Origin of the sequence: Cohnella algarum, assembly GCF_016937515.1 — a bacterium.
Taxonomy (GTDB): domain Bacteria; phylum Bacillota; class Bacilli; order Paenibacillales; family Paenibacillaceae; genus Cohnella; species Cohnella algarum.
In genome coordinates, this window is sequence record NZ_JAFHKM010000002.1 from 3,977,532 (window position 1) to 4,208,217 (window position 230,686).

Consider the following 230,686-nt stretch of genomic DNA (forward strand, 5'->3'; position numbering starts at 1 on the left):
TCGGCGACGTGAGCGTTCAGGTTTCGTCGAACTCCAAGGACGAAATCGGAACGCTGATGGAAGCCTTCGGCCGGATGATTGAAGGAATTCGCGGGCAGGCGCAGGCCGCCGAGAGGATCGCGGAGGGAGATTTGACGGTCGAAATCGAAGTCCGGTCGGACCGGGATCTGCTGGGCCGCAAGCTGAAGCAGATGGTCGAGAGCAACAATGAAGTGCTGACGAACATCAACGCGGCCGCGGAACAGGTCGCCTCCGGCGCCAGCCAGGTGTCGGCCTCCAGCATTTCCTTGTCCCAAGGTGCCACCGAGCAAGCCAGCGTCGTCGAGCAGCTCTCCGCCTCGCTCGAGGAAATATCGGCGCAAACGAACCAGAACGCGGTCAACGCGGGACAGGCGAACGAGCTGGCCGAGTCGGTCAAGGCCAACGCCATGCTCGGCAACCGGCAGATGAAAGAGATGCTGGAAGCGATGGAGGAAATCAACGAAGCTTCCGCGAACATTTCGAAAATCATCAAGGTGATCGACGAGATCGCCTTCCAAACGAACATTCTGGCGCTGAACGCGGCGGTGGAAGCCGCTCGCGCCGGACAGCACGGCAAGGGCTTCGCCGTCGTCGCGGAGGAAGTGCGCAATTTGGCCGCCCGCTCGGCCGGAGCCGCCAAGGAAACGACGGACATGATCGAAGGCTCGATCAAAAAGGCGGAAGCCGGAACGAAAATCGCCAACGATACGGCCCAGGCGCTGCGGGATATGGTCAGCGGCATCGAGAAGGTCGCGGAGCTGGTCGGCGAAATCGCGATCGCCTCGAACGAGCAGGCTTCGGGCGTCGCCCAAATCAACCAGGGCATCATGCAAGTGTCGCAGGTCGTGCAGACGAACTCTTCGACGAGCGAGGAGAGCGCGGCCGCCAGCGAAGAACTGTCCAGCCAGGCGACGATGCTGAAGCAGCTCGTCGCGCGCTTCAACCTGAAGCCGGCGGGATCGGCTTATGCGAAATACGACGAGTTCAGTCCGGCCGTGCTCCGCATGATCGAATCGATGGCGGCCGACAAGCGCCTTGCCCGCGCTCCGTCCGACGAGCCCGCTCCGGAGTCCGGATATCCGGCCAAAATCGCCCTCAGCGACAACGAATTCGGCAAATATTGACGGGTGGCGGCCGTGTTGGGAATTACGGACAACGAATTCAGGCGCCTGGCCGAATACGTGAAGGCGCATTACGGCATACATCTGAGGGAGGAGAAGCGTCCGCTTGTCGTCGGCAGGCTCCAGCACGTCGTTGCGGACCGGGGAATGAGCTCCTTTACCGAATACATGGACGAAGTCGAAGCGGACAAAACGGGGATGGCGTCGCGTCAGCTCGTTGACCGGATTACGACGAACCATACGTTTTTCATGCGGGAGACCGAGCATTTCCGTTTTTTCAAGGAGCAGGCTCTTCCCTTTCTTTACGGCTCGATCAAGGACAAGGATTTGCGGATTTGGAGCGCGGGCTGCTCCAGCGGCGAGGAGCCGTATACGCTGGCCATGCTGGTCGACGAGTTTTTCGGTCCCCGGAAGGCGGGATGGGATACGAAAATATTGGCGACGGACATTTCCGCCCGGGTGCTGGAGACGGCCAAACGGGGCCTTTACGCCGACGAGGCGATCGCGCCTCTTCCCGCAGCATGGCGATCGCGCTATTTCCGGAAGGCGGGGGAGGGCCGGTCGGCCATCGATCCGAAGCTGGCGGAAGAGGTCATTTTCCGCAAATTCAATTTGATGGATCCGGTGTTCCCGTTCAAGCGCAAATTTCACGTCATCTTTTGCCGCAACGTTATGATTTACTTCGACAACGCGACGAAGGAAAAGCTGGTCGACAAGTTTTACGGCATGCTGGAGCCCGGAGGCTATTTGTTTATCGGCCAGTCCGAATCGATCAGCCGCGATTCGACGCGCTTCCGGTACGTCATGCCGTCGGTTTATCGGAAATAAGGAACGCGAATGCAAACGGAAAAGGGGGGGCCGCTTGGGGTGAACCGAGCGATTAAAGTGCTTATCGTCGACGATTCGCTCATGTTCCGGGAGGTGATCGCCAAAGCGATCTCCACGGATCCTAGGATCGAAGTCGTCGGCACGGCGGCCGACCCGTTCGAGGCGAGGGACAAAATCGTCGCCCTGCGCCCGGATGTCATGACCTGCGACGTCGAAATGCCCAAAATGAACGGCATCGAGTTCATTCGCAGGCTGCTACCGCAGTATCCGATTCCCGTCGTCGTCGTAAGCGGCGCCGCCGGAGCGGGTGTCGACGCCATGGTGGCGGGCGCCGTCGACGTGGTGAAAAAGCCGGACACGCAATCGCCCGGCAGCGTGGAAGCGTTCATTCGGACGCTGATCGCGACGATCAAAGTCGCGTCCGCCGCCAAAGTGGGGGCCGCTCTCCAAAAGCCGCCGGAGCCTGCCGCTCCGGCCGCCGAAGGGCAGCGAAACGGAAACAGCCGGTTCAAGGTGATCGCGGTCGGGGCGTCCACCGGCGGAACGGAAGCGGTGCTGCAACTGCTGAAGCGGCTTCCGAACACCGTTCCCGGACTCGTCGTCGTGCAGCATATCCCGGTCGGGTTCTCCCGCATGTTCGCGGACCGGCTGAACCAGTCGACGGCTTTTCGCGTCAAGGAAGCGCAGTCCGGGGACGAGGTCGTGCCCGGCAGCGTGCTGATCGCGCCGGGCGACCGGCATATGAAGCTCAAGAAGAGTGGCGACGGCTTCAAGGTCGAATGCTTCGAGGGAGATAAGGTGAACGGACATTGTCCTTCGGTCGACGTGCTGTTCGATTCGGCGGCGAAGGAATGCGGCGGCGTGGCGATCGGCGTCCTGTTGACGGGCATGGGGTATGACGGCGCAAGAGGGCTGCTCGCGATGCGGCGAAAAGGGGCGAGGACGTTCGGTCAGGACGAAAAAACGTCGGTCGTCTACGGGATGCCGAGAGTGGCCTATGAACTGGGGGCCGTCGAGAAGCAGCTCCCGATCGAGCGGATCCCGCAGGCCGTCGTGGCGCAGTTATAGGTATAGATCGTATTCCATCATTCATTTGGGGCGTCCCAGATGGCTGCATGCTGCCGCCAGGGACGCCTTTTCGCATGCGCCGGGTTACATCGCCTTGGTGGAGCCGGCAGCCCGTTTCCGGTATTCGCCCGGCGTCACGCCGGAGCTGCGCTTGAACATGCGGATGAAGGAGTTGACGTTTTGATACCCGACCGCGGCCGCCACGTCCTGAATGCGCAGCTCCGGATTCAGGAGCAGCTCCTTCGCCCGGCCGATCCGCAGCTCGTTCAGATAATCGCTGAAGTTCGTGCCCGTTTTCTCTTTGAAGTAGCTGGAAAGGTACCCCGGCGTAATATGCAGCTTGTCGGCCACGATGTCCAGATTGATGTCCTCGGAATATTAAAACGCGTAAGCGCCATCGGTTTTTCCAGCAACAGGTGGCACCCCGCCTCCGCGGCGAAGCAGGCCGCCTCCAGATGAAGAAAATGGGGAAGGGCGACGATAACGACGTCCGGCGCCGCCTCGCGGATCATCTTCTTGTAATCGGCATAAACGCTCAGCCTTCCGCCGTACCGTTCGGCTGCCGCCTGCGCGCGGGAAGGATTCGTATCGGCGACGGCAACGGCGCATGCGCGGCCGCCGGACTGCTCCCATTGCTTAAGCGCCGCCAGGTGCCGGTCGGAAATTCCGCCGCACCCGGCGATGGCAACCCGGTAAGTCATTCTGCATCCTCCGTTCGTTGGATTCGCGTTGATCGGGAAACCTTTCCCTGGCTTGCGGCGATCGGACGCGAACCGCCCAGCCCGGGATCGTCCAAATTCAGCTTACCATGACGAGGACGCGGAGCCTATCGGCTTGTTTTCCGTTTTATATGCAGTTTTTACGATCCGATGGCTTGCGAGATCCCGAAGCGATGCCGCCGAGCGCAAAGCGAGCCGCCAGCTTTGGCGCGGGCGGCTCCTCTCGCTTGCGATATTCGATTATCCTTTTACCGCGCCGGCTGTCAGGCCTCCGATAATATACTTTTGCGCGAACAAATACAGGATGAAGACCGGCAAGGAGGTCAGCACGAGCACGGCGAAAATCAGGTTCCAGTCCCGGCTGTACAGGCCGTAGAAGTTGTATACCGCGAGCGGCATCGTCCAGTCGGTGCTGTCGGTCAAAAAGTAAATCGGAATCGTGATGTCGTTCCATACCGACATGAACACCATAATGAGGACGGTGGCATTGACCGGGACGATGAGCGGAATGATAATCCGGAAAAAGACGTTGAACATGCCGGCCCCTTCGAGGAACGCGACCTCGTCGAGAACTCTCGGAATCGACTTGATGAAGCCGTTGTACAGAAAGACGCTGAATGCCGTATTAAGCGCCGCGTAAATGAGAATGACGCTCGTGACGCTGCCGTAGAAGCCGAACCATTGCACGACCCGAATCGTCGTAATGGTGGACATCGGGGCGATCAGACCCATGAAGAAAAACAGATAAAGGAAGTTCGACATGCGCGATTCTCTCCGCACGAGGACGAAGGAAGCCGCGGATGTGGTCACGATATTGATAATCGAAGAGATGCCGGTAATCAGGATCCCGTTCAGAAACGACCGCAGCAGGTTTCCTTGCTCATAGACGAGCTTGTAGTTGCTGAATAGCCATTCCTGCGGAAGCTTGAGCGAGAAGTCGAGCACTTCCACGTTGTTTTTGAACGATCCGAACACCATGACCAGCAGCGGAAGCAAAATGATCAGACAGCTCAGCAGCATGATCGCTTCCACGATATAATTGCGCAAGGCGTGACGCAAACGCATGCTCATTATTCGCTAACCTCCTTGCGCCGCATGAAGTACAACAATGGAATGGAAATGGCGGTGACGACGACGAACAGCAGCGTGTTCATGGCCGTGCCCAGTCCCCAGTTTCCTTCGCCGAACGAGCGCATAATGATCGTGCCGACGACCTGGGACGCATTGCCGGGGCCGCCTCCCGTAAGCACGAACACTTCGGAAAATACTTTCAGCCCGCCGATCAGCGTGAGCATGAGATTGATGTTGATGGCCGGCAGCAGCAGCGGAAGCGTAATATGGACGAAGCTTTTCCACGAGCCTGCGCCGTCGATCGTCGCGGCTTCGTAGTATTCCTTGGAAATCGACTGCAGGCCGGCGAGATAAATCGCCATTTGAAAGCCGGCGGACTGCCAGATCGAGATGGCGCACACCGTAAAAATAACGATGGCCGGATCGGTCAACCAGGCTTGGGACAGCGACCCGAGTCCCACGGACTCGAACAGCTTGTTGATGACGCCGTCGGATCGCAGCATCGGAGTAAATACGATACTGATGACCAGAATGCTCAGAATGGAAGGGGAGTAGAAAATCGCCCGCAGCAGGTTTCTGGTCTTCAGTTTCATATTTAATGCGACGGCAAGCACGATCCCGATGACGTTTTTGCCGATGACGGTGACGACCGCGAAGATGACCGTGTTTTTAAGCGCCAGGATCAGCGTTTCGTCCGTGAAAATCGTCTTGAAGTTCGTCCATCCGTTGAAGCTGATCGTCTCCCGATCCAGGCGCCAGTCGGTGAAGGAATAGTAGAATCCGATGATGGCGGGAAGGACGAAAAAGAGGACGTAGATGAGCAGCGCGGGCATAACCATGTAGTACGAGTACAGTTTTTTGGCTATTTTCATGGTTCACTCTCCGTAACGGACGGGGCAGGGCGAAGCCCGTCAAGCTCGAGCCTGCCCCTTTTCCGCCTTTATATTTAGAAGCCTTCGACGCCCTTGTCTTTCATCAGCTGGTTAAACTTCGTATCCCACGCTTCCAGCACTTCCTTCGCCGTCTTGCCGCCCGCGAACACGTCCTGCAAGTTCCGGTACAGTTCGCTCAGGTCGATGGACATGTAGGCTTCCATCGTCGTGACCGTTTTTTGCGGGGTAATGTACAAGTCGACGATTTCCTGCTTGTATTCCGGAAGCTCCGGGGTCGTGACATCGTTAAAGTTGGATACGTATTCCTGTTCGTTGACGATCTCCTGCGCGACTTCCGGAGAAGCGAGGAACTCCAGGAACTTTTTCGCTTCTTCGATGTGCTTCGCCTGTTTCGGAATGAACAGCTGTCCGCCGAGCGGGCTGGCGCCGACGAGCGCGTCTTGCGCGTACGGGATCGGGAACAGGCCGAGGCGCATGTTCGGATCTTTGTTTTCGACGTCTTGGATGAGCCAGTCGCCCATGAACATCATGGCCACTTCCTTGTTCAGGAATTTGCCTACCGCCATATCGTAGCTGTCGCTCAGCACGTCGGTGTTCGTGAGGCCTTTCTCATACAGATCGTATTGCTGCTGAATGATCGTTTCGAAAGCCGGAATGTCGGTCCATTTTTTCTTGTTGGCGTTCAAATCTTCCCACAGCGTCGGCTCGTTTTTGGCGGCATAGTCGGCGAAAGCGGCCGACGTCCAAATGTTCGTTGCCCAGTGGTCCTTGAACGGCATGAAGATCGGGGTGATGCCGGCCGCTTTGATCTTTTCGGCCGCCGCGATGAATTCGTCGTAGTTGGCCGGAATGGATAGGCCAAGCTCTTCGAAAATTTCCTTGTTGTACACGACGCCCTGCATCCCGGTGTCCTGGCTGACGTGGAAGCTGTAAATATGGCCGCCCGACGAAAGCACTTCCTTGTTCAGCAGGCGGCTCGCCCAGGACTCGTTGTCGAGAATTTCGAAATTGCGCTCCAGATTCAAATCGGACACGGCGCTTGCCAGGTTGTATTGAATGATGTCCGGCGTTTCGCCGACGGCAAGCTTCGTTTGCAGCACGGTCGTCACTTGTTCGGAAGGAAGCTGCTGGATATTGACTTTGATGTTCGTTTGTTCCTCGAACTTCTTGAGCAGTTCCGCGTCGACGAAGGCGGAATCCTGCGAGGCTTTGGAGATGGCCAGCTCGATTGTCACTTTTTGGCCCGAGCCCGCGGATCCGCCGGACGCTTCCGACGAACCGGACGAACCCGAGTTGGAACCGCAGGCGGCCAAGGCGACGGTCAAGGCCGACAGGAGCAAAAGCTTCGACGTTCGTTTCATTTTTTTGGACATGCGAATTTCCCCCAATGTTCGGTATTGGTTGTAACTTGTACTGAATCCGATTACAATTACGATTATAAATTTCGGGATCGGCGGGGTACATGTTTGTCGTTTCCTGTTGATGTGTAATATTCTGAACCGGAGAGGATGAAAGGATGATCCGGCTGCGCCTAAAAAACAACCCCTTCCAAAACCGGACCAGCTTGCAAACGAGGCTCTTCCTGACGTTTTTTCCGCTGCTGATCGTCATTCTCGGCTGTTTCTTGATTTACGTGAATTCGTACGTCATCCCGCCGCTCCGGGAAAAAACGATCAACGAAAGGCTGATGACGGCAACGCAGGTTTCCGACCAGTTGGAAGAATACATCGATGTGCAGAATCAGCTGTCGCAGCGCATATTATCCAACAAAAATCTGTTCGAATCGCTCAATTTCGGCCCGAATTCCCCCATTCAGGGGCTGCAGCGGGTCCGGCTTCTGAAGGATATGATGTTTCAGGCTTTGGGGCCGAGTCTGGACATACAGGACATGGGCATCTACAGTCTCGAGGGCACGCTGGTTTCGTCCTACTTCGGAACCTCGGTTCCCTCGAGCCTCAAGCCCGTCGTCGAAGACGAACGGTACGAAACCGAATTGAACGAAAGCAGCTTCATCCTGCATGCGGACGAGCCCGGTACCCTCGATTTCATTCGGCCGATCATGGATGTGGACGGAAAAGTATTCGGCTATTTGAACATCCGGCTCGATTACGCGTATTTGCAAAAAGTGGTCGACGCGGTCGTCGGCTCGCGCGTGTACGTCGTCGATTCCGAAAACCGGACCATCGTCAAATCCGCGGGGGCGGCCGGCGAAGCGAACGAGGAGTACAAGCGGCCGCTGCCGTCGGACAGGGGCATCTACACGGACAGTTCGCGCAATTATATCGCCTACCAGCAATCGGAACCGAGCGGCTGGACGACCGTGATCGTCACGTCCAAGGAATCGGTGCTCGGTTCCGTCAATTCGGTCCGGAACGTTTCGATCCTGTTGATCGTTTCGCTCACTTTGTTTTCGTTCGTCTACGTTTACGTTTTCGCCCGGAATTTCGTCGTGCCGATTCGGAAATTGCGCGGCCAGATCATGCGCATGAATTACAGCAACCTGATCCTGCGAACGGACGGCAAGCTGCACAACAACGACCTGCAGCTGCTCAACGAGGCGTTCGGCGAGCTGCTCGAACGGCTGCAGACGTCGATCGAGAGAGAAAAGCTGGCCGTTCACGAGGAAGCCATGGCGAGAAACACCGCGCTCCAAGCGCAAATCGCGCCCCATTTTATCCATAACGCGTTGTATTTGATCAGCATTGCGGCCCAGGAGGGCAAAAACGAGGCCGTATCCGATATGTGCAAGCAGCTGTCGGAAAGCTTGAGATACATTGTATCATCGCCGTACAAGCATGCGAGTATACGGGAGGAAATCGAGCATACGAAAAGATACTTGTCGCTGGTAGAACGCAATTACGAGGATGACCTCGATTGGGAAATCGAAATGGATCCTTCGGCGGACGACATTCAGCTGCCGCGCCTCGTCATCCAGCCGTTCGTCGAAAATTGCATCGAGCACGCCTTCGAAAATACGGCACCGCCATGGAAAATCCATATCAACATCAAACTGTTCAACGGTCTCTGGGCCATAGAAATCAGCGATAACGGCAAAGGGATCGACCGGGCGAAAATCAAGGAAATCGTGAACAAAATCCAGGAATCCGACCACGGCATCCAGGAGCTCAAAAACAGCTCGCTCGGCATCGGCAACATGGGCATCATCAATACGGTGAACCGGCTGAAGCTGATGTACAAAAACCGCCTGTTTTTCAACGTGTTCAACAACGCCGACAGCGGAACGACCATCCAGATCATCGCTTCCCTCAAACGGGATTTCTACTAAGGAAGGGAGCACGCATCCATGTATAACGTTCTCATCGCGGAAGACAGCAAGCCGATCTTGCGAAACATCAAGGGGCTGGTCGAATCGTCGGGACTGCCGGTGCGTGTCGTGGCGACGGCGGCGAACGGCGAGGAGGCGCTCGCCGCCTTCGGCCTCCATGCGATCGATATTATGCTGACGGATATCCGAATGCCGAAAATGGACGGTCTTGCGCTTATCGATCAGGCCAAAAAGCTTCATCCGCAGCTGAAAGCCGTCTTGATCAGCGGCTACAACGACTTCGAGTACACGCGAAAAGCGATCAATTTGCAGGTCAACGACTACTTGCTGAAGCCGGTCGAGAAAAGCCAGCTGACGGAAGTGATGAAAAATCTGCTGGCGCAGCTTGCGGAGGAGCAGGATCATTCGCTATCCGGCTTTCACGAAATTTTGGATCGGGACGCTGTCCGGGAATGGAGGCCCGGGCCTGAATTTTACCGGGAACCGAAAATTTTTTTCGTGATTCGGAAACAGCCCTTCGCCGCGGCGATGCCGGTATCGGGAACTCCGTTCGAGGCTGCCGTTCCGGATGCCGCCATCCCTTCGTGGGCCCTGCCGACGATCGAGCGGGACCAGCTGCTGCTGATCGCCGACGCTTCCTGGCTTAAGCGCAGCGAATCGTCCGCGGACCTGATCGAAGACGTGCGCTCGCGCCTTCTGGACGACGGCGCCCAGGCTTCGCTCGTGGGCTGCCTGACGCCGACGGAATGGACGCAAATTCCGGAAAAATACCGGGAAGCCGCGCGCCTTCTGGACGACCGGCAGCTTGTCTTCAAGCCGGTCGCGCTCGATTTCGCGTTGTACCGGGACGATCCCGAGCCGTCGTTCGAGGAAGTCGACCGGCTCGGCGGCGCTTTCGCCGCGATGATCGAGCAGATGAACAAAGACCGGTTCATGCTGATGCTGTCCGAGCAGGTGGCGAAATGGAAGCGGGGCAACGTCCGGTTCGCCGAATTGAAGCGCTTTGTCCGGTCGATCGAGAGCGCTTTCGAATCGCTTCTGGAGGAGGGCGACGGGGCGGATGCCGCCGGGATGCACAAGCGGCGGGAGGACCTGTTCGGCCGGCCGAGCTACGAGGAATTCGGCTCGGGGCTGCTCGAATGGGCGGAGGAATGCTTTTCCCGGGTAAAATCGTCGAACCGGAAAAGCGGAGACGAACTGTTCGAGCAAATGGACGGCTACTTGCGGACCAACCTCTATTCCAGCGTGTCCATCCCCGATCTCGTCCGCCTGTTCCATGTCAGCTCGTCCTATATCAGCCGAATCATCAAACGCTTCTCGGGGAAAACGTTCGTTCACTACTACACGGAGATGAAAATAAACGAAGCCTGCAAGCTTATGGAGACGAAGCCGGAAATGAAAATCAGGGAAATCGCGGAAGCGCTCTGCTTCGCCGACCAGCATTATTTTTCCAAGGTTTTCAAGGAACGCGTCGGCGTAAGCCCGCTGGAATACAAGATGAGCCGGACCGGCCGCTCCGACACGGAATGAGGGACGAATTCGCGGCGTCTCTTGATTTTGGAAAGCCGACGCGCTATGGTGGGAAAGCAATGATCCGTTTGTCGAGGTGAATGGAAAATGACGACGAAGCAAGGATTCACGGTATTGTTTCAAGGCGATTCGATTACGGACGGAGGCCGGGGGAGAAGCGAGGACCTGAACCATATTTTGGGCCACAGCTATCCGTACCTCATTGCCGCCAGGCTCGGGGAGCGGCTTGCCGCGAGCCGGCCGCATTTTATCAACCGCGGCATCAGCGGGAATCGCGTGTCGGACCTGTACGCGAGATGGAACGAGGACGCGATCGCCTTGAAGCCGGATTTGATCAGCATTTTGATCGGCGTCAACGATTTGTGGCGGATCATGTCGAACGAACCGAGCGGGGCGACGGACCGGTTCGAGCGGGCCTACCGCCATTTGCTCGAGGAGACGAGGGAAGTGCTTCCGGATGCCGTCCTCGTGCTGCTTGAACCTTTTATCCTCAAGACCGGCGCGACGCTGGAAAAATGGGACGAATGGAACCGCCGGATGGCCGTCTACCGGCAAACGGTCAAATCGCTGGCCGAGCAGTACGGCGCCCTGTTCGTTCCGCTGCAGGAGCCGTTCGACCGCGCCGCGGAAAAAGCCGACCCCGCCTACTGGATTTGGGACGGCGTCCATCCGACGGCGGCCGGCCATCACCTGATCGCCGAGCAGTGGCTGAGCGTCGTGCAAAAGGGCTGCGCCGCTTTGGCGGAGTAGATGAAGGCTGAAACAAGAGGCGATCTCGCGGGCCCGTTCGGACCCGCGAGACCGCCTCTTTTGTCTTTTATTGCTGCGCGTGCCACTCCGAAAATTGCTTCTGATACTCCGCCACGTACTTGTCAATACCCGCTTCCTTCAGTTTCTCCAGCGCTTTCGGGAAGTTCGCCTCGTAATCGACGAAACCGTTGCCGATCGGCGCCATCTATTCGGAAAACACGCCGTTGATTTTCGCTTTCGAAACCGGCAGGAGGACAAGTAATGTTAAAAATGAAGCAAAAAAAGCATCAAAAATACAACAAATCGTCCTTGGCATGAACTATACTGAAGGCGTTTCCTTGGTGACGTCCGCGTTCGAATAGGTTCCCGGCGTTCCGATTTTCCACGCCGCGATTTGGTGAACTGGCGGCAGCTCCGTCAGTCGCGGGCGCTCCGCTTGCGATATTGAAGCGGCGTGATTCCGGCGATGCGCTTGAACGTCCGGTTGAAGTGGGACATATGCTCGAACCCCATTTTCCCGGCGACTTCCTGCACTTGCAACTGCGTTTCCGCAAGCAGCCTTTGCGCTTCGCGAATGCGGACGACGGTCACGTATTCCCGAAAATGAAAGCCGGTAAACCGATAAAAGATGCGGCTTAAATAAGACGCGCTAATATAGAAGCGGTTTGCCGTCGCTTCGAGCGTCAACGGCTCTCGCGCATGCTCGCGCAAGTAGGTCGCGATTTCGGAAATTTTCGCGAAAAGGGGATGCCGGTCGGCCGGTTCCGCGCGCTGCGGTTCGATCCGATGGAGCAGAATCAGGAGCTCGGCGAGCAGCGACCGGACGCAGAGCTCGTAATGAAGGCGGCCCAGCCGGCATTCATCCTGCATTTGCGCGAGAAGACGCCGGACTTCATCCTGCTCCTTGAAGGAAAGGCGAATAAGCCGAAAGCGTCCCGAGGGGGCGAGCAGCGGCTCGACCGACAGCGACGGATCGAGAAATTCGGGCTCGACATGAAGCAGGAAGCGCTCGAATTCGGCGACCTGGGAGCTGGCCGTCGCATGAAGCTCTCCCGGGGCGATCACGATCAGATCGCCTTCCCGAACGGTCACGACCTGATCTTCGATAAAATAAATGCGTTCCCCGGAAATGAGGTAATAAAGTTCGATCGACCGGTGGCTGTGCGGCCGCGGCATCGCCGTGACGCCTTTTCGCTTCATGAGCTGGATGCTGAAGCTGCCGCCGCCGATCGCGTATTTCGGACTTTCCGCTTCCTGCACGCCGTCCCCCCCTTGATCGGGTCCTGTACGGTTACCATTATAGAACGATGAAGAACCGAACGAAAGGTGCTGAAATAAATGAATGAAAACGAGGAGACCGCGTTGCGGCAATATTTTCGCCGGCTTGCGGGAGAACTCGAAGGCTCGGGCGCGTTCAGCCCGGGCATGAATTGGGCGGAGTGGAGAAGCGGCCTGCTGGCCGGATTTCGGCGTCGGCTCGGCCCGTTTCCCTCGCGGGCGGCTGAGCTCGATCCCGTCTTGCTGGAACGGACGCCGTGCGACGGATACGTGCGCGAACGGGTCGAGATCACGACGTTCGACGGATTGCGGATGCCGCTGTACGTGCTGCTCCCGGAAGGAGCGGGAAACCGGCGCGGCCCCGCCGTACTCGCCATTCACGGCCACGGCTACGGAAGCCGGGAAATTTGCGGCCTGGAGCCCGACGGCTCGCCGCGCCGGGGGATCCGGGCCTGCACAAGGATTTCGCGGTTACGCTTGCGAGGCAGGGCTTCGTCGTCGCGGCGCCGGAGCTGCTCGGCTTCGGGGACCGGCGGTTTTCCCGGGACGCCGCGGAAGGGCCGGCCAAAAGCTCCTGCTACGCGATGTCGGTTCATCTCTTGATGACGGGGCACACGCTCGCCGGGTACCGCGTCTACGAGACGATGCGCGCGCTCGACTACCTGTGCGGCAGAAGTGAAGTCGACGGCGACCGGATCGGCGCGATGGGCATTTCGGGCGGAGGGCTGGTGGCCGCCTTTGCGTCCGCGTTGGACGAGCGGATTCGCAGGACCGTCGTCAGCGGGTATGCGAACACGTTCCGGGGAAGCATTCTGGACCGGGACCACTGCCTGGACAATTACGTGCCCGGCATTTTGCAAGAGGCCGAAATGCCCGAATTGATCGGACTGATCGCGCCGCGGGCGCTGCTGATCGAATCGGGGGACGAGGATCGCGTCTTCCCGGCCGCTTCGGCGCGGGAAGCCTATGCGAAGCTTCGCGAAATTTACGAGGCGGCGGGAGCGCCGGACCGGCTGGAGGCCGATTTTTTCGCGGGCGGCCACGAAATCGGCGGCGCCAAGGCGTTTGGCTGGCTGGGACGGCTGCATAACCGATGAGCAGATGGAACAGACGAACAATGAACAAAATGAACGCCATCGAGGAGGAAGCGCGAATGACGGCACCCCATGACCTTTTTTCCCGAAAAATCGCCGAAACGATCGCCGGGCAATGCGGCGAGGACGGCTACCATCCTTTCCCCTCGGGGCGCTGGTCCTATGTCGAAGGCATGCTGCTGATGGCCATGCGGCGGGCGGGCGTTCAGCTCGAGGAACCGGGCTACGTCGATTTTATGCGGCGTCATATGGATCTGTACGTTCAGGCGGACGGAACGATCCGTTCGTACTCGCTGGAGGAATACAATCTCGATCAGATCAATCAAGGAAAAAATTTGTTCCCGCTTTTGAGCGCGGACGACTCCCGATACGAGCGGGCGGCGCACTTGCTGGCGGCGCAGCTGATCGGGCAGCCGCGCACTTCGGAAGGCGGCTTCTGGCATAAAAAAGTGTACCCTTTTCAAATGTGGCTGGACGGCTTGTACATGGCGACCCCGTTTTTGGCCGAATACGCCAAGACGTTCGAGCGCCCGGATTTGACGGACGAGGCGGCGCATCAGCTGCTGTTGATCGAGCGGAAAACGCGCGATCCGCGAACCGGCTTGCTGTATCACGGCTGGGACGAGGCGAGGGAGCAGGAATGGGCCGATCCCGTGACGGGAAGGTCGCCGAATTTCTGGAGCCGGGCGGTCGGGTGGTATGCGATGGCGGTCGTCGACGCGCTGGATTTTTTCCCGGTCGACCATCCGAAGCGGGGAACGATCGTCGGGGCGTTCCATCGGCTCTGCAAGGCGCTCGTCCGGGTGCAGGACGCGGAAACCGGCCTGTGGCACCAGGTGCTCGACCAGGGCGGCCGCGAGGGCAACTATTTGGAAGCTTCCGGCTCGTGCATGTTCGTTTACGCGATGGCCAAAGGAATCCGCATGCGATATTTGGAGTCCGGCTTCCGGGATGCGGTCGCCAAAGGCTACGAGGGGATTCGGCGTCATTTGACGGAGGAGGACGAAACGGGCGTCCATTTGCATCGAATTTGCCATGGCGCGGGACTGAGCCATGACCGCAACGGGACGTTCGCCTATTACGTTTCGGAGAAAGTCGTTTCCGACAGCTACATGGGGATCGCCCCGCTGCTGCTGGCATCGCTGGAGGTCGAACGGCTCTTGGCACCCCAATGAAAAAACGCATCCGAACGGCTGCCGCCGCAAGGATGCGTTTGCGTTTTCGCCCGTTCCGGCCGGCGGCTATACCCCGGCGTAGGCCATGAAGCCGCCGTCCACGGGAACGACCGTGCCGGTGACGAAGCCGGACGTCTCGTCGTCCGCGAGCCACAGCAGCGTTCCGAGCAAATCCTCGGGCACGCCGAACCGCCTCATCGGCGTGTGCGAAATGATTTTTCCCGACCGTTCGGTAAGCGTTCCGTCCTCCTTGACGAGCAAGCCGCGGTTTTGCTCCGTCAGGAAAAAGCCGGGGGCGATCGCGTTCACGCGAATGTTGGATTCGGCCAAATGAACGGCCAGCCACTGCGTGAAGTTGTTGATCGCGGCTTTGGCCGCGCTGTAGGCGGGCACCTTCGTCATCGGCGAAGGCGCGCTCATGGAGGAGACGTTCAGAACGACGCCGCCCCCGCGTTCCGCCATCGGCCGCGTGAAGATTTGGGTCGGGATCATCGTTCCCATGAAGTTCAGGTCGAGCACGTTGCGGAAGCCGGGAACGCTCAAGTCGAAGAACGTCGTGATCCCCTCCGCGTTCAAATCCTCAAGCTTCAAAATTTCGTTCGACGTGTTGGCGCTCGGGTGGTTGCCGCCGGCGCCGTTGAGCAAAATGTCGCACGGGCCGAGCTTTTCGCTCACGACGCGCTCCGCCTCGCGGACGCTGTCCGCGCTCGTAACGTCGCAAGCGACCGCGATCGCGGCGCCGCCGGCCTCCCGGATTTCGCGGGCGACCCGCTCGCCCTTGTCCGGCGTCCGGTTCAGCACCGCGACTTTGACCCCTTGCCGGGCGAGCTCGGCCGCCATGACGCGGCACAGCACGCCGGCGCCGCCGGTTATGACGGCGATTTTGCCTTCAAGAGACGGATGCTTCGGAAGTCCGCTCATCGGATCCCCTTCCTTCCTCGAATGGGTTAGAATGACGGGTCGCGTCCCAAAGGCCCCACAAGTACATGATGCCAAGCGCGCGATCGTACAGGCCGTAACCGGGGCGGCACTTCTCTCCCCAAATATGGCGGCCGTGATCGGGACGCGCGTAACCGGCAAAGCCGACGTCGCGATAGGCTTTGACGATGCCGGCAATGTCGACCGTGCCGTCCTGCGTGCGGTGCGACGTTTCAATGAAGTCGCCGTTATCGTACACGCGGACGTTGCGGATATGCGCGAACGGGATGCGGTCCGCGAATTCATGGATCATCCCGACGATGTCGTTCGCCGGATTCGAGCCGAGCGAGCCGCTGCAAAGCGTAATGCCGCTATAAGGGCTGTCGTGCAGCTTCAGGAAGCGGCGAAGATTGGCTTGGTTCGTCATGATCCGCGGCAGCCCGAACACCGGCCACGGCGGATCGTCCGGATGGATGGCCATCTTGATGCCGTGCCTGGCCGCGACGGGAACGACCTCGTCCAGGAAGTATTTCAGATGGCTCCACAAGTCTTCCTCGGAGACGTTCTTGTAGGCTTCGAACAGGGACGCCAGCCGGGCCAGGCGCTCCGGCTCCCATCCGGGCATCGTGAACTCGGGATTGGCGTTGATTTTGCCGGCCATCTCGAACGGATCGATGTCGTCGATCCGGCTTTTTTCGTAAAACATCGCGGTCGAGCCGTCTTCCAATTCCTTGTGCAGGTCGGTTCGCAGCCAGTCGAAGACGGGCATGAAGTTATAGCAAATGACTTTGGCGCCGACCTGCCCGAGCTTTTCGATCGTTTTCTTGTAATTTTCGATATAAACGTCGCGGCCGGGCCGCCCCAGCTTGATGTCCTCATGAACGTTGACGCTTTCCACGACCTCGATGTGGAAGCCGGCCGCATGCGCCTTATCGCGCATTTCCAATATTTTGTCCATCGGCCATTCCTCGCCCGCCGGGACGTCGTGCAGCGACCAGACGATGCCTTCGACGCCGGGAATTTGCCTGATCTGGTCCAGCGTAACGGTATCGTTGCCCTCTCCGAACCAACGAAAAACCATTCTCATGCCGGCGTTTATCCCCCTTGTTTGAAATAGTGCGGAAATTGCTCCATGAGCGCCGCCTGGTCCTTGACGCTGAGAAGCAAATGCTCCTGCATCGTGCCGGCGGCCGCATCGGCGTCGCCCGCCTCGATTGCCCGCACCATCCGCTCGTGCTGCTCGTACACGTGGCTCCATTGATGGGCGGAAACGAGGCGAAGCAGGCGCGCGCGGTTCAAATGGGCGTTGATTTGCTGGATGGCGATCCAGGTGTTCAGCTTGCCGCAGCCCTCGAACAGCGTCCGGTGAAACGCTTCGTCCAGCTCGAACAGGGCCATGTCGTCCTGCCGCTCCATGCCTTCAAGCTGCTTGCGCAAGTTGCTTCGCAGAGCCTCGAGCGATTCCGCCGGGAATTCGTCGCAAGCAAGCCGAATGACCGCCTTCTCCAGCTGTTCCCGCATAAAGCGGGCCTCCTCGACCTGATTCGGGTCGATCAGGGAGACGAACGTTCCCCGCTGGGGCAGCACTTGAACGAGCCCTTCCTGCGCAAGCCGCAGGAAACTTTCGCGCACGGGCGTACGACTGACGTTAAAAGCCGAAGCCGATTCTTTTTCCGATAACGCGGTGCCGGGAGGCAGCTCCAGGTTCAAAATCTGGTTTTTCAGCTTCGCATAGACGAAATCCTTTGCGGAAACCGCCGACGTCGGGTCGAAAAATGACATGGTCGTTCACTCCTTCTATTCCATACTACCACACTTGTATGGTAGTATGGAACCGAGAAATACGATCGATTGGAACGACGTATTCATACATCGAGGAGGATATCAATTATGGAACATGCAGCAAAAGCCCCGAAGCCGGCCGGATACGAAGCCTGGCTGGCCCATCCGCCGATCGCCGGCTCCGAGCGGACGAAGCGGATCGTTTCCCGGACGGGGACGATCGACGCTCCCGAGCGGGAGCTTTGCGTGGCGACCGCAGCGGCGGAGCTGGAGGAAGGAATCGCCAGGCTGACCGGAACGCGGCCGGCAAGAGGAACTCCGCGGGACGACGCGCGCGGCATCGCGATCGGAACGTTCGCGGGCAACGCGGCCGCGAGGGAGCTGTTCAGCGCGGAAGAACAAGCCGCCGTCGCCGAGGAAGGGTACCGCATCCGCGCGAACGGCCGGACGATCGCGATCGCCGGGACGACGGCCCGCGGCGCGCTGTACGGAGCGTTTCATTTCCTCCGGCTGCTGCGGGCGGGAGCGGACCTGGAAACGCTTGACATCGCCGAAAATCCCGCCAACGGAATCCGGATGATCAACCAATGGGACAACATCGACGGGAGCATCGAGCGCGGCTATGCCGGCGGCTCGATATTTTACCGGAACGACGACATCGCGGACGACCTGTCCCGCGTTCGCGACTATGCGCGGCTGCTCGCTTCCGTCGGGCTGAACGCCATCGCGATCAATAATGTGAACGTTCACAAATACGAAACGATGTTTTTGACGGAGCGGTTTTTGCCGAAAATCGCCCGCATTGCCGAGACGTTCCGCGCCTACGGCATCCGCACGTGCCTCAGCGTCAACTTCGCGGCGCCGATCGAAGTCGGCGGGCTCTCGACGGCGGACCCGCTGGAGCCGTCCGTGCAGGCGTGGTGGAAGGAGAAGGCCGCGGATATTTACCGCCATATCCCCGATTTCGGCGGCTTTCTCGTGAAGGCCGACTCGGAAAACCGGCCGGGACCGTTCACGTACGGCCGCGATCACGCGGACGGAGCCAACCTGCTGGCGGACGCCCTGCGGCCGTTCGGCGGGCTCGTCTTCTGGCGCTGCTTCGTTTACGACTGCAAGCAGGACTGGCGCGACCGGAAAACCGACCGCGCCCGCGCCGCCTACGACCATTTCACCCCGCTGGACGGAAGGTTCGCGGACAACGTCATCCTTCAGGTGAAAAACGGGCCGATGGACTTTCAGGTGCGGGAGCCGGTATCGCCGCTGTTCGGCGCAATGCCGAACACGAACATGGCAATCGAGTTCCAGATTACCCAGGAGTACACCGGCCAGCAGCGCCATCTGTGCTATCTCGTGCCGCAATGGAAGGAAGCGCTCGATTTCGAGACGTACGCCCGCGGCGAAGGCTCCGCGGTCAAACGGATCGCGGACGGCTCCCTGTTCGGCAGGCCGCACGGGGGCTTCGCGGCCGTTTCCAACATCGGCGACGATCCGAACTGGACGGGCCACCCGCTGGCGCAGGCGAATCTGTACGGCTACGGGCGATTGGCCTGGAACCCCGATCTTTCGTCGGAGGCGATCGCGGACGAATGGATCGGCCTGACGTTCGGCGACGACGAACGGGTGCTTCAAGCCGTCCGGGGCATGCTGCTCGATTCGTGGAGCATCTACGAATCGTACACCGCGCCGCTCGGCGTCGGCTGGATGGTGACCCCGCATTTCCATTACGGGCCGGACCCGGACGGCTACGAATATTCGATGTGGGGCACGTATCACTTCGCGGACTGCAAGGGCATCGGCGTCGACCGGACGAAGGCGACCGGAACGGGGTACGCGGCGCAGTACAAGGGAGCCAATTTCGAGCGGTTCGAGTCGCTCGCCGATACGCCCGACGACCTGCTGCTGTTTTTCCACCACGTGCCTTATACGCACGTCCTTCGTTCGGGCAAAACCGTCATCCAGCACATTTACGATAGCCGGTTCGAGGGAGCGGAACGGGCGGAGGAGCTCGTTCGGCGGTGGAGAGCGCTGGAAGGGCTCATCGACGAAGGCATCTTCGCGCAAGCGGAAAGCCGGTTCCGGGAGCAGGCCAAGCACGCGAAGGAGTGGCGCGACGTGCTGAACACGTACTTTTTCCGCAAAAGCGGCATTCCCGACGCCCGCGGCCGCACCATTTACTAAAGCTCGGAATCAAGTCCGAAGAGGCCCGAGGCCTCTTTTTTTTCGTTATTTTTTAAAAGAATTCGTGCATTTCTCTTCTACTGCCGCGGCGGCGGCTTTTCCTATAATGGAACTACACAAAGAGAGACATGAGGTGAAGTCCGCATGAGCCGTACCGCCAACGCAACGACCGCAAGCGGCAGCAAGCCCGGCCGCGCAGCCCCGAAGAAGCGCGGCCGCTTCTGGAGCCGATGGGAAACGCCGGGAATCGGCTATTTGTTCATTTCCCCGTGGCTGATCGGATTTTTCCTGCTCACGTTTTATCCGATGGCGCTGTCCTTGTACTACTCCTTTACCGACTATACGCTGATGAAACCGATCGAATGGATCGGCTTTCGCAATTACGAGCGGATTTTCACGGCCGACGACAAGTTCATTCAATCGGTCAAAGTGACCTTCCTTTACGTGCTCGGCTCCGTCCCGCTCAAGCTGATCGCGGCGCTGCTTGTCGCGATGGCTCTCGCCAAAGCGGTCAAAGGCATTTCCGCCTACCGCATCGCGATTTACTTTCCGTCGCTCATCGGCGGGAGCATCGCCGTATCGATGCTGTGGCGCAACATTTTCGGCGTGGACGGCTCGTTCAACAGCTTGCTGGGCGCGCTCGGGATCGAAGGAACCGGCTGGATCAGCAATCCGAAAACGGCGCTCTGGTCGCTGATCGTCCTGACCGTCTGGCAGTTCGGCTCCTCGATGGTCATTTTCCTGGCCGGCCTCAAGCAAATTCCCCGGGACCTGTACGAAGCTTCGAGCGTCGACGGGGCGAACCGGTTCGTGCAATTTTTCCGGATTACGCTGCCGATGCTGTCGCCGACGCTGTATTTCAACTTCATCATGGGCGTCATCAACGGCTTCCAAATGTTCACGTCGGCCTACGTCATCACGAACGGCGGACCGATGAATTCGACGCTCGTTTACGCCGTCTACCTGTACGAACGCGCCTTCAGCCGCTACCAGCTGGGCTACGCTTCGGCGCTTGCCTGGATCATGCTCGTCGTCATCGCCGTCATTGCAGGCTTGATCGCCGCGACTTCGAAATACTGGGTGTTTTACGAGACGGACGCCGGAAGGAGGAAACGCAAATGAGCTTGAAAATGAAGGGCGGCATCCGCCACGTCCTGCTGACCCTTTTCAGCCTCGCGATGGTGTATCCCGTCTTCTGGTGGGTCGGCGCTTCCCTGAAGTCCAACGAAGAGCTGTCCTCGGCCAACCTGTTTCCGTCCAAGCCGCTCTGGAGCAATTTCGTCGACGGCTGGAACGCCATTCCGGGCTATACGTTCACCGATTTTTATTTGAACACGTTCGGCCTGGAGCTGGCGGTGCTGATCACGACCATCTTCTCCTGCACGCTCGTGGCGTTCGGGTTCGCGAGGTTGGATTTTCCGTTAAAAAATTTCTGGTTCGCCATTTTGATGCTGACGCTCATGCTTCCCGCGCAGGTGCTCATTATTCCGCAGTACGCCATGTTCCATCAGTTCGGCTGGGTCAACACCTATTGGCCGTTCATCGTCCCGCACTTGCTCGCCTCGGGGGCGGGCGGCACCTTCTTCGTCTTTTTGCTCATCCAGTTTATTCGCGGCGTTCCCCGCGAGCTGGACGAATCGGCGAAAATCGACGGCTGCTCCTGGTTCGGCATCTACTGGCGGATCGTCATGCCGCTCACCAAACCGGCCATCGTCACGGTGTCGATCTTCTGCTTCCTCTGGAACTGGGATGACTTCCTCGGTCATTTGCTGTATATTAATTCAGTCGAGAAATACACGGTCGGCCTCGCGCTGAAAATGATCAACGACGCGCAATCCGGCATGCAGTGGGGCCAGGTTCTGGCCATGTCGCTCGTTTCGATCGTGCCGGCGACGATCGTGTTCGCCTTCGCGCAGAAGCAACTGGTCGAAGGCGTGGCGACGACGGGGATCAAAGGATAAGCGCGCGGGAGCGGATCGCTCCCGTTGCGTTTCGATAGGCAAGAAACGAAAAAGCGACGGTTATCGTTGCTTTTTTGGCGTATTCGAGGCTGCAAGCATCAAGGCGAGGGGAGCGATGGCGAACGGCGGCCATGATCAATCCATTCAAGCGGTACCGCATCGATTATTTGTTTTTCGGCAGCTTCGCGGCGCTGATCGTCATTATCCTCGGCTGCACGATCTGGACGACCTACGTTCTGTCGTCCAAGGAAATGGCGAAAGCGACCTCCGCCAACCAGCAGAAGCTGCTCGACCAGCTGAACGGCGAAATCTCGTCGAGCCTGGCCACGCTGGAGCAAATTTCGCTGTCGACCTCCAGGGACAACACGCTGGTCGACTTTCTGCGCGGGGACGTTTCCGGGGATACGTTCGCGAGGCTGCAGAAATATAAGGAAGTTCAGCAATCGCTGGCCAATTTGACGTATTCGATCCCGCTCATTCAAGGCATCGACCTGTATATGGAAAATCCGTTTCGGTCGGAGTCCAACAGCTACATCCAGTTCCGCGATCTCGAAGGCGCCGCGTCCCAAAGCTGGCACGAGGCGATGCGGCAGAACGATTTTTTCTGGGCGGGCAAGCAAACGATCCAGACCTTTCAGGGACGGGCGGAAGTGATCAGCTTCGTAAGGACGATCGTCTACAACGACCGCCGTCTGGGCTATCTCGTTCTCCACGCCAAAGCGAAAACGCTGGAAGAAATGCTGCTCGGCTCATCCCCGGACGGCAACCGGATGATGCTCGACGCCTCGGGACAGCCGCTCATCGCCATCGGCAAGGTGCCGGACGAGCCGACCTGGTCTTCCTGGAAAAGCCGGCTGAACGACAGCTCCGGCTTGCTGCGGCTTCACTGGGACCGGGAAGGGGAGATGCTCGTCGTCTACTCCAAGCTGAGGCAGTCGAACTGGATGATGGTCGAAATTACGCCCTGGTCGTCCGTCACGGAAGGGAGCCTTCGCCTGGCCCAGACGATCGGCTTGATCGGCGCCGGCGCGATCCTGCTGGCGCTGCTGCTCGCGCTATCGCTCAGCAGGCAGTTCGTTTGGCCGATTTCGAAGCTGGTGTCCGCCATGAACCGGTATACGGTCACGGGCAAAAAGGAGGAGCTTCCCGAAGATTACCGCAATGAATTCGGGTATTTGTTTTCGGGGTACCGCAAGCAGACGGAGCGGATCGAGGAGCTGTACGAATCGCTCGAAATCCGCCACGAGCAGCTGCGCAAAGCCGAGATCGAATCGCTTCAGGCGAATATCAATCCGCACTTCCTCTACAACACGCTCGATCAGTTGAACTGGATGGCGATCGAAAGCGGGCAGGCGGAGATGAGCCGGATACTCGAATTAATGGGCCGAATGTTCCGCATCGGCCTCTCCAACGGGGAAAGTTTCATTACGGTAGCGGACGAGCTGGAGCATATCGGCTATTATCTGGAAATCCAGCGGCTTCGGTTGGGCGAGGGGCTGAGCTACCGAATCGAAGCGGACGAGGGGACGCGCAAGCTCTACATGCCCAAAATGGTGCTCCAGCCGTTCGTGGAAAACGCGGTCGTCCACGGCTTTCATGCCAGCGGCGAAGGCACGATCGGGATACGCATCCGGCCGTCCGGGGAGCGCTTGCGGATCGAAATCGAAGATAACGGCATCGGTCTTCGAGGGGATCCGGACGCGTTGAAGAAGCGAAAAACCGGCGGCTACGGCGTTCGCAACGTCCGGGAGCGGATTCGGACGCATTTCGGCGATTCGTACGGAGCCGAGCTGTCGAACCGTCCGGAGGGCGGGACGAAAGCGGTCGTCGAGCTGCCTCTTTTGCGGGAGAGGCCGGGGCCGGCGGTCCGGAAACAAGATCGGATTATTTTATAAATTATTGTGCATTTCTCTTCTACAATCGGGAGGGTGCAGCGGATACGATAAAGGAGAAAAGAGAATCGTATTCCTAGGGGAGATGAATGAAAATGGTATTTTGGAAGCGCTTAGCCGGCGTCTCGACGTCGCTCGTCCTGGCGGCCGCCCTCGCGGCTTGCGGAGCGGGCGGGAACAATAACAACGGCGGCGAAGCCGCGAGCTCGCCTTCCGGCACGTCTTCGTCCGATAGCGGAAGCTCCGGCGAGCAGGTCAAGCTCCGCATCATGTGGTGGGGCTCCCAGCAGCGGCACGAAGCGACGCTCGACGCCCTGGAGCTGTATACGCAGCAGAATCCGAACGTCACGTTCGAGCCGGAATATTCCGGAATGGACGGCTATTTGGACAAGCTGTCCACGCAGGCCGCCGCGAAAAACGCTCCCGATATTTTTCAAATCGATCCGGGCTGGGTGGCGGACTGGGCTTCCCGCGGCTCGCTCGCGGACCTGACGGACGGCGTCGATTTGTCCGAAGTGGACGAGAAGCTGGCGAACGGAGGAAAATTCGACGGCAAGCAATACGCGATACCGCTCGGCTCCACCGCCTACGGGATGATTTACGATAAAGCCGCGCTTGAAAAGCTCGGCCTAACGGCTCCGGAGAACGGCTGGACGTGGGACGACTTCTTCGCTCTCGCGAAGGAATCCAAATCGAAGCTCGCTTCCGGCCAATACTTCACGAAGGACTACGCCGGCGACTATTTCGCGTTCAGCGCGTACCATTACGCCCAAGGCAAAGGCTTGCTCGTGACCGAGGACGGCAAGTTCAACATCGACGAGGCGACGTTCCTCGACTGGACGAAAAAATTCCAGGAGCTGCGCGAGCTCGGCGTCGTGCCTCCGGCCGACGTGAACGCTTCCGACAAGGAGTTCGATCCGACCGGCGATCTGATGGTCAAAGGAACGATCCTGTTCCGTCTCGGCTTCTCCGCCAACTTCGTCTCCTGGGACAGCCTGAAGGCCGACGCTTACGCGATGGTGACGATGCCCCGCGGCGCGGAAGCGGGCGGATGGCTCAAGCCGTCGCTGTTCTTCGGCGTATCCGAGAACTCTCAGCATGCCGAAGAAGCGGCGAAGTTCCTCGACTGGTTCACGAACAGCCCGGACGCGGTCAAAATTTTGGGCACGACCCGGGGCAATCCGGTCAACAACAAAGTGTCGGCGGAGCTGCTCTCGACGTTCAGCGAGGCCGACCAGGTCGGCATCGAGCTGTACAACGCGACGCTTCCGGACGGCCAGCAATGGGTCGCCGGCGCCAGCGGCTGGACGAACTGGATCGACAAGGACTGGGCGCTCATCCGCGACGAGCTGAGCTTCGGCAAGAAATCGCCGGAAGAGGCGTTCGCATCCTTGAAGAGCACGGCCCAGGAATACGAAAGCTAAACGGATCCGCGGCATGCCCGGAAGACGCGAAACGCGCCTTCCGGGCATGTTCCGGTAAGAAGGGACCGCGCGAGGGGGAAGGCGCGTCCGGCAAAAAGGAGAGAACGCGCATGTGGAAAATCGCCATCGTCGACGACGACCGCCAGGTGCTGCAGGGCATGAAACGGGCCATTCCGTGGGAGGAGCTGAACGCGGAATGGGCGGGCGAGGCGCTGAACGGGCAGGACGGACTGGAGATGATCCGCGCCGTTCGCCCGGATGTCGTCATCACGGATATATACATGCCGGTGATGAACGGGCTGGACATGATCGAACATCTCCGGACCGAAGCCTTCGACGGCAAGGTCATCATTTTGAGCGGCTATTCCGATTTCGAGTATGCGCGGCAGGCGCTGCGGCTGAACGTCAGCGATTATTTGTCCAAGCCGATCAGCATTCCGACGCTGAAGGAAGTGCTCGCCAAGGCGATCGCGGGCCTTGCCGAAGAGGAGGAGCGCCGCATCAAGCAGGACGAGCTTGAGCAGCGGTTCAGGCTCTACGCGCCGTTCGTGGAAAAGGAATGGATCAAGTCGGTCATCTCGGGCACGCTCGCGGACATGTACTTGCGGGACGAGGCGCTGCCTCCCGCCTATTCCTGCTGGCGGCAGGCGGAGCATACGGTGATCGGCTTCGACATCGTGCGGGATCGCCGGATCGGGGCGGCATCCTTGTCCGATCTGAACCTGTTTCGCTTCGCGGTGCGCAACATCGCCTGCGAAATCGCGGCGGAGCGGTTCGGCGGGTTCGAATATACGGAGCTGCACGGGACCCACTCCGCGCTCGTGGTCCGCTCGGAAGCGGGTTCGGACCGGAAGCTTGCGGAAAGGCGGTTGGCCGAATTCGGCGTCAAGCTGATCGAAGCCGCGGGCAGCTATTTGAAGCTGAAGCTCCGCGTCGGCGTCGGGGAGACGAAAAGCGACTGGCGCGGCATTTCCGATTCCACGGAGGAGGCGTTCCGCGCGATCGAGTGGCGGAGGCGGCCGCTCGTCGCGGGCTACGAAGTGTACGGGGCGGCGGAAGGTCCGGACGGCGAGAAGGAGATTCGCCGGATTCGTCCGGTCAAATTTTATCAGGAGCTCGCGTCCGCGATCAAATCGAGCCGGGAAACGCTCGCGCACGAGATCGTCGACGACTTCGCCGGGCAACTGGCGGGGCGGGAGGAGACGACGCCGGAATATTTAAAGACGCTCGCAAGCGAAATTTGGGCGATTCTCGCTTACAGCTTGTACGAAGTCGGCATGGTGCTGGACGAGATGTTTCCGAGCGAAGCCGTGCGGCGGGAATGGGCCGGCTTTGCCCGTCCGGAGCAGCTGACGCGGTGGCTGAAAGAGAAAATTTCCGCGATTTGCGGCAGCCGCCAGTGGAGGGGCAACGGCAAGCATCGCCAGGCGGTCGATTTTATGATCCAGTACATTCACGACAACTACGCCGAAAATATCACCCTCGCGGACCTGGCGGACAAAGTGTTCATCTCGCGCAATTACTTGTCCCACATTTTCAAAAGCATGACGGGCGATTCGTTCAACACGTATTTGACCCGCGTCCGCATGGAAAAAGCCAAGGAACTGCTGATGGAGCACAAAATGCTCGTTTACGAGGTTGCGGAGAAGGTCGGCTATCAGAACGTTCCCTATTTCAGCACGCTGTTCAAAAAGTACAGCGGCATGAATCCGACGGACTTGGCGAAGTCGTAGGCGCCCGAAGGATCGCGCGTTTCCCGGCTGCGGCGTTCGCCGGCGCTGCCGCCGCAAGTTTATTTTTTTCCGAGGACGCCGCCAGGCGTTTTTTTTTTGTGCTTTGGCGTGCCCAGCTAAGCACGCATCTTCTAGCCGGTGAAAGTCCGGTCACAGGAGGGGCCAAGCCCCTGTGTAGCTAGGATACCTGCGTATGGCGAAAGCTGTGCGTAGAAGCGTATCGACGAAAGTACCTGTCGGAGACAGGGCGAGCAACATGTCAGGCCGTAACATAAAGTGAATCCTGCCGCGTCGTCAAAAAGGCCTCGCAAGAGGGAAAAGAGGAAGCCGAGCCCCGCGAGCATGGGCGAAGGCCATGGAAGCTGATAAGAACTTGGAGCGTCAGCGAAGAATCCTCCGGCGTAGAGGGATCGGCATGGGATGAAAGAGGATGCAGTGAACTGGGGAGACCCTCCCCTGCACGGAGATTTTTTTCGAAACCGTAAAGAGACGCTCTATAAGCCAAAAGGTGAAGTGATCCGTCTGCAGGAAGGGAGTCCGAGGGGCGAATAGTACCGGGGAACGCAGGACAACACAACCTGCGGGAGGGAAGGCGCCCTGCTTTGTTCAAGCTTCACAAGGAGGTACGAGTGAGTGAATGCCAGAAGGCTAACGACACCAACAGAAAAAGTTCAACAACTCCAAGAGAAGCTAGGTCATGCGGCCAAGACGAGCAAGAGCAGAAAGTTCCATGCACTGTACGACAAAGTCCATCGATTGGATGTGCTACAGGAAGCGTGGCGGAGAGTACGGGCAAACAAAGGAGCGGCAGGCATCGACGGTGAAACCTTGGCAGATATAGCGAAGATGGGTGAAGACCGATTCGTAGCGGAATGCCGAGAACGGCTCCAGAAGAAGTCCTACCGCCCCCAGCCCGTGCGCCGTCACTACATTCCGAAGAAAGACGGACGGAAACGCCCGCTCGGCATTCCAACGGTAAGGGACCGCGTCGTGCAAATGGCAACGAAACTCATAGTGGAACCGATCTTTGAAGCCGATTTTCAGGAATGCTCGTTTGGCTTTCGACCGAAGCGAGGCGCAAAACAAGCGCTGGAGCGAATCCGTAAAGCCTGCAACCGCAAAGGCAATTGGGTGGTCGACGTCGACAACCAAGGCTACTTCGACAACATTAACCAAGAGAAGCTCATGAAACTGGTAGAAATGCGAATCAGCGACAGACGCATTCTCAAGCTCATTCGGCAATGGCTCGGAGCAGGAGTGACGGAGGAAGGAACGGTCAGACGTTCCGATCTGGGAACGCCGCAGGGCGGGGTGATCTCGCCGCTACTGGCGAACATCTACCTGAACTACTTCGACCGATTGTGGGAAAAGCATGGCAAAGAGGTCGGGGAACTCACGCGGTACGCAGACGACTTTGTCGTCGTGTGCAAGACAAAGAAAGATGCGCTCCATGGGTACAAACTCATTCAAGCGATATTGGAGCGTCTGGAACTGACCTTGCATCCGGAAAAGACGCGGATTGTGGGGATATGGACGGGAGAAGAAGGGTTTGACTTCCTCGGCATGCACCACCGGAAGACGAAAGCAGAAACGGGGCAGAACCGCGTGTACTATACGACGCAACAATGGCTCTGTGTTAAAGCAGAGAAACACATTCGGGAAGTCGTTAAAGAACGACTCGCGCCGCCGAAAATGCGGCACGTTTCGTTCCAAGAACATGTGGACTGGCTCAACCTGAGAATCCAAGGCTGGAAGAACTACTATTCGACGCCATACAGTTCCAAATGGATGACAAAGTTAGATGGGTACATCCGCACAAGGCTAACGAAGTGGTATGCAAAGAAGCGCCAGCGTAGTCGCTGGCGCAGTTCTGGAAATGAGGTTAAGTTGCTCTGCCAAATGTATGGACTCAAGACGCTTTTGTAAGTCGCACGCACATGAATGACGAACATCGGAAAGCCGTATGAGGGAAAACCTCACGTACGGTTTGATGAGGAGGGGCTGAATTTATTTCAGTCCTTCACTCTAGCGAGCAGCGTTGAAAAATTGCAATTGATAGCCGTTCTCAATGAGCCTATAATGAGACTAAAACGCTTGGGAGGGGATCGGAAATGGTTTCGCAGAACCCTATCTTGCTATGGAACCGCGCGAGGATCCGGACGCCGGCCGCGCGCCGCGCTTATCTGGAGTCGTCCCCCGCGCCGGAGCGACGGCGCGAATGGCGCGACGAGGCGCTGCGCGGCCTGTATGCCGGTCACCTCGCCCCGTTGTGGCGCGCCGTTTCGAAGGCCGCCAACGCGCCGCTGCCGATTTTATGGGAAAACACGGCGGTCCGCCTGTTTTCGCTGTACGAAAAGAGAATGGGTCGTCCCCAAGCCGCCGGAAAAGGTTCCGGTCTGACCGGCTTAAGGCAGGCGCACGAGCGCGCGGCCCGTCATTTTCGAATCGAGGATATCGGTCAGCGCCCCGGGCAGCTCATGCAGAGAAATCTCGCGTTCCAGCAGGGCTTCAAGCTTTGCGGGCTTCAAATCTTCGGCCATCCGGTTCCACAGCTTCCGCCTGCGATCGGCCGGACAAAACACGGAATCGATGCCGAGCAGATTGACGCCGCGCAAAATGAACGGCATCACCGTCGTCGGAACGGCGGTTCCCCCGGTCAGGCCGCTGACCGCGACGGAGCCGCCGTAGGCGATTTTGCTTAGCGTCGCGGCAAGCGAAGCGCCGCCTACCGGATCGACGGCGGCTTGCCAAGCCTGCTTGTTCAGCGGCTTGCCGGCGCCGTCCGCGACCGCTTGGCGGGAGACGATCTCGTCGGCGCCGAGCGCCAGCAAGTAGTCGGCCGCGGCGGGTTTTCCCGTGCTTGCGGCGACGGAATATCCCTTCTTCGCCAGCATGGCGACGGCGACGCTTCCGACGCCCCCGGTTGCCCCCGTGACGAGCACCTTCCCCTTTTCGGGCGACATTCCGTTTTCCTCCAGCCTTTCGATCGACAGCGCGGCGGTAAAGCCCGCGGTTCCGTAAATCATCGCCTCTTTCGGCGACAGCCCGTCCGGCAGCGGCACGACCCAGTCCGAAGGCAGGCGCGCATATTCGGCATACCCTCCGTAATGGGAGACGCCGATTCCGTATCCGGTAGCCAGCACCTGCTGCCCCACGGCAAAGCGGCCGTCGGACGACGCGACGACGGTTCCCGCCAGGTCGATTCCCGGAACGTGCGGATACGTTTTGACGATGTTCCCGTCCGGACGGCAGGCGAGTCCGTCTTTATAGTTGACGCTGGAATAAGCGACTTTGACGAGAACGTCTCCCGCCGGCAGGCGATCGAGCTCCAGCCGCTTCACGGCAACGGCGAATTCCCCGGCGTTGTCGACGACGAGCGCCTGAAACGATTCGGACACGGGCGTACCCTCCTGTTCGACAAAAAGTTTGTTGACCTCTTTATACGCCAGATCGTCCGCCGGGTCAACTTCGCTTGGCTGAAGCCGGCTCTTGGGCGGCAAGCGGCATTATTTTCGATCGTTGACTCTCCTCTTGGGGGAGGCTTTATGCTAAATCAAGAAAGGAGGAAAATCGCATGCTCTATACGGTCAAAGAGGTATCGTCCTTGTCCGGCGTCACGATCAAAGCGCTGCATTATTATCACAAAATCGGGCTTCTCCCGCCCCGCGAGATCAGCGATGCCGGCTATCGGCTATGCGGAGCGGAAGAGCTGAAGCGGCTGCAGCACATTTTGTTTTACCGGGAACTGGATTTTTCGCTGGAGAAGGAGAAGAGATGGACAAGCGCGACATGTTCAGAGGATTCGAAAACGAGGAACAATGGAACGACGCGATGAGCGAGCACAACGTTTACCTGAAGGAGACGTACGGGGCGGAGGTGCCCAAGGTCGCCGCTGCGGAAGTCGCGAACATGAACGAGCAGGCCGCAGAGGCCGCCGCCTTCATGGGCGGGATGGCAGAAGCTTTGCGAACGGGACTGAAGCGAGACGACGGAAAAGTCCGCCGGCTGATCCGCGACCATATCTCGTTCATGAACGAACGCGGCCGCCAGGTATCCGCCGCGGATTTCGCCGATCAGACGCGATTTTTCCTCGGCGACGATTTTCATCTTCGGATGCTGGAGGACCAGCAAACCGGTCTTGCTTATTTCCTTGCGGCAGCCGCCGAATCGTTCGCGGCGGATCCGGGGCGGGCCGGGTAATCGTTAACGAAAAAGGCGGTTTACGCGCGACGCGCCCCCTTCGTCCGAGGCAGTCCGGCTTCGGATGAAGGGGATTTTTTTTGGCATATCGGAAAGTCGAAGTTCTTCGCCTGCGGAACCTGATCGTTGGGGAGCGGCACGGATACGAAGTGCGCCGAGAAGCGGAGAACGGGGAAGAGGCGCTTCGCCTGATCGCGGAATTGAAGCCGGAGCTGGTCATCGCGTGCAGCGGGAACGGCAAAAATGCCTCGCCGCCTGCGCCGAGCCAGCCGCAATCGTCCGCTCCGCTGCCTCGGACGGCGCCGAGCCGGCACGCCGGGCTCCGGATATGCTATGATGGACACAAGTCAAGTCAAGCTCGCCCATCGAAAGAGCCTTGTATCTTGGAAAAAAGGTAGGTGATCCGAATGCGGAAACGCGACGCAAGCCCTGATGCGGCTCAAAACGAAACCCCAAACGCCGCATCGAATCCGGTTCCGAATGCAAGCCCGACCCCGATCGGATCCGACACATTAAACTCGGCGCCGATTTCCGCAACCCCCGTCGCCCTCCCGGTCCCCCTATCGGATATCGGCGAGGGCCCGATTTGGGACGAGCGCGCCGGAAGGCTGCTTTGGGTGGATATTAGGCAAGCGAGCATTCACGCCTTTTGTCCGGAATCCGGCAGGACGGAAACGATTCGGGCTCCGGAGAAAATAAGCGCACTTCTTCCTTGCGCGAACGGGAGATGGATCGCCGCGGCCTCTCATAGTCTGTACGATTGGAGCGGCGAAGGCGAGAGCTTCGGGGAGATCCTGCGGCTGGAGCGGATTCCCGCCCACGTCCGGTTTAACGACGGCAAAGTCGGGCCGGACGGCGGCATCTGGATCGGCACGATGGATATGAACGGCGGATCGGACGGGTGCCTGTACCGGATCGACAAGGCGCTGGCCTGGGAAGAAAAAATCGGCGGCATCGGCTGCTCCAACGGCCTGGATTGGAGCCCGGACGGGAGCGAGATGCATTATGTCGATTCCGCGATCCGGGAGATCCGCGCGTTTGCCTTCGATTCGCAATCCGGCTCGCTCGGCGCGGAGCGGATCATCGTCCGGCTTGAAGACGAGGCGGGGGGCGTCTTCGACGGCATGACCGTCGACCGGGACGGCATGCTGTGGGCGGCGCAGTGGGGCGGCTCGCGGGTGGCCCGCTGGAATCCGGCCGACGGCAGCCTGCTTGCCGAAATTCGCCTGCCCGCGCCGCAGCCGTCGAGCTGCGTCTTCGGCGGCGACGATTACGGCACGCTGTATATTACAAGCGCCTGCGAGGGCATGAGCCGCGAGGCGCGCGCCGCTTTTCCGCTGGCGGGGGCGCTGTTTCGCCTGGATTCGAGCCGGCTCGGCATACGCGGCAGGAAGCCGTTTTCGTTCGGCTGAGAGGAATCTCGACCGAAAACTGGCGCCGACCTGTCGGAGGGAGAGGTAACATGACGCTGCAACAGTTAAAATACGTGATCGAGGTCGCCAACCGCGGTTCCATGAACGAGGCGGCCAAACGCCTTTTTATTTCGCAGCCGAGCTTGTCCAATGCAATCCGGGAGCTGGAGAACGAATTGGGCATTTCGATTTTCGAGCGGACGAACAAAGGAATCGTCCTGTCCAAGGACGGAGCCGAATTTCTCGGCTACGCCAGGCAGGTGATCGAGCAGGCGGAGCTGCTTGAGGGCCGGTATTTGAACGCCAAGCCGTCGCCGCAGCATTTTTCGGTATCGACCCAGCATTATGCGTTCGCGGTCAACGCGTTCGTCCGACTCGTTCAAACGTACGGGCTGGATGAATACGAGCTGGCGCTGCGCGAAACGAAAACGCATGAAATCATTCGGGACGTCAAAACGATGCGCAGCGAAATCGGCATTTTGTACATGAACGAGTTTAACGAAAAGGTGATCCGGAGACTGCTGAAGGACGCCGGATTGCAATTTACCGCCTTGTTTGCGGCCAGGCCCCATATTTTTATCAGCATCCGCAACCCGCTCGCGAAGCAGTCCGTCGTCACGATCGACCAGTTGAAGGATTACCCGTATCTTTCCTTCGAGCAGGGAGAGTACAATTCGTTTCACTTTTCCGAGGAAATATTGAGCACGCTGGTCCATCCGAAAAGCATTCGGGTCAGCGACCGGGCGACGCTTTTCAATTTGCTTATCGGCCTGAACGGGTACACGATTTCGACGGGCGTGCTGAGCGCGGACCTGAACGGAAACGAAATCATTCCGGTACCGCTCGATTGCGACGAAACGATCAACGTGGGCTGGATCTCCCACCGCAGCGTCGCGCTTTCCAGGCTGGCTTCCGCTTACGTGGAAGAATTGCGGCGTGCCGTTTCCGCGGTCTGATAACAAGGTAAAAGCTGTTAAAACAGAACGTTCCCCGGTATGATGAAATCGACGGTCGTTAATCTTGCCGCGAAAAGGGGACGATGGCTTGCTCGGATTTGGGATATTGCTGCTCTTTAATTTGATTGGCCTGGGACTGAAAGAAGGGCTGGACATTCCGATGCCGGCCAACTTGATCGGCCTTATTTTGTTTACGCTGGCGCTTTACGCGAAGCTCGTCAAACTCGAATGGGTCGAGGCTGCCGCGGAATTTTTGACGAAGCATATGATGCTGTTTTTTATTCCGTTTATCGTCAGCGCCATGGCGCTGCTGCCGCTGCTGGGCAAGGAGCTGCTTCCGATCGCGGCAAGCGTGCTGCTCGGTCCCGCCGTCGTCATCGCCATTGCCGGCTTCGCGACGGCGCGGCTGCGCAAAAAGGCGGACCGGGAGGAGGCCGCTTCATGAGGCCGGAGTGGCTCGGGCAGCCGCTGTTCGGCGTCGCGCTCAGCGTCGTTTTTTACAGCCTTAGCTTGATCGCGGGCAAACGGTTCGCGTGGCTGCATCCGCTGTTCGTCAGCTCCGGCGGCATCATCTTGTTTCTCGTGCTGACGGACATCCCGTACGAGGTTTACGAAGCGGGCGGAGAAATCGTTACGTTTTTCCTCGGTCCCGCCACGGTTGCCCTGGGCGTGCCGCTATACAAATACCGGAAGCGCATCCGGGCGGAATGGGTCGCGGTGCTGGGCGGCATTACGGCCGGAGCGCTGGTGTCGATCGTCTCGACGGGGGGATTGCTGTGGGCGCTCGGCGCCTCCCGCGAGACGATCTTGTCCGCCATGCCGAAATCGGTCAGCTCCCCGATCGCGCTCGAGCTGGCAAGGCTGACCGGCGGATCGCCGGAGCTCAGCGCGACGTTGACCGTGTTGACGGGGCTGGCCGGCAGCATGATGGGCATTTCCTTGCTCCGGCTGCTGCGGATTCGCGGCGACCTGCCGATCGGCGTCGCGATCGGGACGGCGGCACACGGCATCGGCACGTCCAGGCTGCTCCGCCAGTCCGAGGCCCAGGGCAGCTACAGCGGGTTCGCGATGGCGATGAACGGAATCGTTACCGGCCTGCTGTATATTCCGATCGTATGGTGGCTTGACCGGGTATAGCCAAAAGCTATATCCGGCTATAGCATTTTGGAGTTACTTGATAGCCGGACGGATGTGATATCTTTCCTTTAGCGAAACGAAACGACGAAATCGCTAAAGGAGAAGATCGCATGAGCACGACGTTCGAACAAGCCAAGCGAAGAACGGAAACGCCTTTCCGCCATGATATCGTAGGCAGTTTTCTTCGGCCGGAGGCGCTGAAGGAAGCGCGCAGAAAGTTTCGGGACGGCGAAATCTCGTCCGCCGAATTGAAAGCGGTCGAAGACCGGGAAATCGCCAGGCTGGTCGGAAAGCAGAAGGAGGCCGGGCTGCGGGCCGTCACGGACGGCGAGTTCAGACGGTCTTGGTGGCACCTCGATTTTATGTGGGAGCTTGACGGGGTGGAGAAGGCGGTCGCCGATAAAGGTTACCCGTTCCAAGGGGCGGAGACGAGGGCCGAAACCGCGCGGCTGAACGGCAAAATCGGATTTACCCGCCACTCCTTCGTCGGCCATTTCAAGTTTTTGAAGGAGATTGCCGGTGAGGATGTCGTTGCGCGGCAGACCATTCCGGCGCCCGCGCAGCTTCTGGCGGAGCTGCAGCGTCCGGAAAACCAAGCGAGCACGGAGGCGATTTACGGCGATGCGGGAGAGCTGGTCTCCGATATCGCCAAAGCGTACAAGGCGGCGATTTTGGCCTTCTACGAAGCCGGCTGCCGCAGCCTGCAGCTGGACGACTGCACGTGGGGGATGCTGGTCGATCAAGGCTACCGGGATGGGCTTCGGCGGCAGGGAATCGACCCCGCGGACGTCGCAGAGCTGTTCGCCCGCGTCAACCGCGAAGCGGTCGCCGGGCTGCCCGCCGACCTGATCGTCGCGACGCACGTATGCCGCGGCAATTACCACTCGACCTGGGCTTCCTCGGGCGGCTATGAGCCGATCGCGGAAACGCTGTTCGGCATCGACGGCGTTAGCGCGTACTACCTGGAATTCGATACGGACCGCGCCGGAGACTTTGCGCCTCTGCGGTTCGTCAAGGAAGACCGCCAGGTCGTGCTCGGCCTGCATTCGTCCAAGTTCGGAGAACTGGAGGACAAGGAGGCCATCGTCGGCCGGATTCGGGAAGCGACGAAATACGTGGACCTCGATCGCATTTGCTTAAGCCCGCAGTGCGGGTTCGCTTCCACCGAGGAAGGGAATGTTTTGACGGAAGAGCAGCAGTGGCGAAAGCTGCGCTTCATCAAGGAAATCGCGGACGAAATCTGGTCGCGGTCCTGACGCGAAAGCCCGGCGACGAAGGGGGATGCCTCTTCGCCGCCGGGCTTTCGTTTTTCAAGATTTCCGCGTCATTCGAATGAAAAAGGAAGCGGAGAGCCCCAGCGCAAGAAGGCCTGCAAATGCGAGAAAGGGCAGAAATTCGGGCCCCGTTTCGAGCAGGGCGGCCGTCAAAACCGGGCCGATGCTGGCGCCGACGAACAAGACGAAGGTGTACAAGGAAGTGGCCGTCGCCCGGTTCCGGCCGCCGATTTCCCCGACCAGGGAGATGAGGGAGGGGACGACGACCGCGATGCCCGACACGAAAACGACGCTCATCGCGACGTAGGCATACAAATCCTTCGCGAAGCCCATCGTCAGCATACCCGCGACCGCCAGCAGCAGTCCCGTTCGGAGCACCGGCAGCGTGCCCCATCGTCCGCACATTCGCCCCGCGAAAAAAGAAAGCGCCATGCCGGCGATGCCGACGGAACGGACGCCGAGGATTTGACGATCGCCAAGCGAAAAAGGCGGCTCCCGGAGAAAAGAGCCGAGCGCGCTGTACATGCCAACGAAGCACAGAAGCAGCAGCACGGCGATGCCGTAGCACAGCCGCAAGTCCGGATTGGCCAGGACGGTTTTTAAGGAAGAGCCGTCCGGTTTGCGTTTGGCCGCGTTCGCCTGCGCGGGCGCGGGAGGCAGCCATACGACGAGCAGAAGCGCGGCGAACAAATAAACGGCCGAAAGGGCGCCGAATACGCCGCGCCAGCTCCACAGCTCCACTAGCGAGCTCGCCCACACCTGGCCGAATATCCCCGCCATCAGAAACCCCGAACTGATAAAGCCGATCGCGGTAATGCGTTTGTCGGGCGGAAAAACTTCGCCCGCGTACGTAAGCGCGACGGGAGAAAACGCGGCCGCCGCGGCGCCTTGCAGGCACCGGAAAAAAATCAGCCCCCCGAATCCGGTAACGAAAGCGCCGCCCAGCGTGGCCAGCGCAAGGACGGAAAGCCCGGCGACGATGACCCGTTTTCGCCCGAGGCGATCCGAAATCGGCCCGTAAATCAGGCAGCCCGCGGCAAAAAAAAGCGAAAAGGCGCTTCCGGCCAGGGAGGCCTTGTCCGGGGAGACGTTAAACTGTTGCGCAAATACGGGAACAAGCGGGACGGTCATATACAAGGATGAAAGAATCGACAGCGCGGATCCGAACAATAAAGCGCGAATGAGCCCGTAACGAGCGTGAACCCAGGGCGGGTTGGCAAAACGTTTCATGATAGCTCCTTCTAAACAGATGATCATCAGATGTTTGATGAGGATAACGATACTCTTTTGATCATAAATTCGTCAAGTTTTTAACTCAAATTCGTCAGGTATAGTTACATACCGTCCGAAAAAGTGCTTGTATTTTCGAAAAACCGCTTCTATAATGTGATCCATGTAATAAAAAATGACTCGATTGTCTTGCGAGAAACGAAATCTGACATAAGGCGGTGTTGACGATAACGGCTCCTGCAGGTTTTAAAGCCATTCCCCGGAGAAAGCTTGTCGACGAAGTATTGGATCAATTGCAATCGATTATCCATTCCGGCCGGTACAAGAGCGGCGATAAGCTTCCGCCCGAACCCGAACTGATGAAGCTGCTGGCCGTCGGAAGATCGACGGTGCGCGAAGCGGTCAAAATTCTTATGCATGCGGGAGTGCTCGAGGTTCGGCAGGGCGACGGGACGTATATTCGCGCCTCCGCTCCGTCCCTGATCAACGTGAGACAAACGCTCGTTCCCGGAAACTACGCGCAAATCCTGGAGGTTCGCCGGATTTTGGAAATCGAAATCTCGGGCCTGGCGGCGATTCGGAGGACGGAAGAGGATCTCGCGTTCATGCGGTCATGCCTGGACCGGCGAAACGTCGCGCTGGAAAAAGGACAGTACGCGGAGTACGTCGAGGCGGATATCGCCTTCCACATGGCCGTCTCCCAAGCGGCGCATAACGAAGTTTTGGCGGAAATGTACAAAGCGATCGCCGAAAGCCTGAAGGAAATGCTGAGCCAGCTGATTTTGGATACGCGGCGATACGAAGACAACACGGCTTACCACGAAGAAATATACGCGGCCATTGCAGCGGGGGACGGCGACGCTGCGAAAAACGGCGCAATCCGGAACCTGGACGCGGTCATGCGAAACCCGTCTTTTCTTTAAATCGCAAACATCAGATGATCTATCCTTTCTATGGGTAAAACATCTGATGATATGCTGAATTTTCTGGTTTTGCTTTGCAAACGACCTTAACAAAAGGAGTGACCTTTCATGAACCACGATCACGACCGCCCGGACGAACAGGCGCTGCAGGTGGGTATCGAAGAAAAGCTGTCGCTTGGCGCCAATCTGACCTACGGATTTCAGCATTTGCTGGCGTTGACGGGCATTTTCCTGTTTCCGGTCCTGATCGGCCAAGCGATGGGGCTCGACACGGGTACGATCGGCTATATGATTCAGGCGTGCTTCCTGACCACGGGCATCGTCACGATTTTGCAATCCGGGAGGATGCTGAAGCTTCCGGTCGTTCAGGGGCCGACGGCGGCTTTTTTCGTTGCCGTTATGTCCGCCGGCGCAAGCGTGGGGCTGGGCACGGCTTTCGGCTCGATGGCCGTCGCCGGCTTGATCTTTATGCTTCTGTCCATTCCGATTCGCAAGTTCGGCCTGATCGGCCATGTGAACAAATTCATTTCTCCCCCGATCGTTTACGGGACGCTGCTCGTCATTATCGGGGCGCAGTTGGCCGACATCGGGCTGAAAAACTGGTTCGGCAGCGCCGACGTCGGCATCAATTTCGCCGCATCCATCGTAACGGTCGTTTGCGTGCTCGCGCTGATGGTGTTCGGCGGAAAAACGATTCTCCGGCGCGGCGCCCTGCTCTGGGGGATCGCGCTTGGAACGGTATTTTACCTCATATTCGGCAGTTCGGACTTTTCCGCGGTGGCTTCGGCCCGATGGATCAGTCTGCCGGAAATTTTCCCGTTCGGCTTCGGCGTTTCCGTTCCGGTCGTCATTTTGATGCTGCTCGCGTTTTTGCAAGCTTCCGCTGAAGCGGTCGGCATGTACACGCTGCTGACGAAATGGGGCAAGCAAAAGCTCGATGCCGAACGCGTCAATCGCGGCCTGTTCGGCGAATTTTTCGGCTGTACGCTGGGCGCCGTATTCGGAGGACTCGGCACGACATCCTATCCCGAGAACATTGGCATCGTGCGCGTGTCCGGAATCGGCAGCCGGTTCGTCACGATGACGGCGGGCATTATGGCGGTCATCCTGGGACTCATTCCGAAGGTCGGGCTGTTTATCGCCTCGCTGCCAAGCCCGGTTTTGTCGGCGGCGTCCACGGTGTTATTCGGGATTATCGCCATCAGCGGCATTCAAATGGTGAGCAAAGTCGTATGGGACGAGCTGAATCTGGTCGTGGCGGGCTCCTCGTTCATCATTTCGCTCGGCACGATGTACTTGCCCGAGGAATTGACCGCCGATTTGCCGCTGGCAATTCAGAGCATCGTCACGCAGCCGATGCTGGTCGGCGTCGTTATGCTGATCGTGCTGAACACGGTCGTCAACATCTGGATCCGGCCGAGACTCGAACGCCGAGCTCGGGACGCGCAAGGCCCGGCCCCGGCGGCGGAAGCTTGAGCGGACGACTGGCGGCCGGTATTGAGGGTTGATAGCCGGATGATGGGCGAATAGCAGTCGCAAATCTTTTATTTCATTATATAGGGGAGCTGGTTGACATGAGCATCAAAAACAAAGTGAAGTGGGATATCGACCCGAAAAGGACGGCCGTCATCGTCGTCGATATGCAAAACGTGTTTTGCAAACCGGACGGGGCGCTTTACGTTCCGCGGGCCGAGGGGATTATCGGCAACGTCAAGCGATTGACGACGACGGCGAGAAGCGCCGGGATGCCCGTCATTTACCTTCGCCATATCGTGCGCGGGGACGGCAGCGACAGCGGCAGGATGAAGGACATGTACCCGAACACGGACGAAATCTTGAAGCGGGGGACGCACGGCGTGGAAATTATCGACGAGTTGGCGCCGGAGCCGCAGGACATTATCGTCGACAAGCTGTTTTACAGCGGGTTTCACGATACGGATCTGGACACGATTCTTCGGGTGCATGACGTCAATACGATTATCATTTGCGGCACGGTGACCAACGTTTGCTGCGAAACGACGGTCAGGGACGGCGCCCACCGCGAGTACAAGGTCATCTTTCTCAGCGACGCGAACGCGCCGATGGATTACCCGGACATGGGGTGGGGGGAACTATCCGCCGAAGAAATTCAGCGCGTGACGCTGACCGTCATCGCGTACGAATTCGGCCAGGTCTCGCCGACCGCCGACATTGTCGCGGAGATCGAAGCCAAATCGGCCGCCATGTCCTCGGCTGCAGGGCGGCAAGCGTAACGGAATCGGAAACCGCAGTAGGGGCGAAGGCTTGCCGTGAAAAAGCGGTCGCCGGCGGACGGAACGGGCATAGCCCCGTCAAGCAGACAGGTAAAAAAGACGTTTGGATTAGGCGGCGATCGATTCCCGGCATTCAACCGGGGAAAGGTCGCCGAGTTTTTTTCTGGAACCGTTCGGTGTTGTAAAAGTGAATGTATTCCTACGCTGGATTTTGTCCAATCATGGGAGCGGAAAACGGGGAAATCGTTGCCTAGAGTGGATTTAATCCAACGAGGAACTTAGAAATTGAACGAAATCGCCAAAAATGCCTCGCCAGATTGGACAAAATCCAATGAAGCCGAAAGGATTCGTGAAAAAGCCGATTTTGATTGGATAATTTCCAATCAAGCTTCGCCGAACCTCGCAGCAACAGCCTTCCGACGACGCCGGAAGCGCCGGCAACGAATATTTTTACAAATCATGGTTGCAATATATGTCGATTCGATATACATTAAGTATCGAATCGACATATTTTCATGCGGAGGCCGCTTCATGTACGAATTGTTTGTGTTGGGCCAGTTGATGACGGGAGACAAGCATGGCTATTTGCTTCAGGAAAGCTTGAAGCGGGCGATCGGGCCGTTTCGCCGGATCAGCTCGGGAACGCTGTACCCCCTGCTGGGGCGAATGGCGGACCAGGGCTGGATCCGCCTGCGGATCGAAGAGGAGCAGGAGGGGGACGTCCCCGCAAAATCTACGGCCTGACGGCGTCGGGACGAGAACGGTTCATGGAGCGAATGGCGAAGCCGCTCGAGTACGACATGGACATCGAGCTGACGTTCCGGTTCAAGATGGCTTGCTTCCCCTTCGTCTCCAAGGGAGTCCGCATCGCCTGTCTCGAGCAGTACCTGCAATATTTGGACGATAACCTCGAATACGTTCAAGCCGAAGAAAAGGTCATCGCCAAAAAGCCGGTCCCCGAACCGATCCGCTTCCAAATGCTGCGGAGCTTCGATTACCGGAAGCATGTCGGATTGGCTGAAATCCGTTGGGTGACGGCGGAGCTGGAGCGGATTCAAGCGGAGGATGATTGAATGCGGGGAGGGAATCGGATGGAACGTCTATGGACGAAATCGTTTGTCGGCTTGAGCGCGGCCATGCTGTTTTTGTTCACGGGGTTTTACTTTTTGCTGCCGACGCTGCCGCTTTATTTGCAGGAGCTGGGAGGCAGCGAATCGCAGATCGGACTCGCGACCGGCGCGTTTACGCTGGCCGCCGTCCTGTTTCGCCCGTTCGCCGGCGGGCTGATGGACCGGTTCGGGAGAAGGCCGTTTATGCTGTGGGGCCTTGCCTTTTTCATTTTGTTTATGTGCTTGTACGACTGGATCGGCGGCATTTTCATGCTCGTGGTCCTGCGTTTTTTGCACGGGGCGAGCTGGGCGTTTTCCACGACGGCCGTCTCGACGTCCATTACGGACATCGTTCCTCCCGCCCGCCGCGGCGAGGGCATGGGTTGGTTCGGAATGGCGATGACCGCGGCGATGGCGGTCGGGCCGCTCATCGGTCTGTCGATCGTGGAGAGCCTTTCCTTTTCCGAGCTGTTTCGGTTCGCGGCGGGATTCGCGGCCGTCGCCCTCCTGCTCGCCTTTGCCGTGCGCATTCCGTTCCGGCCCGCCGCGGGGAACCGCAAAATGGTCGTCGCGGAAAAGTCGGTTTTGCCCGTAGCGGCCGCCGTCTTTTTTCTGACTGTGTCGTACGGGGGGATCACCACTTTTCTTCCGCTCTTTTCCGAAACGATCGGCGTCAACTCCGGCACGTTTTTCCTCGTGTACGCGATCGCGTTGGCTTTGACCCGTCCCGTGGCCGGCAAACTGTCCGATTCGCGCGGCGAAGCGGCCGTCATCCTTCCCGCGCTCGCGATTACGGCGCTGGCTCTGCTTAATCTTAGCTTCGCGAGCGGTCTGCCGGGCGTCATCGTCTCGGCCGTGCTCTATGCCGTCGGTTTCGGCTCGGCCCATTCGGCGCTGCAGGCGGCGAACTTGCGGCTCGCGAATCCGCAGCGGCTGGGAGCCGCCAACGCGACTTTTTTTACCGCGTTCGACTTGGGGATCGGGCTCGGCTCCATCGTTCTCGGTCTGGTGTCGCAGCTTGCCGGGTACGAGGTTTTGTTTGCCGTTTGCGCCGGGTCGACGGGTTTGGCCGCCGTGATGTTCGGCGTTTTTGCGAAACGGCCGCTGCAGCGGCGCAGGGCGGAGGACGCCTTGCGGGAACCGGCCGGCAAAGTGCTATAATCGAAGGCGCATTCGAACAGAGGCAAAACGGATTTACGGGGAGACACATTCCGCTCGACGCGTCGGACCGGCTTCATGTCGGGGGCGTGCCGATCAACGGCATCCCGACGTTCCGCGACGACCATATGCCGTACGGCGGAGTCAAGCAAAGCGGCATCGGCCGCGAGGGAATTCGTTATGCGGTCGAGGAAATGCTGGAGACGAAGCTCGTCGTTTTTAACCGGAATCGATCCCGCAAAGCCTTTCCAGATGGACCGATGTATGGTATATTGATTGCGAACGCTTGTTCTTATGACATGCATGATTTGCATTCAATGCGAAATGCTGCCGAAGGAAGGTGCGTTGCCGATCGAACGCTATCCGGAAATCGACGAGGTCGTCGCTTACATTCACCGCCATTTGGACGAGCCGCTCACGTTGGACAGGCTGGCTCGCTACGCCGCCTACAGCCCGTACCATTTTACCCGCGTCTTCAAGGAAAGGATCGGTCTCTCGCCGCAATACTATGTCTCCGCCCTCCGCTTGCAGAAGGCGAAGGAACTGCTGCTGCACACGAATATGAAAGTGCGGGATATCGCGATGGAAATCGGGCAAAACAGCCTGGGCACGTTCACGACCCGGTTCACCGAACGAATCGGCGTTACGCCTGCGGATTTCCGGAACTCGGCCCACCAGGCGAACCGCCACTTGCTGGAGCTGCGGGATTTGCGGAATTTTGGGGATCCGGGGGACTTTCGACGGCAGGAGCCTTCGTTCGGGGTGTCCCGCTTGCCGGCCGGCTGCGGTCAAGTCGAAGGAACGATAACGGCGGAAGCGCCGTTCGAGGGGGTCGTGCTGATCGGACTGTTCGCAAAGCCGATTCCCGAAGGCATTCCGCTGCACGGTACGCTTACGAGGCTGCCGTCCCCGGCCACGTTCCGCTTTGAGAACGTCGAACCGGGCACGTATTACTTATTGGCGACGTCGGTTTCCTGGAGCATGCAAGCCAACGACATGCTGCTGCCGCAGGCCACGTTGCGCACCCGCTCCCGGCAGCCGATCGTCGTCGGGCCTTGCTCGCCCTTCCACAACCTGGAGGTGCGGTTGTATCCCCCGCGTCTGGACGATCCGCCGATCCTGATTTCCCTGCCGCTGTTGATGAAGCGCTTCCTTCATCGGGCGGAGCAGGCGGCCCGCTAAACGAAAGTACCTGCGCGATTCGCGTCATGCGGCGTCTGCCGGCCGCTCCATTCGGCGAAGCGCGGTTGATGTAAAAGCTATTTAGAGGCCGAACCTTAAGCCTGCGATTCTTTTCGATTGCGGAGCCGGAGTCAAATCCGATGCGATCTTCGATATTCGGAGGGCGGATGCCGAACGCCGACAGGAAGACGCGGCTCAAGTACGGGCCCGTCTCGTACCCGCACCGTTCGGCAATCCGGTCCAGGCTGAGCGTCGTTTCCTTCAGCAGGCAGCAGGCAAGCCGCAGCCGCTGCTCTTTGACGTAGTCCGAGGGGAGAAGACCGTAAGCCCGCTGAAACCGCCTCGTCAATTGAACCGGCGTCAACCCGAGCGATTCGGCGATTTGGCCCATCGCCTGCATTTCCCCCGTCTGCCAGCTGCTGTCGAGCAGCCGCTTCGCTTTCGCCATCAACGGATCGATCGGTTCCGCGCCGGGCGGCCGATCGTCCGCCGTCAGCCGCTCCGTTTCGCGCAGCATCAGCAGATCGTTGAACAAATGCGCCGCCCTGCTTCTTGTTTCTTCGCCGGTTTGCCCGTAAGCCAGCTCCAAATACCGATAGTCCGACGCGAGCCTTTCGGTGTCGCCGATCGTCAGGCGAACGCCGAGCCGGGCGCCCGCTCCGCCCTCCGCGGAGGAAAGATGAAAATGAAACACGTGGAAAGAAAGCGGCGACAACGTCTCGCGCCCAAACCATTCACCAGGCGGACACGCGATCAAATCCCCGAATCCGGCTTCCCCGGTCTCCTCGCCGATCCGATAGCGAAACGTCCCTTCCGTCACGGCAAAGATCGTCCAATAATCGTACCGGTCCCGCGACAGGTCGAACTTCGGCTTGCGGCGCCAGTAGATGTGATGAAGCAATTCGAACGCGGCCATCCGGCAGCTCTCCTTTTGAAATAAGAGATATGCTCTATTGTAATGGAATGCATTCTTTTTGATAAGCGGTCGTTTTATGATTGAAAAAAAGGATACAAATTAACATGATTCGATCATGCGACCAGGAGGAACCGGCGACATGAAACATGAAATCGTGCAATCGGACATTACGGTTGTCGGAGGCGGATTGGCGGGCGTCTGCGCGGCCATCGCCGCGGCGAGACAGGGGAGAACGGTAGCGCTCGTGCAAAACCGGCCGGTGCTCGGAGGCAACTCCAGCAGCGAGGTGAGGGTGTGGGTATGCGGCGCCACGGCTCACGGCACGAACCGGTACGCCAGGGAAACGGGAATCATGGGCGAGCTGTTCGTCGAAAATCAGTACCGGAATCCGGAGGGAAATCCGTATTTCTGGGATCTTGTCGTTCTGGAAGCGGTAAAAGCCGAACCGAACATCCGGCTGTTTCTCAATACCGACGTTCATGAAGCGGAGGCGGGGGAAGAGGAGGGCCAGCGCGTCATCCGGTCCGTAACGGGCTGGATGATGGGCTCCGAGCGGCGCATCCGGTTCGAGAGCCGGATGTTTCTCGATTGCACCGGCGACGGGCTTGTCGGGTTTTTGGCCGGAGCGGAGTTCCGGCTCGGCCGCGAAGCCCGCAGCGAGTACGGCGAGGAGTGGGCGCCGGAAGTCGCGGACGACATTACGCTCGGCAGCACGCTTCTGTTTTATACGAAGGATACGGGCAAGCCGGTCCGCTATGTCCCGCCGTCGTTCGCGAAAGATATCGCGACGACGTCGATTCCGTTGAAGCGCGTCATCCGCAGCGGAGACAACGGCTGCCATTACTGGTGGATCGAATGGGGCGGGGAGCTCGATACCGTTCATGAAAACGAGCGCATCCGCGACGAGCTGTGGTCGGTCATTTACGGCATTTGGGATTACATCAAAAATTCCGGAAAATTCGACGCCGAAACGATGACGCTCGAATGGGTCGGCTCGCTGCCGGGCAAGCGCGAATACCGCCGCTTCGTCGGGGACTACGTGCTGAACCAGAACGACATTCTCGCGCAGCGGCCGTTCGACGATCGCATCGCGTTCGGGGGCTGGTCGATCGACCTGCATCCGCCGCAAGGAATGTACGCGACGGAGAGCGGATCGAAGCATCTGCACGCGGATGGCATTTATCACATTCCGTTCGGCTCGCTCTATTCGCGAAACGTCGAAAATCTGCTGTTCGCGGGGAGGAACGTCAGCGCTTCTCACGTCGCGTTCGGCTCGACGCGGGTGATGGCGACGTGCGCGGTAATGGGCGAAGCGGCCGGCGCCGGCGCCGCGCTGTGCGTCGGCAAAGGCGTCACGCCGCGCGAGCTGCGGGAGCGGCACATGCGGGAGCTGCAGCAGACGATGCTGAAAAGCGACGCCTCGATTATCGGCCTCCGCAACGAGGACGAGGCCGATCTTGCGCGGAGGGCTTCCGTCAGCGCTTCGAGCGCGATGACGCGCATCCGGGTCGATCGGGCCGAAACCGCCTATCCGCTTGCAGCGGACGTCGGCATTCTGTTTCCGGTCGACGGGCCGATCGGCAAGCTCGAGCTGCTCGCGGAGGCGGACGAGGACACCGTGCTGCGGGCGGAGCTGTGGGATACGGGCAGGCCGGAAAACTACGTGCCGAAGACGAAGCGGGAGGAGTGCGAGGTGAAGGTAGCCGCGGGCGAGCGCGCCTGGGTAACGCTGCCGCTTTCGGGCGGCGCGTTCGAATCGCCCGCCAACGCGTTCCTGATCGTCCGCGCCAACGGGCGTGTCCGCCTGTTCGATTCGCTCGAACCGGTAACCGGCGTGCTCGCGTTCGAAAGGGGGGCGAAGCCGGTCGTCTCCTCCGATCTGGAGGATCACCAGCCGGATCAGCCGGTGATCGAATGGTCGATGCGGGGGCGAGCAAGGCGCCCGTTCTGCTTCGCCGCCGATTCCGGCGCGTACGGCCCGGACAAGGCGATCGACGGCTTCGCCCGTCCTTACGGCGGCCCGCACATGTGGGTGTCCGAGCCGCTGGCCGAAGGACGCGCCGAATGGCTCGAACTGGCCTGGGAGTCGCCCGTTCATGCGGCGGAAATCCATTTGACGTTCAACGACGACGTCAACGAGGACTTGATCAATCTTCACCACCACGAAACGCCGTTCCCGATCATCCCCGAGCTGGCGCGCCGGTATCGGCTGGAGGTTCCCGACGGCGCGGGCTGGAGAACGATCGCCGAAGCATCCGGCAACCGGAAGCGCAAGCGCGTGCACAGGCTGGATCAAGCCGTCGCGGCCGACCGCCTGCGCCTCGTCGTCGAGGAGACGAACGGCGGCCCGCGTGCGGAGCTCGTCGAAATAAGGGTCTATGGCGATTGAGGCGTTCGGGAGCTTGGCGGCTATACGGTTTCGGCACGCAGGCTGACCGCGTTCCGCCCGTTCCGTTTCGATTCGTATAGAGCGGCGTCCGCGTCGCGCAGCAGCGATTCCAGCGTGTCGGCGCCGTCCGCGATTTGGGCGACGCCGAAGCTGGCGGTGATGCGGACGCGGGCGTTTTGCGTTTCCAGCGGCTCGCTGCTTAGGGCGATCCGCAGCCGATCCGCGAGGGCGGCCGCAGCCTCGATGCCGGTTCGGGGAAGGCAGATGGCGAATTCCTCGCCGCCGTAGCGGGCGAACAGCATGTCCGGCGAGAGCAGCCGGCGGATCGCGGACACGGCGAACACGAGCGCCCGATCCCCGGTTTCGTGTCCGTACGTGTCATTGATCCGCTTGAAATGATCGATGTCGAACAACACGAGCGAGAAGGGGGAGCCTGAAGATTGGGCTTCCTCCAGCATCTTTTTGCCCCGGAGCAGAAACTGCGTGCGGTTCAGCAACTGCGTCAGGCCGTCATAATACGCAAGCTGCCGGAGCCGGTCCTCCAGCCGCTTCTGCTCCGTCACGTCGATCAGCATGAGCAGCGTGCCGAGCGAGTCGCCTCTTTTGCTCGTCACCGTCGAGGAACGGACGAGATAGGTCGCCGCGCGCCCTCCGTTCGTCCACTGAAGCTCTTCTTCCGCTCCGTCCAGGCTGCGGACGGCGGGAAAGGCGGTTCCCGTCATTCCGATCCAGGCTTCGTCCAGCGTTTTGCCGATGACGCGGCTGCCGAACGCGGGCAGCATTTCGCCCAGCGCGCGGTTGAAGTCGACGATCCGTCCGGCCGCGTCAAGGACGATGACGCCTTCCTTCATGCTTTCGAAGATGCTGTCCTTGGCGATCGGCACGATCGTCAGCATGCGGCTGGTGACGATCGCCCAGATGTTCATGGCGGAGGTCAGGCACAGCACGACGGGCACCGGGTCCATTCCTTGCGGCGTCACGCCCATTAAATAAAGAAAAGCCGCCAAAATGGGGACGATCTGCGAAAGGATCAGGACGGCAAGCTGCAGCCTGTACGTTTTTTTCGTCTGTTTCCATCGCCGGAGCAGCAGGACGAAGCCGGCAAGCAGGCAGCCGAACGTATAGGCGCCGTGAACGATGTACCACTCTCCGACGGCGATGTCCACGAGCGGCTTCGGGGAAGATTCCCGCAAATAAATCGACTGGTAAAACAAGTGATGGAAGTCGTTCGTCGCCACCATCGCGAGCGTAATGGCGGGGATGACGAACATCGCGGCGGCCGTTTTGCGGGCAACGGTTCGGCCCGTGTAGCGCATAACGAGAAGCAGGCCGAGTACGACGGAAAACGGCATCCCGACATATTCCACGACGATCCAGCGCTTGATTTCCGCCAGCGTGTCGCTGGCGAGCTCGAACGCGTAACCGAAAATATAAATGGCAAGCGCCGCATTGTAGAGCACGAACAGGCTTGCGCTAGGAACGCTTTTCCGCTTGAGAAAGGCGTACAGGCCAAGAAAAACGCTGAGCACTCCCGAAGTTGCGGCCAGCGTGATAAAGATGGTAATTTGCGATTCCATCGATTCCGTTCCCCGCTGTCAAAAAACGTCGACTTCCTCTCTAATATTACTAGAAGCGGAGCGGGTTAGAAATCATTTTTTTAAGTCGAAAGTCCCGCCGCGGAGGACGGCAAGGCCGCAATTAGGCTCGCCGTTACCCGGATTGGCGCACGATCAGTTCGGCCGAGAGCACGATTTTCTCGCGAAGCGCATGCGGCTGCGCAAGGCGACGGAGCAATGCATGCACCGCCCGCGCCCCGAGCTGCTCCTTGGCAAGGTGGACGGTCGTCAGCGGCGGACGCGCGGCTGCCGACGGCTCGATATTGTCGATGCCGACGATGCGGCACGGATGCGGTACGCCGATGCCGGCCTCTTCCAGCGTCTCGGCGAGCGCCATGGCGATGCGGTCGTTGGCGCAAACGAATCCGTCCGGGACTCCCTCGTCTCCGGCTTCGATTACGCGCCGCCGGAGATGCTGGGCGAAGTCGCCGGACCCGTACGGCACCGTCCATTTTCGCAGGACGCATCCGGTCTCCGGGCGCGTCTTCTTCCATTCGTCCGCCGTCAGCTTGCAGCCCCACCACCGCTCCTTGAAGCTGACGGCGAACCGGTCCCGGCCGACGAACGCCAACTTTCGGCAGCCTTGCGAAAGCAGATGGCTGCACGCGAGCCGCGCCGCCTCCAGATTGTCGTTCCATACGGTATCCGCGCGCACGAGCGGATCGTCGTGATCGATCACGACGACCGGCGCTTTCAGCCGGTTCAGGGCAAGCAGACGCTGCCGCGGGACGGAACCCATAACGATGACGCCCGCCGCCGTCTCCGGCCGCCCGCCCGGATCGTCCGCGAATCGCATGCCGAATCCCGCCTCCCGGCATGCCGCTCCGATGCCCTCCAGCACCCTTTTCCAAAAATCCGGTTCTTCGCGGTATTCCGGCCTGACTTCGATCGCGATAACGGGCGCGGCCGGTTCGGCCAAAGACGGTTTGCCGGCCAGTATCGGCGTGTCGGCGAACAACGGCGTGTCGCCGGACGGCAGCGTGTCGCCGGGGGACGGCAGCGTTCGGCGTGACGGCACGGGCGCGAAGGGAAGCGGCGAAGCCTGCGCCCCCGCGCGAACGGGCTTGCTTCGGTAGCCAAGCGTTTCCGCCATCTCCAGCACCCGAAGTCGCGTTTCTTCGCCGATTCCCGGTTTCCCCGACAGCGCCTTGGACACGGTATATTTCGATACGCCGAGCCGGTCGGCGATCGTCTGCATCGAAACTTTGCGCAAAGCGAACATCTCCTTCGGCTAAAGCCGGCATTATTCATAATGCCGAAAAACGGAAAATCTCCTGTTGACATCCTCGGAGAAACGGCTTACATTGTCCATGATTTGAGGTTAAGAGCCTAACAAACCTAACAAAAATTATATCAAATCCAATGTCCGATTCAAGGAGGAACTATGAGCAAAATCGTCGTTTTCTACGATCCGGATTTTCCGTACGAGGGAACCCGTCCCGATGAGGAAACGCTGGCTTCGTTAGGCCGTTCGTTCGTCATCGCGGGCGCGGCCGGTTTGGGCGAAGCGCTCGCCGAGGCCGATGTTTTCGTCCATTTGCACGGTCCGCATTTCCCGAAGGAGGCGTGGCCGTCCGTCTTGCGGCATGTCCGCTCCGGCAAAGGCCTCGTTTCGATCGGAGGCGCGCCGTTCCGGATCCCCGTCAGGCCCGACGGCAGCGGCTGGTTGGCCGAACCCGAACAAACCGCATACCACCGGCAGCTGCACATTCACGAGGCGCTGCGCATCGATCCCGCGCGGATCTCCCGGCTTGCGCACAACCCGGATCTTCCGCTTTTCCGGCAGGAATCGCTGTTCACGGTCGAAGCCGCCCGCGGCCTCGTCCTTCATGCCACGTGGGCCGACGACAAGCCGGACGAGCTCGGAACGTCCGGTCCGATGGACGCCCACATTTATCCGCTGCTGACGGGCGTCGGCGGCGTTCCCGAACGGGAGCTGGCGGCGCCGGCAGTGCTTCTGGAGCATACGAAAGGCGAATTCGCGGGAGGCCGCTGGATCTTCGTTACGCAGCCGGTCCGCGAGGCGTTCTGGTGCGCTGCCGGACTCGAGGCTCTAACCGAATGGGCGAGCTTCGTCGCCGCGGGCGTTACCGAAATGTGGCTCAAAACCGCATTCGCCACGTACGATCCGGGCGACCGCGCGGCCCTGACGCTGCAAATCCAGCGGCTTGCGCGGACGGAAGGGCAATCGGGCGCGGCGTCCGGGCGATCGCAAACTTGGCGCGCCCGGCTGAGCGTCCGGAAAGCGAAAACGTCAGCAGCGGCCGCCCCCGAGACGCGAGTCGGGCATCCGAAATCGGATTTCGATCCGGTCTGGAGCGAAGAACGCGCCGTAACGGCCGGAAGGGAGCTCGGCTTCGAGCGGTTCGTCCTGCCTTTCGAGGTGGAGGCGGGCTTTTATCTGGTCGAATGCGAGATGGCGATGCCCGATACGGGGGAGCGGCGAACGCTGCGCCAAGGGTTCTGGGGAATGGACGAAAAGCTGCTGCGGGAAGGGGAGTTCCTCCGCTGCGGCCGCGATTATTTCGAGAAAGACGGCCGCCCGTTCCCGGTCGTCGGCATGACGTACATGTCGAGCGACGTGGCGCGGAAATATTTGTTTTTGCCGAACGCGGCGGTATGGGAACGGGATATGGCCCGGATGAAACGGGCGGGCATCAACCTGATCCGCACCGGCATTTGGTCCGCCTGGCGGCAATTCATGTTCGTCGACGGGCATGCGTACGAGGAAACGCTGCGCGCCATTGACGCGTTTTTGCTGACGGCCAAGCGCTACGATCTGGAAGTGACGTTCAACTTCTTCTCGTTTACTCCGGAAATGTGGGAGGGAACGAATCCGTATCTCGACCCTCGCAGCGTCGAGGCGCAAAAGCGGTTCATCGCGGCGGTCGTTTCCCGCCATGCCGAATCGAAGCACGTGCATTGGGATTTGATCAACGAGCCGTCCCTGTTCGACCCGAAGCGGATCTTCGACGGCCCCCGTTCGGCTGGAGACCGGTACGAGCGGGAGGCGTTCGCGCGGTGGCTTCGCGATCGGCACGGCGATATCGCCTTGCTCCAGGAGCGCTGGAACATGACGCCGGAGGAGCTGCCTTCGTTCGAAGCCGCGTTGCCGCCGGAACCGGGCGATATCCCGTTCGGCACGACGGAAACGATGGAGAAAAAAGGGGGGCCCTGGCTCGACTACGCGCTGTTCACGATGGAGATGCACAACCGGTGGGCGAGGCAGCTGTCGGACACGATCCGCAGCTTTCAGCCGAAGCAGCTCGTTACGGTCGGCCAGGACGAAGGGCTGGGCGCCCAGCGGCCGTCCCCGTTTTTTTACGCGGAAGCGGTCGACTATACGACCGTGCATACGTGGTGGAAAATGGACGACCTCGTCTGGGACGGCGTGTTCGGCAAGGACCCCGGCAAGCCGACGCTCGTTCAGGAGACCGGCATCATGTACGTGGAGGCGCCGGACGGGCGCGCGAAGCGAAGCGAGCTTGAGCTGAGAAACATTCTGGAGCGAAAATACGCCTACGCATTCGCGACGGGCGGGGCCGGCGCGGTGCAGTGGATTTGGAACATCAACTTTTACATGCATAACGTGAACGAATCGCATATCGGGGCGCTGCGCGCGGACGGCACGGAAAAGCCCGAGGCCGCGGTTTCGTACGATTTCGGCGCGTTTATCGGCGGCATCCGGGATTTGTTCCGCGGCCGGAAGCTTGAGGAAACGGCCATCGTGTACCCGTATTCGAACGACTTCTCCCATCGCCCGCTGGCGTGGGACGCGACGACCCGTTCCGTGCGCACGCTATCCTATCGGATGAACGTGCCTGCGCGCGGCGTCGGCGAGTATCATCTGGATGCGCTGACGGATGCGCCGCCGAAGCTGATCGTCGTGCCGAGTCCCCACAATTTCAGCGGCGAAGCGCTGGAGCGGCTGTTATCGCAAGTCGAGTCCGTCGGCGGGGTCCTGCTGTTGACGGGGCCGGTCGGACTCGACGCGTATTGGCGGCCCGCGGAGCGGCTGAAGGAGCTGCTCGGGGCGGGCGAGGTCGTCAACCTGCTGCGGGAAGAGCGGGTATCGATCGGCGGGACGGTCTGGCCCGCGTCGTTCGGGGGCGCGCGCATAGCCGACAGCTTCAAGCAGCTGGCCGAGGGCGCGTCCGGGAGCGGGCCGTCCGCGGTCGTCGAGGCGGCGCACGGCAAGGGAACGCTTCTGTGGTGCCCGCTGCCGCTCGAATTGAACGAGGACAAAGCGTCGCTGGCCGCCTTGTACCGGTTTGCGTTGGCGCGCGCAGGCGTCGCGCCCGAGCTGGAGTGGCTGTCCGGCGGGGATTTGCGGGGGGTATACGGCCGCAAGCTCGAGATGAGCGAAGGCAGCTTGTTCGTCTTCGTTTCCGAATTCGGGGAAGACGCCGATATTTCCGTCAAAGATCCCGTCACCGGCACGGTCTATTCGTTTACGTTGGAATGCGAACGGTCGGTGCTGTTCGCGGCGGATCGGGAAGGACGGCTGCTGTCGGTGTACCGACCCGGGGAAACGGCGGTAGCGGCGAAGGGAACGGCGGCACGCGGAGGGGAGACCGTCCGGGATTCGGCCGGCGGTTAAAAAAGGGAAGGGGCGAAGCGTTTCGGGCTTCGCCCCTTCGTCGCGCGCCCCCGTTGATCCGGCGATCAGGATTCGCAAAAAACTCCGACCCGCCGGCAGCGGTACGCTGCTTTCGGACCGGTCCATCGGCTGAATATAACGATGCTACGGCCGCTTATCCTTCAAGCCGCAGCTCCCTCATTTTGTTGTACAGCGTTCCGCGCGAAATGCCGAGCAGCTTGGCCGCCGCGCTTTTGTTGCCGAGCGTCTTGGCAAGCGCTTCCTCGATCAGCGCCTTTTCTTCTTGTTCCGTAGCTCGCGTCTTTAGCGCCTTGAACTGCGGCTGGCCGGCCTCGGACTCGCTCCTTTCGAGCTTCGGCTGCTCCTTCTGCAGATGGGCCGGAAGGACGGACAGCCCGATCCGCTCGTCGTCGCTCAGGATAACGCAGCGCTCCACGACGCTCATCAATTCGTTCAAATTGCCCGGCCAGTCGTAATTGGCGAAAGCGAGCAGCACCTCCGGATCGAATTGCGGGACCGGTTTTTGATATTGGAGGGCGAATTGGCGCGCGAACGTCTGGACGAGCGACGGCAGGTCTTCCTTCCGCTCGCGCAGCGCCGGCAGGACGATGGAAATGACGTTCAGGGCGTAGTACAGATCGGAGCGGAACGACCGTTCCCGGACCAGCTCGCCCAAATTTCGCTCGGTCGCCGCGATAATCCGGGCGCGAACCGGAATCGGTTCCGTTCCTCCGACGCGATAGACGGTTTGCCGCTGCACATATTCGTAAAGCTTCGCCTGCACGTCCGGCGGCAGACGGTCGATTCCGTTCAGAAACAGCGTGCCCCTGTCCGCCAGTTCCAGCTTTCCCGGGCCTCCCGCGCCGTTTCCCGTAAACGTGCCCCCTGATAGCCGAACAATTCGGTTTCCAGCAGACCGTCCGGAATCGAAGCGCAATGAACGGTCAAAAACGGCTGCTTCGCCCGCGGGCTGAGCTGGTGGATCATGCGCGCGAGCTGCTGCTTGCCTACGCCGGGTTCGCCGACGAGCAGCAGCGGATTTTCCGTTCCGGCCGCTTTGCGGGCGAGCCGGACCGCGGTTTCGAGCCGCCTGCTTTTGCCTTTGATAAAAGGAAACGGCTCGTCGGCGGCCGCCCGATCGTCGGGGAGCGACGCATGCGCCGACATCAGCTCGTCGTTCAGCCGGACGAGCTGCGTAATGTCCTGTTCGGTGGCGATGCCGCCGATAATGCGCCCGTCCTCGTCCAATACCGGGGAAGCGTTGATCAGCACGTGATTGCCGGGGCGGGGACGGTGATACGTATTGCGCACGGTGCGTCCTTCGTCCAGCATGCGGAGCACGACGAGCGCATCGGGCTGAAAATGCTCGCCGATGCGGCGCCCGACGATGGTATCCCGGCCGATGCCGTACGTTTCTTCCGCAACGCCGTTCCAGCAAATGACGGTGCCGGTCCGGTCGACGACCGTTACCGCGTCGGACACCGTTTCGGCCAGCGTTTGAAAATACGAAGCGAAGCGCCGTCTTTCCCGGAGGAAGTAGGCGAGCAGCTCGCCGATCCGGCAGTAGCCGGCGATCGTCCCGTCCGCTTCCCGGAACACGACCGGCCGCGATGCGCCGGCCAGGAGCCGTTCGAGCGTTTCGAAGCGGCCGGCCGCGACATCTTCGGAAGCAACGACGGGAGACCGCAAGCTTTCGTACCGCTCCAGCCATTTCGCGGCCGGTCGGCCGGTTTCGCCGAACAGCGGCTCGTCCTCGGCCGTAAACAGATAAGCCCGATCGCCCGCCGGCATATAGACGGCAACGCCGCCGCGCAGCCGCTCCGAAATTTCGTTTGCGGGGTCGGTCGGGGAGGCGGTATGGAATTGTCGATGAATCGGAAACTGTTCAGGTTTGAACATGTGCAACCTCGCAAAAGGATCGTAAAGTAGGTACGTTCGGTTTAAATGTATCATGTGCAGCAGCCGGAAACAACAAGACGCGAGGTTGGGGGAGCCGGCGGAAAACGGTAAACGTGAGGCGGCACCCGGAATATACTGTATAATCTTAAACACCGATGGACAGCCGCCGCTGAGTCGTTGAGCCGCGGCGAAGGAGGCGACTTGTCGCAATGAGAGTGGGCGACCTGTTTCGGACGATGGGAAAAAGCCGTCTCGCCAATCGGGCGGCGCGCAAGTACGGGCTTCGTTTCGGCGCCTCGCGTTTCGTTGCCGGAGAGACGGTCTCCGCCGCGATCGAAGCGGTCCGCAGGCTGAACGCTTCGGGCATCGCGGCGACGCTCGACCATCTGGGCGAGTTCGTCGCCGGCGAACAAGAAGCGCGGCTTTCGGCCGACGCCGTCTTGCGGACGCTGGACGCGATCGCGGAGGCAGGCATCGATTCCAACGTGTCGGTCAAGCTGACGTCGCTTGGCCTGGACGTCGATTTCGGGGCGTGCGAGAGCCATATGCGGCGCATTTTGGAAAGGGCCGCCCGGTACGGGAATTTCGTCCGCATCGACATGGAAGATTATGCGCACTGCCAGCCCGCGATCGAGATGTACCGAAAGCTCGGACGGGATTACGACAACGTCGGGATCGTCATCCAGGCCTATTTGTACCGGTCGGAGCGGGACGTGAAGGAGCTGCGGGAGGTCGGCGCGAATTTGCGGCTCGTGAAGGGAGCCTACAAAGAAACCGCCGATGTCGCCTACCCGGATAAAAAGGACGTCGACGCGAATTTCAAAAACCTCATCCGGAAACAGCTGCTTGGCGGCGGCTACGCGGCGATCGCCACCCATGACGAGGACGCGGTCGAATACGCGAAGCGGCTGGTCCGGGAATACGGCGTCTCCGGCGACCGTTTCGAATTTCAGATGCTGTACGGAATCGGCGAGCCGCTCCAGCGCAGGCTCGTTCGGGAAGGCTATAAAGTGCGCGTGTACGTTCCCTACGGAATCGACTGGTTCGGCTATTTTATGCGCCGCTTGGCGGAGCGCCCCGCGAACGTTCGGTTCGTATGGGATCATTTGTTCAAAGGCTGAGCGGAGCCTATGGATTTTATCAGGCAAAGTCCAATCAAGCGGGAGAGCTTCGGCGAAATAGCTTTAATGCTATCTATAAGCCAAACTAATGTTAAATGCAGAACAATTAATTATACATGATGATAATCGAACGTTAAAATAAAAATGACAACGATTTCATTTTTAACGATTCGAGGAGGAAACGGACATGGCAATGGAAAATCGTTTTAAAGACAAGGTTGCCGTCGTGACCGGCGGCGCTTCCGGGGTCGGGCATGCGATCAGCCGGCGTCTGCTGGCGGAGGGAGCCAAAGTCGTCGCGGCGGATATCAACAAAGACCGGTTGGACGCCCTGCAGGCCGAACTCGGCGATTCGTTTGTCGGCGTCAAGACCGATGTCACGCAAGAAGCGCATGTGGAGGCGCTCGTGGGCGAGGCGGTCGAACGGTTCGGCGGATTGGACATCGCCTTTAACGTAGCGGGGGCTTCGAAGGCCGGAACGATCATCAATCTTTCCGAAGCGGATTGGGATTTTACGGTCGATCTGTGCCTCAAAGGCGTATTTTTAAGCATGAAGCACGAAGCGAAGGCGATGACGAAACGAGGCGGCGGCGCCATCGTCAACGTCGCGTCGCTCAACGCCCATGTGCCGATGTATTCGGGCTCGGCCTACGCTTCGGCCAAAGCGGGCGTCGAGATGCTGACGAAAAACGGCGCGCTGGAGATGGCCCGCAACGGCATTCGGGTGAACGCGATCCTTCCCGGCCTGATCGAGACGCCGCTAACGGCGGGGCTTTTGCAAAGCGAGGAAATTACCGCGGCCTACATGGAGCGCATTCCGATGGGACGCGCCGCGAAGCCGGAAGAAATGACCGGCCCGGCGCTGTTCCTGGCCAGCGACGATGCCGGTTACGTCTCCGGGGCAAGCCTGCTGGTCGACGGCGCGTGGGCGACGAGCGGGTACCCGGATCTGAGCCGCTGGTTTTCCTGATCGCCGGGCCAAGGCTTAAAGGCTGTTTTTCTCCAGCTCGCGCTGAAAGCGGCCGATGCAGTACTCGCATAAAAACGATTTTTGCTTGGCCTCGGATTTGAGCCAGCCGATTTGCGTTTCGCGCTGAGGGAACGAGGCGATTTCGACCATGGCGAATTCGCCGTTCCGGTAGGCGGGATGGTGAACGAACGAGTAATCGTGTCCGACGGTGACCGCAATATTTTCCTCAAGGGCGGTTTGAATCGCTCCGGCGTTGTTGGTGGTAAAAAGAATCGAAGGCTCTCCGTGCCGCGAGCTGAAGTCGGCGATAAAATCGTCCAGGAAGTTGTCCTGGTAAAGAACCCAATCCAGCTTCAACAGTTCCTCCGGGGAAACGGTTTTTTTTCGCGCGATCGGGGAGTTCCCGTTTGCCATAATGACCAGTTTCACTTGTTTGGAAGCCTCGAATTCAAGGCCGTTCAGCTGCCGGATATCCTTCGGATAGACGGCGACAAGCCCGACGTCGGTCCGGTTCGCCCGAATATCCTCGACGATGGACATCGAGTCCTTTTCCTCGATGGCGATTCGGAGTCGGGGATTTTCTTTTTTTATGGATGCGATCGTCTGCACGAGCAAAGGCATAAGGCCCGGAAACGCCGCGATTTGCAGCTTGCCTTCGATCAATTGCCGGTCATGCAGCGCCGTTTGTTTCATTTCGTTCAGCTCATGAAGCACTTTGAGCGCCTGGCGGACGATTTTTTTTCCTTCTTCGGTCACGGTCGCGCCCGTGCGGGAGCGAAGGAAAACCGCTACGCCCAATTCGGCTTCCAGCCGGGCGATCGACTGGCTGATCGCGGATTGGGTCACGTGCAGATGGGCGGAGGCGGCCGACAAGGATCCCGTTTTGGCGACCTCGACGACATATTCCAGTTGTTCGATATTCATCTTGTAATCCCTCGGAGTTTACTTCGTCTTATAGGAAAGTATAATCGATAAGCATCGCTAAACGAAAGGCTGACGCGATTTTCAAACGATTGGAAAAACGTCTGACTTCGTCCTTGAGAAGACGGTCTTGAGAAATCGGGCTTCCTTGAGCGGGGTGGAGCGGGGGAGCGGGATAACACGGGTCGAGACGGGGTTAGGCGAAGCTTGGTTGGATTTTGTCCAATCAAAACCGGTTTTTTCGCGCAATGCGTCATCTTCGTTGGATTTTGTCCAATCGGGCGGGGCGGTTTCGTCCATTCCAGGCGAAATGGCCGTTTCTCGTTGGATAAAATCCACTCTAGGCCGCGGTTTCCCCGTTTCCCGCTCCATTGATTGGATAAAATCCATTATAGGCAAGCGACCCCCCTCTTCTTGAAAAGGAAGAGAAGGGTCGCTCTTTGGCGGCCGAGGGGTTATTTTCGCTTCGCCGGCGTCCAAAGCGCTTCGATTTGCTCCAGCGATTTGCCCTTCGTTTCGGGAACGAAACGCCAGGTGAACAGCACCGTAATCAGCGACATCGCTCCGAACGTCCAGTAGGTGGCGGCCGGTCCCGCCGAACCGAGCAGCGGGGGGAACGATTGGGAAACGACGTAGTCCGCCGCCCACAGCGCCATCGAAGCGATCGCCGTCGCGCGGCCGCGCACGCGGTTCGGAAAAATTTCGGACAGCAAAACCCAGACGACCGGGCCCAGCGAGACGGCAAACGCCGCTACGTAAACGAGGATCAGCACCAGCACGACCGGGCCCGTGCTTTGGCCCGAGTGAAAGACATATCCGATCAGCAGCAAGCTGATCGTCATGACCGACGAGCCGGCCAGGAGCAGCGCCTTCCGCCCGGCCTTGTCGATCAGCCAGATCGACAAAATCGTAAACGCGAAATTGATGAAGCCGACCAAAATTGTCTGCACGAGCGCCGCGTTCGTGCCCGCGCCCGTTTCCTTCAAAATTTCCGGCGCATAATAAAGAATGGCGTTGATGCCGGTCACTTGCTGCAGAATCGCGATGACGACCCCGACGAAGAGCGCGAACCGAAGGCCCGGCTTGAACAGCTCGCGATAGGTCGCTTTTTTCTCCTTGAAGGAAGCTTTAATATCCAGAACTTCTTGCTTGGCCGCTTCTTCCCCGTGAACGCGGAGCAAAATGGACAGCGCCTCCTCGGCTCTTCCTTGCTTGATCAGCCAACGCGGGCTTTCGGGAACGAGGAACAGAAGAACCATGAACAGGATGCCCGGAATCGCGCCGACGCCGAACATCCAGCGCCAACCTTCGGAAACGTCCCACGCGTCGTTGCCGTAACTCGCGATGCCGGAGTTGACGAAATAGGTAAGGAAAATTCCGGTAACGGTCGCGAACTGGTTAAGGGCGACGAGCCGCCCGCGGTATTGGGCCGGCGCGATTTCGGCATTGTAGAGCGGGCACAGGGTCGAGGTGATGCCGATCCCGAGCCCGCCGATCATCCGGAAAACGATATATCCCGCGAACGTTTCCGGAAGCGCCGAGCCGATCGAACCGACGATGAACAGAACGGCCGCGGCGATAAGCACCTTTTTCCTGCCGAACCGGTCGCTGAGCGTTCCGGACAACGCGGCGCCGACGATGCACCCGATGATCAGGCTGGAAACGGCCCAGCCGACCTGAACGTCGTTCAAATTGAATTTTTCCGTCATGAAGCCGATCGCTCCGGACACGACGGCGGTATCGAATCCGAACAGCAGCCCTCCGAGCGCGGCGACGATCGAGACGATCGTCACGTATTTCATGTTCGGACGGTTTCCTTGTTCGGGCCATGTAACGGTTTTGGTTTTCATGAGCGTTGCCTCCCTTCGCTGCCTTGCAAAACGGCTTCCCGCAAGGGAAGCGAAACCCAGTATAGCATGATGAAAAAGCCGAAGGCGGAACGAACAGCTTCATTAATTTGCGCCAAAACCGCACAATCCTTCGATGCGGCCGCCGGGCGAAAGAACGACGGGGGACGATAGCATTTTTTTGTCCGACCCGCGCAAAAAAATCCGCCTCCCGGAGGAGACGGATCGGCATGCGCGGATGCTAGGATTCCGGCGCAAACGCGGCCCGAAACTCGGACGGCGTGACGCCGGTTACTTTTTTGAACACGCGGCTGAAGTAGTTCGGATCGTTATAACCGACCTCGTAGCTTACTTCCTTGATGCTGAGGCGATCTTCCCCGATAAGCTCCTTCGCCCGGTCGATCCGCAGCCCGGTTAAAAAGTCGATGAACGTCTCGCCGGCATGCTGCTTGAACACTTTGCTGAAATAAAAAGGGTTCAAATGCACGAATTCCGCCACGTCCTCCAGCGACAAGTCTTCCGCGAACCGGCTGCGGATGTAGGCTTTCGCCCGGTCGATGACCGTCGAGGTCTGCTCTTCCCGGATTTCGCGAATGCGGTTCAGCGCGGACATGACGTAACTGCGTTGGGCGGCGTCTTCGGCTCCTTCCCGGGGGAAGCCGACGGCTTGTCCCTGCTTCAAATCGTCGAACGGGCAAATTTGGCCTTCCCGGTCGGAACAGGCGGAGGCGAACACCGCTTCGAAATACGAGCGGCGCAGCCCTTCCGTTCCGGAGCGGAGCGTCCCGATTCCGACCGACAGGCCGATCGCCAGCTCGCCGCGAACCGTGTCGCGAAGCTTTTCGCCGAGCTGCACGGCCTCCGCCTTCCCGTCGCCGTCCGCTTGCTGCGGCTTGCGCGCGAACAACGCCAAATGGTGCTCGAGAATGGAGCTGACGATGCACCGGGCATGGGACTTCGCGTATCGGCGAATCGTCTCGAACAGCATTCGCCTGTCCGGGCCCGATACGTGCCCGGAGAAGGCCAGCACGAGGCAACGGCAATCGTCCAGCGGAAAGTCGAGCCAGGACGCCAGTTCTTCGGGCCCGGCGCCCGAAACCTGATCGACCATCAGCGTGAGCGCCAACTCGTTTTCGACAAGCGGCTGCAGCGCGTATACTCTGCTTTTCAGTTCGAGCTGCTCGGCTTTGGCGTCTTTTTCCCGGTCCAGCTCGTCCTTCAGACGCCGCAGAAGGTTCGCGATTTGCTCGCGGCCGGCGGGCTTGACGATGTATTCCTTCACGCCGAGGGACAGCGCTTCCTGCGCATAGGAAAAGTAATCGTAGGCGGTCACGAGCACAAGCTTGGCTTCGGGCAGCGTTTTCCGGATTTCCTTCAGCGCCTCGAGCCCTTGAATGCCGGGCATCTGCACGTCCATGAACACGATGTGCGGGCGCCGCTCCTCCGCGGCTTCGATCGCCTGCCTGCCGTTTTCGGCGTGAAGGATCTCGAACGTATCGGGAAGCTCCCGCCCAACGATCCACTCCAGGCCTTCCCGTTCCAGCGCTTCGTCATCCGCGATCATCAATCGGTACATCGGTCTGCGTTTCCTCCTTTGTCAACGGGATGCGAATCGCGATCGTCGTCCCGAATCCCGGCCGGCTCCGGATCTCGACGGCGTCGTCGCGCCCGCAGAACAATTGCAGCCTCCGGAACACGTTGCGGGTGCCGAGACCGGACGACTTTCCTTCGGAAGCGAATCCGGCCGACGGCTCGTAGTCCATCCGAAGCAGCGCTTGCCGGGTCTCTTCGTCCATGCCGGCGCCGTTGTCCGCGATTTCCACGATGGCGTTCCGGCCGTCGGGGGCGCGACGCACGGAAAGCCGGATGACGGCGTTTCGTTCCAGGCTTTCGATGCCGTGGACGAACGCGTTTTCGACCAGCGGTTGGATCGTGAGCGGCGGGATCGGCGTGTCCAGGACCGACTCGTCGATTTCGGTTTCGAACCGGAAGCGGTCGCGGAACCGGGCTTTCTGGATGGCGACGTACGCGTCCGCTTGTTCCAGCTCGTCTTTAAGGCCGACCGGCTCGTCCAGGCGGCGCAAATTGTAGCGAAGCATGCGGGACAGGGAGACGATCAGGTCGGACGTCCGCTCCGCGCCTTCCAGCAGCGCCAGCTTCGACAGCACGTTGAGCGAATTGTACATGAAATGAGGCCGGATCTGGCTTTGCAGCGCCTGCAGCTCCAGTTCCTTGACGAGCCGGCTTTGCTCCAGCATTTCGCGGTCCCGCCTCGCGGACGCTTTCAAGTCGGCCAGCATTTGCCGAAACGCGCCGGAGAGCGTACCGAGCTCGTCCTTGCCGGCGGCGGGAAGATCGGGCGGCGTCTCGTAGGTGCGATGTTCGGAGACGTGCTTCGCCGCTTTGACGAGCCGGCCGACCGGATCGGTCACGCCGCGGGAAATCCAGACGGCAAGCGCGACGCCGAGCGCCGTCTGGGCGACGAAGACGGCGGCCCCGAGCCGGTTCATGCGCGCGTTCTCCTCCTGGATCCGGCGGAAAATCGGCTGGTCGAACGCCAGCTCGAGATCGACGAGCCGCTGCGCCTCCTCGCGGACGAAGCCCGCGATTCGTTCGGCCGATTCGTATCGCGACAGCGCATCGGACGGATAAGCTGCGGCAAGGGCGGCTTTCTCCTCCTTTGCCAGCGAGTCAAGAAGCCGAAGGTAGCCGGTCCCGGCGGCGCCCTGGGAAGCGGGGCGAACGGTTCGCTCAAGCTCTCCGGCGCGCCGGATCAACTCCTCGATGCCGCCCGCCGCCCCGGTTCGGCTTTCGGGATTCGGGTCGAGCAAGTGCGCGTAAAGCGCCTGGAGCGACCGGTCCGCGGCCTCGACCGATTGCTTGTAGGCAAGAATGCGATCCATCATCCGGTCGTAGCTTCGCTGGACGATCGTCGAGCTTTGAAAAAGGAAAAAGGTGACGGTATTGGCGAGCAGGACAAGGAGCGGGATAACCAGCAGCAGCTTCGCGCGGATCGACATTTTATTCACCTCCGGAGCCGTTTCCGTCCGAAGGCGCTGACGGGCTTCGGGCGAGCACGGTCGTCGGAACGACGTGCTGCGATTGCCCGAGGGGCTCGCCTTGAAGGAGGGCATGCAGCAGCCGGACCGCTTCTTCGCCCATCCGGTAAGGATGCTGGACGACCGACGCTTCGATTTTGCCCGACTGGATCGCTTCCTTCGTATTTTCCAGATCGTCGAACGCGAACACGCTGACGTCCCCGACGCCAAGGCGCTGGACAGCTTCCGCGATGCCGAGGCCGTCCAGCGCGCTGAAGCCGACGATCGCGCGAAGCTCCGGGAACTCCTGCAGCAGTTCCGCAGCCTGCTCCGCCGCTTGGAGCCGGGAAATGTTGGAGATGCGGACGTCGGCAATCGAGAGGCCGGGATAGCGGGAGACGACGTTTCGGAAGCCTTCGAGCCGAAGCCGCTGATTCGTTGCCTCGCTGCCGAGCAGGACGCCGATTTCGCCCTCGCCGTCCAGTTTGCGGGCGACCAGTTCCCCCATTTGGGCGCCGGCAAGCTCGTTGTCCGAACCGACGTAAGCGATTCGGCGGCTGTTCGGCTCGTCGGCGTCGACGGTTACGACGGGAATGCCCCGTCGGACCGCTTCGTCGATCAACCGCGCGTAGACAGGATCGTTCAAGCCTTGCACGAGCAGCGCGTCGGCTCCCTTGGCCACCGCCTTTTCCAGCAGGCGGGTTTGCTCTTCCGGGTCGATCCGCGTCGGCCCGGCGTATTCGAGCTCCATGCCGTAAGACTCGGCCGCCTCTCGCGCTCCGCTTTCCAGCGATCTCCAGAACGGGTTGTTCAACTCCTGGGAAATCAGTTCGATGCGAAGTCCCGAAGGTTCGCTCGGCGCGGGCGGGTCCAGCTGCGTCGTCAATTTGCGGATATTCAAAGCCGACAGGCCGAAGCCGGCGAGAAGGCCGATAAAGATAAGCGAAAGCAGGATAATGGCCAGCTTCCGAAGTCGGTTCGTCATCGGGGCGTGACTCCTTTGGCGAGAGGGATAATTCGCAAGCCTCATTATAGCAAAAGATGTCCCGATTTTAAGAATTTTAACGGCGGAAGGGCAAAAAGCGGACTGAATGACTGCATGGCTGAGGGCGGCGGGTTTTGCGGGCAGGAAGGGAACCGGTCGGAATTGCGGCAACTGCAACGCTTGTCGGAAACGTCAAGCGGAAACCCCGCTCCAGGCAGAGCATCACTAAATCTTTCCGGATTTCATTACGGCGAGGACATGAAAAAGCTGTTCGGAGAACGGCTCGCATGGGAGCTGGAAACGGATCTCCTCCTCATCAGCCGGATGTCGCTATCGACCTTTACCGCCGCGGCCGCCGCCTGGATCGCCCTGTTTCTCGTTTTCGCAACGTCGGGCAATTGTTCATGTCCATCGCGCTGTCCAATTCGATTTCCCGAACGCTGCCGAAGGAGCGGGCGGGCGTCGGCATGGGGCTGTTTTCGATGCTGAACTTCATGTCCCAGGCGATCGCCGCGGGCATTTACGGCAGGGCGATCGACGCCGGCGCGGCCGCGAGCTGGAATCCGGCCAACGCGTCCGGACGCGGCTTCGTCTTCAGCAACATTTATCTCGTTCTCGCCGTGCTGCTGCTGGCCGTTCTTGCCGTCTATTATTTTCTGCAAATCCGGACGCGAAGCGCGGACGTCGGCCTCGGTCATTGACATCAATTTGGAGGAATGATATAAAAAAAGAGATGCTGGCACTCGAAGGATGAGAGTGCTAATACGATGGCGGAAGGGGTCTCCGAAGTGGAAAAGAAGCAGTTTCAGGCGGAATCGAAGCGGCTTTTGGAAATGATGATCAACTCCATTTACACGCAAAGGGAAATTTTCCTCAGGGAACTGATTTCCAACGCGAGCGACGCGATCGACAAAATTTACTACAAGGCGCTCACCGATGAGAACCTCGTTTTCGACAAGGACAATTATTACATTAAAGTGACGCCCGACAAGCAAAAGCGGACGCTCACGATTTCGGATACCGGCATCGGCATGACGAAAGAGGAGCTCGAAAACAATCTCGGCATCATCGCCAAAAGCGGTTCCCTCGCGTTCAAGAAAGAAAACGAAGCGAAGGACGGCCACGACATTATCGGCCAATTCGGCGTCGGCTTCTACTCCGCGTTCATGGTCGCGGACGTCGTGACGGTCGTCAGCAAATCGCTGTACGGCGACAGCGCCTACAAGTGGGAATCGACCGGCGCGGACGGCTATACGATCGAGCCATGCGAGAAGGATTCGGTCGGCACGGAAATCACGCTGAAAATCAAAGGCAACGCCGAGGACGAAAATTACGACGAATTTTTGGAGCAATACCGGCTGAAAGCGATCATCAAAAAATATTCCGACTTTATCCGTTATCCGATCAAGATGGACGTCACGACGTCGAAGCCGAAAGAAGGCAGCGAGAACGAATTCGAAGACGTGACGGAAGAACAGCGGATCAACAGCATGGTGCCGATTTGGCGCCGCAACAAAAACGAGCTGACGACCGAAGACTACGAAAATTTCTACAACGAGAAGCGGTACGGCTTCGACAAGCCGCTCAAGCACATCCATATCAGCGCGGACGGAACGGTCGTCTACCAGGCGATCCTGTACATCCCGGAAACGATTCCGTTCGATTACTATTCGAAGGAGTTCGAGAAGGGGCTAGAGCTGTATTCGAGCGGCGTGCTCATCATGGAAAAATGCGCCGACCTGCTGCCGGACTATTTCAGCTTCGTCAAAGGGATGGTCGATTCGGAAAGCCTGTCGCTCAACATTTCGCGGGAAATGCTGCAGCACGACCGGCAGCTCAAGCAAATCGCCAAAAACATCGAGAGCAAAATCAAAAGCCAGCTCAAATCGATGCTCAAGGACGAGCGCGAGAAATACGAAACGTTTTTCAAATCGTTCGGCCGCCAGCTGAAATTCGGCGTGTACAACGATTACGGCATGCACAAGGACGTGCTGCAGGACCTGCTGCTGTTCACTTCCTCCAAGGAGAAAAAGCAGGTCACGCTCGACGAGTACGTGTCGAGAATGCCGGAGGAGCAAAAGTACATCTACTACGCGACCGGCGATTCCGTCGAGCGGATCGAGAAGCTTCCGCAAACGGAGCTGGTGGCGGACAAGGGCTACGAGATTTTGTACTTTACCGACGACGTGGACGAGTTCGCGATCAAAATGCTCATGCGCTATAAGGACAAGGAATTCAAGTCCGTGTCGAGCGGCGATCTGGGCATCGAGCCGGAAGAGGGCAAAGGCGAAAACGAGGCCGAAGCAAGCGAGCACAAAGAGCTGTTCGAGCATATGCAGAGCCAGCTTGCGGGCAAGGTAAAAGCGGTTAAGGCTTCCAAGCGGCTCAAGTCGCACCCGGTTTGCCTGTCGGCGGAGGGCGAAGTTTCGATCGAAATGGAAAAAATCCTGAACGCGATGCCGGGCAATCCCGACATGCCGGGGGTCAAAGCCGACAAGGTGCTGGAAATCAACGTGAACCATCCGGTGTTCCAGTCGCTGAAGGATTCGTTCGCGACCGACAAGGAGAAAGTCAACCTGTACACGGCGCTGTTGTACAACCAGGCGCTGCTGATCGAAGGGCTGCCGATTCAGGACCCGGTCGAATTCACGAACGACATTTGCAAAATCATGGTTTAACCGGTTTGCCGGCCCCGCCTTGCGCGGGGCTTTTAAATTCGGCGATCCCGGCCCTCGAGGCTGCGACGCGGGCCGATTCCTGTTACGATTGCGGTTTGAGCGTCATGCCGCCGATGATGGCGGCGACCGCCCGCGCCTCTTCGTCGTCGAGCGTAATCATTGAAAGCATGTCCGCATCCGGTTCGTCCGAGTCCAGATGGAACATTTCCCGGCGATCGTCGTGATGAACGACGATGACGAGCGTTTCCCCGCTGCGCGTCCGAATCTTATATTTCCGGCCGATGCCGGGCAACTCCGTTTCGCGAATATCCAACGCATAACCCTGCCTTTACAAATAATGAGCCGCAATCGCGGGCGGGCGAAGCCGGTTCCCGAACGATGCGGGCAAAAAATGAACGGCGCGCTCGGGCGCGCACGCCTATTATCGTCCATGCGAGAGAGAACGTCAAGAATGAAAACGTTCCCCTCATGTCCGCCGCCGGCCGAATAAGCGCTTTCCCTTAGCAGTTTATGCGGTTCTCGCCGGATCCGCATGGATGTTTCGACGGTCAGGCGCCGTACAATCGACGGTATTCCGTCGGGGTCATGCCTTCGTGCTCCATGAACCGCTTGTTGAAATAGCTGACGCTCGGATATCCCGCGTCGGCGGCGATTTCCCCGATTTTATCCTCTTTGCGCTCGAGCAGCCATTGTTTGGCCATCTGGAGGCGGCAGCGCGTGATGAAGTCCATCGGCGTCATTTTCATGACGGTTTTGAACAGTTTGCAAAAATAGTAAGAGCTGACCCCCGCGCGCTCGGCCCAATCTTCCAGCAAAAAAGGCTTTACGGCATCCCGCTGCATTTGCGGCAGCAGTTCCAGGATACGGTCGCCGGACGAGCCGGTCCGGCCTCCGACGAGCGGCACGGCCTGCTCGACGAACGCGGCCAGCAGCGCGTAGGTCAGCGTGGACAGGCGCGCCGGGAACAGCATCCGGTTCGTTTCGGCTTCCGCCAGAAGCTCCTCGTGCGCCTGCGACCAAGAATCGGGCTGGCGGAGCGTCCACAACTGGCTTTTGTGCAATCCCCGTTCGAGCATGTAATCCTGCAGCCCGCTGCCGTAAAAATGCACCCAGCGAACCGCCCACGGGTCTTCCCGGCTGCTGTAGTACCGCTGCTGCTGCTGCGGGAAATAAAGCACGGCTTCGCCGGCGTGCAGCGTCCGAACGTTGCCGTCAAGCTCCACGAAACCTTTGCCGGCGGCGACGAAGTGAATGTTGAAATTGTTCAGCGCCCCCGCTTCCCGCGTCACGCTGTGATCGGGAACATTCCGGTAAAACCCGACGGACTCGGGCAAACAGAAAAAAGACGTTTGCTGAAGGGTCAGCAGGTGGCTTTGACGGATCATGCTTGCAGTCCCCTATTATGACAATATTGTTATATCGTCATGCAAAATAATGTTATTTTCATTTTAAATAAACTTACCTATAATCGCAATATAGTCTTAAATAACAGACGAAAAGGCTGGGAGCGCCATGAACCGCAAATTAAGATGGGGAATTTTGGGCTGCGCCGGAATCGCCAAACGCGCGGTCGTGCCGGGACTCGGCGAGTCGAAGTTCAACGAGGCGGCCGCCATCGCGAGCCGCGACGCCGACAAGGCGAAAAGAACCGCCGAGGAGCTCGGCATTCCGGTCGCGTACGACAGCTACGAAGCGCTGCTCGCGGACGATTCGATCGACGTCGTCTACATCCCGCTGCCGAATCACCTGCACAAGGAATGGACGATTCGGGCGGCCGAGGCGGGCAAGCATATTCTGTGCGAGAAGCCGATCGCGCTGACGGCGCGCGAAGCGGCGGAAATGGCGGAGGCGGCGGCGAAGGCGGGCGTCGTGCTGGCGGAAGCGTTCATGTATCGCCATCACCCGCGTTACGACACGATCAAGGAGCTGATCGGCTCCGGGGCGATCGGGGAGATCCGGGGCATTCGCGGCGCCTTTACGTTCAACAACGCCGGGGACAAGGCAAACGTCCGTTACCGCAAAGATTGGGGCGGCGGCTCGATTTACGACGTCGGCTGCTATCCGATCAGCGCCGCCCGGCTGCTGCTCGGCCGGGAGCCGGAAGCGGCGACGGCGCATGCCTTTTTCTCGCCGGAGCATGACGACGTGGACATGATGGCGTCCGGCCTGATCGAGTTTCCCGGCTCGGTCGCGCTTGCGTTCGATTGCGGCATGTGGGCCGCCGGGCGGAATACGCTCGAAGTGCTCGGCACCGAAGGCATCATCGAAGTGCCGTCCGCGTTCGTGACCCGAGCTCCCGGCAGCGGCAACTTCTTTCTGACTTCCCGGGGAGAACGAAAAGAGATCGAGGTTCCGAACGTGAACGCTTACTCGGCCCAGGCGGATCATTTGGCGGGCGTCATCGCGAACGGCGAACCGCAGCTCTTCTCGCCCGACGACGCCGTGCGCAACATGAGGGTGATCGACGCCTGCCTCGCGTCCGCGCGCGAACGGACGCGAGTGGTTTTGGGTTAAAAAGGAGGCGCTGGAACGAATGGAGTACTTGACGATTCCGGGACTGGCGAAGCCCGTCTCCCGGCTGATGAAGGGAACCGATTATTTCAAGCACGACAGCTACGAGATCGCGGCCGCCAATATGGACGCGTTTCTGAGCATCGGCGGCAACGCCGTCGACTCCGCGCATATTTATTGCGGCGGCCAAAGCGAGGAAGTTCTCGGACGCTACATGAAGGAGAGGGGAAATCGGGACCAAATCGTCATTCTGACGAAGGGAGCCCACCACGACCGAAACGGGCCGCGCGTGACGCCGGAAGCGATCCGACACGATCTGAACGTCAGCTTCGAGCGGCTGCAAACCGACTTCATCGACCTGTACGCGCTGCACCGGGACGATCCGAACGTAGAGGTTGGACCGATCGTCGAAGCGCTGAACGAGCCGATCCGGGCGGGGACCGTCGGAGCGATCGGCGTATCCAACTGGACGTGGCGGCGGATACGGGAAGCGAACGAATACGCGGCGGCGAACGGGCTGGCCGGCTTTACGTTCAGCAGCCCGAATTTGAGCCTGGCGAAAGCGAACGAGCCTTTTTGGGCGGGCTGCGTATCCGCCGACGAGGAAACGTGCTCGTGGCACGAGCAAACGCAGCTGCCGCTGTTCTCCTGGTCGTCCCAGGCAAGAGGGTTCTTTACCGGCCGATTCTCGCCGGACGTTCGCGACGATGCCGATATCGTCCGCGTCTTTTACAGCGACGCCAACTGGGAGCGGTTGCGACGCGCCGAACAACTGGCCCGGGAAAAGGGCGCGACGACGATCCAGATCGCCCTCGCCTACGTGCTGAATCAGCCGTTTCCGACGTGCGCCCTGATCGGGGCCCGCTCGCAGGAGGAGCTTCGCTCCTGCGACGAGGGCTCGAAAATCAGGCTGACCCAGGAAGAACTTGCCTGGCTCGATCTTCGCATGGAGAGCGCGTAAGGAAGACGAACCGGGCCGCGTACCGCGTGCCGAAATCCGGCTCCGTGCCGCAACGGAACCGGCGAAGCGAATACCGATCGACGACGGCAGGCCATCCCCGCGCGAACAGCGTTCGCCGACGGGACGGCCTGTTTTCGCGTTGCCGCGTATAAAGGAAATTAATAGAAGCATCCTAAATCCGAATGGACTATGGCCGTCGTCTATCGCTTAACGGAGGCGAGCGGCCGGGAAGGGGGATGCCTATGCGACTGAGAAAAAGGCGCGGCAAGGCGCCGGAGCCGTCCGAAACGGAAAATAAGGATGAAGGTTCGCCGGAAGAGCGGCAGGACCGGATCGGCGATCGCTTGGAGGAGACCGTCGGCCGCCTCCAGGATAAGTTCGGGGGAAACGACGACTTTGTTTTGTGCCGGTTTCAGGTGTACGGACGCATTCCCGCCGCCATGTTCTACTATTCGAGCATGGTGGATTCGACGGCCGTCAACGAGGTGATCCTGAAGCCGCTCATGCTCGGTTCGCCCGCGTCGGAACAAGAGGGCGGCGAAAGCGGGAGCCTGCCGCATCGGCTGATCGACGACATTTTGTACCACAGCGGCTGCACGACGGAAGGCCGGTATTCCGCCCTGGTCGGAGCGATCGTGCGCGGGCAGACCGTGATCGTCGTCGAAGGCGAGACGGAAGCGATCGTCGTTCAAACGCGCAGCATTGACAAGCGCAGCATCGACACGCCGGCGACCGAGCAGGTCATTCGCGGCCCGCGCGAAGGCTTCATCGAGATGCTCTCAACGAACATGGCCTTGCTTCGCTACCGGCTGCAGACGCCGGAATTTCACATTCAAACGATGGAAATCGGACGGAAAACGATGTCGAAGGTGGCCGTCTGCTACATAGAAGGCGTCACCAATGCCGAACTGGTGAAGGAAGTGCGGGACCGGCTCTCCCGCATCGACATCGACGCGGTGCTCGACTCGGGTTACCTGGAGCAATTTATCGAGGACAACCACATATCGCCGTTTCCGCAAGTGCAGTACACGGAACGGCCGGACAAGGTCGTGGCCAACCTGCTCGAAGGACGGGTGGCGATTCTCGTCGACGGCTCTCCGCTTGCACTCGTCGTTCCGACCGTATTCAGCCAGTTTTACCAGACCGTCGAGGACTACACCGAACGCTTTCTGCTGATGAGCGCGGTCCGGATGGCCCGGTTCGTGGCGCTGATCTTTTCGCTCGTTTTTCCTTCGCTGTACGTGGCGATCATCTCGTTTAATCCCGAGCTCATCCCGACCGAATTCGCCGTTGCGGTGGCCGGGGGCCGGGCGGGCGTTCCGTTTCCGGCCGTGATCGAGGTGCTGGTGATCGAAATTGCGATGGAAGTGCTGCGGGAGGCGACGATCCGGCTGCCGCAGCAGGTCGGGGGCGCCCTGTCCATCGTCGGCGTGCTCGTCGTCGGCCAGGCGGCGGTCGCGGCCGGCTTCGTCAGCCCCATTACCGTCGTCATCATCGCCTTGACGACGATCGGCTCGTTCGCAACTCCCGCGTTCAACGTCGCGTTGGCGCTGCGGCTGCTCCGGTTCCCGCTGATCATTATGGCCGGCATTTTCGGCCTGTACGGCGTCATGATCGGGCTCATCCTGATCGCCAACCATCTGCTGTCGCTCAAATCGTTCGGCGTCCCGTACCTGAGCCCGCTCGTTCCCTCCGATTCCAGCGGCCTGAAGGATTTGCTTGTGCGCGGACCGCTGTGGTGGATGCAGAAGCGGCCGGCTTTCCTGAGGCCGAAAGAGACCGACCGGGTCCGTCCCGGCTTGGGGAAGCGGATTATGGCCGGCACGGATAACGTGCTGGACCCCGCCCGACAAGAAAAAAAGGAGCGGTAACGCATGAACAACGATCGGATTCGCGAGATTACGGCGATTCAAACCTCCGCCATCCTGATCAGCACCATCATTGGCGTCGGCGTTCTCGCCCTGCCGCTGTTCGCCGTTCAATCGGCCAATTCCGGCGGCCCGCTCGTCACGCTGCTCGCCGTCCTCTTCGCGTTTGCCGGGTTGGCGCTGGTGGCGGTGCTCGGCATGCGGTTTCCCCGCCAAACGATGCTTCAATACAGCGAGATCATTATCGGGAAATGGCTTTCCCGAATTTGCAACTTCAGCATCGTCGTTTTTTTTGCGATCTTGACCTCGCTGGCGGCCCGGGAGTTCGGGGAAGTGGTCATTACGGCGGTATTGCAGAAGACGCCTGTCGAAGTCACGGTCATCGTCATGCTGCTGCTTGCCGCCTTTTCTACGCGCAACGACGTTTTGACGTTCGCGTATATCCATCATTTTTACTTTCCGCTGCTGATCTTCCCGGCCGTGCTGATCGTCGCGCTGTCCTTGAAGAACGCGGAACCGCTCAACTTGCAGCCCATCTGGGGGAACGGACGGACGAACATGCTGGAGGGGACGCTCAACATTGCGGCCCTGTTTCAGGGATCCTTCGTGCTCATTACGGTCATGCCCCATATGAAGCGGCCCGAACGGGCGCTAACGGCGACCTTCTGGGGCATGCTGATCGCCGGGGGATTGTGCGTCGCGATCGCCGTGGCCGCGGTCGGCGTGTTCGGCTCCGAGGAAACGCTGAAGCTGCTCTGGCCGACGCTCGAGCTGGCGAAAACGACTTCGCTTCCGGCAAATATACTGGAACGGCTGGACGCGGCGTTTTTGGCCGTATGGGTGACGGCCGTGTTTACGACGCTTTTTTCCACCTATTATTTGACGATCGACAAGGCCAGGAGAATTTTCGGAATGAAGGAGCATAAGACGCTATCGCTTTTTCTGCTGCCCGTCGTCTTTTTCATGGCGATGCTGCCGCAAAACATTTTGGAAATGTACGAGATCATCAAGAGCATTGGGCGAATCGGCCTGATCGTGACGATCGGCTATCCGGCCATGCTGCTGCTGATCGCGATAATCCGGAATAAAAGAGGGGATCGCTCCAGTGAGCAAAAGACGGTCGAGAACGATTAGCTTGCTGCTGGGATGGGCTGCGCTGTCGATGGTTCTCGCGGGCTGCTGGGACCGGCTCGAACTGGAACAGCGCGCGGTCGTCCTGGGAGTCGCCATCGACACGGCCGACCCGGAGGCCGAGGAAGAAGAAAGTCCGATCACCCACCTCTCCGGCCGGTTTCCGGTACCGGACGAACGGATGATCCGCCTCACCGTGCAAATCGCCATTCCCGGCAAAATTCCGCTCGGACCCGGCGAAGGCGGCGGGGGCGGCAAGGGAGAATCGGGGCAAACGGTGTGGGTCATCGCCGTTACGGGCCATACGATCGACGATGCGCTCGTGAATTTGCAGCAGCAGGTGTCCGGGCGCCTGTTTTACGGCCATCTTCGCGTCATCGTCGTGTCCGAGGCCGTCGCGCGGGAGGGAATGGAAAATCTCAACGATTATCTTCGCCGCAACTCCGAGGTGCGGAGAATGGCCTGGATGATGGTCTCCCAGGGCAAGGCGGAGGATTTGATGAAGGCGACCCCGCAGCTCGAGCGGGTTCCGACTCTGTACTTGATTTCGACGATGGACAGCGCGGTCCGGATGGGGAAGCTGCCGGAAAACTACATCGGCATGTTTTGGAGCAATCTGTCGAAGCTGGGTCAGGAGGCTTTTTTGCCTTATGTAAGGATGAGGAAGGAACAAAACATCGAAATCAACGGTCTGGCGTATTTCAAGGGCGAAAAGATGATCGGCAAGACCAAGCCGCTGGAAATCGGCACCTATATGGCGATCAAGGGCTTGAATCCGGCCGGCTACCGGGGATTCGTCCGGCTCGAGCGGCCGCCGGGGATGGTGACGATTTTCGCCACTTCCCGCAGGGCGGCGATGCAGGTCCGAATCGTCGACAACGAACCGAAGTTCACCGTCCGGATGTTTACGGAGATCAACCTGGAGGAAAAGCTGAACAACGACTTCGACGTCAATTCCTCGGACGTGCTCGAGGAGATCCAGAGAGAGAACCGGAAGCAGCTCGCCAAAGCCGCAAAGGCGTTGATCGAGCAGACGCAGCGGAACGGCTCGGACATTTTCGGCTTCGGCGAATATTTGCGCGCCAAGAAGCCGCGATATTGGGACCGGGAGGTCAAGACGCCCGAGCGCTGGCAGAGCATGTACAAAAACGTGTCGATCGAGGTCGACGTGGATTCCCGGGTGCGGAGAATCGGCATGAAGGCGAATTGACGGGGGAGCGGGCGGAAGAAGGAGGAACGAACATGCAGGGCGGCGGCTACATGAGCTCGATCGGATATATGATCGGGTTAAGCATTTTGACCGGGGCGCTTATTTTGCTGATGGACGTCAGGACGTTCCGTAACGAAAAGCGGGAGAAGGAAAAGAAGACCGCCTCGGTTTTAGGCTGGTTCAACGTTACGCTCGGCTGCCTGCTGTATATCGCCAATTCGGTATTCAAGATGTGGTGAAGGCCGTCCGGCCCGATGCGGGAAGACGGGAAAAGGACTGCTTGTCCGTTATGGTGGGGTAACGGGCGAGCAGTCCTTTTCAAATCTATATATAAGAAAAAGGGGTGTAAGGTCATCCTATCCGCGAAGGCTGAACCGCAACTGAAGGCAAGCTTAAATTTTCATTAAAAATCGCATGGCGGTGCAAACTGAGAAAATTTTAACCCGGCCGGATGGCAATCGGAAATCTATGGTAGACTTGAGGAAAAAAGCGCTCAAAGGAGTCGGTTTTGCCATGGCACTCATCACTTGCCGTTTTTATTCGGACGTATTGCAGCTGAGCACTTCGATGACCGTCCTGCTGCCTCAGGAGACGACGACCCAAATCGGCTTGAAGGGCAGAAGCGGAAGCGGCGCGCATCCGACGCTGTACCTGCTGCACGGCTTGTCGGACGACGATTCGATCTGGCTCCGCCGCACGTCGATCGAACGCTATGTATCGGGGCTCGGACTCGCCGTCGTCATGCCCCAGGTGCATCGCAGCTTTTACGCGGACATGGCGTACGGCGGCCGGTACTGGACGTTCGTCAGCGAAGAGCTTCCGAGGATTGCGCGCTCGTTTTTTCCGTTGTCGGAAGCCCGGGAGGACAATTTCGTCGCGGGCTTGTCGATGGGCGGATACGGCGCGTTCAAGCTGGCGCTGCGCCACCCCGACCGTTTCGCGGCGGCGGCCAGCCTGTCGGGCGCGTTGAACGTTGCCGGCGGACTTCGCGAGCGGTTTCCGGAAGACTACGAACGGATATTCGGCGGACGGGAGGTCGCCGGATCGGACGACGATCTGCTGGAGCTGCTTGCGCGGCGGTCCGGCGAAGCCGGCGCGAAGCCGATGCTTTACCAGTGCTGCGGCACCGAGGATTTTCTTTACGATGACAATCGGCGGTTTGCGGACGCGGTCCGGGGGACGGGATTCGATCATACGTACGAAGAAGGACCGGGCGGGCACACGTGGGATTACTGGGACGCCCAAATCCGGCGCGTGCTTGCATGGCTGCCGCTGAGAGACCGGTAAGCCGGACAAGCGCCGATCGAATTCGGCCCGCGGCGACGCGAGCGCCTTTTTTTGTCGGCCGTTTTGCCGGGCGGGCCCGCTCGCGGGTTGAACCTGCATAAGATAGGTTAAAATGGTGATACAACGAAGCGGATGGAGGGACGACGATGAACAGTCGGATCGAAAAAGACAGTTTGGGCGAAATCAGGGTGCCGGCGGACAAGTTGTGGGCGGCGCAAACCCAGCGCAGCTTCGAAAATTTTAAAATCGGCACGGAGAAGATGCCGCTGCTCCTGATCCGGGCGTTCGCGATTTTGAAAAAAAGCGCGGCTATCGTGAACCGGCAACTGGGGGGACTCGACGGGGACAAGGCGGACGCGATCTCGGCGGCGGCCGACGAAGTGATGACCGGCGTCTGGGACGATCATTTTCCGCTCGTCGTTTGGCAAACGGGAAGCGGAACCCAAACGAATATGAACGTGAACGAAGTGATCGCAAACCGCGCGAATCAAATATTGCAGGGCAAAGGGATCGAGAAGCGCGTTCATCCGAACGACGACGTCAACCGTTCCCAAAGCTCGAACGACACGTTCCCGACGGCGATGCACATCGCGGCTTATGCGGCCGTTGTCGACGAAGTGCTTCCGGCGGCCGAACGGCTTCGGGCGACGCTCGCGGACAAGAGCGCGTCGTTTGCCGATGTGATCAAAATCGGCCGCACGCACCTGCAGGACGCGACGCCGATTACGCTCGGCCAGGAAATCAGCGGCTGGGTGCGCATGCTGGAGAAATCCGGGAACATGGTTCGCCAAAGCGCCGAATCGCTGCGGGAGCTGGCGCTTGGCGGAACCGCCGTCGGCACGGGGCTTAACGCGCATCCGAAATTCGGCGCGGCGGTTGCCGACGAAATCGCGAAATGGACGGGCAAGCCGTTCGCGACCGCGGAGAACAAGTTCCACGCGCTGACCAGCCACGACGAGCTCGTATTCGCGCACGGAGCGCTCAAGGCGCTTGCGGCGGACTTGATGAAAATCGCCAACGACGTGCGCTGGCTGGCGAGCGGCCCGCGCAGCGGCCTCGGCGAGCTGACGATTCCGGCCAACGAGCCGGGAAGCTCGATCATGCCGGGCAAGGTGAACCCGACCCAAAGCGAGGCGCTGACGATGGTCGCCTGCCAGGTGATGGGCAACGACGCGGCGATCGGCTTCGCGGCCAGCCAGGGCAACTTCGAGCTTAATGTGTTCAAGCCGGTCATCATCTACAATTTCCTGCAATCGGCCAGGCTGCTTGCCGATGCGGTCCGCTCGTTCGACGAACGCTGCGCGGCCGGCATCGAGCCGAACGTACCGGCGATCCGGGAGCACCTGAACCGGTCGCTTATGCTCGTAACCGCGCTTAACCCGCACATCGGCTACGACAATGCCGCCGCCGTCGCGAAGCTTGCGCATAAGGAAGGCATTTCGCTGAAGGAAGCGGCGCTGAGGAGCGGCCTGCTGACCGAGGAGCAATTCGACCGCATCGTCCGGCCCGAGCGGATGATCGCGCCGGAGGCGGACGGATAGGAAGCGAAGCCGCGTCAACCGGATCGCCGGCGAGTCGGTTATTGACGGACGGCTCGTGCGCGGAGAGCCCCGGAAACAGGTTGAGACTCAGGTCTCCGCCGGTTTCCGTGCCGCTCTCCGCTTTTTTTTCGCCGATTTTGGCGGCTGACCCGGAAACCGCAAAAAAAACCGCGCTTTTTCCTGCAAAAAACATCGCTCGGGCACCGAATCGCCCGTGTTATACTAGGCGAAAAAGGGAGGCGAGCCTGTGGCTGGATGGCCGTCGCTTGGGCGCAGCGTATTCGTCAAATTTTCCGCGGCGTTTATCGTCGTCGGGCTGATTCCGTTGTTTGCGCTCAGCTATTTTTCGCTGCGGACGTTTTCCGGTCATGTGGAACGGAATACGGTGAACAACCTCGAACAGATGGTTTTATATATGAGCTATAATTTGAACAACGTGTTCTCCGATTACGACGATATCTCACAGCTGATGTACTTCAAAGGCTCCTCGGTCATTACGAATCAGAGCGCCGGCGTCAACGAGCAGGAGCGGATCAATCAAATTCCGATCGACGATTTTTTGAGCACGATCCTGTTCGGCGACCCGTATATCCGCAACGTTTTTTTCGTGCGATCGCTGGACGGCAAGCTTTATACCCAGACGAAAGACAACAAGGCGCTCCTTCCGGATCGGCTGCCGCTCGAGAAATGGCGCGAGCCGCTGCGCGAGCGTCCCCGGCACCTTGCGATCATCCCGACCCACGAAGAGGACTATTACGTCGGGTCCGAAGCCAAAGTCATGACGATCGGCCGGAACCTGATCGATACGTCCGGGAGGATTCAAAGCGAACCCGACGTCATCGGAACGTTGTATTTCGACGTCGATCTGGCCGTCATGGACGATTTGTTCCTCGAGCTGAACCTGAACAAAAAAGACGAGCTTTACGTAAGGGACGGCGGCGGCGGCACTTTCTTCGCGAACCGGGAGCCGGACGCGGTCAAAGCGAAAGCGGCGGGGGCAAGCCCGTCCGACAAGCTGACGTTCCGGCAGGAAATTCCTTATCTCGGCGGAGAGGTCGTCATCCGCCTCGACAAGGCCGAGCTTTACGAGCAGCTCTCGACGACGCGGACGACGGTCATCGTCGCCATCGTCATATGCTCGCTTGCGCTCGCCGTGACGGGCGCCTGGTTCTCGCGGCGCTTCTCGGCACCGATCCGCAGCGTCATCCGGCAAATGGTGAAGGTCGAGTCGGGCAATTTCGACGTTCAGGCCGTCAAGGGAGGCAGGGATGAAATCGGCCGGCTCGCGCACGGCTTCAACCGGATGGTGGAACGGCTGAAGGCGTACATCGACGAGGCGTACGTCGCGCAAATCAAGCAAAAGCAGACGGAATTGAACGCGCTGAAAAGCCAGATCCGGCCGCATTATTTGTACAACACGCTCGAGGTGATCCGGATGAACGCCGTTCACAGCGAGGCCGGGGAAGTCGGGGATATGATTTTGTCGTTGTCCAATCAGTTGAAATACGTCATCGACTACGGCGAGGAGCTCGTGACCATCGAACGGGAGCTTGAGCATCTGACGGATTATTTCTATATTATTCGGGTTCGGTTCGAAAACCGGATCGAGCTTCGCTGCGAACTGAGCGGGGAAGTGAACCCGGCCTGGCTCATGCCGAAGCTGTCGCTGCAGCCGCTCGTCGAAAACGCCGTGCAGCACGGCATCCGCCCGAAGGGCGGCAAAGGCTCGGTTCTGGTCAGCTTCGAAAGGGAAGGCGAAGCCGTGGCGGTTACGGTGATCGACGACGGCGTCGGAATGGAGCCGGGCGAACTGAGCCTGCTGGAGAACAAGCTGAGCGATCCGCAAGCGCCGGCAAGCGGCATCGGGCTGAAAAACGTTCACGAACGATTGAAAACGCTTTATGGGCCGTCCTGCGGACTTGCCGTCGGCAGCCGAAAGCATGTCGGCACATCGGTCAAGTTCATCATTCCGGTTCGGGAAGGAGGAATCGCGCATGGCGATACGGGTCGTATTGGCCGATGACGAGCCCCTGATCGTGAAAGGACTGCGCAAGCTGATTCCATGGGAGACGTTCGGCATGGAAATCGCGGGGCACGCCTTCGACGGCCGCGAGCTGCTGCGGCGCATCGAAGAAGAAAACCCGGAGCTTGTCGTCAGCGACATCTGCATGCCGCATTTGTCGGGAATCGATATGATCAAAGAGCTGAAAAACAGGGGATCGTCCGCAAAAATCATTTTTATAAGCGCCTATCAGGAGTTTGCCTACGCGAGGGACGCCGTCGCGTTCGGCGCCGTGGACTACATCGTCAAGCCGGTCGTCCGCGAGCAATTGGAGAAAGCCGTCGCGAAGGCGGCCGACCTGATTCTGGCGGAAAACGAGGAAGTCCGCCTTAAGGACAAGCTCCGGCTGCTGGAAAGCAAAACGGAAAGCGAGCGGATGCGGGAATGGCTGGAACAACTGGCGGACGGGCTGTTGTCCCCGGAGACGGAGGCTTTTCGGGCGCTGCTTGCGAAGATGGAGGGTCCCCTTTATACGATTGCCGTCGTCGAGCCGGACGAAGCGGCCGGAACGTCGGACCGCTGGCCGGCGCAGGAGCGCAAGCTGATCGAATTCGCGGTGGAAAACGTGCTGAACGAGCTCGTTCGGGACGCCGGGCGCGGACAAGTATTCCGGAGGGGCAGCCGCCACGTCGTCGTCGCGACGCACCGTCGGCAAGACGAAGCGATTGCGCTCATGGACGACATCCGCGAAAAGATCAACCTCTATTTAAAGCTTTCCGTCTCCATCGGAGTCGGCCTGCCCGTCGGGGATGCCGGACGCCTGGCCGATTCGCGGAATCAGGCCGAACAGGCGCTGAAAACGAGCTATTTCGAGGGCAAAAACAAGGTTCTCGTCTACCGCGAAATCGCGTCCGGCGGCGCAGCGGAAAGCGAGCTGTTCGCCGTGCAGCAGGACATCGTCCGCCGGATCGGCGCGGGCGACTGGGCGCAAGCGAAGCAAACGCTCGAACGGCTGCTCGAGCTTATTCGCGCCGCGGCGGAAGGCAATCCGGAGCTTGCCGTTTCGACCGCATTTTCTTCCGTGCTGTTTATCGTGCAGGAACTGAAAAAACACGGCGTTTCGCTTGACGGGGAAAGCTTCGACATGCAAGGCCTGCAAAGCCGGCTTGGGGGTTACCCGACGTTCGGGGCGCTGTCCCAGGGCGTGCGCGAGCGAATCGAAACGCTGATCAGGCGCATCGAGACCCGGCCCGGAAACCGGGAAAAACCGCTGATGGCGCGGATCAAGGCGTATATCGAAGAGCATTACGCCGAAGAACTCACCCTGGAATCCGTCGCCGCCATCGCCTTCATGAATCCTTATTATTTCAGCAGCTTTTTCAAAAAGCACACGAACCGGAATTTCAAGGCGTACGTGACCGAAATCCGGATGAATCGCGCCGCCTGGCTGCTGGCGCAGACGGATCTGATGGTGTACGAAATCGCGGAGAGGGTCGGCTATCAAAACGCCCGGCATTTCAGCGACACGTTCAAAAAAACGTACGGCAAGCTCCCGAACGAATACAAGCAATCGCTAAAAAAGTAGCCGCGAATTTGTTAAAACTGCCGCACACGGCGCTTAAAAAACGTCATTGGTCGGCTGGCGGGGCGATGATACGATGGTAACCAAGGAAGCGCTTTACGCGATGATGCGCACATCGCGGGCGCTATCCGTTACCGGAATGCGAATACAAAGGGAGGCTTGCTGCTTCATGGCAAAAAAATCGGTTTTTCAAATGATTGCCCTTTTGCTGGCCCTGTCGCTTGCGCTCGCCGCGTGCGGAGGCGGCAACGATAACGGTTCCGCAAGCTCCGGGTCTTCCGGCTCGCCGTCCGCGGGCTCCGGAGGAAGCGAATCCCCGTCGGACCCGAATAAAGAAGTCGAATTCACGATCGGGTACGCGACCGGAGACCCGGCGACCAAGCAGGCGATCGCCGATTCGATCAAGGCGTTTACCGAAGCGAACCCGCATATCAACATCGTCGACGTCAGCGAAGGCACGACGTCCTCCTATCTGGATTGGCTGAAAACGAAGGACGCGGTCGGCGAGTTCCCCGATCTGGTCGAAATGCGCGATACGCAGCTGTTCGCCGATGCGGGCAAAATCGTCGAGCTCCCGCAGGACCTGGTCGACCTGTTCGAGACGGTTCCCGAAGTGGACGGCAAAAAGTACAACGCGCCGCTTACGCTGACCGCCCCGCAAGGCATCATTTACAGCAAAAAAGCGTACGCAGACGCGGGCGTGACCGAGCTTCCGAAGACGTACGGCGAATTTTTGGACATCCAGGAGAAATTGAAAGCGACCGGCATGACGCCGATCGTCGTCGGCGGCAAAGATATATTCCATATGGGCTTTTGGCTCAACAAATTTCTCATCGACGAAGTGTACGTCCACGATCCGGACTGGAACTCCAAACGCACCGCCAAGCAGGTCAGCTTCACCGACGAAGGTCCGGTCAAGGCGATGACCGACTATAAGGAGCTGTTCCGGAAGTACGTGGACAAAGGGTTCCTGAGCACGGCGGACAACCAGACGGCTTCGATTCTGGTCTCCGGCAAGGCGGCTCAGCTGTTCTCCGGCCCGTGGATGTTCACGCAGATCGCGGAAGCCGATCCGAGCTTCGAATTCGGCTTCTATGCGCTGCCGGACGAGGAGGGCAAAGTGAACGTGCTCGGCCTGCCGACGCCGGCCGGCTGGTCGCTTTCGGCCGAGGCGGCCAAGGATGCCGACAAGCTCGAAGCGATGAAGGCGTTCGTCAGGTTCTTTTTCAGCCCCGAACAATATGCCGCTTATTTGAAAACAGCCAACGGCATTCCGTCCACGAAGGAAAAGGTCACCTACGAATCGACGCCGCAAATGCAAACCGTGCTTGAACTGATGGCGGATCCGAACGTGACGAAATCGCTCGCGATCAACAACTGGTGGGGCGAAAACCTCATCCCGCCGCAATTCCGCAACTGGTACTACAAACTGATGCAGGAGCTCGTGCTGGAAGACGGCGACGTCGTCGAATATATGAAGAAGGCCGACGCCGAATACGACGCGCAAGTGCAAGCGAACCAGCAATAACGATCGTTCAAGCAGCCTCCGGAGCGCTCTCCGCCCGCAGCGGGCGAGGGCGCTTTCGCATGACGGGAAGGAGTGAGAGAAGTGGCCAAGACGACCGCGGCACCGAAAAAAAAGAGAAAATGGCCGATTTTCGCGATTTTGTTTATTTTGCCCTCGTTCGTGCTCTATACGTCGTTCGTCATCGTTCCTACTGTAAGCAGCATGTATTTGAGCTTTACCTCATGGGACGGGGTCAGCCCCGATATCCGGTTTATCGGATTAAGCAACTTTCAGGAGATGCTCCGCAGCGAACGGGTTCACAACGCTCTCCGCAACACGCTGATTTTGTCGGTCGTGCTCGTTCTGCTCGAGAACGTCGCGGCGCTCGCGCTGGCGATGCTGGTCGATCAGGTGCGCTGGATGCGCAATCTGTTCCGCAGCGTGTTCTATTTTCCGGTGCTGCTTAGCGGCGTCGTGATGGGCTTCATCTGGACGATCATTCTGAACTATAATTTCGGAGTATTCAATCAACTTCTCGACATGCTCGGTTTGGCCGCGGCCAAGGCCGATTGGCTCGGCGACCCGGATTTCGCCATGCTCTCGATCATTCTGTCAACCGTTTGGAAATCGGCAGGCTACTATATGATCATTTATCTCGCCGGACTTCAGGGCATTCCGCAGGAGCTGTCCGAGGCCGCCTCGATCGACGGAGCGGGCCGCATGCAGCAATTCCGGCACATTACGTTTCCTCTGCTCGCGGGCTCGGTAACGGTTTGCATGGTATTGTCCATGATCAACTCGCTGAAAATATTCGATCAAATCGCCGTCATGACCGACGGGGGCCGGGCTTCGCGACCGAAACGCTGACCTATATCATTTACAAGGTCGGATTCGGAGAGCTTCGGCAGGGCTTCGGAACGGCGCTGGCCCAAGTGCTGTTTATCATCATTTTGATCGTGACCGTCGTGCAAATCCGGCTGCTGCGCAAGAGAGAGGTGCAAATGTAGCGTGAATAAAGCGACCGTAAACGATATCGTCATATTTATCGCGACGCTCCTGCTGGCGATCGTCTTCTTTTTCCCGATTTTCTTCAATCTGATGTCGGCGTTCAAAAGCAATGCGGAAATCATGCGGGACGCGATCGCGTTTCCGGAAGGCTTTTATTTGGACAGCTTCAATTATTTGCTGACGGAAACCGATTATCCGGCCGCGATCGTCAACAGCCTCATCCTGACCGCCGTTTCGATCGCGCTGATGATCGTCTTCATCCCGATGGCCGCATACGCGATCGAACGGACGAACGCCAAGTGGACGAACTTCATCTTTCTATTTTTCCTGTCGGGGATGATGGTCCCGTTCCAGTCGTACATGATTCCGTTGTTCAAAGAGATGAAAATGCTCGGGCTGTACGGCACGCTGGCCGCGCCGATTTTGATTTACGTTTCCGGCGCGGTCGGGTTCGGCTGTTTGCTGTACACGAGCTTTCTGAAAGGCATTCCCCGGGAAATCGAGGAATCGGCGGCGATGGACGGCTGCTCCCGGTTCGTAACCTTTTGGCGGATCGTGTTCCCGCTGCTCGGGCCGTGCACGGCGAGCCTGGTCGTCCTGAACGGGCTGGGCATCTGGAATGACTTTCTGATGCCGATGCTGGTGCTTCCGTCCGGCAAGCCGAAAACGATGATCGTCGAAATTTTCTACTATGTCGGCGAGTTTTCCTCGCGTTGGGACATGATTTTCGCCGGAACGGCGATGTCGATCGTACCGGTGCTCATCGTTTTCCTGCTGCTGCAAAAATATTTCGTCAAAGGCATTTCAACGGGCGCGATCAAAGGGTAGAAGGGAACGCAGATGAAGGAATATAGCCGCCGGGGGCATCTCGGCGGCTTTTAATGTTAGGTCTTAGGAATTAATTTTTCCGCATGCGGCTGTCGTGGGGAAGGGCTTTCACAAAGCTTGACTTCGCTTTTGGCTGGTATTTCGCTCCCAGACTTCCGCAGCTTTCCGTTATTGCAATCGCTAGAAAGACCCAAACTTATTTATTAAATCTTAAAGTTTCAAATGTTTACCTGGACGGGCGATTTCGTGTATTGTTTTCGAGGGAACGTTTTTGTTTGGAATATAATTCCATATAAAGTTTCTCGACACACACAGTCTGGAAGGGGTAAACATCATGGAGTGGAAGAAAAACGCAAAGAGCTTGCTGAAATGGTCGATTCCGCTAAGTTTGGCCGTCGTGTTGGCCGCATGCGGAGGCAATGACAATAACGGGGGGAGCTCGCCTTCGGCCAGCGCCAGCGCAAGCGCAAGCGCAAGTCCGAGCGCAAGTCCGTCGGCCAGCCCGAGCGCAAGCCCGTCCGAAAGCGCCAGCGCCAGCCCGAGCGAAGAAGCGAGCGCTTCTCCGTCCGCGGAAGCGGCAGCCGGCTTCAAAACGTACGAGGACGCGGAAAGCGGCATGAGCATTCAATATCCGGAAGACTGGACGGAAACCCAAGTGGCGGGTGCTCTCATCGCCTTCTTGTCGCCGCTCGGCGAGAACGACGCGTTTGCCGAAAACATCAATCTGATCGCGCAGGATTTGGGCGGCCAGGAAGTGACGATGGACCAGTATGCCGAGCTTACGATCGCCCAATTGGAGACGGTCATTACCGACTTCAACCTCTTGGAGCAAGAGACCGCCGAACTGAACGGCGTTCCGGCGACGATGATTTCGTACACGGGCACGCAAGGCGAGCTGGATCTTGCCTGGACCCAAGTGTTTGCCATCAAGGACGGCATCGTTTACGTGTATTCGTACACCGGGCAGCCGGCGACCGAAGAAGAGTTTGCGCCGATCGTGGAGCAAACCGTCGCGAGCTGGAAGTTCTGATTCGCGATACTCCGCAACGGGAAGCAAAAGCCGCCGAACGATTCGTTCGGCGGCTTTTGATATAGGCAAGCTTTTGTTGGATTTTACCGCAAGTTTGTTGGCGATCCGCAAAATGGAGGTCCGGAAATCTCTCTTCTCGCGATGCTGCGAGGAATCCTCCGGAGGCGCCGCTTCAGGACGAGCCATGTGCAATCCCGATTCGTTTCCTGTATCATTAGAAACGATAGGCGGAACTTTATTCCAGCGATAGCCAATGCCAAAAGGAGGAAGCGGAGATGGAACTGATTTACCACGGACATTCCTGTCTGCAAATCGTAACGGAAGGGAAATCGATCGTCATCGATCCTTTCCTGCGGGGCAACGAACTTGCCGTGACGAAGCCGGAGGATATAAAAGCCGACTACGTGCTCCTTACCCACGCCCATACCGATCATATTCTCGACGCCGAACCGATCGCCAAGACGAACGGCGCTCCCGTCGTCGCCGCGGTCGAGCTTGCCGATTACATGTCGGGCAAAGGGCTGAAGACGATCGGCATGAACATAGGCGGGACGATCGATCTCGGCTTCGCCAAGGCGACGATGGTGCAAGCCGTTCACAGCTCCGGCATTCAACTGGAGGGCGATAAAGCGATTTACGGCGGCTTGGCCGCGGGCTATATGATTCGCGCCGAAGGGTTGACGATTTTACATACGGGCGACACGGCGCTGTTCGGCGACATGCAGCTCATCGGCAAGCGCCACAAGCCGGACGCCGTCTTTTTGCCGATCGGGGACCACTTTACGATGGGACCGGACGACGCGCTGCAAGCGGCCGAGTGGTTCGGCGCAAGCTGGACGGTTCCCGTCCATTACAATACGTTCGCTCCGATCCGGCAGGATGCCGAGGCGTTCGTCAAGCGGCTCGGGGAAATCGGGCTCAAAGGCAAGGTGCTCGCCCCGGGCGAAAGCTTCGTGCTGCCGGCGTAACCCTAAATGAAGCAGCGCCCCGGAACCGGGCAAGGTTCGGGGGCTTTTTTTGCAAAATAAACCCGACTAATTAGCCCTGAATAATTGACGGATATTCGTTCATTATAATTTTTGTTAATCATCACTGAGTATCATCGAATTGGAAGGATAGAAAGGGGGGCGATGTGTCCCTGGAAAAAAGTCCGTATCAATTGGAATACGAGTTTCTCTCCTATTTGGCCAAGGCGGGAGGACCGGTCGGAGCGACGACGCTCGTGCTCGTTCTGGGCAAAACGTTTTCGCTGAGCCATGCCGCGGCGGACGCGATGACCGGCCATATCGACCAATCGATTCAAGACGTTTACCGGTACTACCTCAGTCAACGAGAGGAAACTGCGGATAACGGCGCCGACCGATAAAACCGGCACGCTCGGCGCCAGCGGGACGACCGGGGGCCGCATTTGACGTTCGCAACCCGTTTGTTTTATGCTTCGAGTAGCGCGGGCCCGGCACTGCGTCCGGGGGATGACCGGACGGCCGGCGTCCGGGCGGCAGCAAGGGTTGCAAAGGAGCATCGGCATGGAAAAAGTTCGCTTTGGCGTTATCGGAACAAACTGGATTACGGAAGCTTTCATTCAAGCGGCGAAAGAAACGCCCGATTTCGAATTGACCGCCGTGTACTCGCGAACGACGGAACGGGCCCGGGAATTCGCGGACAAGCACGGGGCCGCGGGCGCGTACGACGATATCGGGGGGATGGCGGCCGGCGGGGAAATCGATGCGGTTTACATCGCAAGCCCGAATTTTCTGCACGCGGAGCACGCGATTGCCTGCATGCGTCACGGCGTTCACGTGCTGTGCGAGAAGCCGCTGGCTTCGAACGCGGCGGAAGCGAGGGCGATGATCGAAGCGTCGGAGCGGCACGGGGTCGTTCTGATGGAGGCGATCAAGCCGGTTTTCTTGCCGAATTTCGCGGTCATTCGCGACAGTCTGGGCAAAATCGGCAACGTTCGGCGGTATTTCGCGAGCTTCTGTCAATACTCTTCGCGCTACGACGCTTTCCGGGCGGGAACGGTGCTGAACGCGTTCAATCCCGCGCTTTCGAACGGCGCTCTGATGGACCTGGGCATTTATTGCTTGTACCCGGCCATCGCGCTGTTCGGACGGCCCCTGGAAGCGAAGGCGAACGGAGTCATGCTTTCCTCCGGCGTCGACGGGGAAGGGAGCATGCTCCTTCGTTATCCGGACATGGAGGGCGTCATTCAATATTCGAAAATATCGAGCTCCTCGCTGCCGAGCGAGATTCAAGGGGAAGACGGGACGATCGTCATCGACCAGATCAGCCAGCCGTCCCGGGTGGAAATTCGTTACCGCGACGGCCGGATTCTCGATGCGAGCGTTCCGCAATCCGCCAGCACGATGACGTACGAAGCCCGGGCGTTCATCGAAGCGGTAAAAGCGGGAGAGCGGCGGTCCGCGTTTTACTCGCCGTCCGACTCCTTGGCGGTCATGGAAACGATGGACGAGGCGCGCAGGCAGATGGGCCTCGTCTATCCGGCCGACGCGAAATCGTAAGGCGGTTCGCCCGAAGCCTCCGATGCGTTCATTCGAACGTTTTCGGAGGCTTTTTCGCTTGCGCCGCCGTTTCCGCGGCGATTCGATCGTTTCCGACGGGGCGGCGGATCGGCTTGCCGTTTTGCGGCAACTATGGCATCGTAAAGTTTGGCGGCCGTCCGACCGGACGGAGGAAGGGTCGAGATCGGGAAAACGAGGAACACGGAAGGGGACAAGCCCGGTGAATAAACTGCAAATTCGCGGCACGGAGCTTCGCATCTCGCAAATCGGACTGGGCTCGGCGCTGTTCGGCAGCAAAATTTCGCGCGGCGACGCTTTTCGCCTGATGGACCTTTATGCGGATCGCGGCGGAAACATGGTGGATACGGCGGAGGTGTACGCCAACTGGCTGCCGGATACGGAGCCAAGCGCCAGCGAGAAAACGATCGGCGAGTGGATGAAGGCGAGAGGCAACCGGAACCGGCTCGTCGTGACGACAAAGGGGGCGCATCCGCGCACGGAGACGATGTCGGTCGGCCGGATGTCCGAAGCGGAAGTCCGCGAAGATGTCGAAGGGAGCCTGCGGCGCCTGCAGGTGACGGAAATCGATTTGTATTGGCTGCATCGCGACGACACGGCGCGCGGGGCGGGAGAAATCGTCGAGATGATGAACGGGTTCGTGCGGGAAGGAAAAATCCGCTGCTTCGGATGCTCGAACTGGACGGTGGAGCGGATGCGGGAGGCGCAGGCTTACGCGGAGGCGCGCGGACTTCGGGGTTTCTGCGCCAATCAGATGATGTGGAGCCTGGCCGCCGCCGACAAAAGCCGGCTGGCCGACCCTTCGCTCGTCCCGATGGACGAGGCGATGTACGAGCTGCACCGGGAAACCGGGCTTGCGGCGATCCCCTATTCGTCTCAGGCGCAAGGCGTTTTCACCAAGTGGGAGGAAGGAACGCACGCCGAAGACGACGAACGGATCGCGGCCCAGTACCGCAGCGCGGACAATGTCGCCCGCTGGATACGGGCCAGCCGGCTCGCCGCCGAGCTGTCGCTGCCGCTGAACCGGATCGTGCTCGGCTACCTGCTTAGCCAGCCGTTTCCGACGATCCCGATCGTCGGGCCGAATACGCCCGGGCAGCTGCTCGACAGCCTCGAAGCGGCCGAGACGAAGCTGACGCCGGAGCAGCTGGCCTGGCTGGATAAAGGGGAGGCGTAAGGTACGCCGATTCCCCGCTTGAACGGCAAGGTGCCGCCCCCAGGGTGCATATCCCGGGGACGGCCCGATTCGCATTGTTTTTATTAAACGTTCCGGCTGCCGGGTTAACGCTTTTTCACCCAGGCGGCGATGTCTGCGATGAACTCGGCCGGGACGTTGGCGGCCCGATTATATTCCGCGCCGACGGAAATTCCTTCGTATTCCGTCAGCAGGTGATTCATGTTCGGATACGATTTGTACTCGACATCGGTCCGGCCTTTTAACGCTTCTTTCCAACCCTCGAATTGCTTCATCGAAACTTGCCAATCGTTTTCTCCCTGAAGAATGAGCAGCGGCCTGGTTTGCGTTTTGGCCGTTTCCGACGGCACGTAATCGCGAATGTCGTACCACCAGTAGGCGGGCTGCAGCGCGAACTGCTCGGGCGAAGGAAGATTATCGGTCGAAAATTGCGGATCGTTAAGCACACTTACGATATTCGCATACGCCGCCAGCGCCTGCTCCTGGGCCGCCAGCGTCTCCTGCGGAAAGCCGAGCCGCTTCAGCCTGTCGAGCGCTTCCTGCTGCTGCTCGACCAGAACGTCCCCGAACGTGCCGCTCGGGCTCGAGAGGAGCACGGCCCCGGCGACGGATCCTTCGGCGTCCGACTCGATCAGCTTCGGAACGGCGAATCCTCCCTGGCTGTGACCGACGACGTAGATGCGCCGCGGATCGATGCCGTCCGTTTGCGCCAGCAGGCCGACGGCCTTCAGCGCGTCGTTCACCGTCTCGTCTTCGATCGTAAAGTCGGCCGCGGCGGACGATTTGACCGTATGCTCCAACGTCACTTTTTCGTAGCGGAGCACCGCGATGCCCTCGCCCGCCAGTCCGACGGCCAAATCCCGGAACGGCTTGGCGCCGCCTATCGTGGAGTCCCGGTCGTGCGGCCCCGAGCCGTGAACGAGCACGACGGCCGGGAACGGGCCTTCGCCCTTCGGCATCGTGAGCGTGCCGGGCAGGGCGAACGCGCCTTCGCCGACGACGACGTCCCGCTCCTCGTAGCCCGCCGGATCGTCGTATGCCGGGGCTTTATACGGCTCGGCGGCGGATGCCGGCGCAAAGTTGAAGTCGTCGAGCCGGCCGTCCGCATCGAAGCGAACCGTCACGTCGAACGGTCCGACCGCGGACTCGTAGGCGAGGCCGACGCTCGTATGTACGGCATTGGACTCGTGCGACGAGGACAATTGTTTGTCCGTCAAGCCGTACGCTTGCGCCAGATTCGGCCATATCGCCGATAAAGCCGGAGCAGGCAGCGCGGACTGAAGCGCCGAGCTGAAGGAACCGGCCGCGGAAGCGGCGTCGCCGCGGGCGAGCCGGTAAACGAATTCGTTCGCCCGGGCGACGAAATCGTCCTCGGCGATGACGAGCTTCCCGGCCGCTTCGTCCCAGCCGATGCGGCTGTCCAGCGCTTGAGCTAAAAAATCGAGCGATACGTACGTTTTGCCGTCGATCGTCCGAACGGCGGAGCCGGCATCCCGCGTCTCTCCGTTTACGACCGCGGACGTTTGCCCGACTTGCAGCTGGATCTCGATCGGACCGCGGGCGACGGCGATTTTGCCCGCTCCTTGCCATTTGACGGATGCGCCCAGCGTTTCGGCGGCGACCCGAAGCGGAACGAGCCCGCTTCCGCCGGCCGCATCCGCGGCGGCGGCCTGCGCGGACGCGGTCGGAATCCCGGAGCCTTCGGCCGCCGATACGGCCGCAGGCAAGTTCAGCGCAAGCGCGAGAGCGGCAACGGCGATGGCGTAGCGGACGGTGGACGATTTGTTCATTTCGGCTATCCTCTCCCTTAAACGTTTGTATATTTAGATAAATTTCTAAATATAGAGTAACCGATATTTGGGCCGAAGTCAATGCGGTCGAATGCGCTTTCAAGACGGCGCGAAGACGTATGGGTGCAACGTACAGGTGCAAACGCAGAGGTCGAATCTGACGTACGGGTGCAACGTACAGGTGCAAACGCAGGTCCAATGTACGGTGCAACATCCGGGTGCACGGCCGGGAAACGGGGCTCGATTACGTCGTTCCCTGCTTCCAGCGCCGATAGCCGCCCGGCGTCATCCCCGTCTGCTTCCGGAACACGCGAATAAAATAATTGTAATCCGGAAAGCCGACCTCCTCGGCAATCCGCTCCCCGGGCAGATCGGTCAGGACAAGCCGCCGCCGGGCTTCCTCGAGCTTGAGCCGGAGCGCGTACTGATGCGGCGTCAAGCCGATGTGGCGTTTCATGCAGCGGGCGATGTAATCGTAGGCGAAGTGCATCCGATCTTCGAGCGTTTTGGCGCGAAACGGCGCGTGGGGATCGGCTTCGAGAATGGCTGCGGCCTCGTCGCAAACGCGTCGCGATTTGGACGCTTTAACGGAGCCGGAAACGGCGTGCTGAAGCAGCACGAGCAGGCGCATGGACAGCGCCTGCAGCTGAACCGCGTTGCCCGTCCGCAGATCGCGTTGAATGGCGACCATTTCGTCGAGCACGGGAAGCAGCGGCCGCGGATCGAGGCGTGCCCATTTCGGGATGACGAGCGGCTGCTCGCGCGGCGATTCGTCCCGGTCGGTGCCCTGTTCGAGCAAAGCCGTCCAGGAGATATGGGAGGCGGAGACGCGCTCGGGCGCATTCGGAAAAACGAAATGAATCCAGTAGAGCTCCGTTTCCTCCTCGCAGCTCTTGTGCCCCCAGTGCGGTTTTCCCGGTTCGAGCGCAAGCCAGTGGCCCGGTCCGATTTCGTAAGCGGCATCTTCTTCGGTCATGAACAGCGTGCCGCGGACGACCAGGAGCATGTCGCAAGCGTTAAACGTCCGGCGAAAATGAACCTGGCCCGGCTGCCAGACGCCGTGCCCGACCGTAAGCAGCTGGGGCAGCGGCGGTATCGTAAGCTTCAGACAATCCATCGGCGGACTTCCTCCGTTCGAATGCGTTTCGTTCATCAGCGCAGTTTTGCTAGCGCGTTTCAGCCTGCGCGGGCGAGGCGATGCTTGGCTAGCGCGCTTCAGCAGGCAGCTTCAGAAAAACCTGCATTTTCGCATCTTTGATCCCGCGCTCCCTCCGCGGCGACCGGGAAATCCTGCATAATTGCAGCATTCCTCGCGGTCGAGAGTAATAGAGAAAGCTTTTTCGCCGCTGCCAAAGAAGGCGCTTTCCGTCAGGTCGGCAGGCGTTTTCCCTAGTATAAAGGATTTGGTCGATATTGTGCTATAACCGGTCGAATCCTTCCCTGTTCGGCGGGATCATCAACCTGTAGATTGAAGGTAGACAAATTTCAAATCCAAGGATTTTACGATCCGAACAGAGGTGTTGACGATGAGGTTCAGGCAGGTGCATCTCGATTTCCACACGTCGGAAGCGATCCCAGGCATCGGGACGCGGTTCGACAAGCGCCAGTTCCAAGAGGCGCTGCGAATCGGGCACGTCGACTCGATCACCGTGTTTTCCAAATGCCATCACGGCTGGGCCTATCATCCGAGCAAGGCGAACGAAATGCATCCGCATCTCGATTTCGACCTGCTTGGAAGCATGATCGAAGCGGCGCACGAGATCGGCGTCAAAACGCCCGTCTACCTGTCCGCGGGACTCGACGAAAAGCTGGCGCTGCGGCATCCCGAATGGCTCATTCGTTCGCAGGACGACCGCACGCGGTGGGTGGACAGCTTTCTGAAGCCGGGCTATCACGAGTTTTGCTTCAACACGCCTTATCTCGATATTCTGCTTGCGCAGATCGAAGAGGTGACGCGCGAGTACGACGCGGACGGCATCTTTCTCGATATCGTCGGCGTCCGCCAATGCTGCTGCGCGGCGTGCATCTCCGAGCTGCGCAGGCGGGGCAAAGACCCGCGCCGGGCGGAAGACGTGCTGGAGCTCGGCGAGGAGACCTACGCCCGCTACGTCCGGCGCGTGCGCGAAGTCGTGCACGGGATCAAGCCGGGGCTGCCGATTTTCCATAACAGCGGGCACGTCCGGCGCGGACGCCGGGATTTGGCGAGGGCGAACACCCATCTGGAGCTGGAATCGCTGCCGACCGGCGGCTGGGGGTACGATCATTTTCCGTTGTCCGCGCGGTACGTTCAGCAGCTGGGAATGCCGTTTCTCGGAATGACGGGCAAATTCCATACGTCCTGGGGAGAATTCGGCGGCTACAAGCATCCGAACGCGCTGCGGTACGAAGCCGCGCTCAGTCTCGCGAACGGGGCGGGGTGCTCGATCGGCGACCAGCTTCCGCCGGACGGACGAATGGACGAAGCGACGTACCGGCTGATCGGCGCCGCTTACCGCGAGGTCGAAGCGAAGGAAGCCTGGTGCAGGGATGCCGTCAATGTGGCCGATGTGGCCGTCCTCACATTGGAAGCGCTTCAGTCGGAACAAGGAGAAGAGCGGACCGGCTTGTCGGATACCGGGGCGGTGCGGATGCTGCTTGAGGGCCATATTTTGTTCGACGTAGCCGATCTGGAGACGGATTTGACCCCGTACCGCGTCGTCGTGCTGCCGGACAAGGTGCGGATAGGGGAAGAGCTCGGGCGCAAGCTGAACGCCTACATCGAGCAGGGTGGACGGGTGCTCGCGACGGGATGCTCGGGATTGAACGAGCAGGGCGACGCCTTCGCTCTCGACCTGGGCGTCCGCCTCGTCGGAGAAAATCCGTACCGGCCGGACTACTGCCGTCCGTCGTTTCCGTTGCCGAGCCTGGGGGAAGCCGCGTTCGTCTGCTATGCGCCGGGACTGAGCGTCGAGCTCTCGGGCGGGAAGGAGCTCGCGGCTCGCGAAAATCCGTACTTCAACCGTGACGCGTTTGCGTTTTGCTCGCACCAGCATACGCCGAATTCGGGCGAATACGGGGGCCCGGGCATGGCGGCAAGCGACGCCGGCATCTATATCGCCTGGAACGTATTCGAGGATTATGCCGTCAAGGGCAGCCTGTTTTTGAAGGAGCTCGTTCTTCACGCGCTGAACCTGCTGCTTCCTTCGAAAACCGTCGATACGGGTCTTCCCGCCCAGGGCGTCACGACCGTCCAGCGGCAGCCGGGCAGCGGGCGCTACGTTCACCATTTGCTGTATGCGTCGCCGGTGAAGCGGGGCAGCGGCATCGAGGTCATCGAGGATATCGTGCCTTTGCGGGACGTAACCGCGACGCTTGCGCTGCCCGAGCCGGTTAAGAGAATCTATCTCGCCCCGCAAATGGAGGAGCTCCCGTTCGAGCGGACGGGCGAGAGAAGCGTTCGGTATACCGTGCCCGAAGTAACCTGCCACCAGATGGTCGTGCTCGAAGTTTAGGCGATTCCTTGACATTCCCAAAGGTTGTTTTGACAAGCGGGCGGAATCGTTATACCTTAGAACGGTAAGGTTACGTAGCACAGGAGGTTCTGGCAAATGAGAATAGGCGCGATCGAGGCGGGCGGCACGAAATTCGTCTGCGGCATCGGCAACGAAAACGGCGTTATCGAAGAACGGGTGCAGTTTCCGACTGAGCATCCGGAGAAGACGCTTGGCAATGTGATTTCTTATTTCCGCGATAAAAACGTCGAAGCGATCGGAATCGGCACGTTCGGTCCGATCGATCTCGATCCGTCGAGCTCCCGTTACGGCTATGTCACGACGACGCCCAAGCCGGGGTGGTCGGACTATCCGTTCCTTCCCGTTCTGAAGCGGGAATTCGACGTTCCGTTCGGCTGGGATACGGACGTGAACGCCGCCGCTTACGGCGAAGCGGTCTGGGGCGCGGCGAAGGGGCTGAACAGCTGCGTTTATTATACGATCGGCACGGGCGTTGGCGTGGGCGTGTACGTCGAGGGCAAGCTCGTGCACGGGCTTACGCACCCGGAAGGCGGCCACATTCCGCTGAGGCGCCATCCGGAAGACAAGTTCGAGGGGTGGTGCCCGTATCACAAAGATTGCCTGGAAGGAATGGCCGCAGGTCCCGCTTTGGAAAAGAGATGGGGCGTGAAAGGCCACGAGCTGGCGCCCGACCATCCGGCCTGGGAGATCGAAGCCTATTATATCGCGCAAGCGGTGTCCGGTTCGATTTTGCTGCTCTCCCCGAAAAAAATCATTCTCGGCGGCGGCGTCATGCATCAGCAGCAATTGTTCCCGCTCATTCGCAAGCAGGTGAAGGAATATTTGAACGGATATGTAAGCGCGAAAGAGGTGCTCGAAGGCATCGACGACTACATCGTGCCTCCGGGCCTCGGCGACAACGCCGGCCTCAGCGGCTCGCTCGCCCTCGGCTTGCGGGCGCTGCAAGCGTCGGAAGCCTGATCGGACATGCCGGCGGCGCCTAGTCGCGCCGCCGGTATTCGCGGGGGGAAACCCCCGTTATTTTTTTGAACAACCCGTTAAAAAAAGGAGTATCCTGGTAGCCGACCGCGGACGCGATGTCGGCTATTTTGCGTCGGGACGTTTTCAACAGGCGGCATGCTTCGTTGATCCGGACGGTCTGGGCGTACTCGACCGGGCTCATGCCGGTTTGCTTGCGGAAGACGCGGTGAAACTGCCGTTCGCCGACGCCGGCGAGCCGGGCGAGCTTCGCGACCGAAAGCGGCTCGGCGAATTGCGTATGCAGCGCGTGCAGCGCGGCTTCCATTCCTCCGTTCGCGCCCTGCGCGCCGCTGCCGGAGACTTCGTTGTCTTCGCGGCACAAAAACAGCAGCAGCTCGAGCAAGCCGATGTAAAGCGCGGATTCGCGCCCGAAACGGTCGGAGGCGAATTCGTAATGAAGCCGCTGAAACAAGCGGCCGAATTCCCCGTACCGGTCGCGGTAGCGGCGGATTTCCCGATGCTCGAACAGGCGCGCGATCGGCTCGCTGCCCGGGAAGGAGCCGAGCAGCCGGACGGCGGCCGTCTCGGCGAACACGCAATTGTAGACGATCAGCGGTTTCCGGCCGGAAGCGGAAGCCGGACGGAACACGTGGGATTGGCCGACCGGAATGAGCACGATGTCCCCCTGGACGACGGAAAACGAGGTGTCGCTGAAGTGATGCGTTCCGGCCCCTTCGCTGACATAGCTGATTTCGACGAAATCGTGCCGGTGTTCGGACATCGAGAACGTTTCGATCGCGCGGTTGACGTAGATAGGCAGCTCCTCGCGGTAAAACCAGGTTCCGCGCAATAGATCGATCGGTCGCATGACGCTCATAAAGGGAACGGCCTCCGTTGAAAAAGAAGTCTGATTCACCCCGGATAAAAGTCCGGATCGCCATATTATTATACGGCATTTCCGCTTTATGATGAAGGGGAATCGAACAAGCGAGGAGTGAACATTTCCGATGAGTTTGCTTGTGAAAGCGTTAACGGTCGGCGGCCGCCCGAATCCGCTCGGAACGGACGGAAAGCCGCCGCAATTCGGCTGGAAACTGGAGGCGGCGCGCCGCGGCACGCTGCAAACCGCTTGCCGGATCCAGGTGGCGGACGCGGAAGACGGGTTCGACCGCCCGCTGTGGGATACGGGAAAGACGGAATCGGACGCTTCGATCCGGGTAACGTACGAAGGACCCGCGCCGGTTTCCCGCACGCGTTATTTTTACCGCGTCAAAGCTTGGGACAATTTCGGCGGCGAATCGGACTGGAGCGAAATCGCCTGGTGGGAAACGGGGCTGCTGAGCGAGGACGAATGGCAGGCGCGGTGGATCACGCCGGATCCGGCGGCGATCGATCCGCTTGCCGAGCCCGTTTTCGCGCTTCGCAAAAGCTTCGAGCTTAAAGGCGACGTGCGCTCGGCCCGGGTTTATGCGACCGGCGTCGGCGTCTACGATTTGTATTTGAACGGGGAAAAAGTCGGAGACGACATTCTCGCGCCCGGATGGACGAGTTACCGAAACCGCTTGCAATATCAGACGTACGACGTGACGGACCGGCTGCGGGCCGGTTCGAACGGACTCGGCGTCCTGCTTGCGAACGGCTGGTATAAAGGCGATTTGACCTGGTCGGACAAAAGCTGCCTGTACGGGGACCGCCGCGCCGCGCTCGTGCAGCTTCACGTGACGTACGCGGACGGGACGGAAGAGATCGTCGTCAGCGATCCGACGTGGTCGGCAGCGCTCGGACCGATCCGGTATTCGGAAATTTATCACGGCGAGATCTACGACGCGCGCCTCGAGCTCGGGCAGTGGTCGCGCGGAGACTTTGACGCCTCGGAATGGGCCGCGGCCGCTTCGATCGATTTGCCGATGTCCGTGCTCGTGCCGCAGGAAAACTGGCCGACGCGGGTCACGGAGACGATCCGGCCGGTTGCGTTCATCCGCACGCCTTCCGGCGAAGCGGTGCTCGACATGGGCCAGAACATGGTCGGCCGCATTCGGCTGTCGGTCGAGGCCCCGGCCGGAACGGCCGTTCGGCTGCAGCATGCGGAGGTGCTGGACAAGGAGGGCAACTTCTACGTCGGCAATCTCCGTTCGGCCAAGCAGACGGTCGAGTATATCGCCAAAGGCGAAGGAACCGAAACGTACGCTCCGCATTTTACGTTTCAGGGCTTCCGCTACGTGAAGGTCGAGGGGTATCCGGGCATCGAGAACGGGCTTCCGCTCGACCGGTTCGTCGGCGAGGTCATCCATTCGGATATGCCTCGGTCCGGGGAATTCGAATGCTCTCACGAGCTTGTCAACCAGCTGCAGCGAAACATCGTCTGGGGGCAGCGGGGGAATTTCCTCGACGTGCCGACCGACTGCCCGCAGCGGGACGAACGGCTCGGCTGGACCGGGGACGCGCAGGTGTTCGTCTGGACGGCGGCGTTCAACTACGATGTCGGACCGTTTTTTCAGAAATGGCTGCGCGATCTTGCCGCGGATCAAAAAGAAGACGGCGGCGTGCCGTTCGTCATTCCCGACGTGCTCGACGGAGACCACTCTTCGGCGGCGTGGGGCGACGCGGCGGTCGTCGTTCCCTGGGCGATGTACGCGACTTACGGCGACAAAGCGCTGCTCGCCGAGCAGTTCGACAGCATGAAGGCGTGGGTCGATTATATTCGCGCCCAAGGAGAGAGCGAATATTTGTGGAACACGGGCTTCCACTTCGGCGACTGGCTGGGGCTGGACGCGAAGGAGAACAGCTACGTCGGCGCGACGCCGCGCGATCTGATCGCGACCGCGTTTTACGCGTATTCCGCGAAGCTCGTGCGCGATGCGGCGGAGGTGCTGGGCCGGGAAGAGGACGCCCGGAAGTACGGCGAGCTTTACGGCCGCGTCGTTTCGGCGTTCCGCGAGGAGTTCGTCACGCCTTCCGGCCGCATCGCCGCGCCGACGCAAACGGCGCACGTGCTGGCGCTCATGTTCGACCTGGCGGAAGGCGAAGCCCGCGCGCGGACGGCGCGCGAGCTGAACAAATTGATCGAGGACAACGAGTTCCACCTGACGACCGGTTTTGTCGGCACTCCGTACTTGTGCCACGTCCTGTCGGCGAACGGTTATCATGAAACGGCGCTCAAGCTGCTCGTCCAGGAAGGCTATCCGTCGTGGCTGTACTCCGTCAATCAAGGCGCGACGACGATCTGGGAGCACTGGGACGGGATCAAGCCGGACGGCTCGTTCTGGAGCGACGATATGAACTCGTACAATCACTACGCCTACGGGGCGATCGGGGATTGGCTGTACCGCGTCGTGGCGGGGCTCGACGCGGACGGCCGCGCGCCGGCGTACAAGCGGGCGCGGATCGAACCGCGCTTCGGCGGCGAGTGGCTGACGAGCGCGCGGGCGGCTTACGATTCGGCCTATGGGCGAATCGAGGTTTCGTGGCGCGCGGACGGAATCTCGCGCGCCGTCGAGGTTGCGCTTCCGCCGAATACGACGGCGGAAGTGCTGCTTCGCGGCGCGGCGCTGGACGCGCTTCGCGAAAGCGGCCGCCCCGTTCGCGGCGGGGCGGAAGGCATCGCGTCCGCCGCGGATACGGCGGACGGCGTGCGGCTCGCGGTCGGCTCGGGCGTCTATCGCTTCGAGTATCCGCTTGCCTGACGACAGGCTTGCGCCCGCGCGAAATTTGCGCGGGCGCTTTTCGCGGGGCGAAAGCGCCTGCGCTAGCCGCCGCGCAAGATGGCGGGCGCGGGCGCGCCGCTTGAATGGCGCTAACGTTTCTCCAGCGACATCTCCCTATACGCAGGATGTCGGCTCGGCCCTCCGCGCATCCAGTTGAGTAAATATTATTCATCTGGATCGGTCAAACGTGTGAGGCCGGGCTAAGTTGGGTAGATTTTACTCTACTGGTTCTGTCAATCGCATGAGGCCGGGCTCAGTGGGGTAAATATTACTCTTCCGGATCGGTCAAACGCATTTAGTAGGGCTCAGTTGGGTAAATAATACTCATCTGGTTCGGTCGAACGCATGTGGTCGGGCTCAGTTGGGTAAATAATACTCATCTGGTTCGGTCGAACGCATGTGGTCGGGCTCAGTTGGGTAAATATTGCTCATCTGGATTGGTCGAACGCATGTGGTCGGGCTCAGTTGGGTAAATATCACTCATCTGGTTCGGTCAAACGCATGTAGTAGGGCTCAGTTGGGTAAATAATACTCATCTGGTTCGGTCGAACGCATGAGGCCGGGCTCAGTTGGGTAAATATCACTCATCTGGTTCGGTCGAACGCATGTGGTCGGGCTCAGTTGGATAAATATTGCTCATCTGGATTGGTCAAACGCATGTAGTAGGGCTCAGTTGGGTAAATATCACTCATCTGGTTCGGTCGAACGCATGTAGTAGGGCTCAGTTGGGTAAATTTACTCATTTGGACCGATCAAACGCATGTGGTCGGACTCAGACTCGTCTCGCCGCTTCCGTACGTCTGCTAACGATTCCTGATTTTCAACTCTCGACCAAAATGTTTTTCCCCGCTAATAAGAAGTCCTCCGTTTGGATTGGAAATTGTTCGATACATGGCCCGACCGAGCTAATAAAATCGGAATTGCAAACACGTTGCCTAGCCGGCCAACAAATTTCGACCTGCAGTTACATTGCTTAACCGAGCCAAACAAATTTCGACCTGCAGTTACATTGCTTAACCGAGCCAAACAAATTTCGACCTGCGGCTACATGTCCTAACTAATCGACAAATTCGCTTCTGCGGCTACACAGCCTTACCGAGCCAACAAATTCGAACCTGTAGAGGGTGACATAGCCATTTTTCTTGAGAAAATCGGACGCGCAAAGGACGGCATAGCCGTTTTCCGGATTGACATCCGTTCGGCCCGGTGCCATAATGTACGCGTGTACATCATGACGATACGAAAATTCACGGCAAGGATGATGGAAGATGGCGACGCGCAAAGAAGTGGCCCGGATGGCCGGCGTCTCCGAAGCGACGGTGTCGCGCGTGCTCAACGGCGTCGGCCCGATCAAGGAGGAAACGCGCAAACGGGTGCTTGAAGCGGCGGAGGCGCTCGATTACCAATTGAACGCCGTCGCGGCCAGCTTCGCGCGCGGGAGAAGCGGCAATATCGGGGTTGTGCTGCCGCATGTGCCGAAGGTGCACCTCTTTTCCACGTATTATTTCGCGGAAATCCTGAGCGGCATCGGCGAGGCGGTCCGAAGCGGCGAGGGCGGCGGGCTGCTGCTGCTGTATCGCAGTCCGGGGGAAGCCTTCGATTACGTCTCGCTGTTTCGGACGCAGAGAGTAGACGCTTGCCTTATTCTCGGAGCGACATCGGCGGAGCCGGAGCGCGAGTCGATCGCTCGGCTTGCCGACGCGGATGCTCCCTTTTGCGTCGTCGACCAGCGGTTCGACGAACATCCGGGCATCCCGGCGGTTGTCGCCGACCATGTCGGGGGCAGTTATGCCGCGACCCGCCATTTGCTGGACCGGGGGTGCCGGCGAATCGGGTTCCTTAACGGTTCGGCGCAGTACTCCAACAGCCTGGATCGCCTGCATGGTTACCGCAAAGCGCTCCGGGAAGCGGGCATCGGCGGCGAAGAAGCGGCTCCGGTCTTCGAAGGAAACTACAGCCGGAAAAGCGGGTATGCCGCGGCACCGTCCGTTTTCCGGGAAATGGAGCGGCTGGACGCGATGCTCTGCGCCAACGACCGGATGGCGATCGGCCTTATTCAAGGCCTGCGGGAATTGGGCTGCGCCTTTCCCGGCCGCTTGCCGATCGTCGGTTACGACAATTCCGACGCGGCCGCGCTGTTCGATCCGCCGCTCACGACGGTCGAGGTTCCTTTTTTCGAAATGGGGAAGCTCGCCGCCCGCAAATTGCTCGACCGGCTTTCCGGCGGCGGGAATGACGGCGAAGTGTTTCGCGAGACGCTGCCGACGCGATTGGTGGTGCGCAAATCTTGTCAATCCGGAGAGGAGATCGAACGAACATGAGAAAAGCGTTGATCGTTTGGGGAGGCTGGGACGGCCATCAGCCCCGCGAGGTTGCCGAAATTTTTCGCGCCACGCTGGAAAAAGAACAGTTCGAAGTCGAAGTGTCCGATACGCTGGAGGCGTTCGCGGACGCGGACAAATTGAAAGCGCTCGATCTAATCGTTCCGGTATGGACGATGGGAAGAATCGAGCAGCAGCTCGTCAACAACGTATCGCAGGCGGTGCAAAGCGGCGTCGGGCTTGCGGGCTGCCACGGCGGCATGTGCGACGCGTTCCGCGAAAACGTCGATTGGCAATTTATGACCGGCGGCCAATGGGTGGCGCATCCGGGCAACGACGGAACGGAATATACCGTCAATATCCGCCACAGCTCCAGTCCGCTCGTGGAAGGGATCGAAGACTTCGCGGTCAAGACCGAGCAATATTATTTGCACGTCGATCCGGCCGTCGAGGTGCTGGCGACAACCCGTTTCCCCGTGGCGCCGGGGCCGCATTCGCTCAATAAAGCCGTCGACATGCCGGTCATTTGGACGAAGCGCTGGGGCGTGGGGCGCGTGTATTACAATTCGCTCGGCCACCATGCGGATATTATGGAAATTCCGGTCGTGACGGAGCTGATGCGGCGGGGCTTCCTTTGGTGCGCGGACGGCAAGGCCGCGGCGCAGGCATCTGATGCCGGAGAAGCGGGCGTTTATACGGGAATGGCGGACAATCAACTTTAACGCGGGAAAGAGGGCGAACCGGAATGGGGAAAATGAAGGTCGGCATCATCGGCACGGGCAACATCAGCGGCATTTATTTTAAAAACGGCAACCGATTCGATTCGATGGAAATCGTCGCCTGCGCCGATCTCGACGCGGAACGCGCGAAGGCGAAAGGGGAAGAGCACGGCATTCGCGGCTGTTCGGTCGAGGAGCTGCTCGCGGATCCGGAAATCGGAATGGTCATTAACCTGACGATTCCGAAAGCGCATGCATCCGTATGTCTCCAAGCGCTCGAAGCGGGCAAGCACGTTTACGTGGAAAAGCCGCTTGCCGTCACCCGCGAAGAAGGCAAACAGGTGCTGGAACGGGCCCGGCAAAAAGGGCTGAGGGTCGGCAGCGCCCCGGACACGTTTCTCGGAGGCGGCATCCAGACGTCGATCAAGCTGATCGAGGACGGTTGGATCGGCACGCCGATCGGCGCGACGGCGTTCATGATGTCCGGCGGGCACGAAAGCTGGCACCCGGCGCCGGAATTTTATTACCAGCAAGGCGGCGGTCCGATGTTCGATATGGGGCCGTATTATTTAACCGCGTTCGTAGCGCTGTTCGGCCCGATTGCCCGCGTCACCGGCTCCGCCCGCATTTCATTTCCGGAGCGGACGATTACGAGCCAGCCGAAAGCCGGGCAAAAAATTCCGGTCGAAGTCCCGACGCACGTGGCGGGCGTCCTCGACTTTGCCTCGGGGCCGGTCGCGACGCTGCTGACGAGCTTCGACATCAAGGGCGGCTCGGTGCTGCCTCGCATCGAAGTGTACGGCAGCGCCGGGACGCTGCAGGTGCCGGACCCGAATACGTTCGGGGGCCGGTCCGCATTTGCCGCGCCGGGTCGAAGGAGTGGAGCGAGATTCCGCTCGCCTACGGCTACGCGGAAAACGCCCGCGGCGTCGGCGCAGCCGACATGGTCAAGGCGATCCTGACCGGACGCCCGCACCGGGCGAGCGGAGAGCTGGCCTACCACGTGCTGGAGGCGATGCACGGGTTCCACGACGCGTCCGAGCAGGGCAAGCATTACGCGATGGAAAGCGCATGCGAGCGTCCCGCTCCAATGCAGCTCGGGCTGCCCGAGTTTCAGTTGGACTAGATTGAAGATCTCGGATAAATACAAACCACCCATCAGGCCGACGGGTGGTTTTTTTATATTTCATGCTCATGCAGTCAAACATTATTGCTCGACCAAGCGCAATTTAACAATGCCGTCATCAAAAACCAGCATACGACGACATATACGTACGATCCGACCTATTATTTTCTCAAAACAAGATCATGGTATCAAAATGCCAATACTCTTGTCAGCGAAACGTATGACTACTATGCGAACGGTCGGCTTAAAAGCTATTCGAACGCCAGAAATGAAGTGACCGCTTATTGCTATGATGTCATTCCTGCCAGCAACACAACAGGTTCCAATTGCAGCAATCCGAATGCAACCCTATCCGGGAAAGTGACCAAAGTCAAAATGACGAAAAATCTCGGAAACGGGCAAACGGCTGAAAAAGAAACGTTGTATTCGGCCACGAGCGGCCTAACGAATAAAAACGCGCTGCAGCGGACAACGTATTTACGTTGTTTAAATCGCAACGCCGAAAGAGCGCGAAAAACGTGCGGTTTTTCAACGCGGACCATCGCGCATCGCTTCGGCCACAACAAGGAGGAAGCTCGAAATGTATCAAAATCAAAACCAAAATTTCCAAAGCTCCAGCCTTCAAAACCAAGGCTACCAAGGCACGAACCTGACCGGCCAGCTTCACCAATGCCAAAACATCGTCCAACAGCTGATCAACCAAACGCAGCAAGCTACGCAAATGTACCAGCAAATGCTTCAGCAGGAGCAGCAAAACGCGGCTCGTCTGGAGGAGTTGGCGCAACGCGAGCAAAGAGCGGTTCAAATGATTCAAACCGCGCTGCACGGCCATCAAACGGCAATCCAGCAAATGAATCAAGTTTCGCAAATGTGCAGACAGCTGGAGCAATCGGTTCAGCATATCAACACGCAAACGTTCTCGAGCACGGTTCAGCCTTTGCAATCGTACGGCGCAAGCTCCTACGGCACGAGCGCGTCGGCCGGCATGACGAACAGAAGCTTCCAATAATTTCGGATTTTCCGCAAGCCGCAAAACCCCGGCTCCTTCAAACGGCAAAAACCGTTCAAGGAGTTCGGGTTTTTTTGACGTTCGGTCGGCCTGCCGCGAACCGGTTCCCAAGGATGAAGTTTTCGCCAATTTTCGCGCGGGATGCCGACTTTCGGTCCATTGACGGCGCTTCCATCCATTCTTCATAATGGCATCGTACGGATTCAGTCCAGTTAATCGCAGGAGGGATTCGATGGCCAAAAAAGTGCTGATCGCAACCGGAGACGCCGTGGAAGTGCTGGAAGTGTATTATCCGTATTACCGGCTGTTGGAGGAGGGGTTCGAGGCGGTCATCGCCGCTCCGTCCGTCAAAAAGCTGAACACGGTTTGCCACGATTTCGTGGAAGGCTGGGAAACGTATTCGGAGAAGCCCGCGCATCTGCTTCAGGCGGATACGGCGTTTGCCGACGTCGATCCCGCCTCGTTCGACGCGCTCGTCATTCCGGGCGGACGCGCTCCCGAATATATCCGCTCGAATCCCGAGCTGCCGCGGATTATCGGCCATTTCATCGAAGCCGACAAGCCGATCGGCGCGATCTGCCACGGACCGCAGGTTTTTCTGTCGCTATCCGACCGGTCTTATTTCCAAGGAAAAACGATGAGCGCGTATTCCGCTTGCCGCCTCGACGTCGAATCGCTTGGCGCGCGGTACGCCGACGGGACGCTGGCGGTGGACGGCAAGCTCGTCACCGGTCATGCGTGGCCGGATTTGCCGGGTTTTATGCGCGAACTGATCAAGCTGCTCCGCTAATGAGGTTTCGCTAATCGCGTCGGCTCCCAGCCGGTTTTTGCCGGACTCGGGGGCTTTTTTTGTATGGCCGAACGTTTCCGCCAGGCTAGCCATATAGTAAAATACATATAGGAAAATGGAGATTCATAGATTCGCAGAATAACAGGCACCCGGGAGTGAACTCATTGCAAAAAAGAAGATCCGCCGCGCTGGCGGCGGTTTTGGCCCTGGCGCTGCTCGGCGGCTGCGGCCTGACGGAACAAGGAAATTCCGGCAATGTTGCGGCGATGGAGGAGAATTCGATCGTTTGGGCGTTCACGCAAGCCGACCAGCAGCCGGAGCGGCAGCTGATCGGCCTGATCGACGGCGCGCGGGAAACCCTCGACATCGCCATCTACAGCCTGACGCATCCGGACATCGTGCAAGCGATCAAGAACGCGCACCTGCGCGGCGTCGCCGTCCGGGTCATTACGGACCGGACCCAATCGTCCGGCAAATCGCAGAAAGAAGCGCTGAAGCTGCTCGGGAGCGCGGGGATTCCGCTGAAGATCAATACGCACGACGGGCTGATGCACTTGAAAATGACGATCGCGGACCGGCAGAAGGCTTCCACCGGCTCCTTTAATTATTCCAAGGCGGCCAGCACGCGGAACGACGAGATTTTCATGGTGATCGACAATGCCGAAATCGCCGGGGCGTTCGCGGACGAGTTCGAGAATATGTGGAACGACGAAGACGACTTCGAAACGGTGGACGCCCGCATCGCGCAGCCGGAATCGGATTCGTCCGGAGTTCGGGCGGCGGAAGGCGCCTCGGAGGAAGCAGGGGAAACCGTTTCGCCCTCTCCGGCAGCCTCGCCCGCGGCGTGCGCCGATCCGCAAATCAAAGGAAATATCAATTCCAAAGGCGATAAAATTTATCACATGCCCGGAGGAGCGGCTTACGAGCAGACGAAGGCGGAAGAAATGTTCTGCACGGAGGCGGACGCCGAAGCTGCCGGATTCCGTCCGGCGAAGAAGTGACCGGAAAAACTTGCTTTGACACGCCAACATTTGTCATTGTAAAATAGCGCGGAAGTGAAAGCGCATTAATCGAATCCATCATCGGCGCAAGCATGCGCGAAGGGAAGGGTTAGTTTTGGAACAGCTGTTATGGCCGGAGGGAGCTCCCTATGCGACGGGGAGCGGGGACGAGGATCGTCCCGCGATATTTCCGTATGTGCTGGAAGGCAAGGGAAACCCTGCCGTGATCGTATTTCCGGGCGGCGGGTACGGCATGAGGGCGCACCACGAGGGCGAACCGATCGCCCTTTGGCTCAATTCCATCGGGATTTCGGCGTTCGTGCTCCGGTACCGCGTCGCTCCTTATCAATATCCGTGCGCATGGTTGGACGCGCAGCGCGCGATTCGCACGGTTCGACACGAAGCCGACCGGTACGGGATCGATTCGGCGCGCGTGGGCATTCTCGGCTTTTCGGCCGGCGGCCATCTCGCCTCGACGGCCGGAACGCAGTACGATGCGGGTCGTCCGGATGCGGAGGACGCGGTCGAACGGCAGTCGAGCCGTCCCGATCTGACGATTTTGTGCTATCCGGTCATTTCGATGGACGAATCGATCACGCACGCGGGCTCGCGCCTAAATTTGCTCGGCGAGGATCCCGACCCCGAGCTTGCGCGGAAAATGAGCAGCGAAACGCAGGTGACGCCCGACACGCCGCCCGTCTTCCTGTGGCATACGTCCGACGACGGGGCGGTGCCGGTCGAAAACAGCCTGGCGTTCGCAACGGCGCTGCGCAAGCAAAAGGTGCCGTTCGATCTTCACGTGTATGCGTTCGGACGTCACGGACTCGGACTGGCGGAGGATGAGAAGCACACGAACGGCTGGACCGGCGCATGCGCTTCGTGGCTGAAGCTGAACGGGTTCTGAACGCGCCGTCCGGCCGCGCGGGCCGACGGTCGTTCGGCCGGACCCGGACCGCGTTGGCCGGCGGCAACGTGCCGCAACTGTCGAGATTTCTCGGCAGTTTTTTTGTTTGGCCGCCTTACCGAAAAGATGCCCGTTCCGGTACGCGCGCGAAACGTTTCAAACGCTCGAGCGCTTCGGCAACCAGCTGCCCCGAAACCGCATACGAGCATCGGATATGGCCTTCTCCTCCCGTTCCGAAAGCATGGCCCGGAACGACCGCGACTCCCGCTTCCTTAAGAAGCAGCCGGGCGAAACGCCCGGAGTCCAGCCCTGTATGCGCAATCGAAGGGAAGACATAAAAGGCGCCCTCCGGTTCATGGCACGGCAGCCCGATTTCACGCAAGCCTTTGACGAACATCCGCCTGCGCTCGTCGAACGCGGCCTTCATCGTTTCCTTCGCTTCCAGCCCGTTCCGGAGCGATTCGACGGCGGCGATTTGTCCGAGAACGGGCGCGCACATCGCCGTGTATTGATGGATTTTGAGCATGCCGCCGATCAACTCCCGGCCGCCGCAGGCATAGCCGATCCGCCATCCCGTCATCGCGAACGCTTTGGAAAATCCGTTGATGACGATCGTTCGCTCTTTCATGCCCGGAAGCGAAGCGATGCTTGCATGCCGCGCTCCGTAAGTCAGCTCGGCATAAACTTCGTCCGAAATGACGATCATATCGTGCCGTACGGCCAGCTCGGCAACCGGTCGCCAATCTTCTTCCGTCATCACCGCGCCTGTCGGGTTGTTCGGGAAATTGACGACAAGCGCCTTCGAGCGAGGCGTCAAGGACTCGGCCAGCGCCCGCGCGGTCAGCTTGAACCGCTCTTCCGCGGATGTCTTCACTTCGACGACTTTGGCGCCGTGTAGATGGGCAATGGGCGAATAGGCGATATAACAGGGAGTATGGATGAGAACCTCGTCGCCCGGCTCCACGCACGTCCGAAGCGCCAGATCGACCGCTTCGCTCGTTCCGACCGTGACGAGCACCTCGTTAGCGGGTTCATAACGGAGACCGAATCCATCGTGCATATACGAAGCGATTTCCTCCCGCAGCTCATACAAGCCGGCATTCGGGGTGTACTTCGTTTTTCCTTCGTTCAAGGCGCGAATGCAGGCCGCCCGGACGTGTTCAGGCGTAACGAAATCCGGTTCTCCGATCCCGAGCGAGATCGTATCCCGATTATTTTCCTCGGCCAGTTCGAAAAAGGCGCGAATCCCGGAAGGCGGAATGTCCCGAACGCGCTGCGCCACATGTTCCTTGCTCATTGTACGCACCTCGTTATCCCATAAGCTGTCTGGCCGTTCGGCCGATGATTTGAAGCCCTTTCTCGATATCCTCCTCTTTTACTCGCGAAAATCCGAGCCGCATCGTATGCCGTCCTCCTCCGTCCGTGTAAAACATATCCCCCGGGGTAAAAATGACGCCTTGGCTCGAGCAGGCGTCGAGCAGCTCCGTCGTATCGAAAGGCTTATCGAATTCGACAAACAGATGCAGGCCTCCGTCTCCCGACAGTTTTCGATAAGGGAGATAGGTTTCGCAGCAGCGCTTCGTCCACTCGTATTTTCGTTTGTATTCGGAGCGGGCTTTTTTCAAATATTTCTCAAGGTTGCCGTTCAAAAGATATTGATAAAGCACCGATTGATCGAGCGTCGAAGTATGAATGCTGCGGGACCGTTTGATGCTTTCCAGGTTGTCGATCAGCCGGCGGTCCGCCAGCACCCAGCCCACCCGGAGGCCGGGGAAGAGCACTTTGGAGAAGCTGCCGAGATAGACAACGCCGTTTCCCCGCCCGGCCGTCGCGATCAACGGGGAAACGTGCGCCCCCGAATAACGCAGTTCTTCGTTAAAACCGTCTTCGATGACCGGGATGCCGTGACGGGCCATGAGCCGCATCGCCGCCGATCTTTTCTCGGGAGACGTGACGATGCCGGTAGGATTGTGATAGGACGGGATCAAATAGGCGCAATCGTATGTCCGTTCCGTCAATGCGCGTTCCAGCTCGATCAGATCGATGCCGTCCCGTTCCATCGGAATGCCCGTAATGTCGAACCCGCTCAGCTTCAAATTTTTGATCGCGGTGTAGTGGGTCGGATTTTCGCAAATGACCGATCCGCCTTCTTTTCGGCGAAGGGCGGACAGGACGATATCGAAAGCTTCCGTGAAGCCGCTCGTGATCAGCATGTCTTTTCCGTTCAGGTCGACGCCCTTATGTTCCATGTAATTCATCAAGTAATCGATCAGCGGTTTATAGCCTTTCGCGTAGCCGTAGTTCAGCAGAACGTTTCCCTCGATCGCCATGCGGTCAAGAAAAGCGCGCTTGACGTGATCGAGATCGAACAGCTTCTCGTCGGGCGCGATGCTGGTGAAGGAAATCGCGTTTCTCCCCGCGCGGATGCCGCGTTTCATCCGGTCCAGCTCGACGGCTTGCCGCGCATAATCGTTGATGCGCGCCGGCCAATCGATTTCGCACGGCGGAGCGGCGGAAGCCGGGGGGCGGCAGTTGCCGCGACATAGCTGCCTTTTCCGTGAACGGCGTAGATAAAGCCGTCGCTCTCCAGCTCGGCGTAGGCTGAAATAATGGTGTTGCGGCTGACGGAGAGCAGCAGGCCGAGCTCGCGGGTGGAGGGAAGCTTCTGCCCGGGCTGCAGCGATCCTTTTATAATCAGACGTTTCAAATAATCTTTCAACTGAATGTAGACCGGTCGGTCGTTCGCAAGCTTGAAGTCATGGAACATCTTCATCGCCCCCCTTGTTCATGATGGCACAGATGGGGAGGGAAATGGAAGAACCACGTCCCGGCATTCTTTGCCGGGTTGTGGTTCCGGAGCCGGGCGATCGGGGCGAAACGGCTGCGCGCCGGAGCGAACGACGGGCGGATTTTCGCCAAAAATTTTACAATCGATGGACATAAAATGGAAATTCCCTTCATATTTCCTCATTACAATAAAAGAGTTGCACTTCATGAGGGCGGGAGCTCGCTTCGAGTTTCGGCCCGTCGGGGAGAGGGGGAGGAACGACGGTGACGATGCGCGCGGAGTTCGACCAAGGCTTGAACGAAATGCAGACGCTGCTCGCCCAAATGGGCGAACAGGTGGAGAAGGCGCTGGCCGATTCGATGGATGCGCTGGTGAAGCGCGACGCGGCCCAAGCGAAAAGGGTCGTAAACGAGGATTTGGAGCTCAACCGGCTGGAAGAGCGGGTGATGGAGCGGGGCGCGAAGCTGATCGCGACGCAGCAGCCGGTAGCGAAGGATCTTCGCCGCATATTGGCGGGCTTCAAAATTGCCGCCGACCTGGAGCGGATGGGGGATTTGTCCGTGGATATCGCGAAGACGGTGCTGCGGCTGGACGGGGAGACGCTCATCAAGCCGCTGATCGACTTGCCGCGCATGGCGGCTATCGCCCGAACGATGATTCGCGATTCGATCCGGTCGTACACGGAAGAGAATGTCGAGCTCGCCTACAAGATGGCCAAGGACGACGATCGGGTCGATGCGCTGTACGGCCAGATGTTTCGGGAGCTGTCGTCGCTGATGGTCGAGAACCCGAAATGGATCGGGCAGGCGACGCTGCTCGGATTCGTCGGGCGCTATTGCGAACGGATTGCGGACTATGCGACCAACATCGGCGAGAGCACGGTATACATCGCAACCGGCACGCGGCCGGACTTGAACGGCTGAGCGCCGGCCGCCCGACGAAAAACCTCCGTAATCGTCCCGGTCCGTCAGCGGAGGGGCCGACATTTTGTCGCTCCGTATGGTAAAATAAAAAGCAAATCGCGGGAGACGGAACGGAGAGACGTCGCATGGACGGCATGATTACGGAAGACGGCCGGTTGAATCCGGAGTTCGGGGGGAGCGGGAGGCGCTCTACACCGGTTTGAACGGCTGCACGGTGGAGAGAGTTCGCATCTCCCCCGGCGAGAGCTACGTGTTCAAACCGCTGGCCGAAGGCGGGAATAGCCGGGAAGCTTGGGCGTACGAGCATGTGCGCCCCTCGCTTCCCGGCCTTTTTCCGCGGCTGATCGCGCGCTCGGCTGACGGGATTTCCGGACAGGGCTGGTTGTTGTTCGAAGATTTGGGGCCGCTTTCGCACCGTTTCAACGAAGGGACGGCTGCCGCCTTGATCGGGCAAATCGCCCGTTGGCACGCCTTGCCGACGGCATCGTTCGGCATCCGGTCCCGGCAGGGGCCGAAGCCGACGATCGGCGAAATGGCGGAAGCGTTGCGGCAGAACGAGGAGGAATGGGTGCCTTATCTTGAGGAATTCCGCTGGCCGAAAGCGAGCATGCGCAGCTTGATCGCCGAAGCCCTCGAGCTGGAGAGGTCCGAATCCGTCGTGTTTTCGCACGGGGATCTGCATTTGGGCAATTACGCGATGACGGCGGGCGGGATCAGGGTGCTCGATTGGGAGCACGCGCATTTGAACAGCCGGCATTGGGACCTGTTTCACGTTCTCGATTTGTCCCATCCGTTATTTCCGAAAACGATGAATCCCGGCATGCGCGACCGTTTGCTCGAACGGTATCTGGATGCCGCCGAAGCGTTCGGCCCCCCGTCCGACAGGACTCGTTTCCGGCGGGAATATTACGTTTTTTCGTCCGTTTTTTCGTTGTGGCTGCTGCTTTTGATCGAACGCGACCTGCGCCGCGAGGACGGAGTCTGGCCGGCGGATAAGCTTGAGGAGCAGCGTCTGGAAACGCTGGAAAACCTGCGTCAATGCTTGGCGTCGTTCATCATTTTGTCATATGTGAAAAAAAGTTGACGAACTTTCCCATTCAACAGTTGAGTTCGATGACCCCTTTTAGGTAGAATAAGGGATGGACACTTGAAGAAGCAGGGGGAGCATCGATGTACAAGAGGATTTTGCCAGCCTTGATTGTGGTCGCCTGTCTGTTCGGCGTTTATTTGTTGGCGACGGGATTGCCCGAACGACCGAAGGAAGAGGAGCTTGCGGAAGGACAGGAAATGCTGAAAATCTCCGCGACCAACTTTAGTTTCGATCAGACGGAATACCGCGTGAAAGCGGGTACCACGTACGTCCTCAGCTATTCGAACAAACTCGGCAACCACGGCGCGGAAATCGCCGATCTGAACATCAACCTGACGAAGGACAACCCGAGGGCGGAAGTGACGTTCGATACGCCGGGAGAATACGAAATGCATTGCTCGATCATGTGCGGGCAAGGTCACGGCGACATGGTAGCCAAGATCATTGTAGAGTAACGATGAAAAGGAGCCCGCAGGCTCCTTTTTTGAACGGATCGGAACGTTGCGAAAGCCCGCCTCATTTTTGCCGCGCGGCGCGGTCGCGCGCGATTACCCGGTCGCACAAGTACCCGATAACCGCCCAGCTGGCGACAGTCAGCGCGTAGATCGCGACCGCGCTGACCCGATGGATGTCGGTGAACAGCTCGACGAACCAGACCGGGACGCTGAGCATGAACAGGAAAATGTTGTGAGGGTCGTAGCCGGAGGCGTTGAACAGGACCAGCGCCAACCCGAACAGCGTGCACGCGAAGGTAACGTAGTATCGCATGAAGCGGTCTTCCTTTCTCGCTGCGGCATTTCTTCCGGCTTAGTATGCGTCTTGCGGCCCGCGCTCATTCGATCGGCGACCGGGCCGTTCAACATTCGAACATAAGGAGATGGCAAGACGATGATTACGCATATCGTTCTGTTCAAATTGAAGGACCGCAGCCCGGAGTCCGTGGCGAAAACGGCGCAGGTGCTGCGCGACATGGAAGGAAAAATCGACGAGCTGCTTTCGATCGAAGTCGGCATCGACGTGCTGCATTCGGAGCGTTCGTACGATATCGCGCTTACGACCAAGCACGCTTCGATGGAGGCGCTGCAGGCGTATCAGGTGCACCCCGTACATAAAAAAGTGATCGAGCACATGTCGGAGGTAAGGGAGTCCTCCGTCAGCGTCGATTACGAAAGCTGAAAGGAAGAAGCGCGGTGAATGCAACGGATTCCGGAGCCGGCGATCTTTATCAAATGATGACGTATTTGCTGGTGATCATCATCAGCGCGGTCGTGATGGTTATCTGGCTGAAACGAAAAAACAAACGAAAGCGCCGCGACAGCGACGGGGGTTGAACGAATGTATTACGTGAACCGCAAAGGAATCGAGAGCCGTCTCGCCTGCATTCCCGAGCTTGCCGAAGCCATTCGCGAGTTGAGCGGCTCGTGGTCCGGTTCGACTGTGCAGGGATTGGCGCAGGAGCGGGTTTTGCACCTGGCGCTGGAAATCGCCACCGACGTCGGCAACGCGCTGATCGACGGTTTCATGATGCGCGACGCCAGCAGCTACGAGGACATTATCGAAGTCATTGCCGGCGAAGGCGTCATTTCCGGAACGCTGGCCGAGTTTTTGCGTTCCCTTGTCGGCTTGCGCAAGCCGCTCGTCCAGGATTACGACAGCTGGCCGAGGCATAAGCTTCACCCGCTCGCCCGAGAGCTTCCGGAGCAGATGCTCGCCTTCGCGGAGGAGATCAAGACGTATTTGCGCCGCGAGCTCGACCCGTGGGAAAAGAGCGGGAGCTGATCCGAGGGGGCGGTTAGCCTCCCGACTGCAACAACTGCGGCCTGACGCCAAGGGAGTTGGTCATCTGGGCAAACCGGCCCCTATCGATTCAAGCCGTTTTCTTCTTCCGTTTATGTTTGGCCGATTGGCGGTTGATGAGCTCGCGACACGCAAGGATCGGCTTAAAACGACCAATACGTTCACGGTACTGCAGGAGCGCCCTGTGGAAGCCGACACCCCGATCCTGCGGGATGGATCAAGCAACACCTGAAGACGACGATTCGCCGCCATCTTGAATAAACCCACAGAACGAACCAGTCGGGGGCGGCAAAAGCGAAAACAGGCCAAAACCGTACCCCGGATTCAGCCTGGCAGAGGCAAAAATGAACATGAGGTTGTGAAGATTTTAGACCCGTAACGAAACATCCGGATCAACCCTTTTTTTTGGCAACTTTTTCTTCGATTCTTCCCCTGTTGCTCGTTTTTCCACTCCACACCCAAACACCATGAAAAATATTAGCACAAAGAAAATAATAATGACAAACGAAGCCGGTACTGGATTTCGCGTTAGGTTTCTTGCTGTGATGCGGGCAGTGTCCGCTCAGAAAACGGCGAAGCAGGGCATCATGCTGCAGCTTGCGAAAATGACAAATCCGCTGGCCTTGACGCCGAAGCTTGTGGCATTTTGTAATGAGAATTCGGTTGCCTCAAAGAGTCGTACTTTCGAAATTCAAACTAAAATTTTTCGGATACCCCCTTTAGTTTGGTTATTGACGATGACGCTAATTCTCATATAGGTTGGGGGTGATGGAATTCCCTATACTCAAGCTGTCACAAACTTCAAACCCAAATAATGAGCGCGCTTACAAATGAGCGGGATAGTTCAACCTCGGGGGAGGGATCTCGATGATGAATGTGCTTTTGGTGGATGACGAGCCGTGGGTAATTGAGGGGCTTCGCACGATGGTGAATTGGAGGGATTTCGGTTTCCGGATATGCGGCGAGGCTTCGAGCGGCTCCGAAGCATTCAGTATGATTCAAGAGCTTAAACCGGAGCTGGTACTGACGGATATCCATATGCCGGCGATCAATGGATTGGAGCTGATTAAGCTGGCGAACCAGAAAATGGAATCTCCACCTAAGTTCGTCATATTGAGTGGTTACGATGATTTCGATTATGCGATTACCGCAATGCAGCAGCGGGTCACGGAGTATTTGCTCAAACCATTCGACGAAGAGGAAATTGAGACCGTCCTAGTGCGCTTGCGCACGAAAATCCAAGAGGAGCTTATAGCGGAGCAAAGCCGAAGCCGCATGCAATTTTTGTTTACCAACAATCTATTGATCAGCTTAATACAAGGCGAAGACAACGAGTCGCTTAAGCTACAGGCTGCCCAGGCCCTTCTTCTGCAAAAGGATTCAAAGCTGCGGTGCGTTTTGGTTGAAGGTTCCGGGACATCCTTTGCTCTGATCGGACGGGTGAAGAAATATTTCACGCAGAAACCCGATCGTATATTCGAGGACAGCGCGGGGAGGATCGGGTTGATTTTGCCTGATGATGAATTCCCCTATTGCCGGGTACAGGAGCTTTGCGTACAACTCCACAGGGAGCTTGAGGACCAGTCAAGCCAGCCGGTCATCGTGACGATCAGCGGCGTTCTTCAGGGGATCGGGTCGATTCGAGAACTGTACTTGCAGGCATTGGAGTTAAATAAATGCAAGCGCTGTCAGGGTAGAGACGGGGTGTATCATTATAGGGGTTTACGGCAGGGCGGAAAATCGCATGATCACGGAAAGGAGAAATTCAAGGAACTTACGGAGATCGTCACGGCGTCCCGAATCAACATGATTGATGCTGCTGTTGAAGCCGCTCTGGACTCCATGTTGGAAGGCATGCTTGATTTGAAAGAAGCCATTGCCCATGTGGCCGACCTGGAATTAAGTCTTTGCAGGCGGATCGGAGAAATGAACGGGGATCCGGATACTTTGATGAGAAAGCTTCAGGGCGGGCATGGCAGCATCGACAGTTTCGGGAGCTATTCAGCTTTGAAATCATATGTCCTTGAACTTTGCTTGGAGGCGGCCGACATCCTGGCAAGGCTTGAGGCCAAGAACGAGAATAATACGATTTTCCATGTGATTCAATATGTGGACCGGGAATTCCGCAGCAAGCTTCAGTTGCAGGATCTGGCCAAAATGTTTCATATGAACTCCGCTTATTTGGGCCAGTTGTTTAAAAAAGAGACAGGCAAGTCGTTTAACGACTATTTGAACGAGAAAAGAATCGAGGAAGCAAAGCAATTGCTAAGACGCACCCAAATGAAAATTTCGGAGATTGCGCTTCAGGTCGGATATCCGAATGCGGACTATTTTATCATCAAATTCGAATGCCTAACAGGAGTGCTGCCTTCGGCGTACAAGCAGAATACCGCGAGGTAGCCGGCTGGCTGAACGGCGGGACGGTGCGAAAATCATGAAAAAACGTTTCAGATTCCGATCATTCATTAACGATATACCGCTGAACTATAAATTCATACTCATCTATGTGATTGGCGTGCTGCTCCCTATCGCGGTTATCAACATCGCGTTCATGGACCGTATGACCGGCATCATCAAAGACCGGGAGGAACAAAATCTCGAAATCTCGCTGGAGCGGGCCAGAAAAGATATTCATGAGTTCATTGACGGCGGTGTAGCGGTCAGTCATGCGCTCAATACGGACAAGCTGCTGTATGAAACGCTGGACAGAACTTACGAAAGTCCGATCCAGTTTTACGAAACGTTCGACGAACAGCTGCGAAACCGGGTGACTAGTTATATCCCCGTCAACAATCAGATTCAGCGAATCAGCATTTTTACGGAGAATGAGACGATCATGCCCGGCGGGAATTATCAAGTGCTCGATGCCAATGCGAAGAATAGCGACTGGTACCGGCTGCGGGAACAATCGACGTCCCCTGTTATGGTAGCGGCCTACCGGGCGACTGAAGCAAATAACCGCACATCGACGGTCCCTTATCTGAGCGTTATCGAAAAAATGGACTACTTTGATATATATAGCAAGTATGATAAATTGCTCCGGATCGATATCGACTTAAACAAAATTTACGATGTCATCCTGCGCGAGCAGGACTATTTAAATCTCTATCTGGTCAATGAGCATAACCAAATCATTATGTCTGCGGACAGCGGGTACCAGCGGGACGTTACCGATGCTTATCCGGTGTTTCAACTTTCAGATCATGACAAGGACAAAGACGTGCATGTCGTTTCCATCGGAACGGCAAGTTACGTAAAGGGCTGGAAGCTGGTTGGCGTTACACAGGGAACCCGGTTATCCCAAGCCATGCGCGATATGCAGCTTTATGTGGGAATTATCGCAGCTGTTATTACACTGTTCTCGCTCATATTCATTTACATCATGCTCAGATCGTACAATTATCGGGTTAAACGATTGTCCAGACATATGCAGAAGGTTACCAACGAGAAGTTCGACCTGATCCGGATCGATGAAGGCCGAGATGAGATCGGCTGCTTGATCCAGAATTTCAATAGGATGACAGCCGAGATTAACTCTTTGATTAACAATGTGTACAAGCTCGAAATTCAGAAGAAAAACCTGGAGATGGAGCGGGTACGGGCGGAGCTGAACTTTTTGCAAAGTCAGATGAATCCGCATTTTCTGTTTAACACACTGAATGCCATATTGGTCGTCTGCACGAAAAACAATTATTCCGACGTGACGGATATCATCAAGAACCTGTCCAGACTGCTTCGCAGACTGCTTAGCTGGAAAGCGGACATCGTTACGCTTGAGGAAGAAATATTGTTCATCGAAATGTATCTAAAGATCGAGAAATTCAGATTCCGGGACAAGATTGAGTATGAGCTTGATATCGACCGTGAAGCGCTGCTTTATAAAATACCGAAGATGAGTATCCAACCATTGGTGGAAAATGCGTGCAAGCATGGCATTCAGGCTGTGGATGGGAAAGGCGTGGTCAAAATCAGCGCGACTGTATTAGACGGCAACCTCCGTATATCCGTGCAGGACAACGGCAAAGGCATGGCGCCGGAAAAACTTCGCGAGGTTCTTATTTCCATACGCAACGAGAATACATCCGGCACCAGTATCGGAATCCGCAATGTATATAGCAGGTTTAAGCTTTATTACAACGACCTCGTTCGCTTTGATATTTACAGCAAGCCGGATCGGGGAACGACGGTGTTTTTCGAGATTCCTGTCCGTCTGCTGGATCATCAGGATTACGTCAAGGAGGGGAACAGAATTGAGATTTAAAGTTCTGTTGATCGATGACGAACCCGGAGCTTTAGAAGGCATGCAATTATGGATCAATTGGGAGGAGCTTGGATTTGACATATGCGGCACATGCGCCAACGGGGCGGAGGGGCTGAAATTGATGGCTTCCCTTGCGCCGGATTTAGTGGTTACCGATGTGCATATGCCGCTGATGGACGGCCTTGAAATGATCGGGGAGTGGCAGAAGAACGGCAACAAAACGATCAGCTTCGCCATCGTTAGCGGATATAGCGAGTTCGAATATGCGAGGAAAGCGATGCGTTACGGAATAGCGCACTATTTGTTGAAACCGATTGAGGCGGAAGAAGCCTCTAACATGCTGCGCTCGATTTATCGTGAATTGCTGCAGGAAGCGGAGAAGCAACAATGGAGCAGCATTGCTTCCCGGGAGGAGCAAGTTTCGCGGATCCGTCAGCTGCTAGGGCACATTCCGGCTCCGGATAGGGACGATCCGGACGGTCTGGAGTCTCTGTCCGCCAGCCGGGACGCATGGAACATCTGCCTTGTACAAACGGAGCCATCGAAGTACGCGGAATTGAGGGGAATCGCCAGTTCCCTGATCGAGCAGCAGAGTGCCATGTTTTTGGTTGATCTGGAAAAGAACCGCTTCGGCATCGTTTTCGGATATTCGCCGGATGACGGTCAGGAGGATTCCGTATTCCGGATGATTGCTGACTTGTCTGCCCAATTCGCTGGTCACCGGGTGTTTATGGCCGTGGGCTCACCGGAAAAATCGATCGTGCGTCTTGCCAGCTGCTATAGAACCGCGGAAGAGGCGATAAAGCATAAGTTCTATGACCCCGATTACGCCGGGGTCATTTCTTACGAATCGGTTGATAACAGAAAGCTAGTATTCCGCTACGCCTCAATACGGTTGGTGGACAGCGTGATGGAGGCGTTAAATCTTCTGAATGCCGCCGGTTATCAAGAAACGATCGCTGCGGAAGCGGAGAGGTTTCGTAACATGCCGCTCGCGCCTGAAACGGTTAAGAAGACGGTCATTCATTTGATGTACAAAATGAAAGAGTATATGGCAGAATCCGGTGAGCAGGCCTCGGATGAGCTGGCGAAATATGATTTATCCGCTTTGGCCGATTCGGTGATGAACCTGAACGGCTTTATGGATCTTCTGCTTAACTTCGGCCTCGAGTGCATCGATTTGCTGAGCCGGGAGCAGGCTCGTAAATCCCGGGGAATTATTCAGGAGATCAACGAGTACATCCGGGAACATTATCGGGAGGGACTGACGATCAAGAAATTGGCTGAGCGTTTTTATTTGCATCCGGTGTATCTGGGGCAATTGCTCATGAAGAAGAATGGTGTCGGATTTAACGAATGGGTGCATAATCTCCGGATTGAGGAGGCTTCCCGGCTGCTTCGGCAAAACAAGTATAAAAACAGCGAAATCGCGGAACGGGTGGGCTACGTGAATTATAGCCAATTCCTGAAACAGTTCGAAAAACGCTTGGGGATGTCCCCCAATGAATATAAAAACAGGATCTAAAGTTTTTAGGGGTAATGCTTTAATTGTGGCATAGTCCGCTTTAGGCAGCGCTTTTACAATAAAGATAAGTTAATGAAAGGGTTTTCAATCCTTAATTAACCATATTATTACGGAGGTGTTTTAAATGGGGGGCAAGAAAAAATCGGTATTCGGGTTCAGCATGCTGCTGCTGCTTTCGCTCGGCCTCGTCCTTTCGGCTTGCAGCGGCGGTAACAACAAGGAAGCCGCCAAGAACGGAAACAACGGACAGGCAACTGAAGAAAATACCACGAATGGGGTAGAACCGTTTGAGATTTCAGTGTTCATCGGTGAAGCCGGCCAACAGCCAACACCTGACAACAAGATTTACAAATTAATTAAAGAAGAGACAGGCGCATCCTTCAAATTCGAGTTCCTGGCAGGCGACATTGACCAAAAGCTTGGCGTTATGATTGCAGGCGGCGATTATCCGGATGTGATGACAGCAAATCAAAAGCTGACAGCTGCCGGTGCCTTTATTCCGCTCGAGGACTTGATTGAAGAACATGCTCCAAACTTGAAGAAGCATTATGAGAAGTACTGGAACATGATGAAAGACCCGAATGACGGTCATATTTACAATCTTCCAAATTATGGTGTAACGAATGCTGACGTTAGCTCGTCTTGGTATTCGGGCCCTGCCTTCTGGATTCAAAAGGACGTATTGGCAGAGGCAGGATATCCAGAGGTTAAAACCTTGGACCAATATTTTGACTTGATTAAACAATACAAGGAAAAGCATCCGACCATCGACGGTACTCCTACGATCGGCTTTGAAATTCTGAACTATGACTGGAGAAACTGGGGTCTGTTTAACGCTCCACAGCATTTGATCGGTCATCCGAACGACGGCGGTGTAGTCGTTAAAGACGGCAAGGCGGAAATTTTTGCCGACAAGGACTATGCAAAACGTTATTATCAAAAACTGAACGAAATGAATGCCCTGGGTATCATCGATAAAGAAGCGTTCACCCAAAACTATGACCAATATATGGCCAAAATTTCGAGCGGTGCGGTTCTGGGCATGTTTGACCAGCACTGGAACTTCCAAGACGCAGAGAACGCGCTGATCACGCAGAAGAAAGATAATCGAACATATGTCGGCCTTCCGCTTGTATTTGATGAAGGCATCAAGGATCATTACAAAGATCGTCCGGCTTTGAACCTCAATAACGGTTTCGGGATCACGGTCAACGCATCCGAAGAACAACAAGTTCGAATTATCAAGCTATTGGATACGTTGATTCAAGAAGATTGGCAAAAAATCTTGTCCTGGGGGATCGAAGGGGAAGATTATATTGTCGAAAATGGCCGCTTCATGAAAACGCAAGAGCAACGTGACGTGTTCACCGATGCAACCTGGAAACTGGCGAATAAAGCCGATGCCTTCTTTAAGCACGGTCCCAAAACGGAGGGTTTATTCTCGGACGGCAACGCCACGGACGCGGCTGCTCAACCTGAAGAAATGGCAGCTGCTTTGAGAGAGTATGACAAGAACTTCCTTGCCCAATACGGTTTCAACACTTATGTTGACTTCTTCAGTCCGGCTCCTGAGAACGATATTGCTTACCCGGCATGGTCTGTTGACCTGGTAGACGGATCGGAAGCGAAAATGGTGAATACGAAGCAAAATGAGTTGTCCACGAAGTACTTACCGAAAGCCATTCTAGCTAAACCGGAAGAATTCGACAGCGTCTGGGATGAGTACGTCAACGAAATCCGCAAGCTCAACATTAAGGCTTACGAAGATCGGATTAATGAAGTGCTGCAATGGAGAAAAGACACCTGGTCTGTTAAGTAAGACAGCGCAGATACATGAATCGGAATGGGGAAGGCCTTGCCTTCCTTTTCTGAAATATGGGGTTTTGGGGAGAACAAACTTATGGAAGAGACCTTAGTCAAAGACTCTGCCGTCCGAAAGCCTAAGAAAAACAAAAAAATCACCTGGGCTGTCCTCAAAGAACAGAGACAGTTGATCTATATGTCGGTGCCTCTGACGGCTTACATCATCTTGTTTGCCTACGTTCCTATTTGGGGATGGACGATGGCTTTCCAGGATTACAAGCCGGCTAGAAGCTTTAGCGAACAGAAGTGGGTAGGATTTAAGCATTTTGAATTTCTATTTAAGGACGATAATTTCCTGCAAGTGCTTCGCAATACGCTGGCAATGAGCGTTATCAATATGATTCTCGGCTTTGCGACTGCAATTATTCTGGCATTATTGCTGAATGAAATCAGGAAAGTATTTTGGAAAAGAACCGTACAGACGATTTCCTATCTTCCGCACTTTTTATCCTGGATTATCGTAACCGGAATTGTGGCGACGAGCTTGGCCTCGGACGGAATCATCAATGATATCCTTATGAAGCTGCATCTCATCGAGGAGCCGATCCAATGGCTCAGTGAAGGCAAATACTTCTGGGGAATCGTCGGAGCGTCGCATGTTTGGAAAGAAGTCGGCTGGAATACGATTATTTATTTGGCTGCGATGGCATCCATCGACCCGTCGCTTTACGAAGCTGCCGATATAGACGGGGCAAGCCGCTATCGGAAAATGTTCCATGTCACTTTGCCGGGCATTAAGCCGACGATTATTATTTTGATGATTATGCAGGTCGGTCACATTCTGGAGGCAGGCTTCGAGGTTCAATACTTGCTGGGCAACGGTCTTGTTGTCGACTGGTCGCAAACGATTGACATTTTCGTACTGAAGTACGGGCTTGCCCAAGGTAATTACTCGTTAGCTACTGCTGCCGGTATATTTAAAACGGTCGTTAGCGTAACGCTGTTATTGATTGCAAACGGAATCTCTAAACGGCTAGGGGAAGAGAGGCTGCTGTAATGGCAAATCATACGACCCGCCCTGGGCCAGCAACTGCTGCCGCAGCGACTAAATCTGTTAGAAGAAATAAAATTGAGCCCATCCTTTTTAATACGTTCAATACCTTGTTTATGATGGGTCTTGTCGTTGTCACACTATATCCTTTCTTGAATACGATCGTCGTTTCCCTGAATGCGGGGAATGATACGATCCGAGGCGGAATCTATCTCTGGCCGAGGGAATTTACATGGCAGAATTACAAGGCCCTGTTCGCTTCGGGAACGATATATGACGCGTTCTGGATTTCCGTGGCTAGAACGGTGCTATCGACCCTGCTGAATCTGGGGCTCACCACGATGCTGGCATATACGCTGAGCCGTCGGGAGTATGTATTCCGCAAGCCGATTACCTTGATCTTTATTTTGACGATGTATTTTAACGCTGGTTTGATTCCTGGATACTTTCTGATGAAGGACTTGCACCTTCTTAACTCGTTCTGGGTATATGTGATTCCGTCGATGATCAGCGCATTTAATATGATCGTTATCCGGACGTATATCGGGACGATTTCGGAAAGCTTGGTCGAATCGGCAAGAATCGATGGAGCCGGAGATTTTAAAATCTTCATCCGGATCATCTTCCCGCTATGTAAACCGGTGCTGGCTACCATTGCGCTGTTCGTGGCCGTGGGGGCTTGGAACTCCTGGTTCGATGCATTTATCTATACCTCCTCCCGTCAAGAACTGAGTACTTTGCAGTATGAGCTGATGAAGCTGCTGTCATCCAGTATGAACGCGAACAGCAACCCGGCAGTGGCTGCCGGCGCCGGGATGACGCAGGACTCTGCGGTGAACATGGTAACGCCGATTTCGATTCGCGCTGCCGCAACGGTAGTGGCATCCGTTCCGATTCTGCTGGTTTATCCGTTCATGCAAAAGTACTTTGTTGTTGGTCTGAATGTTGGTAGTGTCAAGGAGTAAAACATTATCGGCAAGATGGAAATTTTGAGGACGGCTTCCATCCCTCTAGGGAGATGAAAATTGGCTCATAACTGCCTTCAAGAAATACTAATACGAGGAGGAAGAAATATGAATTTTTCAGTACCGGCAGAGTCCGCTCTTAAAGACATATTCGCGGACCACTTCCATATAGGTGCGGCGGTCAGTAGTAATACGATCATAACGCAGGAGAGTCTGCTTACTCATCACTTTAACAGCATTACAGCGGAAAACGAAATGAAATTCGCCAGCGTCCATCCGCAGGAAGATCTTTACACCTTCGAGGAAGCGGATCGGATTGTGGACTTCGCGCGCAAACACGGGATGGCTATCCGCGGACATACGCTGGTTTGGCATAACCAGACCACCGATTGGTTGTTCCGCGACAAGCAGAATCAGCTCGTGAGCAAGGCCGTGCTTTATGAGCGAATCCGCTCGCATATACAAACGGTAGTAAGCAGATATAAGGGCGACATTTACGCTTGGGACGTTGTGAACGAGGTCATTGCCGATGACGGCGATCAGTTGCTGCGTGCCTCTAACTGGACGGAAATCGCCGGGGATGAATGTATCGCCAAAGCGTTTGAATACGCGCATGCTGCCGACCCGAATGCGCTCTTGTTCTACAACGACTACAACGAGTCCCACCCACGCAAACGGGATAAAATTTATACCTTGGTCAAGTCTCTTCTGGATCGGGGAGTTCCTATTCACGGTATTGGCCTGCAGGCACACTGGAACCTGTTCGAACCGACCTTGGATGACATCCGGGCAGCCATTGAAAAATACGCTTCGCTAGGATTGCAGCTTCAACTGACGGAACTGGATGTGTCGGTATTCCGCTTTGAAGATAAGCGGATCGATCTGACCGAACCTGAACCGGGAATGCTGGAACGGCAGGCTGAATTCTACGAAGCCGTGTTCAAGTTGCTTAAGGAATACGGCGATGTAATTAGCGCGGTGACGTTCTGGGGAGCCGCGGACGATCACACCTGGCTCAGCGATTTTCCGGTACGGGGGCGCAAAAACTGGCCGCTTTTGTTCGATGAACGGCACAGGCCGAAGCCGGCGTATTACCGTGTAGCTGCTCTTGGAAATCATCTTCGCGGTTTGAAAGCTGATGACAAACGGGCAATTCGTCCTGTGTGATAAAATGTTCGGATTTATTAAACCGCCCTTTTCACGTTTTCAGAGAGTCGTACTTTCGAAATTAGGTTGAGAAAACCTGGCGGACCCGAGGGTCCGCTTTTTCGTCGCAGCCCGGACTTTGCAAACTTTTTTGTTTCATAAATAAATTTACGCCCAGTCCCGCATCCGCTACAATAAGACTAGAGGTCCTATGGACGCGAGGCTCGCGGCCGCAATGCCGGAAGTCCCGGGCCCGGCGGAAGGAGACGGATGCGCATGCTGCAGCAGGAAGAAGGATCTACTCGTTACCGGCTGGTTCAGCTGTTGAAGACGAGAGGCGAATTAAGCATCGGCGAGCTTTCGAAAGAGCTGACGATAACCGAAGTGGCGGTCAGGCGCCATATTCATACGCTGGAGAGAGACGGACTGATCCGTTCGACGCTGGTCAGGCAGGCGATGGGCAGGCCTTCCAGCCGATATGCGCTGACCGAACGAGCGGATGACCTGTTTCCGAAAAATTATCCCCATCTGACGATCGAATTGCTGTCGGAGCTCGAGGAAGCGGCCGGCGCCGAAATGGTCGACCGGCTGTTTCTCGGCCGCAGAGACAAGCTGGCCGCCCGCTATGCGAAGCGGATGGAAGGCCGAAGCCTGGAGGAGAAGGTGGCGGAATTGTCCTCGATTCAGAACGCCGGCGGTTATATGACGGAATGGGAGCCCTCTGAGGAGGCGGGCTCGTTCCGCTTGTACGAGTACAATTGCCCGATCGCGCAAGTGGCGGGACGGTACCGTCAGGCATGCCAATGCGAAAAGTCGCTGTTTCGGCAGCTGCTGGGCGCGGAGGTGGAGCGCACGGAGTGTTTGGCCGACGGTGGCATCCGCTGCGCGTATGCGATCAAGCAGTCGTCGGCATCCCCCTGAGAAAAGCGGCCAAGCCGCTTTTTTTTGTTTTTGTCCGTTGTGTCAAGACGAGCCCATTCTTCTTATACTGTTGTTAGCCGCATAGGCATTTGTCTCGGTTGCGACCGGCGAGTGCCCATAACGGGAATGGGGAGGTGCGTCTTGCATGGCATGGGAATTGGCGGGGTATGCGGTAGCGCTCTTGTGTTTGACCGCTGCCGCGGCGATCGCGGTCGGGGCGGCGGTTTTGAGACGGTCGCTGAAGCGATGGAACGCGGCCGTGAGCCGGCTGGACCGGGAGGCGGAATCCGCGCTTCGGCAGTGGCGAAGGCTCGGACAGGAAGCGGCCGATACGGTCGTCAAGGGCCGCGAGCTGCTGGAAGGCTTCGAGTCGTTCGCGGAAGGGGGGCGAGCGCTCGGAGAAGCCGCCCGGGATGCCGCCCGGACGGCGGCGGATACGGCCCATTTATGGAGCAGACGGATCGCGTTGCATATGGCCGAATCGGCAGAAAGACAGAAGCGTCGGGTCGGGGAAGCGCTCGATTGGTCGGAGCTGCTGTGGACCCTGTGGCAGCATGCCCGCCGCCGCGGCGGGGACGCACCGAACTCTTCGCCCAGGCAGGGAGACTGATGCCGGCCAAAACAGGCGAGCGGGCTTTCCGGGCAAGGACAAACGTTGGATCGGGAGGCCGCTGCGCGAGGGAAGGGGAAAAACGAAAATGGCGAACAAGAAAAACGTCAAATCGTTCGTATGGGGAACGGTTGCCGGCGCCGTGACGGGGGCCGTTGCCGCTCTGCTGCTGGCGCCGAAGCCGGGCCGGGAGCTGCGCAAGGACATTGCCGACAAGGCTCAGGTAACGTTGGATAAAACCGTCGACCTGGGCCGGCAGGCCGGTGCGACCGCGCAGTCGATCGCGAAGAAAACGACGGGAATCGCTTCGAATCTTCGTTCGAAATTCGGCAAGAAGGAAGAAGGGACGGAAATCGCTTCCGTCGCGGCTGTTTCTTCCGCCGATTCGGCCGACAGCTCCGATTCGGAAGAATCGGCCGCTCATTAACCCGGTCACCCGACCGGCTGCGCGAACCGCCCGCTCCCGCAGGGCGGTTTTCTTTTTTTCGGGTCTTGTCCCCATTTTTACGATCGGTTGGTACCTTTTGCGAAAACGCCTCATAATGTATCATGTTCGTTGATCAAACCAAGTGCAGAAAGCGGTGTTCACGTGCAGCAAGCGATCGCAGTCCTGGACTCCGGCGTGGGGGGACTGACTGTTGTCCGAGAAGTGATGCGTCAGTTGCCCAGAGAGAAGATATTGTATTTCGGCGACACCGCACGCGCTCCGTACGGCCCCCGCTCATCGGCGGAAATCAAACGCTTTACCCGCGAAATCGTCGAATATTTGCTCCAGTACGAGCCGAAAATGATCGTGATCGCTTGCAATACGGCGACGGCGGCCGCTCTGGAGGATATTCGCGGCATCGTCGACATCCCGGTTATCGGCGTCATCAAGCCCGGAGCCCGGGCGGCAATCGGACGCACGAAAACAGGGGTGATCGGCGTCATCGGAACCGAAGGCACGATCAATAGCGGAGCTTACGTGCATGCGCTCAAACAGCTCTCTCCGCGGATCGAAGTGGCGTGCAAGGCTTGTCCGAACTTTGTGCCGCTCGTCGAAAACGGCCACTACCGCTCGACGGACGCCTATGAAACGGTCGCGAACGATTTGTTCTCGCTGCGCGGTTTCCCGATGGATTGTCTTATTCTCGGCTGCACGCACTACCCGTTTCTTTCCGAAACGATTTCACAGGTTATGGGGCCCCGCGTAACGCTCATCAGCTCCGCCTACGAGACGGCGCGGGAAATCAGCACGATTCTCCAGGAAAAGAACATGCTCGCCAACAACGAAGAAATGCCGATTCACCAATTTTTTTGCAGCGGGGATCCGCGGAAATTCCAGCTGATCGCCCAAGATTGGCTGGGCGAGCAGATTCGGCTGACGCCGGTCGTCTGGCAGGTGCGAACGGTCGGAGCCTAAAGGCAGCGGGTCCGTTAACCGAAAGGTTGACGGGCCTTTTTTTACGCTTCGAAAGGACGGGTTTGGCTTGATCAAAACGGCATCGTTCGTCGTTAAGGACGAGCTGCCGTTTTTGCCCGGTTCATTCATAATGAACGTTCCGCCTACATATAACGGAAAGAATCCGGAGCGAAAGGTGATGAGCAGCATGAATACGATCGGTTATGTCGTACAGCACGGAGACACGCCAAAACGCATTGCCGCCCGGTTCGGCATCTCGCCCGCCTCCTGGGCGGCATTCAATCCGCAGTGGAACGGCGAGCCGCTCATTCCGGGAGAACTCGTGCAGGTGCCGGTGCGGCTGCCCAGACGTTATGTCGTGCAACAAGGGGATACGTGGGAATCGATCGCCGAAAAGTCGCAAGCTTCCTTGCGTCGTCTCCGGGAAGTCAACGCCGAATCGCCGGGTCAGCCGGAAGCGGGGCAAATTGTCGAGCTTCCCGCGGCGGATACGGAAAGAATCGTCCGGCTGACGGCCGAATACGGCTCGCGGCAGCTGGATAAGGACCTGGATGCCCTCAAGCGCCGCTATCCGTTTGTTGCCGCTTCGGTTATCGGAAAGAGCGTCATGGGCAAGCCGATCCATTCGCTGCGAATCGGCGAGGGCGCTTTCCGGCTTCATGTAAACGGCGCGATGCACGCGAACGAGTGGATTACGGCATTGGCGCTCATGCGCTTCGCGGAGGAGTACGCGAGAGCCTGCAAGCGGAAAGGGACGATCGGAGGAAAACCGGCCGCAAGGCTGTATGACCGGTGCACGCTATGGATCGTGCCGATGGTGAATCCGGACGGAGTGGACCTCGTGCTGGACGGCATCGCGCCGGATCATCCCCGTTATGCGGAGCTGCTGCGCTGGAATAACGGCAGCGACCGTTTTCATCGTTGGAAAGCGAATATACGCGGCGTCGATTTGAACGATCAGTTTCCCGCGCACTGGGAAGAGGAGCGCTTCCGCCGCGGGGCAGACGGCCCCGGTCCGAGGGATTACGGCGGCTCCGCTCCGCTGACCGAGCCCGAAGCGAAGGCGCTGGCCGATTTTGCCCGGGAGACCGATTTTCACGCGGCGATCGCGTTTCATACGCAGGGAGAAGAAATCTATTGGAATTATCGGGGGATGGAGCCTCGACATTCGCTCGCTTGGGCCCAGCGGCTCGGTAAAGCGTCGGGATACCGGCCGGTGCGGCTCGAAGGGAGCGACGCCGGCTTTAAGGACTGGTTTATTTCCGAATTCAAGCGCCCGGGCTTTACGGTGGAGGCGGGGTGGGGAAGAAATCCACTTCCGTTGGAATCGCTGGCGGAATGGTATACGGAAATATTGGCGCTCTTGGCGGAAGCGATGGAGCTGTCCGATTGATCGAAAGGTCTTTTTCGGGGTACAATTTTGTTATGCGGGCCTGATCGTCTCCTCGGCTTTGCCCGACGCGGGATCCGCTCCTTCTTCCGGGGAGGCGGGGCCCGGGCCGAAACGATGCGAGAGGGGGAGGGAAAATGCCCCGGAAATCCGCCCAGTCTTGGATGAGATTGTGGACGCGCTTGCCTGCCAGGGTATGGAGGGTTTTGCGAGCGCCCGAAGTATCGATTGCGGAGAAGCTGCTTTTTGCCGTGCCCGTTTTGCTGTATTGGGTGCTGCCGGACGTTATGCCGTTCGTGCCGATCGACGATATTGCCGTAACGGTCGCGTTGGCCGGCTGGTTTGCCGGCCGGGCGGAGAGGAAATACGGCTTGGCCGATTCCGCGGGAGCGAAGAGAATCAAGGAAAGCCGCTAGAGCGGTTGCGCAGTCGTCCCCGTTTCATTACAATAGAACAAGACCTTCATATCGGGACGGGAGCGATAAACGATGAAATGCAAAATTACGCGAAACGCGGCAAAGGTGCTGCAGCGCGAACTGGATAAGCCGGAGAACGAAGGATTGAAGCTGCGGGTGTTCGTTACGCACAGTCACGGGGATCATGCTCACTATGGCATGGATCTGGGCAAAGCGCAGCCGGGGGAAGAAGCGGTATCGACGGATAAAGGCATCGACGTAATGTTGAAGACCGGCGAAGAATTTCTGGACGGGATCGTCATCGACTATCTGTACTTCCCGCAAGAAGGCTTCGTCATTACGAATCCGTCAAAGGGCAACCATGGCGACCACTGAAATGACTTCCCGCAAGCTGAACGACATTCGCATTTGCGACAAATGCCGCCACATGCGGATGAAGACGGCGCTGTCCAAGCTGCAAAAGCTCGACCCCGACGCCGAAATCAAAGTCGGCTGCAAATCGTACTGCGGTCCATGCGCGAAGAGGGCATTCGTCTTCATCAACGGCCGCTACGTCACCGCGCCGACCGAAGACGAAGCGATCGACAAAGCGCGGTCTTATTTGAAATAATCCCCGGCCCGGCTCGAAAGCCGATCTTGCGGGACGTCGCCTGAGCGACGCTCGCGAGATCGGCTTTTTCGGTCGGGAAGGTAGCCATGAGCTCTTCGCCGCTGTATCAAAGTCCCGATGCTTGCGAGGAAGCAAACCAAATCGATTGGTCATGGCGACCTCGCCCCCTTCGCCTGCGCGCCGTCGATTCAGTCGAGTCGTGGCGGCTCATCTTGACCCGCCTAATGCATACCCCCTCACGCATTTGAGTAAAAATGACTCATCTTGCCGCTTTAGCCCGCCCGCTGTCGATTCAGCTGAGTCGTGACGACTCATCATCTTGACCCGTTATATGCAAATCACCGGTTAGCGGTCAAGAAGGGGACTGGACGGACTACATGGCGGCACCATGCGGGGCGGACGGTCAAGAAGGGGACTGGACGGACTACATGGCGGCTCCCAGGCGGGGTGGACGGTCAAGAAGGGGACTGGACGGACTACATGGCGGCTACCAGGCGGGGTGGACGGTCAAGAAGGGGACTGGACGGACTACATGGCGGCTCCCAGGCGGGGTGGACGGTCAAGAAGGGGACTGGACGGACTACATGGCGGCTACCAGGCGGGGTGGACGGTCAAGAAGGGGACTGAACGGACTACACGGCGGTATGCGGCGAGGGGAATGGCAGTCACCATGCAAAAAGGCGGCGCGGGGGCTCCATGTCCCCGCGCCGCCTTTGCGGCGATTGAAACTTATTCGCCGATCGAGAGCTGCGTCGTGCCGTCCTCAAGCTCGGTCAGCTCGGCCTCGTACCCGAGCTGCTCGGCGACGAAGCCGAGCGGCACGAGCGCCGTTCCGCCGACGAGCTGCGGCGCGTAATCGAGCGTCGCCGTCCGGCCGGACGATGTCGCTTCCGTGCTGCCCATCGTCAGCTTCAGCTCGGCGTCGCCGCGGGTCAGCACGACGGTTTTCGTCGCCTGATCCCAGGTCAGCTCGGCGCCGAGCTCGGCCGCGAGCTGCTTGACGGGCACGCGCAAATCCTTGCCGTCTTCCTGCAGCGCCCGGCCGGTAAAGACGTGCTTCTCGCCGTTCAACAGCGTCGAGAAATTAACGACGTCATGCTCCGAGTTCAAGACGGCGTCCTCGGCTTCGAACACGAGCTTGTCGTTCAACGCGTCCACGTTGCCGTCCGTTACGCGGTAGGCCGGATCGTCCTTGGCGATCGCTTCCGCGATCCATTTGTTGACGTCCATATGATGGTGCGACAAGTCCTTGTACAGATCCAGGTCGTACGTCCAATCCGCCGTTTGGAAATCGTACAGCTTGACGTTCGGATATTGCGCGAATTGCTCGTACATCCATTTGCGCATTTCGATCTGGTACTGGAACCGCGTCGGATTCGTGTTGTACCAGGCGACCTGGCGAAGCACGCTGTAAGGCGGATAGTAGAAATAAAATTCGACGTCCGGATGCTCCTTGATCAGCGACAAAATATTGCGCTCGAAGTTCGCCTTCAGCACGTCCGGCGTTTCCTCGACGAGACCGAAAAATCCTTCTTCCGCATTTGCCTTCTCGTACGCTTTCGCCACCCGTTCCTTGCCGAACGTGACCATCCAGTTCCAGTTGCTCAAGTAATCAAGGTTTTGCTTGGGCGTCCCCTTCAATTGAAGCGCGACGCTTTTGAAAAATTGTTCGTACGCCGTATAGTTGAACCAATACGGATAATCGTTCCACCACTTGTTATCGTACATATACTCGGGAATTTCATACGTGCTGTCGGCCGACTTGCTTTTAAGCGAGAAGTAATCGAGGCCCCACAGCACTTTTTTCACCTTGCCCGTGCCCAGCGCAAGATTGGCGACGAGATGATGCTCCTCCGAAATGGAGCCTTCCATCGACAGCTTCATGGCGGTTCCGCCCAGCAGTTCGCCGACTTCGGAAGGAACGAAGTTTTGCGTCATCGACGTGCCGATAATGATCGTGTCGTAATCGAAGTTTTTGGCCAGCCCGGGATTTTGGTACCGTTCTTCCGTCGAAAACCGGGCATTGTACCAGGTTGCCTTATGATAAAACTGCAGCGGGTCGATAAACGCGGTAAGCAGGGCGACCGCCGCGGCCACGACAACGGCCAGCATGGCGAACGTAAGGCAAAACCGTCGGGCGCGGACCCGCTTGGGGACGCTTCGATTGCCGTGCAGGGCGGATGAGGCATTGGAAGTCATCGAAGTGGTCACGCCTTTCTTAGAAATTAAAATAGAGGAACTCGCTGATGCGGTTCAAATACAGCAGCGAAACGATGAACAGCACCGCCATGGCGAGCGCGACCTTGACGCTCGGCTTGAAGCTCTCCGCCCGTTCCGAGGAGTTTTTGGCGAAAAAGACGATCGGCAAAAAGACGACGAACAGCAAAATCGGGAAAGCGAAGCTTGTCAGCTGGTCGAGGCCCAGACCGTTCAAGCCGACCATGCCTTTCAAAATCCGCCACGCCTGGTCCATGTCCTCCGCCCGGAAAAAAACCCAGGTGAAGTTAATGAACAGGAACGTAACGGCAATCGCCAGCCATTTGGGCAGCGGATGTCCCCGGCGCGTCCAGATCCGCTGCAGCGCTTGTCCGACGCCGTGCAGGAGGCCCCACAAAATAAAGGTCCAGCCCGCCCCGTGCCAGAAGCCTCCGATCAGGAAGACGATGATCAGGTTGACGTTGGCACGCGCGAAGCCTTTGCGGTTGCCCCCGAGCGGAATGTAGATGTAATCGCGGAGCCAGCGGCTCAGCGTCATATGCCAGCGTCTCCAGAAGTCGGTGATGGAAACCGCTTTATAAGGCGAGTTGAAGTTTTGCGGCAAAATAATGTTGAAAAACAGCGCAATCCCGATCGCCATATCCGTGTAGCCGCTGAAATCGAAATAAAGCTGCAGCGTGTAGGAAAGCGAGGCGACCCAGGAATCGGTAAATTCCGAAGCCGACTTGAAGCCGTCGTTAGCATAAATGGCGAACGTGTCGGCAATGACGACTTTTTTAAACAAGCCGATGCAAAAAATAAACAGGCCCTTCGCCGCGTTCGACCAGTTCCACACTTTGTTGCGCAGCCGGTCGAACTGGGGCATCATTTCGCCATGGTGAAGAATGGGCCCGGCGATGAGATGAGGGAAAAACGTAACGAACAGCACGTAGCTGACGAAGTTCGTTTCGCGTACTTTGCCGCGGTAGGCGTCGACGAGAAACGCAATTTGCGTGAACGTAAAAAAGCTGATGCCGAGCGGCAGGATAATTTGCAGCAGCGTGTACGATTGACCCGTCAGTTCGCCCAGATTTTCCAGGAAAAAGTTCGCGTACTTGTAGTAGCCCAGCAAAGCCAGATTGGCGACGATGCCGAAGGTTAAAATCGCCTTCCGTTTGCCGAGCGACGAGCCGGAGGCCGCGACGATCCAGCGCCCGGTCAAATAGTTGAACAAAATGGAGGCCAAAATCAGCGGGACGTATTCGATGTCCCAGTACCCGTAAAAAAACAAGGACGCGAGAGCGAGCCAAGCCTTCGCCGCCTTCGTCCATCGGAAGCGGATGAACAGAAAGTAGACGATGGCCGTTACCGGCCAAAACACGAACATAAATTGATAGGTATTAAAAAGCATGTCTTCCCTCTTTCTCTCGGCAAACCGCCTTTTGTCGAGTTCTGCCGGAAGTTGCAGAACTGCCCTCATTAATGGTAAACAAAACTCGAAAGGACGTCCATGCTTATTTTCTTAACTTTACCTGAAGTTTTCAAATCAGCCTTCGGATCCGCCTTCAGACGCTTCTTCAGCCTTCCCGTTCTCTCGCAGCGTCTCCACCAAATCGTGCTCGATCACGAGATCGGACACCTTCAGCTCGAGCTTGGCCGCTTCGGCGCCCGCGAGGCATGCCGACATGTCGGTCCGCTCGCCGCTGTCCGTTTGGTAGCACAATCCGTTTTCCATGATGCCGTCGTTCGAGGGCACGTAATAAAAGTTGCCTTGCGCAAAGGCCCCGTCGCGGAAAACGACCGGCTTCCCGGCCTCGGAGATCATGCTGACGCCCATCAGCTTGAGGTCGGAGACGGGAATTCCGAGCAGGTGCAGGAGCGTCGGGGCCGTGTCGATCTGGCCGACCGGCTTTTCGTTTACGCCCGCGTGCGCGTCATGCGGAAAATGAATGAAAAACGGAACTTTGCGCTGGAGGGCGTCTTTTTCGAGGTCGCCGACTTCCCGCCCGAAAAACCGCGCGAACGTTTCCGTATCGTTCAGCGAGCTTTCGTGGTCGCCGTAAAAGACAAGTATGGTTTCATCCCACAAGCCTTCCGTTTTCAGCCGTTCCACCAGCTCGCCCATCGCCTCGTCGACGTAGTGGGCGGCTTCGAGGTAGTCCCCGAACGTCGTTCCGGCGAACGGCCCCGCATCGAAATCGACCGACGACGACGGCAGGTTGTAGGGGTGATGGCTGGAAATCATGATCGTCATCGCATAAAACGGGGAGCTGGCGCGCTGCTTGATCTGGTCGATCGTCTGCCGGAAAAAGGATTTATCCCCGATCGACCAGCCGATCGGCTCGTCGTTCGCATAATCCTGAAGACTGTAAAATTCGTCATACTCCATGTTGCGGTACATGTTGTTCCGGTTCCAGAAGCTTCCGTCGTACGCATGGTGCACGGTCGCGTCATAGCCTTCCTCGTGCAAAATCGAAGGGAGGCAATCGAAAGCGTGATTCGCAAACCGAACGAACACGGAACCCGTCGACGCCGGATGCAGGGAGCAATTCGTCAGAAAATCCGCGTCGGAGGTGTTTCCTTGTCCGGTCTGATGGTAAAAGTTCGGAAAGTAAAGGCTGTCGCCGATCAGCTTGTTCAAATTCGGCGTTACTTCTTCCCCGTTCACGGATTGGCCAAGCACGAACGTCTGAAACGCCTCGGCCTGGACGATCAGGATGTTTTTGCCCTTGTAGGCGCCGAACAGCGGGTCGGTTTCGACCGCTTTTTGCAATTCCGCGCGGTTTTCGAACCAGTCTTCCGCTTCCGCGATTTCGGCTTCGCTCGGCCCGCTGCCGAACCAGTTTTCGTTCGCGTACCTGTACACGTCGTAGCCGTGAAAGCCGAACAGCCCCGTCACGTTGTAGATCGGCACGTTCCACCAATTGCCGACGAACAGTCCGCTGGCCCAGCCGTTCTTTTGCGTATTGACCGGGACGGCGATCATATAGATGCCGGCGACAAGCAGGGCGACTCCGAGCGCGAAGCGAAGCAAAGCGCTGCGCATCGTCCTGCGTCTCGGCACGCGGCCGAGTCGCTCCAGCCGGGACGGGCGCAGCCGCCAGCAGGTGAACACGGCCAGCGCGACCGCCACCGGGATGTCGGCAAGCAAAATCCAGTCGCCCGGCTTGAGCAAGCTTCCGATACTGTCCTCGAGCGCGCTCACCTGGCCGGCCTGAAGCAGCACCGGAACGGAAATGAAGTCTTTAAAGTAGCGAAAATAGACGAGATCGGCCAGCATGACGACCGAAAAGACGAGGTCGAGGAGAGCGAGCGCGACGGCCCGGCTGCGGCGCCCGAGCCAGACGGTCCAGAACGTCGCCAGCACCATCGCGCCAAGGTTGACCGTCCACTTCCAGTGGTTCATGCCGCCGACGTCGAGCTGCCCGTCCAGCCAATTCAGCTTATACAGCATCGAAGCGATAAGCAGCATCGCTCCCCAATACGGCCAAAGACGGAGCCCGTACAGCGAAAGCCGGATACCGCTTCGAGCCGCGGTTTGCAGTTGAGACATCAATGGGATCGCTTCCTTTCCTTATGAAACAATCGCGTCGTTTTGTCATCGGAATGTAATCGTTCTGTAAACTTTATGCCAAAGTTCAGTATATCGGAAACGGCAAGGACGTTACAAATCCAATGATAGGCTCGGCGTTTGCGCCCCGGCGGCGATCCGTTACAATAAGGAAAAAGGAATGACGGGAAGGAAGATCCGCAAAGTGAAGGATAAAAGGAATGAAGACGCGCTTCCGGCCGAGCCGGAAGCTTATTTCGAATCTCTGTTTCCGCAGGACCCGGAGCTTGAGCGCATCGCGGAAACGATTCGGGAGCGGGGGATGCCGGAAATTTCGGTCGAGCCCGCTTACGGAAGGCTGCTGACGATGCTGGCGGCATCGATCGGAGCTGCAGCCGCGCTCGAAATCGGCGCGCTCGGCGGGTACAGCGGAGTCTGTCTCGCCAGGGGGCTTGCGCCGGGCGGCAAGCTTACTTCGCTGGAGCTGAAGCCCGAGTATGCGGAGCTGGCGCAAGCGAATCTTGCCGCCGCGGGCTTCGGCGATCGCGTCGAAATGCTTGTCGGCAGCGCGGCCGAAAGCCTGAAGAAGCTTGCCGCGGAAGGGCGGACGTTCGATTTTTTCTTTATCGATGCCGACAAGGAGAACTATCCGCTTTATCTCGAATGGGCGATTCGTCTCGCCAGGCCCGGCGCGTTGATCGCGGCGGACAATACGCTGCTGCGCGGCCGGACGCTCAACCCGGACAAAACGGGGCCGGCCGTCAGGGCGGTGCGCGAGTTCAACCGCATCATCGCCCGCGACGAGCGGCTCATCGGCACGCATTTGCCCTCGTTCGACGGGCTTGCTTTGGCGACGGTAAAAAGAGCCTGACGCTTTTTCCTTTAGGCTGAGCCTGCGGAAGGTCCGGTATCGCGCCGGACCAGCATGGCATAAGTCCAAACGGAAGTCGCGAGCAGAAAGAAGCCCGAAACGATGAACAGCCCCTCGATCCCGATGAAGCCCGACAGGAACCCGCCGGTGACGGGACCGATCATGTTCCCGAGCGACAGCGCGCTGCTGTTGAAGCCGAACGCCCGGCTGTCCAGGCCTTCGGGAGCATAGCGGCGAATCAGCGCATTGACGGTCGGAATCAGGCCGCCCATGAAGCAGCCGAGCAGGAAGCGGGTGACGAGCAGCTGCCCCACGTTGCCGACGAACGCCTGCGGGATGAACAGAAGGCCGGCGCCGACGAGCGAAAAAAACAAAATCCATTTGGAACCGACCCGGTCGCTGATCCTTCCGAGAATCGGCGCGGATACCATGTTGGACAACCCGGTGACGGCGCCGACGAAGCCGGACAAAAACGCCAAATTTTCCGCGCTGCCGTGAAGATGCTGCACATAAAGCGGAATGAGCGCCATCGGCGCGAGCATGGCGAATTGAATCAAAAACGTGATGGACAGGAGCACGGGCATTTGCGGAACGCGCATCAGGCGGCGCAATCCTTTCAGCAGGCTGGCCTGTGCCCGCAGCGCCGCGGCTTTGCGGTCGAAATTTTCCTTGACGACGAAGCTGCAGAGCAGGGAAGCGGCGAACATCAGCGAGCCCGTAATGTAAAAGATCGGCCGGAAGCCGAACGTATCCGCCATCAGCCCGCCGATCAGCGGCCCCAGAATTGTGCCCGCCGTGGCGCCGGACTGCAGGATCCCCATGGCGAAGCCCATGCGCTCCTTCGGCGTGCCCGCGGATACGAGCGACGTGGCTGCCGGGACAAAGCCCGAAATGACGCCGTTTGCGACCCGAAGCAGAAGCAGATGCCAGGGAGAGGTGGCAAATCCCATGAGCACGATGACGATCGACATGCCGAATCCGGAGCGAAGCAGCATCATTTTGCGGCCGTACCGGTCCGACAGCTTGCCCCATAACGGCTGAAAAAGGAAGGCCGTAACGAAGTTCGCGGCGAATATCAGCCCGGCCCACACGCCGATGCGATGTTCGCCCGTTACGCCCAAATCCTGCTGCAAATAAAGAGACAGAAACGGCGTGATCATCGTCATGCCCGCCAAGACGAGAAAATTGCCGAACCACAGTACTCCCAGGTTGATTTTCCATCGCTGCAACTCGTTCACCTTCTCATCGTTCGTCTGTCGATCCTTCCAGTATATCACATTCAGGTAAACGGACTGTCGCCGATTGTCATAGCATTGTCATACTCCCCTCCGGCATCCATGTTGTGGCAGCGCTGCAAAAAGGGCATAATGGAAGCATTGAGAACGTTACATCGACAAAAAAGGGGAAGCTGCTCCATGTTTAATGACCGTTTCTTGCGCGCGTGCCGAAGGCAGTCCGTCGACCGGGTGCCTGTCTGGTATATGCGCCAGGCCGGGCGATACGACCCCGAATACCGGAAAATCAAAGAGAAATATTCCTTGCTGGAAATTTGCCGCCAGCCCGAGCTGGCCGCGGAAGTGACGATGATGCCGGTCCGAAAGCTGGGCGTCGATGCCGCGATTTTATATTCCGATATTATGAATCCCGTGTCCTCGATCGGCATCGATTTCGATATCGTCAAGGACGTCGGTCCCGTCATTCACAATCCGGTGCGCAACGCGGCCGACGTGGAGAAGCTTTCGCCGATCGACGTGGAGGGCGATCTGCCGCACGTGCTGGAGACGATCCGGATTTTGGCGTCGGAGCTTGACGTGCCGCTCATTTCGTTCGGAGGAGCGCCGTTTACGCTCGCCAGCTATATCGTGGAAGGCCGGCCTTCCAAATCGTATATGAACACGAAAGCGCTCATGTACGGAGAGCCCGCCGTTTGGCACAAGCTGATGGGCAAGCTGTCCGACATGGCGGCGGAATATTTGCGCGCGCACGTCCGCGCGGGCGCCAAGGCGGTTCAGTTGTTCGACAGCTGGGCGGGCTCGCTTGCTCCGCACGATTTCGCGGAGTTCGTGCTGCCTCATGTCGAATCGATTTTCGCCCGGCTCGCGGATCTGGACGTGCCGAAAATTTATTTCCCGGGCGTCGGCTCCGGAGAGCTGCTTCCGCATCTCGCCAACCTGGAAGCCGACGTCGTCGGGCTCGACTGGCGGGTGCCGATCTCCGAAGGGCGCCGCCGGACCGGCGGCAAGTTTGCCGTTCAAGGCAATCTCGATCCGTACGTTCTCACCGCTCCGCAGCGCGTGATCCGCGAGCATGCCCGCCGAGTGCTGGACGAAGGGATGAAGGAGCCCGGATTTATTTTTAACCTCGGGCACGGGTTGTTTCCCGACGCTTCCCTTGACAAGCTGCGCGAGCTGACGGAGTACGCGCACGAATATTCGGAACAACGGCTGAAGCCGGGGGTGTCGCGATGAGCTTGGGAACGAAGCCGACCGGCGTTCTCGTCATGTCGTACGGAACGCCGGAAAATATGGAAAGCGTCGAAGCCTATTATACGCATATTCGTAGAGGTCATCCGCCGACGGCGGAGCAACTGGAGGATTTGAGCGCCCGCTACCGGGCGATCGTCGGCGGCGTGTTTCCGCTGCGCGAAAATACAAACCGCCAGGCGGCCGCGCTCCAGCGCACGCTGGACGAAAGGGCCGGACCGGGCCGGTACGTTTGCTACCAGGGCCTGAAGCATGCCGCTCCGTTTATCGAAGACGGGATCGCGGCCATGGCCGGAGACGGCATCCGCGAGGCGATCGGCATCGTGCTGGCGCCGCATTATTCGTCGATGAGCGTCGGCGGCTATTTGAAACGCGCGCAGGAGGAAGCCGCGAAGCACGGCATCCGCTTCGCCGGCGTGCAAAGCTATCATCTTCACCCCGAATTGATTTCCGCCCTGGCGGAAAGGGTCCGGCGGGGACTGGACAAGTTCGGGGACGCCCGCGGCGACGCGATCGTTCTGTTCAGCGCCCACAGCTTGCCGAAGCGCATCGAACAAACCGGCGATCCGTATCCGGAGCTGCTGCTGGAAACGTCGCACGCGGTGGCGTTGGCCGCCGGCGTCGAACGCTGGCAGTTTACGTGGCAAAGCGCCGGCCAGACCGGCGAGCCGTGGCTCGGACCGGACATTCTCGAAACGGTGGACTCGCTGGCGCGCGAAGGCGTCCGGTCGATTCTGGTCGCTCCGGTCGGCTTCGTTTCGGATCATCTCGAGGTGCTGTACGATCTCGACATCGAGGCGAGCCGGTACGCCGAAGAGCGCGGAGTGCGGCTTGAGAGAATCGAGATGCTGAACGACGATCCGCAGTACATGTCGGCGCTCGCGGATTCGTTGGCGGCGGCGGAGAAAGAGCTGGAAGACGGCCGATAACGGCCAAGGGGAACGAACATTTAGGGGGCTTGCGACATGGGACGGGACGGGCGCAGGATCGCCGTTATCGGCGGCGGACTTACCGGGCTTAGCGCCGCTTATTATTTGCTTCGGCTTGCGCGGGAGCGCGGGCAGAAGGTCGAAGCGATCGTGATCGAGGGCTCCGGCCGGCTCGGCGGCAAGGTGAACACGCTGCGGCGGGACGGTTTCGTCATCGAGCGCGGGCCCGATTCGTTCCTGGGCCGGAAGCTTCCGATGCTGCATCTGGCCCGGGATCTGAACTTGCTGGATGAGCTCGTCGGAACGAATCCTGCCGCGGTTAAAACTTATATCGCCCTGGACGGCAAGCTGAATCCGATGCCGAAGGGCATGAATCTCGGCATTCCGAACGATCTCGGGGCGTTCGCGAGAAACAGCCTCATTTCCCCGTTCGGCAAAATGAGAGCCCTGGACGATTTGAGGCTCCCCCGCCTTGCGGAAGAGAAGGAAGAGACGGTCGGCGCGTTTCTGGAACGGCGTCTCGGCAAAGAAATGGTGGAGCGGATCGCGGAGCCTCTGCTTGCGGGCATTCACGCCGGCGACCTGTACAAGCTCGGCCTGTACGCCACCTTTCCGCAATTTGCGGACATGGAACGGCGTTACGGCAGCGTGATTCGCGGCATGATCGAAGCGCGGAACACGGCCCCGGCGGCGGGAGCGAAAGCGGCGCAATTGCGCTCGGCCGCGGTCGGCGGCGCGAGCATCCCGCCGACGGCTTTTTTGACGTTTCGCAGCGGCTTGTCGGTCGTGATCGAAACGCTGGAGCGGCGCCTTCGCGACATGGGCTGCGAAATTCGCCTCGGCGGCGAGGTCGAAACGCTCGAAAAAGCCGGAGCCGCGGGTGCGGCCGAAGACGGAAGCAGCGGGCGCTACCGGCTTCGGCTGGCCGACGGAACCGTCTATGAGGCCGACGACGTGCTGCTCACGCTGCCGGCGTATGCCGACGCGCGGCTTCTGGAGCCCCATCTCGACGTTTCGGCGCTTTCGACGATGGACTACGTTTCGGTCGCCAACGTCGTGCTCGCCTACGACGACCGGGAATTCGGCCGCAAGCTGGACGGTTCCGGCTTTCTCGTGCCGAAGTCGGAGGGACGTACCATCACGGCCAGCACGTGGACGTCGTCCAAATGGCTGCATACCGCTCCCCGCGGGAAAAAGCTTATCCGCTGTTATGTCGGCCGGGCGGGAGACGAAGACGCGGTCGAGCTTGACGACGAACGAATGGCGCTCGCGGTGCGGCGAGATTTGCGGGATTTGATGGGGCTGGAAGCGAAGCCGCTATTCGTGGAAATTACCCGGCTTCGCCGGTCGATGCCGCAATATCCCGTCGGCCATCTCGAACGGATCGCCGCGCTGCGGGACGAGCTGAACGCGCGTTTGCCCGGCGTGCTCGTCGCCGGAGCGCCGTTCGAAGGGGTCGGCCTGCCCGATTGCGTCGAGCAAGGAAAAGCGGCGGCCGAGCGGCTGCTTGCGTAAACGCGACTCATGTAAAACGCCGCTTCCTCCTCTTTTCCTAAACACGACAGCAACCAACGCGAAAACGCCAGCGACCAGCGCGAAAACGCCCGCGGTTTACGCCTAATCCCGCCGAATTGTTTCATCATCGCTCCAATACGCGAATACAATGAAAGTAAGCCTGAACGGCACATTGCCTTGACAACGAAAATGTAAGCGCTGACAAGCGCGGAGCCGCGCTTGGCGCTCGGCGATGCCGGCCTCGCCGCCGAACGCCGCCATGCGTCACCGTATGCCGTGCGCAGATTGGCCTTTTCGCGTAAGGATGCGAGTTCATGATTTCGGGAGGGAATGGCGATGGGAACGCGTTTGTTGTCGGAGTCGATCGTGAAACGGCATTTTCCGCAATTGAGATACGTGCGCATTCATTCGAACGGCAAACATGCCGCCGTCATTTACGCGTGGAACGAGCAGCTCCGGCTGCCGGCCAAAGACGAAGCCGAGCTGGCGCGCTTTGCGTCGTCGCATTTGCTTCCGTACGTTTGCTTCAAAGTGAAACCGTATTCGATGGTGCAGGACGACCGGGTTCCCGTCGCGGGCGATTTGCCGGACATCGTCGTGCAGGCCGCGATGAACCGGGAACTGGACCAGCACCGGATCGCCGCCGTTTTGAGCGGGATGCTGGCGGGCGGCAGCATGCATTTTACCCGGTACGAGGTCGCGACCGGAACGATTCATTTCGATGTCCGGACGGCTTCGACGATTACCGATATCGAAAAGGAGCTGATCGGCAAATACTTGAACGAGCTCATTCCGCTGGGCTCGAATCATAAGATCACCTATCGGCAGTTCATTCGCTCCTAGCCGAGAAAGCGAGAAACCTCCGATCCCGCGCGTTGATTCGGGAATCGGAGGCTTCTCGCTTTTTGATGAAATCGAATCAGACCATTTGCTTCAAATACGGGGTTACGTCTACGTTCAGGCTGTCGGCAAGCCGTTGGCCGAGGTCGGCGTCCGCGCGGTAGAAGTTGCAAATCGCGAGGAGCTTCGTTTGCTCCGCGACCTGCTTCAGGTCGTTGGACAGATTTTTGACCAGGGCCGCTTTCTGTTCGTCGGAATAGCGATTGTACACTTGGCCCGCTTGGCCGAAGTCGTTCGGCTTCTCGATTTTGGCGCGGGCGGCCTGGCCGCCGACCGGAGCGCCCGCTTCCCGGAACGACTTATCTTCTTTCGGCGTGTGCTGATGCCGGTTCGGCTCGTAGTTGATCGATTCGGCCTGCTGCTTGAACGGCATCGCTCCGTCGCGCTGATTGTTGCTCACTTGCGCGAACGGGCAGTTGATCGGCAGCTGCAAATAGTTCGTGCCGATGCGGTAGCGCTGCGTATCCGAATAGGAGAACAGACGGCCTTGAAGCAGTTTGTCTTCCGACGGTTCGATGCCGGGCACGACGACCCCGGGGTTGAAGCCGACGGATTCGGTTTCCGCGAATACGTTGTCGGGGTTGCGGTTCAGCGTCATCGTGCCGACGAGCTGAGGCGGAATGACGTCCTCGAACCAATCCTTCGTCGCATCCAGCGGATCGAAATCGAAGTTGTCGATGTCCGCCGGATCGAGGATTTGGACGTACAGATCCCATTCCGGATAATCCCCGCGCTCGATCGCTTCGTACAAATCGCGGCTCGCATGGTTGAAATCGCGGGCCTGAATTTCCGATGCTTCCTCCGCGGACAGATTCCGGATGCCCGCTTTCGGAACCCAGCGAAGCTTCACGTAAACCATGTTGCCGTAAGCGTTGATCCATTTGAACGCGTGGACGCTCGATCCGCGCATTTCGCGATAGTTGGCCGGAATGCCTTCGTCCGAGAACAGATGCACGAGCATGTTCGTCGACTCCGGCGTCAGCGACATGAAATCCCAGTACCGGTCGGGATGCTGGAGGTTGTTCCGCGGATCGGGCTTCAGGGAATGAACCATATCGGGGAACTTCATCGCGTCCCGGATGAAGAAGACGGGCAAGTTGTTGCCGACAAAGTCGTAATTGCCTTCCGTCGTATAAAATTTTACGGCAAAGCCCCGCGGATCGCGAAGCGTTTCCGGCGAATGCTGGCCGTGAATGACCGTCGAAAAACGAACGAACACCGGCGTTTCGGTATCCGGATCCTGCAGGAAAGCCGCTTTCGTATAGCGCTTCATGCTGTTTTTCAGCGTAAAAACGCCATGAGCCCCCGCTCCGCGCGCATGAACGACGCGTTCGGGAACCCGTTCCCGGTCGAAATGGGCGAGCTTTTCGAGCAGTTGATAATCTTCCAGCAGGGTGGGGCCGCGGGTTCCGGCCGTCTTGGAGTTTTGATTGTCGCCGATCGGGACGCCTTGATTGGTTGTCAATCTGCTCATTCATTCGTTCTCCCTTCGAATCATGAAATTGGATAAACATGCCTGGTGCGAGCAACGTTTGTATGACTTAATGTAAGGGAAGAAGGAAGGGGCGTCAATACACTTAATAATATCTTCATAATAAGAATAATTCTAATCTACTAGTACCGCAAAAATTTTCAATTTCTTATCAACGTTCCTAGCCGGGGTCTCGCCGATTCGCATACAGTACAATTTATTGGAATCGGTTACATTGTATTCATCCTATTCGCCGCAGCGCGTCCGATTTCCTTCCGGAAAAGCCATATCCGCGCAAGTTCACGCAAATTATCGTCAGCGGAACGTATCGATGAAATGGAGGGCGCTTTTGGACAAGTACCTGTCTTTCAGCCAGACGATGCCGACCTCCGACTGGAAGCCCGTTTCGGCGATCGGAAGCGTGGCGATGTCGGGAAGGGAGGAGGAGGTCATGACGGATTTGGGCAAAATCGTAAGGCCGATGCCCGCGGAGACGAGCGCGAGCGCGATGGCGACGCTGCTGCACTCGCATAAAATAGGCGGCTCGGCCCCGGACTGGCGGAATTGGTCGAGAACGCGTTCGTGCATGCCGATCGTTTTATCGGTTTTCAGCGTCAAAAACGGATAATCCGCAAGCTCCGCCACGCTGACGGCGCCGGGCGCGAAACGTCCCAGCCAAGCCCGGGGAACGACGGCCACGAACGGATCGGACGGCAGCTGCATGACGTCGTAAGCCTGCGGCCCGGATACGGACTCGAACGGCAGACGGGTGACGACGACTTCGATGCTTCGCTGATTGAGCAGTTCCCCCAGCAAAAAGTGGTCGCCTTCGCGAATTTTAAACGTAACGTACGGATACCGTTCATGGAATCGCTTGATTTTCGGAGGGAGCAAAGCCGTGCAGGAGACGACGGCCCCGATCGCCAGCATGCCCCGGATGCCTTCGTCGAGCTCTTTGACTTCTTTTATCGATTCGTGAAATTGCAAAAGCAGGCTATCGGCCTTTTGGCGGAGAAGCTCTCCGGCATGCGTCAACCGAAGCTCCTTCCCTTTGCGGTCGAACAGGACGACGCCGAGCTCGTCTTCCATTTGCTTCAATTGGCGGCTGAGCGGTGGCTGCTCCATATGGAGACGTTTGGCGGCGCGCGTAATTTGGCCTTCGCTGGCGATCGCCAAAAAATAACGAAGCTGGCGGATGTCCATGGCTAGTCCTTCTTTCCGTTATACCTTTTCGGTATGACCGACCGATAAATCCGATATTACTAATATACGAGCTCTCTTGGTATCATTCAACTACAAGCCATCGAACGCAAGGAGACGAAAAAATCATGAGCCTAACGATACCCGTGATCCATCCGACCGTCAAAAAAACGAAAACGCCGGCCGCAAGCCTCGGGTTCGGCCGCGTTTTTACCGACCACATGTTCATTATGAACTACAACGCGGGCAAGGGGTGGCACGAGCCGCGCATCGTGCCTTATCAGCCGATCACGCTCGATCCGGCCGCCAAAGTTTTTCATTACGGGCAAACGGTGTTCGAAGGGTTGAAAGCGTATCAAACTTCGGACGGCCGCACGCTGCTGTTCCGCCCGGAACGCAACATCGAACGCCTGAACGATTCCAACGCCCGTCTCAGCATTCCGCCGATCGACGAGGAGCTGGCGCTGGAAGCGATCAAGCAGCTCGTGGCGGCGGACCGGGATTGGATTCCCGGCGAACCGGGAACCTCGCTTTATATCCGGCCGTTCGTCATCGCCACGGAGGCCGCGCTCGGCGTGGCGCCGTCCAGCGAATACCGGTTCATGATCATCCTGTCGGCGGTCGGTTCCTATTATGCGGAAGGAATAAATCCTGTTAAAATATACGTGGAGTCCCGTTATGTACGGGCCGTGCCCGGAGGCGTGGGCGCGGCGAAAACGGCGGGAAATTACGCGGCAAGCCTGCTCGCCCAGCAGGATGCCGCGAAGGAAGGCTTTTCCCAGGTGCTGTGGCTGGACGGCGTTCACCATCGGTATATCGAAGAAGTGGGCAGCATGAACGTGTTTTTTAAAGTGGGGGACAAGGTGCTGACTCCGGCGCTTAACGGCAGCATTCTGGACGGCGTGACGCGAAACTCCGTCATCCGCCTGCTGCAGAGCTGGGGAGTCGACGTCGAGGAACGGCAAATTTCGATCGACGAGCTGGCGCAAGCAGGCGCGGACGGCAAGCTGGCCGAAGCGTTCGGCACGGGCACGGCGGCGGTCGTATCCCCGGTCGGCGAGCTGCATTGGCAGGGGGAGAACCTGCGGATCGGAAACGGGCAAACGGGCGAGCTGACCCGCAGACTGTATGAAACAATTACCGGCATTCAGCGCGGGGAGTTGCCGGATCCGTTCGGCTGGACGATGGAGCTGTAAGCCTTTTGTCAAGAAGAGATTTGCGCGCGGCTTGCCGTTGCGGCGCGACAGGCGGAACCTCGGCGTTGCCCAAAGCCGCCAGATGAACGTCCCCTCCGCTTGGGGGCAAGAGGCTGCGCTTCCCGCCGTTTGCCGGTATAATGGGGCTATGAATTCGGAGCGGGCGACAAAATTCGCCGGCGGATGGAGCGTGCGGCGTGGCGGGTGGAAGCGGAATAACCGAAAGCGGAGTAACGGCCGTCATTTTGGCGGGCGGCCGTGGAAGACGGATGGGCGGGCGGAACAAAGCGCTGTTGGCGTTTGACGGCGAGCCTTTTATCCGAAAACAATGCCGTGCGGCGATCGAATGGGCGGAAGAGCTCGTGATCGTCGCCCCGGCGTCGCCCGAGCTGGCCGGCGCGGTCGACGGACTCGCGAGACTTGGCCGCGAGATTCGCTTCGTCCCGGACGATTTCGCGGGCGAAGGGCCGCTCGCCGGGCTGCACGCCGGCTTGAAAGCCGCGGCGCGTCCGCACGTTTGGGCGCTGGCGTGCGATCAGCCGCAGCCGAGCGTCGCCGCGGCCCGATTGCTGCTGGAGCGGCTGACGGAAGAGGCGTGCGCCGCCGCCGTCCCGCTCATCGGCGGCCGGGCGCAGCCGCTGCACGCGCTTTACCGGGCGGAGCTCGCTTCGGCGTGCGCGGAGCTGCTGTCCCGCGGCGAGCGAAGGCTCGGCGCGCTGCTGGACGCCATCGCCTGGACCGGCGTCGCGGAGGAAGAATTCAAACGCGCCGGCGCGTCCGCCGCGTTTGCCTTCGATGTGGATACGCCGGACGATTACGGCCGGCTTTTGCGGGGCGAGGCAGGCTCGACGGAGGCCTAACGGTTCCGTCGGCGGCTAGCGAAGACGCTATGAGGCATTAAAAATCGGCGCCGCTCCGGGAAAGGGGAGAGCAACGTGAATATCCTGCAAGTGGTCGGCTTCAAAAACGCGGGCAAAACGACGCTGGTTTGCGAGCTGGTGACGGCGCTGGCTCGGGATGGGCTCAAAATCGGCACGCTGAAGCGGGACGAGCACGATTCGTTCGAGCCGGACGTGCCCGGCACGGACAGCTGGCGGCATCGGCAGGCGGGGGCGGCGGTTACGGCGATTGCATCTCCGTCCAGGACGGCCTGGTTTGCCGGCGTTCCCCGAACGCTCGACGAATTGATCGACGGGATGAGGCCGTACGGCTTGGATTTGCTGCTGGCCGAAGGCTTCAAATCCGCCCCCTATCCGAAAATCGCCATCCTCCGTTCCGAAGCGGATCGCGAGCTGCTGTCCCTCCCGGGCGTTGCCGCGGCCATGCTGCGGGAAGACTCGCCCCGGGCGCAAGCCGAAGCCGCGGGGCTCGGCATCCCGGCGTTCGGATCGGAAGGAGCCGATCGGCAGGCTTTGATTTCCTTCGCGCGGCGGCTTATCGGCAGCGGAATTCGCGGAGAATGAGCCAGCGCGGTTCTTTATTATTACGCGAAGCTGAGCGATAGAGATGCCGAACCTGGCGGATCCGAAATCAGGGGACGCATGGAAATGTCCCGATTGGGCTTGTTCGTTCCGGAAGCCGTAGACGCCCCCCCCAGCAGTAGACGATTTTATCCCTCCATCGGACGAATGAGGACTTAAACCGTCCGCCACGCCGGCCTATAATGAAACTACGATCGCGTTCTCCCTGCTATAATCGGATTGAGCCAACAATCGAAAGGACGGCGCGAAGCGATGAGTTTGGGAAGGCGCGTATTTACGGCATTTTTCGTGTTTATCATCGTGCCCTTGTTCGTGCTCGGCACCGTCTCCTATCTCGTGTTTCAGCATGTGACGAGAGAGAAGTACGAGGAGCAGCTGGAGCTGTCCATGAACTCGATCGGACGCAACATCAACAATATGATCAAGGAAGCGAACTATTTTTCGGATTTTTGGGTGACGACGAAAGACAGCGTGCAAAGCGTCGAGCAGTCGATCGGCATGGGCGGAGCGCAGGCCGCTTCGGGGGAGGATCCGTACATCCAGGAGATGCTCGAACGGCAAAAGCTGAGCCAGCGCGTGCTGCTGACGTACCCGGGCATCAAGTCCGTCACGCTGTACGGCAACGACGGCAAGGTCGTGAACGTCCGGTTCATTCCCGACGAGCCGCTGCCGCTCGAGAAGCTGCAAACGAACCCGCTATATGCGGAAGTGCTCAAAAAAAACGGCGCCCCTGTCTGGATCGGGCCTTACGAGGATCGGCTTTTGACCGGGGAAAACAACCTGTTCACCCAAATCCGGGTGCTGCTCGACATCGATACGCTGCAAAGCAAAGGCATTCTCGTCATCCGGTTTCAAATGAACGAGCTGAACCGCCTTTTCGATTTTTACAACACCGGCGCCAACGAAAACCGGCGTTACCTGCTCGTCGGGCGCGGCGGCACCGTCATTTACGACAGCGGGGAGACGCTTGCGGGGGAGAACTTTTACCTGCATGCGGACACGTCGGGCAGGCTCGATTTGACCGAAAGCTACGAAAGCTCGAAAATGGATTTCCTCGGCGAAACGAGCCTCGTTTCCGTTCACAATCTGGGGGACATCAAGCGGCTGGGCACCGGCGACTGGACGCTCGTGACGGTGACCGATTGGGACTATTTGACCGGAGATCAAACCCGCGTGCTGAGCTGGGTCGTCGGGATTACGATCGCGTCGCTCGCCTGCGCGCTGATTTTCAACCTCATGTTCGTCCGGCGGACCGTGCTGTCCTTCGTTCGCGTGGCCGGCGCGATGCGGCGCGTCGAGCGCGGCGATCTGACGACGCGGGTGCCGGTGACCGGCAACGACGAGACGGTTATTCTCGCCAAGGGCTTCAACAGCCTCGTCGCGCGCGTGTCGGAGCTGCTCGACGAGGTCGTGCGCGAGCAGCGGCGCAAGCGCAAGGCGGAAATGATGCTGCTGCAGGCGCAGATCAAGCCGCATTTTCTGTTTAACGCGCTGGAGTCGATCAATATTTTGGCCGTCCGGAACGAAGGGCGCAAAGTCAGCAAAATGGTGCAGCGGCTCGCGAACATTTTCCGCATCAGCATTCAGCAAAAGGAAGAGATCCGCATCGATCAGGAGCTGGAGCATTTGCGCAGCTATTTGGAAATCCAGAAGTTCCGGTTCGAGGAGCTGTTCGAGTTCGAAATCGACGTGCCGGAAAGCCTGCTGCATTGCCGCATCTTGAAGCTGACGCTTCAGCCGCTGGTGGAAAACAGCATCCAGCACGGCTTCGAGGGCATCGACTACTTGGGTAAAATCCGGGTCTCCGCGGCGGAGGAGGGAGATTGCATCGTCTTCTACGTGGAGGACAACGGAATCGGCATTCCGCAGCCGCAAATGGCGCTGTTCGCCTCGGGCGGCGCGACGACGCTCGAAGCGCTGTACGAGGAGGCGGCCGAAACCGGCGAAAGAAGAGGGCTTGGCGTCGGCAACGTGAACGACCGGCTGAGAATCCATTACGGGCCGGGCTTCGGATTGATTTTGTGCAGCGCGGAAGGAATGGGAACGATCATCAAATGCGTGATCCCGAAGTCGGCGAATGAAACGGACATCCCCGAGAAAGGGTGGAGCGGATGAAGCTGAAGATTTTGCTGGCGGACGACGAAATCAACATTCTGAAAAATCTTCAGGCGGTCGTGCCTTGGGAAGAGCTGGGCGTGGAAGTGGCGGGGCTCGCCAAAAACGGTCAAATCGCGCTGGAGTTGGCGCGCGAGCATCGGCCGCACCTGGTGCTGTGCGACATCCGGATGCCCGTCATGGACGGCATCGAATTTTTGGGCGCGCTGCGGGAATTCGACGCCGAGGCCGAGGTGATCATGATGACCGGCTACCAGGATTTCAGCTACGTGCGGTCGGTCATTCGGTACGAGGTCAGGGATTACGTGCTCAAGCCAATCGATTACGAGGAGTTGACCCGCACGATTCACCGCCTGGCCGAAGGCATCCGCGAACGCAGCGCCGAGCAGCAGACGATCCAGCAGGAGTGGAAGCAGGTGTTCAGGCTCGCCTACGAAAAGGTGCTCTACGATTTGCTCATGGACGTCGGGGGAGGGCGGCCAAGCCGTTTTTGAAGCTGAGCGAGCTGTCGGGGGAAAACCTTTCCTTCGCCATGCTGCTCATCGATGTCGCCGACTACTCCCGCAAGGAAAACCGCTGGGACGAAAGGGAGCGCAAGCTGTGGAATTTTGCCGTGCACAACATCGTGCAGGAGCATTTCGCCGGGCTCGAGGTTCCGCACTCGGTGCTGCAGATGCGGGGCGGGGAATGGTGCGTGCTGATCGAGCGGATGCCGCCGGACACGTTCAGCCGGAGCGATTGCGCCGTTTGGGCCGACGATTTGCGGCGAAAGGTGGGCAGCTATTTGAAGCTCCAAATCCGCATTGCGCTGCATCCGGCGGCCGTATCGCTGGACCGCCTCGCCAAAACCTACAAGCATTTGCAGCGGTCGCTGAATTTGACTCCGGGGGCGGAAGCGGAGGTCATCGTGCCGGAGCCGAAGCGGGCGGGGCAGGAGGAGACGCAGCGGCTGTGGGATCGGATCGAGGAGATGGTGACCGGGCTGAAGCGATGCGACCGGCGAAAAACGGAAGCCGCGCTGCGGGAGCTGAACGACAGCTTCCAGCGTCTGCCGGATGCGTCGTACGAGCGGGTAGAGCCGATTTTGCACTATGTATGCCTGCATCTGCTGCGGGAAATGCGGGCGCTGGACGTCATCGGGCGGGAGGACGAGATCGACTACTGGAACCGCATCGACCGCAGTCCGGGCATCCGCGAGACGCTGGCGGTCATCAACCGCCTGATCGACCAGTCGATCGACAGCGCGATGAAGAAAAAGACGAGCGACGTGCTCATGCTGTCCGCTAAAGACTATATCGAGCGCAACCTTTCGTCGGAGCTGAGCATCGACCAGCTCGCCGAATATTTGGGCATCAGCGGCAGCTATTTCAGCCTATTGTTCAAACAGCATTTCGGCGAGACGTTCGTGGAGTACGTCACCCGCCAGCGGATGGAAATGGCCAAGTCGCTGCTGGCGCTCAGCGACAAAAACGTGACGACGGTCGGGCTCATGGTCGGATATGCGGAACGGCGCTATTTCACGCGCGTGTTCAGCAAATACACGGGGATGCTGCCCTCGGAATACCGCGAGCGGTCGCATCGGCAGCAAGGGGAGCCGATAATGGCCGCGAATCCTAGATGGACCGACAAGGAGACGTGACGGATGGGGAAAACGGAGCGTGCCTGGCAGGAACTTGATCTGAAATGGAAAATCGGACAGCTGTTCGTCTGCGGCTTCGACGGCCTTTCGCCCTCGGCGGGCATCGAGCGGCTGATCGGGGAGTACGGCATCGGGGGCGTCGTCTATTTTCGGCGCAATTTGCGGGATGCGAAACAGGCCGCCGCATTGTCGGCGCAGCTCCAAAGCTTGTCGTCGGTCCCGCTGCTGACGGCCATCGACCAGGAAGGAGGAATGGTCGTGCGGCTGGAGGAAGGCGTCGCCGTCATGCCGGGCGCGATGGCTGTCGGCGCGGCCGGCAACCCGGAGCTGACGTACGAAGCCGCGTTTCTGGCGGGCCAGGAGCTTCGGTCGATCGGAATCAACCTGAATTTCGCGCCGTGCCTGGACGTCAACAACAATCCGGAAAATCCGGTGATCGGCGTCCGCTCCTACGGCGAAAATCCCGAAGCGGTGGCCGCTCTCGGCGTTCAAGCGCTGCGGGGCTACCAGGACGGCGGCGTGGCGGCGGCGGCCAAGCATTTTCCCGGACACGGCGATACGACGGCGGATTCCCATCGCGAGCTGCCGGTCGTGCCGCACGGACGGGACCGGCTGGACGCGGTCGAGCTGCTGCCGTTCCGGGCGGCGATCGCCGCCGGGGTCGACGCGATCATGACCGCGCACGTCGTGTTTCCGGCGTACGAGCCGGACGGGACGCCGGCGACGTTGTCCCGTCGCATTCTGACGGGACTGCTGCGCGAGCGGCTGGCGTTCCGGGGCGTCGTCGTGACCGACTGCCTGGAGATGAACGCGATCGCGGGGACGATCGGCGTCGCGCGCGGAGCGGTCGAAGCCGTCAAGGGGGGCGCCGATCTGGTGCTCGTCAGCCATCGGCTGGACCGGCAAATCGCGGCGCTCGAAGCGGTGCACGAAGCGGTGCTCGCCGGCGAAATTCCGCTGTCCCGAATCGACGAGGCGGTGGACCGCGTGTGGCGGCTGAAGGAGAAGCGGGGGCTGCTGCGGGCCGAAGCGGAAAAGGTAGCCGAGTCCGAGGCCCGCCGCGATGCCGCCGGCCGACCCCGGGGCGCCGCCGAATCCGCCGGAGAAGCCGCGGCTTCCCGGTCATCGGCGCCGCCCGCGTCCGGCATCCCCGTCCGGACGGCCGCGGACGACGCGGCCGCGAGGCTCTCCGAAGCGGCCGTCACGGTCGTGAAGGGAGAAGCGCTGCTGCCGCTCCCGCGCGAAAAGCGCGTACTGGCCGTATGGGCGGAGGCGAGAGTCGGAACCGAGGTGGTCGAGGCGATCGAACAGGAACGGACGCTGGGGGCCGCGCTCCGGGAGGAAGGGTACGCGGTCGCCGAGCTGCGCATCGGCCTCGACCCGACGGCGGCGGAACGGGAAGCCGTCCTGCGGGAAGCGGAGACGGCGGAAACGGTCGTGTTCGCGTCCTACGATGCGGCGTTTCACGCCGGGCAAGCCGCCCTCGCGAACGAGCTTTGCGGACGGCCGGACAGCGCGTTTGTCCTTGCCGCCGTCCGAACGCCTTACGATTTGTCGGCCGTGCCCGCCGCCCCTCTTTATATTTGCGCTTACGAAAATAAACCGGCGATGATGGCCGCGCTCGCGGGCGTCCTCGCGGGGAGACTGCCCGCCGGAGGCGTCCTGCCGGTAACCGTCGGAGCGTATCCGGCCGGAAGACGCGGTTAAGGGAAATCGCGTTTTCCGGTGTGTTAAAGCCATAAAGTCTGCGTTAAAAGCCTGCCGCTCCCGCGTCCGAACGGGAAGCCGCGGGCTCTTTATTTTACGAACGGGAACCGGTTCTGCTAAACTGAAGCTACTTTGTACAGACACCGGGGGCTTTGTCATGGCCAGAACGAAGAGCCGGCGCGGCGCCGGCGCGAACGGAATCGCGTTTTCCGGCTTAACGGGCAAAATTGCCGAATGGAGCCTGTTTTCCAAATTTTTTTACGGCATCATCGCCATTGTCATTACGGTGTTGTGCTTCTCCAGCGTCACCTCCTATCTGTATTCGCGGCAAATATTCGAACGCCAGGCGGCCGAGACGGCAACGCGTCTCGTGAACAACATCAATACCGGGTTCGAGGACAACCTTGACCAGGTGGACCGGATGATCATGTCCATCTATCTCGAAGCCGAAGACGACGATTCGAAGACGAGCATGAAGGAAGCGCTCTCCCCCGAGCCTTACGCTAACGTAACCGAGCAGTATGAAGCGCAGCTGGTCGTGCAGCGGTTTTACGAAAGGCTGCTTTACCTCCGCAAGGACTTCAACGGCATTTATATTTACGTGTCCCCCGAGAAGCAGTTTTCCTACGCCGCCTACGGCACGGCCAAATGGGGGTACGACCCGACGGTCGAATCCTGGTACGCCAAAACGGTCGCCGCCGGCGGAAGAACGGTCATCTCCCCGCCCCACGAACCGTTTCAATTGACGTACGACAAGCAGGTAATCTCTTTTTCCCGCGTGCTCAAAGGGATCGTACAGGACAATATCAACGTGCCCGACGGCGTCATTTTGATCGATTTGTCCATAGACGCGCTGACCGATATCGTCGAAAAGGCCGACATCCGGCCGCCGACCGGCATTTTGCTATTGGACGAGACGGGCGAGACCGTCTATTCGCATGCGCTCGATCTTCCCCGGGGCAGGCTGGACGACGCGATTATCGAGCGAATGAGCCGGCAGGCGAGCGGATCGTTTACGGCGGAAGTGAACGGGATCCGTTACTTGCTGTCGTACAGCACGATCGAAGTGACCGGCTGGAAATCGCTGACGCTGACTCCCTATTCGGAGCTGAACAAGGCGGGCAACCGGCTGCTGCTGATCCATCTTTTGATCGGGCTGATCGCGATTTTGCTGACGATTTTGATCGCCTATCTGCTGGCCAATCGGATTTTCAAGCCGATTTTCGAGCTGAAAAAGGGGATGGCCCGCGTGAAGCAGGGCAATTTCGACGTTGCGCTTCAGCCGTCCTCGGGGGATGAGCTCGGCCAGCTCGTGCTGAGCTTCAACAGCATGACCAATACGATCAAAAGTCTGATCGTCGAAAAGTACGAGGAGGAGATCGCCCGCAAAAACGCGGAATTCAACTATCTGCAATCGCAGATCAATCCGCATTTTATTTACAATACGCTGCAAATCGTCAGCGGCATGGCGGCGCTCCACAAAGTGCCGGACATCGGGACGGTTTCCAAAAATTTGGCCAAAATGCTTCGCTACGGCATCAATTTGCAGCAGCGGACGGTGCCGATCCGCGATGAGATCGACAACGTCACCTGCTATATGGACATCCAGAAGCTGAGGTTCAGAGGATTTTTCGATTTCGATCTGGATGTCGACGAAGATATTTACTCGTGCTACACGATCAAATTGATTTTGCAGCCGCTTGTCGAGAACGCGATCGCGCACGGACTCGAAGCGAAGGGAGAAGGCGGCCGCGTTCGCGTCTCGGGCAAGCGGTCCGGGCAGGAAGTCGTGTTTGAAATCTACGACAACGGAGCCGGCATGACGGAGGAAGAGGTCGTGGCGCTTATGGCGTCGATCCGTTCGCCGGAGCAGGCGGAGCGAGGCGGGAGCCCGAAGCCGGATTCGGCAAAAGGGAGCCACAATTTCGTGGGCTTGCGCAACATTCATCAGCGAATTCAAACGATGTTCGGGGAGCCTTACGGCCTTTCGATCGACAGTTCCAAAAACGAATGGACCCGGGTCATCATCCGGATCCCGGTCCGAACGACAAGCGAGGGGTAAACGATGCTGCGAGTATTGATCGTCGACGACGAGGAGTGGACCCGGATCAGCATTCGGGAACAAATGGACTGGGCGAAGCTCGGGATGGAAATTGCCGGGGAGGCGCGCAACGGGCAGGCGGCGCTCGAAATGATTCGCGAAAATCCGCCCCATCTGCTCATTACCGACATCCGGATGCCCGTCATGGACGGCATTCAGCTGCTGGAGCGGGTGCATCGGGAATTTCCGCATATCCTTTGCGTGATGCTGAGCGGATATTCGGAATTCGAATACGCGCAAAAAGCGGTCACCTACCAGGCGTTCGATTACGTATTGAAGCCGATCGACGAGGATCAGCTGGAGCGCACGCTGCTCCGGGCAGCCGCGAAGCTGAAAGAAGACGAAACGCGCGAAAACAGCCTCATCGAGCTGCATATTAAAGTCAACGAAAGCGGACCGCTGACGAAGGAACGGCTGTTGACGCGGCTGGCGACCGAACCGGGCTTAAACGCCTCCCAAATTCGGCAAACGGCGGCCAAAGCCGGTCTGGCCGAGCTGTGGCCGAAAATGGCGGTTTTGGTTTTGCAGGCGGACAACTTCGCGGAAATCGCGCGAACGAAATATAAAAGCGATGCGGGACTGACCAGCTTCGTCATGCTGAACTTGCTGGAAGAGCTGTTGCAGCCGCTTGGCGACGGAGTCGTCTTCCGCAAATACGGGCAGCAGAACGAGTTCGTCTGGATCAAAGGGCTCGACGAAGCGGACGACGAGCGGGAATTGAACGAGCTTTACGCGGGCATTCATTCGGTCATGGACAAAATCGAAAGGCTGAACGGGCTTCGGCTGATCGCCGGAGTCGGCAGGGAATTCACCGATGCGGCCGACGCGGTCCATTCGTACGAGGAAGCGGCCGAGGCGGTTCGCAACGCCGGCATCGTGCACGAAGGCCGGATCGTGCATACCGACGAGGTCAGCAGCCGAAACCAGTATTACATGTATCCGGACGACAAGGAAAAAGCGCTTTTGTACTACGTGGAAAACGGATATCGGCGCCAGGTGCGCGATCAGGTCGGCATGCTTTTCGACGAATGGAAAGCGAGCGTCACGATCCATCCCGACAGCATCCGCAATACGATGCATGAGCTGACGGTCAGCGTCCGCAAGCTGCTGAAGAAATACAACGCCGTTTTGGAGCAGGTGCTGCAGCCGTCCGAGCAGGCGGGCATCGCCTGGTCCGAGCTGCAATCGTACGATCAGATGAAGCAGGGGCTCGAGGCGATGCTGGAGGCCGTCATGGCGTTTCTGGGCTCGGCGCAGAAGACCGGAGCGAAAAAGGCGGTCGGCGAAATCATTCACTATATCGACAAGAATTACGGACGCGAAATTTCCTTGTACGGCGTTGCGGAAACGTTCCATCTGAACCCGGCCTATTTGTCGAGAATGTTCAAAAACGAAGCGGGAACGACGTTTAACGAATACGTCAGCCAGGTTCGCATGGAAGCCGCCGCCCGATTGTTGAGCGAGGAACAGCTTAAAGTGAACGACATTTCCGCGCTGGTCGGCTACGAGAATGTCAGCTATTTTTTGAAAAAGTTCAAGGATTACTACGGATGCACGCCTTCGGAATACCGGAAAAACAGAACTTGATACAAGATTGCATAGATAAAAGTATCTATGTATTTACTGTGCTTAAGCCTTCTGACTCATTTACAAAAAAAGGATTTTTTACTTATAATCTTTATAAAACCATAAATGAGGTGAAAATATACTAAAGAATAAGGCCGTGTTAATTTTCGGGAGGTAAGTATGAGATTTAAAGAAATTTTATCCTTGGGTGGATTTGTATTGGTAATTGGAGCGGCTATAGCCCTATCGTCCGGTGAAATTAAGGCAACTGGAGAGAAGACACTAATCGAACAACTGGAGGCAGGCACTGCACACATACAATACCAAGAACCTATGTTTGAACAATGGAAAGACGATCCTAAACTCATCCAAGAAATTGTAGACACTTGGGACCGTAGCCAAGCTATCATAGAAAAGAACTTGATTGAGGAATTAAGTACAGAAAACGGTTGGCAAAGGATAAACAGTGCGGATGTTAGTATAGAATTCACCAATTATCTTACCCAAAAAGAAGCATTTTCTTTTAATGCTGCTTTCATGGGAAAAGCGCGTCAGGATGCATTAAAGATTGGGGATTACTGGCCGGCGTTATTGTTAAATAAAGAGCAAGGTAAAGCCTATCTATTCTGGGAACGAAAAAATGGAAATGCTGTCGTGGTGACCCTCTTGACTAAGGTAAATGAAGATGGAGTTCGTGAATGGTATGAAAAAGGTCCGGCTGAAGAATATGCTAAGTAACGATTCGAAAAAGTAAAACGAATCCCTTCAAACAGATACAGACAATAAAATAAATATAAAGTCAAATTAAGCGGCCTTAGTCCAAAATTTTTGCGACTAAGGTCGCATTCTTTTCACAAAGTAAAAAAAGTATAACGAAACAGGTCAAAGGATTGGAATGTGCCGCCGAAAGCCTACGGCTAGGGTCTGTCAATAATTTTGTGTAAACTCTTTTATAGGCATCTCTCCGAAGGGGAGATTAGCCTCCTCAAGGTAAGTGCTGGCCGATCCGGTCCGGAAAGAAGACGGAGAGCTGCAGGAGCATCTGTCCCCAGTTTTGAACACGACCGGTCCATTTGCGGGTGACGTCCATCGTGACTAAGTACAGCATCTTCAGTAGCGCCTCGTCGCTTGGGAAGATGCTTTTCCCTTTGGTGACTTTTCGCAATTGGCGATGATAGCTCTCAATCATGTTCGTCGTGTAGATGAGCTTACGAAGCTCAGGCGGATACTTGAAGAAGGTGGCGAGTTCGTCCCAATTGCTGCGCCATGAGCGGACAATAAGGGGATACTTGGCGCCCCACGTCTCCTCAAAGCGGTCGAGTTCCAGCAGAGCCATTTCCTCCGTAGCAGCCTTGTAGATGGGCTTCAGATCGGCCGTCACCTTCTTCAGATCCTTGTAGGAGACGTAGCGCGTGGAGTTGCGGATCTGGTGGATGATGCACTTCTGAATCTCCGTCTTCGGATAACAGGCAGAGATCGCCTGGGAGAAGCCCGTGAGGTTGTCGACACAGGTGATAAGGATGTCCTGAACGCCGCGATTCTTAAGATCGTTCAAGACGCTCAGCCAGAACTTCGCGGACTCGTTCTCGCCGATCCACATGCCCAGCACGTCCTTGTTGCCGTCCATGTCGATCCCAATGACCATGTAGGCAGCTTTGTTCACGATCGCCCCGTCTTGCTTCACCTTGAAGTGGATGGCGTCCAGGAAGACGACCGCGTATACGCCCTGCAACGGCCGATTCTGCCACTCTTTGATGAGCGGAATGATCTTATTCGTGACATTGGAAATAAAGGTTGGCGAGACCTCCAAACCATAGAGATTCTGCAGATGGTCCTGGATCTCCCGCGTGCTGACGCCTTTGGCGTACAGGGCGACGATCTGATCCTCGATCCCCGTCACGTTGGACTGATGCTTCTTCACCACGAGCGGCTCGAACTCGCCCAGGCGATCCCGTGGCACGGCAATCTCCTGGTCGCCGTACTCGCTAGTGACGATTTTCTTGCTCTTACCGTTGCGACTGTTCTTCGTCTGCTTGTTCTGCACGTCATGCTTGCTATAGCCCAGGTGCGTATCCATTTCGGCCTCTAGCATTTCTTGCAGCGTTTCGGCAAACAGGTCCTTTAGCGCATTCTGCGCATCCTGTGCGGTGACCAGATTATTCTCCTTGATGAAACTCCGCAGCTGCTCTTTCGTCCATAATCCCATGTGTGCTCCCCAACCTCTCCATGATTTCATTTTAGTAGGTTTGAGAGTTTACACAAAGTATTTTACAGACTCTACGGCTATAATGAACGACGAGGACATCTTATTCATATACGGAGGGGTCAACATGACACGCAAAAAGAAAACGTTAGCCATCGGCGCGGCGATCGCGCTGGCGGCGACGGTGCTGACGGCTTGCGGATCGAACAACGATTCCGCGCCCGCGGGTTCCGGCGGATCGGAAGGCGAAGGAGCGTCGACGCTGCGTTATTTGACGTGGACATATTCCGGCCGGAACGTTTCCACCGACGCCTGGATCCAGGACGCGAAGGATCAGCTGAACGTTACGATCGATATGCAAAACGTGCCGAGCGACCAATACGGAACGACGCTGAAAACGAAGTTTGCGTCCGACGACTTGCCGGATCTCGTCATGACGCACGGCATCGATAAAAATTTGTATATGATCGCGGAAAAGCTGTCGATTCAGTCGGATCAATTCGTCGACTTGTCCGATCTGCCTTCGGTCGCGGAGTTTTTGCCGTCGGTCATCGAAGCCCGCAAAAATAACCCGGACGGCAAGCTTTATTATGTCCCGGTATCGACGAACGCGCTCGGCGTGCTGTACAACAAGCAGGTTTTCGAGGACAACGGCATTGCGGTTCCGACCAATATCGAGGAGTATACGGCGGCGATGGATAAGCTGAAGGCGGCCGGCATCGCGCCGATGGCCGGCGGCTTCAAGGACACGTGGGCCGCGCAAATCGTTCCGTTCATCGCCTTCGGCCAATATATCAACGCGAAGGACGAAACGATCCGGGAAAAGCTGGCGACCGGAGAGCTGAAGTACGCCGACATTGCGGACGACGTGAAGAAGGTGCTGAACGTTCAACTTGACTGGGCGGAAAAAGGCTACTTCTCCGACGATTACCTCGGCACCGACGCCAATATCGCCAGCCAGATGGTGGCGACCGGCAAAGCCGCGATGATGGTAACCGGAACGTGGCAGCTCAGCGTCATCCAAAGCGCCAATCCGGACGCCGAAATCGGCTTCTTCCCGCTGCCGCTGAACGAGCCGGGCGAACCGACGGTGCTGCCGACCAGCGCCGACGAAGGCATGATGATCAACGCGAAGACGAAGGACGTCGAAACGGCGAAGAAGGCGATGGATCTCTATTTGAGCGCCGAGAACCAATCCCGGATCATTCAGGACCTGAACGGCATCCCGACCAACACGAAGGTGCAGGTCGACAATCCGTTCGTCGAGGAAGTGCAGGGCTATATGGAAACGGCGGAGGTGCAGCCGGACTGGTGGGCGACCAACGGCAACTACCAGCCGACCGGCACGACGTTCAACATGGAAAAACAAATGCAAAATCTGCTGGCGAAAGGCATCACGCCCGACGAATTCATCGCCGATTACGACGCGGCCAACGCCAAAGCGCTGAACAAATAGAGCTGAACAAATAATCGCCCCGCCGTAAACCCGACTGCAGACTTTTGAACCCGCGCGGCCGGCTTCGAACCGTAACGGAGCCGGCCGTACGGCCGTTCAAGGAATGAAAGGACTGCCAAAGATGATCAAACAGAGACGCAATTGGATCGTGGAGATGAAGTGGCTCGTTTTCGTTATTCCCGCTCTCGCGTTTTACCTCGGCTTTTTTTTGATTCCCACGCTTAGCTCGACATATTATTCGTTTACCGATTGGGACGGAATCACGACGGAATTTATCGGCCTCGACAATTACAGGGAGATGTTTCAGGACCGGATGATCCTGGCTTCCTTTCGCAATACGATTTTGTACACGGTCAGCATCACGATTTTGCAAAACGCGATCGGCCTCGCGGCCGCGCTCCTGCTGGTCCGCAAGTTCCGAGGCGTCAACTTCATGCGGACGATGCTGTTCATGCCCTATATTTTCTCGACGCTGCTCATCGGTTACGTTTGGGGCTTCATCCTGGAGCCGAACATCGGCGTCGTCAACAACATTCTGGACGCGCTGCATCTCGAATCGCTCAAAATGGGCTGGCTGAGCGAACCCGGACCGGCCCGCTGGATGATCATTCTGGTCACGATTTGGCAGTGCATGGGCTATTCGATGGTCATCTACATTGCCGGCCTCCAGGGCATTTCCAAGGAATTGTACGAAAGCGGCGATCTGGACGGCGCTTCCCGCTGGAAACGATTCCGGCATATTACGTTCCCGCTGATCGCGCCTTCTTTTACGATCAATATCATTCTCAGCCTCATCGGCAACCTTCAGCTTTTTAACCAGATTTACGCCTTGACGGGGGGCGGGCCGGGCTACGAAACCGAATCGGTCGCCACGATGATTTATCAGCTCGGCTTCGGCAGCGGCATCCGCTGGGGATACGGGTCCGCGCTGTCCGTGACGCTGTTCGTCTGCATTTTGATCATCACGGTCGTCATGGTGACGATTTTGCGCAAAAGAGAGGTGGACATGTAATGAACCGTTCGCTGCCTCTGCTCGGCCGGATCGGAAAGGCGCTGCTGTGGTGCTTTACGCTGGTCTATATTTATCCGATCGTCCTGATTTTTCTGTCCGCGTTCAAGACGCCGGCCGATCTTGCGGCCAATCCGTTCGGACTCCCGGAAGCGTGGACGGGCGCTTCGTTCTCGAAGGCGTTCGATACGATGCATTATTTTCGTTCGATCCTCAATACGATCGGCATCGCCGTCGTGTCCGTCGCGGGCGTCGTCATCTTCGCCTCCATGGCGGCTTACGCGATCTCCCGGCGCAACAATCGCTTCTACAACGCGGTGTACTTGCTGTTCCTGGCGGGGATGATCGTGCCGTTTCAAATGGCGATGATTCCGTTGTACAAGGTGCTGCAAGGCCTGGATATCATCAACACGTACCAGGGCGTCATTTTCATTTATCTCGGCATGCTGGCTCCGTTTTCGGTCTTTCTGCTGAGCGGATTCGTGCGGGGCGTCCCGAGGGAGCTCGAGGAAGCCGCGCTCGTCGACGGCTCGGGCATGTATCGGACGTTTTTCCGCATCGTGCTGCCGCTGCTCAAGCCTGCGGTCACGACGGTTACGGTGCTCAACCTGTTCTCGGTCTGGAACGATTTTCTGATGCCGATGCTTTATTTGTCCGACAGCCGCAAGGCGACGATTACGGTGCAGCTGTCGTCGTTCCAGGGCATGTACTACAACGACTGGTCGCTCATCTTCGCTGGCGTTTGCCTGATCGTGCTTCCGATCCTCGTCGTTTATCTGTTTGCCCAGCGTTTCATTATAAGCGGCATTACGGCCGGAGCGGTAAAAGGGTAAACATCGCAAAAAAATGCGCTTTTATCTTAAAATCGATCAACTCGTTTTCGTTTGGAGTGCGGTACTCTAGTATCGGAAGAAAAGCGCGATTCGAGGGGGGCGGCGGATGAACAGCCGGGGCTTGAGGTTTTTGAGTTTTTGGTCGATCAACGACGAGTTGAAAACGGAGCCGCTTCGGGCGCAATTGGACGAGCTGAAAGCGGCGGGGCTGGACGGCGTTATTTTTCATCCCCGGTTTTATCCGAACCGGCCGGCTTATATGAGCGAAGCGTACTTGGACATCGTTTCGGATCTTGTTTTATATGCGAAATCGATCGGCATGGAGTTCTGGCTGTACGACGAAAACGGCTGGCCGTCGGGCACGGCCGGGGGGGAAGTGCTCGCAAGGCGACCGGATTCGACCTATAAATGGGTCAAAGGGACGGAAACGGCAAACGGAGAAATGCGGATTTCGTTCGGGTCGAAGTTCGCGGTGTCTTCGTTCGACTCCGAGACGACCCGGCTTTTTATCGACATTACGCACGAAGGCTACCGGAAGGGCTTGAAGCCCGAAGCCTTCGATTATGTGACCGGCTTCTTTGCGGACGAAGTGGCGTTTCTGGACGGACACGGCATTACGGTCAAAACCGGCGCGCTGCCATGGAACGACCGATTCCCGGAGATGTACGAGGAACGGTACGGCGAAGCGCTTTTTCCGCTGCTGCCCCTTTTGTTCAAGGAAGGGGACGGGTTCGAGCGCGTTCGCGCCCGTTTTTGGGAAATGCTGACGGATGCGCTCGTCGAAGGCTTTTACAAGCCGATCGGGGAGTGGTGCGCGGCGCACGGCAAGCGGTTTACGGCGCATTTGAAGGGCGAGGAAAATCCGTTTTTCCAATTGTCCTACAGCGGTTCGTGCTTCCGGGTGCTGAAGGGGGTCGAGACGCCCGCGATCGATGCGCTGGAACGGTACCCGGGCAACAACTTCTATCCGCGGATCGCCCATTCGGTCGCCGTTCAGCAAGGAAGAAACGGCTGTCTCGCCGAAGCGATGGGCGGCAGCGGCTGGGGCGTTTCGCCGGAATCGTTTGCGAACTATATTTTATGGCTGGCCGGCCACGGCATCGGGGAATTCGTGCTGCACTTGAACCAGTTCAGGCTGAAAACGCAGGCGATCCAGGACTGGCCGCCGTCCATGCCGTCCCATTTGACGTGGAAGGAGGCGTTTCCCGAGCTGCTCGCTTCCGTGAAGGAAAAGGCGTCGCGGCTGCCCGATTTGCGCGCGGAGCCGGACGCGCTCGTCGTCACGCCGACTCGCGGCGTCGCGGCGCTGTTCGATCCGGCCGACGCGGGGCAAATGAACGAGCACGACGGCTCGAGCGTGCCGGACTCGGCGAGCGGGCGAATCAGCAATCGTTTCGTCGAGCTGGTGGAGCGGCTGCATGCGGAAGGTATTCATTACGAGCTGTCCGAGGAGCGGGCGATCGAAGAGGACGGCCGCATCGAGGACGGCAAGCTTTGGATCGGCCGGCGGGCCTACCGCAGCGTCCTTGTCCCGGAGGGCTGCCGCTGGAACGATCCGGAGCAGGAGCGGCGGCTGCGCGACGCCGGCATCCGGGTGCTGGGAGGGGACGACTGGCGGGCGGCGTTTGGCGGACGGCGCGGAGCCATCGTGCCCGCCTCCGCGGAAGCATCGGCTCCAGCCCCGGCGGCTCCGGCTCCGGTTATCCCGGAGCAATCGGAATGGGCGTGCGAAGCGCCGCGAACGAACCGTTTGTCCGTCGAGTTCGAAGCACGTCCGGAGGGCTCGCTTGGGGCGGAGTACGAGCTTGCGCAGCCGGTTCGGATCGGCAGCTTGACGCTCGTGCTTCACGATCCCGTCGCAAGCGCAAGCGTAAACGGTCAAGAGCTTGGCTTGACCGAGGAAGGCGGACGGTTCGCGGCCCGCGTCCCGGACGAGCTGCTCGCCGGGCAAACGAAGCTGTCCGTCCGCGTCGTTCCCGCTCCGGGAGGGGAGCCCCGCCCGGCGGCGTTCCTGCTGGGGAGCTTTGCGGCCCGCAGCCTGTCGCCCTTTGCCGAGAAGGACGGTCGGCAATGGAAAACGGAAGGCCCGTTCGCGCTCGCTCCGATCGGGGAGATCGAGGCCGGAAACTGGATCGTTTCCGGGTTTCCGTTCGCGGGCGAGCCGGCGACGGCCCGCAAAACCGCCACGCTTGCCGAGCCGATCGGCGGCGGGCGGCGCGCGCTGCAATTGACCGGCATAGAGGCGGCAGCCGCCTATGTCCGGGTCGGCGAGACCGGCCTCGGCTGGTGCTGGGGGCCGGAGTGGACGGTCGGGCTGCCGGAAGGGCTGCCGCCCGGAGAGCATGAAATCGCCGTCGACCTGTACCCGAGCACGTTCAACGTGTACGGCCCGCACCGCCATATCGACGGCGACCGGCACTTGACGAGCCCTGCGCAATACGCGGGCGAGAAAAACTTCGCCGACCGGCCGGATGCGCCGGAACGGACGCTTGGCAAGGACTGGCATTTCGCGAAGTGGGAGCTGACCGGACCCGTTCGCATCGTAAGCCTGGACGGAGAGTAAGGCTAAGGCCGCGACTGACCGCGATTGGCGGGAAGCCGCGGCTTTCTTGTGACTCATCCCGCCGCCACCGCACGCGCGCTAACGATTCATTTGAGTCGTGGCGACTCATCTCAGTTCGCCAAACGCATGAAGCCACGCGCACTTGAGTAAAAAATACTCATCTCCCCGGTTTCGCACGCGCGCTAACGATCCAGTTGAGTCGTGGCGACTCATCTCAGCCCGCGTTGGGCATGTTTATGGCAGTCGATGGCGAAGGGGCGTTTGTCTTTATCGGAAGTTAGAAGCTGGCAAGCGTCAAGGGCGAAAATTTCGGATGCACGGCGGGCTGGAAACCGGCGAGTCGATCCGATTACGGATTTGCCGGCAACAGCCCTGCCCGCAACAGCCCTGCCCGCTATGCTATACTTTTTTCAAATAGGAAAAAGTTCGGGAGGAGAACGATGGAGCCGTTTACGCAAAGCGTCATTCGCATTGTCCAAAGCATTCCCGAAGGCAAGGTGATGACCTACGGCCAAATTGCCAGATACGCGGGAAGTCCGCGGGGCGCTCGTCAGGTCGTGCGGATTTTGCATTCGCAAAGCCGCAAGCAGGGACTTCCGTGGCAGCGGGTCGTCAACGCGAAGGGGGAAATCGCTTTGCCGGAAGGGGAAGCTCGATATTCGCAGCTGCATTTGCTGGAGAAAGAGGGCGTCAAATGGGCCGGCAGCGGCAGGGTCGATTTGGCGCAATGTCTGCATGAGCCCGGAATCGAGCAAGGGAGCGAAACGGGATTCGATTGGGAGCCGCGAGCGGAATCCGGAACTGGAACCGAGACGGGGGCCGGGGCGATCTGGGCGTGAATCGCGAAGGCGAAGAAGCTAACGGCCCGGGGCCGGCGCGGATTCGAATCCGGCCGGCATCCGGCACCTGATTTTTCATTGCCGGGCAGGCGCCAAAGGACGTTTCTTTGGCGTTTTTTAATGTTTTCGCGGTCGGCGAGGCGAACGGGTTATGGTATAATACGGGGCAGGAAATGGAAGTGGGGGGAAGAAACGTTATGCCGTATTCTCGCACCCGTTCGAGGCAGAAGTCGCGAAGGCGCGCCCGTCTGCTGCTATACGTGAACCTGTTTTTAATCGTCGCGCTCTTTGCCGTCGTCGGAGTTTGGGGCGCCTCTTGGCTGCAACAGCGAGGGGAAGCGGCGACGGGAGCGCCTCCGGAGACGGAGCAGGCGGCCGGTTCCCCGACCGCGCCCGCAACGGGGACGAACGATTCCGCAAACGCCCCGGAGTCTGCGAACGGAAGCGCGACGGATTCGGCAGGCGAGCCGTCCCGAGAGCCGTCTCAAGAACCGTCGCCGGAGCCGTCGGGCGGAGATTCCGGCAATCGGCCTCCGGAAGCGGGCGGCGGCGATTCGGCCGAGCCCGGGAACGGCGGGCTTCCCGGAGAAGCATCCGGGCCGGACGCCGGCGGGTCGACGGACGGGCCGCAAGTGACGCTCGCTTTTGTCGGGGACATTTTGCCGGCGGCGAGGGTCGGGGAGCTAATGGACAAAAACGGCGTCGATTACCCGTTCGCGGCGTCCAAGAGCATCCTGGAAGCGGCCGACATTACGGCCGGCAATCTGGAGGCGCCGATTACGGAGCGCGGCACCCCCGCGGAAAACAAGAAATACGTTTTTAAAGGCAAGCCCGAATATTTGGCCGGGCTTAAAAACGCAGGCTTCGACATCGTGTCGCTGGCGAACAATCATACGCTAGACCAGGGCTGGGAGGGCCTCAGCGACACGATGGATCATTTGAACGACGCCGGCATCCAGCATGTCGGGGCGGGCCGGGACGATACGGAGGCGTTTACGCCCGTCTATATCGAGAGCAACGGGATCACCGTCGCCTATATCGGGGTGACCAACATCGTGCCCGTAACGGAGTGGAAAGCCGACAAGAACAATCCGGGCGTCGCCGAGGCTTACGATTTGACGCGCTCGAAGGCAGCCATTCAGGCGGCGAGGAAGCTTGCCGACGTCGTTGTCGTAATGGTTCACTGGGGCGAGGAGCTGAACGAAAATCCGGTCGAGCGGCAAACGGACCGAAGCCATGCGTTTATCGATGCCGGCGCCGATCTGGTCATCGGCAGCCACCCGCATATTTTGCAGGGCTTCGAATCGTATAAAGGCAAATGGATCGCGTACAGCCTGGGCAATTTCGTGTTTACGTCGAACGGAAATACGTTGACCCAGCAGACGGGGGTGCTCAACGCGACTTGCGGCAAAGACGGAGGCTGTTCCCTGGCATTCGTGCCGATGTTCGCGGAACAATCGCAGCCCGCGCCGATGGTGCCGATCGATTCCCAACTGCTGCTCGGCCGTCTCGACGATTTGTCCATTCGCGCGGAAGTCGACGAACTGGGCAACATTGTTCCGGCTCCGGATAAAGCCGCAAAAGCCCCGCAACCGGCGGAAAGCTCCGATGGCGCGGAAGGGGAGTCCCCGGAAAAAACGACCGAAAGCGCAACAAACGAGTAGAATCGTCTTCCGGTTCTGCGGCCGAAGGGAGATCCTCAATGGAAGTATCGCAGCAATCGTATCTTCATCCGTGCGTCGCTCATCGCGGCTGGTCCGGAGGAGCGCCGGAAAATACATTGGCAGCCTTCCGTCTGGCGATGAGCGAGCCTTCCGTTCAATGGATCGAACTCGACGTCCATTTAAGCAAGGACGAAGTGCCCGTGGTCATTCATGACGCGACGTTAAACCGGACGACCAATGCCAAGGGCAAAGTTAGGGACAAGACCGCGCAGGAGCTGTCGGCCGTGGACGCGGGCCGGTGGTTTCATCCGATTTACGAGGGCGAGCCGGTCCCGGCGCTGGAGCAGGTGCTGAAGCTCGCGGCGGGCCGCTGCCGGCTGAACATCGAATTGAAGGAAGGCGGGCTCGATAAGGACCTCCTGGCAAAAAACGTAACGGAACTGCTTCGAAGCTACCGGATCGAACAAGAGGCCGTCATCACTTCGTTCGACCCCGAATTGATCGTTGCGGCAAGGCGGCACCTGCCGGAAGTCTGCACCGGTCTGATCGTCGACAAGCGAAGCCCCCGGCTCGTGGAACGATTGCGAGCGCTCGGGGCGGACGTGCTGTCGATCGATTACAGGCGCCTGAACGCCGCCCTGCTGCGGGATGCCGAGGAGGCGGGAATCCGCATCATGGCCTGGACGGTCAACGACCGGCGAGAACTCGCGAAATTGGCCGCGATGCCGCAAGCTTTTCAAATTTGCACCAATTATCCCGACCGTTGGCTTCAAGCGGTCCGACAAGGAGCAGATAGCAGAAGATGAAGAATCCGACTCCCATCCGCAACATCTATTGCGTAGGACGCAATTACCGGCTGCATGCCGCCGAACTCGGAAATGCGGTCCCGGAGAGGCCGATGATTTTCACAAAGCCGACGCACGCGGCCGTGCCGTGGGAGCGCGAGGCGGCGCTGCCGGGCTCGCAAGGCTCGGTCCATTACGAGGCGGAGCTGGTGCTCCTGTTCGCAAAACCCTATGAGCCCGGCGTTTCGCTCGACGACGTCGTGTCGCATTTCACGGTCGGCCTCGATTTTACGCTGCGCGACGTTCAGGACGGAATCAAAGCGAAAGGCTATCCGTGGCTGCCGGCCAAAGGCTTCAAAAACTCGGCCGGGCTCGGCGCCTGGCTGCCGTTTCCCGGAACCGCGGAGCTGGCCGAAAAAGACTTTTCCCTTCGCATCGGCGGGACGGAAGTTCAGCGCGGCAACGTCCGCGACATGGTGTTCGGCCTAGACGAATTGTCCGCCTTCGTCGCGGCCCATTACGGCCTCGGACCGGGCGACGCGCTGTTCACCGGAACGCCGGCGGGCGTCGGGCGGGTAAGCGACGGGGACGAGCTGACGCTCCTCTGGGCCGAGGAATCGGTCGGCAGCGCCGTCGTTAGACTGAAAACGGACGAATAAAGCGCGAAAAGCTCCTTCCCCGCCGCATGGACAGGGGGAGGAGCTTTTCGCGCTTTTGGTCAAAATGCCCAGTTGCCTTTGCGAAAGACGGGTTCTTCCTTGCCGTCTTCGGTAACGCCGAAAATGTCCATTTCCGCCGAGCCGACCATGAAGTCGACGTGCGCCAGGCTGCGGTTCAAGCCTTTCGCCGCAAGCTCCTCCTGCGACATCGACGTACCGTCCTGCAAGCAAAAGGCGTAGGCGCTGCCGATGGCGAAATGGTTGGACGCGTTCTCGTCGAACAGGGTATTGTAGTACAAAATGTTCGATTCCGAAATCGGGGAGCGGTGCGGCACAAGCGCCACTTCGCCGAGCCGGCGCGAACCTTCGTCCATCTCGATGAGCCGCTTGAGCGTTTCTTCGCCCTTTTCCGCTTCCGCCTGCACGATCCGGCCGTTCTCGAACGTCAGCTTGAAGCCGTCGATGACCGTTCCGCCGTAGCTGAGCGGCTTCGTCGCGGAGACATAGCCGCGAGTACGCTCGGCATGCGGCGCGGTAAACACTTCTTCGGTCGGCATATTGGCGACGAAGTTCGTTCCCCGCTCGTTGACGCTGTCGGCCGCCACCCACAGATGGCCGTCCGGAAGACCTACGTACAGATCCGTGCCGGGGGCGACGTAGTGAAGCTCCTTATACTGCTTGGCATTCAAATAATCGGCTTTTTCGTTCAGCGTCGAGATGTGCCGTTCCCAGGCCGCGTTCGGATCCTCCCGGTCGACGCGCACCGCTTGGAAAATCGCTTCCCACAGCTTCGCGACCCGCTCGGTTTCGGGGGCGTCGGGGAACACTTTGGCCGCCCACGCCTCGGAAGGAGCGGCGACGACGCACCAGCTGAATTTGTTGGCTTGCGAATATTGCCTGTATTTGGCCATCGCCTTGCCGTACGTTTTCTGATGGTTGGCGATCCGCTCCTGCGCGACGCCCTTCAGCAAATCCGGGTCGGAGGAGACGACGCTGACGACGGCCGCGTTGTTTTCGACGAGTTCCATCATTTCGCCGGCGTACCATTTCGGTTCCTCCAAAAAAGCCTCGTCCGGCGCATGGTCGTAACGAAGCCGCGCGACGGTGTCGTCCGACCAGTTGACTTTGACGGTATAGGCTCCGGCCTCGTAGCCTTTGCGCGCGATTTCGCGCACGAGCTCGGCGGCGTCGACGGCCGCGTTGACGACAAGCTTTTGGCCGGGTTGCAGATGAACGCCGATGTTCACGATCAGGTCCGCGTAGCGGGCAAGCTTTTCCTGGAACGATGCCATTTACTTTTCCTCCAGTTCGTTGTCTTTTTCGAATACATACAGCCGGCCGTTTTCCGGTACGAAAAAGGACGGTCCCTTGAAGCCTCTTGCGATGAGCTCTTTGCGCAAATAGACCATCATCGCGGCATGGCTGACGATAAGCGTGTCGGCTTCGGATTCCGAGAGCGCCTCGTCGAGCACGCGCGCGATGCGCCGCTTCGCTTCCTTGATGTCCCGCCGCGACTTGCGGTTGATCCATTCCGACGCCCGGATGAGCACGAACCAGGCCGGAACGGGCAGCTTCAGCCAACGGCCGAACTCCGGCGCCGGAATTTCCCGAAGATCGGGAAGGAAACGCACGGGTCCCCGGAAAACATGTTCGGCCGTTTTGGCGGCTCGCGGCAGGTCGCTGGAAAAGCAGCGGCTCCAGCGGGTATCGCCGAGCGCGGTCGTTCCCAATTCGATATCGGCTTCCTCGTACTCGGCGAACCAGCGTCCAAGCTCCGCTCCCGATACGAGCTTTTTGTCCGGGAGCGGCTTCAATACCCGGTAGTGGCGAATCAATCCGATTTTCATATTTGGAATGATAGCCCATTTGCCGACTCATTTCAACCGGAGCCCGCAAGACGATTGTATCCCTCTTTTATCGGAATGACGCACTTACTTCGGGCCCGATCCCTTTTACAATAAAGATACAGCAAGCAACCAAATTTTGTTTGGGAGGGTCTTACACGTGAAAAAGAAATGGACATCCGTCTTGGCCGTCTCCGTCGCTTTATCCGCGGTCTTGGCCGGGTGCGGCGGCAACGGCAACGCTCCGGAAGCGAGCGGCAGCCCGTCGGCAAGCCCGAGCCCGAGCGCTTCGGCATCGCCGAGCGAATCCCCGTCTCCGGAGAAGGTTGAAAACTTTACGGTATCGCTCCGTCATATTCAAATCGGCGATCCGCAGAAGTTCCGCAAAGCGATTCTCGACGACGTCGTCAAAAAAACCGAAGAAGAAGTGCCCGGCCTCAAATTCGAGCTGGACGGCGTGGAAGACAGCGTCAACCGCTTCACGAAGCTTCCGGCCGAAATGGCCGCCGGCAATCCTCCTAAAATCATGTCCATCTTCGGCGGCGCGGGCGACACGCAAAAATACGCAAAGGCGGGACGCCTGCTCGATCTGACGCCGATTCTCGACGAGCTGGGGCTTAAGGACCAGTTCCTCAACGTGCTCGACCCGTTCTCGGTCGACGGCAAAGTATACGGGCTGCCGATCGGCGGCAATACCGAGGGCATTTTCTACAACACCGAATTGTTCGCGCAGTACGGCCTGAACCCGCCGACGACGTGGGACGATCTGATCAAGGCGGCCGATACGCTGAAGGAAAACGGCATCACGCCGTTCGCCGTAGGCTCCAAGGGCGCATGGGTGCCGAACATGACGATCAACACGTTCATCGGCCGCCTGGCCGGGCCCGAGACGATCACGGGCTTCACGACAGGCGCCGCCAAGTGGAATTCGCCCGACGTCGTCGCAGCCTATACGCTCTACAAGGAATGGGTCGATAAAGGGTACTTCACGAAGGGCGAGCTGGGCAAGGAATACGGCGACATGCTGAACGATTTCGTGGCGGGCAAAGCCGGGATGATGTTCGACGGTTCGTGGCGCTCCTCGGCGTTCAAGAACGATGCCGTAGGCGCGGCCGTCGCCGGCAAGGTGGCGTTCGTGACGCTGCCGGCGCTGCCGAACGGCAAGGGCGACCAAACGTCCGTCAACGCCAACTACGGCGAAGGCTACGGCTTCTCCGCCGATCTGAACGAAAACGAGCTGAAAGCGGTCAAAGCGTTCATCAAAAATATGTACAGCGACGAAATGCAGCTTCGCGGCTTGCTCGAGGACGGCGTGCTGCCTTCGATGAAGCTGTCGGAGGCGTCCGTCGCCCAGGTGAGCGACCCGATCGTGAAGCAGGTGCTCGACGTATTGAACGGAGCGGGCGTGACGTTCCCGCATTTCGATTCCGTCGTTCAATCGAAAGTTTACACCGAAACCGAGACGCAGCTGCAAAAGCTGATCGCCGGCAAAGCGACGCCTCAGGAAGTGGCCGACGCCATCCAGAAGGTGCAGGACGCCGAAAACGCGGCCGCAGTCCAATAACGTTTGCAAAGGGGAGAGGAGCCGCCCGGGTTGCGGGCGGCTCCTTGCTCTTCCCGACTTTAACGACGGCGGAGGAGTTTCACCATGAAAAATGCGCTTCGCAATCCTTATGTATATTTGATGTTCGTTTTGCCTACGATCGCGCTTTACTTTCTGTTTTTCATCTATCCGATGCTTACTTCCGTATATTACGGATTTACGGACTGGGACGGGCTCAACCGGCAAAATTTCATCGGCTTCGACAATTTCGCCACCGCCTTTCAAGACCCCGAGTTTCGGGCCTCGATCGTGAACAACGTCTATATTTTGCTGTTTTCGTGCTGCGTGCAGGTGCCGCTCATCGTCGTTTTCTCCCTGCTTATCAGCAACGTCAAACGGTTTCAGGGATTTTACAAAACGACCGTGTTCATGCCGTCCATTCTGTCCACCTCGGTCATCGGCATTTTGTGGGGGTACATTTACGATCCGGACGTGGGGCTCCTCAACAATTTGCTGGGGCTGCTCGGCATCGACCCGATCTACTGGCTGGCGGAATCGCGGTGGGCGATGATCTCGATTTTGATCACGAACGCCTGGCAGTGGATGGGCTTTTATATCGTCCTCATTCTCGCCGCCATCCTGGCCATCCCGAGGGACATCGACGAGGCGGCCAAAATCGACGGCGCGACCGGCGTGCAGCGGGCGTGGTACTTGACCGTGCCGCTCATCAAACCGATCGTCAACGTCGTCATCATGCTGTCGATCGCGGGCGCCCTGCGCGTCGTCGACATCGTGCTCGTCATGACGAACGGGGGGCCGGCGGGCGCGACCGAAGTGATGGCTTCCTACATGGTGAACAAAGCGATCAAGTACGGGGAATACGGCTACGGCACGGCGCTGTCGATCGTCATTTTCATTTTTGCGCTCGTTCTTACCGCCCTGTACCAGGTCTTGTTCGCGAGAAGACAGGAAAGGATTGAATACTGATGCCGGCCGCCGTCAAAAAAACGATACCGCATGTCGTCATGATGGCGTACGTCGTCGTCATTCTGCTGCCGTTCCTGTTCGTCCTGCTGTCTTCTTTCAAGGCGAACAATACCGAGATCGCGACGCGCCCGTTCGGCCTGCCGACCGTTTGGGAATTCGGGAATTACAAGGAAGCGTGGGTCAAGGCGAACATCAACGTCTATTTTTTCAACAGCCTGTACTTGTCGCTCTCCTCGGCGGTCGTCGGCGTCCTGCTGGCGGCGGGAACCGCGTTCGCGCTGACCCGCATGAAGTTCGTCCGGGCAAGCGGCTGGATTTACCAGTTCGTGCTGATCGGCATGCTTATCCCCGGCAACGTGCTGTTTATCGCGCAATATTTGCTCGTGCGGAATCTGGGCATCCTGAACACGCATTGGTCGCTGTTTTTGCCGTATACGGCCGGAGCGCTGCCGCTCAGCGTCCTGCTGATCTCGGCGTTCATGCGTTCGATTCCGAACGAGCTGGAAGAAGCGGCGATCGTCGACGGCCTGAGCGCCCCGGGGCTGTTTTTCCGGATCGTGCTGCCGCTGACGGTGCCGGCTCTCGTGACGGTGTTCATCGTCAATTTTCTGGGCAACTGGAACGAATACTTGCTGGCGAATTTCTTTTTGAGCAAGGACTCGCTTCGGACGCTTCCGACCGGCATGGTCGGCTTTCGCGACGCGTTCCAAACGAATTACGCGCTCGTCTGCACCGGCATCGTGTTCAGCGTCGTGCCGGTTCTCGTCATCTACGCCTTCCTGCAGAAAAAAATCATCGAAGGGCTGACGGCGGGAAGCGTTAAGGGGTAAGGTTCGCCCTCCATTCGGTCTTCTCGGCCGGCGGAGGGCAATTTCGTAGGCTAAAAGAAAGTTCAGGTTATTTGCCGTGCGAAAGCGCCCGGACAAGTTTGCTTGGATCGGACGCGCCGCTCGGGCAGCGGGAACCTTTCTCCAGCGGCATCGCCTCCGTCCGTGCCGAAAGTCGGCTCGGCCCTTCGGGGGCAACGGTCGAGTTGTGGATACTCATCCGAACCGGTTATACGCGTGCGGCCGTACTCAGTGGGGTAAATGTTACTCACCTCGGCCGGTCAAACGCATGCGGCCGGGATCAGTTGGGTAAATTTTACTCATTTCGGCCGGTCAATCGTGTGCCGCCGGTATCAGTTGGGTAAATTTTACTCACCTCGGCCGGTCAAACGCATGCGCCCGGGATCAGTTGGGTAAATTTTACTCATCTCGGCCGGTCAAGTGCCGTAAGAAGGCAAAAAAAAGACCCACTACCCCGAAATCTCAACCCTAATTTTTTTAAAATTTAGGTTGTTCCAGTAGGTTTCAAATCGACATTATATCCAAGCTGGTGCAACTGTTTCGTTAAACGTTCCACCATCTTGGAGGTCGACTCCTGAAATACGGTGGATTCAATTTCCTGGTAATTTACCCGGTCTCGAAGCATCGCATAGGCGATTCGCAAAATCAGATGGGCTGTGGCGACAGCTGCTTTTTGGTCACCTCGGCGCTTTCTTACCCTCCTGAAATAGTCGCCAATTCGGTTGCTGCTTCTAGCGTTTGCCCATGCCGCTTGGCATAAGATCCCTTTTGCATGTTTGTTCCCTTTACGGGCTTTAACTTTTTTTTTTACGCCTGCACTTTCGTTGTTCCCAGGGGCTACACCGACCCAAGAGGCCAGCTTGGCATCTGACGAGAAATGCTTAGCCGCATTAGGCGTAATTTCAGCCAGCAGCGTGATTGCCGCTGTGCGATCCATGCCGGGAATCGTATCTAGCAATTTCACCTCTTCTTCGTATGGTTGGATCAGCGCTTGAACTTTCTCTTCTAACCGCCCAATTTGATCCTCGAGAAACTTCAGGTGCTCCAGGTGGTACTTGATCATTTCGCGATGATGTTTCAGCAGTTTACCATTCAGTGCGTCCATGAGTGGTTTGACTTTCTTCTTCAACTGGGATTTGACGAGCTGGCGAACTTCCGCCTCCTCCAATACCTCGCCGTCGACAAGTCGGTCTAATAAAGCCCGGCCGGAGACGCCAAACAAATCGGACATAAAGGTGGTGAGCTTGATGTTGGCATCCTGCAAGATTTTGTGAACACGGTTCTTCTCGGAGGTCGTTTGCTGCACCAGTTTGCGACGATACCGCGTCAAGTCCCGAAGCTCACGGATTTCTTGTGGGGCGACCATGCTGGGTTGTACCAACCCGCAGCGGTGCAACTGGGCGATCCACTGTGCGTCTTGAACGTCGGTTTTACGTCCCGGCATCTTTTGAATCTGCCGCGCATTGGCGAGAGTCAATTCACAGGTGGACTCCAGGACGTTCCATATTGGCTTCCACAGCACACCGGTGCTCTCCATCGCTACCTCTCGGCACTCGCGCTCCTCGAGCCAATCCTGCAGCTCCAGCAATTCGCGGGTAGTGGTACCGAACGTGCGGATTTCGGACTTGGGTTTGTGTTCCAACGAACCCGACAACACACATGCAACTACGGTTTCCTGATGGACGTCCAGACCAGCACAAATTTGACGTACAGCATCCATACCAACACCCTCTTGTTTCAGATTAAACAGACCATGCAGTCCTAAAGGAGAGAGTTTATACGCGTCTTTAGGGACAATGGGCGGCTCTCGCAAACTGCAATAAGACGGATTACTCAACGGGGGACCAATAAATTTCCGTCTTTTGATCTGTTCATTATCTGTTTGTCCAGAATGTAAGAAGGATAAAAGGATGCGTACGACCACATTTTCATCTATGGCGGTGACGGTAACGTCATAGGGGATTACTCATTTCGGCCGGTCAATCGTGTGCCGCCGGTATCAGTTGGGTAAATTTTACTCATTTCGGCCGGTCAATCGTGTGCCGCCGGTATCAGTTGGGTAAATTTTACTCATTTCGGCCGGTCAATCGTGTGCCGCCGGTATCAGTTGGGTAAATTTTACTCATTTCGGCCGGTCAATCGTGTGCCGCCGGTATCAGTTGGGTAAATTTTACTCACCTCGGCCGGTCAAACGCGTGCGGCCGTACTCAGTTGGGTAAATTTTACTCATTTCGGCCGGTCAATCGTGTGCCGCCGGTATCAGTTGGGTAAATGTTACTCACCTCGGCCGGTCAAACGCACACAGCCAGGATCAGTGGGGTCAGGTTGAGTATCTCAACCCGCCATGCGCATGAGGGCGCCTTTTTCGAGGAAAATTTTTTTGACCGTAGATATAGCCGGGTCCGTCTCACGCGACATTCCGCACCAAATCCCCACCTTTCACGATCCCCGTGGAGTTTGTCTTTTTTCCAAGGATTCCTTCAGGCATATTTCTTAGCCTTTTCCTGTCGTTTGCATCGCCTTGCGGCAACCGCTATAATCAGGCCAAGCTTCAGGAAGGAAGGTGGCCGCGATGGGAAGCGATGGGCGGATACGTTCGTTTCCTCCGATCGTGAACGAGCGTTCGAGGATTTTGATATTGGGCAGCATGCCGGGCGTGGCTTCGCTCAAAGCATTCGAATATTACGGCAATCCCCGGAACTATTTGTGGCGGATTGTTTATGGTCTGTTCGGAGATCCGGTACCGGACGACGCTTACGAGGACAGGCTGAAATTCGCGCTCGAACACGGGATCGCGCTTTGGGATACGATTGCTTCGTGCGAGCGGAAGGGGAGTCTGGACAGCGAAATCAGGGAAGAGGAGCCGAACGACATTCCGGGCCTTCTCCGCCGCTTCCCGGGCATCCAGGCGCTCGTTTGCAACGGGACGCAGTCGTATTCCGTGCTGCGCCGTTTTTTCGGCTCGGCGCCGGAGGTGGCGGAGCGGACGGTGCTTCGCTTGCCGTCCACGAGCCCGATTCCGACCCGCGACTATCGCGGGCTGGAGGATCGGCTCGCGGCCTGGCGGCGGGAACTCGCTCCTCTGCTGCCGTCTCCGCAACGCTGAGCGCATTGCCCGAGCGGAGCCATCGGCAGGAGAGGGGCAGGCGGCCGGAAGGTCGGAGCGCCTGCCCCCGGCATTCGCCTCGGAGAGGCCGCGAGGTGCCCCCGAACCGCGTCGCGTTTGAGCGCATTGCCCGAGCGGAGCCATCGGGCAGGAGGGGGCAGGGGCCGGAAGGTCGGAGCGCCTGCCCCCGGGCAATGCCTCGGAGAGGCCGCGAGTGGGCAGGCCGCGCCTTGCTTGAGCTCTTGCCTTCGGCCATCGCCGCTGACAAGCCGTATCCACGGCCTGCCGCGTCGAACTTGGGAGACTTGCCCGGGCCAGGCCGCTGCCGATCAGGCTTCTTTGTCGGAGAAGCGGTCGCGAATTTCGATCAGCTCCGGCAGCACGCGGAAAAACGCGTCCACGACGTCGGGATCGAAATGCTTGCCCCGCTCGTCGCGAAACAGCTGCTCGATTTTTTCGATCGGCCAGGCCGCTTTGTAGACGCGTTCCGCGCTCAGCGCGTCGAAGACGTCCGCTACGGCCGTGATCCGTCCGAAAATGTGAATCTCTTCGCCCGCCAGCCCGTTCGGGTAGCCCTCTCCATTCCATTTTTCATGGTGCTGCTCCGCCACGATGGCGGCGGCATGAAGCAGCTCGCGGCGGGAACCCCGCAGCAGCTGGTGCCCGATCATCGTGTGGGACTTGATAATGTCGTATTCGGCGTCCGTCAGCTTTCCCGGCTTGTTCAAAATGGAGTCGGGAATGGCGACCTTGCCGATGTCATGCATCGGGGACACCGTCCGCAGGACGTCGGCGTCGTGTTCCGACAGGCCGAGCGAACGAGCGAGCGCATACGAAAATTCCGCCACGCGCTTTACGTGATTGCCGGTCTCCTTGGATCGGATTTCGCCGATTTCGCCCATCGTCGAAATAATTTCCCGCTGGGTGTCGATAATCTCCTGATGGAGCATGACGGACTCGAGCGATTTGCCCGCATAGGAAGCGGCAAGCGACAGAAGCTCGATATCCTTGGAAGTGAATATCGCGGCTTCGGTCAGCTTGTTGACCGCCTGATAGGCGCCGATGATGCGGCCATCGCTGTTCCGGAACGGAATGGTGATGACGGATTTGGTGACGTAACCGGTTATGCGATCGGTTTCGGCATGATGTCTCGGGTCCGCAGCCGCATCCTCGATGACGATCGGTTCCCCGGTTCGGATGGAATGTCCGACAAGGCCGCTCCCGTACGGAATGCGTATCGGCTTCGTGCCATGCGCGACGGTCGTGAACAGCTCTTCGTTGACCTCGTCGATCAGCCATACCGCGCAGCGGTCCGCCACGATCATTTCCCTGCCCATGTTGGCCATGAGGACCAACACTCGTTCCAGCTGATTTTCCCCGGTAATTTTGGCCATATAATCAAAAATTACGCTTAGGAGTTGTTCCGACGACAATTCCTGTTTCATCCAATCCCCCGCTTGTTCGATCCCTTGAATGGTTCATATTCGCGGAGAATCGTGTCGAATCCTGCCAGCGACAGGAATGGAGTATAAAAAAATATAGCGTTCCGCCAAAACTTGGCGGAACGCTATGGAAAGCAGGCCGATTACCAGCCGTTTCGCTGTCTCAAAGACGTGATATGCGCCGTATGATGCCGAATGTGCCAGGCCGCATAAGCAAACAATTCATACAGCTTCGTAGGTCCGTTCGCCGGGTGGATGAATTTGCGTTCGTAAACGGAGGCGTCTAGCGTTCGCAGCAGCGCCTCCAGGCGCACGGCCACCCCTTCGAAGACGAGCAGGGAGGAGTCGACGGGAAAACGCGCCGAATCGGGCAGCTTCGCCCATTCGTCCTCCTCGAACGCCGCGATCGTCGGTTCGTTCTCCGTCAATCCGAGCTTAAAGCGCGTATATTGCTGCATGAGCGCGTCCGCCATATGATGAACGACCTGCCGGGCCGTCCAGCCGCCCGGGCGGTACGGGGTATCGAGCTGTTCGTCGCTTAAATCCCGGACCGCGAGCCGCAGGTTTTCCGGGGCGGCCGGAAGTTCCCCGATCCAGCGGCGTATTTCCTCCATGTCCAAAGCGGAAGGCTTCTCGAAAGCTCCGACCGGATAACGCAGATTCTCTTCGTTTTCCATCGCTTCGTTTCCCCTCTCTCGCAGCCGATTATTTCGTCAGCTGTTCCATTTGATCGAGCAGATTTTCGAATACGCTCATCGCTTGGGCGATAGGCTCTTCGGTCGACATGTCGACGCCGGCTTTTTTGAGGATTTCGATCGAGTAGTCGCTTCCGCCGCTCCGGAGGAAGCCGAGATAACGCTCGACCGCGGGCTCTCCTTCGTCCAGGATCTGTTTGGCGAAGCTGGTCGCCGCCGAAAACCCGGTCGCGTATTTATACACGTAAAAGCTGGTGTAGAAATGCGGGATGCGAGCCCATTCCATTTCGATGTCCTTGTCGACGACGACGCCGTCCCCGTAATACGTTTTGTTCAATTCATAGTAGATGTCGCACAGCTCCTGCGGAGTGAGCGCTTCGCCGCTTTCCGCCTTCGCGTGGACGATTTTTTCGAATTCCGCGAACATCGTCTGCCGGAAGACGGTCGTCCGGAACTGGTCGGCGTAGTAGGTGAGCAAGTACATTTTTTCCTTCGGGTCAGTCGTTTTCTCCAGCAGATGGTTCATAAGCAGCGCCTCGTTCAGCGTGGAGGCGACTTCCGCGAGGAAAATCGTATACTGCGCGCTCCGGTAGTCGTTGCTTTCGTCCGAATAATAGGAATGCATCGCATGGCCCATCTCGTGGGCGAGCGTAAACATGCTGTTCAGGTTGTCCTTATGGTTGAGCAGCACGTACGGGTGCGTGCCGAACGCCCCCCAGCTGTAGGCGCCGCTGCGTTTTCCTTCGTTTTCGTAAACGTCGATCCAGCCGCCGTCGAAGCCTTCCTGCAGCACTTTGCGGTAGTTTTCGCCAAGCGGGGCGAGGCTTTCGTACACGGTTTTCTTCGCTTGCTTGTAGGAGATGTCCATATCGAATTCTTCCACGAGCGGGGCGAACAGATCGTACATATGCAGCTCGTCGACCTTCAGCAGCTTTTTGCGAAGTTCCATGTAGCGATGCATGAGCGGCAAATGCCGATGGATGGTGGCGATCAGGTTGTCGTATACGCTTTGCGGGATATTGTCGCCGAACAAAGACATTTCCAGCGCGCTCGGGTACTTGCGAGTTTTGGCGTAGAAAAGATTTTTCGTCACGTTCGCGTTCAGCGTCGCAGCGAGCGTATTCCGCCATTTGCCGTACGTGTCGTACATCGCCTTGAACGCTTCGCGGCGCACGTCGCGGTTGCGGCTTTCCAAAAACTGAATATAGCGGCCGTGGGTCAGATCGACTTCCTCGCCTTGCTCGTTTTTCACCTTCGGGAATTTCAGGTCGGCATTGTTCATCATTCCGAAAATGGTGCTGGGCGCCTGGGAAATGTTGCCGACCTGCGCGAGCAGCGCTTCTTCGCTTTTGGACAGGATGTGGGGCTTTTGCCGCAGCATCTCCCGGAGCTCGCGTTTATATGTAGAATTGAGTGCGGGCGAATCGATCATTTGCTTCAGCTTTTCCTCGGACAAGGCCAAAATTTCGGGCGTGATGAACGAAAGCGACTCGTTCGCTTCGACGCTCAATTTTTTCGCTTTTTCCGAGAGCGCCTGGTAGCGGCCTTCGGCCATATCCTCGTGATGCCGCATGCTGGCGTAGACGTAAAGGCGCTCGACGCCCAGCGACAGCTCATCCTCCAGGGCGAAAACGGACGCGACCGTCGCGGCGTCGTTCAGCTTGCCTTGGTAAGCGGCGATGTCCCCGATCTGTTTCTTCACTTTGGCGTATTCGGCATCCCAAGCCTCCTGGCTTGCGAACAGGTCTTCCAGACGCCAGTGAAATTCGGCGTTCGTTTCGTTGCGTTTCGGCAATTGGCTCATGTCGGTTGACAACCTCCTCATCATAATCGCTTGGCGGAGCGTCGATTCCGCGGGCGCCGCGGCGGCTACCGCGGAATCGGGGCGGCCGGAGAGCGCGGCGAACGGCTTCGCGGCCTGGTCGACGGCAAAAGACAACGCCGCCAGCAAGGCGGCGGACAACGGGACATACGATTTCATAACGGACCTCCGTGCGAGCGGATAGGCGATTCCGTTTGGTAGTATGTCCCAACTGGTCCCGAATATAAGTCAGGTTCCCAAGGCGAAAAAGCTGTACACGATGAGCCCGAACGCGAACAGGATCATCAGCGCCGCGAAAATCGCGAGCGGTTTTTTGAGCTTTTGGGGAATGTATTCCCTTTGCCAGATCAGCACGGCTCCGAGACAGAAGACGACGATGGCGAAAATAAGCGTCGGATTATCGTTCAAAGAAATTGGCAGCCTCCCGTTAGCGAATGTCAGACGGAGCGGAGCTTTTCGAGCGTCTCCTGACGCTGCGGCTCGCCGCCCGGAAAGTCCTCGGCGGCAAAATGCCGCTCCGCCCAATTCATCAGCTCCGGCCGGCTAACGAAGCGATGGCATTCCTCGCCCCATTGATCGGAGATTTGACGGACGACGATCGTCTTGCCTTGCACCTCGACGGTCAACATATTATAGTTGTCATGCTTGTAAATCACGTGTTTGGCGAACATGATCGGTTCTCCTGTCCGGCTTCGCCCGCTCCGAAACCGGGACGCGCGAGGCCTTATTGCATGAATTCGGTTTATTTGATCATAGAAGAGATGGGCGAAGAAATCAACGTTTCGCCGGAAAGATTCGGCTGCTCCGTATGTCTCCTCGAAGAGGGCGGAAGATGCCGGACCGGCAATGCCGAATTCCCATCGCGACGGGCGGCTCGCCGAGCTTGAAAACGTTGCCGGGGCGCGGCCGCAGCCGGGCCGCTTACAAAAATCATCAATCTTTTCACATATTGCGTCTTGACAATGAATAGGTTATAATGATTTCATTCGCCGAGCTACGGCGAGATTTTTAGGAGGTTTTTCATTTGAGAGGAACAGTTAAGTGGTTTAACGCAGAGAAAGGTTACGGCTTCATCTCGGTTGAAGACGGCAACGACGTATTCGTGCACTTCTCTGCTATCCAAGGCGAAGGCTTCAAAACCTTGGAAGAAGGTCAAGCGGTTGAATTCGAAATTACGCAAGGCAACCGTGGACCGCAAGCATCCAACGTGGTGAAACTGTAAGTCTCGCTCGCGCGAAGGCTTATCTTCATATCACGAAAGAGCGCTAACGAACAAACCCCCGGAATTCCGGGGGTTTTTCCTTTGGCCGTTCGGGGGCGCCGGCGTCAGACGGGCCGGCCCGCCGCAACGGCCTTGTGGACCTGGCAAATCGTGCCGCCGCCGAGACAGACGTCGCCGTCGTACAGTACGACCGCTTGGCCGGGCGTTACGGCCTTTTGCGGGACGTCGAATTCGACGCGCCACAGCCCGCCTTCAAGCGGTTTGACGGTGACGCCTTGGTCCGCCTGGCGGTAACGGAATTTGGCCGTGCACTTCACTTCCGCGGCCGGCGGCTCCGGGGAAATCCAGTTGACGTTTTCCGCGGTCAGCGCGGTCGAGTACAGGCTCGGATGGGCGTCCCCCTGGACGACGTACAAAATGTTGCGTTCCAGGTCTTTGTCCGCGACGAACCAGGGTTCGCCGCTGCCGGAGCCCCCGATGCCGAGCCCTTGCCGTTGGCCGAGCGTATAGTACATCAGCCCGTCGTGGCGGCCTTTGACCGCTCCGGTCGCCAGATCGACCATGTCGCCGGGCTGCGCGGGAAGGTACTGGCTCAAAAATTCCTTGAAGTTGCGCTCCCCGATAAAGCAAACGCCGGTGCTGTCTTTTTTCTTGGCGGTATACAGCCCGGCTTCTTCGGCGATTTTGCGCACTTCCGGCTTGGGCAGGTGCCCGATCGGAAACATCGCCCGGGACAGCTGGGACTGGTTCAGCGCATGCAGAAAGTAGGTCTGATCCTTGTTGCTATCCACGCCCCGCAGCAGCCGGTATTCGCCGTCCGCTCGCTCGACGCGCGCGTAATGGCCCGTGGCGATGACGTCGGCGCCGAGGTCGAGAGCCTTTTGCAGAAATTCGCCGAACTTGATTTCGCGGTTGCACATGACGTCGGGATTCGGCGTCCGGCCGCGGCGGTATTCGTCCAGAAAGTAGGAGAACACCTTGTCCTGGTACTCGGCTTCGAAATTGACCGTATAATAGGGGATTCCGATCTGATCGCAGACGCGGCGAACGTCTTCGGCGTCCAGTTCAGCGGTGCACACGCCGTTTTCGTCGGTATCGTCCCAATTTTTCATAAAAACGCCGATGACGTCGTAGCCTTGCCGTTTAAGCAAAAGCGCGGTGACGGAAGAATCGACTCCCCCGGACATCCCGACGACGACGCGCACGGATGCGGGATCGGCGGATTGCAGATCGATCATCAGTATCACTCCTTGGGTTACGGGTCCGAAGACGAACCGGCTTTCCGGTTCGCTGCGGATTGTCCTCATTTTAACACAACCTTGCCCGGTGCACACGCCCGCTCCGTCCGCATTCGGCGGAGAGCGAATAGTTTGCGTTTTTTTTGTCCAAAAAGGTGATGTTATGATAACATAGATGTGATATGGGGATACTGCCCTATTTTCCGGTACATTTTCCTGAATTAACAAATAGAAACCATGCCATGCATGAAAACGAGGTGCGATTTTGAAAATTTCGACTAAAGGCCGTTACGGTTTGACGATTATGATGGAGCTCGCGGCAAAATTCGGCGAAGGACCGATTTCGCTCAAAAGCATCGCCGAGAAAAACGGGCTCTCCGAACACTATCTGGAGCAATTGATCGCTCCGCTGCGCAACGCGGGACTCGTGAAAAGCATCCGCGGCGCTTACGGCGGCTACGTCCTGTCCAAGGAACCGGAACAGCTGACGGCGGGCGACGTCATCCGCATTCTGGAAGGGCCGATCAGTCCGGTCGACTTTACGGAAGAGGACGATCCGGCGAAGCGCGATCTTTGGCTGCGGATCCGCGACAGCATCGCGGAAGTGCTCGATTCCACGACGCTGTCCGACCTGATCAACTTTAAAGGCGAAGCCCAGGACAGCTATATGTTCTACATTTAAGGCGGCGAGCATGACGACGATTTATTTTGACCACGCGGCGACCTCCCCGATGCTCCCCGAGGCGATTCGGGCGTACGCGGACGCGGCGGCGGCCGGACCCGCCAACCCGTCCAGCCTTCACCGCTTCGGAAGGGAAGCGCGGTCCCGCGTGACCGCAGCAAGGGACGAGCTGGCCCGCATTTTGGGCTGCCGGCCCGAGGAAATCGCGTTTACGGGCGGAGGCACGGAAAGCGACAACGCCGCTTTGTACGGGGCCGCTCGGTCCCAGCGCGGGCGCGACGCCGCGCGCCGGGGAATCGTGACGACGGCAATCGAGCATCATGCCGTGCTGAACGCTTGCCGCAGGCTGGAAGAGGAAGGGTTCGAGCTTACGCTGCTGCCCGTCGACGACCTCGGCCGGGTTTCGGTCGAAGACGCGGAAGCGGCCATCGGGCCGCATACGGCCGTCGTCAGCATCATGGCGGCCAACAACGAGACCGGCACGAAGCAGCCGATCGAGGAAATCGGCCGCATCGCCCGCCGCCACGGCGCCGTTATGCATACGGACGCCGTTCAGGCATTCGGCTACGAAGCGTTCGATCTGTCGAACCTTCCGGTCGATCTGCTGACGGTAACCGCGCACAAAATCGGCGGCCCGCAAGGCGTGGGCGCCTTATATATTCGCAACGGCACGCCGTTTCAGCCGACGCAGGTGGGCGGTTCCCAGGAGCGTTCCCGCCGGGCCGGCACGGAGAACGTCGCGGGCATCGCGGCGTTCGCCGCGGCTGCGAAGATCGCGCACGAAAGCCGCGAGGAGCGGCGCTCCCTCGCGGAAACGATTCGCCGCAAGCTGATCGAGTCGCTAGAGCGCGAGCTCGGCGCCGACCGTTTCGTCGTGAACGGAGATCCCGATCCGGCGGGAAGATTGCCGAGCATCGCGAACATCGGCTTTTCCGGCATCGCGAACGAAACGATGCTGATGAATCTCGATTTGGCGGGAGTCGCCGCTTCCGGAGGCTCGGCCTGCACGTCGGGCTCTTTGCAGCCATCGCATGTGCTGCTCGCGATGGGACTTTCGGATCATTTTTGCAAATCCGCCGTCCGTTTTAGCTTCGGAATGGGCAATACTATAGAAGAAGCGGAAAAAACCGCAAAAATAATTGCAACCATTGCGGCGCGTTTGCGTAAAAGATAACAAGCGCCTCGCGAAAAAGAGGTGCCAGACCTTGCGAAACGTGCAGCATCTTATCGGGTTGCCGGTTGTTCTGACGAACGGCAAGCGGGTCGGAAGAGTCCAGGATATCGGATTCGACGAGTTTTGGAAGCTCTCTTTCATCGTTTTGGATACGCGCATCTGGTTTCGCAAAGCCGTGTACACGGTGGATTGGAAGGACGTCGCCGTTTGCGGCGACGACGCGCTCGTGATTTCCGATCGCAGCGCGCTGCGCCCCATTCCGCGGAATCAGCTGCTACGTTCGTTTCAAACGGGCACGGTCAGGTTGAAGGAGCTTCCGGTTTGCACCGTAGATGGACAAGAACTAGGCCGGGTGGCGGACGTTTACTTTCGCTCTCCGGAGGGTACACAAATAATAGGCTATGAATTAACGGACGGTTTTCTCGCGGATGTGTTCGAGGGACGGCGTCGGCTGCTGCTGCCGGATGGGCCCGAGGGCGTAACCTTGGGCGAGAATGCCATCCTCGTGCCCGCCTCCTGCGAGCGGGTGCTGAGAGAACCTTACGCGGAAAGTGACAGGTGATAACGATGATGAGATGCCCAAACTGCAATTCCAAAGATATCGGGAAAATCGGTTCCCATCAATTTTATTGCTGGAGCTGCTTTATCGAATTGACGGTCAACGGCGATAAAATGTCGGTCTACCAAGTGGAAGAGGACGGAACGCTCAGCTCGCTCGACGATCTTTTCTTCGAAGAGCCGATTCCTCCGCACGTTCACGCGAACGGGATGTAATTATTACGGCATAAAGCGGGAGCATGAAGTCCGGAACGCGATATATCGGGCTTCTGTTTTCCCCTGCGCAAACCCCGGTACTCCATCATGATGGAGGCCGGGTTTTTTGCGTGCCTCCGTCCATTCCGCCGGTTTAAGGGAGCGGACAAGTACATATACTGGAAGGAGACGACGGCGGAAGCAGCCATACGGATCGGGGGTGCCGGAATGAACCGGTTTGCGCAAAGCCGCCTTTTTACGGTGCTGATCTTCGTTATTCTCATATTGATCGCCTTGTTTCTCGTCAGTCTCGTCCGCCCGATGCTGCTGTCGGTATACGGCTTTCTTAAAGCCGTGCTCGCTCCGTTCCTGATCGCCATGATTATCGCGTACGTGCTGAACCCGGTCGTCGGGCTGCTGCATGAGCGAAAGGTTCCGAGAACGGCCGCCGTATTGCTGATATATGCGGTTTTTATCGGTTCCAGCGCGGTCATCTTCGTCAACGTGACGCCGATGTTCATCGGGCAAGTGCAGGAGCTGAACGAGCACGTGCCGGAAATGACGATGCGCGCCCAAAATCTGCTGAACCATTTCAACAACAACGACATCCTGCCGGAAAGCGTCCGCAACGGCATCAATCGGGCGATCGCGGGGTTGGAGAAGCAGATATCCGAGCGGGTGACGGAGTTTTTGAACAACATCGGCGCGGTGCTGAACGTGTTTTTTCTGGCGATGATCGTCCCGTTTCTCGCGTTTTACATATTGAAGGACATGGACGTGCTGGAGCGGGCCGTCCTGAAATACGTGCCCCGGGCGAAGCGCAAGCCGATGGTGCGCATGCTCAAAGATATCGACCAGGCGCTCGGAAGCTATATTCGCGGACAGCTGCTCGTATCGGTTTGCATCGGCTTGACAGCCTACATCGGATATTTGCTGATCGGCATGCCGTACCCGCTGCTTCTGGCGGCGTTCGTCGCGCTGTTCGATATTATCCCGTATCTCGGGCCGTTTCTGGGGGCGCTGCCCGCTCTCGTCATGGCTTCGACGATTTCGTGGAAAATGGTGCTGCTCGTCATCGTCGTCAATTCGCTCTGCCAAACGCTCGAAAGCAACGTCATCAGCCCGCAGGTCGTCGGCCGGTCGATGCATATTCATCCGCTGACGATTATTTTGGTGCTGCTGGTCGGAGGGGAGCTCGCCGGCGTTGCGGGCATGATATTGGCCGTTCCGTTCTACGCCGCCGCCAAAGTGGTGGCCCAGCATCTGTTCGGTTACTACATTCGCAGAAAAACCGTTTGACATCGCGAAATTTTGTTGACTATAATCAATTGTGATTGTTTGAAACGCCTATAGTCAACGCGTTGACGAAACAAGAGTACTTTGCAGACCGCAAGACCAGAGAGAAGATTCCCGGGCGCGCGTCGTCCTCGGGCTGAAAGAATCTTCATTGCGAAGGGCGAAGGAAGCCGGTTTCGGAGCGCGGGGCCAATCCCCGCCGGTTCGAGGGCCGTTATCCCCTCTCGAGGAGATCGCGACGTCGCTTGGGCGGCAGCGCGATAACCAGGGTGGTACCGCGAAGCTTTTCGTCCCTGAATTGTTCAGGGACGTTTTTCATTTAAAACTGAAGGATGGTGAAAAAAGTGCTTTCGTCATTCTCTGCGAAAAAATTCAGGAATCTGAATATCGAGCACTTAAAGCTCAACAAATTGAATGTGTTCGTAGGACCGAACAATTCCGGAAAAAGCAATTTGATCGATGCGATAAGTTTTATCTCTGAGATTGTGAAATTCGAGAAGGATCAAGCTTATCCTACGGCTTTCTGGAGCGAATTAAATAAACGCGCATGGGGAAGCTTGCTGGACAGGCAATCCGAAAAGCCCGCTACGATCGAACTGAACTGGATTTTACAGGATGGACAAAATCGTCCGCTGCAATACGATTTTTGCTTTCGGATACCCGAATCGGGTACGGAAGCGTCCGATTACAGGATCACGAAGGAACGGCTTGCGGACGTCGAACCGAGGAAAGGTCATGACCAACCGTACGAGTATTTTTCCTGTCACAGTCATCAGCAAGGGAAGGGCTATTTTTCGGCTCGCTCGCGAACGGAAGGAAAGCAATCGGCGGCCAAGCGGCCGGGGATTGCCGTTTCCCCGTTTGATTCTGTTATGAATCAACTGGAGCAGTTGCTTAATCATGAAAAGTTTCGCACGGAATATTATCCGAACTTTAAAAAGTCACTTGAGCGGGTAAAGCAGTTTTTCGAAGATTTCCGCGCGTATTCGAGCACGAAATTCGACTTGCTGCAAATCCGAGGAGGGGAGCTTCAGCCTTCTTTTTTAACGCATTTGAAACAGGATGGTTCGAATTTAGCGTCTCTTCTGGAATTGCTTGAAAAAAAATATCCCGGCTTCCTGTCGGAATATGCCGGTTATTTGCGGGAGCTCATTCCAGACTTGCAAAACATCATGGTCGATGTAAGCGGAGGGCTTTATCGCAAAACGATCCGCTTGCAGATATCTAACCATTTATTTGCGTTAAACGAAGTGTCGGATGGAACCATTAAGGCAATGCTTCTCGCCGTGTTGCTCTGGACTCCGCAAAAGTTTACTTTGCTTAGCCTTGACGAGCCCGAGCTTAATATCCATCCGGCTTGGCTTAAAGTGATATCGAACTGGATTACACGTTCTGGTTCTTCCGAACAAGTGATGATCAGCACCCATTCCCCCGATTTTTTGGATGGGCTGACTCCGTTATTTCGTTCCGGTGAACTGAACGTTTACCGTTTCAGCTTAAACAAGCCAATGCCAATGATCGAGCAAATCGAGCTCTCCGAATTTGAACCCTATTTTCAGGAGGGCTGGGAACTCGGCGACATATATCGAACCGGAAAACTGGGCGGATGGCCATGGCTCTGACAATCCATTGCTTTTTTTCTGACGGCTATAGCGAAAGAGGCGGAATGTATCCATTTTTAAAAAAATGGAACGACCGTATCGACTGGATCCAGGTGTTTCCTTCCCATGTGAAAGAAAAGCCGGGTCCAAAACCCGGAACGATCGAAAAGCCCAAGCCGACCGGATCTACTGGCAAAGATTTCATTTCCAGGGTCAAAAAATATTTGGTGCTGCCGTCCACACTCAAAGCTATACGGGATGGCGACTATATTTTACTTGTTGACGATGCGGATTGCCGCTTTTCGGCCTATTCGGAAGTGTTGGACAAGCAAGCATCTCTTGAATCCGAATTTAAGGCACTAACCAGAAAAGACATTCGCCTACGCCTCCTGCTTGCATCTCCGGAGCTGGAAGCCTGGTTTTATGCCGATTGGAAGAACAGCATCTCCCTTCTGGTCAGACAACAATATCGGGAGCGTTTTGGCTGGGAGGATTCCCGATGGGTGCGCGTTCTCGCTATGGTTCAGCGGCGCTTTCGAAAAATTTTAAAGGAACACGGTTATTCCACCGACACGCCCGAGTGGTCTGCCATGCCATATAATACGGTTACCGGCACATGCACGTACAAGTTCAGCTCGTTTATTGGAATGGCGCTGGATCAAACTTCGATTTTAATCCATAATCGTAAAATCGTATTGGAGCCACCGAGATTGGAATATAAAAAAGATCGGGATGGCAGCGTTCTGCTTAAGAATATAGATCCAGCCAGAGTAAGTCAAAAGTGTAAAGTTTTCTTTGCTCCGGTATATGAGGAATTATCCCAATTAAAATAAAATTGCAAAACAGATTATGGAGGGAAACCAAAGATGAAAGCTGCGGAAATCCGCGACAAATGGCTGAAATTTTTCGCATCCAAGGGGCATCACGTGGAGCCGAGCGCCTCGCTCGTGCCGCACAACGATCCGTCCCTGCTGTGGATCAACGCGGGGATGGCGCCGCTGAAAGCCTATTTCGACGGGAGGGTGAAGCCGGAAAATCCGCGCATCGCCAACTCGCAAAAGTGCATCCGCACGAACGACATCGAGAACGTCGGCAAGACGCGCCGGCACCATACGTTTTTCGAAATGCTCGGCAATTTCTCGATCGGCGATTATTTTAAAGAAGAAGCGATCGCGTGGGCGTGGGAGTTTCTGACCGGGCCGGAATGGATCGGTTTCGCTCCGGAGCGCCTGTCGGTGACGATCCACCCGGAGGACGAAGAAGCGTTCCGCTACTGGAACGAGAAAATCGGCATCCCGGCGGAGCGCATCGTCAAGCTGGAGGACAACTTCTGGGACATTGGCGAAGGCCCTTGCGGGCCTTGCACCGAAATTTTTTACGACCGCGGCGACAAATACGGCGACCTGTCGGATCCCGAATGCTACCCCGGGGGCGAGAACGAGCGTTTCCTCGAAGTTTGGAACCTCGTGTTCTCGCAATTCAATCATAACAAGGACGGCAGCTATACGCCGCTTCCGAACAAAAACATCGATACCGGCGCAGGCCTGGAACGCTTCGCCTCGATCGTCCAGGACGTCGACTCGAACTTCGATACCGACCTGTTCCAGCCGATCATCGGGCATGCGTCGCGCATCTCCGGCGTCGCCTACCGGGCGGGCGCGGAGACGGACGTGGCGCTCAAAGTCATCGCCGACCATATCCGCACGGTGGCGTTCGCCGTCGGCGACGGCGTTCTGCCGTCCAACGAAGGCCGCGGCTACATCATCCGCCGTTTGCTGCGCCGCGCCGTTCGCTACGGCAAGGTGCTCGGCGTGGACCGTCCGTTCCTGTGGGAGCTGACGCCAACGGTGGGAGACGTCATGGGCTCCTACTATCCGGAAGTGGTGGAAAAGTGCGAATTCATCGAAAAGGTGATCCGCACCGAGGAAGAGCGGTTCCACGAGACGCTGAGCGACGGCCTGGCCATTCTCGCCGACATTTGCGGCAAGGCGAAAAGCGAGGGCGTGTCGGTCATCTCCGGCTCCGACGCGTTCAAGCTTTACGACACGTACGGCTTCCCGTTCGACCTGACGGAGGACTATGCCGCCGAACAGGGAATGACGGTCGATCGCGGCGGCTTCGACGCGGCGATGGAAGAGCAGCGCGAACGCGCCCGTTCGGCCCGCCAGGAGACGGAAAGCATGAAGGTGCAGGGCGGACCGCTGTCGGACTTCACGGAAAAAAGCGAATTCGTCGGATACGACCAGCTGACGGAGCAAGCGCGCGTCATCGCGATCGTGGCGGACGACCGTCTCGTCGATTCCGTCCGCGCGGGCGAGCAGGCGGTCGTGCTGCTTGACCGCACCCCGTTCTACGCGGAAAGCGGCGGCCAGGTGAGCGACAAGGGCACGCTCGTCGGCGAAGGCGGCGTCGTCGCGAACGTGACGGGCCTGTACAAGGCGCCGCACGGACAGCATGCTCACCTCGTGACGGTCGCTTCGGGAACGCTGAAAGCGGGCGACGCGGTAACGGCCAACGTCGACGCGAAGGACCGCGGCGACATCGTGCGCAACCATACGGCGACGCACCTGTTGCACAAAGCGCTCAAGGAAGTGCTCGGCGTCCACGTCAACCAGGCGGGCTCGCTCGTCGAGCCGGATCGGCTGCGCTTCGATTTCTCGCATTTCGGGGCGGTGACGCCCGAAGAACTGGCGGATGTCGAACGCCGCGTCAACGAGCAAATCTGGCTGGGCACCGAGCTGGATATCGGCTACAAGCCGATCGCCGAAGCGAAGGCGATGGGCGCGATGGCGCTGTTCGGCGAGAAATACGGCGACATCGTCCGCGTCGTCCGCGTTGGCGACTACAGCCTCGAGCTGTGCGGCGGCTGCCACGTGCGGAACACGGCGCAGATCGGCCTGTTCAAGCTGGTCAGCGAGAGCGGCATCGGTTCCGGCGTGCGCCGGATCGAGGCGCTGACCGGGCGCCATGCGTACCAATATATGGACGAACAATTGGGACTTCTGCGAGGCGCGGCTACGCTGTTGAAAACGGGCGTCGCCGACGTACCGAAGCGGATCGAGACGCTGCAGGGCGAGATCCGCCAGCTGCAGCGGGACTACGAGTCGCTGCAGGGCAAGCTGGGCCGGCTTGCGGCCGCCGATCTGGCGGCGCAAGCGGTCGACGTCGGCGGCGCGAAGCTCGTCGCCGCGCAGGTGAACGCGGAAGGCGGCATGGACGCCATCCGCGGCATCGCGGACGAGCTCAAGGCGAAGCTCGGCTCGGCCGTGGTGGTTCTTGGCGCCGCGGACGGCGACAAGGTTCAGCTTGTCGTCGCGGCAACGGCGGATTTGACCGCGAAAGGCGTGCACGCGGGCAAGCTGATCAAGGAGCTCGCGGCGATTTGCGGCGGGGGCGGCGGCGGCAAGCCGGAGCTTGCCCAAGCGGGCGGCAAGGACCCGTCGAAGCTCGGCGAGGCTCTCGCGGCGGCGGAGCGGCTTTTGCAGGCGCAGGTTGCAGGAAAATAACGCAGACGTTGACAGACGCACTTCCCGATTGCGGAAGTGCGTTTGGCGCTCTGCGGATGTTGACGGCTCGCCCGGGAAAGCCGCAATTTCCTGTCCGCGCCAATTTGTGATATGATGATTGGGAATAAAGTGCTGGTCGAAGAGAAGCGAGGTGTTGAGTTGATGAGCCCGTCGGACAAAAATCATCTGGACAAGACGGTCAAATTCGACGTCGTACCCGATCCCGAAGAAGTATCGTCGAAGGATATCCTGCTGTCCGTTCACGATGCGCTGGTGGAGAAGGAATATCATCCCATCAATCAAATCGTAGGTTATCTTCTTTCCGGCGATCCCGCTTACATTCCTCGCCATAATAATGCACGCAGCCTGATTCGGAAGAAGGAACGCGACGAATTGATCGAAGAACTCGTCCGCTTCTATCTTAGCCAACACCGATAGCGCATGCGGATTATGGGGCTGGACTACGGGGATAAGCGCATCGGCGTGGCGCTAAGCGATGCGTTCGGCTGGACCGCGCAAGGAGCGGAAGTGATCGAGCGGAAGAAGGATGACGATTACCTCGTACGGATTCGCGAGCTGGTTCGCGAGAACGAGGTGGAGTCGATCGTGGTCGGACTGCCGAAGAACATGAACGGCACGATCGGGCCGCGTGGCGAAATTTGCATGGCATTCGCGGAAGAACTTAGGCAGAAACTAAACGTGCCCGTCGAACTTTGGGATGAACGTTTGACCACGGTCGCTGCCGAAAGGGCTTTGCTTGAAGCGGATGTCAGCCGCAGCAAGCGCAAGCAGGTGATCGACAAGATGGCGGCGGCCATCCTGCTGCAAAATTATTTGGATTCCCGCCGGAAATGAGGGATAAACGCGATGGCAAACGAATCGAACCGCGAAGAAGAAGCGGAAATTATTTATATTCCCGACGACGAGGGGAACGATGAAGCGTTCGAAGTGATCATGCGCTTCGAGCCGGACGACGGCACCGACCGCAAATACATGCTGCTCGTTCCCGCGGAGGACGTCGAGGAAGAACAGGAAGTATACGCTTTCCGCTACGAAGAAGACGACGAAGGCGAAATCAAGCTGTACCCGATCGAGGATCAGGAAGAATGGGACATGGTCGAGGAGACGTTCAATACGCTTACGGCCGAGTTCGGAGACGACAACTAGGGACGCAGGTTCGTCCGTTGCGGGGGAAGATGGCAAATGGACAAAAGCGTTAGCGCGGGGCCTTCGCTCCGCGGCGTTTTCGGAGAAACGATCGAGTTGGACGGCGGCGGCATATACCGGATTTTGGCGGAGCTTTCGTTAGGCGGCAATGCCTATGCGGTCCTCCAGTCCGACGCGATGAAGAAGGACGGAGAGATCGAAGTGTTCCGGGTCACGGCGAACGCGAAGGGCGAGCCGGAACTGGAAACGGTCGAGGACGACGACGAGTGGGAGTCCGTCGCCGAAGCGTACGACGATTTGCAGTTCGGCGGTGACGAGCGGCCCTGAAGGCAAGAAGGGACGCCGACAGAACGCAATCCAAAGAGCGGGCGACCGCTCTTTTGCATGATTAGATGGTTTGGTGTCGGGCAGGAGGGAAGGCAATGGCCAAGGACAACGACGATAACGCAACCGGGTGGAAATCGTTTTTTCCCGGGGAACAATGGGAAAAGCCGAGCGAGGAGCCGCCCGAACGGCCGAAGCAGGCTGCAGGCGAGCCGGAGGGTCGATTGCGGGATGCCGCCGCCGGGCCGGAGGAGGAACGGCCGCTCGATGTCGGGTATCCGCGGGAATTTCCGTCGACCGATGCCGAGCTCGGCAAGCGGAAAAAATCCGGAGACCCGGGAAATCGGCGCGCGACGGAGGCCAAGTCCGAAGGGAAAGCCCCGGAGAAGCGCCGCCGCAAGCCTCGCCCGGCCTTGTGGTCGTTTTTTATCGCGCTGGGGATCGTGCTCGTATCGGGAGGGGCGGTTCTGTTTTACATCTGGAACGGCTTGCGTCCGACCGCCGCGAAGGATCCCGTTCGCTTTACGATCGAAAGAGGGAGCAGCGCGGACGAGGTAGCCGCCGTGCTGGAAACGAACGGACTGATCCGCAACGCTTTTTTGTTCGATTACTGGCTTAAGCTGAAGGACGAAGGCTCCCGCTTTCAAGCCGGCGAATACGAAATGGCCCCCGGAAGCACGCTGGAGGAAATCGTCGCCAAGCTTAACAGCGGCGATACGGTTGCGGCCGAGACGATTCGGTTTACGATTCCGGAAGGGTTTACGGTCGTGCAAATGGCCGACAAGCTTGCGGCGGAAGGGATCGCGGACAAGGACAAGTTTTTGGCCGCGCTGAACGATCCGTCGGCGCTGACCGGTTCCGTGTGGGTCAAGCAAATCCCGGACGACGACGATTTGCGTTATCCGCTGGAAGGCTACTTGTTCCCCGATACGTACGAACTGAAGAAGGGCAGCACGGAAATCGATATCGTCAACCGGATGCTGTCGGAGCTGGACCGGAAGCTGAACCAGCTTCCCGAAGACTGGCAAACGACGCTCGAAGAGCGAGAAATGACCGTTCACGAGCTGCTCACGCTCGCCTCCCTTATCGAACGCGAAGTGGTGCTCGACGAGGAACGGCCGATCGTGGCCAGCGTCATCGAGAACCGGATCGAAGAAAAGATGCCGCTTCAAATCGACGCGACGATTCAGTATTTGCTCGACAAACAGAAGGAAAATTTGACGGAGGCCGATTTGAAGGTCGACAGCCCTTATAATACGTACCAAAATGCCGGACTTCCGCCGGGGCCGATCGCAACGCCCGGTCTGAAATCGATCGAAGCGGTCCTGTATCCCGCGGAAACCGATTACTTTTATTACGTGACCAAAAAAGACGGCAGCAATCAGCATCTTTTCGCTTCGACGTACAGCCAGCATCTGAGAAACAAGGAGCAGAGCGAGCGAAACGTTCAACAATAGCGGCGCGATCTGCTGGCGCAAATGACAAGCTTCATACCAAGGGCCCGGCGCACTCGATCCGTCTCCTGACAAGAGACGGCATCGGCGTCGGGTCGTCATCATTCAAGGAGGTGAGCGGCCATTCTTCCAACTGTTGGGGAATTGCTCGTTTCGGCCGGATCGATCGATCAAATGAAGACCTATATTCAGGCGGGAGCGGACGCGGTGCTGATCGGCGAGGCGCGCTTCGGCATGAGATTGCCGGGAGATATCGGAGCCGACCGGTTGAAAGAAGCGGTAGCCGCGGCTCACGGGCTCGGGGCGAAAGCGTACGTGGCGATGAACAAGCTGTTCCGAAACGAGGAGCTTGTCCATCTTCCGGAGTATGTTCGGCTTGTCGCCGACGCCGGAGCCGACGCCGTCGTTTTCGGCGATCCGGCCGTGCTGCTCAACATTCGGGATCACGCTCCGGGCATGGCGCTTCACTGGAATGCGGAGATGACGGGGACCAATTCGGCGGCTGCCGCCTATTGGGGACGCAAAGGGGCGATCCGGGCCGTCCTCGCCCGCGAGCTGAACGAAGAGGAAATCGTCGATTTCAAGCGCCAATCGGCGCTCGAGGTGCAAGTTCAGGTTCACGGGGCGACGAATATTTATTATTCCCATCGCAATTTGCTTCAAAGCTATATGGATCATCTCGGCAAAGAAGCCCGCCTGGTCGATTTGGGGGGAGACCGCGGACTTTACCTGGTCGAAGTCGAGCGTCCGGAAGAGCATTTGCCCGTGTACGAAGACAGCAACGGCACGCACGTGATGAGCTCGGACGATATTTGCCTGCTCGAGGCATTGCCCGAACTGCTGTCCGCGGGCATCGACAGCTTGTATGTCGAACCTCTGCTCAAAACGGAACGATACAATGAAACGGCGATTCGGGTTTATCGGAAAGCGATCGACGCCTGGAAAGCGGATCCCGACGGCTATGCGTTCGACGAACGGGATTTGGATGCCATACGCGAGCTGCAGCCCGCGGATCGCGAGCTCAGCTTCGGATTTTTGTACAAGGAGCAGGTTTATTGACCGGAAGCATCGCGCAAAGGAGGAATGAACGATGAACGGCACATTGCAAGCGGTCGGCAGGACAGCGGGAAAAGGCAAACGCCATCGGCTTGCCAAGCCCGAGCTGCTGGCTCCGGCGGGCAGTTTGGAAAAGCTTAAATTCGCCGTCCGCTACGGCGCGGACGCCGTCTATATCGGCGGCCAAAAGTACGGCCTGCGTTCCAACGCCGACAACTTCAGCATCGAAGAGATGCGGGAGGGGGTCGAATTCGCTTCCCGCTACGGGGCGAAGGTGTTCGTCGCCACAAATATATTCGCCCACCAGGAAGACTTGCCCGGAGTCGCCGATTATTTGAAGGAGCTGGAGGATGCGGGCATCGCGGCAATCATCGCGGCCGACCCCGCCATCGTCGAAACGGCGCTTCGAAAGACGCCGGGCCTGGAAGTGCATTTGAGCACCCAGCAATCGACGATGAATTGGCAGGCGGTCCGTTTTTGGAAAGAGGAAGGACTGCCGCGCGTCGTTTTGGCGCGGGAAACGACGATGGACGAAATCCGCGAGATCAAGGACCGCGTCGACATCGAGATCGAAGTTTTCATTCACGGAGCGATGTGCTCGTCCGTATCGGGCCGCTGCGTGCTGTCCAATCACTTCACCGATCGCGACTCCAATCGGGGCGGATGCTGCCAATCGTGCCGGTGGAAGTACGATTTGCGCTCGGGCGAAGGGGCGTACGCGGAGCCGGGCGACCAGCTTTTCACGATGGGAAGCAAAGATTTGGCCATGATCGGGAATTTGCCGGACTTGATCGAAGCGGGCGTCGACAGCTTCAAAATCGAAGGCCGGATGAAGAGCATCCACTACGTCGCTTCGGTCGTCAATGCTTATCGGCAGGCCATCGATGCTTATATGGCCGACCCGGAGGGCTATTCGCTTGCGCCCGAGTGGGTCGGCGACATCGGCAAGGCGGCGAACCGGCCGCTCAGCACCGGCTTTTTCTACAGCACGCCGGGAGCGAAAGAGCATATTTACGAGCCGCAGGAGAAGCCGGCGCCGTACGATTTTGCCGCCGTCGTCACGGACTACAATCCTTCGACAGGAATCGCCGTCGTTCAACAGAGGAGTCCGTTCAAGCCGGGAATGGAAGTCGAATTTTTCGGCCCGGGCGGCCGCAGCTTTACCCAGAGGGTCGGAGAGATTAGCGACGATCAGGGAAATCGGTTGGATGTCGCCCGGCATCCGCTGCAGACTATCCGGCTTAAGACGGATTTTCCGGTGGAGCCGTGGGACATTATGCGCAAAAAGATTTTGTAACAACTTCCAATGGAATTTGTGGAAACGAACAAAAAAAGCAAAATTGAGAAGCGAATGAGAGGATTCTAATCTGACTTGTCGAAAATACTCTAGTAAAGTCATTCATTGCCATAAGGGGGCAGATGAAGAACTTACCTGAGTAGGCGGCAAGTCCTTTTTTTGTTTTTATTTTCGTCACTATTAGCCGGAGGGTGTTACTTCAGATGAAAAAGACGTGGCGCGATCGCATGAAAGATGTCGATTTGAAGAAAGGCTCGGGCAACGTGGGCAAGTATGCGCGGTATTTAGGAAAAAGCCTGAAAAACACGAGGATCGTTTCTCCGTTTCGTTCCGTAGGCATGAAGCTGTTTCTAATTATTTTTTGCGGCATTTTGGCTTGCGTCGTGGCTCTCGGCATGATTTCCTATACGCAAGCGCGCAAAGTAATTGAGACCAAAGTCGCAGAATCCACGATCGAGACGTCGGCGCAAACGGCCGGCCGCATGGATTTGCTTTTGAGCGGGTACGAACGCAAGACGATGGAGTTTCTTTCGGATGCGGAATTTACGACCCTGCTGTCGAGCGCGATCAGCGCGACGGACGATTACGAGAGGTTCGACAGCCAGCGAAACCTGACGAACAAGCTTTCGTCCGTCATGCTTTCGGACTCGATGCTGGCGGGCATTTATTTGATTCCGTCCGATCCGAACATGGAAGTGATGGGATCGGCCTCGTCCGGAGGGCTGCCTAACGTTTCGGAAAATATGCCTGCCTTCGTAACCCAAATGGTCGAGGCTTCCGGCAAAGTCGTTTGGGTGCCTACGATGCCGAAGGGCGTATCCGGCAATATGAGCAGCGGGACGATCGCGGTCGGACGCGCCATGATGAGCGTGAACAGCAACAATCCGTATGTGCTGGTGATCGAGGTCCACATCTCGGCGCTGGACGATATGCTGGAGACGGTCGATTTCGGGGACGGCAGTTCGACCTATATCGTCGCGCCGGACGGCACGATCGTTTACTCCCCCGTCAAGGAAGAAATGGGCACGGCGTACGGTTATGAGCTTCCGGCAAGCGGCAGCTCCAGCAATTTCAAATTGGACAAAAAGGAATACTTGACCGTCGGGGCGGACTCGACGGCCAACGGGTGGAAGGTCGTCGGCAATATGCCGATTGAAACCTTGACGAAGGATGCCGGAGTGATTGCCAGGGTGACCTGGATCGTCGGATCGTTATCCGCCTTGATCGCGGGCGCGATCGGCTGGTTTATCGTCTGGTCGATCGGCAGACCGCTCGGCCAGCTTCGCAACTTGATGAACGAAGGCGAACGCGGCAATTTGACGGTTCGTTCGAATATTCGTTCGAAGGATGAAATCGGGCAGGTTGCGGACAGCTTCAATCGCATGATGGAAAATATTACAAACCTGGTCATGAAGACGACCGAATCGGCGGCGGAAGTGCTCGCGACGGCCGCCTCCCTGGGCGACGCTTCGCGCAAGACGGCCGGAGCCGCCAAGGAGATCGCGATCGCAACCGAAGAAATCGCGAGCGGCGCGACCAACCTCGCCGTCGAATCGGAGCGCGGCAGCGAGATGACCGGAGAAATCGGCAACCAGGTGCAGCTCGTCATCGCCTCCAATACGGAAATGGGCCGTTCCGCCGCCGAAGTCGAGGAAGCGGGCCGAAGAGGTACCGATTATATGGCCGGGTTGATCCAGAAAACGGGGCAAACCGAAGAGATGACCCGTTCGATGGTGGAGAAAGTGGACAAGCTGCAGGACAGCACCCGCTCGATCCGGAAAATTCTCGACGTGCTGGGCAATTTGACCAAGCAGACGAATATTTTGTCGCTTAACGCAACGATCGAGGCGGCGCGGGCCGGCGCGGCGGGCAAAGGCTTCATGGTCGTCGCCGACGAAATCCGCAAGCTTGCGGATCAATCGCGGCAATCGATCGGCGTCGTCGGCGAAGTGGTCGAAACGATTCAGAATGAAATCGAAGAGACCGTCTCGGTTTTGTCGGAAGCCTATCCGCTGTTTAAACAGCAGATCGAATCGGTGCGCGAAGCGACGGAAATTTTCCACAACGTTCAGGAGCAGATGAACCTGTTCGCGGAACGGTTGGATTCGGCCACCAAATCGGTCGGACGACTGGAGGAAGCGCAATCGACCTTGTCGCTCGCGATGACGAACGTCAGCGCGGTCGCCCAGCAATCCTCCGCCACGTCGGAGGAGGTCGCGTCGCTCAGCAACGAGCAGTTGAACATCAGCGAAGGGCTCGTTCAGCTGTCCAGCCGGCTGGAGGCCGTATCGGTGCAGCTGCGGGAGTCTCTTTCGAAATTTACGGTTCAATAACGAAACGATTAGTCGAAAAAAGGTCGTACGGACTGCGGTCCGTCCGGCCTTTTTTTCTACGGCCGACCAATTAACTAACAAGGATTTACAAGGCCTCTGTCGAAGTAGTAATGAGCTATTTGAGGGAGGTCTTTCTTCATGCCATTACCAAAAAATCGAATCGTGCCCGAGGAAACCCTTTATTTCGTGCGGAAATTGAGACTTGCCCAGATTGCGGTAGAAAATTGAAACGTCACCATACCGCGTGGAAGAAGAACATCTCCACGCTCAGCGGCGTTTTTCAGGTTTGGAACATGGCTTATCATTGCCCTCATGAAGAGTGCGGGAACTTAACTAGATATTTCAGATCTGCTCGGGCAGTTGCCCGTTGCATGAAGCACACGTCATACGGATTTGAGCAAAGTCTGTGAGTTAATTGGTCAGCCGTAGTTTTTTTAGTATGAAAAGATTGTTTGCATTCATCTTCGTACGAATGTGCCAAGCAAGCTTGGGGGCAGGCGCGACGCTCGGATAGCGTAAAATAGTGTTCCGTCGCCGACTTCCTTATCCATCCCCATCGGAAGCCGGCTTGACCTTCCGCGGAACCAGTTGAGCTGTGAGTGCCCATCTGCGCTGGTTAACCGGATGCAGCCGGGGGCAGATGGGTAAAAAATACTCAACTGGCCCGGTTAACCGAATGCGGTAGGGGTCAGATGGGTAAAAAATACTCAACTGGTTACTCATCTCAGCCGATAGACCGCATATAGCCGCACTCCGTTAGGTGACCATGGCTCATCTCACTGCCTCCGCACGCCCGCTAATCCAGATAAGCCGAGGCTCCTCATCTGAACCTGCCATACCGAACTTTCCAGGAAATAACGACTCTAGCGATATTTCGCCCAAAACCTCACATATTCATGATCCCCGGGGGTTCTGTCTATCAAGGTCGCCGTCCTGCGTTTTCTTATCAAAGACTCCCGCCGATTCAGCCGGGAGTTCACGAAAGCAATCGCCGCGAGTCGTCATTTCGACGTTTTTCCGCCCGCCCTTCGTGTTGGACGAATAAAATCCGGCAATAATGGTTACTATCCAACATCCAAAACGGAGGTAACGCGGGTTGAAAGCGTCAAGTCGGCTCAGACTGGTTAAAGTATTGCTGCTGTTTGCCATCTTGTTCGGCATCGCGGAAGCGAGACTTGCGTGGGTGCAGCTCGGCATCGGCGGCAAAAAGCAAGCGCATGCCGTCTTGCAGCGGCAAGCCGCTTTGCAGCATGCGGATGAGCTTGTGCTCGACAACGGGAGGGGGCATTTTCTGGACCGCAACGGCGTTATGCTGACCGGGAAAACCGTCCGCGCGCTGGCGGCTTTTCCCGCGCAAGGCATGCCGAGAGGAACGGAGAAAGAGCTGGGCGAGCTGTCGGACATATTAGGCGCGGATCGCGATCGGCTGGCCGAATGGCTCGACGAACTGCGGACGGCCGACGTGTGGCGCGCGGAAGGGGGGAAACAGGCGTACTCGTTAAGCGAGGAGCAAGCCGCCCGAATCCGGAGCCTCGATTTGTCCGGGATCGCCGTTCTGCCTTACCGCAACCGCTATCCGGACGATGCGGCTTTCGACCCGCTGCAGGCGATCGGGTACGTCTCCCAGGATCCGTCGCATCTTCGGGAAACGTACGGCAAGCGCCTCGCCGACCTGCGCATAAACGAAACCGATCCGATCGGCGGAGCGGGTCTCGAGCATTCTCTGGACCGGCTGCTTCGCGGGACCGGACCGACGAAGGCGATGCAGTTGACCGACGGGGCGCGAAGGCCCTTGAAGGGGCTTGGAATCCACGTCGCATCGCCGGATAATGCCCATTATCCGCTGCAGGTCAAAACGACGATCGATGCCGGTATGCAGCGGGCGGTTACGGAAGTGCTGGACAAGCACGGCATTCGAAGAGGAGCGGTCGTCGTGCTCGATGCGGGAAATGCGGACGTTCTGGCGATGGTCTCCTTGCCGGCATTCGATCCCGGGCGCATCGGAGCGGCCGGAACCGACGAACGGAACCATGCGCTCCTCGCGGTCGCGCCGGGCTCGATCTTCAAAACCGTTACGCTGGCGGCCGCATTGGAGGCCGGCATTACCGACGTAACGGAACGCTTTTATTGCGACGGAACGTACGGCCGCTACGGCCTGAAATGCTGGCACGAGGGGGGGCATGGTTTGCTTACGCTGGAGGAAGCGTTCGCGGAATCGTGCAACGTCGTTTTTGCGGCGCTTGCCGAGCGCCTCGATCCGGCGCTGCTGCAAAGCACGGCCGACAAGCTGGGCATCGGCCGCCAAGTCGGCTGGAGCGCGGAACGTTTCGTCGACGGACAGCCGCTGCGGCTGCTGCCCGAAGAGCAGGCGGGGGCCGTCTTTGCCGATCTGGAGGCGGCAAAGGACGGCGGCGTCCGCACCGGATCCGGAATCGGCCAACGGGACGTGCGGGTGACGCCGCTGCAGGCGGCCAATTTGGCGGTGACGCTGCTGCACGGAGGCAAGGTGCTCGCCCCCCGGATCGTCAGCGAAATCCGCTATGCGGACGGCGGACGGATGGCCCGGCTGCATCCGCAAACGGCTTCGTCCGCTTATGGAAAAATCGGGCCGGATACGGCCGCGTTCGTGCGCAAAGCGATGGAATCCGTCGTCGCGAAAGGGACGGCGGCCTCCGCTTTGAAAACGTCCGTCTGGCCGCTTGCGGGCAAGTCGGGCACCGCCGAGCTGGCGGGCCGGGATGCGGGTTCGAACCATCACTGGTTCATCGGCTACGGGCCGGCGAAAGGAAAAGCCCGATTCGCGGTATCCGTCCTGCTCGAGAAGGAGCCGGCCGGTTTGCGCAATCGGGCGGGGGCCGTATTCGGCGACATTATGGAAGCGTTGCGGCTGCTGGAGGAGGGCCGAAACCGTAAGGATCAGCCCGCTACGGCTGTTCCTTCTGCGGGGGCTGAAGCGGGGAAACGGTGAATTCCTCTTTCGGCAGCCGGATCCATTGCTGCAAATATCCTTGATCGTAAAGCGCCTTGAGCAAAATGATCAGAATCGGCGCCAGAATCAGGCCGGCCACCCCGAACAGCGACATCGAAACGAGCATGGCCGCCAGCATCGTGAACGCCGAAACCCCGACCGTGTTGCCGGTGATTTTCGGTTCGAGCATTTGGCGCGTCAGCGTGACGGCGGCCAGCAGAACGGTCAGCCATATGGCGAGGGTCGTATCCCCCACAATGAACAAATACAAAATCCAGGGGATGAACAGCGCGCTTACGCCAAGCAGAGGCAGCACGTCGAACAGGCCGGCGAGCAGGGCGAGGGCGAACGCGTTTTTGACGCCGAGCAGCAGCAGCGAAATAAAAATGACGATAAACGTGACGCTGATCAGCTTGGCCTGCGCCGAAAAATAAGCGCCGATGCCTTTAAACACGTTTTCCCGCAGAAAAGCGAAGGCGGTCTTGAGCGTTTTGGGCGAACGGTCCGAAGCGATCCGGCGCCACCAATCGATTTCGACGCTCAAAAAATAGGCGAGAATGATCGCCATGACGAAGTTGAAAATAAACGCGGAGAAGGAAGAAAGAAACGAAACGAGCCAGTTCAGGAACGAAGTCGCCACGTTCGTGCCGAACTTCGTTACGGTGTCGACCGCTTCCTGCGCTCTTTGCGTGATGTCGGGCGGAAGCCGGTCGATATGCTGCTTCAAGTATTCGACGATTTGGCCGACTTGACCGGTCAATACTCTTTGGTAATAGGGCAGCTTTTCGCTCAATTGGCTGATCTGGGAGTAAAAAATAAAGCCGAGGCCCGCCAGCACCGCCAGCACGATCAGCGAAAACAGGAGAATGCTGATGCCGGACGCGATCGATTTGCGGATGCCGATGCGGTTCAGGCGTTTGGCGAGCGGCTCGATGCATATAAAGACGAGCAAGGATAAAAATACGGGCGTGGCGATGCTGTACAAATAGCTGAATATGTACATCGTAAGCCATACGGTCAGCGCGACGACGCCGATATCGAATGCGGTGCGCCAGTATTTCTGGTACAAATGAAACATGCATTTCCCACCCTCGGATGAAATAGGATCGTATTACGACTTATTTTACATGATTCCAAAAAAGATGCCTACAACGATGCTAAATGTTAAATACGTATGATAAAATATAAGGTGGCATCATTCGTGTTTAAACTATCCGGCAAGTTGGTGGGAAGTCATGGACAGAATCCTGTGGTGGGTGTTTTATTACTTTACGATTTATGCGTTTTTGCCGGGCTTCGTAAGCCGCACGTTCGGGCTGCGCGCCTTCCGGCGCGGCCGGACCGAGCGCGAGGTTTCGCTTACGTTCGATGACGGTCCCGATCCGAAGTATACGCCGCAATTGCTCGATTTGCTCCGGGAGCACGGCGCGAAAGCGACATTTTTCGTCGTCGGGGCTCACGCGGAAAAGTATCCCGAACTCGTCAAGCGCATTTATGACGAAGGTCACGATCTCGGCATCCATAATTACGTCCACAAAAGCAACTGGGTCATGCGCCCGAGGACGGTCAAGCGGCACGTCCAGCGGACGTCGGACATTTTAGAGGGCATCACCGGAGCGAAACCGCGATTTTATCGCCCGCCTTGGGGAATCATCAATATTTTCGATTTTGTCAGGCGCGGTTCGCTGCAAATCGTACTGTGGACTTCGATGTTCGGCGACTGGAAAGTGAAGGTCGGAGCGGACAACCTCTACGCGAAAATGAAGGAAAAGCTAGGTCCCGGACAGGTGTTTCTGCTGCACGACCGAGGAGATACGCTCGGCGCCGATCCCGGCGCTCCGGCAAATACGATCGAAGCGGTTCGGCGCATTCTGGAAGACGGCCGCAAGCTTGGGTTGCGGTTCGTCGGCATCGGGGAGATGATGGAATTGACCGAACGGTTCAAAGCGGCAAAACGCAGCGGCAGGTCGGTCTCGGCAAGGGAGAACGGCGCGTCCCGCGACGAAACTGCAGCGGCGTCGAGCGGCGTTTCCAAGCCTCGCACGGGTCCGTTCAAACGGGCGGTCGTTGCGGTTTGGCTACTATGGGAAAAGCTGTTCCGCATTGTGTTTCGGCTTCGTCCGGTGGGCGATCGCGCCTTCATGCACTACCGCATTCGCAAGTACGGCGGTCCGGATTTGCAGCTTAAAGATTCGTCCTGGCTGCGCCGCGGCGACGTCGTCATGGAAATGCATTTCGACAACGCCAAAATGTACGAGCTCGGGATGAATTCCCGCTCCGCGCTGCAAATCGCCATCAAGCTGATCCGGGAGACGGAGCATGCGCTTCCCGACTTTGCGCGGGAAGCGGAGCAGCTGCCCGACGGGCATCGAATTCGGGCGCTGTACGGCGTGACGATGGTGAACCGGGGAGCCGAAGGGCTCGGCTTCGAAACGTACGAGCTTCCCCGGGACTGTTCGCCGCTTCGACCAATTGGTATTTGCGATTGATGATGCGCATCATTCGGCCGGACGGGGGAAAAAGAGGGATGGACAACATCTCTCCGCGAGCCGTCATCATGACGCGGGAGCGGTTGGCCCGATGGCGGGACGACTCGGTTCCGGTTCGCCCGGCTATCCGGACCAAGCAGGCAAGCGAACGGGCGGAGCATGCGGAATTCGAGGAGGAACCGCTGCACAGTCCGGTGGGCTGAAACGATTGAAAACGAAAGAAGGGCTTTCCCGCGGAATCGCTTCGACCCGCGGGAAAGCCCTTTTGCGCGATGCGCGCATAGAACCGGATTAAATTTTCATGACGCCGCCGTTGCTGGCGTTGGTGACCATCGCGGAGTAACGGGCGAGGTAGCCGCGTTTGATTTTCGGCTCGAAGCCTTTCCATTCCGCGCGCCGGCGATCCATTTCCTCGTCGCTCACTTCAAGCGTGATCGTACGGTTGTTCAGATCGAGCTCGATCATGTCGCCGTCGCGCACGAAGGCGATCGGACCGCCTTCGGCTGCCTCCGGGGAGACGTGGCCGACGGCAATGCCGCGCGAAGCTCCGGAAAACCGTCCGTCGGTGATGAGGCCGACTTTCGTGCCGAGGCCCATGCCGACGATTTGCGAAGTGGGAGCGAGCATTTCCGGCATGCCGGGACCGCCTTTCGGCCCTTCGTAGCGGATGACGACGACATGGCCTTCCTTCACTTTGCCTTCGGCGAGACCTTTCAGCACTTCGTCTTGCGAATCGAAGCAGATGGCCGGGCCGCGGTGGTAGCCGCCGACGGATTTGTCTACGGCCCCGACTTTAATGATGGAGCCGCCCGGCGCCAAGTTTCCGAACAGAACGGACAGGCCGCCTTCCTTGCTGTGCGGATCTTCGATCGAGCGAATGACGGCAGGGTTGGCGATTGCGGCTCCCTCCACATTTTCTCTCAACGTCTTGCCGGAGACCGTCAGCACGTCGCCCTTCAGCGCGCCTTCCTTGCGGAACAGCTCGTTGATGATGGCGCTCACGCCGCCCGCTTCGTGCAAGTCTTCGATATGGTGATCGGATGCCGGCGCGAGCTTCGACAGGTACGGCACGCGCTTGGCCACTTCGTTGATGCGCTCGATCGGGTAATCGATGCCCGCTTCGTGGGCGAGGGCAAGCGTATGAAGCACGGTATTGGTCGATCCGCCCATCGCCATGTCCAAAGCGAACGCGTTGTCGATCGAATCTTTCGTCACGATGTCGAGCGGCTTGATGTCCTGCTTAATCAGCTCCATGAGCTGTTTCGCGGACTTCTTGACAAATTCGCGGCGCTCGGGCGCCACGGCCAGGATGGTGCCGTTGCCGGGAAGCGCAAGGCCGAGCACTTCGGCCAGGCAGTTCATCGAGTTGGCGGTAAACATGCCGGAACACGAGCCGCAGGTCGGACAGCCGTATTGTTCGAGCTCGGTCAAGCTTTTTTCGTCGATTTTGCCGGTCATGTAGGCGCCGACGCCTTCGAAGACGCTCGTCAGCGAAATAGCTCGCCCGTCGCTCGTGCGGCCGGCTTTCATCGGGCCGCCGCTGACGAAAATCGTCGGAATGTTGATCCGGAGAGCGGCCATCATCATTCCGGGAGTGATCTTGTCGCAGTTCGGAATGCACACCATGCCGTCGAACCAGTGCGCGTTGACGACCGTCTCGATCGAATCCGCGATGATTTCGCGGCTTGCCAGCGAATACCGCATGCCGATGTGGCCCATCGCGATGCCGTCGTCCACGCCGATCGTGTTGAACTCGAACGGCACGCCGCCCGCTTCGCGGATCGCTTCTTTGACGATTTTGCCAAACTCCTGCAAGTGCACGTGGCCGGGAACGATATCGATATAGGAGTTGCACACCGCGATAAACGGTTTGCCGAAATCTTCTTCCTTGACGCCGGCGGCGCGCAGCAAACTGCGATGCGGTGCGCGGTCGAAGCCTTTTTTGATCATGTCGGACCGCATTTTTTTCGATGCCATTATGAAAATCCCCCAATCTTGTGTTGAGAACTGCTGTGCTCCAGATAAGAATAATTCTATCATACATCTTATCTTATTCGCTATAAAGGTATTGCTGTAACTTGCTGCATGTTCATGCTCGGACGGATGTCGCATGATGTCGAAATAGGAAAAAAGTAGGAAATCTGTTTCAGATTGCGATTTTTTTAGATAAAATATTCTCAGATCGCCAGGAAATAGTATAATAGGATGACAGTGGTTGATATTCGAAGCGCGGAGGGGTAGGCCATCCATGGCACAGTTGTACACTCTCTTTTTTTCCCTCGTCGAAACGATGGGAGCGACCGCGATCATTTTGACGCTCTTCCGCTACAAATTGACGAGCTATTTGCTCCCGGCGATCGCCGTCAATCTGTTGATGGCCTTTCAGGGGCTCGTGCTCGGAGGGGATTACCCGATTTCCGATTACACGCCGCTGATCAATATTATTTTGCTGAGCGTATTCATTTGCAAAATCGTCCGGGTTCCGATGATCTGGTCGTTCGTCGTCAGCGTATCCGGCTACATGGTGTCCGTTGTCGTGCAAGCGGGGCTCGTCGTCTTGTCCGGGTATCCGCTCGCGCAGCTGCAGTCGGACTCCGGCAAAATTTACGCGATTCAAACCGCCACCAACGCTTTGCTGATGATCGCTTCCTATGTCCTGTACAAGCGCGGCATCGGCTTGTCGTTTCAGTTCAAGCGGCTGAGCTTCAAGTCCGAGCGGGCGTTCGTTCTCTTTTTGATCGTCGGCATGACGATCGCCTTCGGCATTCTTCTCCGATACAGAGCGGTATACATGGACATTATTTGCCTCGTGCTCGCCCTTCTCGTGTTCGCCTTTTACCTTTTGAAGAAGGAGTCGAAGTGGAATGATTGACCAGCTCGCTTCGAGGATGGCCGTCGCGATCAAGCGGTCGGCGGCAGATCATCCGGCCAGCGTGGACGTGCTAACGTTTTCGCTGATCGCGATTTTGAACGGATTGTCTATCGTTCTCCTCACGATGGCGGTGTCGCTCGCGACGGGCAAGCCGGGAGAAGCGGCCGCGGCGCTTGTCGGCTACGCGCTGCTCCGGCAAATGTCCGGCGGCATCCATCTGAAGTCCGGCGACCTTTGCGTCGTCGTATCGGTTTTGGCGCTAACGGCCATGTCGTTCGCCCGGTTCGACGATTCGGCGGTCATCGGCCTTACGGCCGCGGCCGCTTTTCTGGCCCTCATTTTTTCGCCGTCCCGGATCGACGGACAAACCCGGATTCCCCGCAAATACTACCCGCTTCTTAAAGTTTTGTCCGTCTTGACGGTCGCGTCCAACTTCCTGTTCATGTCCTCCGTGCTCGCCGTCGCGTTTCTGGTGCAGTGCCTCACGTTAATCAGAGGAAGGGGGTGAATTCATATGCAAAAACGTTTTTTCCATGCCATCGCGTCCGCGCTTGGCGTCGTAGCGGTTGCTGTCGTGTCCACGGCATGCCTGTGGTATTTCCATCAGCCGAAAGTGCCGCAAGAACTTCTGAAGTAACCGGATTCGGGGGATGGCGATGATTCTCTCTGTTTCCAAAGATCCGGAGGCGGCTTCGGGGTTCCATGAGCTTCCAGTCGAAGAGATTCTGTTCATCGAAGCTCCGAAACTGAAAGACATGGTCAGTTTTCATACGCTGACCGACAGATTTTATGCGCCGGGTACGCTCAGATATTGGGCGGAAGGATTGAGGGCTTCCGGATTGGATTTTGCCATGGTCGATCGAACGAACGCCATCCATCTGACGAAAGTCATGCACGTCGACCGCCGTTACCGCATCGCTTATTTTGACGAAAGGAAGTCCAAGTCCTGCACCATTTCCATCAGCAACGTGAGCAAAGTGCTCCAATATCTGAGCGTATGATCGAATGAGGCTGCCATGACCGGCAGCCTGTTTTTGTATTTTAGTCATAAAACACAAAAAAACGACGGCAATAAACATGACATGCCTCATTTACTTCTGGATTTTGGCACCCTATAATAAAGAAAATAACGGAGGTGATATTACATGAACCTCACGGAAAGGGAGAAGGAAAAGTTGTTGATCACCGTTGCGGCCGATCTGGCGCAGCGGAGATTAAGCCGGGGCGTGAAGCTCAATTACCCCGAATGCGTGGCGTTGATTACTTCCGCCATCATGGAAGGAGCCCGCGACGGAAAAACGGTGGCGGAATTAATGGCCTACGGCCGCACGCTGCTTACGCGCGATCAGGTGATGGAGGGCGTGGCGGAGATGATCCACGAGGTCCAGGTCGAGGCGACGTTTCCGGACGGAACGAAACTGGTGACGGTGCATCATCCGATTCCATAACACAAGGGGGCCTTTTGATCATGATACCTGGAGAAATCCGGCCGGCCGCCGGCGAGCTGGAACTGAACGCGGGACGCCGGAAGGTCGAGCTGACGGTGGTCAACAACGGTGACAGGCCGGTGCAGGTCGGATCGCATTTTCATTTTTTCGAGGTGAACCGGGCGCTTTCCTTTTCGCGGGAAACGGCGTTCGGCATGCGGCTGGACATCCCGGCCGGAACGGCGGTCCGGTTTGAGCCCGGTGAAGAAAAACCGGTCGTCCTGACCGAGCTTGGGGGAGCCAGGCTGTCGTACGGGTTGAACGGGCTGACGAACGGCTCGGCCGAAGGCGGCATGCCGGCGGATGTCGCGGAGCGGCTTGCCCGTTGGCATGCATTGGACAAGGGGGAAGCCTGATGCGCATGGATCGCGGAAGCTACGCCGGCATGTTCGGGCCGACGACGGGAGACGCCGTCAGGCTCGCGGACACCGAATTGTGGGCCGTCATCGAAAAGGATCACACCGTGTACGGCGACGAAGCCAAGTTCGGCGGCGGCAAAGTCATACGGGACGGAATGGGGCAGTCGAGCCGGGCCGTTCGGGACGAAGGCGTGCTGGACACGCTGATCACCAACGCGGTCGTCATCGACTATACCGGAATTTACAAAGCCGATATCGGCATGAAGGACGGGCGGATCGTCGGCATCGGCAAGGCGGGAAATCCCGACATCATGGACGGCGTCGACGCGAATATGGTCGTCGGGGCTAGCACCGAGGTGATCGCGGGCGAAGGAAAAATCGTGACGGCCGGAGGCATCGACACGCACATTCATTTTATCGCGCCGCAGCAGATCGAAACGGCGCTGTCTTCCGGCGTCACGACGATGATCGGCGGCGGAACGGGACCCGCGACGGGAACGAACGCGACGACGTGCACCCCCGGCGCCTGGCACCTCCGGCGGATGCTGGAAGCGGCCGAAGCGTTCCCGATGAATGTGGGCTTTCTCGGGAAGGGCAACGCCTCGACGCTGCCGCCGCTGATCGAGCAAATCGAAGCGGGAGCGATCGGGCTGAAGCTCCACGAGGACTGGGGCACGACGCCGGCGGCGATCGACGCCTGCCTGACCGCGGCCGACAAGTACGACGTCCAGGTGGCGATACATACCGATACGTTGAACGAGGCCGGGTTCGTGGAGGATACGCTCCGCGCGATCGGCGGCCGCACGATTCATACGTATCATACGGAAGGTGCCGGCGGCGGCCATGCGCCGGATATTATCCGGGCGGCGGCCGAGCCGAACGTCATTCCTTCCTCGACGAATCCGACGCGGCCGTTTACGGTCAATACGATCGAAGAGCATCTGGATATGCTGATGGTTTGCCATCATCTGGACAGCCGCATCCCCGAGGACGTCGCCTTTGCCGATTCGCGCATTCGTCCCCAGACGATCGCGGCCGAAGATATTTTGCACGATTTGGGAGCGTTCAGCATTATCAGCTCCGATTCCCAGGCGATGGGGCGCGTTGGCGAGGTCGTCATCCGCACCTGGCAGACGGCGGACAAAATGAAAAAGCAGCGCGGCCCGCTCGCGGGCGACGACGCGAACGGGGACAACCACCGGATCAAACGCTACGTGGCCAAATATACGATCAATCCGGCGATCGCGCACGGCATTTCGCATTTGGTCGGATCGGTGGAAGTCGGCAAATGGGCGGACCTCGTGCTGTGGACGCCGGCCTTTTTCGGCGTGAAGCCGGACATGGTGCTGAAGGGAGGCAGCATTGCCTTCGCCCAAATGGGCGATCCGAACGCCTCCATTCCGACGCCCCAGCCCGTCTTCGGCCGGCCGATGTTTGCCGCTTACGGCCGCTCGCTTGCGCAAAGCTCGATCACGTTCGTCTCTCAGGCGGCTTACGACAGCGGAATCGCGGAGCGGCTCGGATTGGCGAAAAAAATCGAACCGGTGCGCGGCTGCCGCAACATCGGCAAGAAGGATATGATTTTCAACGACGCGACGCCGGCGATCGAGGTCGATCCGGAAACGTACCGGGTGACGGTGGACGGGGAACTGGCCGTCTGCGAGCCGGCAACGGAGCTGCCGATGGCCCAAAGGTATTTTTTGTTTTAGCGGTTCGTACCCGCGTGCAGCGATTGCATATGAGCAGCGGCGGCTCGTTTTCGCAAGCAGCGGATGCAAATAGGCAACGGTTCGTTTCCGCATGCAACCCGGCGCGCTGAACCGGCTGACGGATCCCAAGCGCGCTAACGGATGTCAGAGACTCTGTTTCGTCGAAATTCGGGTAAAGCCTGCACATTCGCATGAATTTCACCCTTTGGCGCTTGTTCTTGGATGAGAATTCGATGGAGGTGAGCAAGTCATGACTGCCAAAACAGGCGGCCCCGTTTCCCAGGAGCCGTACAACTGGCTGTCGCTGCAACTGCTGCTCGACTCCGCGCTGCCGATCGGCAGCTTCGCCCATTCCTACGGGCTGGAAACGCTCGTGCAGGAAAATGTCGTCCGCGACGGGGCGGAACTGCGGCAATATTTGGAGGGCATGCTACTGCACAGCTGGGCGACCGGCGATTTGATGGTCGTCAAGGCCGTTTATGCCGATGAGGCTTACAGCGGAGGAGGCCGGGACCCGGCGCGAGCCGGCGCCGCGGCGGCCCAAACCGGCCACGCGGCCAGCGTGCCAGGCAGCGTCCATTCGGCGCACGCTGGTGCATCGGCGGCCCTTCCCGGCGGCTCGCGCCCGTCCGCCGACGATGTCGCGTACGCCGCCTCGATCGAGCGGCTCGTGCACGTTCAGCGGCTCGGGGCGGAAACGCGCGACGGGGTGGAGAAGACCGGACGGAGGCTGATGCGGCTTGCGCCCCATCTGTTCCCGTCCCTGCCGGTGGAGCGGCTTGCGGCCGACGTGCGCGCCGGCCGTTGCCTCGGCACTTATCCGTACGTTTTCGGATGGTTATGCCGGCATCTCGGCATTCCGCTCGATCGGGCGGCCGAAGGGTACTTGTACGCTTGCGCGTCGACCGGCGTCAATGCCGCGTTAAGGCTGATGCCGATGGGCCAACACGAAGCGCAAAAGCTGCTCGCTTCGTTGTTTCCCGTCATCTCGGAGGCTTGGGCCGACGTTCGCGATATGGATCCGGCGGACGCCTACGGCGCGATGCCGCAGGCGGAAATCGGCATGATCCGGCATGAGCGTCTGTATTCCCGCTTATTTATGTCGTAACGGAAATCGCAATCGAAAAATCGGAGGAGATCTTTTCATGACCAGAGGACAAGGACATTTGCATCACCGCGAATTTCGTTCGGAACGCGAACAACTTCGGTTTCACCGGCTCGGCCACGATCACGAGCATCCGGAATGGGAAACGCCGGCGCTGACCGGCGGACGCCCGCTTCGCATCGGCATCGGCGGCCCGGTAGGATCCGGCAAGACGAAGCTGGTGGAGCGGATTTCCGCCGCGCTCAAGGACGAGCTGGACCTCGCGGTCATCACGAACGACATTTATACGAAAGAAGACGCCCGGATTCTCGTGGACAGCGGCTGCCTGCCAATGGAGCGGATTATCGGCGTCGAGACCGGCGGCTGCCCGCACACGGCCATTCGCGAGGATGCTTCGATGAATTTCGAAGCGGTGGAGGAGCTGCAGGAACGGTTTCCGAATTTGGAGCTGATTTTGATCGAAAGCGGCGGAGACAACCTGGCGGCGGCGTTCAGCCCGGAGCTGGCGGATCGCTTCATTTATATCATCGACGTCGCCCAAGGCGAGAAAATCCCGCGCAAAGGCGGGCCCGGCATCAGCCGCTCCGACCTGCTCATCATCAACAAAACCGACCTGGCGCCTTTTGTGGGCGCAAGCTTGGACGTCATGAGGGATGATTCCGGAAAAATGCGCGGCGACAAGCCGTTCGTCTTTACGAATTTGTTCAGCGGCGAAGGTTTGGACGACGTCCTGAAGTGGGTGCGGCGGCAGGCGGAGGAACACGCCGCGGCGGTATGAGGCCGGGGGAGCATGCAAAGCTGCAGGTCCGCTCGCGCCTGAAAGCGAGGGCGGAGCTCGTTCGCGGCAAGCCCGCGCTTGCGGAAAGCTATCACGAAGCCCCGCTCAAAATCGCCAAAACGTTCCCGCTGCACGAAGAGGCGGGCCCGCAGCTGGCCGTCGTTCATATGGACGTCTCTCCGGGGCTTATGGACGGCGACCGCTATGCGTACGACTGGCGTATCGGCGAGGGGGTGCGGTTATACGCGACCAATCAGGCGTACACGCGCGTGCACCCTTGCCCTTACGATGCGGCGAAAGTCGAGCAAAGATTCGTCCTGGAGCGGGATGCCGTGCTGGAGTGGCTGCCTGAACCGGTCATGCTGTACCGGGACGCCCACTACGAATGCGTTACGGAAGTGGATTTGAGCCCGGGCTCGATTTGCGTCATCGGCGAAGCGCTCGCGCCCGGCCGGATTTCCCGCGGCGAACGGTTCGCTTTTCGATGCAGCGATACGAAGCTGGCCGTCCGTCATAACGGCGAGCTTATCCATTATCAACGCCAGCGCCTGCTGCCGGACAAGATGTCGCTGGCGGCGCCCGGCAGCTTCGGCTCCTATACGCATCTGGCTTCGCTGTACGTTTTTTCGGATAAAATCGGGCCCGAGCTGGCCGATCGGCTCGCCGGCGTAATGGAGGAAAGCTGTCCGGAAGGCGTCGTCTGGAGCGTCGCAAGAACGGCCAAGCTGGGCGTTGTCGCGATGCTGGCGGGGAACCGGGGCTGGCAGCTTCAACGGCTGCTGACGCTCGCTTGGGACGAAACGCGCCGGCAGCTCCTCTCCGCGCCGCCGCTCCGGCTGATCGGTCACGCCTGACGAGGAAGGCCTTACGGGCCGACTGCCGCAATATCGCGCGCGTCGGCCCGCAAGGCCTTTTTGTCGTGTTCGATCGTCAGCCCTTGTCGGGAAAAAGCCCGGCGAGGCCCGCGAACGGAAGATTTTCGTAGTGATCGGTTTTGTAGACGATTTCGGATTCCAGCTTCGCCTCGTCCGACAGCTTGTTGCGGCGGAATTGGAGGCGGTCGAACAGCTTCACCAAAATGCGGGCGGTATTGACCGCGTCGTCCAGCGCTCGGTGATGGGAGCCGACGAACGGGATTTCCAGCATCTCCAGCGCGTTTTTTAGGCCCATTTGCTGATGCTTCTCGAGCTTGAACGTTTTGGACAGCATTTTTTGCAAATTGTTATGGTTGACGATCCAGTCCGTCGGAATTTGATGGGTTCGGCATTCGTTCACAAGCTGCCGGTGATCGTCGGGACCCCAGGCGCACAGGAAGTATTCGCCGTCGCCGATCCAATCGGCGAATGCGGACACGACTTCGGCCAGCGTGCCGGATCCGTCTACGTCTTCCTGCTTGATGCCGGTAAACGAAGTGGTGTCCTCGGTCAATTTCGGCACGATCACCGGCCGGACAAACGATTGAAACGTATCGACGATGACCGGCGCTCCGTCCGCGATTCCGACTTTGGCCGCGCCGATTTCGATAATTTCCGCGACTTGGCCTTTTTTGCGCCGGACGGTCATTTCCAAATCATATACGATATAAGTCAAGTGGGCACACCTCTGAAAAATTCGGTCAATGGGATTCCATACTTCGTTATTATAGTTCCCGCGGCCTTATTTGTCATGGGATTCGGATTTTTTGCTATAATGGGCGCATGAACACGATTACGTTATTATATGTGGAAGACGACCCGGAGATCGGCGCGCTCGTGAAACGCCATTTGCAGGAAAAAGGATTCGAGGTAAGGTGGCTGCGCAGCGGCGAAGTAGCGCTTGCCGAGGCGGAAGGCTGCCGGCTGGCCGTTCTCGACGTCATGCTGCCGGGCCTGGACGGCTTCACGGTCGGCCAACGGCTGAAAAAACAAATGCCCGGCCTGCCGATTTTGCTGCTGACGGCCCGCACGTCGATCGAGGACAAGCTGCAAGGGCTGGAATTCGCCGACGATTATTTGACCAAGCCGTTTCACCCGGAAGAATTGGAGGCGAGAATTAAAGTTCTGCTCCGGAGGCACGGCTCGCACGCTTCCGAGCCGGTCGCGATCAAGCATTTGCTGTTTTTCGAAAACGAAAACCGGCTCGTCGACCGCGACAGCGGGGAAGAGCTGACGCTGACCGGCAAACAGTTTCAAATTTTCACCTATATGGTGCGGCATTTGGGGCAAATTTTGACGAAAGAGCAAATCTTCGAAGCCGTTTGGGGGGAAACGTATCTGGAAGGCGACAAAACGCTGATGGTCCATATCCGCTATTTGCGCGAAAAGATCGAGCGAGATCCCGCCGCGCCGGAAGTCATCGAAACGGTTCGCGGCATCGGCTACAGGGTGAGGGCATGAAGCCGGTTGAAGCGGAAAACGCGGACAAGCCGGAAAAGCCGGCCTTTCTCGGCTCGCTGTTGTTCCGCTACATGATGATCGTCGTGCTGGCGCTCTTTTTTATTCCCGCCGTGCTTGTCGCGGTTTCGGTTTTTTATGCCGTCGTCAACGGCCCGGTGCAGCCGGAGCTGAAATACGGAAATTCGCAGCAGGTGAAGTCGGACTGGGACGCGGAAGCGGGCAAGCTCGACGCCTCGAACCCGGAAATCGTGAACGAGCGGCTGCGGGAATTGAAGCTGCGGTATGAAGACGCGTCCATGTTCTGGGTGGACGGGACCGGCCGGACGAGGCTGCAATTGCCCGAGCAAGCCGGTTTGCCGCTTTCGTGGACGGCGGACGACACGGTCCGCTTCATGAAGCAAAGCGTGAACGGCGATCCGTATACGGTCGTGTCGTTTCTCGGCGCGGACGGGGCGGGTCCCGGATTTATGGTGCTGCAGCTGCCGAGAACGTTCCTGCGGGCCGATTCGCCCGTCGATATGATGGCTCCGACGTTTTTCGGGCTCGTCCTGCTCATTTTCCTCGTTTTCGTCCTGCTGTCGTGGCTGTTTTTCCGGAACATTCGCCAAAGGCTTCTTCGGCTGCAGTCCGCCATGACGGCAACGGACGGAGACGGCATCCCGGTTCCGATCGTTTTGTCGAAGCGGGACGAAATCGGCAAGCTGGAGCAGGCGTTCAACGGGATGGCGGAACGTCTGCGCGTCGGCAGAGAGCGGGAACGCGAGGAGGAGAAGCTTCGCAAACAGCTGATCGGCAGCTTATCGCACGATTTGCGAACCCCGCTGACCGTCATGCGCAGCCACGTGCATTTGCTCGGACGCGAGGCGCTCAGCCTGCAAGGAGAAGAATCGGTCCGCCAGCTGGAGGCGAAGACGGAACGGCTGGGCGGCCTGATCGACAACCTGTTCGCCTATACGCTTATGACCAGCGGCAAATACCCGCTCAAGCTCGAAGTCTGCGATATCGCCCGGCTCGTTCGGCAAGGCGCGGCGACCTGGTATCCGTTATGGGAAAAAGAAGGGATCGAGCCCGAGGTCGATTTGCCCGAAGTCCCGATCCGATGGGAAGTGGACAAGGAAGGCTTCCTCCGCATTCTGGACAATCTGTTCCAAAACGTCGTCCGCCACGCCCGTTCGGGCGGATGGATCGGCATTTCCGCCCGAACGCTCGATTCGGGAGCGTTCGCTCTCGTCATTTCCGACCGGGGCCCCGGAATGAGCGCGATTTCGGCCGCCAAGGGCGGAGGCATCGGGCTGGCGATCGTTGACTACTTGCTGCGGGAGATGAAGTTGTCGTCGCGGGTCGAATCGGGCGAAACGGGAACCCGAATCGCCATTTGGCCGCGCGATATGCAGCTTTAACCGTTTTTTAAACTCCGGGCGCTCCTTGTTTTAACCTCCGCGAGCTATGATGGCTTACGAGGTGAACGAGATGAGCGAATGGATGATTCAAACGAAAGACCTTAGCAAGACGTACAAAGGCCGCGCGGCGGTCGACCGCCTTCATTTGAACATAGCGCGGGGCGACATTTACGGGTTTCTCGGACCGAACGGCGCGGGCAAAACGACGACGATCCGCATGCTGCTTGGGCTGATCAAGCCGACGAAAGGCAGCGTGGAAATTTTCGGCAGGCCGCTTGAACGGGACAAGCTGAATATCCTGCGCAAAGTCGGCTCGCTGGTCGAGTATCCTTCCTACTACGGACATTTGACCGCCGTCGAAAACCTGGAGGCGATCCGCCGGATATTGGACGCGCCCAAGTCGCGCATCGCGCAGGTGCTGGAAACGGTCGGCCTGACGAAAGAGGCCAAACGTCCGGTCAAAGGCTTCTCGCTTGGCATGAAGCAGCGGCTCGGAATTGCCGCCGCCTTGATCGGCGATCCGGAGCTGCTCATTCTGGACGAGCCGACGAACGGGCTGGACCCGTCGGGCATATTGGAAATTCGCGAGCTGATCAAAGGGATGCCGAAGCAATACGGCATTACCGTGCTCGTTTCCAGCCACTTGCTCAGCGAGGTGGAGCAAATGGCGGGCACGGTCGGCATTATCCGCCAGGGCAAGATGGTGTTCCAGGACACGATCGAGTCCCTGCGCCGGCAATCGGAAGGCTCGATCTCGGTTGCCGTGTCCGAGCCGGAGGAGGCGCTGCTTGCCCTGCTCCGGATGGGATATCAGGGGGCGCTGGAGCAAGGGCGCATTCGGCTCGAAGGCGCCGACGACGAAAGCGTGGCGCGCATCGTCAAGGAACTGGTGCAGCGGAACCACGCGATCTACCGGATCGAAGAAAAGCGGCAGTCGCTCGAGGAGCTGTTTTTGCAAATCGTCGGAGAGGGGCTGCGGGCATGATGGGTCGCGTGCTTTCCGCCGAATTGCTCAAAATCCGCAAAAAGGGCTTGTGGCTGCTCGCATTTTGCGGCCCGGTCGGCCTCGTTGCGCTGCAGGCGCTCAATTTCGGCATTCGGTACGATTATTTGACGAAGGAATACGCGGCCGATCTTTGGGGCGGACTCGTCGGAAACATCGTGCCGTTTATTCCCGTGACCGTCCTGGCCGGCATTACGCTGATTTGCTCGCTCCTTGCGAACGTGGAGCATCAGACCGGCGCCTGGAAGCAGCTGCTGGCTTTGCCGGTTCCGAGGCGAACGGTGTTCGCGGCCAAATTCGCGGTATCGTCGCTGCTGCTCGGCTTTTCCTGCGGCGTGCTTGCCCTGTCGACCGTCGCCCTCGGCGTCGCGCTCCGTTTCGGCTGGGACTTCCCGGCCGCCGACATTTTGCGCTTCAGCTTTCTGCCTTTTCTGGCCTCGCTGCCGTTTCTCGCGCTCCTGCTTTGGCTTTCCATCGTCTTGCGCAATCAGACGCTTCCGGTGACGCTCGGGATGGTGTCCGGCGTTTGCTCCTTGTTTACCGGCAACCTGTCGGAGTTCGCGCCGATCAACTGGCCAATGTTCGCTGCCGGACCGGCGCCGGTCATGCGGATCGCCGTCGGGGGAGGCTTGCTGCTCGGAACGGTCGTTTACTTGATCGGCTCGGCGCATTTCAACCGGAAGGATGTGAGCTGACGATGATGGCTTTCTTGCGTCTATTATCGACGGAACGCTTGAAACAAGCCAAATCGCGAATCGGTTGGCTGATTCCGATCAGTCCGCTGCTTTCCCTCGCCGTCGGGCTTCTGTCCCAGCCGCCCGAAGAGGCTTCGCAGAGCGAGTCGTTTGCGGTCGTTCTCTCCTCCATGTCGTTTTTTCACGCGATGCTGCTGCTTCCGATCCTGGTCGGACTGTTCGCTTCCAATGTATGCAGGTACGAGCATATGGGAGGCGGCTGGAAACAGCTGCTGTCGCTGCCGGTCACGAGAACGAAGCTGTACGCGGCGAAATATATGATGATCGCGTGGCAAATCGCCATCGTTCAAGCGCTTCTTGCGGCCGCCGCCGTCGCCGTATTTTACGTGCGGAAAATGCCCGGCGAGCTGCCGTGGGACATGCTGCTGAGCAGCGCGCTCGGCGGCTGGGTCGCCTGCCTGCCGCTGGCCGCTTTGCAACTGGGCGTCTCGCTGGCATGGTCGTCCTTCGCGGCTCCGCTTGCCGTCAATATCGCGTTGACGCTGCCGAACATTTTAATCGTCAACTCCGCTCAATACGGACCTTTCTATCCATGGGCGCAGCCGATGATCGCGATGATTCCCCGGGAGAGCAACGACACGTTCGGCGCTCTGGGGCTTCCGCTCGAAAGCATCATGATCACGGTGGCCGGCAGCTTCGCGGCGTTCGTCGCGGCGGGTTTGATCTACTTTAAACGAAAGGCCGTGTAAGGCGTAAGGAAAACCGGCTTTTGGAATTTTGCGAGGGACCGGCGAGCGGGAAGCGGCGGAGCCCGTCGTCTCGCCCGCCTTCATAACCTCCGTTCGGCTTCATATGCTTTGAAGGAGGGGAGCGTGAAGCCGGGTGGAGGAAAAATTCGGCAAGGTCAATCCAGTCAATAAAGTCGCGCTTTACTACGATTTGAAAAAGGCGCAAAAAGAAACCGAAGAAAAGCTGGCCTCGCTGCGTGCGGCGATATTGGCCGAATTCGATTCGGGAAACGGCTCGTCCGAACGGCTCGTCGGGGATTACCGCGTCAAAATCGTCGTCCAGGAACGCCGGGAATACGACGACGACAAGCTGTACGAGGCGCTTCCGGACCCGGACGTGTGGAGACTGCTGTCCCGGGCGGATCCGGCCAAGGTAGCCGCGCTGATCAAGCTTAACGTCATAACGGAAGAGGCCGTGAGAGGAGCTTTCGCGGTGAAAAAAGTGCCGGCGCTGCAGGTGGACCGGGAGTAGGAAACAGGGGGATAGGGGAGTAGACCTCATAGCAGCCGCTGAAACGATAGGTTTCGGCGGTTTTTTTTGCAGGGAAAGGAATCCTGAATTCTTCGCCTCGAAAGCGTCGCCTCTCATGACACTTCGCTCAAAATCTCCGTCAATCACGATCCCCGCAGCTCTGTTTTTTATTTATATGAACATTCGATATTTTGGTTTAATATAGGCATTAAGGGCTCATAGACATGTAGTTGCCGAAACCAGTAAAAAAAGAGAAATTGATCGGGGATGCCGCAAATGGAGCTGTGAAGCTTCAAGACGCAATTGGAGGCGATTTGAGGGAATGAATTACATTTGTTTGATTGAATTGAACGACGTAACCCCAAAGATATGGAGAAAATTTCAGTTTCACCCGAACATCACTTTCGAGCAGTTGCATCATATCCTTCAATTCGTCATGGGGTGGGAAAACGATCATCTCTACGAATTCGAAATCAAAGGACGAAGGATCGGCGAGCAGAATGCGTTTTCCGGCATGTTTTTTGGTAACAATAACGAAGCCGCCGCAGAAAGCGAAATCGTATCCGCTCACCTGAAAAGAAAAAACGCGAAACTCAAGTATTTGTACGATTTCGGCGACGGCTGGGAACATACGATTACGCTTATCGATCCGAAAGCGCCTCCCTTAAACGACGCTTCTTATCCCGTTTGCCTGGAGGGAGCGCGCTGCTGTCCTCCGGAAGATGTGGGAGGCGTGCCGGGATATGAGTTCATGCTCGAGGTACTGGACGATCCGGAACACCCCGAATACGAGCATATGACCGATTGGCTCGGGGAAGATTATGATCCGGAGCGGTTTTCCATCGATGCCGTCAACGAGCTGCTTCGGTCGGACAAGTTTGTTCCGAAGCCGCTTCCCCGCAACGCACCGTTGCCAAAGTCAAAGCCGAAGCCGGCAAAGTTGACCAAATCGGCGCTCAATAAATATTTGAACCAGATAAGTCAAGATCAACTCATAGATTTGGTTAAGGAGTGCTTCGACTCAAGCAATGACGTCAAAAAACTGCTCTCCGTCCGAATTATCGGGGAGGATGCGGCGATATCCTTGTTCTACGTGTTCGCCGCCTGACTTTATGGCGGGAAAAAGGCATGAATTCGCCATTCGGTGTGGCGGAGCCAAACCGAATAAACAGCCGACAATAGCCTAATCCCTTCTGTACAATGACGGTGGATTAGGCTATTGTCGATTAAAAAGGAAAATGCTCCCGAACCTTTGGCGAGGATCCCCGGGAGCATTCACTTCATCATGTCAAAAATACTTTATTTCGGCCTTTCTTGCAAGGCTTATTTACGCACATTCGGAAATCAATCTCCTGACGTCCAGCTCTGCTGTGAAAACTGCGGTCGGCTTCTCCATAAACACGATCGTTATTGGCGAGGAATTGTGACGAAGCATGAGGTCATCCAGATCCCGATCTACCGTCGATATTGTCCTACCTGTAGAATAACAATCTCCCTCCTGCCGGAGTTCCTGATTCCATGGGCCCGGTATGCGACTTGGGTGCGAGAAGCGGCATTAAAGCGCAAGCACAAGGGATTCTCTTGGCGGCAGACGACAGAAAGCACAACAACTCCTGCCGTGCGTTATAGCCGCCGTACGTTGAAACGCTGGTGGGCAAGACATCTGCGCCGCGCAGCGGATGCAGCACTATGGGTTGCTGGGAAACTCGTAGCCCAGGGGGACGACACGGATATGCTCCACCTTTACCCCACCATGATGAACCCAACGCCAATGGATACATTGGATTGGCTGGACAAACTGTTACCCCGATTCATCCCCGCTGGCGCATCCAGACGGGGCTATTGGACGTTTCTAAATGCGAGGTTACCTGTAGCATCACGCTTATAAATCCCTTCAGCATCCACCGCCAAGGAGCAAGGCAAACGAAAATCGCCTCCAAAATTGCTTTAAAAATCGCCTGGACGGCAAGTTGCCCTCCTGATCCCACAAAATATGCGCCCTCCCTGGCTTCTAGCGTCTATGCGATACTCTCATAGACCACAGGGAGAGGAGATTTAGCATGGATGAGCAAGCAAGGCAGCAAGAAGCCAACTTCCGTTATGGCTTAATTGCATCACTGGTTAGCCGCAAATTGGATCCCGGAGAACAGATGGCGTTGATGCGCGAAATTGTAAGCCATGAGTATGAAACGTCGTCGGGACAGCGAAGGAGAATTAGTCTACGAACGCTTGAGCGATATTTAAAAGCGTATCGCGAAGGCGGATGGGAGGCGCTGTTGCCCTCCGTCCGAGCAGACAAACTCACGACCAGGGAAATCCCCGAGGATGTGCTTGCCAAAGCGATTGCCTTAAAGCAGGAGCAACCCGGCCGAAGCGTCAGGCAGATTATTGCGATTCTGGAACTGGCGGCATTCGTGGCCCCCGGCACCCTGAAAGAAAGCACGCTTAGCAAGCAGCTTCGCCGCCGCGGCGTCACGCGCAAAGCGTTACTGAATACGGGGTGGAGCCACTTTCGCCGGTTTGAAGCCACGCACCGAAATAGCATGTGGCAAGGCGATGTGCAGCATACCCTTTACCTTCCGCATCCGGACAAGCCCGGCAAGAAGGTCATGGCCTATCTGGTTATTTTCATTGACGATTACTCTCGCTTCGTTGTGCATGGCCAGTTCTATTTCGAGGAACGTGTGGCCCGGCTGGAGGATTGCCTGAAGAAGGCGATTTTAAAGAACGGAGTGCCGGAAATGATCTATGTCGATAACGGCGCCATCTATTCTTCACACCATTTTGAGCGGATTTGCGGGCGACTGGGGGCAGAGCTTAAGCATACTCGCCCCGGACGTCCTATGGGACGCGGGAAGCAAGAAAAGTTCTTCCGATTTGTCGACCAGAGCTTTGTGCCGGAGGCATACGACCTGATTGAACAAGGGAAGATCCAGACGCTTAACGATTTGAATCGATTCTTCTCGGCGTGGCTTGAGATTGCTTACCACCAGAAAGTCCACAACAGCTTTAAGCAGCGCCCAGTCGACCGATACCAAAAAGACGACCACCCGATTCGCATGTTGCCGCCGCATGAACTCATAGAAGTATTCTTGCTGGAGGAATCCCGCAAAGTGGACAAAACGGGATGCATCTCGCTGCTGGGCACGATATTCGAGGTCCAGACAGAGCTTGCCGGCTCGAAGATTCAGGTGCGATTCGATCCGCACGACCTGTCCGTCATCCAGGTGTGGAAGGACGGCCAGCGCTATGAAGACGCGAAGCCAATGAAGCTCCGCGATCCGAAAAACCGGCCGAAGCAGGATGAACCGAAGGCCGTCATGCAACCGCCGAAGACGGGCCTCAACTATGTGGAATTATTGGTGGAAGAACAGAAACGGCAGACCCGCGAAGCGCAAGGCGCTGCGCTTTCGCGAGCGATGAAAGAGGTGAATCGCTCATGATTCGTGGTTTCTTCGGGTGGGAGCGCGTTCCGTTCACCCGGGAGATTGAAACACGGCATCTGCACCGCTCCAAGCGATTCGAAGAATGTGTAGCACGGATGCAGTATATGGTGATGACTCGCTCGATTGGCTGCGTCACCGGTGAAATTGGCTGCGGCAAGTCGACAGCCGTTCGCTACTTGAAAGACCAACTGGATCCGAACAAGTACCGGTTTATCTATCTGTCGGATGCGAATCTGAAACCAAGGGACTTTTACCGTGAACTCCTCCACCACTTCGGCTTGCCGCCCAAGTTTCTGCGCAGCGAAGCCAAACGGCAATTCCAGCACCTCGTATGGGATTTGTACGAGAACCAGCAGAAGGTCGCCGTTATTGTCGTGGATGAAGCGCACCTGCTTTCAGGAGACATGCTGCAAGAAATACGCTTTTTGACGAATTTTCGTATGGACTCGATTTCGCCGCTTGCCCTGCTGCTCATTGGACAGCCGGAACTACAGGCCACGTTGCAACTGAGAATCTTCAAGCCGATTACACAGCGGATGAACGTGCGTTTTCATTTGGAAGGCTTGTCGCTCGAGGAGTGCCGCGATTACATCTCCCACCAATTGGAGGTTGCCGGAAGTACAGGGCCGGTGTTTACGACAGAAGCGATGGACGCCATATACGCGCATGCTCGGGGGATATGCCGAGAGATAAATAACGTCTGCACCGCTGCGCTTCTGGATGCAGTGCTGCGAAAAGACAAAATGATTGATACCGTCCATGTGACGAGGATCCTAGCTGAATTTAAGGAACAGTGAGGGATGACAAATATGAATGAGATACGATTTCATGGAGATACCGAGCGTTGGAACGTGTACGATGGAGAAGAGTTGCTTTGCTCGCTACGTTGTGGTGATGCCGTGATGATTCAAGTAGGAAAGCACTTCTTGCCATCCAACCTTGAGCTCGATACGGACTGGTACGTGAAGTTTGGAAATTCGAAGTTCTGGCTCCACCGACATGCCAAGTACCGCGTCCGACCGCTGTTCTAACTGCTCTTCGGAGCAGTTTTTTTACGCCGACAAACAAAGGCGAAATATAATTGTCTCCGAAACGGCGGTGAGGAAAGCAAAAAGCCACCGTCATTGGCGGTTCCGAATCTACCGTCAATTAAAGTGGCTGATGACATCTACGAATGTCGCCAGAAAATCGAAAAAGAATTTTTTCATGATCGCGGCCGCGACAACCCCGATTTTCCGAACATATCAAAAGAAGTCACCCATTTCGTGAAACTTACGGGAAACGACAAATTCGGCGCCGAACTGATGATGCTCTACGTGGAAGCAAGCATGATTTTCGCAAGGACCCATTTCATCTCGGACGCCTCTCTTTCCAACAGCTTGTTGTCGGTTTTCACCGACCTGATTCATTTGCTTCAAAAGGATGAAACTCGCGAGCTGATCGAAGCGTACAAGAGCCGGATTCATGCGGCGCTGCAAAGCGCGGACAGGATCGATTACTGGGTTCTGCACAAGATGCATCATTTGTACGAGGGATTGGGCGGGATTGAGGAACAGAAATAATCGATGGATGAATAATCCGAGTGACAATAGTCGGATTTAAGTTTTGTCATTCGGTAAGGGGAATGCAGGAAGGGTGTCATGTCATTCTAAGATTTTGAACATCCATAACGGTTGAACTTGGGGGCTCGACTCAGGTTCAACCGTATTTGTTTGTGCTCGAACTTCTGTTCGCTGACCGGCTCTCGTAGAATGAACATCAACGAAGCTCAAATGAGGGGGCAAGTAAGAATGAAAATTTCTCAAGCGCGGCAATCCCATTATCAAACCTGCCAAGATTGCGGCAAAAACGTCTGAAAAGTCAATGCACTTCGAAAAGGGCAAAAATTTGCAACCTGTGCAGGATGCAGCGGAAGGGAGCTTATCCATATAAGGGCATTCTTATAATCGGGGATGGCTTTAAAAGGCAACGAGGGGCTTGTCACTTTTCAATATAAATCGGGGCATCGCCAACTGTTGACATTAAAGAACGCATGGGATTATGTACGGGAGGCCGCGCGCGTATAAACGGGGACAGAAGTCATTAGAGAGATCATGGATGTTGATGAAGCAGAAAAGCACGTGGTAGAGCGGGAAGAAGGCCGTTCTGCAGGAGCCCTTCCGCTCGGTTGGCCGCATCGCAGAGCTGTTCGGCGAAAACATGGACGACGCCCGGGAGATTATCGGCATTATCGACGATATAAATCGGAGTGCGGAGGTTGTCGGGGTTTGATTGGGCCTAGACAGGCAAAGAAACCTTGGTGAATTAGTCCAAGGTTTCTTTGCCATTCATGTGCGACATAAAAAAACACTACATTTCAATCCTCATTCATCAGAAGATGAATGACATGAAAACCAAAAAACGTCTTGACAACATTATTTAGCCAAACTTAAAATTGGTATCAAGACAAGAAAATTATTACATAAAAAAATACTACGAATCAAGTCCTTCGATGGATACGACGATTTTTATTCTTATCGACTAAACATTCGCAATATGTGATCGACCAACATCCTTGATGTAGCTTGGCCAGTTGAAAGTAGTTGCCGCATCCGTAGCAGTATACTCTGTTAACAAATGGCATCTATTGGTGAAAAGGAGAGCGATTGTGTTTCATATGAATACGCCAACAACACATCACATACTTACGGAATGGGAATCAGATACGAATGCTAGTAATCTTGTAGTTCATTTATATTCGCTACCTGTGCGTAATGTGTTCGAACTACACAATGAAAATGGACATGCTTGTTCCGAGTTACGAAGATTAAACAAAACTAATGTTATAGACTTTTTTGAACAGTTTATTGCAAGTTGGCAACCTATAGAAAATTGGGGCAAGTATACATTCACTAATCATGAATGCCGGTCAATAAATGCTTTAGTTTCAACTGAGCGAACAGTATTAGAACGTTTGCTTTTAAGAACGATTGAAAGCGCTCAGCCAAGAAATGAAATTGCCGCGGGTAGCCGGAAGTTTACGTGGCTGAAAGCAGAGAAAGTCGTTCAGAACATTTCAATTCATAGGGTAATTCATTGCGATGTTTCTATTAATATCAACGGTGTAATAACGGTTGGATTTGATTTAAATCATAGCTTTCGAACGAATGATTCCGTGTTTGATCTGATGAAGTCTAAAGCAATTATTAAAGGTGATCGAGTTATTGATAAATACAATAATCTGCATTATGAGTTCGATAAAGTTACAGAGTATACCATTAGTGATGTAGTACCAGAACTTGGTCAATCCGTCATTAATTACTTTGTTAGGGAAAGAAAACAAACTTGGAAAGTTGACAAGCTCGATCCGAGCATGCCCGTCGTTTATGTAAAAATGAAAAATAGACAAGCTCCCATTGCATATGCTCCTGCCATGTTACAAAAGGAGCTAACTTTTGAATCGCTTCCGGTTGCCGTAGTACGTCAAACGTCGGAAGTTTATAAACAAAATGCAAATCAAAAAATCAAGATATTGTTAGACGAGATGCAAAACATATTGAAACGTACAGATAAACTTCAGTTTTCCAAACAAAAGCTGCTTGTTCAGCAAAGCGGTTATAAGGTAAAGCAAATCGAAATCCCGAACCTTACATTTGGTAAAAATGTTACACAGTCACAGCCCAGATACGGTCTTGAAAAAGGTGGCGTTGTGCTGTCTAAGCCATTATCGATTAATTTACTCGTTTATCCGGAACTGATTAATACGAAGCTCAATGCCATTACAGCTTTTAATGATAAGTTAATCGCATTGTCTCATAAATGGGGAGTACCGCTTACAATACTTAAAAAATCTGAGACATATCGCAACAAATCAATCGATTTCACAAACCCGCATCAATTTGCTATTCTACTTAAGGAACTTGCGAATTATTCATTCCAGGAACTTACTCTTGTCATCATTCCGGAGAAAGTTGCAGGAATGTGGTATGACTTGATTAAAAAGGAATTTGGAGGGAATTCGTCAGTTCCTACTCAGTTCATAACAATAGAAACATTACAAAAAGCTAACGACTTTATTCTGGGAAACCTGCTCCTAGGGCTTTACTCCAAATCTGGTATTCAACCGTGGATCTTAAATTCATCACTATCATCCGATTGTTTTATTGGATTAGATGTATCCCATGAGTCGGGCAGGCATTCTGCTGGCATTGTGCAGATCGTTGGCAAGGACGGTAGGGTATTGTCTAGCCGAGCAAATACATCAAATGAAGCAGGGGAGAAAATCCGCCATGAGACAATGTGTCAAATTATATACTCAGCAATTGATCAATATCAGCGCCATTACAATGAAAAGCCAAGGCATGTTACATTTCATCGGGACGGGCTCTGCAGAGAAGATCTAAATAGTCTGGACGAAGTTTTTGACAGTCTGGGTGTAGACTATGATATGGTGGAGATCATAAAAAAAACGAACCGTCGAATGGCGATTAACGTCGATAAACAAGGATGGGAAACCAAATCAGGACTCTGTTATGTTAAGGATAATTGGGCATATCTCATTTCCACTAATCCGCACCCGCGTGTCGGAACGGCACAGCCCATTAAGATCGTCAAGAAACAGGGATCACTTTCTCTTGAAGCAATCGTCCAAGACATTTATCATCTTTCATTCATGCATATCGGGTCGTTATTAAAATGTCGGTTGCCCATAACCACGTATTATGCAGATTTAAGTTCTACCTTTTTCAATCGGCAATGGATTCCGATTGACTCCGGAGAATCACTTCATTTTGTCTAATAAATTTGACTTGCTTATTGATTTGAAATCAGGCTCCGCTTTCATTCGGATGCGGGAAGCTCCGGTATTTTGCTTTTGTCAGCTCCACATGCCCTCGTTTCAATTCATGCGAAATAACCGATTTCTTGCTTAAAAATGCCATCGTCTCGCATGTGCCAGATACCCGTTGACGTAAAAATAATTTGCGCAACTTATTTTTAAATCCTTGAGCGGTACAACGAGGTTCGGGGCATTTTGACGGATTATGTGCTGGAATCGGAAATCGAAGAGGAGACGGGACGGATCTTCATCCAGTCGATGGCCATTTACGAAATTTACCGGCCGAAGGATGTCGATTTTGTCACCTTGTTCCGTTACCGCTGGAATGGAAGAGTGAAAGAGTACGTGAAAGGAAACGAGTGATCAGGAGTGAAACCGGAAAAGGATGCGTCAAACCGTACTATTGCCTATTTTAGCCGGACCGGATTTCGGCGCGCCCTGGAGGCGATGTGGAAAAAGTACGTATCGCTTGGGCGGATCGGCGGGCAAGCGGTCGTCGAGCGGGCGTCAGAGGAAGAATGCGAGGCGATCAACTCTTTATTTGGCTGGAACAACAAGCCCGGCGATTCGGTTCGAATCCCGCTGGAGCTGTTCGATCAGGAGCTTCGCGAATCGGGCTTCGGCAACGATCTTCTCGAATTGCACCGGATGTTGAAAGGGAAGCCGCTGCTGACGAAGAGCGAACGAAAGGCGGGGCATCAAGAAAATTGGCGGAGACTCTTTGCGGAGGCGCGAGGGGCGGCATCGGATCAATGGGGCCCCTACAGTTTGCAATAGGCTGGCTCTAATGGAGGAAGAGACGGGTGCCGGGAGCCGCGCGTTTCGTGAGTGCTATAGGACGGATCGGGAGGCGGCCCGGACTTCGCTGGCAACCGTTGCCCGGGTGTTGAAGCATCTATTTGACGAAGCGGATTCCAAAGCAAACAGAACGCCGATCCGGCTTCCCGTTCTAGCGGCCCGCATCAGCGGAGACGCCCACGCGCTCGACCCGGGAACGCCTGCCGGCAGAATGCTGATCGCGGTTCTGCGATACGAAAAGGGGCTTGAAAACCGCGGAACGGGAGCATTCGAGCGACGAAGCGGTGGATGCCGACGATGGTTCGCAAACGTTAAAGCTTCGGGAGCTGTACCGCAGCTTTGGCATTTTGGACGATGACCTTTCTTCCATAGTTTATTGGTATTTTTCAGATTGGAGAGAATCGGCTATCCCAACCGTCTGGACGTTAAGGCAAGTCGATTCGGAGAAGCGGATTCCTGCCTGCTTGCGCATTTATGTCGTGGAGAATCCGGCCGTTTTTTCGACGATTCTGGATTCGCTGAACTCTTGCGCCAATGAGGGAGGCGAGCCTGCGGCTCTCCTGTGCACGAGCGGTCCCGCGAGCGCGGCTGCCATTCGCTGGATCCAGCGCTGTCTGGATATCTCCGGGGGCGATTGCCGCATTTATTATTACGGGGACTTTGACGTAAAGGGCCTGGTCATGGGTCAAACGCTGTACCGGTTGTTTCCGGGGCGGTTCGTTCCCTGGAGGTTCGATGCCAAGACCTACCGGGAGGCTGACGAAAAATGCCTCCTCGGTCTTTCGTTCGAAAGTGCCGAGTTGGATAAGCTTTGGGAAGATGGAGATGCCTTGGGACAGGCAATTATGCGGCACGATGCGCCGGATCGGAAAAAAAGTTCACCAGGAATCGCTCGTCTCGAAATTGGTTGAAGATTTTGCAGGGCGAAGCTGAGGTTTTAACAAAATATGCACCTCTATGCGGCGGGGCTTTTTTCCAGGAAGTCGCCTTTGTAGATCAAGGCGCCTCCTTAAAATCAATTTTTGCGGCAAAATAGCGGCAATGTTATGATGTAATTGAGGAGGGTGATTTCATGTTCATACCCGAATATTCAATTACGGATGCCATTGCCCGCAGACTGATGGATATATAGCGCGCCAGTGCAGTAGTCGATTTGCTTCCGTTGCCTGCATCTATTCTGGATTTGCTTAAGAAAGAATCGATGGAAAAGACGGTCATCCTCTCAACAAAGTTTGAGGGGAATACGCTTGACGAGGCGACGAAGCGAAAAGTTTTGTACCAAAATAGCAGCGACAATGAAGAGCAGGAAGTTTATAACTTGATGAAAGCTTTGGAATACCTGGATGAAGCCGAAAGAAGGCAGCTCCCGATCACCGAAGAGTTTATCAAGAAGCTGCATGCCATAATTAAAATATCGCACGGTCGAAGACTGCGCGTAGCGAATATCGTGAAAAGCAAAATCAAGTAGGGAGCCGCCATGCTTCCGGATACTATCTGCCGCCGGAACGGCAAGATGTCCCTTCATTGATGGAAGA

At 57.9% G+C, this 230,686-nt stretch carries 205 protein-coding genes and 8 pseudogenes (2 of these 213 only partly in view); 162 read left to right on the forward strand and 51 right to left on the reverse strand.

Annotated features, from left to right (window positions below; all coding sequences use genetic code 11):
- The 3 genes in view from JW799_RS17780 to JW799_RS17790 are tightly spaced (at most 39 nt apart) and all read left to right on the forward strand, a layout consistent with a single transcriptional unit that may run on beyond the window.
- Positions 1–1,145 carry the 3' portion of a methyl-accepting chemotaxis protein gene (locus tag JW799_RS17780; RefSeq protein ID WP_080840786.1) on the forward strand. Its footprint begins 685 nt before the window's first position, so only the last 1,145 of its 1,830 coding nucleotides appear in the window; its start codon lies off the left edge, out of view; the stop codon is at positions 1,143–1,145.
- Positions 1,146–1,157: 12 nt separating this feature from the next.
- Positions 1,158–1,970 (forward strand): CheR family methyltransferase, encoded by an 813-nt coding sequence (locus tag JW799_RS17785; RefSeq protein ID WP_205430940.1) that lies wholly within the window; start codon positions 1,158–1,160, stop codon positions 1,968–1,970.
- 39 nt (positions 1,971–2,009) lie between these two features.
- Positions 2,010–3,038 carry a chemotaxis-specific protein-glutamate methyltransferase CheB gene (locus JW799_RS17790; RefSeq protein ID WP_205430942.1) on the forward strand — a complete coding sequence of 343 codons (1,029 nt, stop codon included), beginning with the start codon at positions 2,010–2,012 and terminating at the stop codon, positions 3,036–3,038.
- 84 nt (positions 3,039–3,122) lie between these two features.
- On the opposite strand, the gene JW799_RS17795 is transcribed toward JW799_RS17790, so the two are convergent.
- The 5 genes from JW799_RS17795 to JW799_RS17815 form a co-directional block, all read right to left on the reverse strand.
- Positions 3,123–3,389 carry a helix-turn-helix domain-containing protein gene (locus tag JW799_RS17795; RefSeq protein WP_205430944.1) on the reverse strand — a complete coding sequence of 89 codons (267 nt, stop codon included), beginning with the start codon at positions 3,387–3,389 and terminating at the stop codon, positions 3,123–3,125.
- The gene (locus JW799_RS30220; protein WP_205430946.1) at positions 3,305–3,739 is read right to left on the reverse strand and encodes a Gfo/Idh/MocA family protein; all 435 of its coding nucleotides are present in this window, start codon (positions 3,737–3,739) and stop codon (positions 3,305–3,307) included. Before JW799_RS30220 ends, JW799_RS17795 begins: the two co-directional genes overlap by 85 nt.
- A 258-nt stretch (positions 3,740–3,997) precedes the next feature.
- A complete protein-coding gene (locus JW799_RS17805; protein ID WP_080840782.1) occupies positions 3,998–4,828 on the reverse strand; it encodes a carbohydrate ABC transporter permease in 831 nt (276 codons plus the stop codon).
- Complete coding sequence (locus JW799_RS17810) at positions 4,828–5,700, reverse strand: carbohydrate ABC transporter permease (RefSeq protein ID WP_080840781.1); 873 nt, start codon at positions 5,698–5,700, stop codon at positions 4,828–4,830. Before JW799_RS17810 ends, JW799_RS17805 begins: the two co-directional genes overlap by 1 nt.
- Before the next feature lie 74 nt (positions 5,701–5,774).
- Positions 5,775–7,094 (reverse strand): ABC transporter substrate-binding protein, encoded by a 1,320-nt coding sequence (locus JW799_RS17815; protein WP_205430949.1) that lies wholly within the window; start codon positions 7,092–7,094, stop codon positions 5,775–5,777.
- A gap of 143 nt (positions 7,095–7,237) precedes the next feature.
- Between JW799_RS17815 and JW799_RS17820 the strand changes: the two genes are divergently transcribed.
- The 3 genes from JW799_RS17820 (at position 7,238) to JW799_RS17830 (ending at position 11,287) form a co-directional block, all read left to right on the forward strand.
- On the forward strand, positions 7,238–9,007 hold the full coding sequence (locus tag JW799_RS17820) for a sensor histidine kinase (protein ID WP_205430951.1): 1,770 nt from the start codon (positions 7,238–7,240) through the stop codon (positions 9,005–9,007).
- An 18-nt stretch (positions 9,008–9,025) separates the two neighbouring features.
- Positions 9,026–10,537, forward strand: a complete 1,512-nt coding sequence (locus JW799_RS17825; RefSeq protein ID WP_205430953.1) for a response regulator transcription factor — start codon at positions 9,026–9,028, stop codon at positions 10,535–10,537.
- 87 nt (positions 10,538–10,624) lie between these two features.
- A complete protein-coding gene (locus JW799_RS17830) occupies positions 10,625–11,287 on the forward strand; it encodes an SGNH/GDSL hydrolase family protein (RefSeq protein WP_205430955.1) in 663 nt (220 codons plus the stop codon).
- A gap of 67 nt (positions 11,288–11,354) precedes the next feature.
- Here JW799_RS17830 and JW799_RS17835 read toward each other — a convergent pair whose 3' ends face one another.
- Both JW799_RS17835 and JW799_RS17840 read right to left on the reverse strand, forming a co-directional pair.
- Positions 11,355–11,492 (reverse strand): DUF3502 domain-containing protein, encoded by a 138-nt coding sequence (locus JW799_RS17835; protein ID WP_205430957.1) that lies wholly within the window; start codon positions 11,490–11,492, stop codon positions 11,355–11,357.
- Positions 11,493–11,704: 212 nt separating this feature from the next.
- Positions 11,705–12,547, reverse strand: a complete 843-nt coding sequence (locus JW799_RS17840; RefSeq protein WP_420830633.1) for a helix-turn-helix transcriptional regulator — start codon at positions 12,545–12,547, stop codon at positions 11,705–11,707.
- 165 nt (positions 12,548–12,712) lie between these two features.
- Here JW799_RS17840 and JW799_RS28820 point away from each other — a divergent pair.
- From JW799_RS28820 to JW799_RS17850, 3 genes and pseudogenes are all read left to right on the forward strand, one after another.
- A pseudogene (locus JW799_RS28820) lies at positions 12,713–12,919 on the forward strand (dienelactone hydrolase); the annotation flags it as partial.
- A 53-nt stretch (positions 12,920–12,972) separates the two neighbouring features.
- Complete coding sequence (locus JW799_RS17845; protein WP_240353888.1) at positions 12,973–13,662, forward strand: alpha/beta hydrolase family protein; 690 nt, start codon at positions 12,973–12,975, stop codon at positions 13,660–13,662.
- Between the two features lie 56 nt (positions 13,663–13,718).
- Positions 13,719–14,834: a glycoside hydrolase family 88/105 protein gene (locus JW799_RS17850; protein ID WP_080841095.1), complete on the forward strand. Its 1,116-nt coding sequence runs from the start codon at positions 13,719–13,721 to the stop codon at positions 14,832–14,834.
- 66 nt (positions 14,835–14,900) lie between these two features.
- On the opposite strand, the gene JW799_RS17855 is transcribed toward JW799_RS17850, so the two are convergent.
- The 3 genes from JW799_RS17855 to JW799_RS17865 are packed head-to-tail and all read right to left on the reverse strand — an operon-like array spanning position 14,901 to position 17,534.
- Complete coding sequence (locus JW799_RS17855; RefSeq protein ID WP_080840772.1) at positions 14,901–15,755, reverse strand: SDR family oxidoreductase; 855 nt, start codon at positions 15,753–15,755, stop codon at positions 14,901–14,903.
- Positions 15,724–16,839, reverse strand: a complete 1,116-nt coding sequence (uxuA, locus tag JW799_RS17860; protein WP_080841090.1) for a mannonate dehydratase — start codon at positions 16,837–16,839, stop codon at positions 15,724–15,726. The genes JW799_RS17855 and uxuA overlap by 32 nt, the downstream gene beginning before the upstream one ends.
- A gap of 8 nt (positions 16,840–16,847) precedes the next feature.
- A complete protein-coding gene (locus JW799_RS17865) occupies positions 16,848–17,534 on the reverse strand; it encodes a GntR family transcriptional regulator (protein ID WP_080840771.1) in 687 nt (228 codons plus the stop codon).
- Between the two features lie 108 nt (positions 17,535–17,642).
- On the opposite strand from JW799_RS17865, the gene JW799_RS17870 reads away from it, so the two are divergent.
- The 7 genes from JW799_RS17870 (at position 17,643) to ltrA (ending at position 28,648) form a co-directional block, all read left to right on the forward strand.
- Positions 17,643–19,712, forward strand: a complete 2,070-nt coding sequence (locus JW799_RS17870; RefSeq protein WP_205430960.1) for an alpha-glucuronidase family glycosyl hydrolase — start codon at positions 17,643–17,645, stop codon at positions 19,710–19,712.
- A gap of 144 nt (positions 19,713–19,856) precedes the next feature.
- Complete coding sequence (locus JW799_RS17875) at positions 19,857–20,834, forward strand: carbohydrate ABC transporter permease (RefSeq protein WP_080840769.1); 978 nt, start codon at positions 19,857–19,859, stop codon at positions 20,832–20,834.
- Positions 20,831–21,673 (forward strand): carbohydrate ABC transporter permease, encoded by an 843-nt coding sequence (locus tag JW799_RS17880; RefSeq protein WP_205430962.1) that lies wholly within the window; start codon positions 20,831–20,833, stop codon positions 21,671–21,673. The genes JW799_RS17875 and JW799_RS17880 overlap by 4 nt, the downstream gene beginning before the upstream one ends.
- Before the next feature lie 131 nt (positions 21,674–21,804).
- Positions 21,805–23,568, forward strand: coding sequence for a sensor histidine kinase (locus JW799_RS17885; protein WP_205430964.1), 1,764 nt, complete (start codon positions 21,805–21,807; stop codon positions 23,566–23,568).
- 92 nt (positions 23,569–23,660) lie between these two features.
- On the forward strand, positions 23,661–24,989 hold the full coding sequence (locus JW799_RS17890) for an ABC transporter substrate-binding protein (RefSeq protein ID WP_205430967.1): 1,329 nt from the start codon (positions 23,661–23,663) through the stop codon (positions 24,987–24,989).
- Between the two features lie 110 nt (positions 24,990–25,099).
- On the forward strand, positions 25,100–26,722 hold the full coding sequence (locus JW799_RS17895; protein WP_205430968.1) for a response regulator transcription factor: 1,623 nt from the start codon (positions 25,100–25,102) through the stop codon (positions 26,720–26,722).
- Positions 26,723–27,355: 633 nt separating this feature from the next.
- Positions 27,356–28,648 (forward strand): group II intron reverse transcriptase/maturase, encoded by a 1,293-nt coding sequence (gene ltrA / locus JW799_RS17900; RefSeq protein ID WP_205430969.1) that lies wholly within the window; start codon positions 27,356–27,358, stop codon positions 28,646–28,648.
- Positions 28,649–29,127: 479 nt separating this feature from the next.
- On the opposite strand, the gene JW799_RS17905 is transcribed toward ltrA, so the two are convergent.
- Entirely contained in the window at positions 29,128–30,120 is a 993-nt protein-coding gene (locus tag JW799_RS17905; protein WP_205430974.1) for an acrylyl-CoA reductase family protein, read from the reverse strand.
- A 176-nt stretch (positions 30,121–30,296) separates the two neighbouring features.
- Here JW799_RS17905 and JW799_RS30225 point away from each other — a divergent pair, with 176 nt between their 5' ends.
- The 8 genes from JW799_RS30225 (at position 30,297) to JW799_RS17940 (ending at position 35,683) form a co-directional block, all read left to right on the forward strand.
- Positions 30,297–30,557 (forward strand): MerR family transcriptional regulator, encoded by a 261-nt coding sequence (locus tag JW799_RS30225; RefSeq protein ID WP_420830634.1) that lies wholly within the window; start codon positions 30,297–30,299, stop codon positions 30,555–30,557.
- On the forward strand, positions 30,497–30,922 hold the full coding sequence (locus tag JW799_RS17910; RefSeq protein WP_420830635.1) for a hypothetical protein: 426 nt from the start codon (positions 30,497–30,499) through the stop codon (positions 30,920–30,922). The genes JW799_RS30225 and JW799_RS17910 overlap by 61 nt, the downstream gene beginning before the upstream one ends.
- A gap of 80 nt (positions 30,923–31,002) precedes the next feature.
- A complete protein-coding gene (locus JW799_RS17915) occupies positions 31,003–31,320 on the forward strand; it encodes a response regulator (protein ID WP_205430976.1) in 318 nt (105 codons plus the stop codon).
- 9 nt (positions 31,321–31,329) lie between these two features.
- Positions 31,330–32,334 carry an SMP-30/gluconolactonase/LRE family protein gene (locus JW799_RS17920; RefSeq protein ID WP_205430978.1) on the forward strand — a complete coding sequence of 335 codons (1,005 nt, stop codon included), beginning with the start codon at positions 31,330–31,332 and terminating at the stop codon, positions 32,332–32,334.
- A 50-nt stretch (positions 32,335–32,384) separates the two neighbouring features.
- Entirely contained in the window at positions 32,385–33,290 is a 906-nt protein-coding gene (locus tag JW799_RS17925; protein WP_080840759.1) for a LysR family transcriptional regulator, read from the forward strand.
- Between the two features lie 88 nt (positions 33,291–33,378).
- Positions 33,379–33,735, forward strand: a complete 357-nt coding sequence (locus JW799_RS17930) for a CidA/LrgA family protein (RefSeq protein WP_205430980.1) — start codon at positions 33,379–33,381, stop codon at positions 33,733–33,735.
- The gene (locus tag JW799_RS17935; RefSeq protein ID WP_080840757.1) at positions 33,732–34,427 is read left to right on the forward strand and encodes an LrgB family protein; all 696 of its coding nucleotides are present in this window, start codon (positions 33,732–33,734) and stop codon (positions 34,425–34,427) included. Before JW799_RS17930 ends, JW799_RS17935 begins: the two co-directional genes overlap by 4 nt.
- A gap of 110 nt (positions 34,428–34,537) precedes the next feature.
- Positions 34,538–35,683, forward strand: a complete 1,146-nt coding sequence (locus tag JW799_RS17940; RefSeq protein WP_205430982.1) for a 5-methyltetrahydropteroyltriglutamate--homocysteine S-methyltransferase — start codon at positions 34,538–34,540, stop codon at positions 35,681–35,683.
- Positions 35,684–35,737: 54 nt separating this feature from the next.
- Here the strand turns inward: JW799_RS17940 and JW799_RS17945 are convergent, their stop codons facing one another.
- Positions 35,738–36,931, reverse strand: coding sequence for an MFS transporter (locus tag JW799_RS17945; protein WP_205430984.1), 1,194 nt, complete (start codon positions 36,929–36,931; stop codon positions 35,738–35,740).
- A 221-nt stretch (positions 36,932–37,152) separates the two neighbouring features.
- Between JW799_RS17945 and JW799_RS17950 the strand changes: the two genes are divergently transcribed.
- From JW799_RS17950 to JW799_RS17980, 8 genes and pseudogenes are all read left to right on the forward strand, one after another.
- Positions 37,153–37,854, forward strand: a complete 702-nt coding sequence (locus JW799_RS17950) for a FadR/GntR family transcriptional regulator (RefSeq protein WP_240353327.1) — start codon at positions 37,153–37,155, stop codon at positions 37,852–37,854.
- 108 nt (positions 37,855–37,962) lie between these two features.
- Complete coding sequence (locus JW799_RS17955) at positions 37,963–39,330, forward strand: uracil-xanthine permease family protein (RefSeq protein WP_080840754.1); 1,368 nt, start codon at positions 37,963–37,965, stop codon at positions 39,328–39,330.
- A gap of 98 nt (positions 39,331–39,428) precedes the next feature.
- Entirely contained in the window at positions 39,429–40,106 is a 678-nt protein-coding gene (locus JW799_RS17960) for an isochorismatase family protein (RefSeq protein ID WP_080840753.1), read from the forward strand.
- Positions 40,107–40,637: 531 nt separating this feature from the next.
- On the forward strand, positions 40,638–40,850 hold the full coding sequence (locus JW799_RS29695) for a PadR family transcriptional regulator (protein ID WP_338026288.1): 213 nt from the start codon (positions 40,638–40,640) through the stop codon (positions 40,848–40,850).
- Between the two features lie 23 nt (positions 40,851–40,873).
- A complete protein-coding gene (locus JW799_RS29700) occupies positions 40,874–41,179 on the forward strand; it encodes a hypothetical protein (RefSeq protein WP_338026289.1) in 306 nt (101 codons plus the stop codon).
- Between the two features lie 18 nt (positions 41,180–41,197).
- Positions 41,198–42,376, forward strand: coding sequence for an MFS transporter (locus tag JW799_RS17970; protein WP_205430986.1), 1,179 nt, complete (start codon positions 41,198–41,200; stop codon positions 42,374–42,376).
- A gap of 65 nt (positions 42,377–42,441) precedes the next feature.
- Positions 42,442–42,606 (forward strand): annotated as a pseudogene (locus JW799_RS28825) (aldehyde dehydrogenase family protein); the annotation flags it as partial.
- A gap of 91 nt (positions 42,607–42,697) precedes the next feature.
- Entirely contained in the window at positions 42,698–43,555 is an 858-nt protein-coding gene (locus JW799_RS17980) for a helix-turn-helix domain-containing protein (protein WP_205433025.1), read from the forward strand.
- A gap of 220 nt (positions 43,556–43,775) precedes the next feature.
- On the opposite strand, the pseudogene JW799_RS30230 reads toward JW799_RS17980, so the two are convergent.
- Positions 43,776–44,471: pseudogene (locus JW799_RS30230) on the reverse strand (helix-turn-helix domain-containing protein); the annotation flags it as partial.
- A 139-nt stretch (positions 44,472–44,610) separates the two neighbouring features.
- Here JW799_RS30230 and JW799_RS17995 point away from each other — a divergent pair.
- Complete coding sequence (locus JW799_RS17995; RefSeq protein WP_205430988.1) at positions 44,611–46,860, forward strand: FAD-dependent oxidoreductase; 2,250 nt, start codon at positions 44,611–44,613, stop codon at positions 46,858–46,860.
- 20 nt (positions 46,861–46,880) lie between these two features.
- Here JW799_RS17995 and JW799_RS18000 read toward each other — a convergent pair whose 3' ends face one another.
- Entirely contained in the window at positions 46,881–48,437 is a 1,557-nt protein-coding gene (locus tag JW799_RS18000; protein ID WP_205430992.1) for a histidine kinase N-terminal 7TM domain-containing diguanylate cyclase, read from the reverse strand.
- A gap of 133 nt (positions 48,438–48,570) precedes the next feature.
- Positions 48,571–49,689, reverse strand: a complete 1,119-nt coding sequence (locus tag JW799_RS18005) for a LacI family DNA-binding transcriptional regulator (RefSeq protein ID WP_240353328.1) — start codon at positions 49,687–49,689, stop codon at positions 48,571–48,573.
- Positions 49,690–49,860: 171 nt separating this feature from the next.
- Between JW799_RS18005 and JW799_RS18010 the strand changes: the two genes are divergently transcribed.
- Positions 49,861–53,076, forward strand: coding sequence for a beta-galactosidase (locus JW799_RS18010; protein ID WP_205430994.1), 3,216 nt, complete (start codon positions 49,861–49,863; stop codon positions 53,074–53,076).
- A gap of 154 nt (positions 53,077–53,230) precedes the next feature.
- Here JW799_RS18010 and JW799_RS30430 read toward each other — a convergent pair whose 3' ends face one another.
- On the reverse strand, positions 53,231–53,347 hold the full coding sequence (locus JW799_RS30430; protein ID WP_476695931.1) for a helix-turn-helix domain-containing protein: 117 nt from the start codon (positions 53,345–53,347) through the stop codon (positions 53,231–53,233).
- A gap of 35 nt (positions 53,348–53,382) precedes the next feature.
- Positions 53,383–55,029, reverse strand: a pseudogene (locus JW799_RS18015) (sigma 54-interacting transcriptional regulator); the annotation flags it as partial.
- A 155-nt stretch (positions 55,030–55,184) separates the two neighbouring features.
- Here JW799_RS18015 and JW799_RS18020 point away from each other — a divergent pair.
- Positions 55,185–56,096, forward strand: a complete 912-nt coding sequence (locus JW799_RS18020; RefSeq protein WP_205430996.1) for a proline dehydrogenase family protein — start codon at positions 55,185–55,187, stop codon at positions 56,094–56,096.
- A 187-nt stretch (positions 56,097–56,283) separates the two neighbouring features.
- Positions 56,284–57,066: an SDR family NAD(P)-dependent oxidoreductase gene (locus tag JW799_RS18025; protein WP_240353329.1), complete on the forward strand. Its 783-nt coding sequence runs from the start codon at positions 56,284–56,286 to the stop codon at positions 57,064–57,066.
- 15 nt (positions 57,067–57,081) lie between these two features.
- Here the strand turns inward: JW799_RS18025 and JW799_RS18030 are convergent, their stop codons facing one another.
- From JW799_RS18030 to JW799_RS18055, 6 genes are all read right to left on the reverse strand, one after another.
- Positions 57,082–57,990 (reverse strand): LysR family transcriptional regulator, encoded by a 909-nt coding sequence (locus JW799_RS18030; RefSeq protein ID WP_205430998.1) that lies wholly within the window; start codon positions 57,988–57,990, stop codon positions 57,082–57,084.
- Positions 57,991–58,071: 81 nt separating this feature from the next.
- A complete protein-coding gene (locus JW799_RS18035; protein WP_139787341.1) occupies positions 58,072–58,377 on the reverse strand; it encodes a hypothetical protein in 306 nt (101 codons plus the stop codon).
- Between the two features lie 65 nt (positions 58,378–58,442).
- The gene (locus tag JW799_RS18040) at positions 58,443–59,837 is read right to left on the reverse strand and encodes a sugar porter family MFS transporter (RefSeq protein WP_205431000.1); all 1,395 of its coding nucleotides are present in this window, start codon (positions 59,835–59,837) and stop codon (positions 58,443–58,445) included.
- 238 nt (positions 59,838–60,075) lie between these two features.
- Positions 60,076–61,410: an AraC family transcriptional regulator gene (locus tag JW799_RS18045; RefSeq protein ID WP_080840739.1), complete on the reverse strand. Its 1,335-nt coding sequence runs from the start codon at positions 61,408–61,410 to the stop codon at positions 60,076–60,078.
- Positions 61,385–62,854: a sensor histidine kinase gene (locus JW799_RS18050; protein ID WP_205431001.1), complete on the reverse strand. Its 1,470-nt coding sequence runs from the start codon at positions 62,852–62,854 to the stop codon at positions 61,385–61,387. Before JW799_RS18050 ends, JW799_RS18045 begins: the two co-directional genes overlap by 26 nt.
- 1 nt (position 62,855) lies before the next feature.
- Complete coding sequence (locus JW799_RS18055) at positions 62,856–63,857, reverse strand: sugar-binding protein (RefSeq protein ID WP_205431003.1); 1,002 nt, start codon at positions 63,855–63,857, stop codon at positions 62,856–62,858.
- A 287-nt stretch (positions 63,858–64,144) separates the two neighbouring features.
- Here JW799_RS18055 and JW799_RS18060 point away from each other — a divergent pair, with 287 nt between their 5' ends.
- Both JW799_RS18060 and htpG read left to right on the forward strand, forming a co-directional pair.
- Entirely contained in the window at positions 64,145–64,558 is a 414-nt protein-coding gene (locus JW799_RS18060) for a hypothetical protein (protein WP_205431005.1), read from the forward strand.
- An 87-nt stretch (positions 64,559–64,645) separates the two neighbouring features.
- On the forward strand, positions 64,646–66,535 hold the full coding sequence (gene htpG, locus JW799_RS18065; RefSeq protein WP_080841082.1) for a molecular chaperone HtpG: 1,890 nt from the start codon (positions 64,646–64,648) through the stop codon (positions 66,533–66,535).
- An 82-nt stretch (positions 66,536–66,617) separates the two neighbouring features.
- Here the strand turns inward: htpG and JW799_RS18070 are convergent, their stop codons facing one another.
- Together JW799_RS18070 and JW799_RS18075 are read right to left on the reverse strand one after the other, a co-directional pair.
- The gene (locus JW799_RS18070; RefSeq protein WP_205431006.1) at positions 66,618–66,848 is read right to left on the reverse strand and encodes a cation:proton antiporter regulatory subunit; all 231 of its coding nucleotides are present in this window, start codon (positions 66,846–66,848) and stop codon (positions 66,618–66,620) included.
- 235 nt (positions 66,849–67,083) lie between these two features.
- Complete coding sequence (locus JW799_RS18075) at positions 67,084–67,920, reverse strand: AraC family transcriptional regulator (RefSeq protein WP_080840734.1); 837 nt, start codon at positions 67,918–67,920, stop codon at positions 67,084–67,086.
- A 127-nt stretch (positions 67,921–68,047) separates the two neighbouring features.
- Here JW799_RS18075 and JW799_RS18080 point away from each other — a divergent pair, with 127 nt between their 5' ends.
- The 18 genes from JW799_RS18080 to JW799_RS18165 all read left to right on the forward strand — a co-directional run bounded on the left by JW799_RS18080 (position 68,048) and on the right by JW799_RS18165 (position 88,718).
- Positions 68,048–69,049, forward strand: coding sequence for a Gfo/Idh/MocA family protein (locus tag JW799_RS18080; RefSeq protein ID WP_205431007.1), 1,002 nt, complete (start codon positions 68,048–68,050; stop codon positions 69,047–69,049).
- Positions 69,050–69,068: 19 nt separating this feature from the next.
- Positions 69,069–70,007, forward strand: a complete 939-nt coding sequence (locus tag JW799_RS18085) for an aldo/keto reductase (protein ID WP_205431008.1) — start codon at positions 69,069–69,071, stop codon at positions 70,005–70,007.
- Between the two features lie 242 nt (positions 70,008–70,249).
- Positions 70,250–71,878, forward strand: a complete 1,629-nt coding sequence (locus JW799_RS18090; protein ID WP_420830636.1) for a spore germination protein — start codon at positions 70,250–70,252, stop codon at positions 71,876–71,878.
- A 3-nt stretch (positions 71,879–71,881) separates the two neighbouring features.
- The gene (locus tag JW799_RS18095) at positions 71,882–73,009 is read left to right on the forward strand and encodes a GerAB/ArcD/ProY family transporter (RefSeq protein WP_205431010.1); all 1,128 of its coding nucleotides are present in this window, start codon (positions 71,882–71,884) and stop codon (positions 73,007–73,009) included.
- On the forward strand, positions 72,981–74,216 hold the full coding sequence (locus JW799_RS18100) for a Ger(x)C family spore germination protein (protein ID WP_338026290.1): 1,236 nt from the start codon (positions 72,981–72,983) through the stop codon (positions 74,214–74,216). Before JW799_RS18095 ends, JW799_RS18100 begins: the two co-directional genes overlap by 29 nt.
- A 32-nt stretch (positions 74,217–74,248) precedes the next feature.
- Positions 74,249–74,455: a CLC_0170 family protein gene (locus tag JW799_RS18105; protein ID WP_205431011.1), complete on the forward strand. Its 207-nt coding sequence runs from the start codon at positions 74,249–74,251 to the stop codon at positions 74,453–74,455.
- Positions 74,456–74,729: 274 nt separating this feature from the next.
- Positions 74,730–75,503 (forward strand): alpha/beta hydrolase, encoded by a 774-nt coding sequence (locus tag JW799_RS18110; RefSeq protein ID WP_080840727.1) that lies wholly within the window; start codon positions 74,730–74,732, stop codon positions 75,501–75,503.
- A 146-nt stretch (positions 75,504–75,649) separates the two neighbouring features.
- Complete coding sequence (gene fumC, locus JW799_RS18115) at positions 75,650–77,044, forward strand: class II fumarate hydratase (RefSeq protein ID WP_205431012.1); 1,395 nt, start codon at positions 75,650–75,652, stop codon at positions 77,042–77,044.
- A gap of 247 nt (positions 77,045–77,291) precedes the next feature.
- Positions 77,292–79,067, forward strand: coding sequence for a histidine kinase (locus JW799_RS29705; protein ID WP_205431013.1), 1,776 nt, complete (start codon positions 77,292–77,294; stop codon positions 79,065–79,067).
- Complete coding sequence (locus JW799_RS18125; protein ID WP_205431015.1) at positions 79,039–80,631, forward strand: response regulator; 1,593 nt, start codon at positions 79,039–79,041, stop codon at positions 80,629–80,631. Before JW799_RS29705 ends, JW799_RS18125 begins: the two co-directional genes overlap by 29 nt.
- A gap of 166 nt (positions 80,632–80,797) precedes the next feature.
- The gene (locus JW799_RS18130) at positions 80,798–82,156 is read left to right on the forward strand and encodes an ABC transporter substrate-binding protein (protein WP_205431017.1); all 1,359 of its coding nucleotides are present in this window, start codon (positions 80,798–80,800) and stop codon (positions 82,154–82,156) included.
- 81 nt (positions 82,157–82,237) lie between these two features.
- Positions 82,238–83,002: a carbohydrate ABC transporter permease gene (locus JW799_RS29710; RefSeq protein WP_338026291.1), complete on the forward strand. Its 765-nt coding sequence runs from the start codon at positions 82,238–82,240 to the stop codon at positions 83,000–83,002.
- Positions 83,003–83,143: 141 nt separating this feature from the next.
- On the forward strand, positions 83,144–83,971 hold the full coding sequence (locus JW799_RS18140) for a carbohydrate ABC transporter permease (protein ID WP_245809838.1): 828 nt from the start codon (positions 83,144–83,146) through the stop codon (positions 83,969–83,971).
- A gap of 334 nt (positions 83,972–84,305) precedes the next feature.
- Positions 84,306–85,001, forward strand: a complete 696-nt coding sequence (locus JW799_RS18145; RefSeq protein ID WP_080840721.1) for a PsbP-related protein — start codon at positions 84,306–84,308, stop codon at positions 84,999–85,001.
- 275 nt (positions 85,002–85,276) lie between these two features.
- Positions 85,277–85,969: a metal-dependent hydrolase gene (locus JW799_RS18150; RefSeq protein ID WP_080840719.1), complete on the forward strand. Its 693-nt coding sequence runs from the start codon at positions 85,277–85,279 to the stop codon at positions 85,967–85,969.
- Positions 85,970–86,133: 164 nt separating this feature from the next.
- Complete coding sequence (locus JW799_RS18155) at positions 86,134–86,367, forward strand: hypothetical protein (RefSeq protein ID WP_080840718.1); 234 nt, start codon at positions 86,134–86,136, stop codon at positions 86,365–86,367.
- A gap of 160 nt (positions 86,368–86,527) precedes the next feature.
- Positions 86,528–87,523: a Gfo/Idh/MocA family protein gene (locus JW799_RS18160; RefSeq protein ID WP_080841076.1), complete on the forward strand. Its 996-nt coding sequence runs from the start codon at positions 86,528–86,530 to the stop codon at positions 87,521–87,523.
- Positions 87,524–87,743: 220 nt separating this feature from the next.
- On the forward strand, positions 87,744–88,718 hold the full coding sequence (locus JW799_RS18165; protein ID WP_205431019.1) for an aldo/keto reductase: 975 nt from the start codon (positions 87,744–87,746) through the stop codon (positions 88,716–88,718).
- Positions 88,719–88,822: 104 nt separating this feature from the next.
- Here JW799_RS18165 and JW799_RS18170 read toward each other — a convergent pair whose 3' ends face one another.
- The 3 genes and pseudogenes from JW799_RS18170 to JW799_RS30245 all read right to left on the reverse strand — a co-directional run.
- A complete protein-coding gene (locus JW799_RS18170) occupies positions 88,823–90,526 on the reverse strand; it encodes an alpha/beta hydrolase family protein (protein ID WP_205431021.1) in 1,704 nt (567 codons plus the stop codon).
- Between the two features lie 244 nt (positions 90,527–90,770).
- Positions 90,771–91,157: a helix-turn-helix transcriptional regulator gene (locus JW799_RS30240; protein WP_420830691.1), complete on the reverse strand. Its 387-nt coding sequence runs from the start codon at positions 91,155–91,157 to the stop codon at positions 90,771–90,773.
- Positions 91,158–91,160: 3 nt separating this feature from the next.
- Positions 91,161–91,679 (reverse strand): annotated as a pseudogene (locus JW799_RS30245) (AraC family ligand binding domain-containing protein); the annotation flags it as partial.
- Between the two features lie 373 nt (positions 91,680–92,052).
- On the opposite strand from JW799_RS30245, the gene JW799_RS18180 reads away from it, so the two are divergent.
- Positions 92,053–94,017: an alpha-amylase family protein gene (locus JW799_RS18180; protein ID WP_205431026.1), complete on the forward strand. Its 1,965-nt coding sequence runs from the start codon at positions 92,053–92,055 to the stop codon at positions 94,015–94,017.
- A 96-nt stretch (positions 94,018–94,113) separates the two neighbouring features.
- Positions 94,114–94,998, forward strand: coding sequence for an ROK family protein (locus JW799_RS18185; RefSeq protein WP_080840713.1), 885 nt, complete (start codon positions 94,114–94,116; stop codon positions 94,996–94,998).
- Between the two features lie 19 nt (positions 94,999–95,017).
- Here JW799_RS18185 and JW799_RS18190 read toward each other — a convergent pair whose 3' ends face one another.
- Positions 95,018–95,875, reverse strand: coding sequence for an AraC family transcriptional regulator (locus JW799_RS18190; RefSeq protein WP_205431028.1), 858 nt, complete (start codon positions 95,873–95,875; stop codon positions 95,018–95,020).
- Between the two features lie 130 nt (positions 95,876–96,005).
- On the opposite strand from JW799_RS18190, the gene JW799_RS18195 reads away from it, so the two are divergent.
- From JW799_RS18195 to JW799_RS18230, 8 genes and pseudogenes are all read left to right on the forward strand, one after another.
- Positions 96,006–98,681, forward strand: a complete 2,676-nt coding sequence (locus JW799_RS18195; protein WP_205431030.1) for an alpha-L-rhamnosidase — start codon at positions 96,006–96,008, stop codon at positions 98,679–98,681.
- 1,289 nt (positions 98,682–99,970) lie between these two features.
- Positions 99,971–101,023, forward strand: a complete 1,053-nt coding sequence (locus JW799_RS18200) for a LacI family DNA-binding transcriptional regulator (RefSeq protein ID WP_205431032.1) — start codon at positions 99,971–99,973, stop codon at positions 101,021–101,023.
- Entirely contained in the window at positions 101,020–101,745 is a 726-nt protein-coding gene (locus JW799_RS18205; protein WP_205431033.1) for a ThuA domain-containing protein, read from the forward strand. Before JW799_RS18200 ends, JW799_RS18205 begins: the two co-directional genes overlap by 4 nt.
- A 23-nt stretch (positions 101,746–101,768) precedes the next feature.
- Positions 101,769–102,868 (forward strand): annotated as a pseudogene (locus tag JW799_RS18210) (Gfo/Idh/MocA family protein).
- A 580-nt stretch (positions 102,869–103,448) separates the two neighbouring features.
- On the forward strand, positions 103,449–103,877 hold the full coding sequence (locus tag JW799_RS18215) for a hypothetical protein (protein ID WP_240353331.1): 429 nt from the start codon (positions 103,449–103,451) through the stop codon (positions 103,875–103,877).
- A gap of 232 nt (positions 103,878–104,109) precedes the next feature.
- Positions 104,110–104,667 carry a DJ-1/PfpI family protein gene (locus tag JW799_RS18220; RefSeq protein ID WP_080840704.1) on the forward strand — a complete coding sequence of 186 codons (558 nt, stop codon included), beginning with the start codon at positions 104,110–104,112 and terminating at the stop codon, positions 104,665–104,667.
- Between the two features lie 164 nt (positions 104,668–104,831).
- Positions 104,832–105,668 (forward strand): phospholipase D-like domain-containing protein, encoded by an 837-nt coding sequence (locus JW799_RS18225; RefSeq protein ID WP_240353332.1) that lies wholly within the window; start codon positions 104,832–104,834, stop codon positions 105,666–105,668.
- Between the two features lie 115 nt (positions 105,669–105,783).
- Positions 105,784–106,572 carry an alpha/beta hydrolase gene (locus JW799_RS18230; RefSeq protein ID WP_080840702.1) on the forward strand — a complete coding sequence of 263 codons (789 nt, stop codon included), beginning with the start codon at positions 105,784–105,786 and terminating at the stop codon, positions 106,570–106,572.
- 115 nt (positions 106,573–106,687) lie between these two features.
- On the opposite strand, the gene JW799_RS18235 is transcribed toward JW799_RS18230, so the two are convergent.
- Together JW799_RS18235 and JW799_RS18240 are read right to left on the reverse strand one after the other, a co-directional pair.
- Complete coding sequence (locus JW799_RS18235) at positions 106,688–107,869, reverse strand: pyridoxal phosphate-dependent aminotransferase (protein ID WP_080840701.1); 1,182 nt, start codon at positions 107,867–107,869, stop codon at positions 106,688–106,690.
- A gap of 13 nt (positions 107,870–107,882) precedes the next feature.
- Positions 107,883–109,339 (reverse strand): annotated as a pseudogene (locus JW799_RS18240) (aminotransferase-like domain-containing protein).
- A 284-nt stretch (positions 109,340–109,623) separates the two neighbouring features.
- On the opposite strand from JW799_RS18240, the gene phoU reads away from it, so the two are divergent.
- The 3 genes from phoU to JW799_RS18255 all read left to right on the forward strand — a co-directional run bounded on the left by phoU (position 109,624) and on the right by JW799_RS18255 (position 111,828).
- On the forward strand, positions 109,624–110,283 hold the full coding sequence (gene phoU, locus JW799_RS18245) for a phosphate signaling complex protein PhoU (RefSeq protein ID WP_139787338.1): 660 nt from the start codon (positions 109,624–109,626) through the stop codon (positions 110,281–110,283).
- Positions 110,284–110,482: 199 nt separating this feature from the next.
- On the forward strand, positions 110,483–111,367 hold the full coding sequence (locus tag JW799_RS18250) for a phosphotransferase family protein (RefSeq protein WP_205431034.1): 885 nt from the start codon (positions 110,483–110,485) through the stop codon (positions 111,365–111,367).
- A gap of 86 nt (positions 111,368–111,453) precedes the next feature.
- Positions 111,454–111,828 carry a cupredoxin domain-containing protein gene (locus tag JW799_RS18255; RefSeq protein WP_080840697.1) on the forward strand — a complete coding sequence of 125 codons (375 nt, stop codon included), beginning with the start codon at positions 111,454–111,456 and terminating at the stop codon, positions 111,826–111,828.
- 61 nt (positions 111,829–111,889) lie between these two features.
- On the opposite strand, the gene JW799_RS18260 is transcribed toward JW799_RS18255, so the two are convergent.
- Positions 111,890–112,141, reverse strand: coding sequence for a hypothetical protein (locus tag JW799_RS18260; RefSeq protein WP_080840696.1), 252 nt, complete (start codon positions 112,139–112,141; stop codon positions 111,890–111,892).
- Positions 112,142–112,261: 120 nt separating this feature from the next.
- On the opposite strand from JW799_RS18260, the gene JW799_RS18265 reads away from it, so the two are divergent.
- The 18 genes from JW799_RS18265 (at position 112,262) to JW799_RS18350 (ending at position 129,270) form a co-directional block, all read left to right on the forward strand.
- Positions 112,262–112,549, forward strand: coding sequence for a Dabb family protein (locus JW799_RS18265; protein WP_080840695.1), 288 nt, complete (start codon positions 112,262–112,264; stop codon positions 112,547–112,549).
- 14 nt (positions 112,550–112,563) lie between these two features.
- Positions 112,564–112,704, forward strand: coding sequence for a hypothetical protein (locus JW799_RS18270; RefSeq protein ID WP_176220750.1), 141 nt, complete (start codon positions 112,564–112,566; stop codon positions 112,702–112,704).
- Positions 112,705–112,708: 4 nt separating this feature from the next.
- On the forward strand, positions 112,709–113,152 hold the full coding sequence (locus JW799_RS18275; RefSeq protein ID WP_080840694.1) for a DUF86 domain-containing protein: 444 nt from the start codon (positions 112,709–112,711) through the stop codon (positions 113,150–113,152).
- An 885-nt stretch (positions 113,153–114,037) separates the two neighbouring features.
- Positions 114,038–115,570 (forward strand): response regulator transcription factor, encoded by a 1,533-nt coding sequence (locus JW799_RS18280; RefSeq protein WP_080840691.1) that lies wholly within the window; start codon positions 114,038–114,040, stop codon positions 115,568–115,570.
- A gap of 34 nt (positions 115,571–115,604) precedes the next feature.
- Complete coding sequence (locus JW799_RS18285) at positions 115,605–117,431, forward strand: sensor histidine kinase (protein ID WP_205431037.1); 1,827 nt, start codon at positions 115,605–115,607, stop codon at positions 117,429–117,431.
- Positions 117,421–118,956, forward strand: coding sequence for a response regulator (locus JW799_RS18290; protein WP_080840689.1), 1,536 nt, complete (start codon positions 117,421–117,423; stop codon positions 118,954–118,956). The genes JW799_RS18285 and JW799_RS18290 overlap by 11 nt, the downstream gene beginning before the upstream one ends.
- A 124-nt stretch (positions 118,957–119,080) precedes the next feature.
- Complete coding sequence (locus tag JW799_RS18295) at positions 119,081–120,775, forward strand: type 2 periplasmic-binding domain-containing protein (RefSeq protein WP_205431039.1); 1,695 nt, start codon at positions 119,081–119,083, stop codon at positions 120,773–120,775.
- A gap of 81 nt (positions 120,776–120,856) precedes the next feature.
- Complete coding sequence (locus JW799_RS18300) at positions 120,857–121,816, forward strand: ABC transporter permease (protein WP_080840687.1); 960 nt, start codon at positions 120,857–120,859, stop codon at positions 121,814–121,816.
- Positions 121,816–122,775 (forward strand): carbohydrate ABC transporter permease, encoded by a 960-nt coding sequence (locus tag JW799_RS18305; RefSeq protein ID WP_080840686.1) that lies wholly within the window; start codon positions 121,816–121,818, stop codon positions 122,773–122,775. The genes JW799_RS18300 and JW799_RS18305 overlap by 1 nt, the downstream gene beginning before the upstream one ends.
- Positions 122,776–122,883: 108 nt before the next feature.
- Positions 122,884–123,942, forward strand: a complete 1,059-nt coding sequence (locus JW799_RS18310) for an endo-1,4-beta-xylanase (RefSeq protein WP_080840685.1) — start codon at positions 122,884–122,886, stop codon at positions 123,940–123,942.
- A gap of 255 nt (positions 123,943–124,197) precedes the next feature.
- A complete protein-coding gene (locus tag JW799_RS18315; RefSeq protein ID WP_080840684.1) occupies positions 124,198–124,842 on the forward strand; it encodes a helix-turn-helix transcriptional regulator in 645 nt (214 codons plus the stop codon).
- A 145-nt stretch (positions 124,843–124,987) separates the two neighbouring features.
- Entirely contained in the window at positions 124,988–125,452 is a 465-nt protein-coding gene (locus JW799_RS18320; RefSeq protein WP_205431041.1) for a hypothetical protein, read from the forward strand.
- 88 nt (positions 125,453–125,540) lie between these two features.
- On the forward strand, positions 125,541–125,879 hold the full coding sequence (locus tag JW799_RS18325; RefSeq protein ID WP_205431043.1) for a YtxH domain-containing protein: 339 nt from the start codon (positions 125,541–125,543) through the stop codon (positions 125,877–125,879).
- Between the two features lie 162 nt (positions 125,880–126,041).
- Positions 126,042–126,854 carry a glutamate racemase gene (gene racE, locus JW799_RS18330; protein ID WP_080840682.1) on the forward strand — a complete coding sequence of 271 codons (813 nt, stop codon included), beginning with the start codon at positions 126,042–126,044 and terminating at the stop codon, positions 126,852–126,854.
- A gap of 67 nt (positions 126,855–126,921) precedes the next feature.
- Positions 126,922–128,247 carry a M14 family zinc carboxypeptidase gene (locus tag JW799_RS18335; protein ID WP_338026292.1) on the forward strand — a complete coding sequence of 442 codons (1,326 nt, stop codon included), beginning with the start codon at positions 126,922–126,924 and terminating at the stop codon, positions 128,245–128,247.
- Between the two features lie 161 nt (positions 128,248–128,408).
- The gene (locus JW799_RS18340; RefSeq protein ID WP_139787381.1) at positions 128,409–128,660 is read left to right on the forward strand and encodes a hypothetical protein; all 252 of its coding nucleotides are present in this window, start codon (positions 128,409–128,411) and stop codon (positions 128,658–128,660) included.
- A gap of 72 nt (positions 128,661–128,732) precedes the next feature.
- Positions 128,733–129,035 (forward strand): heme biosynthesis protein HemY, encoded by a 303-nt coding sequence (locus tag JW799_RS18345; protein WP_080840680.1) that lies wholly within the window; start codon positions 128,733–128,735, stop codon positions 129,033–129,035.
- Position 129,036: 1 nt separating this feature from the next.
- Positions 129,037–129,270 carry a YuzB family protein gene (locus JW799_RS18350; RefSeq protein WP_080840679.1) on the forward strand — a complete coding sequence of 78 codons (234 nt, stop codon included), beginning with the start codon at positions 129,037–129,039 and terminating at the stop codon, positions 129,268–129,270.
- 729 nt (positions 129,271–129,999) lie between these two features.
- On the opposite strand, the gene JW799_RS18355 is transcribed toward JW799_RS18350, so the two are convergent.
- The 3 genes from JW799_RS18355 to JW799_RS18365 form a co-directional block, all read right to left on the reverse strand.
- Entirely contained in the window at positions 130,000–131,469 is a 1,470-nt protein-coding gene (locus tag JW799_RS18355; protein WP_080840678.1) for a copper amine oxidase N-terminal domain-containing protein, read from the reverse strand.
- A 19-nt stretch (positions 131,470–131,488) separates the two neighbouring features.
- On the reverse strand, positions 131,489–132,877 hold the full coding sequence (locus tag JW799_RS18360) for an MBOAT family O-acyltransferase (RefSeq protein ID WP_080840677.1): 1,389 nt from the start codon (positions 132,875–132,877) through the stop codon (positions 131,489–131,491).
- A gap of 135 nt (positions 132,878–133,012) precedes the next feature.
- Positions 133,013–135,019: an LTA synthase family protein gene (locus JW799_RS18365; RefSeq protein ID WP_080840676.1), complete on the reverse strand. Its 2,007-nt coding sequence runs from the start codon at positions 135,017–135,019 to the stop codon at positions 133,013–133,015.
- Between the two features lie 178 nt (positions 135,020–135,197).
- Between JW799_RS18365 and JW799_RS18370 the strand changes: the two genes are divergently transcribed.
- The gene (locus JW799_RS18370) at positions 135,198–135,887 is read left to right on the forward strand and encodes an O-methyltransferase (protein WP_205431045.1); all 690 of its coding nucleotides are present in this window, start codon (positions 135,198–135,200) and stop codon (positions 135,885–135,887) included.
- 11 nt (positions 135,888–135,898) lie between these two features.
- Here the strand turns inward: JW799_RS18370 and JW799_RS18375 are convergent, their stop codons facing one another.
- Positions 135,899–137,116: an MFS transporter gene (locus tag JW799_RS18375; protein ID WP_080840674.1), complete on the reverse strand. Its 1,218-nt coding sequence runs from the start codon at positions 137,114–137,116 to the stop codon at positions 135,899–135,901.
- Positions 137,117–137,302: 186 nt separating this feature from the next.
- On the opposite strand from JW799_RS18375, the gene hemE reads away from it, so the two are divergent.
- From hemE to JW799_RS18395, 4 genes are all read left to right on the forward strand, one after another.
- Complete coding sequence (gene hemE / locus JW799_RS18380; RefSeq protein WP_205431047.1) at positions 137,303–138,355, forward strand: uroporphyrinogen decarboxylase; 1,053 nt, start codon at positions 137,303–137,305, stop codon at positions 138,353–138,355.
- Complete coding sequence (gene hemH / locus JW799_RS18385; RefSeq protein ID WP_205431049.1) at positions 138,352–139,299, forward strand: ferrochelatase; 948 nt, start codon at positions 138,352–138,354, stop codon at positions 139,297–139,299. Before hemE ends, hemH begins: the two co-directional genes overlap by 4 nt.
- Positions 139,300–139,335: 36 nt before the next feature.
- The gene (gene hemG / locus JW799_RS18390) at positions 139,336–140,814 is read left to right on the forward strand and encodes a protoporphyrinogen oxidase (RefSeq protein ID WP_205431061.1); all 1,479 of its coding nucleotides are present in this window, start codon (positions 139,336–139,338) and stop codon (positions 140,812–140,814) included.
- A 336-nt stretch (positions 140,815–141,150) separates the two neighbouring features.
- The gene (locus JW799_RS18395) at positions 141,151–141,657 is read left to right on the forward strand and encodes a hypothetical protein (protein WP_176220924.1); all 507 of its coding nucleotides are present in this window, start codon (positions 141,151–141,153) and stop codon (positions 141,655–141,657) included.
- 76 nt (positions 141,658–141,733) lie between these two features.
- Here JW799_RS18395 and JW799_RS18400 read toward each other — a convergent pair whose 3' ends face one another.
- Positions 141,734–143,188: a catalase gene (locus JW799_RS18400; protein ID WP_080840669.1), complete on the reverse strand. Its 1,455-nt coding sequence runs from the start codon at positions 143,186–143,188 to the stop codon at positions 141,734–141,736.
- 312 nt (positions 143,189–143,500) lie between these two features.
- Positions 143,501–144,388, reverse strand: coding sequence for a LysR family transcriptional regulator (locus JW799_RS18405; protein WP_080840668.1), 888 nt, complete (start codon positions 144,386–144,388; stop codon positions 143,501–143,503).
- A 125-nt stretch (positions 144,389–144,513) separates the two neighbouring features.
- Here JW799_RS18405 and JW799_RS18410 point away from each other — a divergent pair, with 125 nt between their 5' ends.
- From JW799_RS18410 to JW799_RS18455, 10 genes are all read left to right on the forward strand, one after another.
- A complete protein-coding gene (locus tag JW799_RS18410; protein WP_080840667.1) occupies positions 144,514–145,581 on the forward strand; it encodes a branched-chain amino acid aminotransferase in 1,068 nt (355 codons plus the stop codon).
- A 197-nt stretch (positions 145,582–145,778) separates the two neighbouring features.
- Entirely contained in the window at positions 145,779–146,441 is a 663-nt protein-coding gene (mobA, locus tag JW799_RS18415; RefSeq protein ID WP_139787335.1) for a molybdenum cofactor guanylyltransferase, read from the forward strand.
- A 75-nt stretch (positions 146,442–146,516) separates the two neighbouring features.
- Positions 146,517–147,044: a molybdopterin-guanine dinucleotide biosynthesis protein B gene (gene mobB, locus JW799_RS18420; RefSeq protein WP_176220923.1), complete on the forward strand. Its 528-nt coding sequence runs from the start codon at positions 146,517–146,519 to the stop codon at positions 147,042–147,044.
- A 270-nt stretch (positions 147,045–147,314) separates the two neighbouring features.
- Positions 147,315–149,177: a cache domain-containing sensor histidine kinase gene (locus JW799_RS18425; protein ID WP_205431063.1), complete on the forward strand. Its 1,863-nt coding sequence runs from the start codon at positions 147,315–147,317 to the stop codon at positions 149,175–149,177.
- Positions 149,174–149,671, forward strand: a complete 498-nt coding sequence (locus tag JW799_RS18430; protein ID WP_205431065.1) for a response regulator — start codon at positions 149,174–149,176, stop codon at positions 149,669–149,671. Before JW799_RS18425 ends, JW799_RS18430 begins: the two co-directional genes overlap by 4 nt.
- Positions 149,668–150,816: a helix-turn-helix transcriptional regulator gene (locus JW799_RS18435; protein WP_205431067.1), complete on the forward strand. Its 1,149-nt coding sequence runs from the start codon at positions 149,668–149,670 to the stop codon at positions 150,814–150,816. Before JW799_RS18430 ends, JW799_RS18435 begins: the two co-directional genes overlap by 4 nt.
- 3 nt (positions 150,817–150,819) lie before the next feature.
- Complete coding sequence (gene nagZ / locus JW799_RS18440; protein WP_205431069.1) at positions 150,820–152,523, forward strand: beta-N-acetylhexosaminidase; 1,704 nt, start codon at positions 150,820–150,822, stop codon at positions 152,521–152,523.
- 157 nt (positions 152,524–152,680) lie between these two features.
- A complete protein-coding gene (locus tag JW799_RS18445; RefSeq protein WP_205431071.1) occupies positions 152,681–154,585 on the forward strand; it encodes a cache domain-containing sensor histidine kinase in 1,905 nt (634 codons plus the stop codon).
- Between the two features lie 3 nt (positions 154,586–154,588).
- The gene (locus JW799_RS18450; RefSeq protein WP_205431073.1) at positions 154,589–156,211 is read left to right on the forward strand and encodes a response regulator; all 1,623 of its coding nucleotides are present in this window, start codon (positions 154,589–154,591) and stop codon (positions 156,209–156,211) included.
- A gap of 159 nt (positions 156,212–156,370) precedes the next feature.
- Positions 156,371–156,928 carry a hypothetical protein gene (locus tag JW799_RS18455; protein WP_080840659.1) on the forward strand — a complete coding sequence of 186 codons (558 nt, stop codon included), beginning with the start codon at positions 156,371–156,373 and terminating at the stop codon, positions 156,926–156,928.
- A gap of 247 nt (positions 156,929–157,175) precedes the next feature.
- Here JW799_RS18455 and JW799_RS18460 read toward each other — a convergent pair whose 3' ends face one another.
- A complete protein-coding gene (locus JW799_RS18460) occupies positions 157,176–158,396 on the reverse strand; it encodes an IS256 family transposase (RefSeq protein ID WP_080831775.1) in 1,221 nt (406 codons plus the stop codon).
- Positions 158,397–158,520: 124 nt separating this feature from the next.
- Here JW799_RS18460 and JW799_RS18465 point away from each other — a divergent pair, with 124 nt between their 5' ends.
- The 8 genes from JW799_RS18465 (at position 158,521) to JW799_RS18500 (ending at position 168,201) form a co-directional block, all read left to right on the forward strand.
- A complete protein-coding gene (locus JW799_RS18465) occupies positions 158,521–159,849 on the forward strand; it encodes an ABC transporter substrate-binding protein (RefSeq protein WP_176220922.1) in 1,329 nt (442 codons plus the stop codon).
- A 121-nt stretch (positions 159,850–159,970) separates the two neighbouring features.
- Positions 159,971–160,861 carry a carbohydrate ABC transporter permease gene (locus JW799_RS18470; protein ID WP_176220921.1) on the forward strand — a complete coding sequence of 297 codons (891 nt, stop codon included), beginning with the start codon at positions 159,971–159,973 and terminating at the stop codon, positions 160,859–160,861.
- The gene (locus JW799_RS18475; RefSeq protein ID WP_080840655.1) at positions 160,861–161,691 is read left to right on the forward strand and encodes a carbohydrate ABC transporter permease; all 831 of its coding nucleotides are present in this window, start codon (positions 160,861–160,863) and stop codon (positions 161,689–161,691) included. Before JW799_RS18470 ends, JW799_RS18475 begins: the two co-directional genes overlap by 1 nt.
- A 106-nt stretch (positions 161,692–161,797) precedes the next feature.
- Complete coding sequence (locus tag JW799_RS18480; RefSeq protein WP_205431075.1) at positions 161,798–164,254, forward strand: hypothetical protein; 2,457 nt, start codon at positions 161,798–161,800, stop codon at positions 164,252–164,254.
- A gap of 440 nt (positions 164,255–164,694) precedes the next feature.
- Complete coding sequence (locus JW799_RS18485) at positions 164,695–165,093, forward strand: MGMT family protein (RefSeq protein WP_205431077.1); 399 nt, start codon at positions 164,695–164,697, stop codon at positions 165,091–165,093.
- A gap of 197 nt (positions 165,094–165,290) precedes the next feature.
- Positions 165,291–166,757, forward strand: a complete 1,467-nt coding sequence (locus JW799_RS18490) for a CapA family protein (protein ID WP_240353333.1) — start codon at positions 165,291–165,293, stop codon at positions 166,755–166,757.
- A 38-nt stretch (positions 166,758–166,795) separates the two neighbouring features.
- Positions 166,796–167,563 carry a glycerophosphodiester phosphodiesterase gene (locus JW799_RS18495; protein WP_080840651.1) on the forward strand — a complete coding sequence of 256 codons (768 nt, stop codon included), beginning with the start codon at positions 166,796–166,798 and terminating at the stop codon, positions 167,561–167,563.
- The gene (locus tag JW799_RS18500; RefSeq protein WP_205431079.1) at positions 167,560–168,201 is read left to right on the forward strand and encodes a fumarylacetoacetate hydrolase family protein; all 642 of its coding nucleotides are present in this window, start codon (positions 167,560–167,562) and stop codon (positions 168,199–168,201) included. Before JW799_RS18495 ends, JW799_RS18500 begins: the two co-directional genes overlap by 4 nt.
- 59 nt (positions 168,202–168,260) lie before the next feature.
- Here the strand turns inward: JW799_RS18500 and JW799_RS18505 are convergent, their stop codons facing one another.
- Both JW799_RS18505 and JW799_RS18510 read right to left on the reverse strand, forming a co-directional pair.
- A complete protein-coding gene (locus JW799_RS18505; RefSeq protein ID WP_080840649.1) occupies positions 168,261–169,493 on the reverse strand; it encodes an aminopeptidase in 1,233 nt (410 codons plus the stop codon).
- Positions 169,494–170,048 (reverse strand): histidine phosphatase family protein, encoded by a 555-nt coding sequence (locus JW799_RS18510; RefSeq protein ID WP_080840648.1) that lies wholly within the window; start codon positions 170,046–170,048, stop codon positions 169,494–169,496.
- Positions 170,049–170,205: 157 nt separating this feature from the next.
- Between JW799_RS18510 and JW799_RS18515 the strand changes: the two genes are divergently transcribed.
- The 3 genes from JW799_RS18515 to JW799_RS18525 all read left to right on the forward strand — a co-directional run bounded on the left by JW799_RS18515 (position 170,206) and on the right by JW799_RS18525 (position 173,405).
- Positions 170,206–171,609 (forward strand): extracellular solute-binding protein, encoded by a 1,404-nt coding sequence (locus tag JW799_RS18515; protein WP_205431095.1) that lies wholly within the window; start codon positions 170,206–170,208, stop codon positions 171,607–171,609.
- An 84-nt stretch (positions 171,610–171,693) separates the two neighbouring features.
- A complete protein-coding gene (locus JW799_RS18520; RefSeq protein ID WP_205431097.1) occupies positions 171,694–172,575 on the forward strand; it encodes a carbohydrate ABC transporter permease in 882 nt (293 codons plus the stop codon).
- Entirely contained in the window at positions 172,575–173,405 is an 831-nt protein-coding gene (locus JW799_RS18525; RefSeq protein WP_205431099.1) for a carbohydrate ABC transporter permease, read from the forward strand. Before JW799_RS18520 ends, JW799_RS18525 begins: the two co-directional genes overlap by 1 nt.
- 502 nt (positions 173,406–173,907) lie before the next feature.
- Here the strand turns inward: JW799_RS18525 and JW799_RS18530 are convergent.
- Entirely contained in the window at positions 173,908–175,143 is a 1,236-nt protein-coding gene (locus JW799_RS18530; protein ID WP_205431101.1) for an IS110 family RNA-guided transposase, read from the reverse strand.
- Between the two features lie 852 nt (positions 175,144–175,995).
- On the opposite strand from JW799_RS18530, the gene JW799_RS18535 reads away from it, so the two are divergent.
- The gene (locus tag JW799_RS18535) at positions 175,996–176,529 is read left to right on the forward strand and encodes a DNA-deoxyinosine glycosylase (RefSeq protein ID WP_080840643.1); all 534 of its coding nucleotides are present in this window, start codon (positions 175,996–175,998) and stop codon (positions 176,527–176,529) included.
- Between the two features lie 329 nt (positions 176,530–176,858).
- Here JW799_RS18535 and JW799_RS18540 read toward each other — a convergent pair whose 3' ends face one another.
- The 5 genes from JW799_RS18540 to JW799_RS18560 all read right to left on the reverse strand — a co-directional run bounded on the left by JW799_RS18540 (position 176,859) and on the right by JW799_RS18560 (position 181,159).
- Positions 176,859–177,974 carry an HD domain-containing phosphohydrolase gene (locus tag JW799_RS18540; protein WP_205431103.1) on the reverse strand — a complete coding sequence of 372 codons (1,116 nt, stop codon included), beginning with the start codon at positions 177,972–177,974 and terminating at the stop codon, positions 176,859–176,861.
- Positions 177,975–178,114: 140 nt separating this feature from the next.
- Positions 178,115–178,648 carry a YfiT family bacillithiol transferase gene (locus tag JW799_RS18545; RefSeq protein ID WP_080840641.1) on the reverse strand — a complete coding sequence of 178 codons (534 nt, stop codon included), beginning with the start codon at positions 178,646–178,648 and terminating at the stop codon, positions 178,115–178,117.
- Positions 178,649–178,676: 28 nt separating this feature from the next.
- Positions 178,677–180,470, reverse strand: a complete 1,794-nt coding sequence (pepF, locus tag JW799_RS18550; protein ID WP_205433044.1) for an oligoendopeptidase F — start codon at positions 180,468–180,470, stop codon at positions 178,677–178,679.
- Between the two features lie 246 nt (positions 180,471–180,716).
- Positions 180,717–180,896 carry a hypothetical protein gene (locus JW799_RS18555; RefSeq protein WP_205431105.1) on the reverse strand — a complete coding sequence of 60 codons (180 nt, stop codon included), beginning with the start codon at positions 180,894–180,896 and terminating at the stop codon, positions 180,717–180,719.
- A 29-nt stretch (positions 180,897–180,925) separates the two neighbouring features.
- Entirely contained in the window at positions 180,926–181,159 is a 234-nt protein-coding gene (locus JW799_RS18560; protein ID WP_080840639.1) for a hypothetical protein, read from the reverse strand.
- Positions 181,160–181,512: 353 nt separating this feature from the next.
- Between JW799_RS18560 and JW799_RS18565 the strand changes: the two genes are divergently transcribed.
- The gene (locus JW799_RS18565; RefSeq protein ID WP_080840638.1) at positions 181,513–181,710 is read left to right on the forward strand and encodes a cold shock domain-containing protein; all 198 of its coding nucleotides are present in this window, start codon (positions 181,513–181,515) and stop codon (positions 181,708–181,710) included.
- 104 nt (positions 181,711–181,814) lie between these two features.
- Here the strand turns inward: JW799_RS18565 and mnmA are convergent, their stop codons facing one another.
- Positions 181,815–182,948 (reverse strand): tRNA 2-thiouridine(34) synthase MnmA, encoded by a 1,134-nt coding sequence (gene mnmA / locus JW799_RS18570; RefSeq protein WP_080840637.1) that lies wholly within the window; start codon positions 182,946–182,948, stop codon positions 181,815–181,817.
- 265 nt (positions 182,949–183,213) lie between these two features.
- On the opposite strand from mnmA, the gene cymR reads away from it, so the two are divergent.
- The 17 genes from cymR to JW799_RS18655 all read left to right on the forward strand — a co-directional run bounded on the left by cymR (position 183,214) and on the right by JW799_RS18655 (position 202,559).
- Positions 183,214–183,630, forward strand: coding sequence for a cysteine metabolism transcriptional regulator CymR (gene cymR / locus JW799_RS18575; RefSeq protein WP_080840636.1), 417 nt, complete (start codon positions 183,214–183,216; stop codon positions 183,628–183,630).
- Positions 183,631–183,640: 10 nt separating this feature from the next.
- Complete coding sequence (locus tag JW799_RS18580; protein WP_080840635.1) at positions 183,641–184,804, forward strand: cysteine desulfurase family protein; 1,164 nt, start codon at positions 183,641–183,643, stop codon at positions 184,802–184,804.
- Positions 184,805–184,844: 40 nt separating this feature from the next.
- On the forward strand, positions 184,845–185,366 hold the full coding sequence (locus JW799_RS18585; protein ID WP_245809873.1) for a PRC-barrel domain-containing protein: 522 nt from the start codon (positions 184,845–184,847) through the stop codon (positions 185,364–185,366).
- 5 nt (positions 185,367–185,371) lie between these two features.
- Entirely contained in the window at positions 185,372–185,578 is a 207-nt protein-coding gene (locus JW799_RS18590; RefSeq protein ID WP_080841064.1) for a hypothetical protein, read from the forward strand.
- A 207-nt stretch (positions 185,579–185,785) separates the two neighbouring features.
- On the forward strand, positions 185,786–186,856 hold the full coding sequence (locus JW799_RS18595; protein ID WP_080840633.1) for an AI-2E family transporter: 1,071 nt from the start codon (positions 185,786–185,788) through the stop codon (positions 186,854–186,856).
- Between the two features lie 341 nt (positions 186,857–187,197).
- Positions 187,198–188,475 carry an AAA family ATPase gene (locus tag JW799_RS18600; protein ID WP_176220919.1) on the forward strand — a complete coding sequence of 426 codons (1,278 nt, stop codon included), beginning with the start codon at positions 187,198–187,200 and terminating at the stop codon, positions 188,473–188,475.
- Positions 188,466–189,287: a hypothetical protein gene (locus JW799_RS18605; protein ID WP_139787334.1), complete on the forward strand. Its 822-nt coding sequence runs from the start codon at positions 188,466–188,468 to the stop codon at positions 189,285–189,287. Before JW799_RS18600 ends, JW799_RS18605 begins: the two co-directional genes overlap by 10 nt.
- A gap of 33 nt (positions 189,288–189,320) precedes the next feature.
- Positions 189,321–191,960, forward strand: a complete 2,640-nt coding sequence (gene alaS / locus JW799_RS18610) for an alanine--tRNA ligase (protein WP_205431108.1) — start codon at positions 189,321–189,323, stop codon at positions 191,958–191,960.
- Between the two features lie 162 nt (positions 191,961–192,122).
- A complete protein-coding gene (locus JW799_RS18615; protein ID WP_080840629.1) occupies positions 192,123–192,398 on the forward strand; it encodes an IreB family regulatory phosphoprotein in 276 nt (91 codons plus the stop codon).
- Positions 192,399–192,401: 3 nt separating this feature from the next.
- Positions 192,402–192,815, forward strand: coding sequence for a Holliday junction resolvase RuvX (ruvX, locus tag JW799_RS18620; protein ID WP_205431110.1), 414 nt, complete (start codon positions 192,402–192,404; stop codon positions 192,813–192,815).
- 12 nt (positions 192,816–192,827) lie between these two features.
- The gene (locus JW799_RS18625) at positions 192,828–193,127 is read left to right on the forward strand and encodes a DUF1292 domain-containing protein (protein ID WP_205431112.1); all 300 of its coding nucleotides are present in this window, start codon (positions 192,828–192,830) and stop codon (positions 193,125–193,127) included.
- Positions 193,128–193,163: 36 nt separating this feature from the next.
- A complete protein-coding gene (locus JW799_RS18630) occupies positions 193,164–193,454 on the forward strand; it encodes a DUF1292 domain-containing protein (protein WP_205431114.1) in 291 nt (96 codons plus the stop codon).
- A gap of 410 nt (positions 193,455–193,864) precedes the next feature.
- A complete protein-coding gene (mltG, locus tag JW799_RS18635) occupies positions 193,865–194,908 on the forward strand; it encodes an endolytic transglycosylase MltG (RefSeq protein WP_080841062.1) in 1,044 nt (347 codons plus the stop codon).
- 171 nt (positions 194,909–195,079) lie between these two features.
- Positions 195,080–195,964: a peptidase U32 family protein gene (locus JW799_RS18640; RefSeq protein WP_205431116.1), complete on the forward strand. Its 885-nt coding sequence runs from the start codon at positions 195,080–195,082 to the stop codon at positions 195,962–195,964.
- 31 nt (positions 195,965–195,995) lie between these two features.
- Entirely contained in the window at positions 195,996–197,258 is a 1,263-nt protein-coding gene (locus tag JW799_RS18645; RefSeq protein WP_205431119.1) for a peptidase U32 family protein, read from the forward strand.
- 203 nt (positions 197,259–197,461) lie between these two features.
- Complete coding sequence (locus JW799_RS18650; protein WP_240353334.1) at positions 197,462–199,591, forward strand: methyl-accepting chemotaxis protein; 2,130 nt, start codon at positions 197,462–197,464, stop codon at positions 199,589–199,591.
- Between the two features lie 1,096 nt (positions 199,592–200,687).
- On the forward strand, positions 200,688–202,559 hold the full coding sequence (locus JW799_RS18655; RefSeq protein ID WP_205431121.1) for a peptidoglycan D,D-transpeptidase FtsI family protein: 1,872 nt from the start codon (positions 200,688–200,690) through the stop codon (positions 202,557–202,559).
- On the opposite strand, the gene ytvI is transcribed toward JW799_RS18655, so the two are convergent.
- Complete coding sequence (ytvI, locus tag JW799_RS18660; RefSeq protein ID WP_080840623.1) at positions 202,516–203,637, reverse strand: sporulation integral membrane protein YtvI; 1,122 nt, start codon at positions 203,635–203,637, stop codon at positions 202,516–202,518. The two genes, JW799_RS18655 and ytvI, sit on opposite strands and share 44 nt — an antisense overlap.
- A 157-nt stretch (positions 203,638–203,794) precedes the next feature.
- Between ytvI and JW799_RS18665 the strand changes: the two genes are divergently transcribed.
- Together JW799_RS18665 and JW799_RS18670 are read left to right on the forward strand one after the other, a co-directional pair.
- Positions 203,795–205,048, forward strand: coding sequence for a polysaccharide deacetylase family protein (locus tag JW799_RS18665; protein ID WP_205431123.1), 1,254 nt, complete (start codon positions 203,795–203,797; stop codon positions 205,046–205,048).
- A 38-nt stretch (positions 205,049–205,086) separates the two neighbouring features.
- Positions 205,087–205,251 carry a hypothetical protein gene (locus JW799_RS18670; protein WP_205431125.1) on the forward strand — a complete coding sequence of 55 codons (165 nt, stop codon included), beginning with the start codon at positions 205,087–205,089 and terminating at the stop codon, positions 205,249–205,251.
- A gap of 88 nt (positions 205,252–205,339) precedes the next feature.
- Here JW799_RS18670 and ilvD read toward each other — a convergent pair whose 3' ends face one another.
- Positions 205,340–207,025 (reverse strand): dihydroxy-acid dehydratase, encoded by a 1,686-nt coding sequence (gene ilvD / locus JW799_RS18675; protein WP_080840621.1) that lies wholly within the window; start codon positions 207,023–207,025, stop codon positions 205,340–205,342.
- Between the two features lie 271 nt (positions 207,026–207,296).
- On the opposite strand from ilvD, the gene JW799_RS18680 reads away from it, so the two are divergent.
- The 10 genes from JW799_RS18680 to JW799_RS18725 all read left to right on the forward strand — a co-directional run bounded on the left by JW799_RS18680 (position 207,297) and on the right by JW799_RS18725 (position 214,212).
- Positions 207,297–207,920 (forward strand): hypothetical protein, encoded by a 624-nt coding sequence (locus tag JW799_RS18680; protein WP_080840620.1) that lies wholly within the window; start codon positions 207,297–207,299, stop codon positions 207,918–207,920.
- Positions 207,913–208,428, forward strand: a complete 516-nt coding sequence (locus JW799_RS18685; protein ID WP_080840619.1) for an accessory gene regulator B family protein — start codon at positions 207,913–207,915, stop codon at positions 208,426–208,428. The genes JW799_RS18680 and JW799_RS18685 overlap by 8 nt, the downstream gene beginning before the upstream one ends.
- A 6-nt stretch (positions 208,429–208,434) precedes the next feature.
- On the forward strand, positions 208,435–208,557 hold the full coding sequence (locus JW799_RS18690) for a cyclic lactone autoinducer peptide (protein ID WP_080840618.1): 123 nt from the start codon (positions 208,435–208,437) through the stop codon (positions 208,555–208,557).
- A gap of 19 nt (positions 208,558–208,576) precedes the next feature.
- Positions 208,577–208,921, forward strand: coding sequence for a LytTR family transcriptional regulator DNA-binding domain-containing protein (locus JW799_RS18695; RefSeq protein ID WP_080840617.1), 345 nt, complete (start codon positions 208,577–208,579; stop codon positions 208,919–208,921).
- Between the two features lie 144 nt (positions 208,922–209,065).
- Entirely contained in the window at positions 209,066–209,368 is a 303-nt protein-coding gene (locus tag JW799_RS18700) for an urease subunit gamma (RefSeq protein ID WP_080840616.1), read from the forward strand.
- A gap of 20 nt (positions 209,369–209,388) precedes the next feature.
- Positions 209,389–209,763 carry an urease subunit beta gene (locus JW799_RS18705; protein ID WP_080840615.1) on the forward strand — a complete coding sequence of 125 codons (375 nt, stop codon included), beginning with the start codon at positions 209,389–209,391 and terminating at the stop codon, positions 209,761–209,763.
- A 5-nt stretch (positions 209,764–209,768) separates the two neighbouring features.
- Positions 209,769–211,475, forward strand: coding sequence for an urease subunit alpha (gene ureC, locus JW799_RS18710; protein WP_420830692.1), 1,707 nt, complete (start codon positions 209,769–209,771; stop codon positions 211,473–211,475).
- Positions 211,476–211,725: 250 nt separating this feature from the next.
- Complete coding sequence (locus JW799_RS18715) at positions 211,726–212,583, forward strand: urease accessory protein UreF (RefSeq protein WP_080840613.1); 858 nt, start codon at positions 211,726–211,728, stop codon at positions 212,581–212,583.
- 37 nt (positions 212,584–212,620) lie between these two features.
- Entirely contained in the window at positions 212,621–213,358 is a 738-nt protein-coding gene (gene ureG / locus JW799_RS18720; protein WP_080840612.1) for an urease accessory protein UreG, read from the forward strand.
- Positions 213,355–214,212 carry an urease accessory protein UreD gene (locus tag JW799_RS18725; protein WP_205431132.1) on the forward strand — a complete coding sequence of 286 codons (858 nt, stop codon included), beginning with the start codon at positions 213,355–213,357 and terminating at the stop codon, positions 214,210–214,212. Before ureG ends, JW799_RS18725 begins: the two co-directional genes overlap by 4 nt.
- Positions 214,213–214,288: 76 nt before the next feature.
- Here the strand turns inward: JW799_RS18725 and JW799_RS18730 are convergent, their stop codons facing one another.
- A complete protein-coding gene (locus JW799_RS18730; RefSeq protein ID WP_080840610.1) occupies positions 214,289–214,948 on the reverse strand; it encodes a 3'-5' exonuclease in 660 nt (219 codons plus the stop codon).
- A gap of 107 nt (positions 214,949–215,055) precedes the next feature.
- Here JW799_RS18730 and JW799_RS18735 point away from each other — a divergent pair, with 107 nt between their 5' ends.
- From JW799_RS18735 to JW799_RS30265, 18 genes and pseudogenes are all read left to right on the forward strand, one after another.
- A complete protein-coding gene (locus JW799_RS18735; RefSeq protein WP_205431133.1) occupies positions 215,056–215,733 on the forward strand; it encodes a response regulator transcription factor in 678 nt (225 codons plus the stop codon).
- Complete coding sequence (locus JW799_RS18740) at positions 215,730–217,133, forward strand: HAMP domain-containing sensor histidine kinase (protein ID WP_205431134.1); 1,404 nt, start codon at positions 215,730–215,732, stop codon at positions 217,131–217,133. The genes JW799_RS18735 and JW799_RS18740 overlap by 4 nt, the downstream gene beginning before the upstream one ends.
- Before the next feature lie 70 nt (positions 217,134–217,203).
- Positions 217,204–218,118 carry an ABC transporter ATP-binding protein gene (locus JW799_RS18745; protein WP_080840607.1) on the forward strand — a complete coding sequence of 305 codons (915 nt, stop codon included), beginning with the start codon at positions 217,204–217,206 and terminating at the stop codon, positions 218,116–218,118.
- Positions 218,115–218,831 (forward strand): ABC transporter permease, encoded by a 717-nt coding sequence (locus JW799_RS18750; protein ID WP_080840606.1) that lies wholly within the window; start codon positions 218,115–218,117, stop codon positions 218,829–218,831. The genes JW799_RS18745 and JW799_RS18750 overlap by 4 nt, the downstream gene beginning before the upstream one ends.
- Positions 218,832–218,833: 2 nt before the next feature.
- Positions 218,834–219,580: an ABC transporter permease gene (locus JW799_RS18755; protein ID WP_080840605.1), complete on the forward strand. Its 747-nt coding sequence runs from the start codon at positions 218,834–218,836 to the stop codon at positions 219,578–219,580.
- Positions 219,581–219,713: 133 nt separating this feature from the next.
- On the forward strand, positions 219,714–220,091 hold the full coding sequence (locus JW799_RS18760) for a hypothetical protein (RefSeq protein ID WP_080840604.1): 378 nt from the start codon (positions 219,714–219,716) through the stop codon (positions 220,089–220,091).
- A gap of 322 nt (positions 220,092–220,413) precedes the next feature.
- Positions 220,414–221,199, forward strand: a complete 786-nt coding sequence (locus JW799_RS18765; RefSeq protein WP_205431136.1) for a plasmid pRiA4b ORF-3 family protein — start codon at positions 220,414–220,416, stop codon at positions 221,197–221,199.
- A 177-nt stretch (positions 221,200–221,376) separates the two neighbouring features.
- Entirely contained in the window at positions 221,377–221,979 is a 603-nt protein-coding gene (locus tag JW799_RS30250) for a DUF6431 domain-containing protein (protein WP_420830693.1), read from the forward strand.
- Positions 221,980–222,151: 172 nt separating this feature from the next.
- Positions 222,152–223,534, forward strand: a complete 1,383-nt coding sequence (locus JW799_RS18770; protein WP_080832306.1) for a DDE-type integrase/transposase/recombinase — start codon at positions 222,152–222,154, stop codon at positions 223,532–223,534.
- Entirely contained in the window at positions 223,531–224,334 is an 804-nt protein-coding gene (locus tag JW799_RS18775; protein WP_080832318.1) for an ExeA family protein, read from the forward strand. The genes JW799_RS18770 and JW799_RS18775 overlap by 4 nt, the downstream gene beginning before the upstream one ends.
- A gap of 12 nt (positions 224,335–224,346) precedes the next feature.
- A complete protein-coding gene (locus JW799_RS30255) occupies positions 224,347–224,568 on the forward strand; it encodes a DUF5348 domain-containing protein (protein WP_176220599.1) in 222 nt (73 codons plus the stop codon).
- Positions 224,569–224,802: 234 nt separating this feature from the next.
- Entirely contained in the window at positions 224,803–225,099 is a 297-nt protein-coding gene (locus JW799_RS18785; RefSeq protein WP_205431138.1) for a hypothetical protein, read from the forward strand.
- Between the two features lie 1,094 nt (positions 225,100–226,193).
- Positions 226,194–228,314, forward strand: coding sequence for a Piwi domain-containing protein (locus JW799_RS18790; RefSeq protein WP_080840602.1), 2,121 nt, complete (start codon positions 226,194–226,196; stop codon positions 228,312–228,314).
- 234 nt (positions 228,315–228,548) lie between these two features.
- Positions 228,549–228,716: a hypothetical protein gene (locus tag JW799_RS18795; RefSeq protein ID WP_176220918.1), complete on the forward strand. Its 168-nt coding sequence runs from the start codon at positions 228,549–228,551 to the stop codon at positions 228,714–228,716.
- Positions 228,717–228,722: 6 nt separating this feature from the next.
- Positions 228,723–229,130: a TIGR02679 domain-containing protein gene (locus JW799_RS29360; protein ID WP_205431140.1), complete on the forward strand. Its 408-nt coding sequence runs from the start codon at positions 228,723–228,725 to the stop codon at positions 229,128–229,130.
- 10 nt (positions 229,131–229,140) lie between these two features.
- Complete coding sequence (locus JW799_RS30260; protein WP_080840600.1) at positions 229,141–229,509, forward strand: TIGR02679 domain-containing protein; 369 nt, start codon at positions 229,141–229,143, stop codon at positions 229,507–229,509.
- A complete protein-coding gene (locus tag JW799_RS18810; RefSeq protein WP_080840599.1) occupies positions 229,397–230,062 on the forward strand; it encodes a DUF2399 domain-containing protein in 666 nt (221 codons plus the stop codon). Before JW799_RS30260 ends, JW799_RS18810 begins: the two co-directional genes overlap by 113 nt.
- Positions 230,063–230,223: 161 nt before the next feature.
- Positions 230,224–230,686 (forward strand): annotated as a pseudogene (locus tag JW799_RS30265) (Fic family protein) (its annotated part continues 52 nt past the right edge of the window); the annotation flags it as partial.

What these genes read in the sequence shown, in the direction of transcription:
- JW799_RS18365 (WP_080840676.1), bottom strand. Translation starts at nt 135,019, where the DNA reads ATGTCTCAACTGCAAACCGCGGCTCGAAGCGGTATCCGGCTTTCGCTG.
- JW799_RS18540 (WP_205431103.1), bottom strand. Translation starts at nt 177,974, where the DNA reads ATGAAACAGGAATTGTCGTCGGAACAACTCCTAAGCGTAATTTTTGAT.
- JW799_RS18095 (WP_205431010.1), top strand. Translation starts at nt 71,882, where the DNA reads ATGAACAACGATCGGATTCGCGAGATTACGGCGATTCAAACCTCCGCC.
- JW799_RS18055 (WP_205431003.1), bottom strand. Translation starts at nt 63,857, where the DNA reads ATGACGAACCGACTTCGGAAGCTGGCCATTATCCTGCTTTCGCTTATC.
- JW799_RS18695 (WP_080840617.1), top strand. Translation starts at nt 208,577, where the DNA reads ATGATTCTCTCTGTTTCCAAAGATCCGGAGGCGGCTTCGGGGTTCCAT.
- JW799_RS18125 (WP_205431015.1), top strand. Translation starts at nt 79,039, where the DNA reads ATGGCGATACGGGTCGTATTGGCCGATGACGAGCCCCTGATCGTGAAA.
- JW799_RS18105 (WP_205431011.1), top strand. Translation starts at nt 74,249, where the DNA reads ATGCAGGGCGGCGGCTACATGAGCTCGATCGGATATATGATCGGGTTA.
- JW799_RS18260 (WP_080840696.1), bottom strand. Translation starts at nt 112,141, where the DNA reads ATGCGATACTACGTTACCTTCGCGTGCACGCTGTTCGGGTTGGCGCTG.
- JW799_RS18195 (WP_205431030.1), top strand. Translation starts at nt 96,006, where the DNA reads ATGAGTTTGCTTGTGAAAGCGTTAACGGTCGGCGGCCGCCCGAATCCG.
- JW799_RS30225 (WP_420830634.1), top strand. Translation starts at nt 30,297, where the DNA reads ATGCTCTATACGGTCAAAGAGGTATCGTCCTTGTCCGGCGTCACGATC.
- JW799_RS18615 (WP_080840629.1), top strand. Translation starts at nt 192,123, where the DNA reads ATGAGCCCGTCGGACAAAAATCATCTGGACAAGACGGTCAAATTCGAC.
- JW799_RS17960 (WP_080840753.1), top strand. Translation starts at nt 39,429, where the DNA reads ATGAGCATCAAAAACAAAGTGAAGTGGGATATCGACCCGAAAAGGACG.
- JW799_RS18670 (WP_205431125.1), top strand. Translation starts at nt 205,087, where the DNA reads ATGGACAACATCTCTCCGCGAGCCGTCATCATGACGCGGGAGCGGTTG.
- JW799_RS18400 (WP_080840669.1), bottom strand. Translation starts at nt 143,188, where the DNA reads ATGAGCAGATTGACAACCAATCAAGGCGTCCCGATCGGCGACAATCAA.
- JW799_RS17880 (WP_205430962.1), top strand. Translation starts at nt 20,831, where the DNA reads ATGAGCTTGAAAATGAAGGGCGGCATCCGCCACGTCCTGCTGACCCTT.
- JW799_RS18130 (WP_205431017.1), top strand. Translation starts at nt 80,798, where the DNA reads ATGGCAAAAAAATCGGTTTTTCAAATGATTGCCCTTTTGCTGGCCCTG.
- JW799_RS17885 (WP_205430964.1), top strand. Translation starts at nt 21,805, where the DNA reads ATGATCAATCCATTCAAGCGGTACCGCATCGATTATTTGTTTTTCGGC.
- JW799_RS18350 (WP_080840679.1), top strand. Translation starts at nt 129,037, where the DNA reads ATGACTTCCCGCAAGCTGAACGACATTCGCATTTGCGACAAATGCCGC.
- JW799_RS18265 (WP_080840695.1), top strand. Translation starts at nt 112,262, where the DNA reads ATGATTACGCATATCGTTCTGTTCAAATTGAAGGACCGCAGCCCGGAG.
- JW799_RS18425 (WP_205431063.1), top strand. Translation starts at nt 147,315, where the DNA reads ATGAGTTTGGGAAGGCGCGTATTTACGGCATTTTTCGTGTTTATCATC.
- JW799_RS18370 (WP_205431045.1), top strand. Translation starts at nt 135,198, where the DNA reads ATGACGGGAAGGAAGATCCGCAAAGTGAAGGATAAAAGGAATGAAGAC.
- JW799_RS18480 (WP_205431075.1), top strand. Translation starts at nt 161,798, where the DNA reads ATGAACAGCCGGGGCTTGAGGTTTTTGAGTTTTTGGTCGATCAACGAC.
- JW799_RS18560 (WP_080840639.1), bottom strand. Translation starts at nt 181,159, where the DNA reads ATGTTCGCCAAACACGTGATTTACAAGCATGACAACTATAATATGTTG.
- JW799_RS18215 (WP_240353331.1), top strand. Translation starts at nt 103,449, where the DNA reads ATGTATCAAAATCAAAACCAAAATTTCCAAAGCTCCAGCCTTCAAAAC.
- JW799_RS17920 (WP_205430978.1), top strand. Translation starts at nt 31,330, where the DNA reads ATGCGGAAACGCGACGCAAGCCCTGATGCGGCTCAAAACGAAACCCCA.
- JW799_RS18590 (WP_080841064.1), top strand. Translation starts at nt 185,372, where the DNA reads ATGATGAGATGCCCAAACTGCAATTCCAAAGATATCGGGAAAATCGGT.
- JW799_RS17875 (WP_080840769.1), top strand. Translation starts at nt 19,857, where the DNA reads ATGAGCCGTACCGCCAACGCAACGACCGCAAGCGGCAGCAAGCCCGGC.
- JW799_RS18360 (WP_080840677.1), bottom strand. Translation starts at nt 132,877, where the DNA reads ATGCTTTTTAATACCTATCAATTTATGTTCGTGTTTTGGCCGGTAACG.
- JW799_RS18170 (WP_205431021.1), bottom strand. Translation starts at nt 90,526, where the DNA reads ATGAACAAATCGTCCACCGTCCGCTACGCCATCGCCGTTGCCGCTCTC.
- JW799_RS18595 (WP_080840633.1), top strand. Translation starts at nt 185,786, where the DNA reads ATGAACCGGTTTGCGCAAAGCCGCCTTTTTACGGTGCTGATCTTCGTT.
- ureG (WP_080840612.1), top strand. Translation starts at nt 212,621, where the DNA reads ATGACCAGAGGACAAGGACATTTGCATCACCGCGAATTTCGTTCGGAA.
- JW799_RS18205 (WP_205431033.1), top strand. Translation starts at nt 101,020, where the DNA reads ATGAGAAAAGCGTTGATCGTTTGGGGAGGCTGGGACGGCCATCAGCCC.
- JW799_RS18060 (WP_205431005.1), top strand. Translation starts at nt 64,145, where the DNA reads ATGGGAGCTGGAAACGGATCTCCTCCTCATCAGCCGGATGTCGCTATC.
- JW799_RS18745 (WP_080840607.1), top strand. Translation starts at nt 217,204, where the DNA reads ATGAGCGAATGGATGATTCAAACGAAAGACCTTAGCAAGACGTACAAA.
- JW799_RS18315 (WP_080840684.1), top strand. Translation starts at nt 124,198, where the DNA reads ATGCTGCAGCAGGAAGAAGGATCTACTCGTTACCGGCTGGTTCAGCTG.
- JW799_RS18280 (WP_080840691.1), top strand. Translation starts at nt 114,038, where the DNA reads ATGATGAATGTGCTTTTGGTGGATGACGAGCCGTGGGTAATTGAGGGG.
- JW799_RS18405 (WP_080840668.1), bottom strand. Translation starts at nt 144,388, where the DNA reads ATGGACATCCGCCAGCTTCGTTATTTTTTGGCGATCGCCAGCGAAGGC.
- JW799_RS18410 (WP_080840667.1), top strand. Translation starts at nt 144,514, where the DNA reads ATGAGCCTAACGATACCCGTGATCCATCCGACCGTCAAAAAAACGAAA.
- JW799_RS17955 (WP_080840754.1), top strand. Translation starts at nt 37,963, where the DNA reads ATGAACCACGATCACGACCGCCCGGACGAACAGGCGCTGCAGGTGGGT.
- JW799_RS18500 (WP_205431079.1), top strand. Translation starts at nt 167,560, where the DNA reads ATGAAGAATCCGACTCCCATCCGCAACATCTATTGCGTAGGACGCAAT.
- hemE (WP_205431047.1), top strand. Translation starts at nt 137,303, where the DNA reads ATGTTTAATGACCGTTTCTTGCGCGCGTGCCGAAGGCAGTCCGTCGAC.
- JW799_RS17805 (WP_080840782.1), bottom strand. Translation starts at nt 4,828, where the DNA reads ATGAGCATGCGTTTGCGTCACGCCTTGCGCAATTATATCGTGGAAGCG.
- JW799_RS18665 (WP_205431123.1), top strand. Translation starts at nt 203,795, where the DNA reads ATGGACAGAATCCTGTGGTGGGTGTTTTATTACTTTACGATTTATGCG.
- JW799_RS18605 (WP_139787334.1), top strand. Translation starts at nt 188,466, where the DNA reads ATGGCTCTGACAATCCATTGCTTTTTTTCTGACGGCTATAGCGAAAGA.
- JW799_RS18150 (WP_080840719.1), top strand. Translation starts at nt 85,277, where the DNA reads ATGGAACTGATTTACCACGGACATTCCTGTCTGCAAATCGTAACGGAA.
- JW799_RS18180 (WP_205431026.1), top strand. Translation starts at nt 92,053, where the DNA reads ATGAGGTTCAGGCAGGTGCATCTCGATTTCCACACGTCGGAAGCGATC.
- JW799_RS17850 (WP_080841095.1), top strand. Translation starts at nt 13,719, where the DNA reads ATGACGGCACCCCATGACCTTTTTTCCCGAAAAATCGCCGAAACGATC.
- JW799_RS18495 (WP_080840651.1), top strand. Translation starts at nt 166,796, where the DNA reads ATGGAAGTATCGCAGCAATCGTATCTTCATCCGTGCGTCGCTCATCGC.
- JW799_RS18340 (WP_139787381.1), top strand. Translation starts at nt 128,409, where the DNA reads ATGAGATTGTGGACGCGCTTGCCTGCCAGGGTATGGAGGGTTTTGCGA.
- hemG (WP_205431061.1), top strand. Translation starts at nt 139,336, where the DNA reads ATGGGACGGGACGGGCGCAGGATCGCCGTTATCGGCGGCGGACTTACC.
- JW799_RS18045 (WP_080840739.1), bottom strand. Translation starts at nt 61,410, where the DNA reads ATGTACCGATTGATGATCGCGGATGACGAAGCGCTGGAACGGGAAGGC.
- JW799_RS17815 (WP_205430949.1), bottom strand. Translation starts at nt 7,094, where the DNA reads ATGTCCAAAAAAATGAAACGAACGTCGAAGCTTTTGCTCCTGTCGGCC.
- JW799_RS18020 (WP_205430996.1), top strand. Translation starts at nt 55,185, where the DNA reads ATGAGAGTGGGCGACCTGTTTCGGACGATGGGAAAAAGCCGTCTCGCC.
- JW799_RS18705 (WP_080840615.1), top strand. Translation starts at nt 209,389, where the DNA reads ATGATACCTGGAGAAATCCGGCCGGCCGCCGGCGAGCTGGAACTGAAC.
- JW799_RS17895 (WP_205430968.1), top strand. Translation starts at nt 25,100, where the DNA reads ATGTGGAAAATCGCCATCGTCGACGACGACCGCCAGGTGCTGCAGGGC.
- mnmA (WP_080840637.1), bottom strand. Translation starts at nt 182,948, where the DNA reads ATGATCGATCTGCAATCCGCCGATCCCGCATCCGTGCGCGTCGTCGTC.
- JW799_RS18110 (WP_080840727.1), top strand. Translation starts at nt 74,730, where the DNA reads ATGGCACTCATCACTTGCCGTTTTTATTCGGACGTATTGCAGCTGAGC.
- JW799_RS18490 (WP_240353333.1), top strand. Translation starts at nt 165,291, where the DNA reads ATGCCGTATTCTCGCACCCGTTCGAGGCAGAAGTCGCGAAGGCGCGCC.
- JW799_RS18145 (WP_080840721.1), top strand. Translation starts at nt 84,306, where the DNA reads ATGGAGTGGAAGAAAAACGCAAAGAGCTTGCTGAAATGGTCGATTCCG.
- JW799_RS18510 (WP_080840648.1), bottom strand. Translation starts at nt 170,048, where the DNA reads ATGAAAATCGGATTGATTCGCCACTACCGGGTATTGAAGCCGCTCCCG.
- JW799_RS18090 (WP_420830636.1), top strand. Translation starts at nt 70,250, where the DNA reads ATGCGACTGAGAAAAAGGCGCGGCAAGGCGCCGGAGCCGTCCGAAACG.
- JW799_RS18530 (WP_205431101.1), bottom strand. Translation starts at nt 175,143, where the DNA reads ATGGATGCTGTACGTCAAATTTGTGCTGGTCTGGACGTCCATCAGGAA.
- JW799_RS18050 (WP_205431001.1), bottom strand. Translation starts at nt 62,854, where the DNA reads ATGTCGATCCGCGCGAAGCTGCTGCTGGTTATCCCGCTCCTTGTCCTG.
- JW799_RS18685 (WP_080840619.1), top strand. Translation starts at nt 207,913, where the DNA reads ATGATTGACCAGCTCGCTTCGAGGATGGCCGTCGCGATCAAGCGGTCG.
- JW799_RS18325 (WP_205431043.1), top strand. Translation starts at nt 125,541, where the DNA reads ATGGCGAACAAGAAAAACGTCAAATCGTTCGTATGGGGAACGGTTGCC.
- JW799_RS18630 (WP_205431114.1), top strand. Translation starts at nt 193,164, where the DNA reads ATGGACAAAAGCGTTAGCGCGGGGCCTTCGCTCCGCGGCGTTTTCGGA.
- JW799_RS18355 (WP_080840678.1), bottom strand. Translation starts at nt 131,469, where the DNA reads ATGACTTCCAATGCCTCATCCGCCCTGCACGGCAATCGAAGCGTCCCC.
- JW799_RS18080 (WP_205431007.1), top strand. Translation starts at nt 68,048, where the DNA reads ATGAACCGCAAATTAAGATGGGGAATTTTGGGCTGCGCCGGAATCGCC.
- JW799_RS18450 (WP_205431073.1), top strand. Translation starts at nt 154,589, where the DNA reads ATGCTGCGAGTATTGATCGTCGACGACGAGGAGTGGACCCGGATCAGC.
- JW799_RS18765 (WP_205431136.1), top strand. Translation starts at nt 220,414, where the DNA reads ATGAATTACATTTGTTTGATTGAATTGAACGACGTAACCCCAAAGATA.
- JW799_RS18750 (WP_080840606.1), top strand. Translation starts at nt 218,115, where the DNA reads ATGATGGGTCGCGTGCTTTCCGCCGAATTGCTCAAAATCCGCAAAAAG.
- JW799_RS18300 (WP_080840687.1), top strand. Translation starts at nt 120,857, where the DNA reads ATGGAAGAGACCTTAGTCAAAGACTCTGCCGTCCGAAAGCCTAAGAAA.
- JW799_RS18305 (WP_080840686.1), top strand. Translation starts at nt 121,816, where the DNA reads ATGGCAAATCATACGACCCGCCCTGGGCCAGCAACTGCTGCCGCAGCG.
- JW799_RS18275 (WP_080840694.1), top strand. Translation starts at nt 112,709, where the DNA reads ATGTATTACGTGAACCGCAAAGGAATCGAGAGCCGTCTCGCCTGCATT.
- JW799_RS18040 (WP_205431000.1), bottom strand. Translation starts at nt 59,837, where the DNA reads ATGAAAACCAAAACCGTTACATGGCCCGAACAAGGAAACCGTCCGAAC.
- JW799_RS17870 (WP_205430960.1), top strand. Translation starts at nt 17,643, where the DNA reads ATGGAACATGCAGCAAAAGCCCCGAAGCCGGCCGGATACGAAGCCTGG.
- JW799_RS18295 (WP_205431039.1), top strand. Translation starts at nt 119,081, where the DNA reads ATGGGGGGCAAGAAAAAATCGGTATTCGGGTTCAGCATGCTGCTGCTG.
- alaS (WP_205431108.1), top strand. Translation starts at nt 189,321, where the DNA reads ATGAAAGCTGCGGAAATCCGCGACAAATGGCTGAAATTTTTCGCATCC.
- JW799_RS18160 (WP_080841076.1), top strand. Translation starts at nt 86,528, where the DNA reads ATGGAAAAAGTTCGCTTTGGCGTTATCGGAACAAACTGGATTACGGAA.
- JW799_RS17940 (WP_205430982.1), top strand. Translation starts at nt 34,538, where the DNA reads ATGAGCACGACGTTCGAACAAGCCAAGCGAAGAACGGAAACGCCTTTC.
- JW799_RS17910 (WP_420830635.1), top strand. Translation starts at nt 30,497, where the DNA reads ATGGACAAGCGCGACATGTTCAGAGGATTCGAAAACGAGGAACAATGG.
- uxuA (WP_080841090.1), bottom strand. Translation starts at nt 16,839, where the DNA reads ATGAGAATGGTTTTTCGTTGGTTCGGAGAGGGCAACGATACCGTTACG.
- ruvX (WP_205431110.1), top strand. Translation starts at nt 192,402, where the DNA reads ATGCGGATTATGGGGCTGGACTACGGGGATAAGCGCATCGGCGTGGCG.
- JW799_RS30260 (WP_080840600.1), top strand. Translation starts at nt 229,141, where the DNA reads ATGGAGGAAGAGACGGGTGCCGGGAGCCGCGCGTTTCGTGAGTGCTAT.
- ilvD (WP_080840621.1), bottom strand. Translation starts at nt 207,025, where the DNA reads ATGGCATCGAAAAAAATGCGGTCCGACATGATCAAAAAAGGCTTCGAC.
- JW799_RS18445 (WP_205431071.1), top strand. Translation starts at nt 152,681, where the DNA reads ATGGCCAGAACGAAGAGCCGGCGCGGCGCCGGCGCGAACGGAATCGCG.
- JW799_RS17945 (WP_205430984.1), bottom strand. Translation starts at nt 36,931, where the DNA reads ATGAAACGTTTTGCCAACCCGCCCTGGGTTCACGCTCGTTACGGGCTC.
- pepF (WP_205433044.1), bottom strand. Translation starts at nt 180,470, where the DNA reads ATGAGCCAATTGCCGAAACGCAACGAAACGAACGCCGAATTTCACTGG.
- JW799_RS18320 (WP_205431041.1), top strand. Translation starts at nt 124,988, where the DNA reads ATGGCATGGGAATTGGCGGGGTATGCGGTAGCGCTCTTGTGTTTGACC.
- JW799_RS18345 (WP_080840680.1), top strand. Translation starts at nt 128,733, where the DNA reads ATGAAATGCAAAATTACGCGAAACGCGGCAAAGGTGCTGCAGCGCGAA.
- JW799_RS29695 (WP_338026288.1), top strand. Translation starts at nt 40,638, where the DNA reads ATGTACGAATTGTTTGTGTTGGGCCAGTTGATGACGGGAGACAAGCAT.
- JW799_RS18790 (WP_080840602.1), top strand. Translation starts at nt 226,194, where the DNA reads ATGAATACGCCAACAACACATCACATACTTACGGAATGGGAATCAGAT.
- JW799_RS18740 (WP_205431134.1), top strand. Translation starts at nt 215,730, where the DNA reads ATGAAGCCGGTTGAAGCGGAAAACGCGGACAAGCCGGAAAAGCCGGCC.
- JW799_RS18285 (WP_205431037.1), top strand. Translation starts at nt 115,605, where the DNA reads ATGAAAAAACGTTTCAGATTCCGATCATTCATTAACGATATACCGCTG.
- JW799_RS18775 (WP_080832318.1), top strand. Translation starts at nt 223,531, where the DNA reads ATGATTCGTGGTTTCTTCGGGTGGGAGCGCGTTCCGTTCACCCGGGAG.
- JW799_RS29700 (WP_338026289.1), top strand. Translation starts at nt 40,874, where the DNA reads ATGGAGCGAATGGCGAAGCCGCTCGAGTACGACATGGACATCGAGCTG.
- JW799_RS17820 (WP_205430951.1), top strand. Translation starts at nt 7,238, where the DNA reads ATGATCCGGCTGCGCCTAAAAAACAACCCCTTCCAAAACCGGACCAGC.
- JW799_RS18185 (WP_080840713.1), top strand. Translation starts at nt 94,114, where the DNA reads ATGAGAATAGGCGCGATCGAGGCGGGCGGCACGAAATTCGTCTGCGGC.
- JW799_RS17830 (WP_205430955.1), top strand. Translation starts at nt 10,625, where the DNA reads ATGACGACGAAGCAAGGATTCACGGTATTGTTTCAAGGCGATTCGATT.
- JW799_RS18190 (WP_205431028.1), bottom strand. Translation starts at nt 95,875, where the DNA reads ATGAGCGTCATGCGACCGATCGATCTATTGCGCGGAACCTGGTTTTAC.
- JW799_RS18455 (WP_080840659.1), top strand. Translation starts at nt 156,371, where the DNA reads ATGAGATTTAAAGAAATTTTATCCTTGGGTGGATTTGTATTGGTAATT.
- JW799_RS18485 (WP_205431077.1), top strand. Translation starts at nt 164,695, where the DNA reads ATGGAGCCGTTTACGCAAAGCGTCATTCGCATTGTCCAAAGCATTCCC.
- JW799_RS18645 (WP_205431119.1), top strand. Translation starts at nt 195,996, where the DNA reads ATGAACGGCACATTGCAAGCGGTCGGCAGGACAGCGGGAAAAGGCAAA.
- JW799_RS17835 (WP_205430957.1), bottom strand. Translation starts at nt 11,492, where the DNA reads ATGGCGCCGATCGGCAACGGTTTCGTCGATTACGAGGCGAACTTCCCG.
- JW799_RS18535 (WP_080840643.1), top strand. Translation starts at nt 175,996, where the DNA reads ATGGGAAGCGATGGGCGGATACGTTCGTTTCCTCCGATCGTGAACGAG.
- JW799_RS18735 (WP_205431133.1), top strand. Translation starts at nt 215,056, where the DNA reads ATGAACACGATTACGTTATTATATGTGGAAGACGACCCGGAGATCGGC.
- JW799_RS18545 (WP_080840641.1), bottom strand. Translation starts at nt 178,648, where the DNA reads ATGGAAAACGAAGAGAATCTGCGTTATCCGGTCGGAGCTTTCGAGAAG.
- fumC (WP_205431012.1), top strand. Translation starts at nt 75,650, where the DNA reads ATGAACAGTCGGATCGAAAAAGACAGTTTGGGCGAAATCAGGGTGCCG.
- JW799_RS18430 (WP_205431065.1), top strand. Translation starts at nt 149,174, where the DNA reads ATGAAGCTGAAGATTTTGCTGGCGGACGACGAAATCAACATTCTGAAA.
- JW799_RS18035 (WP_139787341.1), bottom strand. Translation starts at nt 58,377, where the DNA reads ATGGATTTTATCCAATCAATGGAGCGGGAAACGGGGAAACCGCGGCCT.
- JW799_RS18715 (WP_080840613.1), top strand. Translation starts at nt 211,726, where the DNA reads ATGACTGCCAAAACAGGCGGCCCCGTTTCCCAGGAGCCGTACAACTGG.
- JW799_RS17995 (WP_205430988.1), top strand. Translation starts at nt 44,611, where the DNA reads ATGAAACATGAAATCGTGCAATCGGACATTACGGTTGTCGGAGGCGGA.
- JW799_RS18075 (WP_080840734.1), bottom strand. Translation starts at nt 67,920, where the DNA reads ATGATCCGTCAAAGCCACCTGCTGACCCTTCAGCAAACGTCTTTTTTC.
- JW799_RS17890 (WP_205430967.1), top strand. Translation starts at nt 23,661, where the DNA reads ATGGTATTTTGGAAGCGCTTAGCCGGCGTCTCGACGTCGCTCGTCCTG.
- JW799_RS18220 (WP_080840704.1), top strand. Translation starts at nt 104,110, where the DNA reads ATGGCCAAAAAAGTGCTGATCGCAACCGGAGACGCCGTGGAAGTGCTG.
- JW799_RS18580 (WP_080840635.1), top strand. Translation starts at nt 183,641, where the DNA reads ATGACGACGATTTATTTTGACCACGCGGCGACCTCCCCGATGCTCCCC.
- JW799_RS18085 (WP_205431008.1), top strand. Translation starts at nt 69,069, where the DNA reads ATGGAGTACTTGACGATTCCGGGACTGGCGAAGCCCGTCTCCCGGCTG.
- JW799_RS17865 (WP_080840771.1), bottom strand. Translation starts at nt 17,534, where the DNA reads ATGTCATTTTTCGACCCGACGTCGGCGGTTTCCGCAAAGGATTTCGTC.
- nagZ (WP_205431069.1), top strand. Translation starts at nt 150,820, where the DNA reads ATGGGGAAAACGGAGCGTGCCTGGCAGGAACTTGATCTGAAATGGAAA.
- JW799_RS18025 (WP_240353329.1), top strand. Translation starts at nt 56,284, where the DNA reads ATGGCAATGGAAAATCGTTTTAAAGACAAGGTTGCCGTCGTGACCGGC.
- JW799_RS18725 (WP_205431132.1), top strand. Translation starts at nt 213,355, where the DNA reads ATGAGGCCGGGGGAGCATGCAAAGCTGCAGGTCCGCTCGCGCCTGAAA.
- JW799_RS18010 (WP_205430994.1), top strand. Translation starts at nt 49,861, where the DNA reads ATGAGCAAAATCGTCGTTTTCTACGATCCGGATTTTCCGTACGAGGGA.
- JW799_RS18475 (WP_080840655.1), top strand. Translation starts at nt 160,861, where the DNA reads ATGAACCGTTCGCTGCCTCTGCTCGGCCGGATCGGAAAGGCGCTGCTG.
- JW799_RS18690 (WP_080840618.1), top strand. Translation starts at nt 208,435, where the DNA reads ATGCAAAAACGTTTTTTCCATGCCATCGCGTCCGCGCTTGGCGTCGTA.
- JW799_RS18680 (WP_080840620.1), top strand. Translation starts at nt 207,297, where the DNA reads ATGGCACAGTTGTACACTCTCTTTTTTTCCCTCGTCGAAACGATGGGA.
- JW799_RS18755 (WP_080840605.1), top strand. Translation starts at nt 218,834, where the DNA reads ATGATGGCTTTCTTGCGTCTATTATCGACGGAACGCTTGAAACAAGCC.
- JW799_RS18235 (WP_080840701.1), bottom strand. Translation starts at nt 107,869, where the DNA reads ATGAGCAAGGAACATGTGGCGCAGCGCGTTCGGGACATTCCGCCTTCC.
- JW799_RS18505 (WP_080840649.1), bottom strand. Translation starts at nt 169,493, where the DNA reads ATGGCATCGTTCCAGGAAAAGCTTGCCCGCTACGCGGACCTGATCGTG.
- ytvI (WP_080840623.1), bottom strand. Translation starts at nt 203,637, where the DNA reads ATGTTTCATTTGTACCAGAAATACTGGCGCACCGCATTCGATATCGGC.
- JW799_RS18525 (WP_205431099.1), top strand. Translation starts at nt 172,575, where the DNA reads ATGCCGGCCGCCGTCAAAAAAACGATACCGCATGTCGTCATGATGGCG.
- JW799_RS18000 (WP_205430992.1), bottom strand. Translation starts at nt 48,437, where the DNA reads ATGGAATCGCAAATTACCATCTTTATCACGCTGGCCGCAACTTCGGGA.
- JW799_RS17925 (WP_080840759.1), top strand. Translation starts at nt 32,385, where the DNA reads ATGACGCTGCAACAGTTAAAATACGTGATCGAGGTCGCCAACCGCGGT.
- JW799_RS17855 (WP_080840772.1), bottom strand. Translation starts at nt 15,755, where the DNA reads ATGAGCGGACTTCCGAAGCATCCGTCTCTTGAAGGCAAAATCGCCGTC.
- JW799_RS17935 (WP_080840757.1), top strand. Translation starts at nt 33,732, where the DNA reads ATGAGGCCGGAGTGGCTCGGGCAGCCGCTGTTCGGCGTCGCGCTCAGC.
- JW799_RS18770 (WP_080832306.1), top strand. Translation starts at nt 222,152, where the DNA reads ATGGATGAGCAAGCAAGGCAGCAAGAAGCCAACTTCCGTTATGGCTTA.
- JW799_RS30220 (WP_205430946.1), bottom strand. Translation starts at nt 3,739, where the DNA reads ATGACTTACCGGGTTGCCATCGCCGGGTGCGGCGGAATTTCCGACCGG.
- hemH (WP_205431049.1), top strand. Translation starts at nt 138,352, where the DNA reads ATGAGCTTGGGAACGAAGCCGACCGGCGTTCTCGTCATGTCGTACGGA.
- JW799_RS30240 (WP_420830691.1), bottom strand. Translation starts at nt 91,157, where the DNA reads ATGCGCCTGCTCGTGCTGCTTCAGCACGCCGTTTCCGGCTCCGTTAAA.
- JW799_RS18030 (WP_205430998.1), bottom strand. Translation starts at nt 57,990, where the DNA reads ATGAATATCGAACAACTGGAATATGTCGTCGAGGTCGCCAAAACGGGA.
- JW799_RS18700 (WP_080840616.1), top strand. Translation starts at nt 209,066, where the DNA reads ATGAACCTCACGGAAAGGGAGAAGGAAAAGTTGTTGATCACCGTTGCG.
- JW799_RS30255 (WP_176220599.1), top strand. Translation starts at nt 224,347, where the DNA reads ATGAATGAGATACGATTTCATGGAGATACCGAGCGTTGGAACGTGTAC.
- JW799_RS18470 (WP_176220921.1), top strand. Translation starts at nt 159,971, where the DNA reads ATGATCAAACAGAGACGCAATTGGATCGTGGAGATGAAGTGGCTCGTT.
- JW799_RS18465 (WP_176220922.1), top strand. Translation starts at nt 158,521, where the DNA reads ATGACACGCAAAAAGAAAACGTTAGCCATCGGCGCGGCGATCGCGCTG.
- JW799_RS18625 (WP_205431112.1), top strand. Translation starts at nt 192,828, where the DNA reads ATGGCAAACGAATCGAACCGCGAAGAAGAAGCGGAAATTATTTATATT.
- JW799_RS18395 (WP_176220924.1), top strand. Translation starts at nt 141,151, where the DNA reads ATGGGAACGCGTTTGTTGTCGGAGTCGATCGTGAAACGGCATTTTCCG.
- JW799_RS17970 (WP_205430986.1), top strand. Translation starts at nt 41,198, where the DNA reads ATGGAACGTCTATGGACGAAATCGTTTGTCGGCTTGAGCGCGGCCATG.
- JW799_RS17980 (WP_205433025.1), top strand. Translation starts at nt 42,698, where the DNA reads ATGCTGCCGAAGGAAGGTGCGTTGCCGATCGAACGCTATCCGGAAATC.
- ureC (WP_420830692.1), top strand. Translation starts at nt 209,769, where the DNA reads ATGGATCGCGGAAGCTACGCCGGCATGTTCGGGCCGACGACGGGAGAC.
- JW799_RS18200 (WP_205431032.1), top strand. Translation starts at nt 99,971, where the DNA reads ATGGCGACGCGCAAAGAAGTGGCCCGGATGGCCGGCGTCTCCGAAGCG.
- JW799_RS17825 (WP_205430953.1), top strand. Translation starts at nt 9,026, where the DNA reads ATGTATAACGTTCTCATCGCGGAAGACAGCAAGCCGATCTTGCGAAAC.
- JW799_RS18640 (WP_205431116.1), top strand. Translation starts at nt 195,080, where the DNA reads ATGAAGACCTATATTCAGGCGGGAGCGGACGCGGTGCTGATCGGCGAG.
- JW799_RS18255 (WP_080840697.1), top strand. Translation starts at nt 111,454, where the DNA reads ATGTACAAGAGGATTTTGCCAGCCTTGATTGTGGTCGCCTGTCTGTTC.
- JW799_RS18650 (WP_240353334.1), top strand. Translation starts at nt 197,462, where the DNA reads ATGAAAAAGACGTGGCGCGATCGCATGAAAGATGTCGATTTGAAGAAA.
- JW799_RS18460 (WP_080831775.1), bottom strand. Translation starts at nt 158,396, where the DNA reads ATGGGATTATGGACGAAAGAGCAGCTGCGGAGTTTCATCAAGGAGAAT.
- JW799_RS17810 (WP_080840781.1), bottom strand. Translation starts at nt 5,700, where the DNA reads ATGAAAATAGCCAAAAAACTGTACTCGTACTACATGGTTATGCCCGCG.
- JW799_RS18520 (WP_205431097.1), top strand. Translation starts at nt 171,694, where the DNA reads ATGAAAAATGCGCTTCGCAATCCTTATGTATATTTGATGTTCGTTTTG.
- JW799_RS18310 (WP_080840685.1), top strand. Translation starts at nt 122,884, where the DNA reads ATGAATTTTTCAGTACCGGCAGAGTCCGCTCTTAAAGACATATTCGCG.
- JW799_RS30250 (WP_420830693.1), top strand. Translation starts at nt 221,377, where the DNA reads ATGTCAAAAATACTTTATTTCGGCCTTTCTTGCAAGGCTTATTTACGC.